The organism is Streptomyces sp. NPDC005811 (assembly GCF_040630405.1).
Lineage (GTDB): Bacteria > Actinomycetota > Actinomycetes > Streptomycetales > Streptomycetaceae > Streptomyces.
This window is the reverse complement of sequence record NZ_JBEXXK010000006.1, coordinates 115,344-306,364: the sequence shown is the minus strand read 5'-3', so window position 1 is coordinate 306,364 and position 191,021 is coordinate 115,344. Positions and strand designations below refer to the sequence as shown.

At 70.4% G+C, this 191,021-nt stretch carries 185 protein-coding genes, 5 tRNA genes, 5 pseudogenes and 1 riboswitch (1 of these 196 only partly in view); of the genes and pseudogenes, 87 read left to right on the top strand and 108 right to left on the bottom strand.

Features of this window, described 5'->3' with window-relative positions; all coding sequences use genetic code 11:
- Nucleotides 1-348, top strand: a pseudogene (locus tag ABZ490_RS09440) (hypothetical protein); the annotation flags it as partial.
- A gap of 544 nt (nucleotides 349-892) precedes the next feature.
- Here ABZ490_RS09440 and ABZ490_RS09435 read toward each other — a convergent pair.
- Complete coding sequence (locus ABZ490_RS09435) at nucleotides 893-1,462, bottom strand: ATP-binding protein (protein ID WP_358986746.1); 570 nt, start codon at nucleotides 1,460-1,462, stop codon at nucleotides 893-895.
- Between the two features lie 270 nt (nucleotides 1,463-1,732).
- On the opposite strand from ABZ490_RS09435, the gene ABZ490_RS09430 reads away from it, so the two are divergent.
- A complete protein-coding gene (locus ABZ490_RS09430; RefSeq protein WP_358986743.1) occupies nucleotides 1,733-2,584 on the top strand; it encodes a DUF5753 domain-containing protein in 852 nt (283 codons plus the stop codon).
- A gap of 8 nt (nucleotides 2,585-2,592) precedes the next feature.
- On the top strand, nucleotides 2,593-2,787 hold the full coding sequence (locus tag ABZ490_RS09425) for a hypothetical protein (protein WP_358986740.1): 195 nt from the start codon (nucleotides 2,593-2,595) through the stop codon (nucleotides 2,785-2,787).
- Between the two features lie 106 nt (nucleotides 2,788-2,893).
- On the opposite strand, the gene ABZ490_RS09420 is transcribed toward ABZ490_RS09425, so the two are convergent.
- Nucleotides 2,894-3,487: a TetR/AcrR family transcriptional regulator gene (locus ABZ490_RS09420; protein ID WP_055632269.1), complete on the bottom strand. Its 594-nt coding sequence runs from the start codon at nucleotides 3,485-3,487 to the stop codon at nucleotides 2,894-2,896.
- 108 nt (nucleotides 3,488-3,595) lie between these two features.
- On the opposite strand from ABZ490_RS09420, the gene ABZ490_RS09415 reads away from it, so the two are divergent.
- The 11 genes from ABZ490_RS09415 to ABZ490_RS09365 all read left to right on the top strand — a co-directional run bounded on the left by ABZ490_RS09415 (nucleotide 3,596) and on the right by ABZ490_RS09365 (nucleotide 18,272).
- Nucleotides 3,596-5,212 (top strand): carboxyl transferase domain-containing protein, encoded by a 1,617-nt coding sequence (locus ABZ490_RS09415; RefSeq protein WP_358986736.1) that lies wholly within the window; start codon nucleotides 3,596-3,598, stop codon nucleotides 5,210-5,212.
- 14 nt (nucleotides 5,213-5,226) lie between these two features.
- Complete coding sequence (locus ABZ490_RS09410; RefSeq protein WP_358986733.1) at nucleotides 5,227-7,167, top strand: biotin carboxylase N-terminal domain-containing protein; 1,941 nt, start codon at nucleotides 5,227-5,229, stop codon at nucleotides 7,165-7,167.
- On the top strand, nucleotides 7,164-8,105 hold the full coding sequence (locus tag ABZ490_RS09405; RefSeq protein ID WP_358986730.1) for a hydroxymethylglutaryl-CoA lyase: 942 nt from the start codon (nucleotides 7,164-7,166) through the stop codon (nucleotides 8,103-8,105). Before ABZ490_RS09410 ends, ABZ490_RS09405 begins: the two co-directional genes overlap by 4 nt.
- A 5-nt stretch (nucleotides 8,106-8,110) precedes the next feature.
- Nucleotides 8,111-9,271, top strand: a complete 1,161-nt coding sequence (locus ABZ490_RS09400; RefSeq protein WP_358986727.1) for an acyl-CoA dehydrogenase family protein — start codon at nucleotides 8,111-8,113, stop codon at nucleotides 9,269-9,271.
- 187 nt (nucleotides 9,272-9,458) lie between these two features.
- A complete protein-coding gene (locus ABZ490_RS09395; RefSeq protein ID WP_358986724.1) occupies nucleotides 9,459-10,508 on the top strand; it encodes an ABC transporter substrate-binding protein in 1,050 nt (349 codons plus the stop codon).
- 159 nt (nucleotides 10,509-10,667) lie between these two features.
- Nucleotides 10,668-12,110, top strand: a complete 1,443-nt coding sequence (gene desA / locus ABZ490_RS09390) for a lysine decarboxylase DesA (RefSeq protein ID WP_358986721.1) — start codon at nucleotides 10,668-10,670, stop codon at nucleotides 12,108-12,110.
- Entirely contained in the window at nucleotides 12,094-13,383 is a 1,290-nt protein-coding gene (locus tag ABZ490_RS09385) for a lysine N(6)-hydroxylase/L-ornithine N(5)-oxygenase family protein (RefSeq protein ID WP_358986718.1), read from the top strand. Before desA ends, ABZ490_RS09385 begins: the two co-directional genes overlap by 17 nt.
- Nucleotides 13,380-13,913: a GNAT family N-acetyltransferase gene (locus ABZ490_RS09380; RefSeq protein ID WP_358986714.1), complete on the top strand. Its 534-nt coding sequence runs from the start codon at nucleotides 13,380-13,382 to the stop codon at nucleotides 13,911-13,913. The genes ABZ490_RS09385 and ABZ490_RS09380 overlap by 4 nt, the downstream gene beginning before the upstream one ends.
- Nucleotides 13,910-15,703 carry an IucA/IucC family siderophore biosynthesis protein gene (locus ABZ490_RS09375; RefSeq protein ID WP_358986711.1) on the top strand — a complete coding sequence of 598 codons (1,794 nt, stop codon included), beginning with the start codon at nucleotides 13,910-13,912 and terminating at the stop codon, nucleotides 15,701-15,703. Before ABZ490_RS09380 ends, ABZ490_RS09375 begins: the two co-directional genes overlap by 4 nt.
- A 125-nt stretch (nucleotides 15,704-15,828) precedes the next feature.
- Nucleotides 15,829-17,352, top strand: a complete 1,524-nt coding sequence (locus ABZ490_RS09370) for an RICIN domain-containing protein (protein ID WP_358986708.1) — start codon at nucleotides 15,829-15,831, stop codon at nucleotides 17,350-17,352.
- A gap of 23 nt (nucleotides 17,353-17,375) precedes the next feature.
- Entirely contained in the window at nucleotides 17,376-18,272 is an 897-nt protein-coding gene (locus tag ABZ490_RS09365) for a DUF4429 domain-containing protein (protein WP_358986705.1), read from the top strand.
- Between the two features lie 40 nt (nucleotides 18,273-18,312).
- On the opposite strand, the gene ABZ490_RS09360 is transcribed toward ABZ490_RS09365, so the two are convergent.
- Nucleotides 18,313-19,875 (bottom strand): metallophosphoesterase family protein, encoded by a 1,563-nt coding sequence (locus tag ABZ490_RS09360; RefSeq protein WP_358986703.1) that lies wholly within the window; start codon nucleotides 19,873-19,875, stop codon nucleotides 18,313-18,315.
- 186 nt (nucleotides 19,876-20,061) lie between these two features.
- Between ABZ490_RS09360 and ABZ490_RS09355 the strand changes: the two genes are divergently transcribed.
- Nucleotides 20,062-20,319, top strand: coding sequence for a hypothetical protein (locus tag ABZ490_RS09355; RefSeq protein WP_358986700.1), 258 nt, complete (start codon nucleotides 20,062-20,064; stop codon nucleotides 20,317-20,319).
- A 34-nt stretch (nucleotides 20,320-20,353) separates the two neighbouring features.
- Nucleotides 20,354-22,171 (top strand): glutamine--fructose-6-phosphate transaminase (isomerizing), encoded by a 1,818-nt coding sequence (gene glmS / locus ABZ490_RS09350; protein ID WP_358986697.1) that lies wholly within the window; start codon nucleotides 20,354-20,356, stop codon nucleotides 22,169-22,171.
- Between the two features lie 517 nt (nucleotides 22,172-22,688).
- Here the strand turns inward: glmS and ABZ490_RS09345 are convergent.
- The 3 genes from ABZ490_RS09345 to ABZ490_RS09335 form a co-directional block, all read right to left on the bottom strand.
- Complete coding sequence (locus ABZ490_RS09345; RefSeq protein ID WP_358986694.1) at nucleotides 22,689-23,531, bottom strand: FkbM family methyltransferase; 843 nt, start codon at nucleotides 23,529-23,531, stop codon at nucleotides 22,689-22,691.
- Between the two features lie 204 nt (nucleotides 23,532-23,735).
- Nucleotides 23,736-24,299 (bottom strand): GPR1/FUN34/YaaH family transporter, encoded by a 564-nt coding sequence (locus ABZ490_RS09340; RefSeq protein ID WP_358986691.1) that lies wholly within the window; start codon nucleotides 24,297-24,299, stop codon nucleotides 23,736-23,738.
- A gap of 152 nt (nucleotides 24,300-24,451) precedes the next feature.
- Nucleotides 24,452-24,979 carry a universal stress protein gene (locus ABZ490_RS09335; protein WP_055632286.1) on the bottom strand — a complete coding sequence of 176 codons (528 nt, stop codon included), beginning with the start codon at nucleotides 24,977-24,979 and terminating at the stop codon, nucleotides 24,452-24,454.
- 354 nt (nucleotides 24,980-25,333) lie between these two features.
- Here ABZ490_RS09335 and ABZ490_RS09330 point away from each other — a divergent pair, with 354 nt between their 5' ends.
- From ABZ490_RS09330 to ABZ490_RS09310, 5 genes are all read left to right on the top strand, one after another.
- Entirely contained in the window at nucleotides 25,334-25,696 is a 363-nt protein-coding gene (locus ABZ490_RS09330; RefSeq protein WP_358986687.1) for a hypothetical protein, read from the top strand.
- Nucleotides 25,697-26,073: 377 nt separating this feature from the next.
- Nucleotides 26,074-27,297, top strand: coding sequence for a helix-turn-helix domain-containing protein (locus ABZ490_RS09325; protein ID WP_358986684.1), 1,224 nt, complete (start codon nucleotides 26,074-26,076; stop codon nucleotides 27,295-27,297).
- 202 nt (nucleotides 27,298-27,499) lie between these two features.
- Entirely contained in the window at nucleotides 27,500-28,102 is a 603-nt protein-coding gene (orn, locus tag ABZ490_RS09320) for an oligoribonuclease (protein WP_358986681.1), read from the top strand.
- Between the two features lie 117 nt (nucleotides 28,103-28,219).
- Nucleotides 28,220-28,292: transfer RNA gene (locus ABZ490_RS09315), tRNA-His, on the top strand.
- A gap of 45 nt (nucleotides 28,293-28,337) precedes the next feature.
- Nucleotides 28,338-28,895, top strand: a complete 558-nt coding sequence (locus ABZ490_RS09310) for a GNAT family N-acetyltransferase (protein ID WP_358986678.1) — start codon at nucleotides 28,338-28,340, stop codon at nucleotides 28,893-28,895.
- A gap of 10 nt (nucleotides 28,896-28,905) precedes the next feature.
- On the opposite strand, the gene ABZ490_RS09305 is transcribed toward ABZ490_RS09310, so the two are convergent.
- On the bottom strand, nucleotides 28,906-29,961 hold the full coding sequence (locus ABZ490_RS09305) for a LacI family DNA-binding transcriptional regulator (RefSeq protein WP_358986676.1): 1,056 nt from the start codon (nucleotides 29,959-29,961) through the stop codon (nucleotides 28,906-28,908).
- Nucleotides 29,962-30,309: 348 nt separating this feature from the next.
- Between ABZ490_RS09305 and ABZ490_RS09300 the strand changes: the two genes are divergently transcribed.
- From ABZ490_RS09300 to ABZ490_RS09285, 4 genes are all read left to right on the top strand, one after another.
- Nucleotides 30,310-31,638 (top strand): ABC transporter substrate-binding protein, encoded by a 1,329-nt coding sequence (locus tag ABZ490_RS09300; protein ID WP_358986673.1) that lies wholly within the window; start codon nucleotides 30,310-30,312, stop codon nucleotides 31,636-31,638.
- A gap of 5 nt (nucleotides 31,639-31,643) precedes the next feature.
- Complete coding sequence (locus ABZ490_RS09295; RefSeq protein ID WP_358986795.1) at nucleotides 31,644-32,654, top strand: sugar ABC transporter permease; 1,011 nt, start codon at nucleotides 31,644-31,646, stop codon at nucleotides 32,652-32,654.
- A 59-nt stretch (nucleotides 32,655-32,713) separates the two neighbouring features.
- Nucleotides 32,714-33,583, top strand: coding sequence for a carbohydrate ABC transporter permease (locus ABZ490_RS09290; protein WP_358986792.1), 870 nt, complete (start codon nucleotides 32,714-32,716; stop codon nucleotides 33,581-33,583).
- A gap of 121 nt (nucleotides 33,584-33,704) precedes the next feature.
- Nucleotides 33,705-35,138, top strand: coding sequence for a GH1 family beta-glucosidase (locus ABZ490_RS09285; protein WP_358986670.1), 1,434 nt, complete (start codon nucleotides 33,705-33,707; stop codon nucleotides 35,136-35,138).
- Between the two features lie 70 nt (nucleotides 35,139-35,208).
- Here ABZ490_RS09285 and ABZ490_RS09280 read toward each other — a convergent pair whose 3' ends face one another.
- Genes ABZ490_RS09280 through ABZ490_RS09270 form a run of 3 tightly spaced genes read right to left on the bottom strand, consistent with a single transcriptional unit; the run spans nucleotide 35,209 to nucleotide 36,297 of the window.
- A complete protein-coding gene (locus ABZ490_RS09280) occupies nucleotides 35,209-35,628 on the bottom strand; it encodes a PIN domain nuclease (protein WP_358986667.1) in 420 nt (139 codons plus the stop codon).
- Nucleotides 35,625-35,834, bottom strand: coding sequence for a type II toxin-antitoxin system VapB family antitoxin (locus ABZ490_RS09275; protein WP_055633942.1), 210 nt, complete (start codon nucleotides 35,832-35,834; stop codon nucleotides 35,625-35,627). The genes ABZ490_RS09280 and ABZ490_RS09275 overlap by 4 nt, the downstream gene beginning before the upstream one ends.
- A 52-nt stretch (nucleotides 35,835-35,886) precedes the next feature.
- Complete coding sequence (locus ABZ490_RS09270) at nucleotides 35,887-36,297, bottom strand: ATP-binding protein (protein ID WP_358986663.1); 411 nt, start codon at nucleotides 36,295-36,297, stop codon at nucleotides 35,887-35,889.
- A gap of 220 nt (nucleotides 36,298-36,517) precedes the next feature.
- On the opposite strand from ABZ490_RS09270, the gene ABZ490_RS09265 reads away from it, so the two are divergent.
- Nucleotides 36,518-37,399: a helix-turn-helix transcriptional regulator gene (locus ABZ490_RS09265; protein ID WP_358986660.1), complete on the top strand. Its 882-nt coding sequence runs from the start codon at nucleotides 36,518-36,520 to the stop codon at nucleotides 37,397-37,399.
- A gap of 9 nt (nucleotides 37,400-37,408) precedes the next feature.
- Entirely contained in the window at nucleotides 37,409-37,600 is a 192-nt protein-coding gene (locus tag ABZ490_RS09260; protein WP_358986657.1) for a DUF397 domain-containing protein, read from the top strand.
- On the opposite strand, the gene ABZ490_RS09255 is transcribed toward ABZ490_RS09260, so the two are convergent.
- Together ABZ490_RS09255 and ABZ490_RS09250 are read right to left on the bottom strand one after the other, a co-directional pair.
- Nucleotides 37,590-38,147 carry a 2'-5' RNA ligase family protein gene (locus tag ABZ490_RS09255; protein WP_358986655.1) on the bottom strand — a complete coding sequence of 186 codons (558 nt, stop codon included), beginning with the start codon at nucleotides 38,145-38,147 and terminating at the stop codon, nucleotides 37,590-37,592. The genes ABZ490_RS09260 and ABZ490_RS09255 overlap by 11 nt on opposite strands.
- Nucleotides 38,144-38,932, bottom strand: coding sequence for a TetR/AcrR family transcriptional regulator C-terminal domain-containing protein (locus tag ABZ490_RS09250; protein WP_358986652.1), 789 nt, complete (start codon nucleotides 38,930-38,932; stop codon nucleotides 38,144-38,146). Before ABZ490_RS09250 ends, ABZ490_RS09255 begins: the two co-directional genes overlap by 4 nt.
- Before the next feature lie 112 nt (nucleotides 38,933-39,044).
- Here ABZ490_RS09250 and ABZ490_RS09245 point away from each other — a divergent pair, with 112 nt between their 5' ends.
- Nucleotides 39,045-39,431 (top strand): VOC family protein, encoded by a 387-nt coding sequence (locus ABZ490_RS09245; RefSeq protein WP_358986650.1) that lies wholly within the window; start codon nucleotides 39,045-39,047, stop codon nucleotides 39,429-39,431.
- Here the strand turns inward: ABZ490_RS09245 and ABZ490_RS09240 are convergent.
- The 9 genes from ABZ490_RS09240 to ABZ490_RS09200 all read right to left on the bottom strand — a co-directional run bounded on the left by ABZ490_RS09240 (nucleotide 39,415) and on the right by ABZ490_RS09200 (nucleotide 51,123).
- Nucleotides 39,415-40,512: a hypothetical protein gene (locus ABZ490_RS09240; RefSeq protein WP_358986647.1), complete on the bottom strand. Its 1,098-nt coding sequence runs from the start codon at nucleotides 40,510-40,512 to the stop codon at nucleotides 39,415-39,417. The two genes, ABZ490_RS09245 and ABZ490_RS09240, sit on opposite strands and share 17 nt — an antisense overlap.
- A gap of 91 nt (nucleotides 40,513-40,603) precedes the next feature.
- Nucleotides 40,604-42,619 carry a beta-galactosidase gene (locus ABZ490_RS09235; RefSeq protein WP_358986645.1) on the bottom strand — a complete coding sequence of 672 codons (2,016 nt, stop codon included), beginning with the start codon at nucleotides 42,617-42,619 and terminating at the stop codon, nucleotides 40,604-40,606.
- Nucleotides 42,619-43,965 carry a glycoside hydrolase family 36 protein gene (locus tag ABZ490_RS09230; RefSeq protein ID WP_358986642.1) on the bottom strand — a complete coding sequence of 449 codons (1,347 nt, stop codon included), beginning with the start codon at nucleotides 43,963-43,965 and terminating at the stop codon, nucleotides 42,619-42,621. Before ABZ490_RS09230 ends, ABZ490_RS09235 begins: the two co-directional genes overlap by 1 nt.
- 25 nt (nucleotides 43,966-43,990) lie before the next feature.
- Nucleotides 43,991-44,878 carry a carbohydrate ABC transporter permease gene (locus tag ABZ490_RS09225; RefSeq protein ID WP_358986639.1) on the bottom strand — a complete coding sequence of 296 codons (888 nt, stop codon included), beginning with the start codon at nucleotides 44,876-44,878 and terminating at the stop codon, nucleotides 43,991-43,993.
- On the bottom strand, nucleotides 44,875-45,852 hold the full coding sequence (locus ABZ490_RS09220) for a sugar ABC transporter permease (RefSeq protein ID WP_358986636.1): 978 nt from the start codon (nucleotides 45,850-45,852) through the stop codon (nucleotides 44,875-44,877). Before ABZ490_RS09220 ends, ABZ490_RS09225 begins: the two co-directional genes overlap by 4 nt.
- A 21-nt stretch (nucleotides 45,853-45,873) precedes the next feature.
- Nucleotides 45,874-47,190 carry an ABC transporter substrate-binding protein gene (locus tag ABZ490_RS09215; protein ID WP_358986633.1) on the bottom strand — a complete coding sequence of 439 codons (1,317 nt, stop codon included), beginning with the start codon at nucleotides 47,188-47,190 and terminating at the stop codon, nucleotides 45,874-45,876.
- Nucleotides 47,191-47,388: 198 nt separating this feature from the next.
- Nucleotides 47,389-48,882 (bottom strand): cellulose binding domain-containing protein, encoded by a 1,494-nt coding sequence (locus ABZ490_RS09210; RefSeq protein WP_358986630.1) that lies wholly within the window; start codon nucleotides 48,880-48,882, stop codon nucleotides 47,389-47,391.
- A 166-nt stretch (nucleotides 48,883-49,048) separates the two neighbouring features.
- A complete protein-coding gene (locus ABZ490_RS09205) occupies nucleotides 49,049-50,419 on the bottom strand; it encodes a HAMP domain-containing sensor histidine kinase (RefSeq protein WP_358986626.1) in 1,371 nt (456 codons plus the stop codon).
- Nucleotides 50,416-51,123 (bottom strand): response regulator transcription factor, encoded by a 708-nt coding sequence (locus ABZ490_RS09200; RefSeq protein WP_358986623.1) that lies wholly within the window; start codon nucleotides 51,121-51,123, stop codon nucleotides 50,416-50,418. The genes ABZ490_RS09205 and ABZ490_RS09200 overlap by 4 nt, the downstream gene beginning before the upstream one ends.
- Nucleotides 51,124-51,245: 122 nt before the next feature.
- Here ABZ490_RS09200 and ABZ490_RS09195 point away from each other — a divergent pair, with 122 nt between their 5' ends.
- A complete protein-coding gene (locus ABZ490_RS09195) occupies nucleotides 51,246-51,782 on the top strand; it encodes a hypothetical protein (protein ID WP_358986620.1) in 537 nt (178 codons plus the stop codon).
- 72 nt (nucleotides 51,783-51,854) lie between these two features.
- Here the strand turns inward: ABZ490_RS09195 and ABZ490_RS09190 are convergent, their stop codons facing one another.
- Both ABZ490_RS09190 and ABZ490_RS09185 read right to left on the bottom strand, forming a co-directional pair.
- Nucleotides 51,855-52,727 carry a fused MFS/spermidine synthase gene (locus ABZ490_RS09190; protein WP_358986617.1) on the bottom strand — a complete coding sequence of 291 codons (873 nt, stop codon included), beginning with the start codon at nucleotides 52,725-52,727 and terminating at the stop codon, nucleotides 51,855-51,857.
- Nucleotides 52,728-52,780: 53 nt separating this feature from the next.
- Nucleotides 52,781-53,191: a hypothetical protein gene (locus ABZ490_RS09185; protein ID WP_358986614.1), complete on the bottom strand. Its 411-nt coding sequence runs from the start codon at nucleotides 53,189-53,191 to the stop codon at nucleotides 52,781-52,783.
- 267 nt (nucleotides 53,192-53,458) lie between these two features.
- On the opposite strand from ABZ490_RS09185, the gene ABZ490_RS09180 reads away from it, so the two are divergent.
- Complete coding sequence (locus ABZ490_RS09180) at nucleotides 53,459-54,955, top strand: hypothetical protein (RefSeq protein WP_358986611.1); 1,497 nt, start codon at nucleotides 53,459-53,461, stop codon at nucleotides 54,953-54,955.
- 13 nt (nucleotides 54,956-54,968) lie between these two features.
- Here the strand turns inward: ABZ490_RS09180 and ABZ490_RS09175 are convergent, their stop codons facing one another.
- On the bottom strand, nucleotides 54,969-55,565 hold the full coding sequence (locus tag ABZ490_RS09175) for a histidine phosphatase family protein (RefSeq protein WP_358986608.1): 597 nt from the start codon (nucleotides 55,563-55,565) through the stop codon (nucleotides 54,969-54,971).
- Between the two features lie 223 nt (nucleotides 55,566-55,788).
- Between ABZ490_RS09175 and ABZ490_RS09170 the strand changes: the two genes are divergently transcribed.
- Genes ABZ490_RS09170 through ABZ490_RS09155 form a run of 4 tightly spaced genes read left to right on the top strand, consistent with a single transcriptional unit; the run spans nucleotide 55,789 to nucleotide 60,884 of the window.
- Nucleotides 55,789-56,847 carry a phosphatase PAP2 family protein gene (locus tag ABZ490_RS09170; protein WP_358986605.1) on the top strand — a complete coding sequence of 353 codons (1,059 nt, stop codon included), beginning with the start codon at nucleotides 55,789-55,791 and terminating at the stop codon, nucleotides 56,845-56,847.
- Complete coding sequence (locus tag ABZ490_RS09165) at nucleotides 56,798-57,931, top strand: hypothetical protein (RefSeq protein WP_358986602.1); 1,134 nt, start codon at nucleotides 56,798-56,800, stop codon at nucleotides 57,929-57,931. The genes ABZ490_RS09170 and ABZ490_RS09165 overlap by 50 nt, the downstream gene beginning before the upstream one ends.
- Nucleotides 57,922-59,547 carry a hypothetical protein gene (locus ABZ490_RS09160; RefSeq protein ID WP_358986599.1) on the top strand — a complete coding sequence of 542 codons (1,626 nt, stop codon included), beginning with the start codon at nucleotides 57,922-57,924 and terminating at the stop codon, nucleotides 59,545-59,547. Before ABZ490_RS09165 ends, ABZ490_RS09160 begins: the two co-directional genes overlap by 10 nt.
- Nucleotides 59,544-60,884, top strand: a complete 1,341-nt coding sequence (locus ABZ490_RS09155; RefSeq protein WP_358986596.1) for an AAA domain-containing protein — start codon at nucleotides 59,544-59,546, stop codon at nucleotides 60,882-60,884. Before ABZ490_RS09160 ends, ABZ490_RS09155 begins: the two co-directional genes overlap by 4 nt.
- Before the next feature lie 106 nt (nucleotides 60,885-60,990).
- On the opposite strand, the gene ABZ490_RS09150 is transcribed toward ABZ490_RS09155, so the two are convergent.
- Together ABZ490_RS09150 and ABZ490_RS09145 are read right to left on the bottom strand one after the other, a co-directional pair.
- Entirely contained in the window at nucleotides 60,991-61,935 is a 945-nt protein-coding gene (locus ABZ490_RS09150; protein ID WP_358986593.1) for a hypothetical protein, read from the bottom strand.
- A gap of 41 nt (nucleotides 61,936-61,976) precedes the next feature.
- Nucleotides 61,977-62,432: an NUDIX domain-containing protein gene (locus ABZ490_RS09145; RefSeq protein ID WP_358986590.1), complete on the bottom strand. Its 456-nt coding sequence runs from the start codon at nucleotides 62,430-62,432 to the stop codon at nucleotides 61,977-61,979.
- A gap of 695 nt (nucleotides 62,433-63,127) precedes the next feature.
- On the opposite strand from ABZ490_RS09145, the gene ABZ490_RS09140 reads away from it, so the two are divergent.
- Nucleotides 63,128-64,279 carry a helix-turn-helix transcriptional regulator gene (locus ABZ490_RS09140; RefSeq protein ID WP_358986587.1) on the top strand — a complete coding sequence of 384 codons (1,152 nt, stop codon included), beginning with the start codon at nucleotides 63,128-63,130 and terminating at the stop codon, nucleotides 64,277-64,279.
- 76 nt (nucleotides 64,280-64,355) lie between these two features.
- On the opposite strand, the gene ABZ490_RS09135 is transcribed toward ABZ490_RS09140, so the two are convergent.
- From ABZ490_RS09135 to ABZ490_RS09100, 8 genes are all read right to left on the bottom strand, one after another.
- Entirely contained in the window at nucleotides 64,356-65,726 is a 1,371-nt protein-coding gene (locus ABZ490_RS09135; protein ID WP_358986584.1) for a DUF3987 domain-containing protein, read from the bottom strand.
- Nucleotides 65,727-65,814: 88 nt separating this feature from the next.
- Nucleotides 65,815-66,549 carry a histone-like nucleoid-structuring protein Lsr2 gene (locus ABZ490_RS09130; RefSeq protein ID WP_358986581.1) on the bottom strand — a complete coding sequence of 245 codons (735 nt, stop codon included), beginning with the start codon at nucleotides 66,547-66,549 and terminating at the stop codon, nucleotides 65,815-65,817.
- A gap of 441 nt (nucleotides 66,550-66,990) precedes the next feature.
- On the bottom strand, nucleotides 66,991-67,323 hold the full coding sequence (locus ABZ490_RS09125; RefSeq protein ID WP_358986578.1) for a hypothetical protein: 333 nt from the start codon (nucleotides 67,321-67,323) through the stop codon (nucleotides 66,991-66,993).
- A gap of 122 nt (nucleotides 67,324-67,445) precedes the next feature.
- Nucleotides 67,446-68,354, bottom strand: coding sequence for a hypothetical protein (locus ABZ490_RS09120; protein ID WP_358986575.1), 909 nt, complete (start codon nucleotides 68,352-68,354; stop codon nucleotides 67,446-67,448).
- A gap of 14 nt (nucleotides 68,355-68,368) precedes the next feature.
- Nucleotides 68,369-68,713 (bottom strand): hypothetical protein, encoded by a 345-nt coding sequence (locus ABZ490_RS09115; RefSeq protein WP_358986572.1) that lies wholly within the window; start codon nucleotides 68,711-68,713, stop codon nucleotides 68,369-68,371.
- A gap of 26 nt (nucleotides 68,714-68,739) precedes the next feature.
- Entirely contained in the window at nucleotides 68,740-68,955 is a 216-nt protein-coding gene (locus ABZ490_RS09110; RefSeq protein WP_358986789.1) for a helix-turn-helix transcriptional regulator, read from the bottom strand.
- Between the two features lie 520 nt (nucleotides 68,956-69,475).
- Nucleotides 69,476-70,090, bottom strand: a complete 615-nt coding sequence (locus ABZ490_RS09105; protein ID WP_358986570.1) for a hypothetical protein — start codon at nucleotides 70,088-70,090, stop codon at nucleotides 69,476-69,478.
- 71 nt (nucleotides 70,091-70,161) lie between these two features.
- Nucleotides 70,162-71,919, bottom strand: coding sequence for a recombinase family protein (locus ABZ490_RS09100; RefSeq protein WP_358986567.1), 1,758 nt, complete (start codon nucleotides 71,917-71,919; stop codon nucleotides 70,162-70,164).
- Nucleotides 71,920-72,215: 296 nt separating this feature from the next.
- Between ABZ490_RS09100 and ABZ490_RS09095 the strand changes: the two genes are divergently transcribed.
- The 3 genes from ABZ490_RS09095 to ABZ490_RS09085 all read left to right on the top strand — a co-directional run bounded on the left by ABZ490_RS09095 (nucleotide 72,216) and on the right by ABZ490_RS09085 (nucleotide 73,347).
- Nucleotides 72,216-72,584 carry a hypothetical protein gene (locus ABZ490_RS09095; RefSeq protein ID WP_358986564.1) on the top strand — a complete coding sequence of 123 codons (369 nt, stop codon included), beginning with the start codon at nucleotides 72,216-72,218 and terminating at the stop codon, nucleotides 72,582-72,584.
- A 126-nt stretch (nucleotides 72,585-72,710) separates the two neighbouring features.
- Nucleotides 72,711-73,283 (top strand): bifunctional DNA primase/polymerase, encoded by a 573-nt coding sequence (locus ABZ490_RS09090; protein WP_358986561.1) that lies wholly within the window; start codon nucleotides 72,711-72,713, stop codon nucleotides 73,281-73,283.
- Nucleotides 73,274-73,347: transfer RNA gene (locus tag ABZ490_RS09085), tRNA-Lys, on the top strand. Before ABZ490_RS09090 ends, ABZ490_RS09085 begins: the two co-directional genes overlap by 10 nt.
- Before the next feature lie 56 nt (nucleotides 73,348-73,403).
- On the opposite strand, the gene ABZ490_RS09080 is transcribed toward ABZ490_RS09085, so the two are convergent.
- Entirely contained in the window at nucleotides 73,404-74,672 is a 1,269-nt protein-coding gene (locus ABZ490_RS09080) for a M6 family metalloprotease domain-containing protein (protein WP_358986559.1), read from the bottom strand.
- A 316-nt stretch (nucleotides 74,673-74,988) separates the two neighbouring features.
- On the opposite strand from ABZ490_RS09080, the gene ABZ490_RS09075 reads away from it, so the two are divergent.
- Nucleotides 74,989-76,848, top strand: a complete 1,860-nt coding sequence (locus ABZ490_RS09075) for an EAL domain-containing protein (protein ID WP_358986556.1) — start codon at nucleotides 74,989-74,991, stop codon at nucleotides 76,846-76,848.
- 100 nt (nucleotides 76,849-76,948) lie between these two features.
- On the opposite strand, the pseudogene ABZ490_RS09070 reads toward ABZ490_RS09075, so the two are convergent.
- From ABZ490_RS09070 to ABZ490_RS09060, 3 genes and pseudogenes are all read right to left on the bottom strand, one after another.
- Nucleotides 76,949-77,283, bottom strand: a pseudogene (locus ABZ490_RS09070) (hypothetical protein); the annotation flags it as partial.
- A complete protein-coding gene (locus ABZ490_RS09065) occupies nucleotides 77,280-78,365 on the bottom strand; it encodes an LLM class flavin-dependent oxidoreductase (RefSeq protein ID WP_358986785.1) in 1,086 nt (361 codons plus the stop codon). The gene ABZ490_RS09065 and the pseudogene ABZ490_RS09070, both read right to left, overlap by 4 nt.
- Nucleotides 78,366-78,558: 193 nt before the next feature.
- A complete protein-coding gene (locus ABZ490_RS09060) occupies nucleotides 78,559-79,290 on the bottom strand; it encodes a decarboxylase (RefSeq protein ID WP_358986553.1) in 732 nt (243 codons plus the stop codon).
- Nucleotides 79,291-79,463: 173 nt separating this feature from the next.
- Between ABZ490_RS09060 and ABZ490_RS09055 the strand changes: the two genes are divergently transcribed.
- The 6 genes from ABZ490_RS09055 to ABZ490_RS09030 all read left to right on the top strand — a co-directional run bounded on the left by ABZ490_RS09055 (nucleotide 79,464) and on the right by ABZ490_RS09030 (nucleotide 84,407).
- Nucleotides 79,464-80,414, top strand: coding sequence for a D-2-hydroxyacid dehydrogenase (locus ABZ490_RS09055; RefSeq protein ID WP_358986550.1), 951 nt, complete (start codon nucleotides 79,464-79,466; stop codon nucleotides 80,412-80,414).
- Between the two features lie 160 nt (nucleotides 80,415-80,574).
- Nucleotides 80,575-81,414 carry an ectoine/hydroxyectoine ABC transporter substrate-binding protein EhuB gene (gene ehuB / locus ABZ490_RS09050; protein WP_358986782.1) on the top strand — a complete coding sequence of 280 codons (840 nt, stop codon included), beginning with the start codon at nucleotides 80,575-80,577 and terminating at the stop codon, nucleotides 81,412-81,414.
- Nucleotides 81,411-82,055, top strand: a complete 645-nt coding sequence (ehuC, locus tag ABZ490_RS09045) for an ectoine/hydroxyectoine ABC transporter permease subunit EhuC (RefSeq protein WP_358986547.1) — start codon at nucleotides 81,411-81,413, stop codon at nucleotides 82,053-82,055. The genes ehuB and ehuC overlap by 4 nt, the downstream gene beginning before the upstream one ends.
- On the top strand, nucleotides 82,052-82,702 hold the full coding sequence (gene ehuD / locus ABZ490_RS09040; protein WP_358986544.1) for an ectoine/hydroxyectoine ABC transporter permease subunit EhuD: 651 nt from the start codon (nucleotides 82,052-82,054) through the stop codon (nucleotides 82,700-82,702). The genes ehuC and ehuD overlap by 4 nt, the downstream gene beginning before the upstream one ends.
- Entirely contained in the window at nucleotides 82,692-83,423 is a 732-nt protein-coding gene (gene ehuA / locus ABZ490_RS09035) for an ectoine/hydroxyectoine ABC transporter ATP-binding protein EhuA (RefSeq protein ID WP_358986540.1), read from the top strand. The genes ehuD and ehuA overlap by 11 nt, the downstream gene beginning before the upstream one ends.
- A gap of 225 nt (nucleotides 83,424-83,648) precedes the next feature.
- Nucleotides 83,649-84,407, top strand: coding sequence for an IclR family transcriptional regulator C-terminal domain-containing protein (locus ABZ490_RS09030; protein WP_358986537.1), 759 nt, complete (start codon nucleotides 83,649-83,651; stop codon nucleotides 84,405-84,407).
- 10 nt (nucleotides 84,408-84,417) lie between these two features.
- On the opposite strand, the gene ABZ490_RS09025 is transcribed toward ABZ490_RS09030, so the two are convergent.
- Complete coding sequence (locus ABZ490_RS09025; RefSeq protein WP_358986534.1) at nucleotides 84,418-85,521, bottom strand: ferritin-like protein; 1,104 nt, start codon at nucleotides 85,519-85,521, stop codon at nucleotides 84,418-84,420.
- A gap of 221 nt (nucleotides 85,522-85,742) precedes the next feature.
- On the opposite strand from ABZ490_RS09025, the gene ABZ490_RS09020 reads away from it, so the two are divergent.
- Nucleotides 85,743-85,816 (top strand) — tRNA-Lys (locus tag ABZ490_RS09020).
- Here ABZ490_RS09020 and ABZ490_RS09015 read toward each other — a convergent pair.
- Nucleotides 85,782-87,427 (bottom strand): annotated as a pseudogene (locus ABZ490_RS09015) (AMP-binding protein). The gene ABZ490_RS09020 and the pseudogene ABZ490_RS09015 sit on opposite strands and share 35 nt — an antisense overlap.
- Before the next feature lie 211 nt (nucleotides 87,428-87,638).
- Between ABZ490_RS09015 and ABZ490_RS09010 the strand changes: the two are divergent.
- Nucleotides 87,639-88,286 (top strand): dihydrofolate reductase family protein, encoded by a 648-nt coding sequence (locus tag ABZ490_RS09010; protein WP_358986531.1) that lies wholly within the window; start codon nucleotides 87,639-87,641, stop codon nucleotides 88,284-88,286.
- A gap of 34 nt (nucleotides 88,287-88,320) precedes the next feature.
- Here ABZ490_RS09010 and ABZ490_RS09005 read toward each other — a convergent pair whose 3' ends face one another.
- The 5 genes from ABZ490_RS09005 to ABZ490_RS08985 form a co-directional block, all read right to left on the bottom strand.
- Nucleotides 88,321-88,788, bottom strand: coding sequence for a DUF3592 domain-containing protein (locus tag ABZ490_RS09005; RefSeq protein WP_358986528.1), 468 nt, complete (start codon nucleotides 88,786-88,788; stop codon nucleotides 88,321-88,323).
- Between the two features lie 96 nt (nucleotides 88,789-88,884).
- A complete protein-coding gene (locus ABZ490_RS09000) occupies nucleotides 88,885-89,307 on the bottom strand; it encodes a DUF3592 domain-containing protein (protein WP_358986525.1) in 423 nt (140 codons plus the stop codon).
- An 86-nt stretch (nucleotides 89,308-89,393) separates the two neighbouring features.
- On the bottom strand, nucleotides 89,394-89,999 hold the full coding sequence (locus tag ABZ490_RS08995; RefSeq protein WP_358986522.1) for a lytic polysaccharide monooxygenase: 606 nt from the start codon (nucleotides 89,997-89,999) through the stop codon (nucleotides 89,394-89,396).
- 100 nt (nucleotides 90,000-90,099) lie between these two features.
- Entirely contained in the window at nucleotides 90,100-91,266 is a 1,167-nt protein-coding gene (locus ABZ490_RS08990; protein ID WP_358986518.1) for an SPFH domain-containing protein, read from the bottom strand.
- Nucleotides 91,267-91,329: 63 nt separating this feature from the next.
- Nucleotides 91,330-92,691: a peptidoglycan-binding protein gene (locus ABZ490_RS08985; RefSeq protein WP_358986515.1), complete on the bottom strand. Its 1,362-nt coding sequence runs from the start codon at nucleotides 92,689-92,691 to the stop codon at nucleotides 91,330-91,332.
- 184 nt (nucleotides 92,692-92,875) lie between these two features.
- On the opposite strand from ABZ490_RS08985, the gene ABZ490_RS08980 reads away from it, so the two are divergent.
- Nucleotides 92,876-92,949 (top strand) — tRNA-Lys (locus ABZ490_RS08980).
- Between the two features lie 78 nt (nucleotides 92,950-93,027).
- On the opposite strand, the gene ABZ490_RS08975 is transcribed toward ABZ490_RS08980, so the two are convergent.
- The 6 genes from ABZ490_RS08975 to ABZ490_RS08950 form a co-directional block, all read right to left on the bottom strand.
- Entirely contained in the window at nucleotides 93,028-94,176 is a 1,149-nt protein-coding gene (locus ABZ490_RS08975) for a glycoside hydrolase family 6 protein (protein WP_358986512.1), read from the bottom strand.
- Between the two features lie 19 nt (nucleotides 94,177-94,195).
- Complete coding sequence (locus ABZ490_RS08970) at nucleotides 94,196-94,852, bottom strand: class F sortase (RefSeq protein ID WP_358986509.1); 657 nt, start codon at nucleotides 94,850-94,852, stop codon at nucleotides 94,196-94,198.
- Between the two features lie 3 nt (nucleotides 94,853-94,855).
- Entirely contained in the window at nucleotides 94,856-95,458 is a 603-nt protein-coding gene (locus ABZ490_RS08965) for a hypothetical protein (RefSeq protein ID WP_358986506.1), read from the bottom strand.
- Nucleotides 95,459-95,603: 145 nt separating this feature from the next.
- Nucleotides 95,604-96,383, bottom strand: a complete 780-nt coding sequence (locus tag ABZ490_RS08960) for an HAD-IIA family hydrolase (protein ID WP_358986503.1) — start codon at nucleotides 96,381-96,383, stop codon at nucleotides 95,604-95,606.
- Nucleotides 96,384-96,489: 106 nt separating this feature from the next.
- Nucleotides 96,490-97,359 (bottom strand): hypothetical protein, encoded by an 870-nt coding sequence (locus ABZ490_RS08955; protein ID WP_358986500.1) that lies wholly within the window; start codon nucleotides 97,357-97,359, stop codon nucleotides 96,490-96,492.
- Between the two features lie 129 nt (nucleotides 97,360-97,488).
- Nucleotides 97,489-98,595: an ROK family transcriptional regulator gene (locus ABZ490_RS08950; protein ID WP_358986497.1), complete on the bottom strand. Its 1,107-nt coding sequence runs from the start codon at nucleotides 98,593-98,595 to the stop codon at nucleotides 97,489-97,491.
- 56 nt (nucleotides 98,596-98,651) lie between these two features.
- On the opposite strand from ABZ490_RS08950, the gene ABZ490_RS08945 reads away from it, so the two are divergent.
- The gene (locus ABZ490_RS08945; protein ID WP_358986494.1) at nucleotides 98,652-99,734 is read left to right on the top strand and encodes a Gfo/Idh/MocA family oxidoreductase; all 1,083 of its coding nucleotides are present in this window, start codon (nucleotides 98,652-98,654) and stop codon (nucleotides 99,732-99,734) included.
- Nucleotides 99,734-100,240 carry a heme-degrading domain-containing protein gene (locus tag ABZ490_RS08940; RefSeq protein ID WP_358986491.1) on the top strand — a complete coding sequence of 169 codons (507 nt, stop codon included), beginning with the start codon at nucleotides 99,734-99,736 and terminating at the stop codon, nucleotides 100,238-100,240. Before ABZ490_RS08945 ends, ABZ490_RS08940 begins: the two co-directional genes overlap by 1 nt.
- Nucleotides 100,241-100,329: 89 nt before the next feature.
- Here ABZ490_RS08940 and ABZ490_RS08935 read toward each other — a convergent pair whose 3' ends face one another.
- From ABZ490_RS08935 to ABZ490_RS08925, 3 genes are all read right to left on the bottom strand, one after another.
- Nucleotides 100,330-101,187: a fumarylacetoacetate hydrolase family protein gene (locus ABZ490_RS08935; protein WP_358986488.1), complete on the bottom strand. Its 858-nt coding sequence runs from the start codon at nucleotides 101,185-101,187 to the stop codon at nucleotides 100,330-100,332.
- Between the two features lie 109 nt (nucleotides 101,188-101,296).
- Entirely contained in the window at nucleotides 101,297-101,998 is a 702-nt protein-coding gene (yidC, locus tag ABZ490_RS08930; protein WP_358986485.1) for a membrane protein insertase YidC, read from the bottom strand.
- 96 nt (nucleotides 101,999-102,094) lie between these two features.
- Nucleotides 102,095-102,406 carry a DUF6412 domain-containing protein gene (locus ABZ490_RS08925; RefSeq protein WP_358986482.1) on the bottom strand — a complete coding sequence of 104 codons (312 nt, stop codon included), beginning with the start codon at nucleotides 102,404-102,406 and terminating at the stop codon, nucleotides 102,095-102,097.
- A gap of 189 nt (nucleotides 102,407-102,595) precedes the next feature.
- On the opposite strand from ABZ490_RS08925, the gene ABZ490_RS08920 reads away from it, so the two are divergent.
- Nucleotides 102,596-103,354, top strand: coding sequence for a hypothetical protein (locus ABZ490_RS08920; RefSeq protein ID WP_358986479.1), 759 nt, complete (start codon nucleotides 102,596-102,598; stop codon nucleotides 103,352-103,354).
- The gene (locus ABZ490_RS08915; protein WP_358986476.1) at nucleotides 103,347-103,730 is read left to right on the top strand and encodes a GntR family transcriptional regulator; all 384 of its coding nucleotides are present in this window, start codon (nucleotides 103,347-103,349) and stop codon (nucleotides 103,728-103,730) included. The genes ABZ490_RS08920 and ABZ490_RS08915 overlap by 8 nt, the downstream gene beginning before the upstream one ends.
- Nucleotides 103,731-103,758: 28 nt before the next feature.
- On the opposite strand, the gene ABZ490_RS08910 is transcribed toward ABZ490_RS08915, so the two are convergent.
- The 4 genes from ABZ490_RS08910 to ABZ490_RS08895 all read right to left on the bottom strand — a co-directional run bounded on the left by ABZ490_RS08910 (nucleotide 103,759) and on the right by ABZ490_RS08895 (nucleotide 108,166).
- Nucleotides 103,759-105,603, bottom strand: coding sequence for a HAMP domain-containing sensor histidine kinase (locus tag ABZ490_RS08910; RefSeq protein WP_358986473.1), 1,845 nt, complete (start codon nucleotides 105,601-105,603; stop codon nucleotides 103,759-103,761).
- The gene (locus tag ABZ490_RS08905) at nucleotides 105,600-106,295 is read right to left on the bottom strand and encodes a response regulator transcription factor (RefSeq protein WP_358986470.1); all 696 of its coding nucleotides are present in this window, start codon (nucleotides 106,293-106,295) and stop codon (nucleotides 105,600-105,602) included. The genes ABZ490_RS08910 and ABZ490_RS08905 overlap by 4 nt, the downstream gene beginning before the upstream one ends.
- A gap of 121 nt (nucleotides 106,296-106,416) precedes the next feature.
- Complete coding sequence (locus tag ABZ490_RS08900; RefSeq protein ID WP_358986467.1) at nucleotides 106,417-107,271, bottom strand: L,D-transpeptidase family protein; 855 nt, start codon at nucleotides 107,269-107,271, stop codon at nucleotides 106,417-106,419.
- A 91-nt stretch (nucleotides 107,272-107,362) separates the two neighbouring features.
- Nucleotides 107,363-108,166, bottom strand: coding sequence for a class E sortase (locus tag ABZ490_RS08895; RefSeq protein ID WP_358986464.1), 804 nt, complete (start codon nucleotides 108,164-108,166; stop codon nucleotides 107,363-107,365).
- A 187-nt stretch (nucleotides 108,167-108,353) separates the two neighbouring features.
- Between ABZ490_RS08895 and ABZ490_RS08890 the strand changes: the two genes are divergently transcribed.
- The 3 genes from ABZ490_RS08890 (at nucleotide 108,354) to ABZ490_RS08880 (ending at nucleotide 112,197) form a co-directional block, all read left to right on the top strand.
- Nucleotides 108,354-109,829 carry a beta-1,6-galactanase gene (locus ABZ490_RS08890; protein WP_358986461.1) on the top strand — a complete coding sequence of 492 codons (1,476 nt, stop codon included), beginning with the start codon at nucleotides 108,354-108,356 and terminating at the stop codon, nucleotides 109,827-109,829.
- Between the two features lie 154 nt (nucleotides 109,830-109,983).
- Nucleotides 109,984-111,009 (top strand): hypothetical protein, encoded by a 1,026-nt coding sequence (locus ABZ490_RS08885; RefSeq protein ID WP_358986458.1) that lies wholly within the window; start codon nucleotides 109,984-109,986, stop codon nucleotides 111,007-111,009.
- 150 nt (nucleotides 111,010-111,159) lie between these two features.
- The gene (locus ABZ490_RS08880; protein ID WP_358986454.1) at nucleotides 111,160-112,197 is read left to right on the top strand and encodes a questin oxidase family protein; all 1,038 of its coding nucleotides are present in this window, start codon (nucleotides 111,160-111,162) and stop codon (nucleotides 112,195-112,197) included.
- A gap of 567 nt (nucleotides 112,198-112,764) precedes the next feature.
- On the opposite strand, the gene ABZ490_RS08875 is transcribed toward ABZ490_RS08880, so the two are convergent.
- From ABZ490_RS08875 to ABZ490_RS08840, 8 genes are all read right to left on the bottom strand, one after another.
- Nucleotides 112,765-113,538 (bottom strand): DUF6339 family protein, encoded by a 774-nt coding sequence (locus ABZ490_RS08875; protein ID WP_358986451.1) that lies wholly within the window; start codon nucleotides 113,536-113,538, stop codon nucleotides 112,765-112,767.
- Nucleotides 113,535-114,320 carry a hypothetical protein gene (locus tag ABZ490_RS08870; protein ID WP_358986448.1) on the bottom strand — a complete coding sequence of 262 codons (786 nt, stop codon included), beginning with the start codon at nucleotides 114,318-114,320 and terminating at the stop codon, nucleotides 113,535-113,537. Before ABZ490_RS08870 ends, ABZ490_RS08875 begins: the two co-directional genes overlap by 4 nt.
- Before the next feature lie 137 nt (nucleotides 114,321-114,457).
- The gene (locus tag ABZ490_RS08865; protein WP_358986441.1) at nucleotides 114,458-116,005 is read right to left on the bottom strand and encodes a hypothetical protein; all 1,548 of its coding nucleotides are present in this window, start codon (nucleotides 116,003-116,005) and stop codon (nucleotides 114,458-114,460) included.
- Nucleotides 116,006-116,397: 392 nt separating this feature from the next.
- Nucleotides 116,398-117,432 carry a PD-(D/E)XK motif protein gene (locus ABZ490_RS08860; protein ID WP_358986439.1) on the bottom strand — a complete coding sequence of 345 codons (1,035 nt, stop codon included), beginning with the start codon at nucleotides 117,430-117,432 and terminating at the stop codon, nucleotides 116,398-116,400.
- Complete coding sequence (locus ABZ490_RS08855; RefSeq protein WP_358986436.1) at nucleotides 117,429-120,071, bottom strand: Z1 domain-containing protein; 2,643 nt, start codon at nucleotides 120,069-120,071, stop codon at nucleotides 117,429-117,431. Before ABZ490_RS08855 ends, ABZ490_RS08860 begins: the two co-directional genes overlap by 4 nt.
- A gap of 275 nt (nucleotides 120,072-120,346) precedes the next feature.
- Nucleotides 120,347-121,504 (bottom strand): DNA cytosine methyltransferase, encoded by a 1,158-nt coding sequence (locus tag ABZ490_RS08850; protein ID WP_358986433.1) that lies wholly within the window; start codon nucleotides 121,502-121,504, stop codon nucleotides 120,347-120,349.
- A 556-nt stretch (nucleotides 121,505-122,060) separates the two neighbouring features.
- The gene (locus ABZ490_RS08845; RefSeq protein ID WP_358986779.1) at nucleotides 122,061-122,609 is read right to left on the bottom strand and encodes a very short patch repair endonuclease; all 549 of its coding nucleotides are present in this window, start codon (nucleotides 122,607-122,609) and stop codon (nucleotides 122,061-122,063) included.
- A 172-nt stretch (nucleotides 122,610-122,781) separates the two neighbouring features.
- On the bottom strand, nucleotides 122,782-123,429 hold the full coding sequence (locus ABZ490_RS08840) for an ATP-binding protein (RefSeq protein WP_358986430.1): 648 nt from the start codon (nucleotides 123,427-123,429) through the stop codon (nucleotides 122,782-122,784).
- Between the two features lie 217 nt (nucleotides 123,430-123,646).
- On the opposite strand from ABZ490_RS08840, the gene ABZ490_RS08835 reads away from it, so the two are divergent.
- The 7 genes from ABZ490_RS08835 to ABZ490_RS08805 all read left to right on the top strand — a co-directional run bounded on the left by ABZ490_RS08835 (nucleotide 123,647) and on the right by ABZ490_RS08805 (nucleotide 129,144).
- The gene (locus tag ABZ490_RS08835) at nucleotides 123,647-124,495 is read left to right on the top strand and encodes a helix-turn-helix transcriptional regulator (protein WP_358986427.1); all 849 of its coding nucleotides are present in this window, start codon (nucleotides 123,647-123,649) and stop codon (nucleotides 124,493-124,495) included.
- 32 nt (nucleotides 124,496-124,527) lie between these two features.
- Complete coding sequence (locus ABZ490_RS08830; RefSeq protein WP_358986776.1) at nucleotides 124,528-124,701, top strand: DUF397 domain-containing protein; 174 nt, start codon at nucleotides 124,528-124,530, stop codon at nucleotides 124,699-124,701.
- Between the two features lie 126 nt (nucleotides 124,702-124,827).
- On the top strand, nucleotides 124,828-126,063 hold the full coding sequence (locus tag ABZ490_RS08825; RefSeq protein WP_358986424.1) for a helix-turn-helix transcriptional regulator: 1,236 nt from the start codon (nucleotides 124,828-124,830) through the stop codon (nucleotides 126,061-126,063).
- On the top strand, nucleotides 126,060-126,623 hold the full coding sequence (locus ABZ490_RS08820) for a flavoprotein (RefSeq protein ID WP_358986421.1): 564 nt from the start codon (nucleotides 126,060-126,062) through the stop codon (nucleotides 126,621-126,623). Before ABZ490_RS08825 ends, ABZ490_RS08820 begins: the two co-directional genes overlap by 4 nt.
- Nucleotides 126,624-126,939: 316 nt before the next feature.
- Complete coding sequence (locus ABZ490_RS08815) at nucleotides 126,940-127,062, top strand: hypothetical protein (protein ID WP_340385719.1); 123 nt, start codon at nucleotides 126,940-126,942, stop codon at nucleotides 127,060-127,062.
- 94 nt (nucleotides 127,063-127,156) lie between these two features.
- On the top strand, nucleotides 127,157-128,353 hold the full coding sequence (locus ABZ490_RS08810; protein WP_358986419.1) for a cupin domain-containing protein: 1,197 nt from the start codon (nucleotides 127,157-127,159) through the stop codon (nucleotides 128,351-128,353).
- Entirely contained in the window at nucleotides 128,287-129,144 is an 858-nt protein-coding gene (locus ABZ490_RS08805; RefSeq protein WP_358986416.1) for an aldo/keto reductase, read from the top strand. The genes ABZ490_RS08810 and ABZ490_RS08805 overlap by 67 nt, the downstream gene beginning before the upstream one ends.
- On the opposite strand, the gene ABZ490_RS08800 is transcribed toward ABZ490_RS08805, so the two are convergent.
- Entirely contained in the window at nucleotides 129,132-129,989 is an 858-nt protein-coding gene (locus tag ABZ490_RS08800; protein ID WP_358986413.1) for a hypothetical protein, read from the bottom strand. The genes ABZ490_RS08805 and ABZ490_RS08800 overlap by 13 nt on opposite strands.
- A gap of 57 nt (nucleotides 129,990-130,046) precedes the next feature.
- Nucleotides 130,047-131,246, bottom strand: a complete 1,200-nt coding sequence (locus tag ABZ490_RS08795) for an erythromycin esterase family protein (protein WP_358986410.1) — start codon at nucleotides 131,244-131,246, stop codon at nucleotides 130,047-130,049.
- A 48-nt stretch (nucleotides 131,247-131,294) separates the two neighbouring features.
- Here ABZ490_RS08795 and ABZ490_RS08790 point away from each other — a divergent pair, with 48 nt between their 5' ends.
- On the top strand, nucleotides 131,295-132,056 hold the full coding sequence (locus ABZ490_RS08790) for a TioE family transcriptional regulator (protein ID WP_358986408.1): 762 nt from the start codon (nucleotides 131,295-131,297) through the stop codon (nucleotides 132,054-132,056).
- A 69-nt stretch (nucleotides 132,057-132,125) separates the two neighbouring features.
- Here the strand turns inward: ABZ490_RS08790 and ABZ490_RS08785 are convergent, their stop codons facing one another.
- Nucleotides 132,126-133,313, bottom strand: a complete 1,188-nt coding sequence (locus ABZ490_RS08785; protein ID WP_358986405.1) for a serine hydrolase domain-containing protein — start codon at nucleotides 133,311-133,313, stop codon at nucleotides 132,126-132,128.
- 181 nt (nucleotides 133,314-133,494) lie between these two features.
- Here ABZ490_RS08785 and ABZ490_RS08780 point away from each other — a divergent pair, with 181 nt between their 5' ends.
- Nucleotides 133,495-134,124: an RNA polymerase sigma factor gene (locus ABZ490_RS08780; RefSeq protein WP_358986773.1), complete on the top strand. Its 630-nt coding sequence runs from the start codon at nucleotides 133,495-133,497 to the stop codon at nucleotides 134,122-134,124.
- Complete coding sequence (locus ABZ490_RS08775; RefSeq protein ID WP_358986402.1) at nucleotides 134,121-135,185, top strand: CU044_5270 family protein; 1,065 nt, start codon at nucleotides 134,121-134,123, stop codon at nucleotides 135,183-135,185. Before ABZ490_RS08780 ends, ABZ490_RS08775 begins: the two co-directional genes overlap by 4 nt.
- Nucleotides 135,186-135,327: 142 nt before the next feature.
- Here the strand turns inward: ABZ490_RS08775 and ABZ490_RS08770 are convergent.
- A pseudogene (locus ABZ490_RS08770) lies at nucleotides 135,328-136,547 on the bottom strand (ISKra4 family transposase); the annotation flags it as partial.
- Nucleotides 136,548-136,942: 395 nt separating this feature from the next.
- On the opposite strand from ABZ490_RS08770, the pseudogene ABZ490_RS08765 reads away from it, so the two are divergent.
- The 4 genes and pseudogenes from ABZ490_RS08765 to ABZ490_RS08750 form a co-directional block, all read left to right on the top strand.
- Nucleotides 136,943-137,065: pseudogene (locus ABZ490_RS08765) on the top strand (IS5/IS1182 family transposase); the annotation flags it as partial.
- A gap of 277 nt (nucleotides 137,066-137,342) precedes the next feature.
- Nucleotides 137,343-137,738 (top strand): hypothetical protein, encoded by a 396-nt coding sequence (locus ABZ490_RS08760; RefSeq protein ID WP_358986399.1) that lies wholly within the window; start codon nucleotides 137,343-137,345, stop codon nucleotides 137,736-137,738.
- Between the two features lie 1,147 nt (nucleotides 137,739-138,885).
- Nucleotides 138,886-140,106 carry a hypothetical protein gene (locus tag ABZ490_RS08755; RefSeq protein WP_358986395.1) on the top strand — a complete coding sequence of 407 codons (1,221 nt, stop codon included), beginning with the start codon at nucleotides 138,886-138,888 and terminating at the stop codon, nucleotides 140,104-140,106.
- A gap of 144 nt (nucleotides 140,107-140,250) precedes the next feature.
- Nucleotides 140,251-140,553, top strand: coding sequence for a hypothetical protein (locus tag ABZ490_RS08750; RefSeq protein ID WP_358986392.1), 303 nt, complete (start codon nucleotides 140,251-140,253; stop codon nucleotides 140,551-140,553).
- Nucleotides 140,554-140,585: 32 nt separating this feature from the next.
- On the opposite strand, the gene ABZ490_RS08745 is transcribed toward ABZ490_RS08750, so the two are convergent.
- Genes ABZ490_RS08745 through ABZ490_RS08735 form a run of 3 tightly spaced genes read right to left on the bottom strand, consistent with a single transcriptional unit; the run spans nucleotide 140,586 to nucleotide 142,343 of the window.
- The gene (locus ABZ490_RS08745; RefSeq protein ID WP_358986389.1) at nucleotides 140,586-140,813 is read right to left on the bottom strand and encodes a helix-turn-helix transcriptional regulator; all 228 of its coding nucleotides are present in this window, start codon (nucleotides 140,811-140,813) and stop codon (nucleotides 140,586-140,588) included.
- Complete coding sequence (locus ABZ490_RS08740) at nucleotides 140,813-141,310, bottom strand: DUF2975 domain-containing protein (RefSeq protein ID WP_358986386.1); 498 nt, start codon at nucleotides 141,308-141,310, stop codon at nucleotides 140,813-140,815. Before ABZ490_RS08740 ends, ABZ490_RS08745 begins: the two co-directional genes overlap by 1 nt.
- Before the next feature lie 31 nt (nucleotides 141,311-141,341).
- Nucleotides 141,342-142,343 (bottom strand): helix-turn-helix domain-containing protein, encoded by a 1,002-nt coding sequence (locus ABZ490_RS08735; RefSeq protein ID WP_358986383.1) that lies wholly within the window; start codon nucleotides 142,341-142,343, stop codon nucleotides 141,342-141,344.
- 153 nt (nucleotides 142,344-142,496) lie between these two features.
- Between ABZ490_RS08735 and ABZ490_RS08730 the strand changes: the two genes are divergently transcribed.
- Nucleotides 142,497-142,946 (top strand): hypothetical protein, encoded by a 450-nt coding sequence (locus ABZ490_RS08730; protein WP_358986380.1) that lies wholly within the window; start codon nucleotides 142,497-142,499, stop codon nucleotides 142,944-142,946.
- A 66-nt stretch (nucleotides 142,947-143,012) separates the two neighbouring features.
- A complete protein-coding gene (locus ABZ490_RS08725) occupies nucleotides 143,013-144,479 on the top strand; it encodes an alginate lyase family protein (RefSeq protein WP_358986377.1) in 1,467 nt (488 codons plus the stop codon).
- Between the two features lie 23 nt (nucleotides 144,480-144,502).
- On the opposite strand, the gene ABZ490_RS08720 is transcribed toward ABZ490_RS08725, so the two are convergent.
- A complete protein-coding gene (locus ABZ490_RS08720) occupies nucleotides 144,503-145,813 on the bottom strand; it encodes a DUF445 domain-containing protein (protein ID WP_358986374.1) in 1,311 nt (436 codons plus the stop codon).
- Between the two features lie 175 nt (nucleotides 145,814-145,988).
- Here ABZ490_RS08720 and ABZ490_RS08715 point away from each other — a divergent pair, with 175 nt between their 5' ends.
- The gene (locus ABZ490_RS08715) at nucleotides 145,989-147,323 is read left to right on the top strand and encodes an SGNH/GDSL hydrolase family protein (RefSeq protein WP_358986371.1); all 1,335 of its coding nucleotides are present in this window, start codon (nucleotides 145,989-145,991) and stop codon (nucleotides 147,321-147,323) included.
- A 27-nt stretch (nucleotides 147,324-147,350) separates the two neighbouring features.
- Here the strand turns inward: ABZ490_RS08715 and ABZ490_RS08710 are convergent, their stop codons facing one another.
- The 4 genes from ABZ490_RS08710 to ABZ490_RS08695 are packed head-to-tail and all read right to left on the bottom strand — an operon-like array spanning nucleotide 147,351 to nucleotide 150,806.
- Nucleotides 147,351-148,160, bottom strand: coding sequence for a DUF1707 domain-containing protein (locus ABZ490_RS08710; protein WP_358986368.1), 810 nt, complete (start codon nucleotides 148,158-148,160; stop codon nucleotides 147,351-147,353).
- Nucleotides 148,161-148,169: 9 nt separating this feature from the next.
- Nucleotides 148,170-149,171 carry an ATP-binding cassette domain-containing protein gene (locus ABZ490_RS08705; RefSeq protein ID WP_358986365.1) on the bottom strand — a complete coding sequence of 334 codons (1,002 nt, stop codon included), beginning with the start codon at nucleotides 149,169-149,171 and terminating at the stop codon, nucleotides 148,170-148,172.
- A 2-nt stretch (nucleotides 149,172-149,173) separates the two neighbouring features.
- Complete coding sequence (locus tag ABZ490_RS08700) at nucleotides 149,174-149,950, bottom strand: ABC transporter permease (RefSeq protein WP_358986770.1); 777 nt, start codon at nucleotides 149,948-149,950, stop codon at nucleotides 149,174-149,176.
- A 55-nt stretch (nucleotides 149,951-150,005) separates the two neighbouring features.
- The gene (locus tag ABZ490_RS08695; RefSeq protein ID WP_358986360.1) at nucleotides 150,006-150,806 is read right to left on the bottom strand and encodes an ABC-2 family transporter protein; all 801 of its coding nucleotides are present in this window, start codon (nucleotides 150,804-150,806) and stop codon (nucleotides 150,006-150,008) included.
- A 213-nt stretch (nucleotides 150,807-151,019) separates the two neighbouring features.
- On the opposite strand from ABZ490_RS08695, the gene ABZ490_RS08690 reads away from it, so the two are divergent.
- On the top strand, nucleotides 151,020-153,422 hold the full coding sequence (locus tag ABZ490_RS08690) for a transglycosylase domain-containing protein (RefSeq protein WP_358986357.1): 2,403 nt from the start codon (nucleotides 151,020-151,022) through the stop codon (nucleotides 153,420-153,422).
- A 32-nt stretch (nucleotides 153,423-153,454) separates the two neighbouring features.
- Here the strand turns inward: ABZ490_RS08690 and ABZ490_RS08685 are convergent, their stop codons facing one another.
- From ABZ490_RS08685 to ABZ490_RS08675, 3 genes are all read right to left on the bottom strand, one after another.
- A complete protein-coding gene (locus ABZ490_RS08685; protein ID WP_358986354.1) occupies nucleotides 153,455-153,775 on the bottom strand; it encodes an SMR family transporter in 321 nt (106 codons plus the stop codon).
- A 36-nt stretch (nucleotides 153,776-153,811) separates the two neighbouring features.
- A riboswitch (guanidine-III (ykkC-III) riboswitch) is annotated at nucleotides 153,812-153,892 on the bottom strand.
- 48 nt (nucleotides 153,893-153,940) lie between these two features.
- Nucleotides 153,941-154,243, bottom strand: a complete 303-nt coding sequence (locus ABZ490_RS08680) for a co-chaperone GroES (RefSeq protein ID WP_179123375.1) — start codon at nucleotides 154,241-154,243, stop codon at nucleotides 153,941-153,943.
- Between the two features lie 107 nt (nucleotides 154,244-154,350).
- The gene (locus ABZ490_RS08675; RefSeq protein ID WP_358986351.1) at nucleotides 154,351-154,680 is read right to left on the bottom strand and encodes a DUF3618 domain-containing protein; all 330 of its coding nucleotides are present in this window, start codon (nucleotides 154,678-154,680) and stop codon (nucleotides 154,351-154,353) included.
- 108 nt (nucleotides 154,681-154,788) lie between these two features.
- On the opposite strand from ABZ490_RS08675, the gene bcp reads away from it, so the two are divergent.
- From bcp to ABZ490_RS08655, 4 genes are all read left to right on the top strand, one after another.
- Nucleotides 154,789-155,256, top strand: a complete 468-nt coding sequence (gene bcp, locus ABZ490_RS08670; RefSeq protein ID WP_358986349.1) for a thioredoxin-dependent thiol peroxidase — start codon at nucleotides 154,789-154,791, stop codon at nucleotides 155,254-155,256.
- Between the two features lie 142 nt (nucleotides 155,257-155,398).
- The gene (locus ABZ490_RS08665; protein ID WP_358986346.1) at nucleotides 155,399-156,052 is read left to right on the top strand and encodes an HNH endonuclease signature motif containing protein; all 654 of its coding nucleotides are present in this window, start codon (nucleotides 155,399-155,401) and stop codon (nucleotides 156,050-156,052) included.
- On the top strand, nucleotides 156,049-156,561 hold the full coding sequence (locus ABZ490_RS08660; RefSeq protein ID WP_358986343.1) for an HNH endonuclease: 513 nt from the start codon (nucleotides 156,049-156,051) through the stop codon (nucleotides 156,559-156,561). Before ABZ490_RS08665 ends, ABZ490_RS08660 begins: the two co-directional genes overlap by 4 nt.
- Before the next feature lie 13 nt (nucleotides 156,562-156,574).
- Nucleotides 156,575-156,658, top strand: a tRNA-Leu gene (locus ABZ490_RS08655).
- Between the two features lie 45 nt (nucleotides 156,659-156,703).
- Here the strand turns inward: ABZ490_RS08655 and rdgB are convergent.
- The 4 genes from rdgB to ABZ490_RS08635 form a co-directional block, all read right to left on the bottom strand.
- The gene (gene rdgB, locus ABZ490_RS08650) at nucleotides 156,704-157,306 is read right to left on the bottom strand and encodes an RdgB/HAM1 family non-canonical purine NTP pyrophosphatase (RefSeq protein ID WP_358986340.1); all 603 of its coding nucleotides are present in this window, start codon (nucleotides 157,304-157,306) and stop codon (nucleotides 156,704-156,706) included.
- 45 nt (nucleotides 157,307-157,351) lie between these two features.
- Entirely contained in the window at nucleotides 157,352-157,765 is a 414-nt protein-coding gene (locus ABZ490_RS08645) for a hypothetical protein (RefSeq protein WP_358986766.1), read from the bottom strand.
- A gap of 104 nt (nucleotides 157,766-157,869) precedes the next feature.
- Nucleotides 157,870-158,607: a ribonuclease PH gene (rph, locus tag ABZ490_RS08640; RefSeq protein ID WP_358986336.1), complete on the bottom strand. Its 738-nt coding sequence runs from the start codon at nucleotides 158,605-158,607 to the stop codon at nucleotides 157,870-157,872.
- A 77-nt stretch (nucleotides 158,608-158,684) separates the two neighbouring features.
- Nucleotides 158,685-158,918: a PTS glucose/sucrose transporter subunit IIB gene (locus ABZ490_RS08635; RefSeq protein ID WP_358986332.1), complete on the bottom strand. Its 234-nt coding sequence runs from the start codon at nucleotides 158,916-158,918 to the stop codon at nucleotides 158,685-158,687.
- Nucleotides 158,919-159,210: 292 nt separating this feature from the next.
- Here ABZ490_RS08635 and ABZ490_RS08630 point away from each other — a divergent pair, with 292 nt between their 5' ends.
- Nucleotides 159,211-160,461 (top strand): PTS transporter subunit EIIC, encoded by a 1,251-nt coding sequence (locus ABZ490_RS08630; RefSeq protein ID WP_358986329.1) that lies wholly within the window; start codon nucleotides 159,211-159,213, stop codon nucleotides 160,459-160,461.
- A 107-nt stretch (nucleotides 160,462-160,568) separates the two neighbouring features.
- Here ABZ490_RS08630 and ABZ490_RS08625 read toward each other — a convergent pair whose 3' ends face one another.
- The gene (locus ABZ490_RS08625; protein ID WP_358986326.1) at nucleotides 160,569-161,321 is read right to left on the bottom strand and encodes an MBL fold metallo-hydrolase; all 753 of its coding nucleotides are present in this window, start codon (nucleotides 161,319-161,321) and stop codon (nucleotides 160,569-160,571) included.
- 225 nt (nucleotides 161,322-161,546) lie between these two features.
- On the opposite strand from ABZ490_RS08625, the gene ABZ490_RS08620 reads away from it, so the two are divergent.
- Entirely contained in the window at nucleotides 161,547-162,005 is a 459-nt protein-coding gene (locus ABZ490_RS08620; protein ID WP_358986323.1) for a type II toxin-antitoxin system PemK/MazF family toxin, read from the top strand.
- Nucleotides 162,006-162,011: 6 nt separating this feature from the next.
- Here ABZ490_RS08620 and ABZ490_RS08615 read toward each other — a convergent pair whose 3' ends face one another.
- The 10 genes from ABZ490_RS08615 to clpS all read right to left on the bottom strand — a co-directional run bounded on the left by ABZ490_RS08615 (nucleotide 162,012) and on the right by clpS (nucleotide 170,805).
- The gene (locus ABZ490_RS08615) at nucleotides 162,012-162,473 is read right to left on the bottom strand and encodes a hypothetical protein (protein WP_358986321.1); all 462 of its coding nucleotides are present in this window, start codon (nucleotides 162,471-162,473) and stop codon (nucleotides 162,012-162,014) included.
- 143 nt (nucleotides 162,474-162,616) lie between these two features.
- Nucleotides 162,617-164,662, bottom strand: coding sequence for a putative Ig domain-containing protein (locus ABZ490_RS08610; protein ID WP_358986318.1), 2,046 nt, complete (start codon nucleotides 164,660-164,662; stop codon nucleotides 162,617-162,619).
- 233 nt (nucleotides 164,663-164,895) lie between these two features.
- Complete coding sequence (locus ABZ490_RS08605; protein WP_358986315.1) at nucleotides 164,896-165,846, bottom strand: cysteine synthase; 951 nt, start codon at nucleotides 165,844-165,846, stop codon at nucleotides 164,896-164,898.
- 15 nt (nucleotides 165,847-165,861) lie between these two features.
- Complete coding sequence (locus ABZ490_RS08600) at nucleotides 165,862-166,140, bottom strand: MoaD/ThiS family protein (RefSeq protein ID WP_055638087.1); 279 nt, start codon at nucleotides 166,138-166,140, stop codon at nucleotides 165,862-165,864.
- 99 nt (nucleotides 166,141-166,239) lie between these two features.
- The gene (locus ABZ490_RS08595) at nucleotides 166,240-166,335 is read right to left on the bottom strand and encodes a putative leader peptide (RefSeq protein ID WP_020132206.1); all 96 of its coding nucleotides are present in this window, start codon (nucleotides 166,333-166,335) and stop codon (nucleotides 166,240-166,242) included.
- 83 nt (nucleotides 166,336-166,418) lie between these two features.
- Nucleotides 166,419-167,459 (bottom strand): LacI family DNA-binding transcriptional regulator, encoded by a 1,041-nt coding sequence (locus tag ABZ490_RS08590; RefSeq protein ID WP_358986310.1) that lies wholly within the window; start codon nucleotides 167,457-167,459, stop codon nucleotides 166,419-166,421.
- Nucleotides 167,460-167,520: 61 nt separating this feature from the next.
- Nucleotides 167,521-167,943 carry a M67 family metallopeptidase gene (locus tag ABZ490_RS08585; protein ID WP_358986307.1) on the bottom strand — a complete coding sequence of 141 codons (423 nt, stop codon included), beginning with the start codon at nucleotides 167,941-167,943 and terminating at the stop codon, nucleotides 167,521-167,523.
- 153 nt (nucleotides 167,944-168,096) lie between these two features.
- Entirely contained in the window at nucleotides 168,097-169,536 is a 1,440-nt protein-coding gene (locus ABZ490_RS08580; RefSeq protein WP_358986304.1) for an amino acid permease, read from the bottom strand.
- A 331-nt stretch (nucleotides 169,537-169,867) separates the two neighbouring features.
- A complete protein-coding gene (locus ABZ490_RS08575; RefSeq protein ID WP_358986301.1) occupies nucleotides 169,868-170,476 on the bottom strand; it encodes a DUF2017 domain-containing protein in 609 nt (202 codons plus the stop codon).
- Nucleotides 170,477-170,487: 11 nt separating this feature from the next.
- Nucleotides 170,488-170,805, bottom strand: coding sequence for an ATP-dependent Clp protease adapter ClpS (gene clpS, locus ABZ490_RS08570; protein ID WP_358986298.1), 318 nt, complete (start codon nucleotides 170,803-170,805; stop codon nucleotides 170,488-170,490).
- 58 nt (nucleotides 170,806-170,863) lie between these two features.
- Here clpS and ABZ490_RS08565 point away from each other — a divergent pair, with 58 nt between their 5' ends.
- Both ABZ490_RS08565 and ABZ490_RS08560 read left to right on the top strand, forming a co-directional pair.
- Entirely contained in the window at nucleotides 170,864-172,201 is a 1,338-nt protein-coding gene (locus ABZ490_RS08565) for a nicotinate phosphoribosyltransferase (RefSeq protein ID WP_358986295.1), read from the top strand.
- 88 nt (nucleotides 172,202-172,289) lie between these two features.
- Nucleotides 172,290-172,877 (top strand): isochorismatase family protein, encoded by a 588-nt coding sequence (locus ABZ490_RS08560; protein ID WP_358986292.1) that lies wholly within the window; start codon nucleotides 172,290-172,292, stop codon nucleotides 172,875-172,877.
- A 7-nt stretch (nucleotides 172,878-172,884) separates the two neighbouring features.
- Here ABZ490_RS08560 and ABZ490_RS08555 read toward each other — a convergent pair whose 3' ends face one another.
- The 3 genes from ABZ490_RS08555 to ABZ490_RS08545 all read right to left on the bottom strand — a co-directional run bounded on the left by ABZ490_RS08555 (nucleotide 172,885) and on the right by ABZ490_RS08545 (nucleotide 176,560).
- Nucleotides 172,885-173,718 carry a restriction endonuclease gene (locus tag ABZ490_RS08555; protein WP_358986289.1) on the bottom strand — a complete coding sequence of 278 codons (834 nt, stop codon included), beginning with the start codon at nucleotides 173,716-173,718 and terminating at the stop codon, nucleotides 172,885-172,887.
- A 30-nt stretch (nucleotides 173,719-173,748) separates the two neighbouring features.
- On the bottom strand, nucleotides 173,749-174,081 hold the full coding sequence (locus tag ABZ490_RS08550) for a hypothetical protein (RefSeq protein ID WP_358986286.1): 333 nt from the start codon (nucleotides 174,079-174,081) through the stop codon (nucleotides 173,749-173,751).
- Between the two features lie 133 nt (nucleotides 174,082-174,214).
- Complete coding sequence (locus ABZ490_RS08545; protein WP_358986283.1) at nucleotides 174,215-176,560, bottom strand: immune inhibitor A domain-containing protein; 2,346 nt, start codon at nucleotides 176,558-176,560, stop codon at nucleotides 174,215-174,217.
- Nucleotides 176,561-176,915: 355 nt separating this feature from the next.
- Between ABZ490_RS08545 and ABZ490_RS08540 the strand changes: the two genes are divergently transcribed.
- On the top strand, nucleotides 176,916-177,209 hold the full coding sequence (locus ABZ490_RS08540) for a hypothetical protein (RefSeq protein ID WP_358986280.1): 294 nt from the start codon (nucleotides 176,916-176,918) through the stop codon (nucleotides 177,207-177,209).
- A gap of 88 nt (nucleotides 177,210-177,297) precedes the next feature.
- Here ABZ490_RS08540 and ABZ490_RS08535 read toward each other — a convergent pair whose 3' ends face one another.
- A complete protein-coding gene (locus ABZ490_RS08535; protein ID WP_358986277.1) occupies nucleotides 177,298-177,975 on the bottom strand; it encodes an RDD family protein in 678 nt (225 codons plus the stop codon).
- Between the two features lie 81 nt (nucleotides 177,976-178,056).
- Entirely contained in the window at nucleotides 178,057-179,883 is a 1,827-nt protein-coding gene (locus ABZ490_RS08530; protein WP_358986274.1) for an RDD family protein, read from the bottom strand.
- A gap of 254 nt (nucleotides 179,884-180,137) precedes the next feature.
- On the opposite strand from ABZ490_RS08530, the gene ABZ490_RS08525 reads away from it, so the two are divergent.
- Entirely contained in the window at nucleotides 180,138-180,551 is a 414-nt protein-coding gene (locus ABZ490_RS08525) for an SsgA family sporulation/cell division regulator (RefSeq protein ID WP_358986271.1), read from the top strand.
- Between the two features lie 55 nt (nucleotides 180,552-180,606).
- On the opposite strand, the gene ABZ490_RS08520 is transcribed toward ABZ490_RS08525, so the two are convergent.
- Entirely contained in the window at nucleotides 180,607-182,013 is a 1,407-nt protein-coding gene (locus ABZ490_RS08520; protein ID WP_358986268.1) for an FAD-linked oxidase C-terminal domain-containing protein, read from the bottom strand.
- Nucleotides 182,014-182,105: 92 nt separating this feature from the next.
- On the opposite strand from ABZ490_RS08520, the gene ABZ490_RS08515 reads away from it, so the two are divergent.
- Complete coding sequence (locus ABZ490_RS08515) at nucleotides 182,106-183,533, top strand: tetratricopeptide repeat protein (protein ID WP_358986265.1); 1,428 nt, start codon at nucleotides 182,106-182,108, stop codon at nucleotides 183,531-183,533.
- 46 nt (nucleotides 183,534-183,579) lie between these two features.
- Here ABZ490_RS08515 and ABZ490_RS08510 read toward each other — a convergent pair whose 3' ends face one another.
- Together ABZ490_RS08510 and hppD are read right to left on the bottom strand one after the other, a co-directional pair.
- Nucleotides 183,580-184,434 carry a Teichoic acid biosynthesis protein C (Precursor) gene (locus ABZ490_RS08510; RefSeq protein ID WP_358986262.1) on the bottom strand — a complete coding sequence of 285 codons (855 nt, stop codon included), beginning with the start codon at nucleotides 184,432-184,434 and terminating at the stop codon, nucleotides 183,580-183,582.
- 39 nt (nucleotides 184,435-184,473) lie between these two features.
- Nucleotides 184,474-185,619 carry a 4-hydroxyphenylpyruvate dioxygenase gene (hppD, locus tag ABZ490_RS08505; RefSeq protein ID WP_358986259.1) on the bottom strand — a complete coding sequence of 382 codons (1,146 nt, stop codon included), beginning with the start codon at nucleotides 185,617-185,619 and terminating at the stop codon, nucleotides 184,474-184,476.
- A 122-nt stretch (nucleotides 185,620-185,741) separates the two neighbouring features.
- On the opposite strand from hppD, the gene ABZ490_RS08500 reads away from it, so the two are divergent.
- The 3 genes from ABZ490_RS08500 to ABZ490_RS08490 are packed head-to-tail and all read left to right on the top strand — an operon-like array spanning nucleotide 185,742 to nucleotide 187,053.
- Nucleotides 185,742-186,215 carry an Lrp/AsnC family transcriptional regulator gene (locus tag ABZ490_RS08500; protein ID WP_358986256.1) on the top strand — a complete coding sequence of 158 codons (474 nt, stop codon included), beginning with the start codon at nucleotides 185,742-185,744 and terminating at the stop codon, nucleotides 186,213-186,215.
- 59 nt (nucleotides 186,216-186,274) lie between these two features.
- Nucleotides 186,275-186,847, top strand: coding sequence for a helix-turn-helix domain-containing protein (locus ABZ490_RS08495; RefSeq protein WP_358986253.1), 573 nt, complete (start codon nucleotides 186,275-186,277; stop codon nucleotides 186,845-186,847).
- 14 nt (nucleotides 186,848-186,861) lie between these two features.
- Entirely contained in the window at nucleotides 186,862-187,053 is a 192-nt protein-coding gene (locus ABZ490_RS08490) for a hypothetical protein (protein WP_358986250.1), read from the top strand.
- Here ABZ490_RS08490 and ABZ490_RS08485 read toward each other — a convergent pair.
- The 4 genes from ABZ490_RS08485 to ABZ490_RS08470 form a co-directional block, all read right to left on the bottom strand.
- On the bottom strand, nucleotides 187,043-187,834 hold the full coding sequence (locus tag ABZ490_RS08485; protein ID WP_358986246.1) for a S16 family serine protease: 792 nt from the start codon (nucleotides 187,832-187,834) through the stop codon (nucleotides 187,043-187,045). The genes ABZ490_RS08490 and ABZ490_RS08485 overlap by 11 nt on opposite strands.
- Nucleotides 187,835-187,884: 50 nt before the next feature.
- Nucleotides 187,885-188,526, bottom strand: a complete 642-nt coding sequence (locus ABZ490_RS08480; RefSeq protein ID WP_358986243.1) for a helix-turn-helix domain-containing protein — start codon at nucleotides 188,524-188,526, stop codon at nucleotides 187,885-187,887.
- A gap of 326 nt (nucleotides 188,527-188,852) precedes the next feature.
- Nucleotides 188,853-190,655 (bottom strand): DEAD/DEAH box helicase, encoded by a 1,803-nt coding sequence (locus ABZ490_RS08475; RefSeq protein WP_358986240.1) that lies wholly within the window; start codon nucleotides 190,653-190,655, stop codon nucleotides 188,853-188,855.
- 175 nt (nucleotides 190,656-190,830) lie between these two features.
- On the bottom strand, nucleotides 190,831-191,021 hold the end of the coding sequence (locus ABZ490_RS08470) for a type II toxin-antitoxin system death-on-curing family toxin (RefSeq protein ID WP_358986237.1). 211 nt of this gene lie beyond the right edge of the window; only the last 191 of its 402 coding nucleotides appear in the window; its start codon lies beyond the right edge, outside the window; its stop codon occupies nucleotides 190,831-190,833.

Sequence of the window (191,021 nt, the reverse complement as noted above, 5' to 3'; positions counted from 1 at the left end):
CTCGCACCAAGCAAAAACGACGTCCTCCGGACGGGCACCCCGCCCCATTTTCCCGGCCCCGGGGTGAGGCCGAAAGGCCTCGGGATGACTGGCTACTACGACGACTTCACAATGAACGTGCACATCCTCTTCGACGACACGTTGGTACTAGAGGACCCTGCGGCAACGCTCGGCACGATTCTGAAGTCCGGAGAAGAGGTTGATGTCATGGCAGTGTTGGCCGCCGCTCTCGATGACCTGCTCGACACTGAGGGATCCGAGAAACCGGACGTGGAATACATGGCGTCACCCATGTGGGGTGCTGTGGTGCGTGCGGCGGGTACAGCGTACGCCCTTCTGACGCGGTAGCCAGCGCCAATCGCTACGAATGGGCGGGAAGAGACCCTCCTCTTCCCGCCCATTCGGCTTTTTTCGCTTGTGATTGTTCTGGAATTTCAGAGGTGAATCAGGAGCCATTCAGAATGACCTTCGAGGAATGAGCGGGCTTGCGTCCAGGACCGTAGACATCGACTTCACCTTCAGAGAGACCATTTCGGTCTCGGAGGTACTGAATGCCCTGCTCGGTGCCGGACTGCGCGTGCCGTCGGACACCGAGGTGCCGTATCTCGTCGACGAGGACGGCATGTTCGAGTGGCAGAAGGCGGCCGCTCCCGACGTGGACGATGTCATCTCCCAACTGGCGGACAGGCGGTGGAAGGACAGAGTCGTCGGCATGACCCTGCGCCTCCACGACGGACCTGTGTCTCGTTCGTCGTCGGGATCCACCCCAGGCTCCTGCCGGACTCCTCTCGCTTCTGCGATCTCGGCTGGTACCTGGCGAGGCTGGTTCCCGCACTCCAGCCGCTGGGACTGTCGGATATCGAAGCCCGAGACTCGGCGTGATCGCGCCGGGTCAGGGCGCGGAGGCACTGCCATCGCTTGCGTCCCCCGCGCCGAGCACACTCCCGTAGGCGCGAGCGCCCTCGCGTGGCAGCACGGCCCACATCCGGGTGCCGTTGTTCTGCCCCCGGCCGCCTCCGATACCCCACTCTCCGTCACAGGCCCGCACTACCTGGTCCAGGACTCCCAGCGCCACTCCTCGGGAGATCTCACAGGCCGCCCCCAGGCGCGCATTGGTGTGCAGCGGGTGGTCGTCGTACAGGGTGACGCGCATCGCGCCGTCCCGGTAGCGCAGCGAGACGTACACCCGAGCCGACGGTGAGAACCGGCAGGCACAGGCCGTCAGTTCACTCACCACCTGAACCACCGCGTCCGTCAACTCCGCCAGGCCGTGCGCGCGGAGGATCGTGCGGGTGGCGGCACGGGCGATGCCGGCGCTCTGCGAGGCTGCGGGGAGGGTGAGGCTGCACGACAGCGACTCAGGGAGGGGTGGGGTGAAGGGGAGTTCGGTGGGGGCGAGGGTCGGGGAGAGGCAGAACCCCGAGGGGGCGGGAGGCGGGCAGGACGAGCCTTCTGGCTGCACGTCAACTCCTTTGTCACGTAGAGGTACGGACCCATGCCGACGGCTCGTCTCCCTGACGCGGGCCCGCTCCTCGCAGGGGACGAGAACACGGGCAGGCACGCGTGATGCGCTTCCGGAGGGTCGTAACGGATCTGCGATCGAGCCATTACCGAATGTAGGGATGCGAGAGTCACATTGTCCATACGGTTGGAGATAATTACCCCCACTGTGGGTGGACGGGGGCCTGCCCCCTCAGCAGACTTGGGCACCACAGCGCAGCGAAAGGGCGACATGGCTACGAGAAGCACACCGACCGAGCGGCAGAAGCGCCTGGGCGCGGAGTTGCGGAAGATGCGCCTCGCAGCAGGTGCCGCCACCGAGTACGCCGCCGGTCTGCTTGGCATCGACCGAACCCGGCTGTCCAACATGGAGTCGGGAATCCGGCCTTTCTCGGCTGAACGAGTCCGTACCCTCGCCTGCAACTATTCCTGCCCGGACGAGGATTACGTCGAGGCACTGGCCTCGATGGCCGACAGCAAGGAGCGCGGCTGGTGGGAGCAGTACCGGGGCACCCTCCCCGCCGGCCTCCTGGACATCGCGGAGTTGGAGTGGCACGCGACGCGGGTACGGACCGTGCAGTTCATGCACGTACCTGGACTGCTCCAGACCGAGGAATACGCCCGTGCCGTCTTCACCGCCGTACTGCCGCCGATCCGGCGACTTGACGTCGAGTTGCGCGTGGCTCACCGCATGGCGCGCCAACAGGTCTTCGAGCGGCCGGAGCCCCTGCCCTACCTCGCCTACGTCCACGAGGCGGCACTACGCATGCGGTTCGGCGGCGTCGAGGAGGCTCGGAATCAGTTGAAGCACCTGGCGGAACGGTCCGAACAGGATGGCATCGAAGTGCGGGTCGTCCCGGCGAGCGTGAGTGGCTTCCCCGGGGCGGGGCACGCGGTGCTGTATGCCGACGGGGCCGTCCCACCACTCGACACCGTGCAACTGGACTCGGCCCATGGGCCGGTGTTCACCAGCGCGGAGGCCCAACTCCACAAGTACCGTGCCCATCTGCACTGGATGGACGACGCGGCGCTGTCGCCTGCCGCGTCACGCGATCTCGTCATCAACATCGCCCGTGAACTCTGAGGACTTCCATGCGAACCGACATCACCTGGGAAGACCCCTTCTGCGGTGAAGGCAACAACTGCTTCCGCATAGGCACCGACCCCCACGGCAACGCCTACATCGCTGTCGCCGGCCAGGAGGACACCGCCCTCACCGACACCCGCGAAGCCCTCCGCACGCTCATCCTGGAGATCAAGGCGGGCAAGGCGGACCACCTGCTGTAACCGACGGCACCCCGGGCGGGCAGGCGAGGGGCCCCTGCTCGGGCTCACCCGTATGGAGCACGCGCGGTGAGGAGACGACGGCCGGTTCAGGCCGGCGCCGCCGCCGTCAGGCGCCCGCCGCCGCGAACGCCCCCCGCGCCATCCGGTGCAGCAGCGCCGCCGTCGCCGTTCGGCCCGGGACGGAGCCGGGGCGGGCCAGGTGCGGGGTGGAGTTCAGCAGGCCGAAGACCGAGTGGACGGCCGAGCGGGCCGCCGGTTCGGTGAGGGCCGGGTAGATCTCGCGGACCACCTCCACCCACAGTTCGACGTACTGCCGCTGGAGCTGGCGGACCAGCTTGCGGTCGCTGTCGCGGAGGCGGTCCAGCTCCCGGTCGTGCAGGGTGATCAGGGGGCGGTCGTCGATCGCGAAGTCGATGTGCCCCTCGATGAGCGAGTCGAGGACCGTCTCCGCCGCACCCCCGTCGGCCTCCGCCAGCCGGCGCTTCGCGCCGGTCAGGAGCTGGCCGCTGATCCCCACCAGCAGCTCGGCGAGCATCGCGTCCTTGCCCGGGAAGTGCCGGTACAGCCCCGGGCCGCTGATACCGACCGCGGCCCCTATCTCGTCGACCCCGACGCCGTGGAAACCGCGCTCGGCGAACAGCCGCGCGGCCTCCTTGAGGATCTGCTCGCGGCGGGTGGGGGCGTCGGTTCTGGTGGCCATGGACGTAATTCTAGACAGGGAGGTTAGCGCTCGTTAACCTGAAGGAAATGGTTAACGCTCATTAACAGACGATCCTCGTGACGGACGACGGGTGAGGGGAACCGCAGGATGGAGCAGGCACCGGAGCTGACGAGCGCGGCAGACCCCGCGTCGGAGGCCTGGCGGGCCAACGAGCGGGCGCATCGCGAGCTCGTCGGGGAACTGCACGGCAAGCTGGCCGCCGCCCGGCTCGGGGGCGGCGAGCGGGCGCGGGCGCGGCACACCGCGCGCGGCAAGCTGCTGCCCCGGGACCGGGTCGACGGGCTGCTCGACCCCGGCTCGCCCTTCCTCGAACTCGCGCCGCTCGCGGCCGACGGGATGTACGAGGGGCAGGCCCCGGCGGCCGGCGTGATCGCCGGGATCGGGCGGGTCAGCGGGCGTGAGTGCGTGATCGTCGCCAATGACGCCACGGTCAAGGGCGGCACGTACTACCCGATGACCGTGAAGAAGCACCTGCGCGCGCAGGAGGTGGCCCTGGAGAACCGGCTGCCGTGTCTGTACCTGGTGGACTCGGGCGGGGCCTTCCTGCCGATGCAGGACGAGGTCTTCCCCGACCGTGAGCACTTCGGGCGGATCTTCTACAACCAGGCCCGGATGTCGGCGGCCCGGATCCCGCAGATCGCGGCCGTCCTCGGCTCCTGCACGGCGGGCGGGGCGTACGTCCCGGCGATGAGCGACGAGGCCGTGATCGTGCGCGGCCAGGGCACGATCTTCCTGGGCGGTCCCCCGCTGGTGAAGGCCGCCACCGGTGAGGTCGTCACCGCCGAGGAGCTGGGCGGCGGCGAGGTGCACTCCCGGATCTCCGGGGTCACCGACCACCTCGCCGAGGACGACGCGCACGCCCTGCGGATCGTGCGCACCATCGCCGCCACGCTCCCCGCGCGCGGGCCGCTCCCCTGGGAGGTCGCGCCGGTCGTCGAGCCCAAGGCCGACCCCTACGGGCTGTACGGCGCGGTCCCGGTGGACTCCCGTACCCCCTACGACGTACGGGAGATCATCGCGCGCGTGGTGGACGGCTCGCGGTTCGCCGAGTTCAAGGCCGAGTTCGGGCAGACCCTGGTCACCGGCTTCGCCCGGATCCACGGCCACCCGGTGGGGATCGTCGCCAACAACGGCATCCTGTTCTCCGAGTCCGCCCAGAAGGGCGCCCACTTCATCGAGCTGTGCGACCAGCGCGGGATCCCCCTGGTGTTCCTGCAGAACATCTCCGGTTTCATGGTCGGCAAGGACTACGAGGCCGGCGGCATCGCCAAGCACGGCGCCAAGATGGTGACGGCCGTCGCCTGCACGCGCGTGCCGAAGCTGACGGTCGTGGTCGGCGGGTCGTACGGCGCCGGGAACTACTCGATGTGCGGCCGGGCCTACTCCCCCCGCTTCCTGTGGATGTGGCCCAACGCCAAGATCTCCGTCATGGGCGGCGAGCAGGCCGCGTCGGTCCTCGCGACCGTCAAGCGGGACCAGCTCGAGGCCGGGGGCGACAGCTGGCCCCTCGAGGAGGAAGAGGCCTTCAAGGCCCCGATCCGCGCGCAGTACGAGCGTCAGGGCAGCGCCTACTACGCCACCGCCCGGCTCTGGGACGACGGCGTCATCGACCCGTTGGAGACCCGCCAGGTGCTCGGCCTCGCCCTGACCGCCTGTGCCCACGCGCCCCTGGGTGACCCCCAGTTCGGCGTCTTCCGGATGTGAGGGGCTTGCCACCGATGTTCGAGACAGTACTGGTCGCCAACCGGGGCGAGATCGCCGTCCGGGTCATCCGTACGCTGCGCTCGCTGGGCGTGCGCTCGGTGGCGGTCTTCTCCGACGCCGACGCCGACGCCCGGCACGTCCGGGAGGCCGACACGGCCGTACGGCTCGGTCCGGCGCCGGCCGCCGAGAGCTATCTGTCGGCGGAGCGGCTGCTGGAGGCCGCCGCCCGCACCGGCGCCCGGGCCGTCCACCCGGGGTACGGCTTCCTCGCGGAGAACGCGGCCTTCGCGCGCGCCTGCGAGGAGGCGGGGCTGGTCTTCGTCGGCCCGCCCGCCGAGGCCATCTCCCTCATGGGCGACAAGATCCGCGCCAAGGAGACCGTCCAGGCGGCCGGGGTGCCGGTCGTCCCCGGCGGACGGGACCCCGACCTCGCCGCGGCGGCCCGTGAGCTGGGCGCGCCCGTCCTGCTCAAGCCGTCCGCGGGCGGCGGCGGCAAGGGCATGCGGCTGGTGCGGGACCTGACCCTGCTGGAGGAGGAGATCGCCGCCGCCCGCCGGGAGGCCCGCGCCTCCTTCGGCGACGACACGCTCCTCGTCGAGCGCTGGGTGGACCGCCCCCGGCACATCGAGATCCAGGTCCTGGCCGACGGCCACGGCACCGTCGTCCACCTCGGCGAGCGCGAGTGCTCGCTGCAACGGCGACACCAGAAGGTGATCGAGGAGGCCCCGAGCGTGCTCCTCGACGAGGGGACCCGGGCCGCGATGGGCGAGGCCGCCGTGCAGGCGGCGCGCTCCTGCGGGTACCGGGGCGCGGGCACGGTGGAGTTCATCGTCCCCGGCGGCGACCCCTCCTCGTACTACTTCATGGAGATGAACACCCGCCTCCAGGTGGAGCACCCGGTGACCGAGCTGGTCACGGGCCTCGACCTGGTGGAGTGGCAGCTGCGGGTCGCGGCAGGCGAGAAGCTGGACTTCCAGCAGGAGGACGTACGGCTCACCGGGCATGCGATCGAGGCGCGGATCTGCGCGGAGACCGTGTCCGTCAAAGAGGGCGCACGCGGCTTCCTGCCCTCCGGCGGGACCGTGCTGCGGCTGGCTGAGCCGCAGGGCGACGGCGTGCGCACCGACTCCGGGCTCAGCGAGGGCACCGAGGTGGGCAGCCTCTACGACCCGATGCTGTCCAAGGTCATCGCCTACGGCCCCGACCGCCCGACCGCGCTCAGGAAGCTCCGCGCCGCCCTCACGGAGACGGTGACCCTGGGCGTGCAGACCAACGCCGGGTTCCTGCGCCGGCTGCTGGGCCATCCGGCGGTGGTGGCGGGCGAGCTGGACACGGGCCTGGTGGAGCGGGTGGTGGACGACCTCGTCACCACGGACGTGCCGGAGGAGGTGTACGAGGCGGCGGCGGCCGTCCGGCTGGAGGCGCTGACGCCGAAGGCGGACGGCGGGTGGACGGACCCCTTCTCCGTACCGAGCGGCTGGCGGCTGGGGGGCACGCCTAAACCGGTGGGCTTCAACTTCCGGGTGCCGGGACTCGAACCCGTCGTCCATGAACCGCGCGGCACCCACACCGTCACCGACGACCGTGTCTCGGTCACCCTCGACGGGGTCCGCCACACCTTCCACCGCGCCGCCGACTGGCTCGGCCGGGACGGCGACTCCTGGCAGGTCCGGGACCACGACCCGGTCGCCGCCTCCCTCACCGGGGCCGCGCACGCCGGTGCCGACTCGCTCACCGCGCCCATGCCCGGCACGGTGACGGTCGTGAAGGTCGCCGTCGGGGACGAGGTCGCCGCCGGGCAGAGCCTGCTGGTGGTCGAGGCGATGAAGATGGAGCACGTCATCTCCGCCCCGCACGCCGGCACGGTCGCCGAACTGGACGTCACCCCGGGCACGACGGTCGCCATGGACCAGGTCCTGGCCGTCGTCACCCCGTACGAGGAGGTCGCCGAATGACCGCTGAAGGGCTCCCGATGACCGTGCCCGCCCAGGATCTGCCCGCGCGGGTGCGGATCCACGAGGTCGGTGCGCGGGACGGTCTGCAGAACGAGAAGTCGGCCGTGCCGACCGAGGTGAAGGCCGAGTTCATCCGCCGGCTGGCCGACGCGGGTCTGACGACGATCGAGGCGACGAGCTTCGTGCACCCCAGGTGGGTGCCGCAGCTCGCCGACGCCGAGGACCTGTTCCCGCAGGTCGCCGAGCTGCCCGTGGCGCTGCCCGTCCTGGTGCCGAACCAGCGCGGGCTGGACCGTGCCCTCGCGCTCGGCGCCCGCCGGGTCGCCGTGTTCGCCAGCGCCACCGAGTCCTTCGCGAAGGCCAACCTCAACCGCACGCTCGACGAGTCGCTCGCCGTGTTCGAGCCGGTCGTGCGGCGGGCGAAGGACGCGGGGGTGCACGTGCGCGGCTATGTCTCCATGTGCTTCGGCGACCCCTGGGAGGGCGCGGTCCCCCTGCACCAGGTCGTGCGGGTGTGCCGGGCGCTGCGGGACATGGGCTGCGACGAGCTGAGCCTCGGCGACACCATCGGGGTCGCGACCCCCGGCCATGTCCTCGAACTGCTCTCCCTGCTCAACGAGGAGGGCGTGCCGACGAACGTGCTCGGGGTGCACTTCCACGACACCTACGGGCAGGCGCTCGCCAACACCTACGCCGCCCTCGAACACGGCGTCACCACCGTCGACGCCTCCGCGGGCGGCCTCGGCGGCTGCCCGTACGCCAAGTCCGCCACCGGCAACCTCGCCACCGAGGACCTCGTGTGGATGCTGCACGGCCTCGGCATCGACACCGGGGTCGATCTCGGCCGCCTCGTCGCCACCAGCGTGTGGATGGCCGACCACCTGGGCCGACCCAGCCCGTCCCGCACCGTCCGCGCCCTCTCCCACAAGGACCAGTGATCAGCATGGACCACCGTCTCAGCCCCGAGCTGGAGGAACTCCGCCGTACGGTCGAGGAGTTCGCGCACGACGTGGTGGCGCCGAAGATCGGCGACTTCTACGAGCGGCACGAGTTCCCGTACGAGATCGTCCGTGAGATGGGCCGCATGGGCCTGTTCGGGCTGCCGTTCCCGGAGGAGCACGGCGGGATGGGCGGCGACTATCTGGCGCTCGGCATCGCCCTGGAGGAGCTGGCGCGGGTCGACTCGTCCGTGGCGATCACCCTGGAGGCGGGTGTCTCGCTGGGCGCGATGCCGATCCATCTGTTCGGCACCGAGGAGCAGAAGCGCGAGTGGCTGCCGCGGCTGTGCGCGGGCGAGATGCTGGGCGCGTTCGGGCTGACCGAGCCCGACGGCGGCAGCGACGCGGGGGCGACCCGGACGACCGCCCGTCTCGACCCGGAGACGGATGAATGGGTGATCAACGGCACCAAGTGCTTCATCACCAACTCGGGCACGGACATCACGGGACTGGTCACGGTCACGGCGGTCACCGGGCGCAAGCCGGACGGGCGGCCGCTGATCTCCGCGATCATCGTCCCGGCGGGCACCCCGGGCTTCACGGTCGCCCAGCCCTACTCCAAGGTCGGCTGGAACGCCTCCGACACCCGGGAGCTGTCCTTCTCCGACGTCCGCGTGCCGGCGGCGAACCTGCTGGGTGAACAGGGCCGCGGGTACGCGCAGTTCCTGCGGATCCTCGACGAGGGCCGGATCGCGATCGCCGCGCTGGCCACCGGGCTGGCGCAGGGCTGTGTGGACGAGTCGGTGAAGTACGCCCGGGAGCGGCAGGCGTTCGGGCGGCCGATCGGCGCCAACCAGGCCATCCAGTTCAAGATCGCCGACATGGAGATGAAGGCGCACACGGCCCGGCTGGCGTGGCGGGACGCGGCCTCGCGGCTGGTGGCGGGCGAGCCGTTCAAGAAGGAGGCGGCGCTGGCGAAGCTGTACTCGTCGACGATCGCCGTCGACAACGCCCGGGACGCCACCCAGGTGCACGGCGGGTACGGGTTCATGAACGAGTATCCGGTGGCCCGGATGTGGCGCGACTCCAAGATCCTGGAGATCGGGGAGGGGACGAGTGAGGTGCAGCGGATGCTGATCGCCCGTGAGCTGGGGCTCGCGGGCTGACCGGAAGTCACCCTTTTTACACCGTCAACTTGCCGTCAATTCCGGCAAGTTGACGGAATCGGAACGTGCACAGACATCCCACAGCTTCGGGATCAGATCACCCCCGCCCTGGACAAGATCTGAGGTTAGGCTAACCTACCTTCGAACTTGTCCGGCGGTGATCCGCACGTTCGAAAGCAGCCACTTCATGCCCAACGCCAGAGCCAACCACCTCACCCGCCGCGGCATCCTCGCCGCCGGTGGCGCCCTCGGCCTCGGTGCCGTGCTCGCGGCCTGCGGGGACGACGACGCGAAGAGCAGTGGCTCGGACTCCTCGGCGAGCGCCTCCGCCAAGTCCGGTCCCTGGACCTTCAAGGACGACCGCGGCACCACCGTGAAGACCGACGCGATCCCGGCGAACATCGTCGCGTTCACCGGCGTCGGCGCCGCCCTCTTCGACTACGGCATCCAGGTCAAGGGCGTGTTCGGCCCGACGAAGACCACCGACGGCAAGGCCGACGTCCAGGCCGGCGACATGGACATCTCCAAGGTGACGATCCTGGGCAACGTCTGGGACGAGTTCAACGTGGAGAAGTACGCCGCCCTCGCGCCCGACGTCCTCATCTCCACGATGTTCGACGACGCCGGCACCCTCTGGTACGTCCCCGAGGCGTCCAAGGACAAGATCGCCAAGCTCGCGCCGAGCGTCGGCGTCTCCGTGTACGACCGTCAGCTCACCGCTCCGCTGGAGCGGATGTGGGAGCTGGCCGCATCGCTCGGCGCGGACATGACCGCGGCGAAGGCGACCGACGCGAAGAAGCGGTTCGAGGCGGCGGCGACGCGGCTGCGCGCCGCGGCGAAGGCCAAGCCCGACCTCAAGGTCATGGCCGGGTCCGCCAGCGCCGAGCTGTTCTACGTCTCCGGTTCCAACCTCTCCATCGACCTCGAGTACTTCAAGGCGCTCGGCGTGAACTTCGTGGAGCCGCCGGAGAGCGCGAAGAAGGAGGGCGGCGGCTGGTACGAGTCGCTGAGCTGGGAGAACGTCGACAAGTACGCGGCGGACATCATCATGATGGACGACCGGACCTCGGCGCTCCAGCCGTCGGCGATCACCGAGGCCACCTGGAAGAAGCTGCCGGCGGTGAAGGCGGGTCAGGTCATCGGGCGGTCGCCGGAGCCGATCCTGTCGTACGACAAGTGCGTGCCGCTCCTCGAGAACCTCGCCGAGGCCCTGGAGAAGGCGAAGAAGGTCAGCTGACGCGGGGTCCCGGGTCGCGGCCGAGTGACGTGATCACCGTCATAAGAGGGGCGGAGCCCTCCAAGTGAAACTTAGGTTAGGCTAACCTAAGTTGAACCCGGGGCTCCGCCCCTCGGTCCGTTCCGCAGCGGACCATTCCCCACCCCCGGAAGGTTCCCCATGCGCTCGCACCTGCTCAACGACACCACCGCGGAGCAGTACCGCCGCTCCGTGACCGAAGGAGTCGAGCGGGTGGCCGCCAAACTCGCCGCCACCGACCGTCCGTTCACCGGCGTCACGGTCGACGCCCTCGCCCCCCGCATCGACGGCATCGACCTCGACCAACCCCTGCACGACACCGCCGCGGTGCTCGACGAGCTGGAGGAGGTCTACCTCCGCGACGCGGTCTACTTCCACCACCCCCGCTACCTCGCCCACCTCAACTGCCCGGTGGTCATCCCCGCCGTGCTCGGCGAGGCGGTGCTCTCCGCCGTCAACTCCTCCCTGGACACCTGGGACCAGTCGGCCGGCGGCACCCTCATCGAGCGGAAACTGATCGACTGGACGACCGAGCGCATCGGCCTCGGCCCGGCCGCCGACGGGGTGTTCACCTCCGGCGGCACGCAGTCCAACCTCCAGGCGCTGCTGCTCGCCCGGGAGGAGGCCAAGAGCGACAGCCTGGCGAAACTGCGGATCTTCGCCTCCGAGGTCAGCCACTTCAGCGTGAAGAAGTCCGCGAAACTGCTGGGGCTGGGGCAGGACGCGGTCGTGTCGATCCCCGTCGACCACGACAAGCGGATGCAGACCGTCGCGCTCGCCCGTGAGCTGGAGCGCTGCACGGAGGCCGGTCTCGTCCCGATGGCCGTCGTCGCCACCGGCGGCACCACCGACTTCGGCTCCATCGACCCGCTGCCCGAGATCGCCGAGCTCTGCTCCCAGTACGGCACCTGGATGCACGTCGACGCGGCCTACGGCTGCGGACTGCTCGCCTCCCTGAAGTACCGGCACCGCATCGACGGCATCGAGCGCGCCGACTCCGTCACCGTCGACTACCACAAGTCCTTCTTCCAGCCGGTGAGTTCGTCCGCCGTCCTGGTCCGGGACGCGGCCACACTGCGGCACGCCACCTACCACGCCGAGTACCTGAACCCGCGCCGGATGGTGCAGGAACGTATCCCCAACCAGGTGGACAAGTCCCTGCAGACCACGCGCCGCTTCGACGCGCTCAAGCTGTGGATGACCCTGCGCACCATGGGCGCCGACGGTGTCGGACAGCTCTTCGACGAGGTGTGCGACCTGGCCGTCGAGGGCTGGGGCCTGCTGGCCGCCGACTCGCGCTTCGACGTCGTCGTACGGCCCTCGCTGTCCACCCTGGTCTTCCGTTACATCCCGCGGGCCGTGACCGACCCGGCCGAGATCGACCGGGCCAACCTCTACGCCCGCAAGGCCCTGTTCGCCTCCGGTGCCGCCGTGGTCGCGGGCACCAAGGTCGCGGGCCGCCACCACCTGAAGTTCACCCTGCTCAACCCCGAGACGACCGCGGCCGACATCGCCGCCGTCCTCGACCTGATCGCCGGCCACGCCGAGCAGTACCTGGGAGAGTCCCTTGACCGCGCTTCCTGAAGCCAGCCGCACCTATGACTTCGTGGGGATCGGGCTCGGCCCCTTCAACCTCGGCCTCGCCTGCCTCACCGAGCCGATCGACGCGCTCGACGGCGTCTTCCTGGAGTCCAAGCCGGACTTCGCGTGGCACGCCGGGATGTTCCTCGACGGCGCCCACCTCCAGACGCCGTTCATGTCGGACCTGGTCACCCTGGCCGACCCGACCTCGCCGTACTCCTTCCTCACCTATCTGAAGGAGAAGGGGCGGCTCTACCAGTTCTACATCCGCGAGAACTTCTACCCGCTGCGCGTCGAGTACGACGACTACTGCCGCTGGGCCGCCGGCAAGCTGAGCAGCGTGCGCTTCTCGACGACCGTCGCCGAGGTGACGTACGACGAGAGCGAGGCGCTGTACGCCGTGCGCACCACGGCCGGGGACGTCTTCCGCGCCCGCCGGCTGGTCCTCGGCACCGGCACCACCCCGTACGTCCCGGAGGTCTGCCGCGGCCTGGACGGCGGGCTGTTCCACAACGCCGAGTACATGCGGCGCAAGGCGGAGCTCCAGACGAAGAAGTCGATCACGATCGTGGGCAGCGGACAGAGCGCCGCCGAGATCTACCACGAGCTCCTCGCCGAGATCGACGTCCACGGCTACCAGCTCAACTGGGTCACCCGGTCCCCGCGCTTCTTCCCGCTGGAGTACACCAAACTGACCCTGGAGATGACGTCCCCGGACTACATCGACTACTTCCGCGCGCTGCCCGAGGAGACCCGCTACCGGCTGGAGAAGCAGCAGAAGGGCCTGTTCAAGGGCATCAACTCGGACCTCATCGACTCGATCTTCGATCTGCTCTACCAGAAGGACGTCGAGTACGGCGACCGGCCCGTCCCCACCCGCCTCCTCACCAACTCCTCGCTGAACAGCGCCCGTTGGGAGGACGGCAGGTACCGGCTCGGCTTCCGCCAGGACGAGCAGGGCAAGGACTACGAGATCGCCACCGAGGGCCTGGTGCTGGCCACCGGCTACCACTACGAGCCGCCGGCCTTCCTGGAGCCGGTCCGCGACCGCCTGTGCTTCGACGCGCACGGCCGCTTCGACGTGGCCCGCAACTACGCCGTCGACACCACCGGCCGGGGCGTGTTCCTCCAGAACGCCGGCGTGCACACGCACTCCATCACGTCCCCCGACCTCGGCATGGGCCCGTACCGCAACAGCACCATCATCCGCGAGCTGCTCGGCAGCGAGTACTACCCGGTCGAGAAGACCATCGCGTTCCAGGAGTTCTCGGTATGACCTTCACCTTCCGCCCGCTCGACCCGCTGCGGGACGCCGAGCTGCTGCACTCCTGGGTGACGCATCCCAAAGCGGCCTACTGGATGATGCAGGACGCCTCCCTGGTGGACGTCGAGCGCGCCTACATGGAGATCGCCGCCGACCCGCACCACCACGCGCTGCTCGGCCTCGACGAGAACGGCACCCCGGTCTTCCTGATGGAGAAGTACGACCCCGTCCACCGTGAACTGGTCGGCCTGTACGAGCCGTTGCCGGGCGATGTCGGCATGCACTTCCTCACCCCGGCGACCGACACTCCCGTGCACGGCTTCACCCGCGCCGTCATCACCGCCGTGATGGCGCACCTCTTCGAGGACCCGGCGGTCGAGCGGGTCGTCGTCGAGCCGGATGTGGCCAACGGCGCCGTCCACGCCCTGAACGAGGCCGTCGGCTTCGTCGCCGCACGCGAGATCGAGAAGCCGGAGAAAAGGGCCTTGCTGAGCTTCTGCACCCGGGAGCGGTTCCTCGCCGCGACGGGAGCCGCCGTATGAGCCTCTCCGACACCGTGGCGCACCTCTCCCCCGAACGCTGGGAGACCGCCAACCGCCTCCTGGTCCGCAAGGCCCTCGCCGAGTTCGCCCACGAGCGGCTCCTCACCCCCGAGACCGCCCCCGGGGTCTCCCCCGAGGAGACGGACGGGCGGTACGTCGTCCGCAGCGACGACGGTCTGACGTCCTACCGCTTCACCGCCGTCCGCCGTGCCCTCGACCACTGGCAGGTGGACGCCGACTCGATCACCCGCACCCGGGACGGCGCCGAACTCCCCCTCGCCGCACTCGACTTCTTCATCGAGCTGCGGAAGACCCTCGGGCTGAGCGACGAGATCCTGCCGGTCTACCTGGAGGAGATCTCCTCCACCCTCTCCGGCACCTGCTACAAGCTCACCAAACCGCCGATCACCTCCGCGGAACTGGTCCACGCCGGCTTCCAGGCCATCGAGACCGGCATGACCGAGGGCCACCCCTGCTTCGTCGCCAACAACGGGCGGCTCGGCTTCGGCGTCCACGAGTACCTGTCGTACGCCCCCGAGACCGCGCACCCGGTCCGGCTGGTGTGGCTGGCCGCGCACCGCTCCCGGGCGGCCTTCACGGCGGGTGTCGGGATCGCGTACGAGACCTTCCTGCGCGAGGAGCTGGGCGCGGCGACCGTCGAGCGGTTCGACGGGATCCTGCGCGAGCAGCGGCTCGACCCGGCCGACTACCTCCTCATCCCCGTCCACCCCTGGCAGTGGTGGAACAAGCTCTCCGTCACCTTCGCCGCCGAGATCGCGCGCAGGAACCTGGTGTGCCTGGGCGAGGGCGACGACGCATACCTGGCCCAGCAGTCCATCCGGACCTTCTTCAACGCCTCGCACCCGGGGAAGCACTATGTGAAGACGGCCCTGTCCGTCCTCAACATGGGCTTCATGCGCGGACTCTCCGCCGCCTACATGGAGGCCACGCCGGCGATCAACGACTGGCTGGCGCAGCTCATCGACAACGATCCGGTACTGAGGTCGACCGGTCTGTCGATCATCCGGGAGCGGGCGGCCGTCGGCTACCGGCATCTGGAGTACGAGGCGGCGACGGACCGCTACTCGCCGTACCGCAAGATGCTCGCCGCGCTGTGGCGCGAGAGCCCGGTGCCCTCCCTCCGGGACGGCGAGTCGCTCGCGACCATGGCCGCCCTCATCCATGTGGACCACGAGGGCAGGTCGGTGGCCGCCGCGCTCGTCGAGCAGTCGGGACTCGCCCCCGCCGAGTGGCTGCGCCACTACCTGGAGGCGTACTACACCCCGCTGCTGCACAGCTTCTACGCCTACGACCTGGTCTTCATGCCGCACGGCGAGAACACGATCCTCGTGCTGCGGGACGGGGTCGTGCAGCGGGCGATCTACAAGGACATCGCCGAGGAGATCGCGGTGCTGGACCCGGACGCGGTGCTGCCGCCCGAGGTGCGGCGCATCCGGGTCGAGGTGCCCGAGGACCAGAAACTGCTGTCGGTCTTCACGGACGTCTTCGACTGCTTCTTCCGCTTCCTCGCGGCGAACCTGGCCGCCGAGGGGGTCCTGGAGGAGGACGGCTTCTGGCGCACGGTCGCCGAGGTCACCCGCTCCTACCAGGAGGCGAACCCCGAACTCGCCGACAAGTTCCGCCAGTACGACCTGTTCGCCCCCGAGTTCGCCCTGTCCTGCCTCAACCGGCTCCAGCTGCGCGACAACCGGCAGATGGTGGACCTGGCCGACCCCGCGGGCGCCCTCCAGCTGATCGGCACCCTGAAAAATCCCGTCACAGGGTTCTGATCAGGGCGGCGGGTTCCCCCGAGTACGGTCCTCGGGGGAACCCGTCCGTCCGCACAGTCCCCTGACAGGGAGCGGCACTACGGTCCACACCTTGCCGTGCCCGCTGCTTTCGGGGAGCCGACGTCATGTCCGAGCACATTGCACAGCAAGCCCCGCACCATCCACCGGCCGGGCCCCTGCCGGAACACGCCCGCGCCGTCCACGCCTACGCGGATGCCTTCTGCGCGAAACCGCGCGACGCCACCGACCTGGCGGCCCAGGTCCTCGCGCGCGGGCCCCGGCAGCCGGGCCCCGCGTTACGCACCGCCCTGCTCGCCGACGTACGGCGCACCGCCCACGGCTGGCTCGGCGACGAACGCTCGGCGCTGCTGCGCCCGGAGTTCCGCGCCTGGTCCCGGCAGGCCGCCGACATCTTCGGCCCGGTGGACACCCTGCGCCGGGTGGAGCACGGTTCGGTGCTCCTGGCCGCCTTCGAGCAGCTCGCCGACCAGTCGCGGGCCGCGCTGTGGCTGTGTCTGGCCGAGGAGGGCGAGTCGGCGCAGGCGGCCCGGCTGCTGCACACCACCGAGGAGTTCGCCCAGTCGCTGGCGCAGTCGGCCCGCGGCCGGCTCGTCGACACCGTGCTGCGGGTGCGCGCCGACCGCACCGCCGACCCGCGCTGTGTCCACTACGGCGGCATGCTGGGCGCCATCGCCCGGGGCACGCACCGCGAGGCCCCCGCCGATCTGCGGCAGCACCTCGACATCTGCCGGTTCTGCACCCATGACCTGGGGCTGCTGCGCACACTCGCCTCGGGCGAGGCCGGTCAGGCGCGGCGGCTGCTGGTGGACGAGGTGCTGGTGTGGGGCGGTGCGGCCTATCGCCGGGCGCGGTCGGCGGGGCGGGCAGCGGCGGCGGGCAGGGGGCCGGCCGGGCCGCCCGCGGCACCGGAGGAGCAGGCGGTCTCCCGTCCCCCGGGCCGTCGGCGCAGACGGACGGTGTGCACCGTGGCGGTCACGGTGGTCCTGACCTCCGTCCTGACCACCGCCGTGCTGCGGGAGCTCTCCGGCTCCGAGCCCGCCGCGGGCGCCGAGCAGGCCGCGGCCGGGACCTCCCCCTCCGCCGCGTCGCCTTCCGCCGCGTCGCCCTCCCCCTCGGCGACCGCCGCCTCCGCCGCCCCGGTCGTCCTCAGGAACGTGGCGAACGGGCGCTGTGTCACCGGCCCCGCGGGAAGCGCCTCCTCCGACGACGGGGCGCAGTCCCGGAGCCAGGGCCCGGTGCCCGCCCCCGATCCCGTCCTGGCCGTCTGCGACGGCGGCGAGGACCAGCGGTGGCGGGTCGTCGCCCTGGACGACGGCGCGGTGGCCCTGGTGAACATGGCGTCGCTGCTCTGCCTCGACATCGCGGGCGAGCGGGTCGCGGGCGACGGGATGCAGCAGCGGCCGTGCGCGAACGAGGTGGCCGACGCGCCCTTCCCGGAGGACCAGGCGTTCCTGGCCGAGGCGGCGGGTGGGGACGCGTTCGCCCTCGTCTGCCAGGACAACCCCGGCATCGCGCTCGGCGTGCGCTCCGGGGAGGTCCGGATGCGGTCGACTGCCGCCCTGGGCACGGCGGTTCGCTTCTCCCTCGACGGCGTCGACGACGCGACGGCGAACGCGTTGGGGCTCTGACGGCGCGGTGCCAGAATCACCCCATGGCGGAAATCCTCCAGAAGGACGGCACCTGGGTCTTCGACGGTGACGCGCTGCGGCTGACGCCGGGCCGGGACAAGGGCGTCGGGCTGCTGCGCAAGGAACTCGGTGAACTCGTGGTCCCGCTGGGGGCGTTGGCGGGGATCTCGTTCGAGCAGGGCAAGCGCGGCGGGCGGCTGAGACTCCGGCTGCGGGACGGCGCCGATCCTCTGCTGCACGCCACCGGCGGCCGGCTGACCGAACCGCACGACCCGTACCAGCTGCTCGTGGAGTCCGACCGGTTCGGGGTCGCCGAGTACCTCGTGGACGAGGTGCGGCACGCGCTGCTGCTGGACGGGGTGCCGGCCGGTCCGGTGGACGCGTTCCTGCTTCCCGGTCCGGCCGTGCCGCTGTCCTTCGCCGCCGGGGACGGCACCGCGAGCTTCGACGGCGAGCAGGTGCGGCTGGAGTGGAACTGGAAGACGGAGGACGCGAAGGCGGCCGCCGGGACCCGGGTGATCCGGGTCGAGGACGTCGTGGGCGTGGAGTGGCAGCCGGCGGTCGGCCTGGAGAACGGGCATCTGCGGTTCACGGTGCGCCACGCGCCCACGAAGGCGCCGCCGAAGTACGACCCGAACGCGGTGGAGCTGTGGGGCTTCAAGAAGGATCCGCTGATGGCGCTGGTCGCGGCGGCCGTGCAGGCCCGGCTGTCGCATCCGGCCACCGCCGCCGGGGACGCCGTACGGGCCGCCGTACCGCCGTCCGGCCCGGAGCCGGAGATCCCCGCCGCCCGGGCCGCCGCCGACGACCACGACGCGCTGCTGCGGCGGCTGCGGGAGCTGGGCGCGCTGCACCGGGACGGGGTGCTGACGGACGAGGAGTTCACCCTCGCCAAACAGGCGGTCCTCAGGCGCTTGTGACGCCGGGGAGGACCGCCTGAAGCTGTGCTGCCCGGCCTTGCTACTTGGCCCTGCGGGCCACCGTGAAGTGGTCGATGCGGTCGCCGGTCTCGGCGATGCCCTGGACCTTCAGGGTGGTGTAGCGGCCCTTCGACGCGGGGGTGACGTCCACACGCAGGAAGGAGTAGTTCAGGTAGCGGACCCGGGACCAGGCGACGGTCTCGTTGACCTTGCCGTCCTTGGTGTTGATGAAGGACGCCACCGAGTCGACCTCGTTGAGGTGGCCCTCGTAGGAGTCGGGGGCGGTGAACGCGTACAGGCTGCGGCCCGCGGCGCCCGCGGTGACGTAGACGACACCCTCGGTCTCGGGGTACGCCGTGCCGCCGATCGGGAGCTTCTTGGTGACCGTGTTGCCCTTGATCACGTCGGTGCGCTCGTACTGGTGGTTGTGGCCGTTGATGACCAGGTCCACCTGGTACTTGTCGAAGAGCGGTACCCACTCCTGGCGGACACCGCCCTCCGAGGCGTGCGCGGTGGAGGTGCAGTACGCGCAGTGGTGGAAGAACACGACGATGAAGTCGACGTCCTTGGAGGCGCGGAACTTCTTCAGCTGCGCCTCGAACCACGTGGTCTGCGTGCCGCCGGAGATGCCGAGGTTGGCCGGGATCTCGAAGGAGACGTCGTTCGGGTCCAGCGAGATGATCGCGGTGTTGCCGTAGACGAAGGAGTAGACGCCCGGCAGGTTCGCCTTGTCGGGGCCGTTGTCCGGGAGGTTCCAGCGGGCTTCCTCGCCGCCGTAGCCGTTGGGCGAGTACCAGGCCTCCATGTCGTGGTTGCCGTACGACACCATCCACGGCACGGACTTGGCGACGGACTCGGTCTGGGCGAGGAACTGGTCCCAGGTCCGCGAGTCGAAGCCCGTGTCGGTGGCCTTGCCCTGGCCGGCCGGGTCGCCGTAGGCGATGTCACCGGCGTGCAGGTGGAAGGAGGGGTTCTGGCCGAGGATCAGGCTGTCGTTGGCGAGGGCGTGATAGCTGACGCCCTGGTCGCCGAAGGCCGTGAAGGTGAAGGGCTCGGCGCGGTCGGGGGCGGTGGTGAAGGTGCCCAGGGTGCCCAGCAGGTGGGCCTCGGCCGGGTCGAAGCCCTGGTGGCCGACGCCGTAGTAGTACGTGCGGCCGGGGCGCAGATGCGTGAGCTCGGCGTGCAGGTAGTACTGGGTGTGGTCGCCGGACGCGCCGACCCCGGCCGGGGTGTAGAGGCTGCGGACCTCGGCCTCGATCTTGCGGGAGAGGTCCCAGGGGTGGGCGCCGATGCGGATGAAGGGCTTCTTCACGGCGACCGGGACCTGCCAGGAGACGGTGATCTCCGTGCGGGGGTCGTTGCCCCAGGCGAGGTGACGGCCGAAGGGGGCGACGAGCGAGCCGTCGACCTCCTCGGTGTGCGACAGGGGCTGCGTGGGAACGGCGGCCTGGGCCGTGGCCCCGGTCACGAACGCGCCACCGGTGACGGCGCCCAGGGTGACCGCGCCACCCCTGATCATCGTGCGCCGGGAGAATCTTGCGCGCAGGTACTCGTGCTGCTCGGCCATGCTCATGCGCTCGGCGAGCTGGTCGGGTACGCCCATGCGAGGAGTGTCCATGACGTCTGAAACTCGTCGCCCCGGGCGACGGACCGCAAGACGCCAAATGGACGGTTCGCGAACAGGCGCTCATAACACATTCAAGGTTCCCCCAAGGCCCCTTAACAGGGCCCTGCCCGAAATCGGGCAGATTTCTTGCGAAACCCGCTTCGGTACCTCAGGATCTACCGGGTGCACGACGAACTGGTTGATCATCTGATGCGGTCCACGCCCCTCCAGCGGGGCGAGGCGCTGCGGGTGATCCAGGACGTGCTCGCCTTCTTCGACGAGACGACCGAGAACTACGTCCGTCGCCGCCACCGCGAGCTCCAGGCCGACGGCCTGGTGAACGCGGAGATCTTCGAACGGATCGCGGCGGACCTTCAGTACCGGGCGGTCGCGCCGCCGGAGCTGTCCGTACGGCAGCTGCGGCGCATCGTCTACGGGTGAAACAGCTACACAACAGCTTGGGGATACCTCTTATATGTGCGGAATCGTCGGATACATCGGGAAGCGTGACGTGGCCCCGCTGCTGCTGGAAGGCCTCCAGCGGCTGGAGTACCGCGGCTACGACTCGGCCGGCATCGTCGTGACCACGCCGAAGACGGCCGGTCTGAAGATGGTCAAGGCCAAGGGCCGGGTCCGCGACCTGGAGGCCAAGGTCCCGGCGCGCTTCAAGGGCACCACCGGGATCGCCCACACCCGCTGGGCCACCCACGGCGCCCCCTCCGACGTGAACGCCCACCCGCACATGTCGGCCGACCACAAGGTCGCCGTCGTCCACAACGGCATCATCGACAACGCCTCCGACCTGCGCCGCAAGCTGGAGGCGGACGGCGTCGAGTTCCTCTCCGAGACCGACACCGAGGTCCTCGTCCACCTCATCGCCCGCTCACAGGCGGAGACCCTGGAGGAGAAGGTCCGCCAGGCCCTGCGGGTCGTCGAGGGGACGTACGGCATCGCCGTCATGCACGCCGACTTCTCGGACCGGATCGTCGTCGCCCGCAACGGCTCCCCGGTCGTCCTCGGCATCGGCGAGAAGGAGATGTTCGTCGCCTCGGACATCGCCGCGCTGGTCACCCACACCCGCCAGATAGTCACGCTGGACGACGGCGAGATGGCCACCCTCAAGGCCGACGACTTCCGCACCTACACCACGGAGGGCACCCGCACCACGGCCGAGCCCACCACCGTGGAGTGGGAGGCCGCCTCCTACGACATGGGCGGCCACGACACCTACATGCACAAGGAGATCCACGAGCAGGCCGACGCCGTGGACCGCGTGCTGCGCGGCCGTATCGACGACCGCTTCTCCACCGTGCACCTCGGCGGCCTCAACCTGGACGCCCGTGAGGCCCGGCAGATCCGCCGGGTGAAGATCCTCGGCTGCGGCACCTCGTACCACGCGGGCATGATCGGCGCCCAGATGATCGAGGAGCTGGCCCGGATCCCCGCCGACGCCGAGCCGGCCTCCGAGTTCCGCTACCGCAACGCGGTCGTCGACCCCGACACCCTCTACGTGGCCGTCTCCCAGTCCGGTGAGACGTACGACGTGCTGGCGGCCGTCCAGGAGCTGAAGCGCAAGGGCGCGCGGGTCTTCGGCGTGGTCAACGTGGTCGGCTCGGCGATCGCCCGCGAGGCGGACGCCGGCATCTACGTCCACGCCGGCCCCGAGGTCTGCGTCGTCTCCACCAAGTGCTTCACCAACATGACGGTGGCCTTCGCCCTCCTCGCCCTGCACCTCGGCCGCACCCGCGACCTCTCGGTCCGCGACGGCAAGCGGATCATCGAGGGCCTGCGCAAGCTGCCGGGCCAGATCGCGGAGATCCTCTCCCACGAGGAGGAGATCAAGAAGCTGGCCGAGGAGTTCGCCGAGGCCCGCTCGATGCTCTTCATCGGCCGCGTCCGGGGCTACCCGGTGGCCCGTGAGGCCTCCCTGAAGCTCAAGGAGGTCTCCTACATCCACGCGGAGGCCTACCCGGCCTCCGAGCTGAAGCACGGCCCGCTCGCCCTGATCGAGCCGGCGCTCCCGACGGTCGCGATCGTCCCGAACGACGACCTTCTGGAGAAGAACCGCGCGGCCCTGGAGGAGATCAAGGCCCGCAGCGGCCGGATCCTCGCGGTGGCCCACGAGCACCAGGAGAAGGCCGACCGCACGATCGTCGTCCCGAAGAACGAGGACGAGCTCGACCCGATCCTGATGGGCATCCCGCTCCAGCTCCTCGCCTACTACACGGCGAAGGCCCTGGGCCGCGACATCGACAAGCCGCGCAACCTGGCGAAGTCGGTCACGGTCGAGTAGCCGTCCGCGGCACGAGACACAGCGCGCCGGGCGATTCCTCACACCCGGCGCGCTCTCGACGCCCACGACGGCCCCCGCCCCACGCCGACCCACTCCCGACGTCCACGACGGCCCCGCGCCGGAACCACATCCGGGCGCCCCACTCCACTTCGGCGGTCCCCGGGTCCACCAGCCCCGCGCCGACCCACTCCCGACGTCCGGGCGGACCCGCCCCGAAACCGCCGCAGGACCACCGCCTCGGCGACCGCCACCGGACCCACCCGCCCCACGCCGACCACGCGCTCGACGTCCGGGCGGACCCGCCCCGAACCGCTGCTCCGCTTCGGCGGTCCCCGGGTCCACCAGCCCCGCGCCGACATGCGCTCCCGGCATTGGGCCGGTGACTCCGGTCAGCGCGGCCCGATGGCTGTCCTCGGCGCGCCCCGATGCCCCCCTCAGCCGGCCGGCGGACCGGAGCGACCCCCGGTGACCTCCGTCAGCGCGGCCCGGTGATCCGAGGCCGGTGCCCGGCGCGTTCTCAGTTCTGTGGGGTGAAGATCAGGTTCCGGGTCTTCGGGGGGCGGGGCTCGTGCCAGGGCACCAGGGTGCCGTCGGCCTCGGTGACCCAGTGGCAGTCGTAGCCGAGGGGGTCGAACTCCGCGGTCAGCGTCTCCAGGGGAGCGTCGCGCAGCGCCTCCAGCATCACCGTCGGCCGGTCGCGCTTGAGCACCTGGCGGGCGCCGTGCAGGACCGCCGGCTCGTGGCCCTCCACATCGATCTTGACGAGGTCCAGCCGGGTGTCGGCGAAGACCTCGTCGAGCGTGCGCAGCCGGATGCGCTTGAGCTGGGCGTCGGCCGCGGCGTGTTCCAGGGTGGAGCCCGTCGACAGCAGGTTCCCGGAGAAGCGGACGCTGATCTCCGCCCAGCCCTCCTCGCCGGACACACCGGCCTGGTGGAGCTTGACGTTCTGGACGCCGTTCGCGCGGACGTTCTCCGAGAGCCGGGCGTGGATCATGTCCACCGGCTCGAAGGCGTGGATCCGCGCGGCGGGGTTGGCGAGCGCGGCGATCATCGAGAAATAGCCGACGTGCGCGCCGACGTCGGCGATGGTCGTGCTCCGGGCGGCCAGCCGGGCCCAGGTGGAGAGGCTGCCGGGCTCGTAGCCGAACCTGCCGTTCCACAGGGTGTCGAGGGCGACCGCGTCGTCGTTCATACAGAACATGACGAACGGCGGACAGTACGGGGAGTCGATCTCGGCGAAGCCCCGGTAGGGGAACTTCTTGCGGTGGGTGCGGATGATGTCACCCGTGGAGACCGGCCGGACGGATGGTGCGTGGGCCAGCATGCGGGCGTTGGCGTCATGGAGCTGGGACATACGCATCCGGCGATGCTAGAGCGGGGGTCTGGTTCTGTCATCGACTTCGGAACACCGGAAAGGCCCTGATCACAGGTCTGGCGCCGGAGGCGACGGAGGGGTTAATTCCAGGCGGGGAACAGGGAACGGACCCCGCGCGACCTCGTCGGTCGCGGGGGTCCGCCCGGTCGGCCGGGGGGCTGCCCGAACTCCCCGGCGTCGGCTGCCGTTTCAGCCGGCGGCCGTCACACCGCGGCCGGCAGCCCGTCGCGGGAGCGCGGTGGGCCAGTGGGCCATCGCCGCCGTGGCGGCGTACCAGGCGACCGCTCCCGCCGCGACGGCGAACCATCCGCCCACCTTGGTGAGCGAGTCGTTGCCGGCGAACGCGGCGACGGCCATCAGCACCAGCGCCACCAGGAACAACCCGTAGGTCCCCCGGGTGAGTTGGTCCCCGCCCGCCGCGGCCAGGGAGAGCACGACGAGGGCGAACAGGAGCAGGAAGAGCCCGGCGGCGTTGTCGGAGGCCTGAGAGCCGGCGGAGACGGCCCAGGTGAACCAGAACGCGCCGAGAACGGTGAAGGCCGTGCCGCCCGCCGTGTCGCGGTCGCGCAGGGCCAGCAGTCCGGCGACGAACAGGGCGACGCCGCCGATGTAGTGAGCGATGGTCACGGCGTCCGCCGCCGTCACGCCGTCGATCAGGTCGGTGTACCCGAGTCCGAACGCCAACAGGGTGATGCCCAGGGCGAGTCGGCCGACGATCGTGGTGGTGCTTCCCGCGGAGACATCATTGTCCACGGCGGGCTCCCTTCATGCGGTTGTGCGATGCGCGGTGACCGATATATGCCCTTCACAAGGGCACAAACACCTGCGGGAGCAGGGGAATTCGGGGGGCGCGCGCAGACCGCACGGAGGGAGCGCGGGAGAGGTGCGGAAGGGTCGCGAGAGGGCTACGGGATGACGATGACCGGCCGCTTCGCCCGCTTGGCGAGGCGTCCGGCGACGGAGCCGAAGATGCGTCCGACGATGCCGTGCGTGGAGCCGACGACGATCGCGTCCGCCTCGTACTCCCGTCCCACCTCTTCGAGTTCGTGGCAGATGTCACCGCCGCGCTCGACGAGGATCCACGGCACCTCGGCGAGGTACTCCGCGCAGGCGAGCTCCAGCCCGAGCACCTCGGTGCGGTGGTCCGGCACGTCGACGAAGACCGGCGGCTCGCAGCCCGCCCACACGGTCGTGGGCAGCCGGTTGGCGACATGGACGATGATCAGGCCCGCGCGGGAGCGGTGGGCCATGCCGATGGCGTACGCGAGGGCGCGTTCACTGGAGGTGGAGCCGTCGAAGCCGACGACCACGCCGTGCTTGAAGGCGGGATCGCAGGTGGGGCGTGCCTCTTCCGCCGCCAGGGGCTCGGCCGCCGTGGGGTCGGCGACGGGCCGCTTGCGGTCCGCGGGTTCGAAGAATTCGTGACCGGCCATGGCTGTCTCGGCGTATCGATCCTTGTATGGGCTGGACGGCTTGAGCGTCGGAGCTGTGTCCGGGAATTGTCTTCCCAACCCCATACCCCCAAGGGTACGGCGCCACTCCTCCTACGCCCAGACCCCGAGCACCCTCGGTGGGGGTTCCAGGGAGCATGCACGAGGGGGCGCCCGTAACGCAATGGTTGCTGCCCCGTACAGGCGGTTTGCACAGGATTCACTTACCCGTGGCCGACCGGAGGGGGCTCCGGAGTGACCGACCGGCCCCGCCCGCGTTGAGCACCGTGCGCCGGGACCGCCCCGGCCGCACCCTACCCGCCGCCCCACCCGCCGCCCCAGGGAGGAACCCGCTCCATGCGCCCGTCGCGCCCGCCGTCCGCGCCCCGTCCCGGCAGCGAGCGCGCGACCACCGATCTGATCCGCTGGGCGGCCTTCTCCTGTGTCCTCGTCCCGGTGGTCCTCCTCTGGTACGGCACCTCCCTCGCCGGCGCCGCCGGGACCGCCCTGGGCCTGGCCGCCGTCACCGCCGTCTGCCGGCTGCTGCTGAGGCAGTCCGAGCGGGGCGCGGCCCGGCTGCTCGCCGAGGAGGAGGATGCGCGGGGCGCGGGGGCCACGGAACACGCGCCGCAGGCGCACCACCGGGGGCACCGCCAGCGCACCGGAACGGGGTCCCGTCGTGGCGGTCGTCACTCCGGGGGAAACTCACCGGCCGGTTGACCGGTTTTCACGCACCGGACCGGTGCTTTTCAGCCAACTTCCGCCTCCTGTGCATCCCTTGCCGTAACCACCCCCCACCCCCCGTGCCACCTGCGCGTATAACCCCCTGAGAGCCCTGCGCACCCTACGGGGATTGGCCACTACGACGAGGCGCACTTCCCTGCACGCTCCACGAGTGCAACGCTTCGTGATCGAATGCTTCACGCCAAGTTGCCAAGTCGACAATCCGCCGGGTGCTGAACTGGCCACTCCGGCGTCGCGCGACACAGTAGATTCGATCTTGACTGTCTACGGCGGGGGACTCGTGCAGGACCGAGGGGAAACGTGCAGGAGCGACACAACCGAGGAGCCGCGACCACCGAGGGGGGCTTAGCAGGATGAGCCACGACTCCACTGCCGCGCCGGAAGCCGCGGCCCGGAAACTTTCCGGGCGACGCCGCAAGGAGATCGTCGCGGTGCTGCTGTTCAGCGGCGGCCCCATCTTCGAGAGTTCCATTCCGCTGTCGGTGTTCGGGATTGACCGCCAGGACGCCGGCGTGCCGCGCTATCGCCTTTTGGTGTGCGGCGGCGAGGAAGGCCCGCTGCGGACCACAGGGGGCCTGGAACTGACCGCGCCGCATGGCCTGGAAGCGATCTCACGGGCGGGCACGGTCGTCGTGCCGGCCTGGCGTTCGATCACTTCTCCGCCACCGGAGGACGCGCTCGACGCGCTGCGGCGCGCGCATGAAGAGGGTGCCCGCATCGTGGGCCTGTGCACCGGCGCGTTCGTGCTGGCCGCCGCGGGCCTGCTGGACGGCCGCCCGGCCACCACCCACTGGATGTACGCACCGACGCTGGCCAAGCGCTATCCGTCGGTGCACGTCGATCCACGAGAACTCTTCGTGGACGACGGCGACGTCCTGACGTCGGCGGGCACGGCCGCCGGCATCGATCTCTGTCTGCACATCGTGCGGACGGACCACGGCAACGAGGCGGCCGGGGCACTGGCCCGCCGTCTGGTGGTCCCGCCGCGCCGGTCGGGCGGCCAGGAGCGCTACCTCGACCGGTCTTTACCGGAGGAGATCGGCGCCGACCCGCTCGCCGAGGTCGTCGCCTGGGCACTGGAACACCTCCACGAGCAGTTCGACGTGGAGACGCTGGCCGCGCGCGCGTACATGTCGCGTCGCACCTTCGACCGTCGCTTCCGGTCCCTGACCGGCAGCGCGCCGCTCCAGTGGCTGATCACCCAGCGGGTCCTCCAGGCACAGCGCCTGCTGGAGACGTCGGACTACTCGGTGGACGAGGTCGCGGGCCGCTGCGGCTTCCGCTCCCCGGTGGCGCTGCGCGGCCACTTCCGCCGCCAGCTCGGCTCGTCCCCGGCCGCCTACCGGGCGGCGTACCGGGCGCGCCGTCCGCAGGGCGAGCGGATCCTGGAGGCCGAACCGCCGTCGCCGGCGGGTCCGCCGCCGTCCCTCCACCCGGAGGGCCCGGGCCCGGTCCCGCCGCAGATCAGGCGCACGGCCGGCTCGGGCGCCCTGGGCCCCGGCCTCGCGTCGGACCACGCACGCGAGGCGTACGCGACCTCCCGGGCGAGCCTGCCGGGGCAGCGCAGCGGGATGTGACGCGCTAGACGGACGGGGCGGCGGGCGGCGACGAGTTCGCCCTCGCCGCCCTTACCCGTTCCTTCGGGCACCTTCTGTCCCCACCGAGTCGAGCGTGGGGGAGGGTGGGCGAAGGCCGGGGGGCCGGGGGCGGAGCCCCCAGTGAGGGCCCGCCGCAGCACAGGGGCGCCACAAAAGCGGACCTCCGCTTTAGGGTGGTCGCATGAACGATCGCATGGTGTGGATCGACTGCGAGATGACCGGCCTCTCGCTGTCCGACGACGCGCTCATCGAGGTTGCCGCCCTCGTCACCGACTCCGAGCTGAACATCCTCGGCGAGGGGGTGGACATCGTCATCCGGCCGCCGTCCAAGGCACTGGAGACGATGCCGGAGGTGGTGCGCCAGATGCACACCGCGTCCGGTCTGCTGGACGAGCTGGCCGGCGGCACGACCCTCGCCGAGGCCGAGGCCCAGGTCCTCGCCTACGTCCGCGAGCATGTGAAGGAACCCGGCAAGGCCCCGCTGTGCGGCAACTCCGTCGGCACCGACCGCGGCTTCCTCGCCCGCGACATGGCGACCCTGGAGGACTACCTCCACTACCGGATCGTCGACGTCTCCTCCATCAAGGAGCTGGCCCGCCGCTGGTACCCGAGGGCGTACTTCAACAGCCCCGAGAAGAACGGCAACCACCGCGCCCTCGCCGACATCCGTGAGTCGATCGCGGAACTGCGCTACTACCGCGAGGCCGTCTTCGTACCGCAGCCCGGCCCCGACTCCGACACCGCGAGGACGATCGCCGCGAAGCACGTGCTGCCCGCCCGGTAGGGCGCCGGGAGCGGCCCTCGGACGGCCCCGGGAAAAGCCGTGCGCGAGCACCCCTTCGGACCCTGTACACTTTTTCTCGGCCGGTCGGAGACGACACAAAGTCAACAGCCGGTCTTGGTGGGTGTAGCTCAGCTGGTAGAGCACCTGGTTGTGGTCCAGGATGCCGCGGGTTCGAGTCCCGTCACTCACCCTGAGTCATCAGCCGGTGACTTCCCGAAAGGGAGGTCACCGGCTGATGCGTTTCCAGGCCGTACCGGGAACAGGGGGAACCACCATCCACAGCGCCACCACCCCGATCACCACCCGCCGCCTCACCCTCCTTCCCCTCCAGGTGACGCACGCCACGGAGATGGCCGCCGTCCTCGCCGACCCCGCCCTCCACACCTTCATCGGCGGCGCGCCCGGCACCCCCGAGGCCCTGCGCACCCGCTACGCGCGTCTCGTCGCCGGCTCCCCCGACCCGGCCGTCTCCTGGCACAACTGGGTCCTGCGGCTCACCGGCGAGGGGTGTCTCGTCGGCACCGTCCAGGCCACGCTGAGCGGCGCGGAGCACGCCGAGATCGCCTGGGTGGTCGGCACCCCGTGGCAGGGCCGCGGCCTCGCCTCCGAGGCGGCACAAGGGCTCGTACGACGGCTACGGCAGCAGGGCGTCCGTACGATCACCGCCCACATCCACCCCGCCCACCACGCCTCGGCCGCCGTCGCCCGCACGGCCGGCCTCTCCCCCACCGAGGAAGAACAGGACGGCGAGACCCGCTGGCGCCTCGACGCCCCACCCCTCCCCCGCACCTGATGCCGCGGCGTCAGGACGAGGCCCGCCCCACCAGATCCGTAGCCAAAACCACCTGGCGTCGTTCCAGGCCGCGGGAGGCCGCCGGGCGGCGGTCCGCGATCTCCGTGAGGAGGAGGTCCAGCATGCGCCGCCCCATCTCCTCTATCGGCTGGCGCACGCTCGTCAGGGGCGGGTCCATGTGGCGGGCGATGGCCGAGTCGTCGTAGCCGACCAGGGCCACGTCCTCGGGGATACGGCGGCCCGCTTCCCGCAGGGCCTGGCGGGCGCCCGCCGCCATCACGTCCGAGCCGGCGAACACCGCGTCCAGCGACGGGTCGCGGGCGAGCAGCGCCAGCATGGCCCGGTGCCCGCCCTCCTCGGTGAAGTCGCCGGGCTCGACGAGCCCCTCGTCCGCCGCGTACCCCGCGTCGCGCAGGGCGTCGCGGTAGCCGTCGACGCGGCGCTGGGCGCCGTACACGTCGAGGCGGCCGGTGATGTGGGCGATCCGGGTGCGGCCCCGGGCCAGCAGGTGCTCCACGGCCGAGCGGCCGCCGCCGTAGTTGTCGGAGTCCACCGAGGGCAGCGTCTCCCCCGCGGACCGCGGACCGCTGATCACCGCCGGGATCTCCAGCTGGGCCAGCAGGTCCGGCAGCGGGTCGTCGGCGTGGACGGAGACCAGCAGGACCCCGTCCACGCGGTGGGCCGCGAGGTACTGGGCCAGGCGCTGGCGCTCCCGGTCGCTGCCCGCGAAGATCAGTAGCAACTGCATCTCGGTGTCGGCGAGTTCGGCGCCCACACCGCGCAGCATGTCCGAGAAGTACGGCTCGGCGAAGAACCGGGTCTCCGGCTCGGGGACGACCAGGGCGATCGCGTCCGTACGGTTGGCCGCGAGGGCGCGCGCGGCCGTGTTGGGGACGTAGCCGAGTTCCGCGACCGCCGCCTCCACCGCCGCCCGGGTCGCGTCGCTGACCCGGGGCGACCCGTTGATCACCCGGGAGACCGTGCCGCGGCCCACGCCGGCCCGGGCGGCCACCTCTTCGAGGGTGGGCCTGCCACCGCTGCGGCCCCGCGCTCCGTGGCTTGCCATGGGCTCCGCCTTCCCGCCGTCGTCATCACGCTGGCCTGGAATCTAACAGTCCCGACCGCTCGGCCCGTCCGGAGCCCATCGGTCGGTTATGTGCCGAACTGGACGAAATGTGCACCACTCGCCGGGGTTAGCTAACAGCCGGATAACTGAACGCATCTCTCCGTGTTCCCGCCCTTGACACCCCCGCCCGAACCGACGACTCTTCAACACATCACTTGTGGGAGCGCTCCCACGGTACCTGACACATACACATCCCGCACGTTCCCCGCCCGAGCCGCAGCGAGAAACAACGGGCCCAACAATGCAGTTGGCCGGGGGGTCGGCACGTCAGGGCAACAGGAGGACGCAATGCGCGCACGTACCCGAACCGCCCGCCGGGTGGTGGTCCTCGCGGCGGTCGCGTCGCTGGGCGCCGGGCTGCTGGCCGGCTGTGCCGACGACGGCGGCGACGACGCAACCGACGGTTCGTCGTCCGGCGGCGGCAAGGGCAAGACCACGATCACCCTGGGGCTTTTCGGCACCTTCGGCTTCAAGGAGGCCGGGCTCTACACGGAGTACGAGAAGCTCCACCCCGACATCAAGATCGCCGAGAACGTCACGGAGAAGAACGAGAACTACTACCCGGCGCTCGTCAACCACCTCACCACCAACAGCGGCCTGATGGACGTCCAGGCCATCGAGGTGGGCAACATCGCGGAGGTCGTGGCCACCCAGGCGGCCAAGTTCGAGGACATGTCGAAGGTCTCGGGCGTCGACAAGAGCCAGTGGCTGGACTGGAAGTGGTCGCAGGCCACCACCAAGGACGGCCAGACGATCGGCCTCGGCACCGACGTCGGCCCGATGGCCATCTGCTACCGCAAGGACCTCTTCGAGCAGGCCGGTCTGCCCACCGACCGCGAAAAGGTCGGCGCGCTGTGGGCGGGCGACTGGAACAAGTTCGTCACCGCCGGCGAGCAGTACAAGAAGAAGGCCAAGGCGGGCACGTTCTTCATGGACTCCCCCGGCGGCCTGCTCAACGCCGTCCTCAGCAGTGAGAAGGAGAAGTTCTACGACTCCTCCGGCGAGATCATCTACAAGTCGAACCCGGCCGTGAAGGCCGCCTTCGATCTGAGCGCGAAGGCTGCCGAGGAGGGCCTGGTCCAGGCCCAGTCGCAGTTCACCCAGCCCTGGAACACGACGATCGCCCAGAGCAAGTTCGCCACCATCGCCTGCCCGCCGTGGATGCTCGGCACCATCAAGGCCAACGCCAAGGCCGAGGACGCAGGCAAGTGGGACGTGGCCGTCGCGCCCAAGTCCGGCAACTGGGGCGGCTCCTTCCTGGGCGTGCCCAAGAGCGGCAAGCACGTGAAGGAGGCCGAAGAGCTCGTCAAGTGGCTGACCGCGCCCGAGCAGCAGGCGAAGCTCTTCAAGGTGCAGGGCAACTTCCCGAGCGCCCCGGCCACGTACACGATGGCCGAAGTCACCGGCGCCAAGAACGCGATGACCGGTGACTCGCCGGTCGGCACGGTCTTCTCCGAGGCCGCCAAGACCGCCCCGGTGCAGGTGATCGGCCCGAAGGACCAGATCATCCAGCAGGGCCTGTCCGACAACGGCGTCTTCCTCGTCACGAAGGGCAAGTCGGCGAAGGAGGCCTGGGAGACGGCCACCAAGACCATCGACAACAACCTGGACAAGTGACCCGTATGGCCACCCGCCACGACACCGCCGCGCCCCCCGCCAAGGAGGGGGGCGCGGCCCCGGGCCGCGTGCCCGCGGCGGCCACGGAAGCCGAGCGGCGGCGCCGTGACCGGCTCTCGCGCCGCTGGCAGCGGGACATCCGCTGGTCCCCGTACGCCTTCGTCTCGCCGTTCTTCCTGCTGTTCCTCGCGTTCGGCCTGTTCCCGCTGGTCTACACCGGCTGGGCGTCGCTGCACCAGGTGGAGCTGACCGCGCCCACCGACATGACCTGGGTGGGGATGCGCAACTACACGCGCATCTTCGACGACGACTTCTTCTGGAACGCGGCGCGGAACACCCTGACGATCGGGATCATCTCGACCGTTCCCCAGCTGCTGATGGCCATGGGCCTCGCCCATATCCTCAACTACAAGCTGCGCGCCTCGACCTTCTACCGGGTCGCGATGCTCGCGCCGTACGCCACCTCGATCGCGGCCGCCTCGCTGGTCTTCGTGCTCCTCTTCGGGCGCGACTACGGCATGATCAACTGGGTCCTCCACTTCGTCGGGATCGACGCGATCGACTGGCAGAACGACAAGTGGCCGTCACAGATCGCCGTCTCGTCGATCATCATCTGGCGGTGGACCGGCTACAACGCGCTGATCTACCTGGCGGCGATGCAGGCGATCCCGCAGGACCTGTACGAGTCGGCGGCGCTGGACGGCGCCAGCCGCTGGCGGCAGTTCCTGCACGTGACGCTGCCGTCGCTGCGGCCGACGATCCTGTTCACGGTCGTCGTCTCCACGATCGGCGCCAGCCAGGTCTTCGGTGAGCCGCTGCTGTTCGACGCCAACAAGGGCGCCTCGGGCGGCGCGGAGCACCAGTTCCAGACGCTGGGCCTGTACCTGTACGAGCAGGGCTGGGTGAACCAGCACCTGGGACGGGCCTCGGCGATCGCCTGGACGATGTTCCTGATCCTGATCCTGATCGGCATCGTCAACTACGTCATCTCGCGCCGGCTGCGCGCCAGTAGTTAGGAGTACCGGCCGTGACGACGACGACAACGACCGCGAAGTCCGCGGAACCCGAGGGCGCCGTGCCGACGGCCCGCACGGTGCGCCGGCCCAGGTCCGCGCGGGCCGGCGGGCAGATGCACGGCGGCCCGATCGCCTACCTCGTCCTGGGCGTGTTCACCATCGTGTCGCTGTTCCCGCTGCTGTGGACGGCGATCGCCGCGTCCCGCGACAACAACCGGCTGGCGGAGAACCCGCCGCCGTTCGTGTTCGGCTCCAACCTCTTCCACAACGTGGACGTGGCCTGGAACGACGCGAACCTGGGCAAGGCCTTCGTCAACACGACCTTCGTGGCCGGGACTTCGGCGGCGACGATCGTGTTCCTCTCCACGATCGCCGGTTTCGCCTTCGCCAAGCTGCGGTTCAAGGGCAAGGGCGCGCTGATGCTGATCGTGATCGGCACGATGATGGTGCCGCCGCAGCTGAGCGTCATCCCGCTGTACATGATGGTCGCCAAGCTGGAGTGGACCGATCAGCTCCAGGCGGTGATCCTGCCGTCGCTGGTGAGCGCGTTCGGTGTGTTCTTCATGCGGCAGTACCTGATCCAGGCGCTGCCCGACGAGATCATCGAGGCGGCCCGGGTGGACGGCGCGAGCAGCTGGCGTGTCGTGTGGCACGTGGTGTTCCCCACGGCGCGCCCCGCGATGGCGGTGCTCGGCATGCTGACGTTCGTCCAGACGTGGAACGACTTCCTGTGGCCCTTCCTGGTCCTGAGCCAGACCGGCAACCCCACCGTGCAGGTCGCGCTCGCGGGCCTCGGCCGTGGATACACCCCGGACCAGTCCCTGATCATGGCGGGCGCTCTGGTGGGCACGCTGCCGCTGCTGGTGATCTTCGCGATCTTCGGCAAGCAGATCGTGGGCGGCATCATGCAGGGCGCGGTGAAGGGCTGATGAAGGGCTGACCTCCTGCGATCCAGGGGCCGGGTCACCGCCGCCCCGGCCCTGTCCACCTCACTTCCCCCCAATCTCGTCGGCCTCGACGGCCTCGACGACCATCCATGGGAGCGCTTCCATGACTGATCCCGTCACCCCTGTGACCTTTCCTCCCGCCTTCCTCTGGGGCGCGGCGACCTCCGCGTACCAGATCGAGGGGGCGGTGCGGGAGGACGGCCGCACCCCTTCGATCTGGGACACCTTCAGCCATACGCCGGGCAAGACCCTCGGCGGCGAGCACGGTGACATCGCTGTCGACCACTACCACCGCTACCGCGAGGACGTCGCGCTGATGGCGGAGCTGGGCCTGACGGCGTACCGCTTCTCCATCTCCTGGTCCCGGGTCCAGCCGACCGGCCGGGGTCCGGCCGTCCAGGTGGGCCTGGACTTCTACCGCCGGCTGGTCGACGAGCTGCTGGCCAAGGGCATCAAGCCCGCCGTCACCCTCTACCACTGGGACCTGCCGCAGGAGCTGGAGGACGCGGGCGGCTGGCCGGAGCGCGACACGGCGTACCGGTTCGCCGAGTACGCGCAGATCGTCGGCGAGGCGCTGGGCGACCGGGTGGAGAACTGGATCACCCTGAACGAGCCGTGGTGCAGCGCGTTCCTGGGCTACGCGTCCGGGGTGCACGCGCCCGGCCGCACCGACCCGGCGGCGTCGCTGCGCGCGGCCCACCATCTGAACCTCGCCCACGGTCTCGGCACCTCGGCGCTCCGCTCGGTGATGCCGGCCCGCAACTCGGTGGCGATCAGCCTCAACTCCTCGGTCGTACGCCCCCTTTCGCAGTCGCCGGCCGATCTGGCGGCGGTCACGAAGATCGACGACCTGGCCAACGGCGTCTTCCACGGCCCGATCCTGAAGGGCGCGTACCCGGAGTCGCTGCTCGCGGCCACCTCCGCCCTCACCGACTGGTCGTACGTCCTCGACGGCGACCTGCGGGCGATCCACCAGCCGCTGGACGCGCTGGGCCTGAACTACTACACGCCCACGCTGGTCTCGGCGGCGCAGGAGCAGCCGAAGGGCCCGCGCACGGACGGCCACGGCGCGAGCGACCACTCGCCCTGGCCCGCCGCGGACGACGTCGCGTTCCACCAGACCCCGGGCGACCGCACGGAGATGGGCTGGACGATCGACCCGTCGGGCCTGCACGAGCTGATCATGCGGTACACGAAGGAGGCCCCGGGCCTGCCCCTCTCCATCACGGAGAACGGCGCGGCCTACGACGACAAGCCCGACGCGGACGGCCGGGTCCACGACCCGGAGCGGATCGCCTACCTCCACGGCCACCTCTCGGCGGTGCGCCGGGCCATCGCCGACGGCGCGGACGTGCGCGGCTACTACCTGTGGTCCCTGCTGGACAACTTCGAGTGGGCGTACGGCTACGGGAAGCGGTTCGGGGCGGTCTACGTGGACTACGCGACGCTCACCCGGACACCGAAGTCGAGCGCGCACTGGTACGGCGAGGCGGCCCGCACGGGCACCCTCCCGTCCCCGTCACCCGAAACCACCTGACCCGGGGAAGGGGAGGGGCGCGGCACGTCGAGGGGGCGTGCCGCGCCCCGGTGGTTTTCCCGGGGACCGCTCAGAGGGTGCCCGGTGCCGCGAGCCACTGGGTCGGCTGCCCGGTCACCGACGCGATCGTCTCGAAGTCGTTGTCGTAGTGCAGCACGGTCAGCCCTTGAAGTTCGGCGGTGGCGGCGACGAGCAGATCCACGGCGCCGGCACAGCGGTGCCGTCCCTTCTCGGTGAGTTCCCGTTGTACGTCCCATGCTCGCGTGACGGCCCGGTCGTCCAGAGGCGTCCAGCCGAACACCGCGTCCAGGTCCCGGACCAGTTCGGCCCGGTCCTCGGCATTCCTCGCGCTATAGAGAAACTCGACCTCGGTCAGCGGGCAGCGGGCGATCAGGCCCTCCTCCAAGGGCTTCTCCCAGAGGGCGCGAGCCGGCCGCTTCAGGATGCGCACGAGGGCGCTGGTGTCGATGAGGTAGGCGGCCGCGCTCATCGACGGTAGTTCTCCTTCTCCAGCAACACGTCGAAGTCGCCGGCGTCCGCCCGCGCCGCGAGCCGGGCCAGGGCGAGCGCACGCTTCTTGCGCTCCACCCCTTCCTTGAGTGCGGCGTTGACCGTGTCCTTCTTGGTCTTGGTACCGAAAGCTATGGCCGCCTCGGCCAGCAGTTCCTCGTCGATGTCGATCAGCGTCTTGGGCATGGGAACCTCCTGGATATCCGAAGCTTCTTCGAGTATATCCAGCGGACCGGGATCAGCGATGTCCCAGTTCGAACCAGGTTCCCTTGCCCGGACCGGGTCCATGGGTGCAGACGCCCCAGGCATCGGCGCTGCAGGAGATGAGCTGTATGCCGCGGCCGCCTTCGTCATCCGGATCGGCGGCCGACGTACGGACGACGGGCAGGCCCGGCGCGGCGTCCTGGACGAGCACACGCAGGCGGGCGCCATCCGCCCAGCCCGCGTGGAGGGTGACAGGGTCGGCGCAGCCCTTGTCGGCACAGGCGTTGACGGCGTTGGTGACGGCCTCGGAGGTGAGGAGCACCGCGGTGTCGGCGAGTTCGGGATGGGGGGAGTTGGCGAGGAGGGTACGGACGGTGTCGCGGGCGGCGCGGACCCAGACGGGGTGGGGCGGGAAGGTGAGGGTGACGCTGGGCGGGTCTTCCATGGGGGCTCCCGTGTCGATGGTGCCGTGGGGTTCCACGCGGTGACCAGGTCCGGGCCTCGGCAAGTGGGGTGAGGGCGGGGGTACTTCCTCGTGGGCTCGTCGTCGACGGTAGAAGCACGCTTGGTGAAGTTACAACCGTGTACGCCGACTTACGCTCTCATGGGTGACGGGCACCCAAGCGGGTGGACGATCCCACGGACACCAAGAGACACTGCGCCGCATGCCACCCAGGACGAACCCGAGCGAACGCCAGCGACGCCTGGGCGTGGAACTGCGCAGACTCCGCGTACGGGCCGGGCTGTCAGGGGATGTCGCAGCCGAGGTGATCGAGGCCGAACGCACCCGGATCAGCCACATCGAGAGCGGCAGGGTCGACGTTCCCCGCAACGGCCTGTACCGGTTGCTCCGCGCTTACGGATGCCCCGAGGGCGCTTACTTCGAGAGCCTGATGGAGATGGCCCACGAGAGCGGAAGAGGCTGGTGGGGCGAGTACAGCGACACGATCGGTCCGGCGGCTCGGGATCTGGCCGAGCTCGAGTCCCGTACAACCGTGCTACGGACGCACGAGCCGATGCTCATCCCGGGAATGCTGCAGACCGAGGAGTACGCCCGTGCCGTCCTCGCGACCACCGAATCGGATGCCCAACGAGCTTCCCGTTACACCCAATTCCGACTGGCGAGACAACGCGTGCTGGCCGGCGGATCCCCGCTGACGTATCACGCGGTCATCCACGAGACAGCGCTCCACACACGTGTGGGCGGACCTGCGGTCATGCGCAGGCAGCTTCTGCGGCTGATCGAGCTGTCTCGGATGCCACATGTGACCGTGCAGATCTTCCCGTTCGAGGCCGGAAACTACGCGGCTCACACCCAGTCGTTCGTCCTCTACGGCGCTTCTGCCCCCGAGCTGGACACGGTCTACCTGGAGCATCCGACCCAGTCGCTCTTCCTGCGGGATGGAAAGCAGCTCGATGAGTACGCCAAAATGTTCGAGCGACTCTCAGAACTGGCGCTGCCCCCGGTCGACCCGGAGTCTGCACCGGAGTCGCACGAGTCCCGGGATTCGCTGAGCCTCGTCCAGCACGTGATGTACACCTTGTGAGAGGAACGCATGCCCCAACTCACCTGGCAGAAGTCCTCGTTCAGCTCGGGCGGTGAGGGTAACTGCATAGAACTGGCCGAGTCCGCCCCCTCTCACCTCCACCTCCGCGAAAGCGACCACCCCCACGAGCTCGCCGCCATCACCCCCGACGCCCTCGCGGAGCTTCTGCGCGCCCTGAAGTCCGGCGCCCTCACCCGCTGAAACCCGGGTACGCCAGCGGGAAGGAAGCCCGTCGGCGCCATCGCGTCCCGTCGTGGACCAGCAGGTCGACCGCCGAGACCCGCGTGACGACGGGGAGACCGGCGAGCAGGTAGGCCTCGGCCCTCTCCACGACCGCCTCGTCCTGGCCCTGGGCGACCGTCAGGTGGGGGACGACCTCGTCGAACTGCCCGCCGAACGGCGGGCATTCCGGCCACCGTTCCGCGATCGCTTCGGTGAGGCACCTGAAGCCGGCGCCCGTTTCGGGGGCGAGATACAGCACTCCGGGGAACCGGCCGCAGTGGTCGAAGCGGGCCTCGAAGGACTCGTACCGGCCGAATACCTCGCCGAGCGCGGCACCCACACCCTCATCGATGCGGCTCGCGTCGAGAAACGGGAAGAGCACCGTGACATGAGCCGGAACACCGGCAGAGGCCGAGGGGTCAAGCCGGTCGCGCCAGGCTCGTACCAGGGGCTCCGCCTCCGGAACCCGCACGATCAGCCCCGACTGCCCCGCCCGGAATCCCCGGGCGTCGTCATCCGCCGTCACGAGAGACTTCCCGTCGCGCCCCCACCCCTCCGCTCCACGAGCGCGGCCAAGCCGTCCAGGGCGCGGGCCAGGCCGAAGGTGTACGCGTGTTCGGGGTGGTGGGCGCTGCCGTGCGCGGTGCCCGCCGCCGTGCCCACGCGGGTGGCGGTCGGATACGCGGCGGGGTCGAGGACCTGCGCGAGCAGGGGGGCGTTCGCGGCCCACCACTGTGCGTCGTCCATCGCGCTGTCCCGTCGGGCGTCGCGCGCCTCGGCCGCCGAGCGGGCGTGGGCCCGGACGAAGTCGAGGAGGTAGGTCAGGGCGTCGTCCCGCTCGACGTCGTCGAGGCCGCACCCCTCCAGCGCCGACAGCTCGTGTTCGTACTTGGCCATCAGCCCCGGCCCCAGCGGCGGCCGGCCGGTGGCGACCGCCGCGGCCCACGGGTGCGCCTCGAACAGCGCCCTGTTCTCCTCGGCCACGGCGGTCAGCCGCTCCCGCCAGGGCCGCCCCGCGGTGTCGGTACGGGGCATCCGGGCGTAGACGGCGTCCAGCATGAGGTCCAGCAGCTCCGCCTTGCCCGGCACATAGGTGTAGAGCGTCATCGGCGCCACCCCCAGCCCCTGCGCCACCCGTCGCATGGTCGGCGCCTCCAGCCCCTCGGCGTCCGCCAGGCCGATCGCGACGTCGACGACCGCGTCGATGCTGAGCCGCTGCCGCGGTCCGCGTCGGGGGGCGTCGGCGGGGACGCGCCAGAGCAACTCCAGGGTGCGGGCCGGGTCTCCGGCGCTGCTTCTCTCGACAGGCACGGGGTCAGTTTCCCCCATGCGTGGACTCCCCCGCATATTATCTTCGTACGCAGTACAGTGTACAAAGTACGGAGTTTCCGTCACCGTCACCGCCCTCTCCGAAGGAGCACCCGTGCCGATCACCGCCTCCGCCATCTCCCTGAACGTCGACGACGTGGCCGCGTCCAGCGCCTTCCTCACCGAGCACTTCGGGTTCCGGGAGGAGGCGGCGGCCGACGGGTTCGTGTCGCTGAGCCGGCCGGACGCCGGCATGAACGTCGTCTATCTGCGGCGCGGTCTCGCGTCGCTGCCCGAGGACCAGCGCGACGACCACGCCGACGGGGTGATCCTCGCCTTCGTCGTGGACGACCTGGAGGCCGAGCTGGCCCGGCTGACCGCCGAGGGCGTCACCGTCACCATGCCGCTGACCGAGGAGCCCTGGGGCGAGCGCGCCTTTCAGGTCACCGACCCCAACGGGGTCATCGTCCAGCTCGTCGACTGGGTCAGCGCAGAAGGGTGAGCGTCACGGTGACCGCGAGGGCGACGACCGCCGCGGCCGCCCACAGCAGCGCGGCCTTGCGCTGCCGGCTGAAGCGGTCGATGACCTTGATCTCGCCGGAGGGGAGGCGGAAGGCGTAGTAGACGTGGTCCGGGTCGGCGGGGGTCTCGACCCTGGCGAGGGGGAGGAGCGCGACGGTGACGTGGCGACGAACCTCGCGGGCCCGGGTCGCGAGGAGGGGCGCGAGCCGCTTGGCGTGGCCGTCCTCCAGGAAGTCCGGGAGGTCGTCGTCGGGGCTCGTGAGGGTCGCCCGGTACCAGTCGCCGGTCCTCACCTGCCCGGGGTGGCGCTTGGCGGGCAGGGCGTCACGGCGGGGCTCATGGGTGATCGTGGCGCCGGTGCAGACGGTGAGGCGGCCCGTGGCGTCGCACTCCTTGTGCTCGACCCGCCGGTCGCCGTCGCACGTCCCGCAGACCACGTCACCCTGCCCGCGGCAGGCCGCGCACTCCCGCCGCCAGTCGCCCGAGCACTTCGGGCAGGCCACGTCCGCCGCGTGGCACCGCTTGCACTCGGCGGCCCGCTCCCGCGTCCCCTCCTTGCGGGGACGGGTGCCGTCCCGGGCCCGGCGCGTGCGGGGCGTGCCGGTGCCGTCGCACTCCCAGCACGTGTCCGGACCGCCGCGGCACGCCTCGCAGTCGGTCCAGGGCGGACAGTCGGTCCTGCCCCGCCCCTCGCACGCCGCGCAGTCCTTCCGGCCGTCCACGCAGTCCCCGCACGGCACCTCGTCGAGGGTCCCCTCCCGGACCAGGTGGACGACCTGGTGGTGCGAGGGGTCCGCGGGCGGCTCCACGACGTACGCGTCGAGGTCCGTGTAGGTGGGGCGTGCGGCGATCGCTCCGTTCCTGCTCAGCGGGCCCTTCGCCGTCCGGCGGGTCTCCTTGCCCCGCTCCTCGATCGAGCGGTGGATCTCGCACTCCAGGAGCGACTCCCAGACGAGGGTCGCCGCGCCCGGGTCGGTGAGCCGGGTGGTGGACCGGCGCCGGGCCGCCAGCTGCCGTTCGACGGCCTTCAGGATCTCCTCGTCGGACGGTCTCCTGGGCAACGCAAGCTCCCCTCGCCGACGGGCGACACACGCGAGAAGAGCAGGGTAGGAGGCCCCCAGGTCGGCGACAAGGGGGCCTCGTCCAGCGGCACTACACCGCGCGCGGCTCCCGTACGACCGCCACCCCGCCCGGGGGCACGGACACCGAACCGCCCAGTACCGGCTTGCCGCCCAGCAGTTCCACCGCGTCGGCGGCGACGGCGATCTCCGCCCCCGCGCCCGCGTGGTCGATCAGGAACAGGTAGTCGGCCTCGGCGCCCCGACGGCGGACCGCCTCCACCCCGGGCGGCAGGACGGCGTCCAGGACCGGCCGTACGTCCGCCTCCTCGCGGATGCGGTGCAGCAGCGCGGCCAGGGTCTCGGCGTCGGGCAGGGTCGCCACGTACCAGGCGGTGCCGGTGCCGTAGCCGTGCCGGGTGACCGCCGGGACGCCCGCCAGCGGACCGTCGGTGTACGAGGCGACGGCCTGCGCTCCGGCGAGCCGCACCCGCTCGGACCACAGCGCCCCCGAGCCCCCGGAGTCCAGCGCGACCTCCTGTCCCGGCAGCAGCGGGAACAGCTCGTCGGTCCGCACCCCCAGCGCCTCGCGGAACGCGCCCGGGTAACCGCCCAGCCGTACATGGCAGTTCTGGTCCACGGCCCCGCTGTGGAAGCCGGTCACCAGCGTGCCGCCGCGCTCGGCGAACGCGGTGAGGTTCGCGGCGCCCGCGTCGTCCACGAGGTACAGGCTGGGGGCCAGGACCAGCCGGTACGCCGACAGGTCCGCGTCCGGCCGGACGAAGTCCACGGCGACGCCCGCCCGCCACAGCGGCTCGTACCAGGAGCGGACGAGCTCCAGGAAGCGGACCGCCTCGCTGGGCTGCGAGGGCAGTTCCAGCGCCCACTTGGCGTCCCAGTCCCAGACGATCGCCGTCTCGGCGGTGCCGGTGCTGCCGCGTACCTCGGCGAGCGCCCTGAGGTCGGCGCCGAGTGCCACCACGTCCCGCCAGATCGCGCTGTCCGTGCCGGCGTGCGGCAGCATCGCCGAGTGCCACTGCTCGGCGCCCGCCTTCGCGGCCCGCCACTGGAAGTAGGCGATGCCGTCGGCGCCGCGCGCCACATGCGCGAGCGCGTTGCGCTTCAACTCGCCGGGACCCTTGGCCCGGTTGACGGGCTGCCAGTTCACCGCGCCCGTGGAATGCTCCATCAGCAGCCAGGGGCCGCCCGCCAGGGACCGTACGAGATCACCGCTCATCGCGATGTCGATCTCGGACTCGGGGTCGGTCGAGCGCAGGTAGTGGTCGTTGGAGACGATGTCCAGCGCCGGAGCCCAGCGCCAGTAGTCCAGCGCGTCGAAGTTGTACATCACCATGAAGTTGGTGGTGGCGGGGAGCGCCGGTGCGGCCTCGGCCAGCACCTCGCGCTCCGCCGTGCACAGCGACAGCAGCTCGTCGCTGCAGAAGCGGCGCCAGTCCAGCCGGTGGGCGGGGTGGGGGACCGCGCCCGTGGCCCGGGGCGGGATGATCTCGTCCCAGTCGTAGTACCACTGGCTCCAGAAGGTGGTGCCCCAGGCGTCGTTGAGCGCCGCGAGGTCGTCGGCGTACTTCGCCCGCAGCCAGCGGCGGAACGAGGCGGCGCTCGTGTCGCAGTAGCACTCGGCGTTGTGGCAGCCGTACTCGTTGTGGACGTGCCACATGACGACCGCGGGATGCGCGGCGTACCGCTCCCCCAGCGCCCGCGCGATCCGCAGGGCGGCCTCGCGGTAGGCGGGGCTCGACGGGCAGAACGTCTGACGGCTGCCGTACGCCAGTCCGCGGCCGTCGCGGTCCACCGGCAGCGCCTCGGGGTGGGCCTTGAAGAACCAGGCCGGCGGGGCCGCCGTCGGGGTCGCGAGGTCGGCGGCGATGCCGTGGGTGTACAGCAGGTCGAGGATCCGGTCGAGGCGCGAGAAGTCGTACTCGCCCTCCTTCGGCTCCAGCAGCGCCCAGGAGAAGATGTTGACGCTGACCATGTTCACCCCGGCCTCGGCCATGAGGCGCACGTCCTCGGCCCAGACCTCCTCGGGCCACTGCTCGGGGTTGTAGTCGCCTCCGTACGCGATCCCGGGGACCTTCAGTTCTCTTTCCATCACTCGCCTCCCGACAGCAGCCGGCGCGTGGTGTCCACGCCCCACGGATCAAGGGAGAGGAGACGGTCGCCCGAGGCCCTCAGGCCGCCCGTCGCCTCCATGTGCGCGGCCCATCGCTCGCGCGTCTCCACCACCGGACGGGCCAGCAGGCAGTCCGGGTCGTTGGTCCAGAACCGGCCGTGCTGCCACTGCCGGGCGGCGCCGGTGAACTCGGCCGCGTCCTGACCGGGCCGGCTGAAGTCGCCGGCCTCGGGGGCGCGGTGCGGTGCCGTGTCCGGGCCGACCCGCATCGCGTCGAACAGGCCGATCGACGGCAGGATCGGCGCGCCGGAGCCCAGCAGGTACGCCTCCGGGCCGATGGCGGCCCGGATCAGCGCGATCCCGTCGCGGTACGCGGTCAGCGGGTCCACGGGTGTGTGCCGTACGCCGTCCAGGGCGCCCGCGGACAGGAAGTCGGCCCTGAAGCAGTCGTAGCCCTCGGCGCGCAGGGTACGGAAGACCTCCGTCAGGTACGCCGCCGCCCCGGGGTGGGTGGTGTCGAGGACGTACAGGTCGCGGCCGCGGGGGCGGCCGGCGTGCGCGAGGCCGCCGTCCGCGGTGCGGACCAGCCAGTCGGGGTGCCCGGCGGCGAGGTCGCTGCCGGGGTCGACCAGGAAGGGCGCGGTCCAGATGCCGGCGCGGCGGCCCCGGGCCCGGACGGCCTCCGCGATCCCGCGGCGGGAGCGGAAGCGTCCGGAGAGGGTGAGCCAGTCGCCGAGGGCCTTCTGGTGGCCGTCGTCGATCAGGACGACGTCGATCGGCAGGTCGAGGGTGTCCATCGCGCGGAGGTTCTCGTGGATGTCGTCCTCGGTGGCCCCGGAGGCCTCGGTGGTCCCGGAGACCCCGCCGGCCCCGGTGCGGTACGCGTGCCCGGAGCACCAGACCGTGGGGGCCGGGCGCGGCGCCGGGACGCCGAGGCCGGACGCCCACTCGGCCAGCACGGCCTGGATGTCCGGGCCCGTGAACTCCTTCACCGGGCGGTCGGCGCTGATCTCCGCCACCGGTCCGGCCGGGGTGAGGCGGAGGGAGGGCACCTCGTGGACCGGGTCCGGTGCCGCCCACAGCCGCACGGGCGAGCCGTCGCCGGGGTCGAGGGCGAGCAGGCCCTCGCCCTGGAAGACCCCCGCGGGGACGGTGACCCCGGGACGGTGGCCGCCGGTCGCCGAGGCGGCGTCGGCCGGGCGGTGGGGGCGGGCGTCGAGGGCGTAGGCGCCGCTCGGGCTCCGGGACTGCCAGCCCTCCTCGTGGACACGGGCACGCCGTGGATCCACGGGGACGGCGGCCACCGGGGTGAAGGGGTGGTGCACGGGGGTCTCTTTCGGACGGGAGGGCTCAGCCCTTGTTGGCGCCGAGCGTCAGGCCGCTCACGAACTGCCGCTGGAGTGCGAAGTACACGATCAGCGTGGGGATCGCGGTGAGCAGGGCGCCGGCGGCGACCAGGTTGGGGTCGGTGAAGTACTGGCCGGAGAGGTTGTTCAGGGCCGAGGTGATCGGCATGTTCTCGCCGGTGGAGATCAGCACGATCGCCCAGAAGAAATCGTTGTAGATCCAGATGGAGAGCAGGGTGGCGAGGGCGGCCATGGCGGGCTTGCACAGCGGCAGCACGATCTGCCAGTACAGGCGCCACACGGACGCGCCGTCGACGAGTGCGGCCTCGGTCAGCTCGTGCGGCAGGGAGCGCATGTAGTTGCTGAGCACGAAGGCGCAGAAGCCGGACTGGAACGCGACATGGATGAGGACCAGGCCGAGCGCGGAGTCGTACAGCTTGCCGCTCACGGTGATGCCGGGCAGGTCGACGAGCAGGTACAGCCGGTACAGCGGGGTGATGATCACCTGCTGCGGGAGGAGGTTGCCCGCGGTGAAGACCAGGAGCAGGAACAGGTTGACCCGGAAGTCGAAGCGGCTGACGTAGAACGCCACGCAGGACGACAGGAACAGGGTCACCAGGACCGCCGGGACCGCGATGAGCAGCGTGTTCCCGAAGTAGTGGACCATGTCCGACTGCGTGAAGGCGTTGGTGAAGTTGTCCAGGCTCAGCTTGTCGGGCCAGGACACGTACCCCTTCTCACTGGTCTCGGCGTACGGCCGCAGCGCCGCGAACAGCGCCCACAGCAGCGGCGCGAGCCAGGCCAGGGAGGTGACGATGAGGAACGTGTGCAGCAGGATCCGGGCGGGGCGCACGGGGGTGCGCTGCTTCAGGGGCAGAGTGGGGGTGCTCATGCGCTCCGCTCCTTCCGGAAGGTCGAGATCAGATACGGGATGATCACCGCGAGGGAGATCAGCAGCAGGACGACGGCGATCGCGGAGCCGTACCCGATGCGGCTGGACTCGCCGATGATGTTGTTGGTGACCAGGATCGAGAGCAGTTCGGTGCCCTGGGCGCCCTTGTTGAAGACGAAGACGAGGTCGAAGGCGCGCAGGGCCTCGATGATCGTGACGACCAGGACGACCGTGTTGGTGGGGCGCAGGGTGGGGAAGATGACGTTCTTGAACGTCTGCCACTCGTTGGCGCCGTCCAGCGAGGATGCCTCGCGCAGGGACGGGTCGACGCCCTTCAGGCCGGCCAGGTAGAGGATCATCATGTAGCCGGTGTGCCGCCAGCAGGCCGCGACGAGGATCGCCCAGAGGTTGAGGTGGGGGTCGCCGATCCAGTCGATGTAGTGGCCGGGCTTGTTGGCGCCGATGATGCTGTTGATCAGGCCGGTGTCGGGGTTGTAGACGAGCTGCCAGACGAACCCGGTGACCGCGAGGGAGACCACGACCGGCAGGAAGTAGGCGGTCTGGTAGACGCGGCTGAAGCGGATCTTCTTGTCGAGCTGGACCGCGAGGAAGAGCCCGAGCGGGGTCGGGACCAGGATCAGCACGACGAACCAGATGACGTTGTGCTGGACGGCGGGCCAGAACTGCGGGTTGTTGGTGAACAGCTCCTTGAAGTTGTCCAGCCCCACCCACTTGATGGAGTCGAAGCCGATGCCGTCCCAGGTGGTGAAGGCGAGGGCGATGGAGGCGAGGGCCGTGAGCCAGACGAGGGTCACGTGCAGGATCGTCGGCACGCCGGCCATCAGGCCGAGCGTGAGCCGGTCGCGGCGGGTCAGCAGGCGGCGGTGGCCCTGCGGAACCCGCTTCTTCTCGGGTGCAGCGCCCGGAGGCGGCTCGGCGGCCGCCTCCGGGGACTTCGCGGTGTCGATGCTCATGATGCTGAAAGGACCCTCACCTTACGAGGACGCGAAGATCGTCTTCTTCTGGCGCTCGATGGAGGTGAGCAGGCTGTCGATCCCCTTGGGGTCGCGGACGAACTTCTGCAGCGCGGGCTGCATGACCGTCGAGGTGAAGTCCGGGCGGCTGTCGCGGTCCATGAACTGCGTCAGGCTCTTGGCGCCCGAGATCATCTCGTACGCCTTCTTCTGGAGGGCGGTGTACGAGGAGGTGTCGGCCTTGCTGGAGGCGGCGACGACGCTGGAGTCGGCCTTGAGGTAGATCTGCTCGGCCTCGGGGGTGCCGAGGTACTCCAGGAGCTTGGTGACGCCTTCCTTGTTCTTCGGGGCCTTGGAGACCATGAAGCCGTCGGTGGGGGCCTCGACGGTGTCCTGGCCGTACGCGGAGTTGATCTCCGGGAAGGCGAAGAAGTCGAGGTCCTCCAGGTCGGCCGCGTTGGTGAACTGCTGCGCGACGAAGGAGCCGAGGAGGTACATGCCGGCCTTCTTCGACACCAGGGTCTGGGCGGCGTCCTGCCAGGTGCGGCCGAGGGAGCCCTCCTGGTGGTACGGCAGCAGCTCGGCCCAGTGGTCGAAGGTGGCCTTGACCTTGGCGTCCGTCCAGGCGGCCTTGCCCGCCATCAGCTCGACGTGGAAGTCGTAGCCGTTGAGCCGGAAGTTGATCTGGTCGAAGGTGCCCATCGCCGGCCAGGCGTCCTTGTCGCCGAAGGCGATCGGGGTGAGGCCGTCCTTCTTCATCTGCTTGCAGAGCGCGACCAGCTCGTCCCAGGTGGTGGGGACGGTGTAGCCGTGCTGCTGGAACACGCTCTTGCGGTAGAAGAGCGCCCAGGGGTACGTGTACAGCGGCACGAAGTAGTACTTGCCGTCCGCGCCCTTGCTGAGCTTCTTCATGGCGTCGGGGAAGTTGTCCCCGATCTTCGCCCACACGTCGTCGATGGACGAGGTCAGACCCTTGGCCGCGAAGAACTGCATGCGGTAGCCGGCGAACCAGTTGAACACGTCGTCCGGGGTGCCCTGGAGGTAGGTGTTGATCTGCTCCTGGAACGTGTTGTGGTCCTTGGTGTTCACGTCGACCGCAATCCCGGACTGCTTCTTGAAGGCCGCGTAGATCTCGGCGAAGGCCTTCTTCGGGACCGCGTCGGACGCGTTGGAGCCGAGGCTGACCGTCTTCGGGTCGGAGGAGGTGCTACCGCTGCCGCAGGCCGACAGCAGCGGGATGCCGGCGCCGAGGACGGCCGCGCCGCCTATGCCGCGCAGCAGGGTGCGACGGCTCGGGGAGGGGAGGTGGAGGCGGCCGGAGGGGGAGAGGTCGTGCATGAAGCGGCTCCTGACAGCAAGGTTCGGCCATGGAGGTCGGGCTGAAAACTTCCGGTCTTAATCGACCAGAAATCAACTTGACCGAACACGGGGTGGCGCAATAACAGCCGTATGTCCACTCATGCGTCAAGAGCCGATGGCTTCATTTGTCGAAACGTAATCGACACGCCTTGATCATTCGCCTGGTCACTTTCATGATCATTCGAGGGTGGCGAAGGCCTTCGAGAACGCCGCGTCGCCCTGGACGATCGAGCTGCAGGTGGCGTCGGCGGAGCCCTTGGCCCCACCCGGGCACTGCCGGTCCCGCGCCGCCGACCACATCGACAGCCACGCGAGCCCCTTCGACTTCGCGAAGGCGACGAGCTGGGTGGCGTCCTCGACCTTGAAGACCTCCGTGGCGACGTCGTTCACCCCGATCATGGGAGTGACCGCGACCGCCTTCCAGGCCGCGCTGTCGCTCAGCCCGAACACGCTCTTGACCTGTGCCTGGGTAGCGGTGGCCGCCTGCTCGGCATAGGTGCCCATGTCACCGCTGTACGCCGGACCGTAGTCCATCGCCATGACATTCACAGTGTCGACTTTCACACCATTTGCCTTGGCGTCCGAGAGCAAAGTCACGCCGTCCTGGGTGAGCCCCTCCGGCATCACCGGGAGGGTGAAGGAGACGTCCAGTCCCGGGTGCTGCCGCTGGAGCTTCGCGATCGCCCGGGCGCGGCGGGTGTTCGCCGCCGCGTTCGGCAGCGCCCCGCCCTCCACGTCGAAGTCGACCTTGGTGAGCCGGTAGGCGTCCACGACCTTCCCGTACGCCGCCGCGAGCGCGTCCGCCGAGGAGCAGACCGTGGCCAGCTCGGAGCCGCTCGCCCCGCCGAAGGAGACCCGGACGTCGCCGCCCTTCGCCCGGAGCGCCCCGATCCGGGCCGCGACCCCGTCGCTCCCGAGGTCCGTCACCCCGCCCCACTTCGGCGTACAGCCGCCGCCGTCGGTCACGAACGCCAGGGTGTAGTCCTTCACCCCGGTCGCGGCGGTGTGCGCGAGGAGATCGAAGGCGGGATAGAGGGAGGTGTCGACGTACGGCGCGAAGCGGGCGGAGGCGGCACTACCGGATCCGCTGCCCGCGCCGGTGCTCGGGGAGGGCGAGGCGGGGGCCGAGGTGGGCGTGGAGGCCGGTGCGGACGTCCGCGTGGGTGCCGCGGTGGGAGTGGCGGTGGGCGTGACCGTGGGCGTGGTGCTCCCCGTCGGCCGTCCGCTCGGCTCGGGGGTGGCCCCCTGATCCGCCGAGCACGCGGTCCCGTCGATCCGGCAACCGACCGGATCCCCGCTGCCGTCGACCACGAACCCGACGGTGACCGACTCCCCGACGGCCAGCCCGTCGGTGTCCCACGTGGCCGGGGTCACGGTGACGTGCCGCCCGCCGACCACCGACTCGGCGTTCCAGAGCGAGCCGATCCGCGCCCCCGCCGGCAGATCGAACTCCAGCTTCCAGTCCGCCTTCACCCGCCCGCTGTTGTTGGTGACGACGTACTGCGCGGTGTACCCCGTCGACCAGTCACTGGTCCTGGTGTACGCCGCCCCGACCCCGGCCGCCTGCGCGGTCCCGGCGACGAACACGGCCCCACCGCCCACCACCGCCGCGGCGACGACCCCGCCGATCACCTGATTCCTGCCGCTGACCTTGCGCCGGTGACTGCTCATGGACGTGCCCGCCTTCACTGCTCATGGGGTGAGATGCGGCAGCACGCTAGCGATCCCGAACCGGGCAAAACGCCCGAGAGGGGCGAGGGTGAAGGAACTTAGGCCGCGCTTAAGCCGGCCATCGGAGCCGATTAAAGGTCGAGACCAATTCGGCTGCCTCCACGGCTCACCCGGCCGCCGTCCGGCGGCGTTTGCGGACTGCTCCTCTGTGGCCTCTGCGGAGGGGTGCGCGGCCGTCCAGTTGGAGCCAGACGCGGATCTCCGTGCCGCCGAGGACCGAGCGGCCGATGCGGACGTCGCCGCCCGTCGATTCGGCGAGGCGGCGGACGATGTCCAGGCCCAGGCCGGTGGAGCCGGTGGTGCCGGAGCCGCGGCCGCGGGCCATCGCCGTCTCGGGGTCGGGGATGCCGGGGCCCGCGTCCGAGACCAGGACGATCACCGCGTCCCCGCCGTTGTGGACGTCGACCGCGAAGGCCGTGCCCTCCGGGGTGTGCCGGAAGACGTTGCCGAGGAGGGCGTCCAGGGCGGCGGCCAGATCGGCGCGGGCCACGGGGATGCGGACCGGGCGGTCGACCCCGGCGGTGCGGACCTTGCGGCCCTCGTCCTCGGCGAGCGCCGACCAGAACGCCATCCGCTCCCGGACCACCTCCGCCGCGTCGCACCCCGCCCCCGCGCCGGGCGCCGTCGTCTGCGGCTTGGCCTCCCGGGCCGTACGGATGATCGTGTCGACCTCGCGCTCCAGCTGGGCCACCGCCGTACGGGTCTGCTCGGCTGCCGGGGAGTCGCCGAGGGAAGCCGCGTTCAGCCGGAGCACGGTCAGCGGGGTGCGCAGCCGGTGAGACAGGTCGGCCGCCAACTCGCGTTCGTTCGCCAGGAGCTGGACCACCTGGTCGGCCATCGAGTTGAACGCCACCGCCGCCCGGCGCAGTTCGTCCGGCCCCTCCTCCGGGACCCGGGCCCCGAGCTTCCCCTCCCCCAGTTCGTGCGCCCCCTCCACCAGCCGCCGGGCCGGCCGCACCATCCGTACCCCCAGCCGGTCGGCGACCGCGACCGAGCCGAGGACCAGCGCGATCCCGACCCCGGCCAGCACCGCCCACGCCGTGCCGACGCCGTTGGTGACCTCGGACTCCGGGACGTACACCTCGACCACCACCGTCCCCAGGCCCAGCGCGACCGGCTGGAGCAGCACCGAGCCGCCCGGCACCTCGGCGGTCGAGGCGCGCCCCAGCTTCCGTACGGCGACGACGTCCGCCTCGGCGGCCCGCCGCCGGCCGAGGTCCACGGCGGCCCGGCCGTCACCGGCCGGTATGTGCACGGCCATCCCGTCGTCCGAGCCGGCCGAGGCGACGACGCGCTCCAGCTCCTCCCGGTCCGTGGTGATGGACAGGGCCGGGACCACCACCGCGGCCTCCCGCTCGGCGTTGGAGAAGGCGCGGTCGCGGGCCATCTCCCTGACGACGAGTCCGAGGGGCACGGCGAAGGCGACCACGACCATCGTGGTGACCGCCAGACAGACCCTGACCAGTGCCCATCTCATCGCACGGGCCCCGCTTCCCCCGGCGGTTCGAGCTTCACGCCGACACCGCGCAGGGTGTGCAGATAGCGCGGGCTGGCCGCCGTCTCCCCCAACTTCCGCCGCAGCCAGGACAGATGGACGTCGATCGTCTGGTCGTCGCCGTAGGCCTGCTGCCACACCTCGGCGAGCAGCTCCCGGCGCGGGACGACGACACCTGGCCGGCCGGCCAGGAAGGCCAGCAGGTCGAACTCCCGGCGGGTGAGGTCGAGCCGCGCCCCGTCCAACTCCGCCTGGCGGCGCAGCGGATCGACGCTCAGACCGCCCACGTGCAGGACGCTGGAGGGCGGGGGCTCGCCGGCCCCGGAGCGGGCCCGGCGCAGGACCGCCGCCATCCGCGCCGACAGATGCTCGACCGAGAACGGCTTGGTCAGGTAGTCGTCCGCGCCCGCGTTCAGCAGCCGGACGATCTCCGTCTCGTCGTCGCGCGCGGTGGCGATGATGACCGGCACATCGGTGATGCCGCGCAGCATCTTCAGGGCCTCGGAGCCGTCCAGATCGGGCAGTCCGAGGTCCAGGATCACCACGTCGAAGCGGAAATGGGCGACCTCGCGCAGCGCCTCCAGCGCGGTGCCGACGCTGCGCACCAGGTGCGCGGCGTCGGTCAGATGCCGGATGAGCGCCGAGCGGACGAACTGGTCGTCCTCGACCACGAGCACACTTGCCATGCGCCGCACCGTACGCCATGCCCGCGGACCCGGCCGGAGCCTGTGGACAACTCCGCGGCTGTGGAGGAGCGGTGACCCGTCCGTGCGACACCAGTGCGAAAGGTGCGGCAAGATGGCCCGCTATGCGGAGCGGACTCCTACACGTACTGGCCTGGACGCTCGCCACGGGCGCGGCGGTCACCCTGTCGTGGTGGGGCGTCCACACCGTGATGGCGGGCACGGCCTACGACCCGCCGCGCGCCCTGCCGCTGACGGTGAGCGAGGTGACCTCCTCCGCCGGCGCGTCGGACCCCCCGCCGTCCCCGGGCACCGGCCCGGCCGTCTCGCCCACGCCGTCCCCCTCCTCTTCCCCTTCCGCCTCACCGGCGGCCCGCTCGGCGTCCGCGGCCCCGAGCCGCGCCGCCACCACCCCGGCCGCCCCGAGGACCACCCCGGCCGGGACGGTCAAGAGCTACGACACCGACGGCGGCCGGGTCGTCCTCGACCTCACCGCGACCTACGCGACCCTGGTGTCCGCCACCCCGGCGGCCGGCTGGTCGGTGCAGGTGTGGAAGACGGAGTCCTGGATCCGGGTGGACTTCGCCTCGGGCGCGGACCGGGTGTCGGTGTTCTGCACCTGGCACGACGGGCCGCCGCGGGTAGACGTACAGACGTTCTGACAGGCATACGTTCTAAAGCGCTTTCCCAGGGGTGGGCGTTCCCGGGGTGCGAACCAACAAAAACCACCACGCCTAGCGGAACACCGAGGGCGGCGGGGCCGGCGAGGCGACCGCCGCCGCGTCCGTGACCGGGGCCGCGCCGCCGGTGAAGTCGAGCAGCGGGCGGCCGTGCTCGACGCGGGCCGGATGCGGGTCGGAGGCCGCCCGGCGGGTCAGCTCGGCGACCGGCAGGGGGAGGTCGCCGGCCAGGAGCACGGCGTTGCCGAACCGTTTCCCCCGGAGCACGGTGGGGTCGGCGACCAGGGCCAGCTCGGCGAAGCGGGCGGCGGCGGTGGCGATCTGGCCGCGCAGATGGGCCAGCGGCGGGCCGTCGGCGATGTTGGCGGCGTAGAGACCGCCCGGTTTCAGCGCCCTGCGGACCTCGTCGAGGAACTCGGCCGAGGTGAGGTGGGCGGGGGTGCGGGCGCCGCTGAAGACATCGGCGACCACGAGGTCGGCCCAGCCGTCCGGCACCTTGCCGAGCCCCTCCCGCGCGTCCACGGACCTGACCCTGATCCGGGCGCCCGGATCCAGCGGAAGCTCCCGGCGCACCAGGGCGACCAGGGCGGCGTCGCGCTCGACGATCTGCTGGGTGGAGCGGGGGCGGGTCGCGGCCACGTACCGGGCGAGCGTGAACGCGCCGCCGCCGAGGTGCACGACGTGCACCGGCCGGCCGGGCGGCGCGGCGAGGTCGACGACATGGCCGAAGCGGCGCTGGTACTCGAAGGAGAGATACGCCGGGTCGTCGAGGTCCACGTGCGACTGCGGTGCCCCGTCGATGAGCAGGGTCCAGGCCCGCGCCCGGTCCCGGTCGGGCAGCAGCTCCGCGAGCCCCCCGTCGACGGGCTCGACGACGGCCGCCGGGTCGGCGCCGCGCTCGCGCCGGGTGTTCCTGGACTTCCCCATGGGGGCATCTTCGCAGGCGGCGCGGCCGGCTCGCGCATGCGCGGCGGGTCACCTCACCGGCAGTTGTCCGCCGCCTCGATCGTCCGGGCCGCCTCGCCCAGCGCCCGGCGCAGCACCGCCGGATCGGTCGCGAGGTCCGCCTCGCCGGGCGGCACCAGCCAGTCCGAGCCCTCGACCGGCGGCTCGGGGTCGAGTCTCAGGCCGCGCCCGTCGGTGTCCGTCTCCGTGCAGACGCTTCCCGGCAGGTCCCAGGCGGCGGCGGTGCCGGGCGGCACCAGGAAGCCGAGGGTGTCGCCGCCGTCGTCGTGCAGCACGGGCCCCACCGCCTCGGCCGCGCCCCGGCGCAGGATGTCGACCGCCTCCAGCCCCTGCCGGGTCGGCACCGTCACCAGGTCGCACGCCGGGCCCGCGGGCCCGAACGCCGACGACGGCGCACAAGGATCGTTGCTCCGGCTGGTCTCCATCCCGGCCTCCACCACACAGCCCGCTCCTGCAGTCCACAGCATTCAACGCACGACCGCGTCAACGGCTACGGCGGAAGTCCGCCGCAAAGGATGGCAGTTCATGGCAGATCGTGGATGAGATATCCGGTTTGTAGCCAAACACCGCGTGGCCGCCCCATCACAGCAGGTACGTTCTTGCTCGCTGGACATCAGGGTGATCACTGCTGAAAATCGGCTAAGTCACCCGATTCCGGCATGGTTCGACGGTTCGCATGAGAGGACCCGGCCATGGCGTCGTCAACGGTGACCCCACCCCGGCCCGACCGGCCACCACGGCCCAACCTCGCCTTCCGGCAGCTGCGTGGACAACGCTCGCCGGCCGAGTTCGCCGCACTGGTACGGCGGGCCGCACGCGAGATCGGCGAGCGGGTCAGCTGCGACGCGCGCTACATCGGGCGGGTCGAGGCGGGGGAGATCCGCTGCCCCAACTACGCGTACGAGCGGGTCTTCCTGCACATGTTCCCCGGCCGGACGCTCGCCGACCTGGGGTTCGCGCCCCGGGCGTCCGTCCGCGGACGAGGAGCGCGCGCCGCCGGGGACGCGCCCCTCGCGCCCACCACGAGCCCGGCGCTCACCACCAGTGAGACGCGGGAGGCGGGTGAGACACGCGGGGCGCGTGAGCCGTATGACACGCAGGACCCGTACGACACGCACCACGACCACGAGGAGAGCGACGTGCTGCGTCGCGCATTCATGACCGGCGGAGGCGCCACCGTGGCCTCCGCCTCACTGGGCCCTCTGGGCCTCGCCGTCCCGTCCCCCCGGCCCCGCCCGGACGCCGGGAGCTCCCCCGCCCCGGCCGCCGGGCGCCGGGTGCGCCGCGTCGGGTCGAGCGAGGCGGGCGCCCTCGAGGACGCGGTCCGCAGAATCCGTCTGCTCGACGACCGGCACGGCGCCGACGGCCTCTACCGGCGCGCCGCCGCCCCGCTGCGCGCCGCCTACGCACTGCTCGACGCCGGCACCACCCGGCAGACGACCGCCGACCGGCTGCACTCGGGCGCCGGTGAACTCGCCATCTCCGTGGGCTGGCTGGCACACGACTCGGGCCGCTTCGACGACGCCCGCTCGCACTACGCGGAGGCCCTCGCCACCGCCCGGATGACCGGCGACCAGGCGCTGGAGGCGCACGCCTTCTGCAACACCGCGTTCCTCGCGCGCGACGCCGGGCGCCCCCGCGAGGCCGTACGGGCCGCGCAGGCCGCCCAGCGCGTCGCGCGCCCCCTCGGGTCCCCCCGGCTGATGTCCCTGCTCGCGCTGCGCGAGGCGGGCGGCTGGGCCGGGCTCGCCGACCGGTCCGGCTGCGAACAGTCCCTCGCCCGGGCCCACGCCCTCTACGAGCGGGGTGCCTCGGACGCCGACCCCGAGTGGATGACGTTCTACGGCGAGGCCGAGCTGGCCGGGCTGGAGGCGCAGTGCTGGTCCGCGCTCGGCGACTGGATCCGGGCGGCCCGGCACGCGGGACGCGCGGCGGATCTCCAGGACCCGCACTTCACCCGCAACATCGCGCTGTACACGGCCGAACTGGCCGACGACCTGGCCCGCGGCGGGCGGCCCGGCGAGGCGGCGGTGGCGGGCCTGCGGGTGCTGGAGCTGCTGGGCCAGGTCCAGTCCTCGCGGATCCAGGGGATGCTGGCGGGCACGGCCCGGGTGCTGCTGCCGCACCGGCGGGCCGGCGGGGTGCAGGAGTTCCTGGACCGTCACGCGTCGACACCGCGCTCGGTGTGACCGCCGTCAGGCGCTACGGCACGAGGTGACCGAGGTCGTTCCAGCTCTCGATCGCCGGTTCGCCGTACGCCCAGCCCAGCACCGACAGCGAGGTCGGGTTCAGCCGGATACGGGCGGCGAAGTCCAGCGGGAGGCCCAGCCAGCGGGCGCCGATGGAGCGGAGGATGTGACCGTGGGCGAAGACCAGGACGTCCCGGTCCGCCGACCGCGCCCAGCCGACGACCTCGTCCGCGCGTGCGGTGACCTCGGCGAGCGACTCCCCCTCGGGGACGCCGTCGCGCCAGATCAGCCAGCCGGGCCGGACCGCCTGGATGTCGGCCGGGGTCATGCCCTCGTAGGAGCCGTAGTCCCACTCCATGAGCGTGTCCCACCGCGCCGCCCGCTCGCCGAAGCCGGCGAGGTCGCAGGTCTCCCGCGCGCGGGCCAGCGGACTGGTGCGTATCTCGACGTCCCGCAGCCCGTCGAACGGCGTCCGGTGCAGCCGTTCGCCGAGCAGCTTGGCGCCCCGGCGGCCCTCCTCCAGCAGCGGTACGTCGGTCCTGCCGGTGTGCTTGCCGGACAGCGACCACTCGGTCTGTCCGTGCCGGGCCAGCAGGATGCGCGGTGCCATGGGGGACCTTTCCGGGGAAACCCTGGGACGTCTCAGGGGAGGAACCGAAGCCGGGACCCCTCCATCATCGCTCACCCTGAAACGGGGCAACCCGCCGGGCGATCCCGGCGTCTTTGAGGGCCGGGGGCGCCCCGTGGGGGGTGCGCGCAAACGCCGTACAGTGACACGTCCCGCGACCACGGGCGCAGCAGCACATCAGCGAGACGAAGGGGGAGGCGATCGGATGCCGCAGACCGAGACACCAGGCACCGAGGCGGCCCCGCGGATCCGGCTGCGCTGGTGGACGGAGCTGCCGCTGATCCTGCTGGTGTACGCCTGCTACTCGGCGGGCCGGCTGCTCGCGCGCGGGGACGTGACGACCGCCGTCGACCACGGGCTGGCGATCCTGCGCGTCGAGAAGCTCCTGCACATCAACGCCGAGCACCCGCTGAACCGGCTGTTCACCAGCGAGGCCTGGCTCGGCGTCCCGGCCGACTTCTGGTACGCGTCGCTGCACTACCTGGTGACCCCGGCGATCCTGGTCTGGCTGTTCCGCTCCCGCAGCCTGCGCTACCGGGCGGCCCGCACCTGGCTGATGACGTCCACCTTCATAGGTCTGATCGGCTTCACCCTGCTGCCCACCTGCCCGCCCCGGCTGCTGTCGGCGGAGCACGGCTTCGTGGACACCATGGCCCAGTACAGCTCGTGGGGCTGGTGGGGCGGCGAGGCCAGCGCGCCGCGCGGACTCGGCGGGATGACCAACCAGTACGCGGCGATGCCGAGCCTGCACGTCGGCTGGTCCCTGTGGTGCGGTGTGATGCTGTGGCGCCACGGGCGCACCCGCACGGCGCGCACGGCCGCCGTGCTCTACCCGCTGCTGACGACGATCGTGGTCATGGGCACCGCGAACCACTACTTCCTCGACGCGGTCGCGGGCGCGGCCGTGATGGGCGTCGGCCTGCTGCTGGCCCCGCTCGTGACGCGCACCGCGGACCGGCTGCGGACCGCGTCCGCCGCCCGGGTCCCGTCCCTCGCGGCCAGGATCCCGGCCCAGACGACGGCCTCCCCGGCAGGCTCCTCGACGGCCTCCTCGACGGTCTCCTCGGCGGCCCTCCCCGTGGCGGCCGCGGGCACCGCCCCGACCGCCTCCTCCGGCACAAGCGCCCCGATTGTCAGTGGCGAATGCCAGACTTCGACGGGTGAACGAATTCCACGGCAGCGCGAGTCACGGTTCGGGGCAGGAACCGAACCGGGTGCCTCCCCCTCGGACGCGGGGGACGGCGCTCCGGCAGCGGCTCGCTGAGCTGCGCGGCCCCGACGTACCGGCCAAGGCGCTGGACGCCCGGGCCCTCGCGGCCCTCGCCGCCAACCCCGGCTGCAAGCGGCGCGCGATCCTCGACGGCGCCGGGGTGAACAAGGCGGCGCTGGCGGGGGCCCTGGGCTCCCCCTCGGCCTTCGGCCAGTCCCAGTTCGCCCTCACCCGCGGCAACGCCTTCGAGGCGAAGGTGAAGGCGGACGGCGGCGCGGAACTGCTGCGGCTCGTGCACGAACGGCTGGACGCGGGCGCCGAACCGCCCACCACCAAGAGCACCCCCGACCTCACCGCCTCCGGCCCCGAGGGCCGTACCGCGCGGACCGCGCTGGCGCTGCGCGAGGCCACCGAACAGGCCCGCGGCACCTGGACGTTCCTCGACCACCCCATGCTGGCCCTCGACGTCGCCGGCTCCACCGCCTTCCTGGAGCCCGACGCGGTGGTGGTGCACCCGGACGGCGGCTGGACGGTCGTGGAGATCAAGTCCTTCCCGATGCTGGACGGTTCGGCCGACCCGGCGAAGGTGGGCGCCGCCGCCCGCCAGGCCGCGGTCTACGTACTGGCCCTGGAGGAGGTCGCCGCCCGCCTCGACCCGCCGCCCCGGGTCCGCCACCGGGTCCTGCTCGTCTGTCCCAAGGACTTCTCCAACCTGCCCACCGCGTCCGCCGTGGACGTCCGCAAGCAGCGCGCGGTCACCCGCCGTCAACTGGCCCGGCTCACCCGCATCCAGGACATCGCCGACGCCCTCCCCGAGGGCACCTGCTTCTCCCCCGAGCTGCCCGCCGAGCAGCTCACGGCGGCCGTCGAGGCGGTCCCTGCGGCCTACGCGCCCGAGTGCCTGGCCGCCTGCGAGCTGGCGTTCCACTGCCGTGCCCGCTCCCGCGCGGCCGGCGCGGTGACCACCCTGGGCCGCTCGCTCCGCGCCGAACTGGGCGGCCTGAGCACCGTCGAGGACGTCCTGTCCGCCGCCCGCGGCGAGTCGGGTGACCCGGACGACCCGGCCGTGGCCGCCCTGCGCCGCGCCGCACAGCTGCGGGGCGAGGCGCTCGCCGGCCGGGAGGCGATGTGTCGCTGATCGCCACCCTCGCCCGCCTCGAGGCCGTCACCAGCGGCCACGCCCACCCCATGGCCACCGTCCGGCACCGCCATCTGTCCGACCGGCCGCTGGTGTTCGTGCCGCTGACCACCGCCGGTGAGGCCGGAGCCCCGCTCGGCGCGCTCGTCGGCACCGACCGGGACGCGCCGCGGCTGCTCGTCGTACCGCAGCCCCGCGACCGCGACCTGCGGTTCGCGTTCCTCGCCGAACTCGCCGACGTCGTCCTGCCGTACATCGACTCCTACGCGGACGCGGTCGAGGCCGCCGAGCGCAACGAGACCGACCCGGAGACCGGCAAGCGCGTCAAGGTCGAGGTCGAGCTGTGCGCCGACGCGCCCCAGCTGATCGTCCCGAGCCGCGCCGGCATCGAGCACGTCCGCCTCCTCGGCCGCTCCATGCGCTTCCGGCGCACGGCGGAGCAGGACCCGGAGTCGCCGCATCCGGCGCCCCCGCGCGTGCCGCTGCTCGGCCGGTGGCTGACGCACTACGGGGAGCGGGCCCGGGTGCCCGGCTCCTCACTGCTGCTCGCCCTCACCGAGGTCCTCGGCCGGCACTGGGCGACCGGCCAGTCCAGCCTGGAGGACCAGCACCTGGGCGCTCTGCTCGCCTGGATCGACCCTCCCCCGGTCCCGGCTTCGCTCGACCGGGGGGACCCCCACTCGGGCCTCACGGGCGCCGAGGCGGCCGAGCGGGCGGAGCTGGGCCGGGACGCCGCGGGACAGCTGCTGTGCCCGCCCGCCGGACCGGCCACCGACCCCGCCTTCGACAACAAGCTGCTCGCGCCGGCCATCGAGCGCTACGACCGCGCGCGGACGGCGTTCGCCGCGGCCGAGGACGGGCTGGAGGCCGACGACCGGCTGGGTGCGCTGGCCGCCGCCGAGCGGGAGATCCGTGAGCTGGTGCTGAGCCGGACCCTGCCCACCTGGCAGGCCGTGTGGCGGGGGCTCGACCTGCTGCGGGAGCTGCCCGAGGGGGCGCACGGCGAGGAGCGGTGGACGCGCGACCGCTGGTCTTTCACCGGCCACCGCGACCGGGTCGCCGCGGGCGAGCCCCCGCAGCCGCGGCGCGACGACGCGGTGACCGCGGCGAACAAACTGGCCACGCGCGAGCGGGAACAGGCCCGGCTGGAGGCGCAGGAGGCGCTGGACGACCCGCTGGTGATGGCCGGGCGGCGGCTGGCCGGGGAGGCGTTCGCGGGCGAGGTCGTGGACGTCACCCTGGCGTACAGCGAGGGCCGACGGCCCAGTCCGCGCCCGCTGGTCACCGTACGGACGGACGACCGGCCGCATCTCGGGGAGCGGGCGAAGGTGTACCGGTCGCTGGGCGGGAAGCCGCAGGCGGCGGAGTGCGTGGAGCGGCCGGAGGACGGGCTGCTGGTGCTGCGGATCGTCGACCGGATGGGCCGCGGCAAGGAGCCGGAGCAGGGGTCGGTGCCGGAGAAGGGCGACCTGCTCTGCTTCACCCTCTTCGCGCACGAGCAGCGGGGCGGCGCCAGGCTGCCGGACCCGGAGGAGACGCCGTGGACGCACGGCGGACCGCCCGGTGAGCAGGTACCCGAAGCCCCCGACTCCGTCACCCGGGAGGACGTCCTGTGACCACCGAGGCCGCCTTCGACCCCGGTACGGCAGCGACCCGCGCCACCGACGCGATCCTCCACGACACGCTGCACGGCACCGCGCGCGGAGTGGTCGTGGACTCCCCGCCCGGCGCCGGGAAGTCCACGCTCGTCGTCCGGGCGGCGCTGGAACTCGCGGACGCGGGGCGCCCGTTGATGGTGGTGGCGCAGACCAACGCGCAGGTCGACGATCTGGTGCTGCGGCTCGCCGAGAAGAGCCCCGGGCTACCGGTGGGACGGCTGCACAGCAGCGACACGGACCCGTACGACAAGGCGCTGGACGGCCTGGAGAACGTACGGAAGTCCGCGAAGGCGGCCGACCTCGCCGGACTGCCGGTGGTCATCTCCACCGCCGCCAAATGGGCCCATGTGAAGGTCGACGAGCCGTGGCGGCACGCGATCGTGGACGAGGCGTACCAGATGCGCTCGGACGGGCTGCTGGCCGTGGCCGGGCTGTTCGAGCGGGCGCTGTTCGTGGGCGACCCGGGGCAGCTGGACCCGTTCGCGATCGTGGGCAGCGAGCAGTGGGCGGGTCTGTCGTACGACCCGTCGGGCTCCGCCGTGACCACCCTGCTGGCGCACAACCCCGACCTCCCCCAGCACCGCCTCCCCGTCTCCTGGCGTCTCCCGGCCTCCGCGGCCCCTCTCGTCTCCGACGCGTTCTACCCGTACACCCCGTTCCGCAGCGGCACCGGGCACGGCGACCGGCGGCTCTCCTTCGGCGTGCCCTCGGACGGCTCGGGTCCCGACCGGGTGATCGACGAGGCGGCCGAGTCGGGCTGGGGTCTGCTGGAGCTGCCGGCGCGGCACACGCCCCGCACCGACCCCGAGGCGGTCAGGGCGGTGGCGACGGTCGTACGACGCCTGCTCGACCGGGGCGGGGCGGCCACCTCGGAGCGCTCCCCGCACCCCACTCCCGTGACCGCCGGCCGGATCGCCGTCGGCACCGCCCACCGGGACCAGGCGGCGGCGGTCCGGGCGGCGCTGGCCGAGCTGGGCGTGGCCGACGTCACGGTGGACACCGCGAACCGGCTCCAGGGCATGGAGTTCGACGTCACGGTGATCCTCCACCCGCTCTCCGGCCGCCCCGACGCCACCGCCTTCCACCTGGAGACCGGCCGCCTCTGCGTCCTCGCCTCCCGCCACCGCCACGCCTGCATCGTGGTCTGCCGCGCGGGAGTGGGCGACCTCCTGGACGACTACCCGTCGACAGAGCCGGTCCAACTGGGAACCCTCGTGAAGTTCCCGGACGGCTGGGACGCAATGTTTACCACATGGCTCCACCTCCAGGAGCACCGTGTGTCCTGGCGGCCCTGACCAGCAGGAGGCCCCGCCCATGCGCCACGGGGGATGGACGCACGGACGGGGCCGCTGAGGGACCGCTCAGGCGGTCAGGCGGTCAGGCGGTCAGGCGGTCAGGCGGTCAGGCGGTCAGGCCAGGGTCGAAGTACCCCGGCGTTCGGAACAGGCCCGTGAAGGTGCCGGGGCCGTGTCGCTCGTCCAGCCACGCTCCCAGCGCCGTCGTGTCACCGCTGATCATGGCCGCGAGAAGGCGCACGTGACACTCGCTCTCTTCCCCCGGAGCGAACTCCTCAAGGAAGTGTGCGTACCGGCGATTGACGCCCTTCTCATAACCGTTGAGTGCCGCCGCATACCGGGTCTGCTCCTCGCTTCCCGGCACGGCCACCACGCGCCCGGCGTCCTCCGCCTTCAGCGTTCCGGTGGCGTCCCGGAACGCGAGTGCACCGAGGACGTCTGAGGGTTCCGTCACGCCGAAGCGTGCTGCCGTCTGCCCGGTGACGGCGCGCGCCTCTTTGTCGCACGCGCCTTCCATGACGATCCCGAGGTTCCGCGTGTGGTGGCTTCCGCGCTGGTCGGCAGCCGAGTAGGACTGTCCGCTTGTGCGGCGGTAGTTGATCCCGTACTGAGTGCGGACGGGCACCCCGGCCACTTCCACATACCGCCGACGCGACCCGTAGTGAAGGCAGTCATGGGCGTACGCGCGCAGCAGATCGAGAAGGGCCAGCGCAGGGCGCTCGGGATTTCGGCCCTCCATGGGCCCGTACATGGTGATGACGGCCACCATTTGAAGGTGTCGGTATCCCTGATCCGGGTGGTGGAATCCACCGAAGGCACTGACCCGCGAGGATTCGCAGCCGACCAACACCCGATTGAACGGCAGTATCTTCGTTAGCCCGTATCCGGTGTACCGGCGTTTGGCGTTTTCGACGCCCGCATGGAACAGCGCGGTGTCGATTCCGTCTGCCGCCCACCGGCTGAGCATTTCCGACAAGGGCCGGAATACGTGATCGGGGTGCTTTCCCGTGAGTGAGGACGCGTCGGCACGCATGGCGGCCAGTGCCGCCATTGCCTTAGCTCCGGTTACGGACTCATTGGGGGTGAGTTCCGTTAAGTCGCCGCACCCGCCTTGATGAGCTGAATGTGAGACTCCTGCATCCCCTCCGGGAGCGCGTCCGGGCTGAACCATTTCGCCTCCAGAATCTCGAAGCTGTCGAGCTTGAGAGTTCCACCCACGTGCAGCGCTTCGTACGCGATTTCCACGCGAAGCTTGTAGCCACTGGTTACCTGAACCAGTCGCCCCGGAACGACTTCAAGGCCGGTTTCTTCCCGCACCTCTCGAACGATGGTCTTCGGGAACTCCTCGCTCTTGATCGCGTAGCCGGTCGGAAGTCCCCATGGCCGGTCTGCTGGCCACATTCGATGCTTGAGAAGCAGGACCTCTCCCGCCTCGTTCCGCACCACACCTGTCACACCGATCATGAATTTGGCGTGCGCAAACCACAGGACGCGCCATTGCAGAGGGCCGCGAATGAGTTTCCACACTCGGGCAATGATTCGCTTCATACGCACCCTTTCAATAGGGCAAGCGTGTTGACGCTTGCGGTGCCAGACTCAACCTATGCCGTGGGGTCCGGGTCACGCGTCCACTTGCCGGGCGCAGCGCTCACACGGGAACGGGCAGGGGGGCAGGGAGTTCGGCGGGAAGGCAATCACGCCGGACGCCGGGTCAAGGGTGCCGCCGTACTCCTCCCACCAGCCGTCACCTGCGGGCCGCTCCGAGCCTTCAACCAGGCTGACCAACTCGGGGGCCGGTAAGGCGCTCAGGCGAGGACTGGCACGCTTCGCGGGGGTCGTCACGCGTCACCGCCAGTCAGCCGCTTGTATTGCTCGTCCTGGCTCCACGCCTCGGTGCAAAGGTGCTGCCAGGAAGGGCCGTCGACCGTCTGAGCCAGTCCGGCCGCTTCTTCGCCGTACTGCTCCCTGAGCGCTTCCGCAGAGAACGGCGCGGTTGCATACCAGTACCGCGTGCCGTCACTGGCGGGTGCCGACTCAAGCGGCTTCCACCCTTCCGGCAGTCTGGCTGTAGCTTTGGGCACTGTCGTCAACCCCTTGGTGGTTGGTGGCCGCGCCCCCGGACGTTCGCCCGTCGCGGGGGTCTTCTGTTGTTGCGTCTGTCCACTCAACCGATTCCGCGCATACATGGGGCAGTTGACCAGCGTTGACTACCATGGCCGTCAACAGTCAACGGGAGCTGCACCATGATCGACTTCGGGTCTGAGGTACGGACGGCGCTCAAGGCACAGGGGAAGAGCCTGCGAGGTGCGGCCAAGGAACTCCATTACGACGTTGCTTATCTGAGTCGGGTACTCAACGGAAAACAGGCTCCGTCTTCCGAGTTGACACAAGCCATTAACGAATATCTGGGCCTATCCCTGGAAGTAGAAGACGGCGGCGCTCGTGACGACGAGATGGACGCTTGGGAATTGGCCCGACGCGCACAGGCAAGCGATGTAGGTAATGCCACCCTTGAGCGTCTAGAGCGCGCCTTTGACGGTCTCGCCATGGCCTACCCCAAAGCAAATCCAGAAGACTTGCTAAGGCAGGTGCGCAAGCACGCTGCCTATGTCAGTAAATTGCTCGATGGCCGGATGACGCTTTCGCAACATCGCCGGTTGCTAGTCGTCGGGGGCTGGCTTTCCCTGCTCGGGGCGACGACTCATATCGACCTCATGCAGGACGATGCCGCTACTGCCCTTCTAGAGACAGCCGCCACGCTCGCCAGGGAATCAGGACACCGTGAAATTGAGGCATGGTGCTACGAGACCGAGGCTTGGAGGGTTCTCACCGAAGGGGATTACGTCCAGGCCGTTGACCTCTCCCGGGCCGCACAGGAGATAGCTCCGGCTGATGGCTCCGCAATCATTCAGGCCACAGCACAAGAGGGCCGAGCAAGCGCACGGCTAGGAAACGGGAAAGAGACGTACGCGGCCATTGAACGTGTGCAGGCTCTCTCTGCCGCTATCGGTTCCCCCGACACGCCAGAGCATCATTACCGCTATGACCCTGGAAAGGCACTTTCCTATACGGCTACGACACTCGCATGGCTCGGGGATTCAGCGGCCGAACCATACGCCAGGGAAGTAATCAAGAAACTAAGCCCGAGCGATGACGTAAGCCAGTGGCCTCGACGCGTAGCCTCCGCGAATATCGATCTGGCTTTAGTCCTTCTCAAGGAAGACCGGCTCGACGAAGCGTGCGATTCGGCACAGAAAGCCATTCTGTCCGGGAGGGTCGTTCCCTCAAATCATTGGCGCGCATTGGAAGTCGTTACGGCCGTTGAGGCTCGACAACTCCCGGAGAGTGCAGATCTGCGGGAGGCATACCAGGGGCTCAAGTCGATTGAGGGATAGGCGATTCGAGACATCCCCATTCCGAAAACGGAGAAAGCCCCGACCATGACGGGGCCGGGGCGGTTTCTTTGATTGGCTAGAGCAGGGCACGGAAGGGATTGAAGTCTGCGAGCGGTTCCGACCGCTTCACTTTCGGCGCGTGCTCGGGGGCCTGCTTGGCTGCCGGGCGGTAGGCGTCCAGGCGGACGACGCGCGCGCGGTTCTCCTCACGCTCCGGCTCGGCCGGCGTCACCTCCGCAACCGTTTCTGTCGACGCCCCGCTTTCGGAACTGTCACCGCGGACCGTGAAAACGGTGGCCGGTCGACCACTCTTCCCCGCCCGTTCCACGTTGACGACGATTCCGGGCAGTTCCTTGACCTCGGCGGCCGTCGCTCCGACATACGGGAGTACCTGAGAGGACGTTGCGCGACCTCCGTGCATTTCGATGCGGGCCCGGACCTTGTCCTCAAGGCTGAGCGGCTGTCGCTTCACCTTCGGGGAGGTCGCCCCCTTGGTGATGCGGACGGCGTCCTGGACGGACCGGCGTACCAGGGTGAAGGCGGCGGACAGCATTTCCTCCGTGATCGTCTCCGAGCATTCGGACGCTGCCAGGCAGGCCGCAACCCTGAGCGTCTGTTCTGCGGTCCGTTCGATGAACACGGCCTGTCCCTCGGGCAGGGTCTCACCCAGGATGCGGGCGTACCGGCGCACGATCTGCCACAGCGGCCGGGCGTCCTCCCCGAGCGTGATCACTCGCGGCCTGGCCGTGGCCCACCCGTAAGCGTCGGCCAGCTCTCGCCCGTCCACCTCGGGCAGGCTCACCCGGTCGTCGTCCAAGAGCGGCACGGATCCGAGCAGGAAGGGAAGGATGCGGTTGTACGAGCCGCCCGCCGCTTCGGACTCCCCCACGTACTTGGACCAGTCAGAGGGTGTGACGTGACAGTGCAGAACCATGGCGGGGTCGCGTACTTCCTGCGCCTCATCCTTGGTGGTGTTGCGCAACGCTGCCCCGTCCCATGCGGTCCGCAGCTTGGTTGTGAACGATGCGTCCCGCTTCACCCTGCGGAGCACTTCCGACCACTCTTCTTCGACCACCAGAGTCCGCACATCCCGCCCGTGCTCGGTCTCGGCCGTCGCTTCCTGCTGCTCCCACAGGTGGTTGACGAGACTCGCCCCGGAAGTGATCCCGGACGTGGTGTGCGTGGCCAGGAAGCGACCCAGAGCCTTGTCCAGGACGTGATGCGCTGCCCGGAGCGCGGTTCCCTTGCCGCGCCCGGTACCGGCCACCAGTGCGGACCACAGCAGCACGGGCCGGGGGCCACGGGAAGATACCTTGACCGAGCCACCGATAGCGGCCGACCACATCGACAGGGCGGCCACATACACCCCCAAGGGGTCCGCTTCCAGGAACGGGGAGATCCTGCGGACCGCGCGACCGATGGGACCGTACAGAACGGGGGTGCTCATGCTGCCTCAATCTCGAACAGGGTTGCTTGTGTGGCCTCTGGCCGGGGAGGCCGGGCGCACTCGACGCCCGGCACAGTGAGCGCGGCACTCAGGCCGCTGCCGCTTTTCCCTCCGACGCGTCCCGGTGCTCCCAGGCATGGCGCACGTGCATGGGGATTCGGCCCTTCGTAGGCACGGTGAAGCCGTTCTCTCGTGCCCACGCTCGTACGGCACGGTTACGCTCTCGCTCACTCATCCCGGAGCGGTCGACCTTGGCAGGCTCCGGAAGCGGGTCGCCACCGACCAACTCACCTGAGCGAACAACCGACTTGAAACGTCCCGGTTCCCGGACGTCCATCACCGGGATGCCACGCTCGGAAGCGTCGCGCAGCTTGGTGGCGTTCCGGTCGCCACCCTCACCCAGGATCAGCAGAACCGTGCTGCCATCAGCACGGCCGACCACCTGATAGCCAAGGTTGCGTACCGCTTCCCGCGCGTCGTCCCACTCGTATCCGGGCACCTCACCGGCGATCATCACGGATGGGACAGGCTCCACCATGGGTTCCGCTTCCGGCTCCGGCTCCGGCTCCGGCTCCGGCTCCGGCTCCGGCTCCGAGACAGCCTCAACAACTGGCACGGACTCAACCGGCGCGCCCTTGGCAGTCTCTGGAACACCAAGAGCGTCCATCAGGTACCTGCCGAACAGAATGTCGTGCTCAAGGCAGAGGTCCCACGTGTGCGCGCCCAGAGTAAGAGTCGTTCCCGCTTCTTCCTCACTGCCATCACGCGCAATGTGAGCGTCACACAGAACCTTTTCCACGGGCATGAGCACGGTCTTACGCATAGCGCTGCATTCCTTTGATAGGGCCGAAAGTCTCAGCGAGCGGCCGGAGCGTTGCTCTACGGCTTCCCGCTTGACCACCATTCTTCCGTACCACTATCACGGAATGATAACTAACTGATCACTGACGCATTACTCAATTGTTTATGAATGGCGGGGGTAATGCCTATTTAGATTCGAATAGGACCCACCGGGGGTGCCTCCCTTCGATCGCGTTCGCCAATCAAATCCCCAAGCCCTCAGAACGGCATACATAACACTTCCTCGGCCGGTGCTTCAATTCGCCGCCCCACGGTTCAGATCTCCCAATGATTTGCCATCCGATGTGAATTGCAGACTCCTGGACGCATTCCGAGCACTGGGGCTCACCCCACGGGCATTCGTAGCCAGCTCGGTGTGTGCCGTCGTGGCTTCCTGCCGCCCCGGCCTTGGCTGCTCGCCTGCTCACTCGTCCCCCTCGAAGGCCCAGCCCAGCCGCTTCATGCCGTCAGCCGTCAAGCCAAGGGCCGTAGCCAACTGGCGGAACTCTGTGAGGTGATCGCGGGTAGCGGTGCCGTCAAGGATCTTGCCGTAATAGGTCAACATGACTGCCACAGTCGGGACATAGGACTCATCCCAGCGCGCGGACTGAGGACTGCTCCACCATTGGTGCCATTGCTCCGATTCGGCATCTGACCAGTCCCTCACGGAAGGAAGATCAGGAACGGGCAAGCCGTGATCGTTCGGCAGCACATCAAGTCCCTTGTAGCGAGAGTGCGGCGCGTTCGGGTTACGCATCTTTGGCATTGGACCCTCCGGTTTCCGTTACGGGGTGCCGACGGCCGGCGCAGGCTTCTGGCCGACGGACGGTGAGAAGAACGGGCCCCCGCTGATTGGCAGGGGCCCGAACTAATCGCGGGTTAGGCAGTAGGCCACGTGACAGCGGCCTTGACGATTCCCTTGGTCGGCTTGGACTCATCAAAAGTGCTGTCGGACTTCTTAGTGTCCAGCTCCGGGTATCGCACGATCTTCCCGCCGTACAGATGCAGCGTGTCGATGTAGTCAGCCCGGTACTTCTCCGACTGCCCCTCACGGAAACCGCTGAACTGGCTTGCGTAGGTGGCAAACTCCGAGTGACCAGCCACAATGTCCACACCAACGGGCATAGCCGTAGTGGTCAGAATCGTGAAGCCAGCAAGGCGAGCAACCACACCGTTCGCGGTCACGCCACCCTCGCCGTACGCGGCAGCGTTGGCCACGGCCGGATGCTCGATGAGGTACCGCTTCACACGCGGCGAGACGACCACGTAGCGGCCTGCCGGGATGTCGTTGTCGTCCAGGGCCAGCATCATGTCCAGGATGCCGCTGTACAGGCTCTGAGGGATTTTGTCGGCGGTCGGTGTAACGGCCGGAAGCGCCGTCGCCCCAGTGGCGATGATGTTGCCCATAAAGGTGTCAGCCTCACGGGCCAGAGCGCGAATCATTTGCTGGTTAATGGGCGAGTCCAGACCCCCGGCGAGCTGAACCCGTTCCGCATCTTCCACGAGAACCTGAAGAAACTTCGCCTCAGTAATGGTCAGCGCCTGGTCCACGGTTTCCGGCCGCTGGGCAGTCATGCCATCAGCGATCGTGTAATCGCCTACAGTCGGGCGAAGAAGGCTATTGATGTGGACAACATCGCCCTTCTGTCGAATCTCCCCTTCATACTTGTTGTTGCTGCAAATCGGGGAGGCCCAGACCAGAAGTGGATCAAACTGCGTAAGAAGGTCGGCATCCCAAATTTCCGGCACGAACGTGATGGTGCCGGGCTGCTGATATGCAAGGCTCATAAATGTACTCCTAGTTATCGCTTACGAACGTCGAGGGAAACACGGGGGCGCTCGGAAAATGGGCTGCCGCTGCGGTTGGGGAGAGCCCCCACGAGATGAGGGAATGCCGGTTCCTTGGCCTTGAAAGGTGCCAGGGCCTTGTCCATGGCTTCGGCCGAAGGCTTGCCGTCCTCACCAAGCAGCTTGGATCCATCCAAGTAGTCGGTGAATCCATCTGGGAGATTGATCCCGGCCTGGGCCGCATAGCCTTTGAGTTCGGCCCGCGCCAACTTTCCGGAATACTCCCGCTCAACCTCAGCCCGAACAGGGGCGGAAGGGTCGGCCGAAATAGCCTCGGGAATCGGTTCTGCGTCGCTCATGGCGACCTCCTAACTAATGGTTTGGATTAGGCAACCCGGCTGGTCTCCGTCTCGCCCATGAGCGAGACCATCGGGGTACGCAGGTGCCTGGCGGCCAGTACAAGAGTGCGGAGACTCGGGCATGTTTCACCGGACTCCCAGCGGCGCACAGTCGACGGGGCCACACGCATTTCTTCCGCCAGGGCTTCAACGGACATCCCTAGCGCCACACGGCGAGCAGCGAAGAAGTGGCGATCGAACATTGCTAGCTCCGTTCCGGTCATGCATAAATGCGCGACGGTAGGCATAAAGAAAACCCCGGCCGAAAGGGCCGGGGTCAACTAGATTTCCCGTGAGTTTTACTCTCACTAATGACGTATGTGTCCTGCTACTCGTAACCGCCCGCCGAAGGCGGGAAGTGAGAGGGACGCCACAGGAGATCTGTTCTCAATAATGATGTCGGTGTCAATGGTTCCGAAGTGGGACACCGTGAGCCAGAAATGAGACACGCGTCACGCATCGGCGCACCCTAGGCAGGGCGGGACAAACACCTTCGGGTATGTGCTCCCTCAGCGGGAGGCATGAGGTCCTCCCATGTGTCGTTGGCAACCAGTTGCCGAACTCCACTTGCCTCGGCAGGTTCAGGACACTCGAAGGTCCTGGACTTGGAGAGGAAATGAGGGTGGGCCCCGGCAAAGGGGCCCCTACTCGCTACTACCTACGCTCTATGAGCTTCGAACTACCAGCTTCAAACTAAGTCCCCGCTGCAACGGGAAAATGTGGCTACTGGACGCTCAAAGCGGCCCGACAGGCCCCGGGCCCCCAGTTCGGGACGGAACTGAACGGGTCGGAGAGGTCCGGGCAGTCCCCTTCCGGATGTGCCGGGCAGGCTTCGACGCTTTCGACCTCGGAGGGTTCAGCCGGCCGTGACGGTCCGTTTTTCGGTGTTGGCGTCTTCCTGGGCTTGCTCGGCTTGGTGTCGGCCACGGTGATGACCTCACCGTGGAGCGAGCCTGCCAGCGTGGGGTAAGCCTCCTCGTCATCCAGCAGCACGAGCGGCACCGACAGATAGAGATTGGCTGCGCGCCCCTGCTTGCCCTGCTGGGTGAAGAACCCGAACCGTGTCAGCACATCGCGGCAGCGCTTCCCAGGGTGATCGTTCGTGTTGTAGCCCAGCTCATCCGCGATCGTCGTATCCCCGGTGAACATCCGCCCAGTACGGCCGTTCGTATGCCGGAGCTGGGCCAGGGCCCACAGCAGGTGCTCACGTCCGAACTCGGGCGCTTCTCGGGCCAGTAGGCCGCCTGAGCCGAAGGAGTCGAACAGGGCTCGGGTCCACTCTGTCTTCACGTCGTGAGTCGCAGCAACCAGGCGACGCGGCCACGGACTGTCAGTCATACGCACTTCCTAAAAAACGTGGGAGGACCCCGGGCACAAGCCCGGGGTCCTTCGAGGGTCATGCGGGACGGCTACAGCTCGGGGTCGAAGTCATCCCTGTACTTCTCTTGCTTCAGTTCCTCCAGGTCGGTCAGTTCGTGGATCAGCTCATCGAGCATGGTGCAGAAGGCCGCATAGGCACCCTGCTCGTACTCTTCGCCGTCACTCGACGCCCAGTTGCCTTGCAGAGCACCACCCGCCCGCTCCTGCAAATCCTTCGGGGTGATGAGGCCGATGGACAGCCCGATCTTGGGGCTGCCTACGAGGAAGATCCGGAAACCGGCCTTACGAAGGAACGAACCACGTTCCTTCCAATCGGCCATCTGGTGCCACTTCGCGCGGTAGGTCTGGCCCGTGCTCGTCTCTTCCCAACGGCCCGGGATGAAGGGCTCTTCTTGAAGCGTCGCCAGGTTCGTGGCGTGACGCTCCATCGTCGTCGTGAGCGCCGTAATGGCAGCGGCCGAGGAGGCTTGGGCGATGGCCTGGGAAAGATTCTCAATGGCCGCTTCCAGTTCCTTGATCTGCCCTCTGTTGTCCTTGCCAGGGATGTACGACCGCTCAGTTATGAACTGGTCTCCCAGCTTGGAGAGGAACGATTCCTCTACGGCCCGGTAGATCTCATCCTGTGGCCACGACACGGAGAACTGGCACGGTTCGCCGTTGGACCACGAGGAGCAGCGGAAATACATGTGCTTCTTGATTTCCCCTGTACGCAGCGTCACCCGTGAGCTGTTCTCGTACCACTTCATCCCACAGGGGCAGTACAGGACTCCCGTCATGGGCGACGCGTTCGACTTGATCCCCGCCCTGTACTTGCCCAGGTCCGCGACGGCGATCTGTAGCTTGTCGAACTCCTCGTCGGTCAGGATCGGATCGGCCCAGCGGACGGGCAGGCCGTCTCTGAGCAGGGGCTCACCCTTGTGCATGGCCACGCCCTTGAGAGTGGGCTTCTTCAGCATCTTGCCGAGGGTGGACGTGCTCCACTTGGTCCCCTTGATGTGCGTCTTGACGCCCACCTTCTTCTCTTCGGCGTTGATGCTCCGCTGGTAGTCCTGGGAGGTCAGGACCCCTCGCGGGCAGTCGCACTGTGGCGTTTCGCTGCCCTGGTCGACGCAATCGGCGACGTGCCGGGGGCGGGCGTTCCAATCAGTGCAGAGCTGACCCATGGACCATCCCTGCTCCGCGATCCGCTCGTACGCCTCCCGGATGAGGGGGCCGGTCACCGGGTCGATCACGAGCTTGAACCGCTGCTTGCCGTGGTGGTCCATGACGACGGGCCGATAGCCGAAGGGCCACGTGCCGCCGCCCCACAGGCTTGCGTCGCGGTAGTACTGCGTCTGATTGCGACGCTTCTTCACGATCGCTTCGCGGTACTCCTGAGCCTGGGTCGCCTTGATGTAGGCGATCATCCGGCCCGTGGGTGTGTGGATGTCCAGGCTCGGGTCATCGATGCAGACGATCTCTTTGCCGCCCTTGTGGCAGCGCTCCGCGAACCTGTCCCAGTGGTGCTGATCCCGGGTGATCCGGTCCAACGACGTGACCATGATCGCGTCCCACTCGTACCAGAGCGGGTCTTTCATCCATCGGCCGAGCTTCGGCCGGTCGTCCAGGTTGACCGCGCCGGAGACACAGACATCCTCGACTTCCCCAGCCACGGTGAACCGTGCTTCCTCGGTCGCGCGGTCCAGCTCCTCCCCCTGGCGGAGCAGGGCAGAGCTGTCCTCGGTGTCACGGCTGATACGCCGCACCTTGAGGACCCGCATACCGGGCAAGAGACGTGCACTGGACATAGCCTCACCTTCCGTTACCGGAGCCCTGGGTTCCAAATTTGGTGATCTTGTTTTCCCAGGGCTGGGAGGCGAACCACGCGGTACTGGCCCACCTCGGAGAACACCGGGTGGCCTGGACGCCGTGAAGGCGGGGAACATCGGGAGGCCTGGAAGGTGTGAAGGTGGGGGAACATCCCGGGGTGCGGATTGCTTGAGAGTGCGGGGGCGAGGGCCCCTTGCGCCGCCGGGGACAATGGAAGGTGGTCCGCATCGGAACGCGCGAACGCGCACGAACGCACGAACGAGGAGGAGAAGACATGGCGGAGCCCACGCCGCGTCGGAACGAACCGCGGCTACGCCCCGCGCCCCTGCTCTTCGAGCCGGCGGAGGCGGCCGGTGATCCGGAGCACTTCTTCGACCTGGAGTCGATAGACGACCCGGGCGCGCTGCTGGCGCGGGCGACGGAGCTGACGGTGGCCTTCCAGGCGGCCGCCGACCGCGCGCTGGAGTTCCAGGCCGTCGCGGCGGCCCAGCTCGCCGACCCGCGCCGCTTCGACCGGCTGACGCCCGCGGACATCGCCCGGCGGGCCGAGTGGACCGAGGACTACGCGAAGAAGATGGTCGAGTTCGGCCAGGACCTGCTGCGGGGCGACACCGAGGGCCGTGGACCGGTGGACCCGCTGTAGGCCGGCGGGCCCGGCATCACCCGATCGGCATATGCCAGCCGGGCAAGATACTCGCTTCCCCACCCCCTGTCCCGGTTTTCCGCAACTCTCGGGAGCCGTCTCCTCACAGCCGGTAGACAGGTGGGCATGAGCAGCGCATGTGTCACCGCGGACGGCGCCGTCTGGCTGGCCTCCGCCGGAACGTATCCGCGCAGCACCCTCGCCTTCTGGGAGGAGCGGCCGCACGCCCCGGTCGTCCTGCCCTGCGGCTCCGTGTTCGACATCGTGAGCGCTCCGGCGATGTTCGGGCGGCTGATGCTGGACCGGCTGTGGGGCGAGGGGCCGGGCTCCGGGCCGGTCGCGGTGCTCCGGGGGCGGACGCTGCTGTTCGCGGCGCCGGGCACGGCCCAGCGGCTGCCCTCGCTGCTGGAGTGGGAGGAGTGGGGCACGCGCGGTCGGCGGGACGGCCGTACGGGATCCGTGCCGCCGCTGCTGTGCCACGGCACCGGGGACGCGGTGACCGTGCCCGCGCTCACCCCGGAGCGGGAGCAGGGGCCCACCCGCTGGGTGGTCGCCCCGGACTGCCGCCACCCGTGGCTCCCGGGCCCCGAGGTACTGCTCTGGGCGGCCGTCCGGGCGGCCCGCGCGGCTGTGCGGATATCGATTTTTCCCCCGGCCGACCAGGATGCTAAGGTCTACGACGTCAGCAGGCGCCGCTAGCTCAGTTGGTTAGAGCAGCTGACTCTTAATCAGCGGGTCCGGGGTTCGAGTCCCTGGCGGCGCACAGACGGCAGAGGCCCTTCGCGAAAGCGGAGGGCCTCTTGCGTATCCCCGAAAGGCTCACACCCGCGGCAGTGTGATCTTCACGTTCCAGGCTCCCGTGGGGGTGCGGCTCTCCGCCTGCACCTGTACGCCGGTGCCCGGCACCGTGAAGTTCTCGCCGAGGGCGACCGGGGCGTCGGCGAGGGGCGGGTAGACGGAGGATTCCCAGCAGGCCTCGGTGTGCGGATGGGCGTCGATCACCTCGACCGGGCCACGGCCGGACTGGGCGTCGCTGCTGATCCGGTAGACGAGGATGCCGGAGCGGCAGGCGGCGCGGTCGTTGCCGAGGGGGCCGCGGGCCTCGAAGGCGAGGACGGCGTCGGGGCCGATGCGGACGACGGCCAGTTTGGCGCCGTCGCCGAGACCGAAGGCGGGTGCGCCGGAGTTGCCGGTGACGGGGACCCCGGGGCCCGCGCCGAGCGGTTCCAGGGTGAGCCGGGTCGGCCCCGCGTTCCGTACGCACACCACCTGGCGCGGCGCCAGCCAGCCGAGCTTCCACTTGTGCCAGCCGAAGAGATCCGGGGCGAGCCCGAACTGACTGCCCATCAGGTCCCAGTCGCCGACATAGGTGTCCCAGTCGCCCTTGCCGTCGACGGGGCGGTGGTAGAGGTCGGGCAGGTCGAAGACATGGCCCGTCTCGTGGGCCAGGACGAGCCGGTCCGGGGGGTGCTGCTCGAAGACCGTGACGACACGCCGGATGTCGGTGCCGTCGGCGTGCAGGGGCTCGTCCAGGTTGACGACCTTCGTGGCGTCGGAGTCCACGCCGGGCGCGTCCGGGTCGGCGACGAAGTAGACCAGGTCGTACCGGGAGAAATCGACCCAGGGGTCGGCGGCGGAGAGCGCGTCGTGCAGATAGGCGGCGCGGCGCTCGGCATTCCAGTCGCGCTGTATGGCGTACGCGGTGGACGGCTTCGGCATCCGGATCCAGCGCCGGAGGGGATGGGCGCGCAGGGTGAACCGGCCGTAGGACGCCTGCTGGAAGAAGCGGCTGGTGGCCGGGAAGTGGTCGGCGGTGAGTTCGTCGGGCGTGGTGGCCGGGGCCCGGTCCGGGAAGGACAGGAAGACCATCACCGCGTCGAGGGCGCGGGTGGGGCGGGGGTAGGCGGTGTTCCAGGTGTCGAGCCCCTCGGAGTGGTGGGCGTCGGTGCGCTTGAGGGCGCAGGGCGCGGCGGAGAAGGGTTCGGCGATGGAGGGGCCGGTGGCGAGGGAGATCGCGGCGATCGCCGAGAGGGTGGTGCACAGGGCCGCGGTGGTGCGCAGTCGGGGGCGCGGGAACTGTCGCGGCACTTCGGACCTCCGGGGGCGGTTCACGGGACACCGCCCCCAGCCTGTTCGACTTTGTCGCGCTATGCCCTGTTTGTCTGCCCCAGAAGAGTGAGGAGGGAGAAAGCGGGCATCAATCCCGACACCCCCGGAATTCTCACGGTCCGTCACAAGCGATCGAGCGCCCGCAGAAGCGGTCCACCTGCGGGCAGAAACGATCTGTCAGAAAGGTGGGGAGTTCCGGGACACTGGGCAGTGGCTGCGCAACTCCGGGGGCAGCATCTATGATCGGCACACTTTCCTGCCAGGACAGCGATCGAGTGCACTGCGGGAGCGAGCGGTGAGCGGAACGTCCGAAGGGTCGACGCCCGCGGCAGACCTCGACCGGTCCGCCGTCACGGAGCGTGACAGTCATGCCGCTACTTGTGCGGAGAGCCCGGACGGAGCCGACCCCCCGGCCTACCGTTCCGTGTTCGCGGCGGCGCCTCTGGCCATGGCCCTGGTCGATCGTGAGGGCCAGGTCGTGGACGCCAACCAGGCGCTCGGCGACCTGCTCGGCGGCGACGGGGCGAGCCTGGTCGGGCGGGTCGCCGCCGATCTGCTGGACCTCGCCTCCGACGCCCGCACCTGGCACGCCTACCGCGAGGTGCTCCGCGGCCGCCAGGCGCGACTGCGCTGCACCCGGCGGCTGAAGCACCCCGACGGGCGCACGCTCTGGGCCCAGGTCACCGTCACCCCCCTGGCCGAGGACGGGCCCGGGGTGCTGCTGTCGGTCGCCGACGTGAGCGACCGCCGTGACCTCCAGGCGAGGCTGCGGCACCTCCAGATGCACGACCCGGTCACCCGGCTGCCCAACCGCACGCTGTTCTTCGAGCGGGTGTCGGCGGCCCTGGAGGCGGAGTCGTACGAGCAGAGCGGAACCGGCCGGATCGGCCTGTGCTACCTCGACCTGGACGGTTTCAAGGCGGTCAACGACACCCTCGGCCACCGCGTCGGCGACCGGCTGCTGGCCGCCGTCGCCGAGCGGCTCACCGAGTGCGCCAAGGACGCCGGGCAGAACCGGCCGAGCGAGCCGCTGGTGGCCCGGCTGGGCGGGGACGAGTTCGCGCTGCTGGTGGAGGACTCGACCGGCACCGAACAGCTCGCCGATCTCGCCGAGTCCGTGCTGAAGGCGCTCCAGGCGCCGTTCGACCTCGCCGGACAGCGGATGAACGTCTCCGCGTCGATCGGGGTCGTCGAACGGCACGCCGCCGGGACCACCGCGACCGCGCTGATGCAGGCCGCCGACACCACGCTGTACTGGGCGAAGGTGGACGGCAAGGACCGCTGGACGCTGTTCGACCCGGAGCGCAACGCGCATCTGATGACCAGCCAGGCCCTCGCCTCCACCCTGCGGCCCGCCATCGAGCGCGGCGAGTTCCGGCTGGAGTACCAGCCCCTGGTCGGCATGTCGGACGGGCGGCTGCGCGGGGTGGAGGCGCTGGTGCGCTGGGACCACCCGCGGTTCGGGGCGCTGCCGCCGAATCGGTTCGTCGCGCTGGCCGAGGAGGACGGTTCGATCGTCCCGCTCGGGCGATGGATTCTGGCCACCGCCTGCCGGCAGGCCCGCGCCTGGCAGCTGGACCGGCCGGAGGAGCCGCCGCTGTTCGTGAGCGTCAACGTGGCGGTCCGTCAGGTGTGGGACTCCGACCTGGTGGCCGACGTGGCGGAGATCCTCGCCGAGACCGGGCTGCCGCCGCACCTGCTCCAGCTGGAGCTCACCGAGTCGGCCGTCATGGGCTCGGCGGGCCGCCCGCTCCAGGCCCTCCAGGCCCTCAGCGACATGGGCGTGCACATCGCCATCGACGACTTCGGCACCGGCTACTCCAACCTCGCCTATCTGAGCCGGCTGCCGGTCTCGGTCCTCAAGCTGGACGGGTCGTTCGTCCGCGGCTTCCAGTACGAGGGCACGGGCGCGGCGCCCAACCCGGCCGACGAGGTCGTCGTCGAGGCGATGATCGACCTCGCCCACCGCCTCGGCCTCACCGTCACCGCCGAGTGCGTGGAGACCGCCGCCCAGGCGAACCGGCTGCGCAGCATCGGCTGCGACACCGGCCAGGGCTGGCTGTACTCGCGCGCGGTGTCACCGGACCGCATCTCCGAGCTACGGGCGTCGGGCCCGGACCGGGCGGCACCCGTGGGGGCACCTCAGAACCCGTAGGGGTTCGCTCCCGGCCCCGGTGGGCGCCGGCCGGGGCGGGCGGTGGTGAACCGGCCGCTCCGGCGCCGGACGCCGCCCCATGTCCCGGAGTGCGCCCCGCGTCGGTGGCGTCGGCCAGTGGCCTCACCACGTCCGGCGCGTCGGCGCCCGGGTGCTGCGGGCCGTCCTGGGCCTTGGTGGAGACCGTGCGCAGTCCCATGCCCTCGATGAGGTTGCCGGTGGGGGCATCCGGCCCGTACACGCCGTGGACGGCGCCGGTGTCCGAGCCGCGGGCGACGGTGAGCGCTCCCTCGCGCACCACGGTGACGGTCGTCCGGCGGCCGTCCCGGCCACGGTGAAGGTCCCCGGCCGGCCGTACGCCCCGGCCGGTACGGCACGGGCCCCGTCCCCGGCGGTCGGCGCCCCGCACGGGTGCCGCCGGGCGCGGGACCCTATCCGGCCGTCGGCAACCCGTACGCGTCCGCGACCAGTTCGTACGACCGCAGCCGCAGCTCGCCGCGGTGAGCGTGGCTGGTGAGCATCAGCTCGTCGGCGCCGGTGCGCTTGTGCAGGTCGTCGAGGCCCGTGCGGACCTCGTCGGCGGTGCCGTGGACGATGTTCGCCGTCCAGGAGTCGACGAACTCCCGCTCCAGCTCGCTGAACGTGTGCGCCTCCGCCTCCTCCGGGGAGGGGAAGAGACCGGGGCGGCCGGTGCGCAGCCGGACCATGTTGAGGCCCGTCGCGAGGACCTGGCGGCGGGCCTCGCGCGCGTCGTCGGCGGCGAGGACGGAGACGCCGATCAGGGCGTACGGCTCGGAGAGCACCGCGGACGGGCGGAAGGACTCCCGGTAGAGGTCCAGGGCCGGGACGGTGTTCTGCGCGGAGAAGTGGTGCGCGAAGGCGAAGGGCAGGCCGAGCAGTCCGGCCAGCCGGGCGCTGAAGCCGGAGGAGCCGAGCAGCCAGACCGGCGGCCGGTGCCGGGACTGGACGCCGCCGGGCGAGCTCGCCTGGACCGGTCCGGGCACGGCGTGGATACGGCCGTAGCGGTGCCCTTCGGGGAAGTCGTCGTCCAGGAACCGGGTGAGCTCGGCGAGCTGCTCGGGGAAGTCGTCGGCGCCCTCGTGCAGGGTGGCCGTCCGGCGCAGGGCGGCGGCGGTGGCCCCGTCGGTGCCGGGGGCGCGGCCGAGGCCGAGGTCGATCCGGCCCGGCGCGAGCGCCTCCAGGGTGCCGAACTGCTCGGCGATGACGAGGGGCGCGTGGTTGGGCAGCATGACGCCGCCCGAGCCGAGCCGGATGCGGTCGGTGTGGGCGGCGAGGTGGGCGAGGATCACCGCGGGCGAGGAGGAGGCGACGCCGGGCATGGAGTGGTGCTCGGCGACCCAGTAGCGGTGGAAGCCGCGGGACTCGGTGAACCGGGCGAGGTCGACGCTGGTGCGCAGGGCGTCGGTGGCGGTGCGCCCGGAGCCGACGGTGACCAGGTCGAGGACGGAGAGGGGGGCGGGGGCGGTGCCGTGGGCGGTGGCGCGTATGCCGTCCAGCGCCGTGCCGTCCAGCGCCGCGCCGTCCGTACCGGCCCTGTCCCCGGCCCTGTCCGTACCGGCCCCGTCCGTCGCGGTCGCGTCCGCCGCCGTCTCGTCTGCCGCCACGGGGTCCTCCTGTTGTCGGGCTTGCGCTGTCCTCCGTGCCCTAACAGGAGGGTGTCCCCGTTTATTCCCGCGCGGAGCCGCCGGCTCACACCTGCACGATCGGCTCCCGCCGGAACAGCGCCCCCAGTCCCGGCGCGTTCACCCGCCGGTCCGTCAGCCGCAGCCCCTCCCACACGGTCACCTGGTTCGCGGTCAGGACGGGCTTGCCCAGCTCCCGTTCCAGGGCCGGGAGGCAGGCGACGGTGTGCAGGGCGGTGTCGGGCAGCAGCACCGCCTCGGCGCCGGACGCGTCGGCGGCGCGCGCGAGGGCGAGCACCTCCGCCTCGCCCCAGGTGCCGGCCCGCTCCGCCGTGACCCCGGCGGCGTGCACCGAGGTCACCTCCAGCCCGCCGGCCCCCAGGAACTCCGCGAACAGAGCGGCGGTCGGCGCCGGGTAGGTGGCCGCCACCGCGACCCGAGCGGCCCGCAGTTCCCGGGCCGCGTGCACGAAGGCGAACGAGGTGGAGGAGGCGGGCATGCCGGCCGCCGTGGCCAGGGTGCGCAGCTGCTCGTGGGCGCCCTCCCGGCCGTACGTGAAACTGCCGCTCGTGGAGGCCCAGACGATCGCCTCCGCGCCCGACAGCCGCAGTTGCTCGACGCCCGCCGCGAGCCGGTGGGGCGCGCCCAGGCGCAGGGAGGCGTCGGGGTGCGCGCCCTCCTCACCGGCGGGGTCCGCGCGGACGAGGTCCACCCGGATGCCGCCGGCCAGGAGCTGCTCGATTCGGGGGTAGTCGTCCTCGGCACAGTGGCCCGGGTGGAGGAATCCGAGTGCGGTCATGACGGCCTTCCTGCTGCTGCTCTTCTTCCGGAAGTACCCGGGTACCCCGCGTGCGCAGCCCACGGCCTCCATCCTCACCTGGTTGGCGGTCCGGACGTGTTGACGGCCGTGGAGCGGGGTGCGACCGTGTTCCGTCCGCGCACGTCAGGCCCTTGGTCGTGAAGAGGCACCGGATGGCCGCCGTCCCCACGCTCCTCGTCCTCGACGCGGAGCCCCTCCCCCGCCTCGGCCGGCTCACGGGCCGGGTGCGGGTGCTGCACGCCGACGGCTCCACCCTCGGCGCGCTGCTGCCGCGGGCCGACGTCCTGCTGGTGTGGGACACCTCCTCGGACGCGGTGCGCGCCGCCTGGCCGGGCGCCGGGCCGCGGCCGCGCTGGGTGCACACGGCGGGCGCGGACGTGGACCGGGTGCTGTCCCCGGAACTGGCCGCGTCCGACACGGTGCTGACGAACGCGCGCGGGGTCTTCGCGGAACCGGTCGCCGAGTACGTGGCCGCGCTGGTCCTGGCGATGGCGAAGGACCTGCCGGGGACCTGGGCGGCACAGACGCGGGGCGAGTGGCGGCCCCGGGAGAGCCGGCGGGTGGCCGGCACCCGGGCCGTGGTCGTCGGGTCGGGGCCGGTCGGCCGGGCGATCACCCGCACCCTCAAGGCGCTCGGGGTCACCACCGCGCTCGTCGGGCGGGTCCCGCGCACCGGCATCCACGGCCCCGACGATCTGGACCGGCTGCTCGCCCGCGCGGACTGGGTGGTCGCGGCGGCCCCGCTCACCGAGCTGACCCGGGGCCTGTTCGACACCCGCCGCTTCGGCGTGATGCAGCCCTCGGCCCGTTTCGTGAATGTCGGCCGCGGCGGCCTGGTCGTCGAGGAGGCACTCGTACGGGCCCTGCGCAGCCGCTGGATCGCGGGGGCCGCCCTGGATGTGTTCGGCACCGAACCGCTGCCGCCCGACAGCCCGTTGTGGCAGGTCCCGGGCCTGCTGGTGTCCCCGCACATGAGCGGCGCGGCGGTCGGCCGGCACGACGAGCTGGGGGCGCAGTTCGTCGAGTTGTTCGAGCGCTGGGAGGCGGGCCGGCCGCTGCGGAACGTGGTCGACAAGGCGCGCGGATACGTCCCCGGCCGCTGACGGTCACCACACTCCCCTCACACGGCGTCCCCGCATAACCGGTGGGCGCCCGGGTAGCCGCGCGGCCATGGCTCCACCGAACACACCGAACACACCGAACACACCGAACAGACGACCCGCACACCCCCACAACCCCACCCGTCGGTCGCTGCTCGCGGGGGTGGCGGCGCTCGGCGCGCCGGGCGCCGCGGGCTGTTCGCGCGTGGCCACGGCGTCCACCGCGGACGGCGGCGACCTCCTCGACCGGCTCCGCGCCGCCGAGGTGGTACGGCTCGGCATCGCGGGCGAGATCCCCTTCGGGTACATCGACCGGGACGGGCGGCTCACCGGGGAGGCGCCCGAGCTGGCGAAGGTGATCTTCAAACGGCTCGGGGTGGACTCGGTACAGCCCGTGCCCACCGAGTTCGGGTCGCTGATACCCGGGCTGAACGCACAGCAGTTCGACGTGGTGGCCGCCGGGATGTACGTCACGCCCGAGCGCTGCGCGCAGGTCCTGTTCGCCGACCCCGACTACGAGATGCTCGACTCGTTCGTCGTGCGCAAGGGCAACCCCGAGGGGCTGGACACCTATCGAGACGTCGTGAAGAAGAAGGCGAGGTTCGCCACCGGCACCGGGTACGCGCAGATCCAGCACGCGGTGGCGGCGGGCTACCGGGAGAGCGACATCCTGATCGTGCCCGACCAGGTCGCCGGGCTGAACGCCGTGGAGACCGGGCGGGCCGACGTGTTCGCCGGAACGGCCGTCACCGCGCGCGACGTGGTGAAGAAGTCCCGCAGGGCCGAGGCGACCGAGCCCTTCGCGGCCGTCGTCGCCGGCAGGCCGACCGTCGACGGAGGCGCGTTCGCCTTCCGGCTCACCGAGACCCGGCTGCGGGACGCCTTCAACGCCCAGCTGCACCGGCTCAGGAAGAGCGGCGAACTGGCCCGCATCCTGCGGCCCTTCGGGTTCACGAAGGCCGAGATGACGGACCTGACCGCGAAGGAGCTCTGCGGCGGATGACCTCCGGACTCTGGGAACTCGTCCTCGAGGGCCTCTGGACGACCGTCCAGCTCCTGATGTTCAGCGCCCTGCTCGGGGCCGCCGTGGCCTTCGCCGTCGGGATCGCGCGCACCCACCGGCGGTGGCCGGTCCGCTTCCTCGCGGGCTGCTACACCGAGGTGTTCCGGGGGACCTCGGCACTCGTGATGATCTTCTGGGTGTTCTTCGTGCTGCCGCCCGCCTTCGGCTGGCAGCTGGTGCCGATGTGGGCGGGCACGCTCGCGCTCGGGCTGACCTACGGGGCGTACGGCGCGGAGATCGTGCGCGGGGCGCTCGGCGCGGTCGATCCGGCGCAGCGGGAGGGCGGGATCGCGCTCGGGTTCACCCCCGGGCAGCGGCTGCGCAGGATCCTGCTGCCGCAGGCGGTGCCGGAGATGATCCCGCCCTTCTCGAACCTGCTGGTCGAGCTGCTCAAGGGCACCGCCCTGGTGTCGGTGATGGGCCTGGGCGACCTGGCGTTCAGCGGCAATCTGGTCCGCCTCGCACTCCAGGAGAGCGCGGAGATCTACACGTACGTCCTGCTCCTCTACTTCGTCGTCGCGTTCCTGCTGACGCGGCTGATGCGCGGACTCGAGCACCGGCTGAAGGCGGGACTGCGATGAACTGGGACTGGAACGCCGTACGTGACTTCATGCCGCTGCTGTGGGACGGGACCCTCGTCACGCTCCAGGCGCTGGCCCTCGGATCACTGATCTCGTTCACGCTGGGGCTGCTGTGGGCGCTGCTGATGCGGACGCCGACCCGGTTCGTGCGGTGGCCCGTCGGGGCCGTCACCGAGTTCGTCCGGGACACCCCGCTGCTGGTGCAGCTGTTCTTCCTCTTCTACGTGCTGCCCGAGTGGGGGCTGACCCTGTCGGCGATGACCACCGGGATCGTGGCGATCGGGCTGCACTACTCGACGTACACCATGCAGGTCTACCGGGCCGGCATCGAGGCGGTGCCGGCCGGGCAGTGGGAGGCGGCGACCGCGCTGAACCTGCCGCGGGGCCGCACCTGGCGGGCGGTGATCCTGCCGCAGGCGGTCCGCCGGGTCGTGCCGGCGCTCGGCAACTACGTGATCGCGATGCTCAAGGACACACCGCTGCTGATGGCGATCACCGTGCTGGAGATGCTCGGCCGGGCGCGGCTCTTCTCCCAGCAGCACTTCCGGTTCACGGAGCCGCTGACGGTGATCGGGGTGGCCTTCGTCGTCATCTCCGCCCTCGCCTCCTTCCTACTGCGCACCCTGGAGCGACGCCTTGTCCGTTGAGATCAGCAAGGTCACCAAGCGATTCGGCGACCACACCGTCCTCGACCGTCTGGACCTGTCCGTGAAGGCCGGCGGCCATGTCACCCTCATCGGTCCCTCCGGGTCCGGCAAGACGACCATCCTGCGGATGCTGATGACCCTCACCGCGCCCGACTCGGGCACCATCACGGTGGACGGGCAGCCGCTGTTCCCCGCGACGGAGAGGCAGCGCCGCGCGGTGCGCCGGCAGATCGGCATGGTCTTCCAGCAGTTCAACCTGTTCCCGCACATGAGCGTCCTCAGGAACCTCACCGAGGCCCCGGTGACCGTGCTCGGGCTGTCCAGGGACGAGGCGGAGGAGCGGGCCCGCGAGCTGCTGGACCTGGTCGGGCTGGCCGACAAGTGCGACGCCCGGCCGGCGCGGCTCTCCGGCGGGCAGCAGCAGCGGGTGGCGATCGCGCGGGCGCTGGCGATGCGGCCGAAGGTCCTCCTCCTGGACGAGGTGACGTCCGCCCTGGACCCCGAGCTGGTCGCCGGGGTCCTCGACGTCCTCAGGGACATCGCCGCCACCACCGACATCACCCTGCTCTGTGTGACCCATGAGATGAACTTCGCCCGGGACATCTCCGATCGGGTACTGATGTTCGACGCGGGGCGGGTCGTCGAGGCGGGTCCACCGGAGCAGATCTTCGGCGCGCCGGAGGAGGAGCGGACCCGGGAGTTCCTGAGCGCGGTGCTGTAACGGGGCAGGTCGCGCGCGGGGCCGGAGCGACCGCGCATGCCTTGGGCATATGCCAGAGGGTCAGTGCCGCAGTTGAGGGCGCCAAAGGCGCACCATATTCTCGCCAACAACCCCTCCCCTCCGGCTCCTTGGCCGTTATCGTGGAAATGATTCGCTGCCAGGATCACCGCTCATGGATCACCGCTCATGGATCACGGCCAGAGGAAGCGACCAGGGGGGAACACCGTGGCGCTGAAGCACGAGCCGACCGCGCCGTACCACTCGGCTCAGGACGCCCTGCGCGTCCTGGAGACGGTGGCCCGGCACTCCACCGGCGTCACCGACGCCGAGCTCGCCCGCGAGACCGGCCTGGACACGGACCGGCTGACCACCCTCCTGCGCATGCTGCGCCGCGAGGGATACGTCGAGCAGATCACCGACGGCGCCTACGTCACCGGGGACGCCCTGACCCGCCTGGGCTCCGCCCACGGCCACCAGCAGGCCCTGCGCGAACAGCTCCAGCGCACCCTCGACCGGCTGCGCGACTCGATCGGCGCCGCCGTCTACGTCAGCCGGTACGTCGACGGCGAGGTCACCATCGCCCAGTACGCCGACAGCCCCGCCACACCCGCCGTCCACGAGTGGTTCGACTTCCGCTCCTCGGCGCACGCCACCGCCCTCGGCAAGAGCCTGCTCGGCCAGCTCGACCACAACGGCCGGCGCGACCACCTGTCCCGGCACAAGATGGCCCGCCTCACCTCCCGCACCATCACCAGCGACCGGCTGCTCCTGTCCCGGCTGGAGTCCCAGCCGCCCACGGTCCCGCACCTCGACCTCCAGGAGTACGCGGTGGGCACGGTCTGCGCGGCCGTCCCGATCACCGCCGGCTCCTCCGTGGGCTGCCTCGCCCTGTCCCTGCCCGTCGCCCACGCCCACCGGCTGCGCCACGCGGCCGACGCCCTGAACAGGAGCGCGGCGCCGGTCCTGCTCTCCCTGGCGATCTAGATCCGCGCCGCTACGGGGTGGCGACGAACCGGAACTCCGGCCCGTAGCGCCTCGCGGGGTCGTTCGGCAGGGGCATGTCCATCAGCTTGAGCGCGGGCCCCTTGAGGGCGAACATGTGGCTGATCGCGTCACCGAGGTGCTGGTCGGCATCCTCCGGCCGGTCCTGCTTCCAGGCCTCCTCCAGCGAGCGCAGCATCTCGCTGAAGGCCACGTTGCCCTTGTCCAGCTCGGCCCGGGCGGTCGCGTCCGGGACGGTGTCCGGGTCGTTCGCCCAGCCGCCCTTCGGCACCTTGCCCATCGGGCGGGCGTTCGGGAACGGGATGGGATCCCCCTGGAAGTCCCACTTCGGTGGAGTCTCCTGGATCTTCTTCAGCTTCCGCCCCCGGAAGATCTCCCGGAAGACGTAGTAGTGGGACAGTTCTCCCGCGACCCCGGGGAAGGGGTTGTCCGGCGTCTTCTCCGTCCCCTCGCCCTGCTCCTTGATGATCGTGATCACCTTCTCGGCGTCGGCGAGGGAACTGATCGGGAAGAGGCTGTTCCCCTCCCCGTGGTGCTCCATGCTCTTCGTCACCTGCCGCGTGCCCCTGATCTCCCCTTGGTGCACCCTGAAGGCCTCCAGGATCGCGGTGTAGAGGAGTCCGATCGACGCGAACGTCTCCTCGGCGTGGGCGAACTGGGCGAGCGGCTCCTCGGGCGCCTCGATCTGCGAGTACATCTCGACCGAGTCCTTCGTCAGCCCGCCCAGGTAGACCTCCAGGTCGGGATTGATCGCGGGCCGCACCCCGCCGGGCAGGGGACAGGGGTACGGCGCCAGCACGCTCTCGTCGGCGATGCGCGGACTCCCGCCGATCGTGGTGAGCAGGTTGCAGACGTGCCCGAGGTGCGACATCTCGTCGAAGACGATCACGCGGATGGCACGAGCCGCCGCCTTCCCCGAGTCGGTGTCCTGGAGCAGGGACCACCAACCGCACAGATAGGGCGGCAGGGTCGCGAGTTCCAGCATGATCGCCTGCTGCAGCGCGTCCTTCAGCCAGGACAGGGAGCGCTGCTCGGGTGGCGTCCTGAGCAGTCGCACGATTCCGTCGCTGCTGTAGTCGAGCTCCACGGTGGTCACGGCGGGCCCCTCTCGGGTCGGTGGAACGAGGGCTGGGACCACCACGATCGGCCGGGAAGCGGGATCGGCATGTGACATACGACTATGCGCTCGCGTGGTTCACCCTCGCGGAGGAGGCACACGCGCGCCCGCCCGGCCCGGTCGGTGGTCCGGAGCACCGCTCGGGACCAGGTAGTATTTTCTCTGTCGTCGGCCGCCGAAGGGCGGAAGGCGGGAGTCATGCGCCGCTAGCTCAGTTGGTTAGAGCAGCTGACTCTTAATCAGCGGGTCCGGGGTTCGAGTCCCTGGCGGCGCACACTGGAAGGGCCTCTCGTGGAGACACGAGGGGCCCTTCGGCGTCCCCGCCGGTCAGCGGCCGGTAGCCGGACTCCCCCGGCGGGCGCCACCACACCGGGTCCGCGCACCGCACCCCCTCCCGTCGCAGCAGCGCGCGGTGGATCTTGTTGGTGGCGGTGACGGGCATCCGCTCCACCACCCGGACGAACCGGGGCGCCATCTTCGTCCCCAGGTCCGGCTGGGCGGCGAGGAACGCGGCGAAGGCGGCCGGCTCGAACTCCCCGGCGAGCGTCGCCATCACCTGGTCGCCGGTCACCGGGTCGGGCACCGCGTACACGGCGACGGCGTCCGCGCCCTCGTACCGCGCGAGGATGTTCTCGATCATCGCGGCGGCCAGGTTCTCGCTGTCCACACGGATCCGGTCGTCCGTGCGCCCGGCGAAGTAGAGGTAGCCGTCGGGGTCGCGGTAGAAGAGGTCGCCGGTCCAGTACAGGCCGTCCCGGCGCCGCTCGGACTCCGCCGCCGGATTGCGCCAGTACCCCTCGAACGGGTTCGGCCCGCGATTGACCAGCTCCCCGATCGCCTCGTCCCCGTTGAGCAGCCGCCCGGCGGCGTCGAAGCGGGCCGACGGGCACTCCCGCCCCGACTCCGCGTCGAGGACGGCGAGCCCGGGCCCGGCCCGCCCCACGGCACCCGCCGGTGTCCCCGGCGTCCACTGCACCGCCGCGCCGCCCTCCGAGGAGCCGTACCCCTCCACCAGCCGCACCCCGAACCGCCGCTCGAAGGCCGCCGCGTCCACCACCCCGGCCTCCGTCCCGAAGCCGAGCCGCAGCACATGATCCCGGTCGGCCGGGCCCGGCTCGGTGGCCAGCAGGTACTGGATCGCCCGGCCGACATAGGTGAAGTACGTCGCCCGGTGTCGCCGTACGTCCGCGAGGAACGCGGAGGCCGAGAAGCGGCGGCGCAGCGCCACCCCGGCCCCGGCGGCCAGCGCGGGGGCCCAGTCGGCGATCACCGCGTTGCCGTGGAACATCGGCATGCAGATGTAGTGCACATCGTCCGGTACGACGGAGAACTGCGCCGCCAGGGAGCGGCCCGCGGCGGCCAGCCGGCCCTGGGTGCAGATCGCGGCCTTGGGGGCGCCGGTCGAACCGGAGGTGAAGTAGAGCAGGAGACGGTCGGTGGGGCGGGCCCGGGACGGGTCCGGGCGGGCGCCCGCACAGGGGGCGAGGAGCGCCTCGTACTCCTCCGTGTCCGTCACCAGGACCCGGACCCCGGGGAGGTCGAGCCCGGCGAGCAGCGGGAGGTGGGCCCGCTCGGTGATCAGCAGCGCGCACTCGGTGTGCAGGATGTCCCGGGCCAGCTCGGGGCCCCGGCGGGTGGGATTGATCCCGGCGACCGCCGCACCGGCGAGCGCGGCGGCGGACAGCCACAGCGGGAACTCGGGGGTGTTGTCCAGCAGCACCCCGAGATGCGGGGCGGCGCCCGGCGGCAGCAGTTCGGCGAGGAGCGCGGCCCGGGCGGCGGCGCCGGCCGCGATCTCGTGATGGCTGAGCACCGTGTCCTCGCACCACAGTCCCGGCCGGTGGTCGTCCCAGCGGTGCGCTACGAGTGCGGCGACGGACTCCATGGGGGCGCACGGTAGCTGACATGGTGTCAGATGACCATGCGCACGACACAGGGGAGCGGCCGTGCGGGGCACGTTCGGAAGAAACCCGGGCGCCGCTGTCGATCCGGCCGCGTCCCGTTCGACATCCTGGCGGAGGACGCGATCGCCCTCCGCGGAAACCGCCTCCGAGGAATCTCCCTCCGAGGAGGCGACAGGACCTGATGAGGACACCATGGATCAGCTGCTGCGCGTGCAGAACTTCACCATCTCCAGCGACGGCGTCGCCGCCGGCGAGGACCAGAGCCTGGAGCGGCCCTTCGGCCACGCCATCGACCCGGGACGGCTCTTCTCCTGGGCCGGCGCCACGGCGAGCTGGCCCAACCGCTCCGAACCCGGCGGAAGCCGGGGCCTCGACGACTACTTCGCCCGGGACTTCGGCAACAACATCGGCGCGGAGATCATGGGCCGCAACAAGTTCGGACCCCAGCGCGGCCCGTGGCGCGACCACGACTGGCGCGGCTGGTGGGGCGACGAGCCGCCCTTCCACACGCCGGTGTTCGTCCTGACCCACCACCCGCGTCCGTCGTTCACCCTCTCGGACACCACGTTCCACTTCGTGGACGGCGATCCCGCCACCGTGCTCGCGCAGGCCCGGCAGGCCGCGCAGGGCAAGGACGTCCGGCTCGGCGGCGGTGTGACCACCGTCCGGGAGTTCCTCGACGCCGGCCTCGTCGACACCCTGCACGTGGTCGTCACCCCGGTGAAGCTCGGCTCCGGGCTCCGCCTCTGGGACTCGCCCGACGAGCTGCTGGACCGGTTCCACCTGGAGGTGGTGCCCAGCCCGAGCGGCGTGACGCACCACCTCTTCTGGCGCAAGTGACGACAGAACCGACGCGGGAACCCCGGTCACGGCGCTAGGGCGCGACGTCGCTCCAGGCGGAGATCTCCGTCTGGACGCCGATCATGAAGGCGACGCAGGCGGCGAGCACCAGGCCGAGGAAGACCAGCAGGCAGCCGGACTGCGCGAAGAGCTGCCCGTGCGCCGGGGGACGGGCGGTGGCCCGCTCGGGACGGTCGGCCGGGTGGAAGACGGTGACGATGTCGCCCTCCAGGACCGTCCCCGGGCCGTTCTCCTCCTCGAACCGGACCGTGCGGCCCTCGCGGGTGGTGAACTCGTAGACATGGTGCAGGACCGTCGTCACCCGGCGGTGCTCACCGCTGTGGGTCCTGGTCGTCGTGTACGTCCGCAGACAGCGCGCCTCGGCCGTCAGACCGCTGCCCCAGGCCCGGGCGACCCGGCGCGAGCGGCTGATCACGGCGTACATCGCGAAGAGAACGCCCATGATCATGATCGATGGGACGATCAGGAAGAAGATGTCCATGTGAGCCCCCCGAACTCCGGTCACCGGCCTGCGCGGCCGGTGTGCAGGGAACGTACCCGTGCGCGGGGCGGGGTTGACTCAAGAGAAGCTCAGAAGTCAGGGGCCGGACACCCAGAGTCCGAGCAGCAGGAGGACGCCGACGCCGAGGAGGACCAGGGCGAGGATCATCGACGCCGTGTCCTTGCCGGGCTGCGGTGCGACCGCCGTGGCCCGCTCCGGGTCCTCGGCCGTGTAGTGGACGGCGACCTCGTCGCCGACACCCCGGGTGTGCGGGCCGCCGCCCTCCTTGAACACGACGGCGCGGCCGTCGGCGGTGGTGAAGTCGTACTCGTGCCACTGCGTCGTCCGGGGCAGGTTGTTGACCACCTGGGTGGTCCGCCACTGCCGCACCACCCGCGCCCGGGCGGTCAGCCCGCTCGCCCAGGCCGCCCGCCGCTGCCGGGTCCGGCGCACGATGCTGTACGCCACGGCGAGGAAGCCGATGACGAGGAGGCCGAAGACCACGTCGGCGGGCTCCATGCGACCGGTACCCCCGTACCTCGATGCCAGGACCCGCGTGCGCCGGCAGAGCACGCACGCGGACCCGGACCCTATCCGACGGTCCCTCAGAAGGCGACGTCGGAGCAGGCGTAGAAGGCGTTGCCGGTGTCGGCGATCGTCCAGACCGCGAGGATCACATGGCGGCCGGACAGGCCCGACGGGAGCGTGCCGCTGTGCGAGAGGGTGGCGGGCGGACGCTGGCCGTTGTAGGGGACGGTGAGGAAGGGGGTGAGGTTGAGGTCGGAGCGGGCCAGGTTGTGGTTCTGGTTCCAGCCCTGCTTGGTGACGTAGTACTTGAAGTCGGTCGTGGCGTGCATCGCGGTGAACTGCCAGCGGAAGGTGTAGCTCTGACCGCCGGTCACCTTGGTGGCCGGCCAGGCCCCGCCCGAGGGGGTCTTCGGGCCGTCGAGCTGGGCGAAGCGGGTGTTGTTCGCCGAGCAGATCGATCCGTCGGCCGCCCCTGAGCCCGGGAAGCCCTTCGGACCTTCGACGCTCTGCGGCTCCCACTGGATGTCGCCGCAGTTCGTGACCGTGCCGTTCTGACAGAGCTTCTGCCGGCTGATGGGCAGATCGGTGTAGCCGTGACCGCTCGCGCCGCCGGCCGAGAGCACGAACGCTCCCGCCGCGGTGAGCCCGAGCGCGGCGGCGTACCACCTGGTCTTTTTGCGCATGCTGCCGCTCCTGGAGAACGTGGGGAGTTCACTGAGCCGAGCCGTGCAGGTCTAGACCAAGTTCGAGATTATTGCCGTTTCATGGACATGTCCAGACCAATCACGGGGCCTGTTCCCCGCGGCCCGCCGCGAACGCCACCGTCAGGTCCTTCACCAGCGCCTTGCGCTCGTAGTCGTCCAGCTCCACCAGACCGCGCATCGTCAGCCGGGTCACCGTGTCCTCCACCGAGTCGACCACCGAGGTCAGCACGGTCGCCCGGTGCTGGGCGTCGAGCGCGGCGATCCGGCGCCGGTGCATCGCGGCGGCGACCTCCGGGGCGTACTCGATCCGCAGCGGCTGCACCGAGAACACCTCCACGCCGATCGCGCCCGCCTCCCGCGCGACCCTCCGGGTCAGCGCCTCCCCCGCCGCCTCGACCGACCCCCGGCCCGCCCCCGGCGGCTCCACCGGGATCCGGGCGAGCGCCGCCTCGACGCACTCCCGCAGATACGTCTCGTGGTCCTCGACGCCCAGCGTGGCCCGCGCGGTGTCCCGCACCCGCCACACCACCAGGACGACCACCCGCAGCGCGACCCCGCTGCCGTCGGCCGCCGGCATCGGCTCGCTGCGCCAGTGCCGCAGCCGTACGTCGACCTGCCGGCGCAGCAGCAGCGGATTGACCCACAGCAGACCGGTCCGGCGGACGGTCCCCCGGTAGCGCCCGAACAGCCCCAGCACCCAGGCCCGCCCGGTCCGCCCCCGCGCCAGCCCCCCGAACCCGAACAGCCCCAGGGCCCCCGCGCCCGTGTACGCCGCCCACTGCGCCGGACCGAGCCCGGTCCCCGCCCACGCGGGCAGCCGCAGGGCCTGTTCGACGAGCGGCGGCAGCACCCCCGCCCACCAGGAGGTGGCCACACAGCCGGCCGCCCCGCAGACCCCGGCGAGCACCCCGGCCGCCCCGGGCAGCACCCGCGCGGGCCGTTCCACCAGGGCCGGGTCGACCTCGGCCTGCGGTCGCGCCTTCGCCGCCACCGGCCGTCTGAGCCGCGGCGCCTCCCCGCTCCGGCTCCCCACCACGGCGGGTCCCACCGCCGTGGGTCCCACGGCTGCCGGTCCCACGGCCGCGGGTCCCACCGCGACCGACCGCGGCCCGGCCTCGTCGCGGAACAGCAGATGGACGGGGATCTCGGTGGTCGCCTCGTTCTGGATGAGCCGCCCGCCGCGCGGTGGGTCGTCCGAGGGGTTCCCCGGCTCGGGTTCAGGTGTGGGTGAAGTGGTCGGGTGCATTGCGTGCCTCCAGCCTCCGCGCCAGATACGCCATGACAGTGAGTGGACGGCCGGGACGGCCTCCTACGCGAACAGCCGGCGCCAGGTCTCCGGCCCCGGGTAGCCGTCCGCCGCGCCGCCGCGCCAGCCCTGGGTCCGCTGGAAGGCCTCGACGGCCCGCCGGTCCGCCTCGCCCCAGCGCGGTCCCGGGCCCTGGGCGTAGTACCTGCCGAATCCTTTCTTCACGAGCTGCCTCCCCACCTGCGTGACATACGCGTTCTGGGCCCCGGGCCGGAACATGCCCCGGCCCGGGAAGGCCAGGGCGCGCGAGGAGGGGGGCGGGGACGCGGGTGCGGGGGCGGGTGCGGCAGGTGCGGCGGGGGCGATGTCCCGGCCGCCTCCCGTGTTCAGCAGACTCCAGGTCCCGGGGCCGGGCAGGCCGTCCGCCTGGGCGCCGCGCCAGCCCTGGGCCTGCTGGAACGCCCGGGTGGCCCGGCGGTCCGCCTCCGTCCAGCGGGGGCCGGGCCCCGAGACGTAGAAACGGGCCCCGCCGCGCGCCAGGAGGAGCCGGCCGAGCCGGGTGACGTACGGGTTGTTCGCCCCGGGACCGAAGAACGACGGGCCGGGGTAGGCCGTGGCCGACCCGGCGCCCCCGGCACCCTCGGGGACGGCCGCCTCCGGTCCGGACGCCTCCGTACCGGACCCCGCCACGAGGCCCTTGTAGCGGTACGGGACATAGCGGTCCGCATGGCTCCAGTAGGCGTAGGGCGTGGCCTGGCGGCGGGCGGTCGGGCGGGTCTGTTCGTAGGCGAGGTAGTAGGTGTGGGTGTAGTCCGTCCAGCCGCCGAAAAGGACGACGTGCGAGCCGTTCTGGGGGTCGGCCGGATTGTGGAAGAGAAGCATGTCGCCGGGCTGGAGTTCCTCCTTGGAAATACGCGTCCCGTACTGGTCGAGGGTGCCCGTCCATTCATTTCCGGGCAGCTGCCAGGCCATCGAGACGAAACCCGAGCAGTCCTGCCGGTAACCGTCGGACCAGTACGCGCTCATGCTGTACGGCACCTGCGCCGCGACCCATTCCTTGGCCCGCCGGATGATCTCCGCGCGGGTCGTCGCCGGAGTCTTCACCGTGGCCGCGGGCTGCGCGGGCCGCCCGCCCGGACCGTGCAGCGGCGCCGTGCCGCCCTGGGGGGTGTCAGGCTCGTCACCTGCGGGAATCCCCGGCCGAGCGGGGGACTGCGGGGCGGCGAGGGCGGGTACGGCGTGACCGGCGCCGAGCGTCGCGGCCGCCGCGGTGGCGACGACGAGGGTCCGCCGCGCGGCCGGGTGACCGCCGAACCGGGAGGACCCCCACCCGGGGGAATGGGCATTCACCCGCCGCCGGTGCGCGCATCCGGGGCAGTCGCAGTCGCTCGCGGGATCGAATTCCACGAATACCGGAGTCTCCATGCGATTCCCCTCACACTCCAGATGGAAATGTCCGCGGCTGTGCACGTCCGCCAGTTTCTCAACTGTCGTCCCGGCGCGCATGCTGACGGTCCGAATGATGTACACCGGCCCGGCGGGGAGGGCGGCCCGCGACCGGGTGGTCAGGGACACCCTCCGGTGTCCTGTAGAGTGACGACGTCAGCAGGCGCCGCTAGCTCAGTTGGTTAGAGCAGCTGACTCTTAATCAGCGGGTCCGGGGTTCGAGTCCCTGGCGGCGCACAGACGGCAGAGGCCCCTCGCGGAAGCGGGGGGCCTTTCGCGTACCGCTGTACGGACACGCCGTACGGGCCGCCGTGATCAGCGGGTGAGCTCCCGCGCGTACTCCGGCCACCACGTGCCCGCCTTCGGGCCCCCCTTGCACTCCCCGTCCGACTCCCCCGGGGTCTTCACCCACAGGTAGGCGTCCACCAGGGGGTCGGCCGTCCGCGTGGTCGGCGGGGTGCCCAGAGCCCGGCCCGGGGGGTTGCACCAGCGTTCCGCCGGGTCGCCCTCGCGGGAGGGGCCGTTGCCGTTGCGGCTGGTGTCGACGACGAAGTGCTTGCCGCCGACCGCGGCCGAGAGCTGTCTGCCGTACGCCACGGAGTCCCCGGTGGAGTAGAAGTTGGAGACGTTGACCGCGAAGCCGTCGGCCCGGGCCACGCCCGCCCGCAGCAGCGCCCGGTCCATCCCGTCCGTCCGGCCCCGGCCCGCGTTGCCCGCGTCCAGGTAGACCCGGGTGTTCTTCAGGGACGTGAGGGTGGTGACCGCGTCCTCCAGCAGGGCGTAGCGCTCCTCGCGCAGGGCGGGCGGGAGGCAGCCGTCGACCAGGTGGAGGAGGGCGTCGGGCTCCACGACGACCCACGCGGGGCGGTCGGCGATGCCCCGGGCCACCGCCGCGGTCCAGGCGCGGTAGGCGGTGCCGTCGGCCGCGCCGCCCCGGGAGTACTGGCCGCAGTCACGGGAGGGGATGTCGTAGAGGACGAGCAGCGGGACGCGGCCCGCCCGCTCGGCGGCCTCGGTGACGGCGCGGGCCCGCGCCTCCGGCTCCGCACCGCCGAGCCACTCCCCGGTCGCCCGCCCGGCGATCCGCCGGACCGCCGCCGCCTCGGCCTCGGCCTCGTCGCCCCGGCTCTCGTACACGGCGAGCTGCCGGGCGGCCGGACCGCCCGGGTCGGCCCAGAACGGGTCGTCGGCGTGCGGGGGCTCCCCGGGTGCGGTGGCTCCGGTCGCGGTGTCGCCGTGGGTACCGGTCCCGGTGTCGCTGTGCGTACCGGTCTCCGTGCTGCCGTGGGCGCCGGCCTCCGTGTTGCCGTGGGCGCCGGCCTCCGTGCTGCCGTGGATGCCGGTCTCCGTGCTGCCGTGGGTGCCGGTCCCGGTGCGGCCGCCTCCCGACGTGCATCCCGTGAGCAGCAGGGCCGTGCTGAGGGCCGCCCCCAGCAGGGCCGCGGCCCCCCTGCTCGCGTCCATCAGGATCCCCCTCGGGCGGTCAGGTGCGGCCGGTCAGGTACGCCGACACGATCACGTTCGCCGTGTAGCTGCGGCTCACCCGGTCGAAGGTACCGCCGCAGGTGATCAGACGGAGTTCGGCGCGGTCCGCCTGCCGGGTGCCGTAGGCCTCGCGGGCGTCGAAGTCGGCCCGCTGGACGACCTCGACCTCGTCCACGGTGAACTCGGCGACCCTGCCGTCGTCCCGCACCACCCGGATCGTCTCCCCCGCCCGCATGGTGCTGAGCTTGTAGAAGACGGCCGGGCGGGTCTCGGTGTCGACGTGCCCGACCATCAGGGCGGTGCCCTTGGCGCCGGGTTTCGCACCGGCCGCGTACCAGCCGACGACGCCCGCCTGGTCGAACGGCGGCGGGTCGATCCCGCCCTCGGCGTCCAGGCCCCGCGCGACGACGGGAGCCTGCACGCCCAGTTCGGGGATGTCGATGCGTCGGGGCACCGCGGACGTGAGCGGGGTCGCGGCGGGCGGCAGATCGGCGGCCGCCGGGCGGCCCACGGCGGCCACGTCACCCGTGGTCGGCGCGGACGCCCCCGGCCGTACGTCGGTCACCTCGCGCCCCCACAGCCACAGCCCGAGCAGCAGCACCGCCCAGGCCACTCCGGTGACCAGACGGCCGGAGGAGCGTTCGGGGTCGGCCATCGCTCAGCCCGTCCCGCGGCTCCGGCGGGCGGCGCGGGTGGCCCGGGCGCCCCGGTAGGCCACCACGGCCGCGGCCACGCCCGCCAGCACCAGCCCGGTGACGGTCTGCGCCGTACCGGGGCCCTCCACCCGGGCCTCGTCGGCGGCGGCGAGCGGCGCGGTGCCGCCCCCGCCCGCGTGCACGGGGGCGATCGGGGAGGCGGGGGTGTCGCCGGGGACCCTCGGCTGCACGGGCGACGGCGACGGTGAGCGGCCCGACGCCACGATCGTGATCCGGCCCTTCACCTGGAAGTCGACGCAGGTGATCTTCACGTCGTAGGTGCCGGCCGTGATCGAGGAGCGGACCCGGGTCTCGCCGACGAGGGTGCCGCCCGTGCCGACGAGGTGGGCGTCGGCGACGAAGGCCGTAGAGGCCGCGGTGGCGGTCCTGCCGCCGCAGCCGCTGACCTTCAGGACGACCTCGGCGCCGGGTGTCGGGGTCTCGGGCGTCACGGAGACGCTGCCGCCCTTGCCGCCGCCGTCCTCGGCGACGGCGTGGGCCGTGGGGAGGAGCACCGCGACGGCAGCCGCGGCGCCCGCACAGAGCGTGACTTTCAGTGAACTCATCGTGAACCTCCAGCTGTCTGGAGACTCCCCCGCGGAGACCCGGTCCGCATCCTCTGGCGGGGTCTCACTGCTCCGTACGGGTGGGTCGGGGCGCCGGACGGGTTTCGGATCCGGCGCCCGGGTGCGGTGTTCCGCGTCCGGCGGGTCAGATCCGGTCGACGAGGTCCGCGATCGAGTCGACGATCTTCGAGGGGCGGTACGGGAAGTTCTCCACCTGCTCGGGCCGGGTGAGACCGGTGAGCACCAGGAAGGTCTGCATCCCGGCCTCGATGCCGGCCAGCACATCGGTGTCCATGCGGTCGCCGATCATCGCGCTGGTCTCGGAGTGCGCGCCGATCGCGTTGAGGCCGGTGCGCATCATCAGCGGGTTCGGCTTGCCGGCGAAGTACGGCTTCTTGCCGGTCGCCTTGGTGATCAGCGCGGCGACGGCCCCGGTGGCCGGGAGGGGACCCTCGGTGGAGGGCCCGGTCTCGTCCGGGTTGGTGCAGATGAACCGGGCGCCGTCGTTGATCAGCCGGACCGCCTTGGTCATGGCCTCGAAGGAGTAGGTGCGGGTCTCACCGAGGACGACGTAGTCGGGCTCGTGGTCGGTGAGGATGTAGCCGATGTCGTGCAGGGCGGTGGTGAGGCCGGCCTCGCCGATGACGTACGCCGTGCCGCCCGGCCGCTGGTCGTCCAGGAACTGGGCGGTGGCGAGGGCCGAGGTCCAGATGTTGTCGATGGGCACGTCCAGGCCCATGCGTCGCAGCCGGGCGTGCAGGTCGCGCGGGGTGTAGATGGAGTTGTTGGTCAGGACGAGGAACGGCCTGCCGGACTCGCGCAGCTTCTTCAGGAAGGCGTCGGCTCCGGGGATCGGGACGCCCTCGTGGATGAGCACACCGTCCATGTCGGTGAGCCACGACTCGATGGGCTTGCGGTCTGCCATGTGCGGGATCTCCTGCCGTAACGCGGGTGCGGCCCCAGCCTAATCACCGCCCGATCTTGAGGGAATGCCCGGAATCGGAGCGTCCAAGGGCTGGGACCGGAGCTGCTCAGTCGCGGCGGCGCGAGAGCAGCAGAGCGATGCCGGCGGCGACGAAGCAGGCGGTGGCGGCGAGGAGGGCGGAGGTCGAGCCGAAACCGCTGCGGGCGAGTTCGGCGGCCTCCTCGGCGAGGGAGGGGGCGCCGGTGGCGCGGGCGGAGGGGGCGGAGGAGGGAGGGACGGGGGAAGCGGCGAGGGAAGCGGCGGGGGTGGTCCCGGGCGCGGTCGGGGCGTCGCTCCCGGTGGACTCCTCGGTCTCGGGCGCGGCGCTCGCCCGGGGCTCGCCGCCCTCGACGGAGAACCGGTAGTCGTTCGACTGTCCGATCCAGTCGCCGTCGTCGCCGTGCCGCTGGACGAGCGCCGCGTTGGCGGTGATGTCGTCGGGCGCGGTGTCCGAGGTGAGCGCGAGCCGTACCTCGACGGTGAGGGTCTCGCGGGGCGCGACCGTGAAGCCGGGGAAGGCGCCGGGTTCCCCGTCGGGGCCGTCGGTGAAGGCGCCGACCAGTTCGTCCTCGTCGGTCGTCTCGAAGCGGACGGGATGCGGCCGGTCGTCCGCGTAGAAGTCCAGGTGGGCCTGGCCGGGCCGCAGGGCGCGCCCGGAGTCGACGAGGACGACGACCGGGTGGATCCCCGCGCAGACGCGGTCGGTGGTGTTGGTGAGGTCGAGGTACCAGGTGCCGTAGCCGCCGCCCGCCCGGTAGGAGTCCGGGCCGCCGTGCAGCCGGGTGGTGAGGGGGAACGCGGCGGCGTCGGGACCGGCGCAGGGCGTGCCGTCCTCGGCGTGCGCGGGCACGGCGAGCAGGGCGGCGGTCGCGGCGGCGACGGCGGCTGCGGTCGCGGCACGGCGGAGGGCGTCGGGCGTGGACACTCGCATGGTCATGTGAGCCTGCCGGGCGGGAGGGGGCAGGGGACGCCGACACGGCCGTACGACGATGTGATGGTCGGGCTTTTCACCCCTTCGGTGCAGCGTGGGTCGCGGCGCTCGAGGAGCCCGTGTCCGCGGGTGCCCTCAGCCGTCGCCCCGTCCGAACACCGGCGCGAGCAGGAGCTGGGCCGCGCCGTCGGCGACCGCCCGGTCCCCGCCCGGGGCGAGCCGCACGGGTACGGCACCCTCGGGCGAGCCCTCCCGGCGGGCGCGGTCGGCGAGCACCGAGGTGACCCCGCGGACGAACGGCCCCGGTGCCGCCGTGACGGTACGGCCGCCCAGCAGGACCAGGTCGATGTCGAGCAGTCCGACGAGGTTGGCGGCCCCCTCGCCGAGCACCCGCGCGGCCTCGCTCACGTCCCCCTTGCCGATGGCCGCCAGGCACAGCGCCTCGACACAGCCCCGGTTGCCGCACCAGCAGTACAGCCCGTCCATCTGGATGACCTGGTGGCCGAACTCGCCGGCGCCGGTGCGCGCGCCCCGGTGCACGGTCCCGCCGATCACCAGCCCGGACCCGAGCCCCGTACCGAGGTGGAGGTAGGCGAAGGAGCCGTGCTCGCCGCCGACGGCGAGTCCGAGGGCGGCGGCGTTGGTGTCCTTGTCGACGACGACCGGCACCCCGAGGCGATCGGCGAGGGCGTCGCGCAGGGGGAAGCCGTCCCACTCCGGGAAGCCGGTGACCCGGTGGAGGACCCCGTGGACGTGGTCGAGCGGACCGGGCAGCGCGACCCCGACGCCGAGCAGCGAGCCGCCCGCGCCGCGCCCCAGCTCCCCGGCCTCCCGCACCACCGTCTCCAGCACCGCCTCGGCACCCGCGCCCAGGTCCAGCGGCACCCGCCGCTCCCCCACCGCGCTCCCGTCGAGATCGGTCAGCACGGCCCGCAGCTCGTCGCGGTCCAGATGGACGCCGACGGCGTGCCCGGCGCCCGGGACCAGGCGCAGCAGGGTGCGCGGTTTGCCGCCGGTCGAGGCGCGCTGACCCGCCTCCGCCGCGAATCCCTCCTCCCGCAGCCGGGCGGTGATCTTGCTGACGGCCTGCGGGGTGAGTCCGGTGCGGTCGGCCAGCTCCAGCCTGCTGATGCCGTCCCGGCCGGCCGCCCGCAGCAGGTCCAGTACCAGCGCGGCGTTGTGGTTGCGCAGGTCCGGCAGGTTCACGCCGGTCGTGCGCCCGCTTCCGTTCGTCCCGTTCACCCTTCCATTCTCCCCCCTGCTTGCACTTTGGCAACAGCGTTGCGAAAGTGGGTCCCATGACTGGACGCAAGACTGGCGAGTCCCCGGTGCGCGTGGGCCTGATCGGCTACGGCCTCGCGGGCTCGGTCTTCCACGCCCCGCTGATCGCCGCCACCGAGGGCCTGACCCTGGACACGGTGGTCACCTCGAACCCCGAGCGGCAGGACCAGGCCCGCGCCGCGTTCCCGGACGTACGGCTCGCCGCCACCGCCGAGGACCTCCTCGCCCGCGCCGACGCCCTGGACCTGGTCGTCGTCGCGTCCCCGAACCGCACGCACGTCCCACTGGCCACGGCCGCCCTGAAGGCGGGCCTCCCCGTCGTCGTGGACAAGCCGGTCGCCGGGACCGCCGCCGAGGCGCGCGGGCTGGCCGCCCTCGCCGACGAGCGGGGCCTGCTCCTCTCCGTCTTCCAGAACCGCCGCTGGGACAACGACTTCCTGACCCTGCGCGCCCTGCTGGCCGACGGCGAGCTGGGGGACGTACGACGGTTCGAGTCGCGTTTCGAACGGTGGCGGCCGCAGCCGAAGGGCGGCTGGCGGGAGTCCGGCGACCCCGCAGAGATCGGAGGTCTGCTGTACGACCTCGGCAGCCATGTCGTCGACCAGGCACTGACGCTGTTCGGCCCCGCCGCCTCCGTGTACGCCGAGGCGGACGTTCGCCGCCCGGGCGCGGAGGCCGACGACGACACCTTCATCGCGCTCACCCACCGCAGCGGCGTCCGCTCCCACCTCTTCATGTCCGCGACCACCCCCCAACTCGGCCCGCGCTTCCGGGTGCTGGGCTCGACGGCGGGCTATGTGAAGTACGGCCTGGACCCGCAGGAGGCGGCCCTGCGCGAGGGCGGGCGTCCCGGGCCCGGCTGGGGCGAGGAACCCGAGGAGCTGTGGGGCCGGGTCGGCGCCGGGGAATCCCCCCTGACCGGCGGCGGCCGACCCGTACGGACCCTCCCCGGGGACTATCCGGCCTACTACGCTGCGGTGACCAAGGCACTGATCGACGGCGGCCCGGGCCCGGTGACCGCCGTCGAGGCGGCCGCCGCCCTCGACGTCCTGGAGGCGGCCCGCCGTTCGGCACGAGACGGAGTGGCGGTGACGCTGTAATGGGCACCCACGAACTGACCCCGAAGTTCACCCCGGAGATCACCCCGACCCTGGAGGAGCTCCAGGCGCAGGAACGACGGCTGGTCTTCCGCCAGTTCACCCACGAGGACGCGTGGGCGCTCGGCTCGCTCCTGGTGGAGATGGCCCGTGAGCGGGAGGCCCCGGTGGCGGTCGACATCCACCGCTCCGGCCAGCAGCTCTTCCACGCGGCCCTGCCCGGCTCCACCCCCGACAACGACGCCTGGATCGCCCGCAAGCGCCGCGTGGTGGAACGCTTCGGCGCCTCCTCCTACCTGGTCGGCACCCGCTACCGCGCGAGGGGCACGACGTTCGAGGAGTCCTCCCGCCTCGACCAGGACGCGTACGCGGCCCACGGCGGCTCCTTCCCGATCACCGTGGACGGCGTGGGAGTGGTGGGCGCGGTGACGGTGTCGGGCCTCCCCCAGCTGGAGGACCACAGGTTCGTGGTCGAGGCCCTGGAACGGTTCCTGGAGAAGTACCTGTAGTCCGGCCGTTTTTCGTCTTGGGGGCGCGGGGAACTGCGCGAGCAACCACACACGGCCCGCACACGCAGTACCCCCGCGCCCTTGGTTTCTCAGGCGTCCTTGAACTCCTGCCGCTGCCGCCCGAGTCCGGCGATCTCCAACTCGACCACGTCCCCGGCCCGCAGGAACGGCTTCGGCTCGGGCGCCCCCAGCGCCACCCCCGCCGGCGTCCCCGTGTTGATCACGTCCCCGGGATACAGCGTCATGAACTGACTGACGTACCGCACGACCTCCCCGACGGGAAAGATCTGCTCGGCCGTGGTCCCGTCCTGCTTCAGCTCGCCGTTGACCCACAACCGCAGCGACAGCTCCTGCGGATCACCGATCTCGTCGGCGGTCACCAGCCACGGCCCCAGGGGGTTGAACGTCTCGCAGTTCTTCCCCTTGTCCCAGGTCCCGCCCCGTTCGAGCTGGAACTCCCGCTCGGACACGTCGTGCGCCACCGCGTACCCGGCGACGTGCGCGAGCCCCTCCTCGGCCGACTCCAGATAGCGGGCCGTGCGCCCGATGACGACCGCCAGCTCCACCTCCCAGTCGGTCTTGGCGGACCCGCGCGGGACGAGCACGGTGTCGTACGGCCCGACGACCGTGTCCGCCGCCTTGAAGAAGATCACGGGCTCGGCCGGCGGCTCGGCACCGGTCTCCCGGGCGTGGTCGTGGTAGTTCAGCCCGATGCACACGATCTTGCCGATCCGGCCCACCGGCGGCCCGATCCGCAGTCCGGTCGCGTCGAGCACGGGCAGTTCGCCGGCCTCGGCGGCCGCGCGGATCCGGCCGAGCGCGGCGGCGTCGGCGAGCAGCGCGCCGTCGATGTCGTCCACGACCCCCGACAGGTCCCGCAGGGTTGCGTCGGCATCGAGCAGCGCGGGACGCTCCGCGCCCGCCGTACCGACTCGCAGCAGCTTCATGATCACCATCTCCGGGTGCAGCCATCGGATGTCTGGCCGATCCTCCAAGCTGCGTGGGCACTCCGCAATACCCGGTTCACGTACTGGACCGTCAGGACCTTGAGGACGGTCATCGGTAGAGCACCGCTCGCTCGACCGCGCTCCACGTCGTGCTGGTGATGACGTACAGCGCGGCGGCCAGCGGAACGACGGCCACGGTGACCAGGGTGAAGAAGGACAGGAACGGCATGACCTTGGTGATCGCGCCGACACCGGGCACGTCCTGGCCGGTACCGGTCTCGGGCAGCGGGACCCGCCTGGCCCGCAGGAAGTTGAACGTGGCGACGGCCGCGACGACGGCGAACAGCGCCAGGTAGACCAGCCCGGCCGGCCCGAACGGCCCGTCGCCGCCCAGCGCGTCGGCCCAGCGGTCGCCGAGCGGCGCGGTGAGGAGCCGGTGGCCGAGCAGGGCGTTGGTCTCGCCGCCGATCGAGGTGCTGGAGAAGAGGTGGTAGAGGAGGAAGAAGGCGGGCACCTGGCAGAGGCTGGGCAGCAGCCCGGACAGCGGGGAGACCTTTTCCTCGGCGTGCAGGTCGAGCACCGCCCGCTGGAGCTTCTCGGGGCTGCGCGCGTGCTTCCTGCGCAGTTCGGCGATCCTCGGCTGGAGCGCCGCCCGGGCCTTCTGGCCGCGGGCCGCCGCCCGGGACAGGGGGTGGACGAGGAGTCGTACGGCAGCCGTGAACAGGACGATCGCGGCGGCCGCCGCGGACGCGCCGAACAGCGGGTGGAGCAGATCGGCGAGGTGCTCGACCAGGGTGGCGAAAGCGGACATGGGTGAGGAGCCCTCCGGGGGTCTCGTCGTGCCGGATCGGTGGAGAAGGGCGGCATGACGACCCGCGCGGGGTCACGGGGAGAAGACGGACGTGCCCTACGCGGCGGTCGCCGGGAGGGCGCGGCCGGGGGCCCGGGGGCGGGGCCGGCCGGAGGCGTCCGGATCGCGTTGCGGCAGGAAGGCCGTACGCCGGGCGCGGTCCTTGATGGCCGTACGCACCCGGGTGGGCGGTACGGCGGGCGCGCTGCGGCTGGCGACCAGGGCGCAGACCGTGAGCGCGGAGGAGGCGGCGGCGGTCGCGGCGAGCGCGACGGCGGCCGAGAGGCTGCCGGTGTCGAGGAGGAGGACGTCGAGGACGAGGAAGAGGAGCAGCGGCGCGGAACGCGCGGCAAGTCGCCTGCGGATCACGTTCCCCCTCCCTCTGCCCCTCGACGGGCTGCCGTGCCCCTCGTACATGTCTGACGTCCGGGACCGGTACCAGGGTTCCACATCCGCCCCGGTCCGGAACTCCCCACTTGTATCAAGGGTTTGACACAAGAAGCCGCTCCCGGCATCTTGTACTCACCACTTGATACAAGCATGCGACCGGGGGACGACATGATCGACACCGTCACGCCCGACAGACTCCTGGCCCGGGCCGACCTCTGCGCCCGCTGGGCCGGGCTCGCGCTCGGGGCGGCTCTCGCCCAGGGGCTGGCCACGATGGACAGCGACGACATGGCCATGCCGTTCGTGGCCGCCGTCACCGCCTTCGGACTCTGCGCGGTGGGCGGGGTCCTGCTCGGCGACTCCCTCACCCCCGCCCCGCAGGACCGGGTCCGCAGGGCCGCCCTCTCCCCGCGCCGGGTCCGCGACCACGTACCGCCGCGGATGGCCCGGCTGCTCGTCCTCCAGTCGGCGTTCCTCGTCCTGCTGCTGACGATCGGGGTCGCCGCGGCCGACGCCGACCGCGCGGGCCACGGCGGCCGGGCCCTCGCCGTCACCTGCGCCGTCGGCCTGACCCGCCGGCTCACCCCCTGGCCGGGCCTCTACTACGCCACCCCGGTCCTGGCCTCCGTCACCCTCGGTACCGCCGCCTGCGCCTGGGCCCTGCGCCGCATCGCCCACCGCCCCGGCGAGAACCGGCAGCGCCACGACCGCAGTTGGGCGATCACCGCGGCCTGGGGCCTGCTCGTCTCCAGCCAACTGCTGCTGGTCCTGGGGATGATCGGCCGGGTGCTGTTCTACTCGCGGTGCGCCGGCATGCTGGGCAACGTCACCGCCCTGGTGATCTACCCGCTGGGCCTGCTGAGCCTGTTCGCCCTCGGCTGGTCCGTGTTCACGATCGTGGTCCCCCGGGCCGTCGACGATGAGTGAGGCCGCCCTCCGGGTCGACACGACCAGCCAGGTTCCGCCGTACGAGCAGATCCGCGCGCAGCTCGCCACCCTGATCCTCACCGGACGGCTGGCCGAGGGCGAACGCCTGCCGACCGTCCGGCAGCTCGCCGCCGACCTGGGCCTCGCGCCCGGCACCGTGGCCCGCGCCTACCGCGAGCTGGAGGCCGCCGAACTGATCCGCACCCGGCGCGGCGCTGGCACCCGCGTCGCGGCCCTCCCCACCGGGCCGGTCCGCTTCGACCCGGCCCGACTCGCCACGCTGACCCGCGACTTCACCGCGTCGGCCCGGGCCCTGGGCGCGAGCACGGAGGCGATCCTCGCGGCGGTGCGGGAGGCGCTGGGGCGGGAGGAGTGAGGGAGGCCGGGGTGGAGGAGGTCGGGTCTCACCGAGGGACGGCCGCGTGCCCCGCGGGAAGGCTCAGGGTGAAGACCGAGCCCGCCCCGGGTTCGCTGGTCGCCCCGGCCGTCCCGCCGTGCGCGGCCATGAGCTGACGGACGATGGCGAGGCCCAGCCCGCTGCCCCCGGTGCGGCGGCTGCGGGACTTCTCCGCGCGCCAGAACCGGTCGAAGACGTGCGGCAGGTCCTCGGGGGCGATACCGCTGCCGGTGTCGGCGACGTCGAAGACGATCCGCCCGTCCTCGCCGGGGGCGGGTTCGCGGCGCGCCGTGAGGGTGACCGTGCCGCCGGCCGGGGTGTGACGGATCGCGTTGGAGACCAGGTTGCCGAGCGCCTGCCGCATCCGCACGGGGTCGGCCTCCAGCCAGAGGACGTCCTCGGCCTTCGTCAGCAGGAGGACCCCGGCCGTGGCCGCCCCGACGCGGTGCGCGGCGGCGACCTGGGCGAGCAGCTCGTCGGCGCGCACGGACTCGGGGTGCAGCCGCAGCGTGCCCGCGTCGGCGGACGCGAGGTCCTGGAGGTCGTCGATGACACGCTGGAGCAGCAGCGCCTCCTCGTGCAGGGAGTCGAGCAGTTCGGGGTCCGGGTCGACCATGCCGTCCCGGGTGACCTCCAGCCAGCCGCGGATGTTGGTGAGCGGGGTGCGCAGCTCATGGGCGATGTCGCTGATCAGCGCCTTGCGCTGGGTCTCCAGCCGCTCCCGCCGGTCGGCGAGGTCGTTGAACGCCTCGGCCAGCAGACCGGTCTCGTCGCGTGTGGTCACCGGGACGCGCAGGTACAGCTCGGGCGGCTGCTGGGCGGCCCGCGTCAGCGCGCGCAGCGGTCGCACGAGCCGGGTGGCGACCACCGCGGTCACCGCCACGGTGAGGGCGAGGACGAGTCCGGCCGCGCCGACGACCTTGGCCTTGTTGGCCGGTGACATGACGAAGCGCGGCGCGACGGTGTCCCCGGTCCCGAGGAACAGCTCGGCCGCGGGCGCGATGTACGGGTCGAGCTGGGCGCGGAACGCCCTGTCCACACACCCCTGCGCCGCACGGCCCGAGGCGGTGTCCTGCCGGTCGCCGTACATCTCGTAGACGGCCCGGGGCCGCAGGGTCCGCTCCCAGGGGTTGAACCGGACGAACAGGGGCGAGTCGAGCTTCACCCGCTCCTGGTCCACACAGGTCCGGGCCGCCTGCGTCAGCGCGTCCGCGGCCTTCTTCTCCGTGGGCGTCTGCACATAGAAGGTGTCGCCGACGCAGTGCTGCGAGTCATTGCCGGAGACGGTCTCCCCCTCGTCGTCGAGGAGCAGCGGACGCCCGGTGGACGTCTGGACGAGCGTGCTCCGCACACCGACCTGGGCCAGGCACTTCTGCTGCTTCCGGGCCGACGCCCGCAACTCGGCGCGCTCCCCGGCCGACAACCGGAAGGGCCCGACGGCCCGCGGATCGATGCCGCTGTTCTGCGCGCCGGGGTCCGTGTAGGTGTCGGTGTGCAGGGGGTCGACGGTGGCCGCCGCCCGGGGCGGCAACGAGGTGCCGTCCGCGGCGGAGTCGACGAGGACCGTGCGGTCCACGGTGGTCAGGGCGATCCGCCGGCCCGTCTTCGCCGACAGGGCGCGTACGGTGCCCTCGACCTCGCGCCAGTCGGCATGGGTGGCGGCGTACCCGCTGAGCCGCTGGAGGATGTCCATGTCGTCGGCGAGGACCTGCCCCTGCTCCTCGCGCAGCGCGCGGGTGGTCGTCTGCACGGCCAGCCAGGCGGTCGCCGCAACCGAGCACACGGCGATGAGGACCGAGGTGATCAGCAGCCGTACGAGGAGACGCTTGTGCAGCGGGACGCCCCGGCTCACCCGCGGTCCCCGCGGAGCTTGTAGCCCACCCCGAACACGGTCAGCAGCCGGGTGGGTCTGCGCGGGTCCCGCTCGGTCTTCTTGCGCAGATTCATGATGTGCACATCGATCGCCCGCTCGGTGGAGGCCCGGTCGATGCCCCGGGTGCACTGCAGCAACTGCCGCCGCGAGAAGACCCGTTCGGGCTCGGAGGCCATGGCGAGGAGGATCTCGTACTCGGCCGGGGTCACCTCGACGAGCACGCCGTCGCAGCGCACCTCGTGCCGGAGGAGATCGACCGAGATCCCCGCGGCCCGCACGACGGGATCCTCGCTCCGGCCCGCGGCGCGCTCGCTGCGCCGCAGGACCGTGCGGATCCGGGCCATCAGCTCGCGCGGGCTGTAGGGCTTGGTCATGTAGTCGTCCGCGCCGATCTCCAGGCCGAGCAGCACGTCGTCCTCGGTGGAGCGGGCGGTCAGCATGAGCACCGGGATGTCGTCGTCGCGGCGCAGCTCGCGGCAGACCGCGTACCCGTCGACGACCGGCAGCATCAGATCCAGCACGACGAGGTCGGGCCGGAGCCGGCGCGCCGAGGCGAGCGCGGCCGAGCCGTCGTGGACCACGGCGGCGGTATGCCCCTCCTTCAGGAGGGAACGGCGTATCAGTTCCGCCTGCTTCTCGTCGTCCTCGGCCACCAGCACGTATGCGCACACGCGGCCGATGCTAGGCGGACGCGGAGGTGGACAGCCGGGCGGAAGAGGCTTTGGAGAGGCTTCCCACATGCTCATGGCTTCCTGACATTCCTGTGCCGGGCCCGGCCCGTCGGGTGGCGCCTCAGCGGCTGAGCGAGGCGGCGTCGCCCATGACGACGACGGGGTTCAGGTCGGGGTCGAGTGCGCGCAGCAGCTCTTTCATGTGGTCCTCGCTCAGGCCGACACAGCCGTGCGTGGGGCCGCCGTGGTCGACGTGCAGCCAGATGCCGCCGCCGCGCCCGGAGCCGAGCGGCCGGGCCGGGTCCAGGGGTGACGTGCCCGGCGTGCGGTTGTAGTTGATGGCGATCACGTAGTCGAAGGAGCCCGCCAGCGGCTCCCCCTCGAAGCCCGTACCGGACACGGTGAAGCCGCCCGAGCGGTCGTACGGCAGCCGGGACCCGGGGTCGGGGAGCAGCCCGCCGGCGTCCGTGAGGCCGAAGACACCGATGGGTGAGCGCAGGTCACCGGCCATGTGGTGAGCGCTCCACCCGTCGCGGGCGTTGTGCGCGGCCCAGCTCGCCCCGGCCCGCCAGCCGTCGTCCGTGCGCTCGTACAGCACCACGGTGGACCGCGACGAGTCCTCGTCAAGGCCCGTCACGACGACGGCCTGCCGGGCCTCGGACGGCACCTCGGCCAGGGTCTTCGGCCCGAGGCCCGGAAGCTCCTGCGGCAGCCGCCGCGCCACCGTCTTCGGGGCGGGCGCGTCCTGGAGGGAGACCTCGGGCAGGGCCGACGTGCCGCTCCGCGCGGGGGCGGTCGACTCCGGTGCGGGGGCGGAGGCGGCCGACCCGTGTCCGGGGGCGGCCGCCGCGGGTCCGGAAGCGGCTGCCGCACCGCCCCCGCATCCGGTGAGCAGGAGCGACGCGGCCAGGACGGCGATCGGAACGCACAGCGCCGCCGGTCGCGGGGCAAGGTGGTGGCGGATGGACCTGATCATGCGTCGACCCTGACCGACACGTATGAGGAACCGGTCAGGTTCTGGTGCGCGTTCGGTCTCCGCGAGGTAAGGGCGCTGCTGCTTTCAGCCGCTAGCCGCGGGGCACCGCCGAGACCAGCTTCCCCCACACCACCAGCCGGTAGCGCGAGGTGTACTCGGGTGTGCAGGTGGTGAGGGTGAGGTAGTGGCCGGGGAGGGTGTAGCCGTAGGCGGGCTCGGTCAGGGAGCGGGGCACGGGCCGGATGACGCCCGCGTCACGGGGTGAGGTCCGCGGCAGGATCTGGTCGACGGTGTAGGTGTACGTGGTGTTCCTGGTCTCCACCTCCACCGTGTCGCCCTTCTTGAGGCGGTTGAGGTACCGGAAGGGTTCACCGTGGGTGTTGCGGTGTCCGGCGAGGGCGAAGTTCCCTGCCTGGCCGGGCTGTTGGGTGTGCGTGTAGTGGCCGACGTACCCCTTGTTGAGGACCTTCCGCTTGTCGGTGCCCTCGGCGACGGGCACGCGGAGACCGAGGCGGGGGACGCGGAGGACGGCGTAGGCCTGGGAGGCGCGGGGGGACGTACCGCCGCCCGAGCCGGACGTCGCATCGGACGCCGTACCGGATGCCGTATCGGATGTCGTACGGCCCGTGGGATCGGAGCCGGACGAATCCGCGGAGGAACCACCGGACCCCCCGCGCGCAGGGGTGCCCCACTCCCGCTCCAGCGCCTCCACCTTCCGCTCGGCGCCCTCCCGCGCCTCCCGGTTGGTCCACCAGAGCTGATGGGCGACGAGCAGGAGCACCAACACCCCAGCCGTCACGAGAAGTTCGGCTCCGCTCCAGAGCACCCGCCGGTACCGGGCCCGCCGTCGCAGCGAGCTGTGCTGCACGAGGGGAATCCGCACGCTGCGCACCATCGGGGCACCATAAGGCCGTACGGACAAGGTCTCCAGACCCGTACATTCACGACCTGCGTGTTCGCCCCCTCGCACTTCCTCCATAGGTTGGAGAAAGGGCTGTCAGAACTCTCGACAACCCCAGGCGCCACACCCGATGCTTCGTTTCGGCCGCACGGGACCGGCCACAACTCGGAGCGGAGTAGTCATGATCCGACGCAGAACACTCCTGGCCGCCACCGGCGGCGCCCTCTTCGGCGGTGCATTGGCGACGGGCACCGCCCACGCCGACGCGACCATCGCCGTCAGCCCGTCGACGTCCTACGGCACCTGGGAGGGCTGGGGCACCTCCCTCGCCTGGTGGGCCAACGTCTTCGGCGCCCGGGACGACTTCGCCGACGCCTTCTTCACCACCAACTCGGTGACCTACAACGGCACGAGCCTGCCCGGCCTCGGGCTGAACATCGCCCGCTACAACCTGGGCGCGTGCAGCTCGAACACGGTGAGCGGCCAGTCGATGGTCGCCTCCGCCAACATCCCCGCCTTCAAGCAGATCGAGGGCTACTGGCAGGACTGGAACAACGAGGACCCCACGTCCTCGGCCTGGGACTGGACGGCGGACGCCACCCAGCGCGCGATGCTCCAGAAGGCGGTGGCGCGCGGCGCGACCACCGAACTGTTCGCCAACTCCCCCATGTGGTGGATGTGCCTGAACCACAACCCGTCGGGCGCCTCCGACGGCGGCAACAACCTCCAGTCCTGGAACTACCGCCAGCACGCCTCGCACCTGGCCGCGGTGGCCCTCTACGCCAAGAACAACTGGGGCGTGAACTTCGCGACGGTCGACCCCTTCAACGAGCCCTCGTCCTCCTGGTGGACGGCGACCGGCACGCAGGAGGGCTGCCACATGGACGCGACGGTCCAGTCCGCCGTCCTGCCGTACATGCGCAGCGAGCTGGACAAGCGCGGCCTGACGTCGACGAAGATCTCCGCGAGCGACGAGACGAACTACGACCTGGCCCGCACCACCTGGAACTCCTTCTCCTCCACCACGAAGGGCTACGTCAACCGGGTCAACGTCCACGGCTACCAGGGCTCGGGCGGCCGCCGCGACCTCCTCTACACGGACGTGGTGACCACGGCCGGCAAGGCCCTGTGGAACTCCGAGACCGGCGACAGCGACGGCACCGGCTACACCATGGCCTTCAACCTCCTCTACGACTTCCGCTGGCTGCACCCGACGGCATGGGTCTACTGGCAGGTCATGGACCCGACGGCGGGCTGGGGCGTGATCAAGTACGACGCGAGCACGCTGACCGCCGGCGCCGTCGAGACGAAGTACTACGTGATGGCCCAGTTCAGCCGCCATATCCGCCCCGGCATGAAGATCCTCGACACGGGCGTGAGCAACGCGGTGGCCGCCTACGACGCGACGGCGAAGCGCCTGGTCATCGTCGCCCTGAACACCTCGTCCTCCGCCCAGACCCTGACGTTCAACCTCTCGAACTTCACGACGGTGACCGGCGGCACGGGCGGCCTGGTCCCCCGCTGGTCCACCCTGACGACGGGCGGCGGCGACCTCTACAAGGCCCGCTCGGACACCTACCTCAGCGGCAAGACGGTGGCCCTGTCCTTCCCGGCGAAGTCGGTGCAGACACTCCAGGTGGACAACGTGACGATCTGATCACACGGAGCGATCCCGGGGGCCTGTGCCCGGCCGCAGGCCCCCGCCCACCGCAGGGCGGGCCTCCCGGCCCCCCTGCCCCCCCTGGCCTCCCCGGCGTTCCTGGCCTGCAGATCTCTCACCTTTGTCACCGGTGGGCAGTACGGTGTCGTGCATGCGCCCCGACACGCCCGCCGAAAACGTCGACCACACCGCCGAAGCGGCCCGCCTGGAGCGGACCGCCGGCCTGTACCCCGAGGACGCCGAGCCGCTGCTGCTCCAGGCCGCGGCCCACCTGGAACTCTCCGGCGACCGCCCCGCCGCGAGCACGCTCTACGACCGCCTGCTCTCCTCCACCGACGGCGGGGACGGCCTGGACAACCCCCACCTGGTCCGCGCCCTCAAGGCCTCGAACCTCTGGGAGTACGGCCACGAGGCCGAGGCCCGAGCCATCATCGACGGCATCCGCGCGGCCGCCCCGCGCGACGCGGCCCCCTGGGTGATCGTCGCGGAGTCCCTGGAGTCCCACGACGAGCTGGAGGCGGCGGAGGCGGCGTTCACGGAGGGGGCGAGGGTCCTGCTGACCGACGTACCGGAGCCCCCGTACGCGACGCACGCCCTGCTGTTCGGCCGCCACCGCGTACGGCGGATGCTGGGCGCCGCGCACGACGAGTGGGACGCGCTGGCCGACACCCTCCACTCCTCCCCGGTCTCCCTGGACGAACTCCACGACCCCAAGCGCGTCTGGTCCCTGGGCTCGGACAACCCCGCGGAGCTGGAAGCGGAGATCTCCCGCCTCCGAGCCGAACTGGGCACCTACCGCGAGGCCCTCTCCCGCCCGTTCCCGGTGGCGGTCCTGCACTGGCCGGCGGGCGAACTGACAGAACTGGTGAGCGCGTATCCGGCACTGTCGGCGGAGTACGCCTCGCACGAGGAGCACCTGTCGACGATAGAGGCGTCGCTCCGCGAACTGGCCGGCTCCGGCACCCCGAATCTGGGCATCGTCACAGCGACGGTCCCCTCTTACGAGGCCTTCGCCGCGTCGGAGGGCACGTCCCCGGGGGACACCGACCTCCTCCCCCAGTACGCGACGACACTGGCGGCCCGGGGGCGGGCTGTGGCTTGGCCGCCGCAGCGGGGGGCGTCCTGCTGGTGTGGGTCGGAGTCGGCGTATGACGGGTGCCACGGGGTGGCGGGCTGAGGCCAGGCACGGGATGCCCTCGCGCGGTGCGTTCGAGCGTGGGCCGCGGGCGCCGAGTCGGCCCGGCGCAGGTCCTAAGTCCGGCGCAGGGACGCATCTCGGTCCCTGGCCCGATGGGGGCTCGGCGGCGGGCGGCTAGCGTCGGGTGACATGAACATCGACGGCACGCTCGACGAGGCTTACGAACGGCTGCATCGGACGGGACCGGAGTTCGAGGGCTGGTTGACCAACCACGGCCCCATGGCGGTGGAGTCCATGGTCCGACGCGGACACGCGCGCCAGGTCCACCGCTGGCTGGACCTCTACATGCGCCGACTGGACGACCGGCCGCGCGGCACCGCGCCCCTCACCGCCGACGGATGGCGCACGGCACTCGGGGACCCACGCCGCCTCGGTGACTGGCTCGTGTTCTTCGAACGCGAGGTGATCGAACAGCCCTGGCGCACGGTGCTGGAAACGTGGTGGCCGCGGCTCCTGCCCGGCATCGCGGCCGGCGCCACCCACGGGGTGATCCGTACCGGCCACGCAGTCCACGCCCTGCTGGACCACGAGGACGCACCACGCCTGGCCGAGCTGGGCCAGGCGCTCGGCTACTGGGCGGCGCGCTGGCAGCCCGTCGCGTTCACTCCCCCGTCCGGGACCGCCGACCCGGCGTCCGCCCTCGCCGCCGTTCCACGCGTGCCCGACCAGAGCGCGGGCATCAACCACCGGCTCGACCAGCTCACCGACCTGACTGACTGGCCCACCGCGCTGGCCGCCCTGACACCCGCCGCCGACGCCGAGCAGGCCCGGCACCTGCTGGCCGACCTGACGGCCGCCGCCGGCGTGCGCTACCTCCCGAACGCGCACGGCAGCCCCGTCATGCTGGTGCACGCCGTGACCGCCCCCATGGCCGTCCTGCGCACCCTGCCCGCGCTCCCCCGCACCCAATGGGTCATGAGCCTGCACGCGGCCTGGGCGGCGAGCGCGGCCGTGACCGCGGCCTACACCCCCGCCACACCCGCGCCTCGAAACACCCTCCCCACCGCCCCCGAGTCGGTGGACGAGGTGTTCGCCCTCGCGGTCCGCCACCAGGACGAACACGTCATCAAACTCGCCGACACCTGCGTCGACGTACACCGCAGCACGGGCCACCCGGACGCGCTCGCGGCGGTGATCCGCGCGGCGGAACTGATCGACGAGCTCTGAGGCCGCCGTTGACGGGAACCAGCGCCCCGCCCCGGTCCGCCGCCAGCCGCCAAACCCTCCAGGCGTGCCTTCGAAGCACCCTGCGCCCTCCACCCGGCTCAGAACGCACCCAACCCCAGGGCACACCCCCTGGGCCCCCGCCTTCCCCGGGCCGCTCGCTCGCTTCTCCCCCGTGCTGGAGCGGGTCGGGTCAAGGGTGGCCCGAAGGGCCATCGGCACAGCCGACGCGCAACGCAGCGCAGCGGAGTGAAGCACCCTTGACGCGACCTGCGGAAGCACGACACTCCCAAAGAACCGAGTGGCCCTACGGCTCAAAGAAATACCGCCCACAGCAAAGACCTCCGACCGTAGGACGGCTGCATGACCTCGTCGGGTCCGCATTCAATCGTCCCCGCCCCCGTCGCCAGCCGGCTCACAACCGCCTTGTCAGCCCCGCCGGACGCCAGCTCAGGTGCCAAGCCATCCGCAGCACAGCCGGAGGGCAAGGTTCGCGACTCCTGGAACATCGCAGCTTCGGCGACTGAGTGATCTGCAGGTACCCACTGCCAACTATTTCATTGCGCGAAATCATTTTCTCAGCAACGCGGTTCGGGCCTCGGTTCTAACCGCTCTCACCAAGTGCCCGAGGTCCGCCTCCGACGCCGAGTCCAAGTCGAGAAACGCCGTAAGCCGGAGAAGCCGCATGAGGCTCTGCCGCAGCACCTGTTGGGAGGGCACACTTCTGTCGGTTTGATCCTCTTGGTGGGCCCTCACAATGGCCCGCACCAACGCTGGTGAAGCGGCAAGCGCAGAGCGTCTGGCCATGATTTGGTCGATGTCGTTCTCGCCGAGGACGTACAGGAGATGGTGGGGGTCGTCTGCCATCGGGTCGTGGAGGACTTGCGCCCGAGTCCAGAGACGGGCGCATGCGTGTCGGGTCAGATCTGTCCCCTTGAACCGGTCCGCTGTGTAACCGCGGTTCGAGTCTGCCGGCCATCTCCAGGCGCATACGTCAGGAAGCAGCACTAGCGCGAGGAACGCCCACACCTGTCGTTGGGAGGCCTCGCCCGGCACCATTCGACACTGTCTGTACAAGATCCGGGCTGTCTCACGGTCGAAGTTGCTCCCCTGCGCGATGGACGGGGGGATGGGAAAGCCCTGTCCGAGGGCCGCGCGCAGGATCGCGTCTCGGAGTTGGTCGAGTTCCTCCCGGGTGATCCGACGGCCCCCGGTGGCCGAATACACGGCCCGCGGGGAGTTATTGGCGACGATGGTTCCGTGTCGGGCTGGCGGGGTCTCGTGAAGTAGACGAAAGCGGCGCTCCGTCTCACTGGGGAGCAGGCGCGGATAGAGCAGGCTCATACCGTGGCCTCCCTTGGGAATCTGACACCAGCGTGGACGTCGGCGCGGAAGCGAGAGGGGTCTCTACGTCGTTCGTCCCGGAGCCGTTTGATCGCTTGCTCGGCGGACTCTCCCGGACGGGCCAGGTAGGTGCGCACGAGCGCACGTACCAGCCCCGCCATGGTCAGGTCGCCATCGGGATCATCGGACGGCGTTTCGTCCACGAACGCATCGTCGTCCAACGCGCGCCCCACCAGATCGGTGACGATGTCGGCCTCCAATACGCTCCAAAGCACCCCGGACAGCTCGCTCTGGGTTGCCTCCATGGCCTGCTTGACCGCAGGGTTGTCCTCGTTGAGGAGCACCAGCAAGCTGCCCATGGCGGCTTGCTGCCAGTCGCCACCGTCCATGCTCACGTACCACGCCGAGGCCTCCGGGAGCCCTGCCTCCCGGAAGGACACCGGCGCGACCGGCAACAGTCCCGCCCCGCCCTCCAGATGCATGCGGACCTGATCACTCCACAGGATCGAGCCCGCTCGGTTCGCGACGAAGGGTTGGGAGGCGGGTAGATCCACGGCCAACTCGATCAAGGTCTCAACTGTCAAAAATCCGCCAAGCTGACTGCTGTCGGCCGAGATCTGCACCTCGCACACAGCGCGGTCAGCGCGGATCGGCAAGTCTTCCGCGTAGGCCGACCGACGGAGGAGGGACGTCGATGGCCAGTAACGCACGCACAGGCGCAGTGGCGCCTCAGATACCAGTCCACAGTCTTCGCGGAGTTCGGCGAGGTCAATCTCGACCACCCGCCCCAAAGCAACGTCGGTCGAGTAGTCCCACGTGGTGAGCGCCGCAGGGGCGGGCTCGCCCGTTGTGTCCCCCAGCCTCCATAGTCCGGCTCGAACTCGCCCAGCCGGCCTGCGATAGGGCCACGCGCGAACACTCATGAGCGACCCGCCACGTTGATGTCTATGAGCACGTCGGCGACTGCGGTGATGAGCATGTCGACGTCGATGGGGCCGCCAGCGTGATACAAGACCTCTCCGGTCACTAGGCGAGCCACCGTCGGTATGCGCCAGCCGTAGACAACGGGTTGCATCGCGCCTGCAGGCGACTGGCCTTCTGCACCACCGTCCCCGGTCAGCACATGTACACGACCTTCCACCCGGTCCGGACCGTGAAGTCGCACCATCTGCACGACGAACGGCATTCCGTCGATCACTTCGAAATGGGGGTCGGCTAGCAGGGTGGGCCTGCGGACAACACCCTGCCTGCGGCCGCCACTGTGCTCCCAACCCCCACCGCCTTGCCCGGCATCGCCACGCGGGGGCAGCCCTGGGGTACTCGGCGGGGGCGGCGATCCGGAGGGGCCATCAGGTGTCACGGGCAATGTGGTTCGCGATGTTCCCGGCAGAGGGCTGGAGGCGAGCACTGCGGCCCCCGTCCCCCCGGGACCGGCCAACAGATGTCCCAACCGTTGCGCCACCGAGCCCATCGCGTAGGCGCCGACTTTCACTGCTCGCCGTGCCTGCGCACCGCTGAGCCTGTCGCACTGTTCCTTTAGACGCCGCCCTGCGGTACGAACGAAGGTCGCCTCCCGTCCTTGCAGTTGCTGGTACTCCCATGCATCGTGAGTCGGCGGTTCTGCTCGCGCGAACGTCTGGTCCAACTCGTCGGTCACCTTGAACACAGCAGCGTAGCCAGCGTCCGGATTCGACCTCTCTGGACCGGAGTGGTAACGGACCACGAGCTCAGGGCTGCGAAGCAAGCAGACGTGGTGAGGTGCTCCCTCAATACCCAGCTCACGAGCCGCCGGAGAGATCACGGTCGCACCAAAGGTGTAATCATGGGCGAACTGCCCCAAGTCCTTGCGGGGTTTACCACAGATCAGTTGCTGCCCCACTCCTTCGACGACCTTGCGGTAAGCGGAAGCGAAGAAGGCGAGCGTTGCATCGGAGTCGGCGTCCGGCACGGCGACCTCTGCGCCATTGGCCGTGACCGCGACCGCCATGCGCACGGCACGCTCGGGGAGCGTGATCGGCCACAGGTTCCAGGCCGCAGCGTCGGCAAGGAAGGCACCCGCCTCCGGCACGGACAATTCTGGCGTCGTATCTGAGTCCGGTAGCGAAGGATCAGCCAGGTCGGGATCGACCACGACGAGAGTCGTGCCGGTCTCATCGGACTGAAATCCCGGAATGCCCAACTCGCGTGCAACAGTGTCTGCTTGAGAGCCTTCCAGAGGCTCGCAGTGTTCCTGTTCCGGGAGGCCCCACCAGTGTCGTCCGGTGTAGCGCGAGTTTCCGTCCCAGAAGGATTCTCGAATCGCAACACCGATGAAGCGGGAACGCAGTCGACCATCGTCGCCTTCAAAGCGTGTATAGACGAGTACGCATCCGACCTTCGACAATTGGAACAGAGCGCTCTTGCCATAACCGTACGTGCCCCCGCTCGACGCGTTCGAGACGCCGTCGCGGTCACCACTATTGAGCACGAACCGCGCCCATTCCCTCCGCGAAGTCCTCCCGGCGTCGGACCTTGTCGGCCCGGCCAGACCGGTTGTGCCCCTGTCGGAGACGGCGAGGTACCGGATGGGAGCCGCCTGGGTGAGCGATCGGAACATCCGGTTGTGATGTCCCACGTTCGATGACCCGCTGGAGAACATGCGGCGCCATGCACCGACGCGCCCGGGCCCCACGGTGCTCAAATCGAGCCGGAAGCGCACGATGGGGTGCTCAGGTCGGCGGGCATCCCACGAATTCTGGGCTGCTTCACGAACGAAGAGGCTCAGGCGGGAAAGGCTGGGACGACCGAGCTGACTCAGGAGTCCGTTCGCGGTGATCCCGCCATCAGCGCGGAAGGGCTGCGCATACCAGCCGGGCTCAGTCACAGATCGGCCCCCAGGCGCTCCAGTACGGTCCCACGCTCAGTAGCGTACGAGACGGTGTCGAGGTCTATGCGGTATTCCAGGCCATGGACTCCGACCGGTATGGATGCGTCCACGAAGCTCTGCGGGGTGATGCGAGGGAAATCCCCCGACACCTCGAACCAGCGTTGCTCCGTGGCGAGGAAGCGGATTTGAGCGACCTCCCCTTCGTGGTCCTGCGGGAGGCCTAGTGCAGCCAGACGCGTCTCCAACACGCTCAGATCGTCAATCCTTCCGCGACACTCTGCGAGCATTTCCGGAACCGATCGGGCACCGGGGCCGGTCGACTCCGCTATCCGCATCCACGCGAGCGTGAGTGTGCCTTCCGCCGGCGCCTCCAACTGGTCCGCGCCGTGTATGTGAACGACACGTCCCTCGGCCGACATGCTGCCCTTGACCTCGATGGCGTGGTGGTTGCTGCGGAAATCCTGGGGGCAACCTAGCGGCCCCAGCCAAGCACGGACGGTTCGAGGATCCACACGCAACAGGTCTTCCAGCACGAGAAGTTCGGCGAACAGGCCCGCAAGCCGAGGAATCGTCCACCGAGTGGTGCTATCTCCAAGCAGGAGCCGCCAAGCATGCAAGGTACGAACGATGAGTGAGGGTGCTCGCCGAGGTTCCGTCGCTATCAACCCAGCCAGATCCGCCACCAGTCCTGTGAACGTGCCAGCCAGATCGCTTCTTCGGCAGATGATATCGGCGTATCGGATGGGAAGTTCGTCATCGCGCGACAACGTGCGGGTGGTGAGGTGGACGCCCGCACTGCGCACGTCATCGTCGACTTTGTCTCCAGCCCCAAGGGGCACCAGCAGATGGCGCAGTCCCTCCGCGTCACGACCGAGTCGGAGCGGACCGTGGGGGGTCGCGACCTCAAGCCCAACAGTGATCATCGCGCCATCGGCCGAGTTGGCGGCCTGTTGATCAAGTCTGTTCCACAGCCCCTCAAGGAGATCTCTCAGACGGAGAGAGGCGAGTGACCAGCGGTGCTCGTTCATGCAGCCCCCTCGGGTCCATCCTGGTCCTGCTCGAGCACCGAGAGGTCTTCCTCCTCGTCTTCGCCCGCGGAGGGGAACACGCGTGATAGGTCGGCCTGAAGGTAGTCGTATTCGACACTGAGGTCCTGCCCCCTGGTGGGCCTCGGGAAGACCAAGGCGACGCCCCAAACGGCCTCGCCAGGTGCATCCAGAGGGGCGCGACCTTCCACCGGCGCCTCCTGTCCGTTCTTGCGAACGATCGGGACCGGGGCCTTGGCATCGATCGGGTAAAGGAGGATCAGGCCGCGCTCGGGTTGTTGAGCCACCCTCAAGCGCTGGAGCAAGGTGCGGTTCACCTTCTCCTCGCCCTCCGGGATACGGAGGTCCAGGGCCTCGTCGCGAGAACCTGTGAGGGTCTTAATGTCGGCGACGGACTCTTCAGCGCTCGGCTCGAGGCGGGTGCGGACCACCAGCTCGACCGCGGCACCATGCGGCAGCTTAATCCGACCAGAGGCACCGGCCGGCTTCTTGCCGATCACTCCTACGTTCCAGAGAGCCAAGGCGCCCGAATTCTTGTTCCTCTTGACGATGTAGTCCTGCATCAGATTGCGAGCGGCATCCAATGCCTTGGGGTGGAACTGGTATTCATCGATGAACGAAAGAACATGATCAAGTGGCACCTCACGCCACAGGGCTCGGCCGCCAGCGGTGTCGTCATCAATCTTTCCTTCTCGATGTGACGCTGCCAGCAGTCGTGACACAGCCGCGGAATTGTCAGCGTGCCACTGCTCGTCTTCGGCGTTCTTTCTACGCGGGAAGTAACGAGTCTCGACGAGTTGCCCCCCGTACGATGCCGCCGCCCTCACAGCACTCTTAGACTTCGAAGGAGCAGTCACCTTCATCTTCGGGTGGCACCTGATGCGGGGCGCCAGGTCGAGAGGGGTGAGGTGTTCGGTGAGGTAGCGATCGATCTCGATGCGCATCTCCGCCTCGACTGTCGCAAGGTGAGCGAACCAACGCCGAGTCTCATCAGGCATGTAAATACGCGGGAGATCTTCGTAACCCGGACGATACCCGAACCAGCGACCCATCTGGAGGAGCGTGTCGTAGACATTGGACGACCGGACGAAGAAGCTAACCACGAGGCCCTCGAGGGTGAGCCCTCGAGAGAGAGTGTTGCCGCCCACGGCAATTACGTTGACCGGTCCGGATTCATAATCGAGGCGATCGGCGCTTCGATAATGGTCCATGACGATCTTCGTTGATGAAACGATTCCGCCCAATTCCGAAAAGATAGCCTCGAATTCGAACCGCCGATTTTCGCCCACAGGTTCGACGCGATGGGACTCTTCATACCAAAGATCCCTCAGTTCGACCACGACGCCGCTGCGCTCGCGAATCCCTTGAATAACCTCGTCCTTGAGGGCATGGACAACGGGTCCGTAGGAATCGTGAACACGCGTGTCAGAGTGGGCATGGATCAGCATTGAGGAATGCTTATCGCTTTGCCCCCGAGCATGACGCGCAGCGGTGGCCAGCCAGAACCAGAAGACAGCACGGCGGAGAGAAGAAGTCGCCTTAGGGGCAAAGACGGGAACATCGGCCTTTTTTACAGGCCTCAAATCTCCGAGTTCTTCGTCGGGAATACTCCGGATCATGTCGAGTCCCCCCGGGACTTCAGACGGGTCCTCGTGATCGAGCGGGTTCCGACCAAACAGGGTCTCAGGCCCCTGGTATTGCTCGCCGCGTGGCAAGCTGAGGATGAAATCCCGAGGGTAGAAATCTTCCTCATCCATCGGGTCGACGAGAAGATTGGCGAAAGGCGTCGCCGTGTAACCCACGTAACAGACCTTGGGAATGCGGCCCATCACATCGCGAATAAGCGGATTGATCCGGCGCGTGGCGAGGGTCGCCTGATCGGCCTCATCGTCGATGATCAGCGTGGGGCAGTTGCCGAGCTGTTCTCGCGCTTCCTCAAGCCAATCACGCAGCTTCTTGAGTACCGGACCGTTCTTCTTGACCACCAAGAGCAGATGTTGGTCCTTGGACGCGAGAAAAGATTGGGCGTTGGGAGGCGGTTGGAAGTCGTGCTCCGGCTTGGTGATCTGATGCCATAGCGGTGGATTGAGATCGACAAGATCACGGATGAGGCGGGTCTGGGTCTGCCGCCGCAGCGAGTTGTGGACGCCGGACAGCACGATGAACATGCGGTAGCCGCGGTCTGCAGCCTTACTCACCACGGCCGTGAAGTTGCTCGTCTTCCCGGACTGAACATGTCCGATGACGAGACCGCGAGAGCGGAAGGTTGGGGTGGCAGGGTGATCGAGCATCGCGACGACGCGATCGGAGGCTTCGTCGACCTTTTTGACCTCGTCCGGGCCGAGCTGCCGCCTCAGACGCCTCTCAAACGCGGGCCAGTTCTTGTCGCTGGCCCGCGAACCCCCATACCAGGGGACGGCGTTCTCCCTCCCCAAGGCAAGCGGCTCACGGAGACTGACGATCTCCGTCATGGCGGCTTCATGTCGCCGCAACATCTCTTCAATCACTTCGTCGGGCACAAAGAGATCGCGCAACTGCTGAGTGGCGTCGTGCGGGAGCATCCCGTCCAGCATGCTCTGAAAACGCGACCAGGCTGCATCCATACGTGGGTTGCCCACCATGCCTCACAAATGATCATGGTCGGCCAGCATCGCTGCGACTGGCCGATATGCGACGTCCTTCCAGGACTTACGCTACCGACCAGCACCGACAACGGCACCACGTCCGTCGATTCGGTTCACTTCGCGAGGCGAATTGATCACAACCTGTCAGCTCGTCGTCGGCCGCGACCAGCCGTCCACCCGAGACGGGACAGGCCGCGCCGGGAACGAACCAGGCTTCAATGGCAGTTTCCACCCGCAGAGGGATCATCACCGACACCCTGCACGCAATCAGCTCAGACCGGTTGCTCCATGGGGAGGGGAGCTTGAAGCGGAATCGTCCTCTCGATATCTGAGCCTGTCCCGCGGAACCCCGCAGGCAGCGGCGCCGACTCCGGTGCGGCTGCCCGACATTCGATGGCTTTCTTCACCGCAGCGTCGCGAGCCTCGTCCCCCAGGTATAGCGCCGCGGCAAGGACATGAACGGCTAGCACGGGCGGGACGGCATTGCCGATCTGTTGAGAAGGGTCGCTGCCCTGCCACGGAAAATCCTCGGGAAAGCTCTGCAATTGACCGGCCTCGGCATCAGTGAAACGCCCCTTGGGATCAGGGTGGCCCGGAGGCCCCACCTTGTTCCTGCGGATCTTGCCCGTGACCGTGAACGCTGGCTCGTCATGCCGTCGCCTACCGCGTTTGGCGGGGTCGCCGCCAGTCCCGTAGTTGGACTTGACCTCAAACGGTGCCGCACGACGGAGCACATCGCCCATCGTCACGCAGGGCCGCTTCGTCTCGTCTTCCGGGTTGATCTTCTTGCGGAACGCGCGATGCGTCTTCTCCGGCAGCATCGCCGGTCCGGTGCCCCTGAGACGAGCGACCAAGACCGCACGTTTGCGGGTTTGCGGCACCCCGTATTCCTCGGCGTGCAGCACATCGGCGACCGCCGTGTAGCCATTGCGCCTGAGGATGCTGCCGAAGGCCTCCCATACCGGCAACACGGTGGGTACCTGTTCCAGCACGATCGCTTCATACGGTCGCCCGTCCTTCAGCGCGGCCAGAGCCCACCTCAACGGTTCCAGGACCAAGCCCGTACGGCCCTCGTCGCCGGGCGCTGCAGCCAGCTTGGCAAGCTTCCTTTCGACGTTCTTCCCCTTGGCCATGAGGTCGGCCAACCCGAGCACATCGTCTAGTGCTCGGCGTCCGGCGCCCCCGGAGCGGCCGCCCGCGACCGTGTACGTCTGACAGGGCGGTCCGCCAGCCAGGATTCTCGCGTCCGGGAAGTCTGCCGGGCCGAAGCTCTTTACGTCACCGGGCTTTGTGATCAATCCTGCCGCATCGCGCGTCGCGCAGGCCAGGGCATCCAGTTCGATGCCCGTTACTGGGACACCCAGCCACCCGGCAGCCACGTCCAGCCCACCAGGACCAGCGAAGAGATCCACAATCTGGTGGTCGGGCACGTAGTCTCCAGGCAGTAAATGGTCTGCGGAGGCGGTCCGAGGATGTCGCGAACGGGGCCGCCTCGATCTCCCCCACAGGATCGCCTTCGTCGATCCGACACAATAACCCCTGTTCACGGTGGCCGGCCACCGTGGCAGGCTATTGCCATGCCGAGTCGACACCGATACCCGGGGGTCGTGTTCCGTCCGCCTCCTCAGCTTCACGAACGCGCAAAGCAAGCAGTCGCCGAGGTTGGCTCGGACATGAACGCGCACGTCATCGAGTTCCTGCACTGGCTTGTAGGCGATACGGAGAAGCTCCCTGCCCGCCCATTGCCGCCAGACAAGCCGGGCAAGGGGTGATCACAGTCGCGGGCTTCACCCAAGGCGGTCGGTCGAACTGCGCCCGGGGCGTCAGCACCCCCATCGCCTTCCTTGCCGTTCAGATCACGCCCGCCAACCTCGTCGCGACGCGTCGCCTTGCCACAGGCCCCGCGAATGCGGAAGGGCTTCAGGCGCAGGTCACTGTGGAGGGCCGATGCACTCCCTCTTACAGACCTCGATTCCCGCCGGTTGGTCACGACTCGTGCGGGCCAGTCTGGCATGCGGAAGCGGCAAGTGAGCCTGAGCCGTCAGGAATGGGCAGTAGCCGGCCTCTGCGAACGGTGCGCTCACCTTGAGGTTTCTTGAGTTCTCGGTTCAGCCAGGCGTACACCTCCTGCACTCGTCGCGCAGCGATCTTCGGATCCTCGTGCTCCCACACCCGGATCACCTCCCACCCAGCCTCGCGGAGCCACTGGTCCGTCTGGCGGTCACGCCGGCGATTGGTCTCGACCTTATCGGTCCAATATGAGGCATTGGTCGCAGCCGGGGTGTGATGCTCCGGGCAGCCGTGCCAGTAGCAGCCGTCCATGAAGACGGCCAACCGAACCCGGGTGAAAACCAGGTCTGCGGTTCGCCGGACCTTCGGCAGTGGCCTTGCCGACACTATGTAGCGGAGCCCCAAGGCGTGAACGGCACTCCGGAGAGCCAACTCAGGCTTCGTATCCCGCCCTTTGTTCGACTGCATACTCGCCCGCGTGGCAGGCGAGGATGCCCAAGACGGCTTGCCACCGGTGCGAGGCATATTGCTCTTGCTCATTTTTTCGGAGGTGTGATGGGACGGATGACGACGTGAGTTCGGTCGGACCGGTCACGACGATGCCAGTACCCGAGGATACTCGTCCGACATCCACGAGGGGACCGTCTCGTGACACCCGGATGCGAACAGATGACACGAGACCTAAGCCCCCCGGCGTTCAGTTACCGACTCTCTCCGGCCTCTCAACCTGTGCCTCGAAATGCGCCTGGGACCGGTCCAAGATCTCATCCACGTCGCAGCCGTGCGCGCGAAGCCAGTGCAGGAAATCAGCGATGAGCGGGATCACCGACGCCTCGACCGTGACCCTACCCAGCCTTCCCAGGCCTGGCCAAAGGGGCGACTTCTCCCCCATGTAGAAGTCCAGCAACGCCTCCGCCCGCCGCACACCGGGTCCCTGCACATGACCGTTCGGTGACGTGAGCCCCGTTTCCAGCTCACACCAGGTGACTTTCCGGTCAAGACGGAGCTGCACACCCCAGCGGGTGGCGATCGCTTCGACGAGGGCCATGCCACGGCCGCCCTCCGAGTCGGCGTTCGCCTCGAGGAGAGTCGGCAGAGCCCGGGTGTCGGGATCGTGGACCTCGATACGCAGGTGGACTCCGCTCATCGACACCGCGAGTGTGGCCGGTGTGCCGGGACCGACGTGCGTGATGACGTTGGACACCAACTCGCTCACGCAGAGCTGGGCTTCGTCGGTGACTGAATGCAGGCCCCAGATGCCCAGATGTAGCCGCATGACCCGTCGCAGGCCGGCCACCTCCGTCGGCTCGGCGGTGAAGGCAAGGTCCCACGGTTTGCGCGTCATGCACGCTTCCTGTCCCACGAAAACCCCTCTCGTCGCAGGCGACATCCCCGATAGGACACGCAGTGTCACGGGGGATCACGATGAGTTGTGCTGCCATCAGAGTGCTGGCTTCGCATCCCCTCATGCAATGTGCACAGCGGGATTCCCACTTCCGAGTGATTGGCAAGCACGCCCCTTGGCGCGAGACTGAACGCCCGCTATCCGAAACGGGGTTCATATGGCCGGATCACCCACGGCACGCCGGCGTCGCCTCTCCATCGAGTTGAAGAAGCTCCGCGAGCAGAGCACTCTTACCTGCACCCAGGTCGGCCAGGCTCTGGACTGGAGCGGCTCCAAGGTCAACCGCATGGAGACGGGCAGCGGCCGGGTCCAGCCTTCGGACATCGACGCCCTCTGTCGCTTCTACGGCACGAGCGAGGAGCTCCGCGAGTTCCTCAAGTCGCTCGCCCGTCAAGCCAAGTTGCGAGGTTGGTGGCAGGTCCACGGCTCAGGCGTGCCGGAGTGGTTCAACATCTACATCGGCCTGGAGCAGGACGCGTCCACCTTCCGCCAGTACCAGTGCGAGCTGGTGCCTGGCCTCATGCAGACCCAGGCCTACGCCTCCGAGCTCCACAAGACCGGTGCGCACATGTCCGACGAGGACATCGACAGGGCGGTGCAGGTGCGCATGGAGCGTCAAGCCATGCTGAAGCTGCCCGATGCCCCCGAAGCCTGGTTCATCGTGAATGAAGGAAGTCTGCGGAACATCATCGGAAATCGAGAGCTGATGCGGGAGCAGATCGAACGGGTGCTGGAAGCAGCCCGGTTGCCGACTGTGACCCTCCAGGTCCTCCCCTTCGATTCCGGCACCTATCCGGCCACGGGCTCCTTCACCATGCTGGGCTTTCCCGCCCCGGAAGACCCTGACATCGTCTACCGGGACGGCATCACCGATGCCGTGTACTTGGAGGGCGAGCATCATGTTCGCGAGTACACACGAGCGTTCGACGGCCTCCGCGCGGCGGCCCTCAGCCCTCAGCGTTCGACCCAGTTGATCGAAACCATCGCGAAGGAATACGCGAGTTGAGCATCGCAGCGCCCAGCGGGACGAGCCGTCCGGTGTGGTTCACGTCGTCGTACAGCAACGGTGCGGGAGGGGAGTGCGTCGAGTGCGCAGTGAGAAAAGGCGGCATTCTGGTCCGTGATTCAAAGAGCACCACAGGGCTTGAGATCTCCTTTGGAAGCCGGGCTTGGCTCGACTTCATACGTACTGTGAAGCCTGGCCTCGGCTGACCAGCCGCACAGTCGTGTGTACCGGCAGCTTCTCGACAACCTCCTCGACGCACCGACGCCGACACTGGAGGGCTGACCGATAGCCGCCCGGGCAGTGTCCCTCCAGCAGCGATGGAAGGACACTTCATGCGTGGGCTCGCAGATCATCTGACCATCGGCGAGCGCATCGCCTTCCACAGGCGGCGCCGCGGGTACACCCAACAGGTCCTATCCGGTCTCGTGGGCCGCAGCACCGACTGGTTGGCCAAGGCGGAGTCGGGCCGGCGGAAGCCTCCCCGTATCGACATGCTCGCCGAGCTGGCCCGTGTACTGCGAGTGCCGCTCGGCGATCTGCTGGGAAAGCCTGTGCTGATGGAGGACGAGCGGCAACAGGACGACGTACCCGCCGTCCGGGACGCGCTGATGAGCCCGCGCCGCCTGTCCAGGTTGCTCTTCGGTCCCGACGCCGAGAGTCAGCTGCCGTCACCTGGCCCGGTGACTCCGCGCGTGGAGGAGGCATGGGACGACTACCAAGCCGGTCGGCTCGGCAAGGTCATCGCCGCCCTCCCTGGACTTCTTCAGACGGCCCATGGGCTTGAGGACCGAGCTGTTCGCTCCACCACCGAGCGAAGCGCCGCCTGGGCCGTCTCTGCGCGTGCTCATCACCTCGCGGCGACGACGCTCGCCAAAGTGGGCGAGTCCGATCTTTCCTGGCTCGCGGCCGAGAGGGCCATGAGGGCTGCCGACGAGTCGGAGAATCCGCTGGTCCTGGCTTCCGCCGCACGATCGGGCACTCATGCGCTGCTGGCCAACGGCCGGTACGACGACGCCTTGGAACTGGCGATGACGGCGTCGGTCTGGCTTGCCGGCCGCATCGAGGACAGCGACCCGGCCGCGCTGAGTCTGCTGGGCATGATCCACCTTCGTGCGGCCATCGCTGCGGCCCGGCACCAGGACCGTTCGACGGCCATGAGCCTGTTGAGGCGCGCCGAAGAGCTCGCCGACCGGCTCGGCTCCGACGCGAACCACTGGCACACCGGCTTCGGCCCGACGAACGTGATGCTGCACCGGCTGTCGGCCGAACTGGATCTCGACAACGTCTCCTACGTGGTGGCGCACGGTGACATCGACGTGGATCACGTGGCGGCAGAAAGGAGCGTCTCGCACCGGATCGACTACGCCAGGGCGCTCTCATTGACCGGCCGTGTGGACGACGCGTTCCTGCACCTGCGCATGGCCGAGTCCACGTCACCGCAGCTCGTGCGGAACAATCCTCGTGTCCGTGACACGCTGCGCGACCTGATCAAGCAGGCTCCGGTCACAGGCGGCGCTCCCTCGTCGGAGTTGTTCGTGATGGCTCAACGGTGCAGGGCGGTGCAGTGAGCGTGGTCGAAGGCCGGGTCCTGGGAGTGGTGGGCACCGGCGCCGGCGGGGTCGAGACCTTGCGCGATGGGCTCGTCGTGCCTGCCCTGGCACAGGGCTGGCGCGTGGCGGTGACCCTCACTCCGACGGCAGGTCGTTGGCTGCGCATGAGCGGTGAACTCGACCTCTTGGAGGAACTGACCGGTCTGCCCGTGCGGCACGATGCACGGCTGCCCGGCGACGCGAGCCCACACCCGAAGGTGGACTGCTATGTGGTCGCCCCCGCGAGCGCCAACGCGGTGGCCAAGCTGGCGACCGGCATCGCCGACAACCAAGCGCTGACGCAGGTGGGAGAAGCGATCGGCACCCTGGGGCTGCCCGTCGTGGTGTTTCCCAGGGTCAACGCCGCCCATGTACGCCACCCGGCCTGGAAGCGGCACATCGCGACGCTGCGGGAAGCAGACGTGCACCTGGTGTACGGGCCGGATGTCTGGCCCCTGCACGAGCCGCGGGAAGCGCCGGCCGGGCGGGAACTCCCCTGGGCCGCGGTGCTCGACACCGTCACACACGCCATCGGCTGACCCGCCGGGCGGCTTCCGAGCCGGCACGACGTCGGACCCGGACAGTTTGTCAGGGCTCTGGGGCTGCCGGACGGTGAAGCTGTCTCCTACCGGAGCGCCGGCGTGAGCCGTGAGTGCTCGCCCCGGCGAAGCACAGTTTCGCCGGGGCGGTCTCTGACGCTCCGCCAGAGCAGCACATCACCCATCAGCGGCTGTATCACTCAGTTCAGCCGCGTACTTCGCATGTCGTCGGTCTCGACTCCGAGAGGCCTTGGACAGGAAGGGGCACGAAGTGGCAGAAGACGCGACACCCACACAGGCCAGGAACAGCCTTCTGGTGGCTGTGGAAGAACTGACAGCCGTCCACGACCGTTACGACAGCCTCCGATCCGACAACGCCGGCAGCTCCGGCGACGCGCCCTGGCCGGGGGGTGACGGCAACCTCCACGACGGCGAGTAGCGGCAGAGGGCGGGGGCCCGCTCGGTCCGCCGTGTCGGCCCCCGTCGTTCTTGCGCGATGCAGGTCAACACACCAGGAGTCTGAGGAGAACGCGGTGAAGCACGGGTTGATCGATGCCATGGAGACAGCACTCGGCTGGAGCGGGGCGGAGTATCTCGGCAGAGGCTTCGTACGGGGAAGCACCGGCGCCCCAAGTCTGATGTCGCGCATCCTGACACCGGACCGCCTGCTCGACCTCGCGATGCGCAGGAGTCTGAATCGCCCCCAGTTCCGGGTCTTCCGCGAAGGCGAGGAGGTACACCCAGCCGTCTACTTCACCGACAGCGTGAGCCCCCGGGGCCAGAGCATCCCCATGGTCAACATGCACAGCCTGGGCACGCTCCTCCGGGGCGGAGCGACCGTCATCCTCGACCAGGCCAACGTCTTCGATCCGACGATGGAGGTCGCGTGTCGTGCGCTGCAATGGTGGTCGCATGAGCGGGTGCAGGTCAACGTCTATCTGACCACGAACGAGGCATCAGGCTTTCCGCTCCACTGGGACGACCACGACGTGGTGATCGTCCAGCTCGCAGGAGAAAAGGAATGGGAGGTGCGCGGGGCTTCTCGGGTGGTGCCCATGTACCGCGACACCGACTCCAACGGCACGCCGAGCGAAGAGATCATCTGGACCGGTGTCATGAAGACCGGCGACGTGATGCACATTCCGCGAGGGCACTGGCACCGGGCGACGCGCAACGGTCACGGGTCCGGCCACAGCCTTCACGTCACGTTCGGCATCACCAAACGCACTGGGGCGAGCTGGCTTTCCTGGCTGGGCGACTGGTGCCGCGAGAACGAGGTGTTCCGGCACGACCTCGACCGCCGGCACGGAGCCGACAGCCAAGGGCTGGCCGATGCCGCGGCGCGACTGATCGCGGAGCGTCCCCCGGCCGAGTTCCTGACCTCCTACGAGCAGGCGATGCCGCTTCCGAGGCACGTGCCGTTCCTGGACGTCTTCGGACGGCTCGAAGCCGTCGTGTGCACCACTCACTTCCCACCTCGGATCCAGGACGACGGGCAGACGGTCGAAGTGTCGGCCTCGGGCAAGAGGCTCACCTTCACAGCCAAGGCTCTGCCCTCTCTGCGGCTGCTCCTGAGTGGTCAGCCGGTCTGCCTGGACCGGGCCGTGCCGGCCGTCGGCGTCGAGGTGCTGGAGGTCGCCGAAGCACTGGTGGAGGAGGAGTTGTGCGCGCCGCTGACCCCCGAATTGTCCTCGGGCTACACCGGTCTCGTCACGAACGCCGGCTCCTGACCTGCGCACTGGACCTGGGCGTCACCAGGCTCGACACCAGCTCCAACTATCTCGGCTTCCGCTCACACGAAACCTTGGCGAGGACAGCTTCGGATCTGCTGCCGAGGTTCAAGGTCTCCACGAAAGTCGGCTACTTCCGGACGCCGTACGGGGTGGAACACTCGCTCGACGCACCTCGGCTGCGTACCGCCCTGGAACGCGTGGCAAAGGATCTCGGGCAGGAGCCGGACCTGGTGTTCCTGCACAACCCGGAGCGCTCGCTGCAAGGTCCCGTCTGCCATGGGAGGGAGATCTTGGCCCACGCGTCCGCAGCCCTGGATGAAGCCACGTCGAGGGGGCTGTGCGGTGCCTGGGGTGTGGCTTCCTGGGATCCGACATTGCTGTCGAGCCTGGTCGACCCAGGTATGCCGAAGCCCTCGGTGCTCATGGTGCGTGCCGGTCTGCTGGTCGGAACCCGCGCCCTCACGGCCGTGGACGTCCTTGCTGCGGCATGGGGCCTGGACGACACCGTGCTGTGGGGCATGAGCCCCTTCGGAGGCAGCACGGACGCCCCCGTATGGGAACGGGTGGACCCTCAGGTCTTCCTCCGGGACGGTGACAAAGCCTCTCGCGTGCAGGCGGCCTTTCGGGCCGCCTATCACCTCCCACAGGTACAGGCGGTTTGCGTCGGCACCGATGAACCCGCCCACCTGGGCGAGCTGGTCGACGCTCTGGCCTGGGACGTCGACGAGCTCGCGATCCACGAGTACCGGGATCTTCTTCGAAGCAGGGCGGGCGGTCAGCCTTCCTGAAGCTCCGAGACCACCTGCTCCGCCCTACGGCGGGCCGGCTCCAGGCGCGGGTCCTCCGGATGTGCGCCCGGGCCGAGGATCTTCGAGCAGGTGAAGAGGGTCATCAGCTTGCCGTCCCGGCTCTCGAAGTCGTGGCGCCGTTCGTGCAGTACGCGGTCGGCCAGGACCGGGATGGCGAGGGAGCTTCCCCATAGGGTCGCGGAGTCCAGTCCCCGTGGGGCGTTCCCCCAGTCCTCCCAGTCGAAGAGGCAGAAGGTCGGGGCGGTCATGTTGGCCCAGTTCAAATCGGCGTGGGCCGGGACCCACTGCTCGACGGTGGTGCCGAAATCTCCGGGGAATGCCGTGTGGATGGCCTCGGTGACCAGGGTCTGGGTGACCGTGACGGTGTCCGGCGTGGCCGTGCGGCCCGTGTGTTGCGCGGCGAGCGCGTCCAACGAGTTGTTGAAGGCCTGCCACCACGCGTCCGTCAACTTGGGCTCGTCGCTCAGCACGGCTGTGCCGACGGGGCTTCCGGGCAGGAGGTCGGTTTCGTCCGCCCTCCACATCACGGGTTCGATCGGGTCCCGCCAGACCTCGCAGCTCTGCCAGACGGGCTGGGCGACCCCGTGCAGTCGTGCTGCGCGCTCGGTTCCGTTCCAGCCCTGATCGGCGATCTTCTCCAGCAGGCGTCGCTCGACACGGATCCATGTGTCGCGGTCCGTGCGGGCTCCCACCGAGCGACGCTTGCGTACGACGGTGTTCAGGTCCAGACGCGTCTGGAAGGAGCGTCCGACGCGGTCGAGGAGTTCGTCGATCGGGTGAACGCGGAGATCCACGGAGCGAACAGAGGCCTCCGAAAGCGTCATGCAAGGGACCGTAGCAGCCGGTCGTGGTGAGTGAGTACGGGCCGAGCGGCCTCATGGCTAGGTCTGAGGGACGTCCCTGAGGTACACGATCCCGTCGAGCGTCGGCACATGGGACGGGTCCAGGGGTGCGTAGCCGTAGTACGGGGACACACGGACAGGGGGCTCACGGTCGGCGAGGGTCTTGGTCAGGCGGGCGGTGTCGATCAGGTGAGGCGTGGGTGGGAGGTCGTACAGGAGGCCTTCCAGGGTGGTGGGGGGTGGGGTGGTCACCCCCTGGTGGGGGATCGTGCCCAGGGCTGTCGCCAGGAAGGCGTAGTTCTCGTTCAGGTGGGGGGCGATCAGGGCGCCGGCGCTCCACCAGGTGTGGTGGGCGCCTGCCATGTGCAGGGAGCTCTCGGGGCGTTGGAGGTGTGCGTTGTGGGCGTGGGCCAGGGTGGGGGCCTGGGCGGTCAGGGCCAGGAGGTTGTCGGCCATCATGCGGGCGCGCAGGGCGAGGAGTTGGGACATGCGCCTTTCTGAGGGGGTCGCCATCGCCGCGTGGTAGCGGAGGAGGCCCGTGGCCGTGCGGGCGTGCAGGTGGGCTCGGATCCAGGTCTCCGTCTGTTCCGGGTCGGGGAGCAGCTGTGTGTTCAGCAAGGTCGTGAAGTCGTCTGCCAGCAGGCGAAGTTCCCTCGCCTCGGCGGAGAGCCCCACCGACTCCGCCGGGTTCAGCATCGCCGCCGGGTTCGTCCAGCGGGTGTCCGGGCCCAGGAGGGCGTCCAGTCGGGACGCGGGCGGGAGCAGGTCCTTGGGCACCCTCGGGGCGAGGTAGGTGTGGAGGGCCGTCAGGGCTCGGCGGGGGCTCTCCGCGCCCGTGATCTCCAGGGGGCCGTCGAAGCCGGCGAAGTGGATGTGGTCCGTGGCCGGGCGGGATGCGTTGTGGGTGCGCATCCAGCGGACCAGGTCGCGGTTGGCCGCCGATGCGCCGAAGCCGTGGGTGAAGCCGTGCTCCATGACCTCGTCGAGGGTGCCGGTGCCCCGCGTGATGTGGTCGTCGACCAGTTGGGCCGCGAGGCAGTCGGTCTCCAGGGCGATCGTCCGGTAGCCCTCCTGTTCGATCAGCCGGCGGAAGAGGTCGTTGCGGGCCTCCAGCAGGGCGTCCTCGCCGTGGGTGGGCTCGCCCAGGGCGAGAAGCCTCGGGCGGCGCGCGAGCAGTCTCATCACGGAGGCGGCGTCCAGAGGATGAGCGGTGTCCTTGATTTCCGTGTCGGTCGCCATGCCTTCCACGCTATCGTTGAACTTTCGATTGGGACTTTTTGAGGCTTCATGGCGCAGAACAGCGGGGCGACAGGGGAAAAGTTTCAAACCCGGGTGCGGCTCCGGCCCGTCGATCTGGCGCGGGCGCACGGGTTGTCCACCCAGGCCGTCCGGAACTACGAGGAGGACGGGATCCTTCCCGTCGCCGGGCGGACCGCGCACGGCTATCGGACCTACACCCCGCTGCACGCGGCGGCGTTGGGTGCCTTCCTCGCCCTGGTGCCGGGGCATGGTCATCGGACGGCGGCGGCGATCATGCGGGCCGTGAACGAGGGGGCGGAGGACGAGGCGTTTCGGCTGATCGACGAGAGTCATGCCCAGCTGCTCGACGATCGCCGGACACTGCGGGCGGTGGAGATCGCCCTTCGGGACCTGGACCGGACGGAGTCCACGGGGACGCCGTCGGGCGGTACGACCTTCATCGGGCCGCTGGCCCGGCAGTTGCGGATCCGGCCCGCGACGCTCCGGGCGTGGGAGCGGGCCGGGGTGGTGCGGCCGGGGCGGGATCCGCGGACCGGGTACCGGGTGTACGGCGACGCCGACGTACGGGATGCCCGGCTGGCCCATCAGCTCAGGCGGGGCGGTCATCCGCTGGAGCGGATCGCGCCGTTGATCGCGCAGGTGCGGGCGGCCGGCGGACTGGAGCCGCTGGAGTCCGCCCTGCGGGACTGGCACGGGCGGCTGGCCGATCGGGGGCGGGCGCTGGTCGCCGGGGCCGCCGAGCTGGACGCCTACCTCCGCGCGGGCGGCTCCGGGAGCGGATCAGCCTGACAGCGGCCCTCCCGCGCCCGCGCCCGAAGCCGGCACCGGCACCGGCACCGGCACCGGCACCGGCACCGATCAGCCCGACAGCGACCTTCCCACCGCCTCCACCAACGACGCCGCCCTGGCGTCGGTCGGGTCCTCGACGATGTGGTTCATGACGTAGCCGAAGGCGAGCTCGTGGTCCGGGTCGGCGAAGCCCAGGGAGCCGCCCCGGCCCGGGTGGCCGAAGGCCCGCGGGCCGGTGAGAGGTACGTGGTCGGTGGGGAGCATGTAGCCGGAGGCGAAGCGCATCGGGAGCATCAGGACGCGGTCCTGCCCGGAGGACTGTTCGGTCGTCGCCGAGGCGACCGTCTCCGGGGTGAGCAGGCGTACGCCGTCCACCTCGCCCACCAGGGACGCGTACATGCGGGCCAGGCCGCGGGCGGTGCAGATGCCGTTGGAGGCGGGGATCTCCGCCGCCTGGACCTCCGGGGAGTTGAAGTCGATCTGCGCCGGGTCCGTGATCGCGAACGCCCTGTTGGCCAGGGAGTCCGGGTCGAGCATCGCCGCCACCGCGGCGCGGTACTCCTCCGGGATCGACTCCAGGGGGAGGGTGGTGACGTCGACCGTCGGCTGTCGGTACGCCATCCTGCTCACCCGGTCGCGTTCGCTCTCCGGCAGGCCGATGAAGAAGTCCAGGTCCAGCGGGGCCGCGATCTCCTCGGCGAAGTAGCGGCCCGGGGTGCGGCCCGACACCCTGCGGATCACCTCGCCGACCAGCCAGCCGTACGTGCGGCCGTGGTAGCCGTGGGCGGTGCCGGGGGTCCAGGCGGGGCGCTGGGCCGCCAGAGCGTCGGCCATCGGGTGCCAGGTCAGGGCGTCGGCCAGGGGTACGGGCCGGTCCAGCGCGGCCAGGCCGGCCCGGTGGGACAGGAGCCACCTCACCGGGATGTCGGCCTTGCCGTGCGCCGCGAACTCCGGCCAGTACTCGGCCACCGGCGCGTCCAGGTCCAACTCGCCCCGCTGGGCCAGCAGATGGGCGGCGGTCGCGGTCGCGCCCTTGGTCGCCGAGTAGACCAGCTGAAGGGTGTCGGGGGTCCAGGGGCGGCCGGTGTCCGGGTCGGCGGTCCCGGCCCAGAGGTCCACGACCGGGCGGCCCCGGTGGTAGACGCACACCGCCGCGCCGATGTCGTCGTGCCGTTCGAAGTTCGCGGCGAACGCCTCGCGCACCGGCTCGAAACCGGGCGCGACCTCCCCCTGGATACCCTCGATCGTCGTCGTCATGCGGCCCATCCTGGCAGCGCGGGTCCTGTGCGGTGGCCGGATTTTCGGCCAGGGCGAGGAAGGGCGGCACGCCTCCGGGGGCGCTGTGAGCCACGCCACGGGAACCGGTCCCGCGGCCCGGAGAGGTACCTGTGTGAGGTCTGGAAGGTCTGGAAAGTTCAACGATGACGACGACGGGCGGCTGCGCGCGCGGGTACGGGCCGGGGAACGTGAGGCGTTCGCCGAGCTGTACGAGCGGTACGCCACGCCCGTCTACCACCATGCCCTGCGGCTGACCGGCGACTGGTCGGCGGCCGAGGAGGTCATGTCCGAGACGTTCCTCGCCGCTTGGCGGGGGCGGGCGGACGTGGAGGCCGAAGGGGGGTCGCTGCGGCCCTGGTTGTTCGGGATCGCCACCAACAAGGCGCGCAACGCGGACCGGAGTCTGCGGCGGCGGCTCGCCTTCCTCGCCCGGCGGTCCACGGAGGAGGCGGTCGACGACTTCGCCGAGGTCGTCGCGGGACGGGTGGACGACACCCGGCGCCTCGCCGAGGTACGGCGCGTGCTGGGGCGGCTGCGGCGGCACGAACGCGAGGTCATCGCGCTGTGCGTGTGGGGCGGGCTCGACTACGCCCAGGCCGCCGAGGCGCTCGGGGTGCCCGTGGGGACCGTACGGTCGCGGCTGTCGCGGGCTCGGGCCCGACTGCGGGACATTGTCGACCAAGAGCCGCATAAAACTCGTACGGGATATAGGGAACCGCGCTCCCGTCGCGGAGAGGTAGAGAGCGAGGCCGCGTTCGTGGCCCTGCCCCTTCAGGAGGAAGCCCGATGAACGAGCACGACGAGCGGGAGGAACTGGGCCGGCTGCTGCCGGTCGTTCCTGTCGAGCGGGGGCTGCCTGCTGAGCGTCACTCTCACCACAAGGACGTACTGATGCAGCTCATCGATGGAGATCGCCGCCGTCCGACATCGTCTCGGACCTCGCCGTTGCGGCTCCCCCGGCCCGCCCTCGTCGCGGGGGCCGTCGCCGTCGCGCTGGCCGCCGGGCTGACCGTGGGGATCGGCGCGGTGCGGCACGACGGGGACACGGTCGCACGGCCGAGCGCGAGTGGCGTGCCGAGCGGCGCGCCGAGCGGCGGGCGGCACAGCGCGGTCGTCACGCTCGACCGGATCGCCGCCGTCGCGATGCGCACCGATGCCGGGCCGGTGAAGGACGGTCAGTACGTGTACGTCCGCACCCGGGTCTCCGAGAACGAGGCCGACTGGGAGCAGCCCGTGAAGCCGGGCTCCCTGCACGACCGGGAGGTGTGGTTCTCGCAGGAGCAGGGGCCGTTGGTCGAGTACGGGCTGATTCGCGAGAACGGCGACGACTATCCGATCCGGATCCTGGTGCCCAAGGGCTCGGACGGGGAACGCGCCGGGATCGACCGGCCCACGTACGCCTGGCTGGCGACCCTGCCCACCGATCCCGGCGCGCTGCTGAAGAAGCTGTACGCCGAGACGCCCGTCTCCGACGGGGAGGACCGGGACCAGGCCGTCTTCCAGCGGATCGGCGAACTCGTCGCGGAACAGCTCCTGCCGTCCGCCACCGCCGCCGCGATCTACCAGGCCACCGCCCGGATCCCCGGGGTGACGGAGGTCTCCGACGCGGTGGACGCGGCGGGGCGGCACGGGGTCGCCATCGCCCGCGAGGACAAGGCGATGGGCCTGCGCACCGAATGGATCTTCGACCCGGACACGCTCGGGTATCTCGGCGAACGGTCCGTGCTCAGCCGGGACTCCGCGATGGGCGCGGCGGGGACCGTGTTCGACAGCCGTGCCGTGCTGGAGCGCGCGGTCGTCGACAAGCGGGGGCAGGAGCCGGAGGAGCGGCGGCGGGTCTCGCGGAGTTAGTGCCCCAGAGGTCTTGCGCCTGCAGCGCCAGCCAGCTGGGTTGGGGCCAGTCCGGAGGGGCATCACGTGGGCGGAGTGTGTGTCTCTGGAAAAGACGGTTCCGTCCGCGACGCAGGTATGCATCCGTTCCGACAGTGGCCGTGCCCGAGGCGATCAGCCAACCAGCTGCATGGGCGGTGTCGAAGTGGAGTTGGTCGAGATGGCCAGTGAGACAGCGATGGCAGGTGGTGACGGCGTTGCCGCGGGGAGCTGTTCGGCTGCTGTCTGAGCGGTCATCTCGGTGGAGGCGCGGCGTGGTCGGTGTGTCCGGCGAGGTTCGCGGTGAATTTGTCCGCGGAACAGGTTTTCCCTCGCGGCTGCAGGACGCGCGGGAGGCGTGCGTGACCGTCCACAACACTCGGTTACGCTGGACAAATGCAGCAGGACGTACAGGCGGATGCCGCGGCGGGCGGCTTCGGTCTGGATCAGGTCGAGTTGGTGGCGGAAAGCCGTCAACGAGCAGGATCCAGTCCCTCAGCTGCTGCGGGGCATGGGCTCCGGCCTGGGAGAAGGTGTCGGCGTCGATCTGTTCCGGGGGAACAGATCGCTGAGTCGGTGCACCAATTGCGCTCTGCTTTCGGGCCCCGCCTCGGTAACCGGCTCTCGGTGCGGCAGCCGGACTGGCGCACGAAGTCGTTCGGCCGATGCCGGACCGGTGCGGTGCGGTGTCGAAGACTCAGGCGACGGTCGCCACGCGATTGCGGTTGGGGTTCTCCCCGGGAGCCAGACGTCCGCGCCATCCAGCCGTCCGGTCTTGGCCGCGGGCCGGCGGGTGGCTTCGCGCAAGGCTTCGGGTCGCATCACCCCCTGCCGTCGGCTTGGACAGAGGGCGGCATCTCACGGGTGCATAAGGTGGGAGTCCTGGCCGTACGGGCAGCGATGTCGACGGCAGCGGCGACCACTAGCCTCTTCGAGGCGGCGCTCGCCCAGCACCTTGCCACAGCATTGCTCTATCGCCGCCTAGCCTGTCGAACGAGCCGCGGACTGTCCCCAGGACCGCGAGCCGGGCCAGACCGCACGAATACCGGTCGGCGGGCAGCAACAGGCGGGGATCCGCCAGGTACACGATGGACACGCCCTGGCCACGTCAGGCAATCCCGGTCACCCACACCGACCCAAACCCGCAGTTCAGCCAGAGGCGGCGTCCCGCCTCCAGCCAGGTCCGGGTATGTCCTTCCGGCCCGTGCTCGACCGGCCACCCTACGCTGATGCGGGCCGCCGCTTCCTCCGTCCTCTCCCGCAGGCCGAGATGCTCTGCATAAAGTGCCTCAGCCGTGGCTGTCCTTGCTGCTCTGGCGGCAGTTCCAGCTCGTCGCGCGCCATCTACCTCACCAGGGCATCGGCCAGCGCTTGGACAAAACGCTCGACGGCATCACATGATGCGACACCAGGACGACCTGGGATGGATGTGCCGGAAAGGTGCGGGCCATGGAGGCATCGACTGGCTGGCGTCTCGGTCGACGCCAGCATCCCGCCCAAAAGGGGGCTTCGCAGCCCGGGACTCGGACACTCCCGACGCGGCCCAACCAGGAAGATTTCATCTGGCTTGTGAGGCCCTCACCCGCTCGCTCGCCTTTACCGTCACAGGCGGGAATACCAAGGACTGCACCCAACCACCGCCGTGGTGGAAGCGGTATGGGTGCCTCGCATTGGCCCGCACCGCCCCGCGCATGTCCTGGGCAAGAGGGCTACAGCTCCAAGCCACTCGAATCTGGCCACGACGACGCGGCATGAGCCACACCATCCCTGAGCGGGCCGACCGGGTCCGTAACCGACTTCGACACAGCAGTCGCGGTGGGCGGCCACCGGCCTTCGACAAGCAGCTCTACACGCGCCGCAACTTCACCTGTCGGGAGCAGTGGCGCGACACGCGACTCGCTGCGGCAAGACCGCCAGCCTACCGAGCAGCCATTACCTCACATCACTCCTGATCTGTGTGCTGTTTGACAACAACCCAGGTCATGGGCATGGCAATCATGATAACGTCGAGCGACTGTCCGATTGCTTGCAGATATCGCCCAGGGCCGCACGGTTGAGGTGGCCCCCTTTTCGGCATGCATTGGACATGACCAGCGGTCACAAGCGGCGACGTTCCCGGTCGCCCGGGAAGGAAGACAGATGAAAAGGATGAGGATTGGGCGCCGATCCGGAAGCGCAGCCACAATACTTCTTGCACTTGCACTAGTTGCCGTATCAGCATCACCCGCCAGCGCCGATTCTGATAAAAGCATCGTTTATGGCAGCCGTGGCTACATGTACTTCACCGACAACGGTGATGTTTTCAAAGTCTGCGACACTAAGGCAGACGGGTACGGAATGGATGGCTATCTGAACAGGAGGAACACAATCACTGGAGGGGGTTTCACGGAACTGTGGCGCATTACAGCCAGCGGCAACGGCAATTGCACAAAGAAGGGTGAGGACATAGGTAATCTCTACCAGTATCAAATGTCGCTCTGGTGGAGGGGTAATTATTCTGACGGAGGCACTAACAGCGACTGGTTCAACGAGTGAAATACCTCTCGCTTCAGAGCCGTGACCAGCGGTCGGCGGTTGTAGCCAGCACGTGAAGCCTCACCGTTTACAGCGACGCACCCAATGCTCGGTGCCCCTGTGGCCACACGCAATCGGCCGGGCTGAGTCGGGGTCGTCTGAAGAGAGCTGGCAGGCGGTCAACCACCATCGGGCGGGCGCAGTGGGTCTCGGTGAAGCCTCTGCGCCCGCCCTTGGCGGGACTGCGGTCGAGATGGATGCGACAGGCTGACCGGCAACAGCGGCCGGGCTCGGTTCAGATCCGCGCCACCATCGATACACGTTCGGTGCCCGCGGTGGCAGCCCGCAGGACGGGTGTGACCTCGTCGGCCCCAAGCACGGTCTTTCGGCGGCCTCAACCCATGGCCAGCTTCAAGGCACCCAGGTCCGCCGCCGTCTCTTTACGACGGCCTCTGCTCGTCCTTCCAGGCGGCGATCTGCACACTCCAGCCGATGCGGCGCAGCAGGAGGTCCATCCCGGCCAGGGTGCACCCGGCGCCAACCCGACGTCGCACGGCCTCGGCGATCCTCATTCAACTCCGGCACTGGTCAATCCAGCCCGCGACTGTCAGGCCTGTATCCAATGCCGCCTCCAATACGCGCAGTTGACCGACATAGAGCCTGCAGCAAGCATCGCTGAGACCCTTGGAGACCAAGACTGCCGTCCACCCAAACCCAACGCCCGACGCCAGCGATGCACCAACCTACGCGTCACCCGGAATGTCCCGGGCCACCTCCCGAACACCGGCCCCGACGTCGATCGGATCGGCGGGCTCACCGGAGCGGGTCGCCCCTTTTGAGTGCTCCGGCTGCATCCGCGAGTTGAATCGGGTCGGCATAAGCGGCTCGATCCTGCTCCACATCGCATCAGCGATCGCTGATGGGACATCGCATCCGGTCGACTGACCAGCGCCCCGCTAAGAGATACGTACCAGTCACAAGGGGCGCCACAACACTGCAGGGCAGACCTAAATATCCACTCAGACCTGGGTTGCTCGGTCTATCACTGCCCGCGATCGCGGCACACTACTGGCTGGCACAACCGTGCAAACTCTCCCCTTGAGCTGACGGCGCCCCATTGCCGTCACGACATTCCCGACACAGTCCTCTCTCCCCTGGAGCTATGGCCATGGAAAACGAACAGCCGCGACGAGTAGTCAAGGAGGCCACGCAGGAGGTGCAGTCACCCGATGACTTCGCCGAACGGACGCATCGGCTGCGATACCACCGCAAGATACGCAGCCTCTTGGCAACCGGTGTCGTCGTGGCGGTCATCGCAGTTGGCGTCGCGGTGTCGCTGGCTTTGGACGGCGAGAGTGATGAGCATGGGCGGCGTCCAGGCAAACTCCCCGCCCGGGACGTCGCGGCTCGTCCGGATCAGTCGCCGCCTGACGGACTCATCGCAGCAGGAAGCGTAGCTGTCGCGGGGTACTACACAGAGAAGGTCGTGAAGAAGCCGGACGGGAACGGGACCGTCACGTACGAGTGGAGCCTTCTGAACGGAACCACTGGACAATACGACAAAACCGAATGGGCCTGGCTCGATGTGGCACCGGGAATGAAGACTGCGGCAGTACTGGAGCGCGATTTGCCCGTCAACCGCGTAGGGCTACTGAACCTGGCTACAGGAAAGGTTCAGCGCTGGATCAACGTAGCTGAGGACGTCGGCGGTGTAAAGTTCTCGCCCGACGGCAGACGCCTTGCGGCAACCACGTACAGCCTCAATCCGGATGGCCTGTTCAAGGATGCATCATATCGACTGAACGACACGACGGTGCCGGGGCCCAAAACGAGCCGCACTGGCTTCTACATCATAGATACTGTCTCCGGACAGGCGGACTATACCGAACTCCCACCCAAGAAGAGCGACCGCGGGTTCATCACCAGCGGACGTCAGGACCTCGACTGGGACCGAGATGGCAAGCTGCTATGGGAGCCCTGGGGCAACAAGGTGGGCAAGGTTTTTTACAAGTTGGACGGTAAGGAGATGCCCGTCCCTGGGCGGGACGCGTATCCGGATTCTCCGGGGGCGGTCCTCTCTCCCGACAGGAAACTGATCGCGGGCGAATTTGCTGGCCGGAACGGCCAGATCGTCTCCGAGATATTGGATGCGAGGACCGGTAGACGTGTCGCGCTCGTACCCGGTCAACAACTGCTTGCCTGGGCCGACGAAGACTCGCTGATCGCGTGGAGGTGCAACCCCAAACAGTGCGACCCCGGGGAAGGCGAGTTCCGCAACCAGCTGGTCTTGGTCAGCCTGGACGGTAAGTCAGTAACCCCACTCTCCGACTTCCGGAATAGTGACCTCCACTCCGGCGGCCGCTGGACCCCGATACTCACCAGCCGCTGACCGCTCCAAGTCTGATCTGTTGCTCGTCTGCTGGCGCCTTGAGGGCGGAAGGCCGAGGCTCCGTCCCCTGGTGGAACACGGCGCGGTTAGCCTCGTAGCCAGGAGAAGGACCTTGCGGAGAAGGACCTTGTGGAGGAGGCGGACATGGCGAAAGTTCCCAGCTCGGTGATCGCGGCCGGTGGGCTCGTCGGGGGGTACGGGGTGGCCCGGTGGACGAAGAAGCGGCAGCTCGGCGGGGTGGTGCTGGCCGCCGCGGGCGCCGCCGCCGCGCAGCAGTGGCGCGAGCGGGCGGGCGGGAAGGCCGCGGGGGCGCTGGGCGCCGCGTATGTCGCCGCCTTCGCCGGGTCGCATCCGCTGGCGAAGAAGGTGGGCGCCTGGCCGGCCGTCTTCGGTATGGCGGGGGCGGTCGCGCTCGCCTCGTGGGCGGTGGCAGACCGGCAGGGCTGAGCCCTCCCTTCCCGTCCCTTGAAGCGCCCGTCCTAGGAAGCCTCCTCCGCACCCTCGTCCGGCACCCACCGCAGCACCTCGCCGGGCTGGCAGTCGAGGGTGCGGCAGATGGCGTCCAGGGTGGTGAAGCGGACCGCCTTGGCGCGGCCGTTCTTCAGTACGGCGACATTGGCGGGGGTGATGCCGACCGCCTCGGCGAACTCGCCCACCGACAGGCCGCGCCGGGCCAGCAGCAGATCGAGGTCGACGACGATCGCCATCAGACGACCTCGGCGATCTCGGTCTGCAGGTCGGTCGCCTTGCGCAGCAGCCCGCGCATCACGACGACGAGCATCGCGAACGCCGCCCCCACCCCGACCGCCAGTCCCGCCGCTCCGAGCGCGCCGATGATCTGCATGGCGCCGTCGGGCGACGGGATGTCGGCGAAGGCCAGATGGCCGGTGACCCCGAGCGCCAGCAGGGTGGCGGCGACCGCGGCGCCGATGATGACGTCGACCCAGCGGAAGGCCCGCGCGGTGAAGATCGCGTCGCGTTCGATCATGCCGAGCAGCATCCACATCGCCACGAGCACGACCTGGACGCACCCGATGCCGAGGATCGCCACGGTGGCGTAGGGCAGGGCGAAGGGCTCGTACGGCGGGAACCGGTCGACCTCGTCGGCCGCCGTACCGGGGACGACGACGATCTGACCGAAGAGGCCGCCCAGGAAGGCGGCGACGATACCGGCGCGCAGCGCGGCGACGAAGACTCGATGCATGTATCGATTTTCGATCGAGATCTATCGAAAATCAATAGCTTCCTTTCGGAACTCCATGGGCTGCATCTGCGTCTACCTCTCCCGCACCCACCTGGAACGACCTGCGGTACCCCTGCGGGCTCGTGCCCACCACGCGGCGGAAGCGTTCCCGGAACGCCGTCGGAGAGCCGAAGCCGGCCTGGGCGGCGATCCGTTCGACCGGGTGGGCCGTCGTCTCCAGCAGATGCTGCGCGCGCCGTACCCGCGCCCGGTGCAGCCACTGCAACGGGGTCGTGCCGGTCTGTTCGCGGAAACGGCGGTTCAGGGTACGGCTGCTCATGCCGGCCCGCTCCGCGATCCGCTCCAGGGTCAGGTCCCGTGCGCAGTGGTCCTCCAGCCAGGACAGCAGCGGCTCCAGGGTCGCCCCGGCGGGCGTCGGCGGCAGGTCGTGGACGATGAACTGGGCCTGGCCGCCCTCCCGTTCGAGCGGCATGACGGACATCCGGGCCGCGTGGGCGGCGACCGCCGAGCCGTAGTCCCTGCGGATCATGTGCAGACACATGTCCAGCGCGGCGGCGGCGCCCGCCGAGGTGAGGAACTGTCCGTTGTCGACGTAGAGGACGTTGGGGTCGACGGTGACCTTCGGGTAGCGGGCCGCCAGGTCCGGCGCGGCGATCCAGTGGGTCGTCGCGCGCAGGCCGTCCAGCAGCCCGGTCGCGGCCAGCAGGAACGCGCCCACGCAGATCGAGGCGATCCGGGTGCCGTGCGCCGCCGCCTCGCGCAGCGCCTCCGCGACGCCCGGGGGCAGCACGTCCGGTGGCTCGGCGACCCCCGGGAGCACGATCGTGTCCGCCTCCGCCAGCGCCTCCAGGCCGTACGGCGCGCGCACGGTGAACGCCCCCGCCCGCACCTCCCCGCCCGGCTCGGGCGAGCAGACCCGCACCCGGTAGGCCTCCCGGCCGTCGGGCAGCCGGGCCCAGCCGAAGGTGTCGATCGGGGCGGACAGATCGAAGGGGACGACCCCGTCCAGTGCCAGGACGACCACGGTGTGCATGGCGAGAGCGTAGGCATACGACGGCCGCTCGCCAAAGAACGGCCGGTAGCCCCGCTGATCACCGGTGATCCCCGTCATCCGGTGGCGAGAATCCGTCGCTCCCTGGCAGTCCCGCCACTTCTCCGTGATCACGGGGCCGCCTAGCGTCGGGCCGTGACCAAGTTCCTGCTCGCCGTCCATGTCCTCGCCGCGATCGTCGCCGTCGGCCCCGTCACCGTCGCCGCCAGCATGTTCCCGCCCGCCGCCCGCCGCTTCCTCGCGGCACCCGACGACGAGCGCGCGGGCGCGACCGTACGGCTGCTGCATCGCATCTGCCAGGTGTACGCGGCCGTCGGCATCGCCGTCCCCGTGTTCGGGTTCGCCACGGCGGGCGCGATGGGGGTGATGGGCAGCGCCTGGCTGATCGCGTCGACCGTGCTGACCGTGCTGGCCGCCGGGGTGCTGCTGGTCCTCGTCCTGCCCCGGCAGGAGGTCCTGGCCGAGGGCGGGGGCGGGCGGGAGACCACCGTGCGGCTCGCCATGGTCACCGGGATCTTCAATCTGCTGTGGGCGACGGTGACGGTGCTGATGATCGTGCGGCCGGGGTCGACGACCGGGGCGTGAGGGGCGGCGGCCGCCCGGGGCCGCCGGTTTTCGTTATCGCGCGCCGCGCCGCCCGTCTCCTCGGGCATGCACCTGACTCGACCTCTCCAGATCAGCCGCCGCGGGATGCTGAAGGCCGCCGGGGTGGCCGCCGGGGCCACCGCCCTCGGGGTCACCGCCGCCCCCTCGGCGAGCGCCGCGGGCTACGCCCACCCCGGGCTGCTGCACACCCGCGCCGACCTGGACCGGATGGCCGCCAAGGTGAAGGCGGGCGCCGCGCCCTACACCGCCGGATACGCCCGGCTGACCGCCAACGGGCGCTCGCACAGCACCTGGACGCCCCGTCCGCAGCAGACCGTGTACCGGGGATCGGGCTCGCCCGAGAACTACGCGCTGCTCTACAAGGACCTCGCCGCCGCCTATCAGAACGGACTGCGCTACCACGTCGGCGGCGACACCGCGCACGCCGACACCGCCGTCGCCATCCTCAACGCCTGGTCAGGGACGCTCACCTCGCTCGCGGGCTCCGCCGACCGGTTCCTGGCCGCCGGGCTGTACGGCTACCAGGCCGCCAACGCCGCGGAACTCGTCCGGGACCGGCCCGACTTCGAGCTCGAACGCTTCCAGAAGATGCTGCGGACGGTGTTCCTCCCGCTCAGCGAGAGCTTCCTGGTCCAGCACAACGGCGCGGTCCTCACCAACTACTGGCCCAACTGGGACCTCACGGCGATGGCCTGTGTCCTCGCGACCGGGATCTTCTGCGACGACGGCGCGAAGGTCGAGCAGGCCGTGGAGTACTTCAAGCACGGCGCCGGGCTGGGCTCCGTGAAGAACGCCATCCCCGTCGTCCGGGAGGACGGCCTCGCCGAGTGGCTGGAGGCCGGCCGCGACCAGGGGCATTCGCTGCTCGGGGTGGGGCTGATGGGCACCGTATGCGAGATGGCGTGGAACCAGGGCATCGACCTGTACGGGTACGACGACAGCCGGTTCCTGAAGGGCGCGCAGTACGTGGCCAAGTGGTGCCTGGGCGGGACGGTCGACTACACCGCCAACACCCGCCGCAAGGGGGCGGTGAACGGGTGGTCCGGGAGCGAGACCGCGTCCGCCGCGGCCGGGGTGGACCCGGCGATGACCCGGCCCGTCTGGGCGATGATCGCCAACCACTACACCAAGCGGCGGGGGCTGTCGGCGCCGTATCTCACGCAGATCGCGGCGAAGGCGGCGCCCGAGGGCGGGGGCGGGGACTACGGGGACGCCAGCGGGGGGTACGACCAGCTGGGGTTCGGGACGCTGGCGTTCACACGGGAGAGGGCGAGCAGCACTTCCGGCGGGCTGGGAGGCGGGGCTTCGAGCAGCCCCTCCCCCTCCGCTTCCCCCTCTGATTCCCCCTCTGCTTCCGCTTCCGGCGGGAAGAGCGCCCAAGGCAAGAGCGATGACCTCGCCGCCACCGGATCCGGGGACGTCGTCGGCTGGACCGCGGCCACGGGCCTCACGGCTCTCGCGGGCGGCCTGCTCCTCCTGCGCCGGCGCAACCGGGGCGGCACGGGAAGCTGAGCAGGCTCCCCCGGCCGCCGGGCCTACGCCCCCAGCGCCCGGGCCACCGTGTAGATCAGCAGGCCCGCCAGGGAGCCCACCACCGTGCCGTTGATGCGGATGAACTGGAGGTCGCGGCCGATGTGGGCCTCGATCTTGCGGGTGGTGTGCTCCGCGTCCCAGCCCGCGACCGTGTCGGTGATCAGGGAGGTGATCTCCTTCCGGTACGTCGTCACGACGTGCACCGCCGCGCCCTCCACCCAGCGGTCGACCTTCTCCTGCACCTTCGGCTCGGTCGCCATCCGCGCCCCCAGGGTGAGCAGCGAGGCCCGCACCCGCAGCCGCAGCTCGCTGCGTTCGTCCTCGGCCGCCGCGACGATCATGGATCGTACGGCGGTCCAGGCGGACGCGATCAGGTCCTGGACCTCGCCGCGGCCCAGCACCTCGCCCTTGAGCCGCTCCACCCGCGCCCGGGTGCCGGTGTCGGACTGAAGGTCGGAGGCGAAGTCGCGCAGGAAGCGGTCCAGGGCGCCGCGGGCCGGGTGGGACGGCATGTCCCGCATCTCGGCGCAGAAGCGCAGCAGCTCCTTGTAGACGCGCTCGCCGATCCGCTTGTCGACGAAGCGGGGCGTCCAGCCGGGGGCGCCGCCCTCCACCGCGTCCATCACCGAGTCGCCGTGCAGCACCAGCCACTCGTAGGCCCGCGCCACGACCAGGTCCACCGCCCGCCGGTGCCCGCCGTCGGCGACGATCTTCTCCAGCATCTTGCCCATGCCCGGCGCTATCTCCTGGGCGTCGGCGCGCCGGGTGATCGCCTCGCCGACCACGGCTTGGACATCGGTGTCGCGCAGCACGGTCAGGGCGCCCCTGAGGGCGGTCGCCAGCTCGGCCGTGACCCGGTCCGCGTGGTCCGGCTCGGCCAGCCAGGAACCGAGCCGGGTGCCGATGCCCACGGCGCGCAGCCGCTGCCGTACGACGTCCTCGGAGAGGAAGTTCTCCCCGACGAACTCACCCAGCGAGACGCCCAGCTGGTCCTTCTTGTTCGGGATGATCGCCGTGTGCGGGATGGGCAGGCCCAGCGGATGCCGGAACAGGGCGGTGACCGCGAACCAGTCGGCCAGCGCGCCCACCATGCCCGCCTCGGCGGCCGCCGCCACGTACCCCGCCCAGGGGCCGGCGCCCTCGTGGGACGCCCACTCCGCGAGGCCGTACACCACGGCGACGAACAGCAGCAGCCCGGCGGCGGTCAGTTTCATCCGCCGTACGCCGCGCCGCTTCTCCTCGTCGGCGGCGCTGAAGACGGTCATCGCGCGCGCCGGGGTCTTCCCGGTCGGTACCGCATCCGTTGGCTCCATCAATCCACCCGTTCCCCGGTCCCCCGTGTCCCGCACGCAAATATTGTCCCTGCTTGACCGACTCCCGGAACGGAACAAGAGTTCCCGACGTCATTCGTACGGGGGAGTTCGACGGTGACCTCCTGCGCTGTCCGCCGGAGCCGCCCGCTCCCGCACCGAGGAGAACCAGACCCGCATGACCAGGCACAAGGGCTATGCGCTGCTGTGCGCGGTCGTCGCCCTCGTCGTGGCCCTGTCCGCCGCGATCTACGCGGTCGCCGCCGCCGACCACGGCCCCGGCCCGCGCGGCGGCAGCGCCCTCGCCGTCCCCGCGGCACCCCGCGGCGACGGGTCCGCCGCCCCGGCCTCGACCGGGGTGTGGGTCGGCACCTGGGGCGCCTCCCCCGTCGGCGGCGAGCCGGGCACCGAGACCACCGGGATGGCGGGCCGCACGGTCCGCAACATCGTGCACACCAGCGTCGGCGGCACCGGCGCCCGTGTCACGCTGTCCAACCTCTACGGCACCCGCCCGCTGACCGTCACCCACGCCACCCTCGCCGTCGCGGCCGGCGGACACGGCGCCGCGACGGCCCCCGGCACCCTGCGCCGGCTCACCTTCGGCGGCGCCGCCACGGTCACCGTGCCGCCCGGCGGGCAGACCGTCAGCGACCCCGTCGCCCTCGCCGTCCCGCACGACTCCGACGTCGTCGTCAGCACCTACGCCCCCGCCTCCTCCGGCCCGGTCACCTACCACCCGCACGCCCGGCAGACCAGCTATGTCGCCGACGGCGAGCACACCGCCGACGAGAGCGGCGCCGCGTACACCGGCACCACCGTCCACTGGCGCTACCTCACCGCGCTCGACGTCCTCGGCACGGAGGCCGAGGGCACCGTCGTCGCCCTCGGCGACTCCATCACCGACGGGGTGACCGCCACCGCCGACGCCGACCGCCGCTGGCCGGACGTCCTCGCCGACCGGCTGCGCGCCGCCGCCCGCTCCGGCGCGGACGCGCCCCGCTACGGCGTCGTCAACGAGGGCATCAGCGGCAACCGGGTCCTCGCCGACGACCCCAGCCGCGGCGCCAGCGGCCCGCACCGCTTCGCCCGCGACGTCCTCGGCCGGCCGAACGTGAAGGTCGTGATCATCGACCTCGGTGTCAACGACATCCTCCGCGACCCGGGCCGCGCCGACCCCGACGCCATCCTGGCCGGACTGCGCACCCTCGTCGCGCGCGCCCACGCCCGGGGCATCAAGGTCGTCGGCAGCACCCTCACCCCGTTCCGCGGCCACCGCGGCTACCGCGCGGACCGCGAGGACGTACGGCGGCTGGTCAACGACGCGATCCGCGCGGGCGGCGTGTACGACACCGTCGTCGACTTCGACCAGGCCCTGCGGGACCCGTACGACCCCCGCAGCCTGCGCCCGGAGTACGACTCGGGGGACCACCTGCACCCCAGCGACCTGGGCTACCGCACGATGGCCGAAGCACTGGACCTGGAAGACCTCAGGAGCTCGGCCGCCCGGGCGTAGGGGATCTCCGGCCCGGCGCGGGGACGGTCAGTCCTCGTAGCGGCGTTCTCGCCGCCGTTCCCGGTGCTCGCGGCGCTGTTCCCGGTGCTCCCGCATCAGGTCCCGGTGGCCGTCCAGCATCCTGCGGTGGGCGTCCTGGACGTCGTCGCGGAAGTCGGACTGGAGTTCGCGCATCGCCGCCTTGCGGTCCTTGCGCTCCAGCTTCGCCTGCCGGCGGGCCGCCCGGCTCAGCTTGCGCTCCACCCCCACACCGCCCCAGAACGCGAACCCGCTCACGACCACCCGGGGCGCCCCGGGCTCCCCCACCACGCCCGTCTCCCGCTGGTCGAAGCCCCCCATGATCCCGATGCCCCGGACCACGACCTCCACCCCGGGCGGCACCACGATCTGGATCCCGCCCATGACGGCGACGCAGTTGATCTCGACCTCACCGGCCGCGAAGTCCGCCTCGCGCAGATCGATCTCGCCGCCGCCCCAGAAGGCGACCGCGGTGAACCGCCGGGGCACGATCCAGCGCCCCTTGCGCTGGAACCCCGACAGCACCGCGACGGCCCAGCTCGACGACCCCTCGCCGCCCCCGATCCGCCCGGCCCAACCGCCCTCCGGCACCGGCTCCTTGCGCAGCGAGACGGCGGGCGCGACCCCGGCGGCCGGCAGGTCCCGGGTGATCGGCGCCAGCTCGCCGTACGTCCGCGCCCGGTACGTCTGCTCCAGCCGCTCCTCGAACTCCGCCATGTCCAGGCGCCCTTCGGCCAGGGCGTCCCGCAGGACCTCGGCGACCCGCTCACGGTCGGCGTCGGATGCTCTCAGGTCCGGGACTGCGGCATCGTCGGTCATGCCTGCAGCCTACGAGCTCTGGGCGCCCGGCACTACGGTCTCCCGTTCGACATACATCCGCGCGATGACGGCCTCGATGTCGGGCTCCCGCACCGACAGGTCCACCAGCGGATACTCCGCCGCGACCCGCGCCACCAGCGGGGCCGCCGACGCCGACGCCGGGAACGCCAGCCACTGCCGGGGCCCCTCCACCCGCACCACCTGCGCGCCCACCACCTCGATCGGCGGCAGCTCCCGCTCCAGGTCCACCACCAGGGTCCGCTCGCTCTCCCCCGCCTCGTGCAGCCCGGCGAGCCCGCCGTCGTAGACCAGCCGCCCGTGGTCGATGACCATGACCCGCGAGCACAGCTGCTCGATGTCCTGGAGATCGTGGGTGGTGAGCAGGACCGTCGTGCCGCGCTCGGCGTTCAGCTCCCGCAGGAACTCCCGCACCCGCGCCTTGGAGACGACGTCCAGACCGATCGTCGGCTCGTCCAGGTAGAGCACGTCGGGGTCGTGCAGCAGGGCCGCCGCGATGTCGCCGCGCATCCGCTGACCGAGCGAGAGCTGCCGCACGGGGACGTCCAACAGGGATTCCAGCTCCAGGAGTTCCACGAGCCGGTCGAGGTTCTCGCGGTAACGGGCGTCCGGGATGCGGTACATGCGGTGCATCAGCCGGTAGGAGTCGATGAGAGGCAGGTCCCACCAGAGCGTCGTCCGCTGCCCGAACACCACTCCTATGCGGTGCGCCAGCCGGGTCCGCTCCCGCGACGGGTCGATGCCCGCCACCCGCAGCCGGCCGCCGCTCGGCACCAGGATGCCGGTCAGCATCTTGATCGTCGTCGACTTCCCCGCGCCGTTCGGGCCGATGTACCCGACCATCTCCCCGCGCGCCACGGTGAACGAGATCGCGTCGACCGCCCGCACCCGCCGCACCTCCCGCTTCAGGAAGCCGGTCTTCCTGCGCACGTCGAAGACCTTCTCCACACGGTCCAGTTCGATGAAAGCGTCCACCGTCGGCTCCCTGTCCACCCTCAACTCCCCGTACTCCGATACGACCTGAGCCCCGCCCGCCACGCCAGCCCGGCCAGCACCCAGCACCCCACCGCCACCAGCGGCGGGGCGAACGCCGCCCACTGCGGCAGCCCCAGCGGATACGGCCGGTCCAGCACATAGGCGGCGGGCACCCAGTTGACGAAGGCCAGCGGGAACATGAACGTCACCCCGCGCACCAGCTCCTTGCCGAACACCGTCGGCGGATACTGCAACAGCGTCTGACCGCCGTACGTGAACGCGCTCTGCACCTCGGCCGCGTCCTGCGCCAGGAACTGGAACGACGCGCCCGCCACGAAGACGGCGCAGAAGATCACCCCGCCGCACACCACCGTCACGGGGAGCAGCAGCACCTTCGCCGCCGTCCAGTGCACGTCCAGGGCGAGCAGGGCGTACCCGAGGACCGCTCCCCCCTGGGTGATCCGGCCCAGCCGGCGCAGCGCGAACCGGTCCGCGGCGACCTGCGCCAGCACCGGCGCCGGCCGCACCAGCAGCGTGTCCAGCGTGCCGTCCCGCACCCGGGTGCCCAGCCGGCCCGCCGACCCCATCGCCAGGTCCGCGATCCCGAAGGAGGTCGCCGACAGCCCGTACAGCAGGGCGACCTCGGGCAGCGCGTAGCCGCCGAGGCTGTCCACCCGGGAGAACATCAGCAAGATCGCGACAAAGTCCAGGCCGGTCACCAGGGCCCCGCCGAGCGCCGTCATCACGAACGACGCCCGGTAGGCCATCGTGGAACGGATCCACATCCCGGCGATCATCCGATAGGTCCGCAGCCCCTCCAGGACCCGGCCGTGCCCGGCGATCCGGAGATCCTCAGCCACCCTGCACCACCACCCGCCGGGTCGCCGCGGACTGCATCAGCCGGCCCGCCGCCAGCAACGCCACCGCCCAGGCCGCCTGGAACGCGAACACCGGCAGCGGCTCCGCCTCGCCCATCAGCACATCGGCGGGCATCTGCAGCTGCGCCGCCCACGGCAGCGCCCGTACGGCCTCGCCCAGCGCCCCCGGGAACACGTTCAGCGGCAGCGTCATCCCCGAGCAGAAGATCCCCGTGACCATCAGCACCTGAAGCGCGCCCGTGCCGTCCAGCAGCCAGAACCCGCTCAGCGCCACCAGGAACCGGATCCCGAAGCTGACGATCATCGCGAGCACCAGCGCGACCAGGAAGGCCAGCCAGGTCCCCGGATCGCCCGGCAGCGCGGTCGGGAAGCACAACACCCCGAACATGAAAGGAATCACACCGCGGCCCAGCAACTGGAACACCGCCCGCCCCAGGTCGTTCGCCAGCCACCACGCCTGGAGGTCCGCCGGACGGTAGAGGTCGATCGCGATGTCACCCGTACGGATACGCTCCATGAGATCGGTCTCGAAGCCGCCGCCCTGGATCGCCAGCGTCGCGTACAACGCCTGGCCCAGCCACACGAACGTCACGGCCTGGGCCTGGTCATAGCCCCCGAGGTGCGGCCGCTCGTCCCACAACGCCAGGTATGTGTAGACGAGGATCAGGCCGAAAACCGTGTTGGTGAACACCCCCGCGGCCGTGGCCGCCCGATAGGTCGCGTACCTTCTGAAACCCCCCGCTGCGACGGCCGCGTACAACCGCGCCGAACCCACGGCAACCTTCCTCCTCGCCCGCTCGTCCACCTCTACGACACCGAAGCGCAGGAGCCTAGCCCGCAGGCACAGTGACGTGCCACGCGTTTTCCGGCACAACGCGTGCCGATTGCCGGGAACGGAACGCTTGGTGCGAGAGTCTCCAACAGGGGGCACAAATGGCGTACGAGGCGTACGGGAACGTACGACGCGAAACAGGAGTCCGAGCAGCACATGAGCGACGAGCCGCAGCCGCAGCAGCCGACCGAGGGCTGGGCACCGAGTGAACAACCGGGGGAGGCCAAGATGCCCAAGCGCCCCAAGCGCACCGGTTGGCGGCGGCTGATCCCCACCTGGCGGATGGTGCTCGCCACCTTCGTCCTGGGCGTGCTCCTCCTGATCGGCCTGTTCTACCTCGGCTACTCCACGGTCAAGATCCCGCCGGCCAACGCGCTCGCCACCAAGCAGTCGAACGTCTACCTGTACGCGGACGGCAGCGAGATCGCCCGCGACGGCGAGATCAACCGCGAGAACGTCGACCTCTCACAGATCTCCAAGGACGCCCAGCACGCGATCCTCGCCGCGGAGGACCGCGACTTCTACACCGAGTCCGCGATCGACCCCAAGGCCATGCTGCGGGCCGGCTGGAACACCGCGACCGGCAAGGGCAAGCAGTCCGGCTCCACGATCACCCAGCAGTACGTGAAGAACTACTACCTCGCGCAGGAGCAGACCGTCACCCGCAAGGTGAAGGAGTTCTTCATCGCGATCAAGCTGGACCGCGAGAAGTCCAAGGACGAGATCCTCGAGGGCTACCTCAACACCAGCTACTTCGGCCGCAACGCGTACGGCATCGAGGCCGCCGCCAAGGCCTACTACGGCGTCGACGCCGCCGGACTGACCGCCGAGCAGGGCGCGTACCTCGCCGCGCTGGTCAACGCGCCCAGCGAGTACGACGTGATCGCGCACCCCGAGAACAAGAAGGCCGCCCAGGCCCGCTGGAACTACGTCCTCGACGGCATGGTCACCAAGGGCTGGCTCGACCAGTCCAAGCGCGAGGGCATGAAGTTCCCCACGCCGAAGGAGACCTCGGGCGCCGCCACCGGCATGTCCGGACAGCGCGGCTACCTCGTCAACGCCATCAAGGACTATCTGCTCGACAACAAGATCGTCACCTCGGACCAGCTCGACGCCGGCGGCTACCAGATCACCACGACGATCCAGAAGAAGAAGCAGAACGCCTTCGTCGACGCCGTCAACGACAAGCTGATGGACAAGCTCGACAAGAAGAACCGCAAGGTCGACACCTACGTCCGCGCAGGCGGCGCCGCCGTCGACCCCAAGACCGGCAAGATACTCGCCATGTACGGGGGCATCGACTACATCAAGCAGTACACCAACAACGCCACCCGCCAGGACTTCCAGGTCGGCTCCACCTTCAAGCCGTTCGTGTTCACGTCCGCCGTCGAGAACGACTCCACCACCCAGGACGGCCGCACGATCACCCCGAACACGGTCTACGACGGCACCAACAAGCGCCCCGTGCAGGGCTGGAGCGGCGGCAGCTACGCCCCCGAGAACGAGGACTACGTCAACTACGGCAACATCACCGTGCGCCAGGCCACGGACAAGTCCGTGAACTCCGTGTACGCGCAGATGGCCGTCGACGTCAGCCCCTCCAAGGTCAAGCAGACCGCGATCGCGCTGGGCCTGCCCAGCGACACCCCCGACCTCCAGCCGTACCCGTCCATCGCGCTCGGCACCGCCACCGCGAGCGTCCTCGACATGGCCGAGGCGTACGCCACGCTCGCCAACCACGGCAAGCACGGCACGTACACGATCATCGAGAAGCTCACCAAGGACGGCAAGACGGTCGAGCTGCCCAAGCGCAAGACCACCCAGGCCGTCAGCCGCGAGGCCGCCGACACCACCACCTCCGTCCTGCAGAGCGTGGTCAACCAGGGCACCGCGACCGCCGCCCTCGCCGCCGGCCGCCCCGCCGCCGGCAAGACCGGCACCGCCGAGGAGGACCAGGCCGCCTGGTTCGCCGGGTACACCCCCGACCTCGCCACCGTCGTCGCCGTGATGGGCCAGGACCCCGAGACCGCCGCCCACAAGTCCCTCAAGGGCGCCATGGGCCTCGCCCGCATCAACGGCGGCGGCGCGCCCACCGAGATCTGGGCGCAGTTCACCAAGGAGGCCCTGAAGAACACCGAGGCCCACTCCTTCGACCTCGACCTCCAGCCCGGCTCCGCGGACACCGGTCTCCCCGCCTCCCCGTCCTCCCCGGCCGCCTCCCCCAGCGGCGACGGGACCAGCACCGGCGGCCAGGACACCCAGGGCCAGACGCAGGGCCAGACCCAGGGCCAGACCAACGGCGGCACCACCGACGGCGGCTCGACCACCTCCGGCACGACCGACGGCGGCACCACGGACGGCAGCACCTCCACCGGCACGACCGACGGCGGCACCGGGGACGCCGGCACCACCACCGGCACCGGCGACGCGGGCACCACCACCGGCACCGGGGACGCGGGCACCACCACCGGCACCGGCGACACCGGCACCCCGGGCAGCCCACAGGGCACGACGACGGGGACGGGCACGCAGCTCACGACCCGCAGGGAGATCGACTAGCAGAGAGCCGGACAGGCCCCACGGGACAGGACCTAGTGGCCGCTGGTCGCCTTGAGTCCGATCACGGCGACCAGCAGCAGGGACACGAAGAAGATCCGGGCGGCGGTGACGGGCTCCCCCAGCACGACCATCCCGAGCACCGCCGCCCCGGCCGCGCCGATCCCCACCCAGACGCCGTAGGCGGTACCGATGGGCAGGGAACGGGCGGCGTACGACAGCAGGAGCATGCTGGCGACGATCCCGGCGCCGGTGAGCACACTGGGCACGAGCCGGGTGAAACCGTCGGTGTACTTCATGCCGATCGACCAGCCGACTTCGAGCAGACCGGCGAGGACGAGCAGGACCCAGGCCATGGGGCACCTCCGAGACGCGAGCGTTCAGACTTCACGGGTGCGTCGTCTTTGCGTACGTCACGTACATCCCGGTACGGCGCGTCTCGTCGGGCGCCTTCAAAGCTAGCAAAGGAACGACAAAAAAGGGCTGGTGACGATGGTCACCAGCCCCTTTCGGTCAATCTTTCAGAGGTACAGGCCGGTCGTGTCCTCCGAACCCTCGAACCGGTCCGCCGCCACCGCGTGCAGGTCGCGCTCGCGCATCAGGACGTAGGCCACGCCCCGCACCTCGACCTCGGCCCGGTCCTCCGGGTCGTACAGGACCCGGTCGCCCGGCTCCACGGTCCGCACGTTCTGCCCCACCGCGACGACCTCCGCCCACGCCAGGCGCCGGCCCACCGCCGCCGTCGCGGGGATCAGGATCCCGCCGCCGGAGCGGCGCTCGCCCTCGCTGGCGTCCTGCCGTACGAGGACACGGTCGTGGAGCATCCGGATGGGAAGCTTGTCGTGCTGGGGACCGCTCTGGTCGCTTCTGTTACCGCTCACGCCTCGAACCTACCTGCCTTCGCCGTACGGGAGGGCTACCGGGTGGCTCCTCACGCCTTCCGTCGCCGGCCGCTCAGCGCGAGCAGGCCGACCACACCGACCACGACGAGCGCCACCGGCACGACCCGCTCCAGACGCGGCGCGCCGTCCTCGTCCACGAACTCCGCCTTGATGTCCGTCACGACCCGGTTGACCTGGACATAGGCTTTGCCGAGGGTGTGGTCCACGTTGGCGACGACCTTGGCCCTGGCGTCCCCGACGATGGTCTTCGGGTGCACCCGCACCCCGATCTCGTCCAGCGTCTCGGCCAGCTTCGCACGGCGGGCCTTGATGTCCGCCTCGATCTGCGCCGGGGTTCTGGTGTCCGACGTGTCCGCCACGGTGAGGCCTCCGAAGTCAGCCGATACGTTGTTGCCGATATCTGTTCTGGACAGTCTGTCAGCTCTGCCCGCGACCGCACTGTCAGGACCCCCGGTTACGCTGGACCGATGAGCGAGCGACTCCAGCCCGGGGACGTGGCCCCCGCCTTCACCCTCCCCGACGCCGACGGCAACGAGGTGTCCCTGTCGGACCACAAGGGCCGCAAGGTCATCGTGTACTTCTATCCGGCGGCCCTGACCCCCGGCTGCACCAAGCAGGCCTGCGACTTCACGGACAACCTCGGCCTCCTGGCCGACGCCGGCTACGACGTCCTCGGCATCTCCCCGGACAGCCCCGAGAAGCTCGGCAAGTTCCGCGAGAAGGAGTCCCTGAAGGTCACCCTCCTGGCCGACCCCGAAAAGACGGCACTCGACGCGTACGGGGCCTTCGGCGAGAAGAAGAACTACGGCAAGACCTACCTCGGCGTGATCCGCTCCACGATCGTGGTCGACGAGGAGGGCAAGGTCGCCCACGCCTTCTACAACGTCCGCGCGACGGGTCACGTGGCCAAGATCATCAAGGACTTGGGGATCTGAGACCCCCCGTTCCCACCGCCTGACGGCCCGCGTCGGAGAACCCGATGCGGGCCGCTCCACATTCCGGGCGTGACGGTCCGATAAACGGTTCGTTACTCCGTACGGGCCACGAACGGGTGGCCGGATACGGAGGGGGTTCCGGATGGGCACGAGCGCGTACAGCAGGGAGCGGCTGGAGGAGGCGGCTCAGGGGGCGCGGACGTTGTCGGAGGCTTGCGGGAGGCTGGGGGTGGAGCCGGGGAGCCCCACGCGGAAGTACGTCCGAGAGCGCATGAGGAAGCTGGGCATCGACACCTCGTACTTCGAGCGGGAGGCCGTGAAGTGGACGAAGGAGATCCTGGAGTCCGCAGTAGCCGCCTCGACGAACATGAGCGAGGTCTTGCGGCATCTCGGGCTGGAGGTGGTGGGCGGGCACCACACGCACATCAGCCGCCGGATCAAGGCATACGGCCTCGGCACCTCGCACTTTCAGGGGCAGACGCGGCGCGGCAAACCGTGGCGGCCCCGGACACCCGAAGGCCTGCTTGTCGAGCAGCCTGCCGTCACCGCCCGGCGCATCCCCAGCGACAGACTGAAGTGGGCGATGACGACCACGGGAGTGGCCGAACAATGCGCCCTGTGCGGAACAGAGGCGATCTGGCGAGACCGGCCACTGCCGCTGGAGGTCGATCACATCGACGGGGACTGGCGGAACAACCGCATCGAGAATCTGCGCTTTCTGTGCCCCAACTGCCATTCGACAAAAGACAGTTACCGGGGCCGCGGCAAGGGGCGCACCCAAGGCGGTGCCCTGTGAGCAAATGGTGCAGGCTGCCCCGGCCCGCGTCGCAAGAATTGCGCGAGGCCGTCACCGAGTCGGTCTCCGTCGCCGGGGTGCTGCGCTGCCTGGGGCGTCCGGACACCGCGACGCAGCGCGCACTGCTGCGTGAGTGGATCGCCGAGGAGAACCTGACGACGGCACACTTCCTGGGGCAGGCGCATCAAAGGGGCGGACCCGGCACCGTCCCGCTCAGGCGCGCCGCGGACATCCTGGTCCAGCACGACAGCACAAGGCGGACGCGAACGCATCTGCTGCGCAGAGCGCTGCTGGAAGTGGGCGTACCGGAGAAGTGCGCCGACTGCGGCGTGGGCCCCGAGTGGCTCGGCAGGCCCATGACCCTGGAGGTCGACCACATCAACGGGGACTGGAGCGACGACCGGCGGGAGAACCTGCGGTTGCTGTGTCCCAACTGCCATGCGGTCACGAGCACCTGGTGCCGCGGCGGACGCGCACGTTCCCTCCGGCCGACACCACCCGACCGGTAACATGGCGGCGTATGCGGCCGTGGCGGAATTGGCCTACGCGCAGCACTTAGGATGCTGTGGGAGAAATCCCTTGAGGGTTCGAGTCCCTCCGGCCGCACGCCTTTGATTCGAAGGCCCGCCCTCACCGGGCGGGCCTTCGGCGTCAGCCCAGCAGCTCCCGCACCACCGGCACCAACCCCCGGAACGCCTTCCCCCGGTGGCTGATCGCGTTCTTCTCCTCCGCCGTCAGTTCCGCGCAGGTGCGGGTCTCGCCGTCCGGCTGGAGGATCGGGTCGTAGCCGAAGCCGTTCGTGCCGGTGGGGGTGTGGCGCAGGACGCCGAGGAGGCGGCCCTCGACCACGCGTTCCGTGCCGTCGGGGAGGGCCAGGGCCGCCGCGCAGGCGAAGTGGGCGCCGCGGTGGGGGTCCGCGATGTCGGAGAGCTGGGCCAGCAGGAGATCCAGGTTGGCCCTGTCGTCCCCGTGCCGTCCCGACCAGCGGGCGGAGAAGATGCCCGGGGCGCCGTTCAGGACGTCCACGCAGAGGCCGGAGTCGTCGGCGACGGCCGGGAGGCCGGTGGCCCGGGCGAGGGCGTGGGCCTTGAGGAGGGCGTTCTCGGCGAACGTCACTCCGGTTTCCTTGACGTCGGGGATCTCCGGGTAGGCGTCCGCGCCGACGAGGTCGTGCGGGAGACCTGCGTCGGCGAGGATCGACCTGAGTTCGGTGATCTTTCCGGCGTTGCGGGTGGCGAGGATCAGGCGGGTCATGCTCCCAGTATCCCGAGCCCCGCCACCGGGTCCCGCCACCGGTCGTTACGGCGTGCAGACCTTCGTCAGCTCGCCCGCCGCGTCGGTGACCGGGCTGAGGTCGGGGGTGGCATCGCCGTTGTCCACCGCCGTACGGACGTTCTTCACGGCCGTACTCAGGTCGTCGACCGCCTTGTTGACGTCGGTGTTGTCCGTCTTGTCGCCGATCTGGTCGAGGTCGCTCTCGATGGAGGTGAGGGACTCGTCGAGCTGGGTCGGGTCGTTCGACGCGTTCTCCACGGCCTGCTGGAGGTCGGTGACGCTGTCGGCGATGGTGTCGGCGGTCTGGACGCAGTCCAGGGCCTTGTCGACGGCGTCGCAGCCGGTCACCGTGAAGCCCAGGGTGAGGGCGACGGCCGCGGCGCTCGCGGCGATGGCGGTACGGCGGCCTCGGCCCCGGTGTCGGCGGCTCGCGGACATGGCCATTGCTGTGTTCCTCCCCGTTGGACTGCGGTGCGTACTGGCCAAGACGCCGTGGTGCGCGGTGGGGTTGCCACCACGCACCACTTCTCTTGGTACGCCCTTTACTTTTCGAGGACGGTATCAAGTGCCGTGCGCTGGAGGGCAGTCAATTCCCGGCAGCCGGAGACGGCGAGGTCCAGCAGGGAGTTGAGTTCCTCGCGGGCGAACGGTTCGGCCTCGGCGGTGCCCTGGACCTCGACGAAGCGGCCGTCGCCGGTGCAGACGACGTTCATGTCGGTCTCGGCCTTGACGTCCTCCTCGTAGCGGAGGTCGAGGAGCGGGACGCCGCCGACGATGCCGACGGAGACGGCGGAGACCGTGCCGACGAGGGGCTGGCGGCCGGCCCGGATCAGCTTCCTGCCCTGGGCCCAGGCGACGGCGTCGGCGAGGGCGACGTACGCGCCGGTGATGGCGGCGGTGCGGGTGCCGCCGTCGGCCTGGAGGACGTCGCAGTCGAGGACGATGGTGTTCTCGCCGAGCGCCTTGTAGTCGATGACGGCGCGCAGGGAGCGGCCGATGAGGCGGGAGATCTCGTGGGTGCGGCCGCCGATCCTGCCGCGGACGGACTCGCGGTCGCCGCGGGTGTTGGTGGCGCGGGGGAGCATGGAGTACTCGGCGGTGACCCAGCCCTCGCCGCTGCCCTTGCGCCAGCGGGGGACGCCTTCGGTGACGGAGGCGGTGCAGAAGACCTTGGTGTCGCCGAAGGAGATGAGGACCGAGCCCTCTGCGTGCTTGCTCCAGCCGCGTTCGATGGTGACGGGGCGGAGCTGTTCGGGGGTGCGGCCGTCGATGCGTGACATGGCGCCGAGCCTAGCCGTACGGCGGGAAGGGGCTCCTCCCATGGCGGGAGAAGCCCCTCACAGGTGACGCGGGGCGGTCACATCATGTCTTCGATCTCCGCGGCGATCGGGTCGGCGTCGGTGCCGATGACGACCTGGATGGCGGTGCCCATCTTGACGACGCCGTGGGCGCCGGCGGCCTTGAGGGCGGCGTCGTCGACGAGGGTGGGGTCGGAGACCTCGGTGCGCAGGCGGGTGATGCAGCCCTCGATCTCCTCGATGTTGTCGATGCCGCCGAGTCCGGCGACGATCTTCTCTGCCTTGGTGGCCATGTCGGTCTCCTCACGCACAGGTGGCCCAGCTTCGCGAGCGATTGTGTCGTGCGTACCGAAGGATGACGTCACAGCAACCCGATCGACAGCAACCCAATCGTCCGTAACTGGTCTACACCACCTGACAGGCGGTCGCCAACCCATGAGCGATTACAGGAGCGCCGGTATCAAGGCCTCCCCCGCACGCCGGAAGGCATAGCGCACGCGCAGTGGGTTCCTTATGCGTTCTTCATCTGCTACAACATGGTCTACACCACTGAGTGGTGTAGACCATCACCCAGATGGAGGAACCATGACCACCGCCACCGCGCCATCGGCGGCCCCCGCGAAGAAGCGGGGATCCGGCCTGCTCCAGGGCCTGCAGAAGGTCGGCCGCAGCCTTCAGCTCCCCATCGCCGTGCTCCCGGCGGCGGGCATCCTGCTCCGCCTCGGGCAGGCGGACGTGCAAGAGAAGCTTCACCTGCCCGACAAGGTCACGGCGGTGTTCGGCACGGCCGGCGGCGCCATCTTCGACAACCTCCCGATGCTGTTCTGCATCGGCGTCGCCATCGGTTTCGCCAAGAAGGCGGACGGCTCGACCGCCCTCGCCGCGCTGGTGGGCTTCCTGGTCTACGCCAATGTGCTGAAGGCGTTCCCGGTCACCGAGGCGAAGGTCCAGGCGGGCGCCGACATAGCCGCGACGTACAACAACCCCGGGGTCTTCGGCGGCATCCTGATGGGTCTGCTCTCGGCGGTGCTGTGGCAGCGGTACCACCGCAAGAAGCTGGTCGACTGGCTCGGCTTCTTCAACGGCCGCCGGCTGGTGCCGATCATCATGGCGTTCGTCGGCACGCTCATGGGCGTCTTCTTCGGGCTGGTCTGGAAGCCGGTCGGCGAGGGCATCTCGGACGTCGGCGAGTGGGTCACCGGTCTCGGTGCCTTCGGTGCCGGGCTGTTCGGTCTGATCAACCGCGCGCTGATCCCGGTCGGCATGCACCAGTTCGTGAACTCGGTCGCCTGGTTCCAGCTCGGTGACTTCAAGGAGGCCTCCGGCGACATCGTCCACGGCGACCTCACCCGCTTCTTCGCCGGGGACCCGACCGCCGGTCAGTTCATGTCGGGCTTCTTCCCGATCATGATGTTCGGTCTGCCGGCCGCCGCGCTCGCCATCGCGCACACCGCCCGCCCGGAGCGCCGCAAGGCCGTGCTGGGCATGATGGTCTCGGTCGCGCTGACCTCGTTCGTGACCGGTGTGACCGAGCCGATCGAGTTCTCGTTCATGTTCATCGCGCCGCTGCTGTACGCCATCCACGCGGTGCTCACCGCCCTGTCCATGGCGGTCACCTGGGCGCTCGGCGTGCACACCGGCTTCACGTTCTCGGCGGGCTTCATCGACTACGCCCTGAACTGGAACCTGGCCACCAAGCCCTGGCTGATCATCCCGATCGGGCTGGTGTTCGGGGCGATCTACTACTTCGGGTTCCGCTTCGCCATCACGAAGTTCAACCTCCCCACCCCGGGCCGGGAGCCCGAGGAGGAGATCGAGGACCTCACCAAGGCGTAAGCCGCGTCCCCCACGGCGCGTGCCGTACGGAGAAGGCCCCGGAGCAGTGTGCTCCGGGGCCTTCCCGTCTGCCGTGCGCCTGAACCTCGTACGGCAGGGGTGCGGATCTAGATCTCGTACGACACCCTCGGCGCCGCCAGTTCCACCGGGCCGTCGAAGACCTCCCGGGCGTCGGCGAGGTTGACCTGGGGGTCGGTCCACGGGGGGATGTGTGTCAGCACGAGGCGTCTCGCGCCGGCCCGGGCCGCCGTCTCGCCGGCCTCGCGGCCGTTGAGGTGGAGGTCGGGGATGTTCTCCTTGCCGTGGGTGAAGGCGGCCTCGCACAGGAAGAGGTCGGTGTCGCGGGCGAGTTCCTCCAGGGCCGGGCTGAGGCCGGTGTCTCCGGAGTAGGTGAGCGACCGCCCGCCGTGCTCGACGCGGATGCCGTACGCCTCGACGGGGTGGGCCACGCGTTCGGTGTGCACGGTGAACGGGCCGATGTCGAAGGTGGACGGCTTGACCGTGTGGAAGTCGAAGACCTCGCTCATCGAGGAGGCGGAGGGGGTGTCGGCGTAGGCCGTGGTCAGGCGGTGTTCGGTGCCTTCCGGGCCGTAGACCGGGATGGGGTCGCAGCGCCCGCCGTCGTGGCGGTAGTAGCGCGCGACGAAATAGGCGCACATGTCGATGCAGTGGTCGGCGTGCAGATGACTCAGGAAGATCGCGTCGAGGTCGTAGAGACCGCAGTGGCGCTGCAGCTCGCCGAGGGCGCCGTTGCCCATGTCGAGAAGCAGCCTGTAGCCGTCGGCCTCGACGAGGTAGCTCGAGCAGGCCGATTCCGCGGACGGGAACGACCCCGAGCAGCCGACGACGGTGAGCTTCATAAAGCAGAAACCTCCGCTGGCGGGATATGAAAGTGATTCGAGGGATATGGGGCGACGGGGGTCGTGCGGTTTGTCGAGCGTAAGGCGCAAAACCCCGGGTCGCTCCTCCGCCAGGGGCTGTTGTGGGCGAACTCACCTGTGCTGTCACCGGTTCGGCTGGACCAGGGGTGTGTGAGGCGTGAACGAGGGCGCGCGATGCCGTGCGCACGCCGGTAACGTCGTCCCATGGACACGTCCTGGTGGCTCGCGCTCGCGGCGGTGACACTGCTGGCGCTGGTCGCCGCGCTCGTGGACGGCTGGGGGCGCGGGCGGCGTCCCGAGGGGCGCCGGACCCGGCCGCCGGGACGGCCCGCGCGGGGGCGCGGGGGCCGGGGGCGGCCGCAGCCGGCCGAGATCTGGTGGGCGAACGTGCCCTACGAGGACGGGCCCGGGCAGAAGGACAGGCCGTGTCTGGTGCTGGGGGTGCGGGGCGAACGGGTGACGGTCGCGAAGATCACCAGCAGATACCGGGACGGGCGGGCGGGGGTGATCCCGCTGCCGCCGGGCGCGGTGGGTGACGCGCGGGGACGGCCGAGCTTCCTGGAGACGGACGAGCTGCGGCAGGTGCCGGTGGCGGACTTCCGGCGCCGGGTGGGCGTGATGGACCCGGTGCTGTGGGACCAGGTCCGACATCTGGCGACCTGAGCCCCCTCACCCGGCGGTCACCCGGACGGTGACGGTCCATTCCTGGATGCCCTTGCAGGAGACCTGGCTCGGTCCGGTGGGTGTGGCGCACAGCGGGCGGGTCGCGCTGAGGCGGGTGGTGCCTGCGGTGACCGCGTCGTAGGCGGCGAGCGCGTCGCCCGGCAGCACGACGATCCCCGCGTTGGTGGGCTTCAGCACGTCGTCGCCCTTGAGGGCGACGGCCGACCAGGGGCGTTCCCTGGTGCCGTCGAGGTTCAGCCGGAGCTGTCCGCCGACGGTCAGACAGAAGGTGCGGCCGTCGTCGGCGGCGGTGAGCTCGGCGGGCGGGGTGGCCGTGCAGTCCTCGTCGGTGGCCGCCGCCGAGGTGGGCGGGGGTGCCGCGGCGCCGTCGCTGTCGGTGCCGCAGCCGGCGAAGGCGAGCGTCAGCACCACGAGGGCGAGGGCGGTGGAACGGGTCGTACGGCGCATGGGGGACTCCTTTCTCCCCCTTCGACGTACCACCCGTACACCCGGATCCGTGCCGGGCGTACGGGTGATATGCGCGATATGGGTGGTACGGGTGGTACGGGTGGTACGGGTGGTACGGGTGGTACGGGTGGTACGGGTCAGGGTCAGCTGGTGGTGACGGCCGTGTCGTCGAGGACGAAGCTGGTCTGGAGGCTGGAGTCCTCGACCCCGCTGAACTTCAGGGTGACCGTGGAGCCCGCGTAGGCGGACAGGTCGAGGGACTTCTGGGCGTAGCCGGTGGCCGCGTTGAGGTTGGAGTAGGTGGCCAGGGTGGTCGAGCCCGCCGTGACGGTGAGCTTGTCGTACTGCGTGCTGGTGGAGGTCTCGGCGGTGTCGATGTGCAGGTAGAAGGTGAAGGTCGCCTTGCAGCCGCTCGGGACGGTCACCGCCTGGGAGAGCGTGTCGGTGTGCGAGGAGCCGTAGCCGTCCAGCCAGGCGTAGTAGGAGCCGGCGTGGGCGGACTCGCTGCTGGAGTTGGTGATGACGCCGGAGCTGGCGGTCCAGGTGGTGTTGCCGGACTCGAAGCCGGGGTTGCCGAGCAGCTGGGCGGAGGTGCAGGTGGAGCTGGAGGAGCCGACGGTCCAGGTGAAGGAGGCCGAGCCGGAGGCGCCGGTGGAGTCGGTGGCGGTGACGGTGACCTGGTAGGTGCCCGCGGTGGACGCCGTACCGGAGATCAGGCCGGTGGAGCTGCCGATGGACAGGCCGGTGGGCAGGCCGGAGGCGCTGTAGGTGAGGGTGGCGCCCGCGCTGTCACTGGCACTGATCTGCAGGCTCGCCGAGCCGCCGGTCGTCGTCGACCGGCTGCCGGGGTTGGTGACGGTCACCGTGTTGCCGGTGCTGGTGCCGGCGGTGAAGGCGGTGGTGCCGTTGGGGGTGCCCCAGCCGGTCGGGCCGTCGTAGCCGGTGGTCGCGGTGCAGAAGTACGAGGTGGAGCAGGAGCCGTTGCTGCCGCTGGTGACGTCGTACAGGTTGCCGGTGTGGGAGTAGGGGTACTTCGCCGGGTAGTCGCTGGAGCCCGGGGTGCCGGCGAGGGCGTAGACGCCGGCGATGATCGGGGCGGAGGCGCTGGTGCCGCCGTAGACCGCCCAGCCGGAGCCGCCGTAGGTGTCGTAGACGGCGACGCCGGTGGCCGGGTCGGCGACGGCGGAGACGTCGGACTCCATGCGCTTGGTGCAGCCGGTGTCGGTCTGCCAGCTCGGCTTGGCGTCGTACGCGGAGCAGCCGGAGCCGGTGCCCTCGGTGCTGGAGGTCTTCCACACGGACTCGGTCCAGCCGCGTGAGCTGGAGGAGGTGGACAGGGCGGTGCCGCCGACGGCGGTGACGTACTGGGAGGTGGCGGGGTACTCGGCGCCGTAGCCGGAGTCTCCGGCGCTCACCGTGATGGCGACGCCGGGGTGCTTGAAGTAGGAGGTGTCCTCGCTGGTCTGGGAGGAGGACTCGTCGCCGCCCCAGCTGTTGGAGACGAACTTGGCGCCGAGGGCGACGGCCTCGTTCTCGGCGGTGCCGAGGTCGGAGTCGGTGGCGGAGTTCGCCTCGACGAGGGTGATGTTGCAGTTGGGGCAGACGGCGCTGACCATGTCGATGTCGAGGGCCTCCTCGCCGGCCCAGCCGCTGTCGTTGGTGGGCAGCGAGGTGGTGGAGCCGGTCTGGCTGACCTGCTTGAAGCAGCCGTTGGCCTTGGTGCAGGCGGACAGGCCGTAGGTGGAGCGGTAGGTGGCGAGGTCGGACTCCGCGTTGGGGTCGTTGTAGGCGTCGACGACGGCGACGGTCAGTCCGGAGCCGCCGGTCGAGGGCAGGTTGTAGGCGCTGTGCAGGTTGGCGGGGCTGAGGCCGGAGGGTGCGGCGGCCGCGGCGGCGAGGGCACTGGCGAGGCGCTGCTTGATGTCGGTGCGGCGCTGGGCGAAGCAGGCGGCGTGGCCGGGGGCCGCGGTGGAGCACAGGTGGGTGGTGGGGACCTTCTGGCCGGCCGTGCCGGTGGCGTGGAAGGTCTGGCGGCCGGGGGCGGTGAGGGCCTTCGCGTTCTGGGTGGTGCGGGAGGTGTGCGCCACCGGCTGGGCGCCGGCCGCGGGGGCCGCGAGGAGTCCGGCGACGGTGAGGGTGAGGGCGGGGACGGCGACGCTCAGGAGTCTTCGCAGGCGTGACTCACGCATGGGTACTGCCTCCATCGGGAGTGGGGATCTCGTATGGGGTGCAGGCACGTGACGCGCGTAGCGGCGGACGATGGCGCGGTCATGAGCATGACACTCACGGGGATGGATGGGACTGCGGGCAGAACGTAGACCCGCCGGACCGGTTACCGGCAGTACCCCCGGGCGTTCTTTGCCGCCCCATCAACAGCGTTTAGCCCCCTCATAGGAGGGGGCTGGCGCGTGGTTGAGGAGCCCTATGCCCAGAGCTGACCCTGGAGCGTCTCGATGGCCTCCTCGGTGGTGGCCGCCGTGTAGACACCGGTGGAGAGGTACTTCCAGCCGCCGTCCGCGACGACGAACACGATGTCCGCGCTCTCCCCCGCCTTGACGGCCTTCTTCCCGACGCCGATCGCGGCGTGCAGCGCGGCGCCCGTGGAGACACCGGCGAAGATGCCCTCCTGCTGGAGGAGTTCACGGGTGCGGGTCACGGCGTCCGCCGAGCCGACCGAGAACCGGGTGGTGAGGACGGAGGCGTCGTACAGCTCCGGTACGAAGCCCTCGTCGAGGTTGCGCAGGCCGTACACCAGGTCGTCGTAGCGCGGTTCGGCGGCGACGATCCTCACGTCCGGCTTGTGCTCGCGCAGATAGCGGCCGACGCCCATCAGGGTGCCGGTGGTGCCGAGGCCCGCCACGAAGTGGGTGACGGAGGGCAGGTCGGCGAGGATCTCCGGGCCGGTCGTCGCGTAGTGGGCGCCCGCGTTGTCCGGGTTGCCGTACTGGTAGAGCATCACCCAGTCGGGGTGCTCGGCGGCGAGTTCCTTGGCGACGCGCACGGCGGTGTTGGAGCCGCCCGCGGCCGGGGAGGAGATGATCTCGGCGCCCCACATCGCGAGCAGGTCCCGGCGCTCCTGCGAGGTGTTCTCGGGCATCACGCACACGATGCGGTAGCCCTTGAGCTTGGCCGCCATGGCGAGCGAGATGCCGGTGTTGCCGCTCGTCGGCTCGAGGATGGTGCAGCCGGGCGTGAGCCGGCCGTCCTTCTCCGCCTGCTCGACCATGTGCAGGGCGGGGCGGTCCTTGACCGAGCCGGTGGGGTTGCGGTCCTCCAGCTTGGCCCAGATACGGACGTCGGCGGACGGCGACAGCCGCGGCAGGCGCACCAGAGGGGTGTTGCCCACCGCGGCCAGCGGGGAGTCGTAACGCATGCCGGGTCTGCCGGCCTAGGCCATGCCGCCGGCCACGGCCGGCAGGATCGTCACGGTGTCGCCGTCGGACAGCTTGGTGTTGATGCCGTCGACGAAGCGGACGTCCTCGTCGTTCAGGTAGACGTTGACGAAGCGGCGCAGCTTGCCCTCGTCCACGATCCGGGCGTGGATGCCCGCGTGCCGGGTCTCGAGGTCGTTGAAGAGGTCGGCGAGGGTGTCACCGCTGCCCTCCACCGCCTTCTGACCGTCGGTGTACTGGCGGAGGATGGTGGGGATGCGGACCTCGATGGCCATGGCTCAGGGCTCCTGTCGGAAGGAAGGTGTGGCTGCGCGGGATACGTGCGTGGTGAGACATCGCCGCGGCTCACGGCCGTACGGCGGCAGGGGACCGCGTCAACAGATGGCGCTGGCCAGCCTGCACAGGTCGACGTGCAGCCGCGCCACGAGCAGGGCGCCCGGCGTCTTCTCGCTCACGTCGTTCAGAACCATGGGCTCATCGTATCGATTCCCGTCCCGGCTTCCGGAATGTGATCCCACATGGTGGACGGAATCGGGCCGGTGCGTGAGACCGGTCAGGCGGAACGGCGGCGGACCAGCCGGGTCGGTACCACGACCGACGCCTCGGGGCCGGTGTGCTCGAACAGCAGCCGGGCCATGAGACGGCCCATCTCCGGCACGTCCTGGTGGACGGTCGTCAGCGGCGGGTCGGTGGTCTCGGCGATGGACGTCAGATCGTCGAAGCCGACCACGGCCACGTCCTCCGGCACCCGCCGCCCGCGCTCGCGCAGGGTCTGCAGGGCTCCCGAGGCCATGAAGTCGGAGGCGACGAAGACCGCGTCCAGATCGGGCCGGCGGTCCAGCAGGGCGGCCATCGCCCCGGCACCGCCCTCCCGGCTGTAGTCGGCCTTCTGTACGAGGTCGGACGGGGCGTCGGGCAGGACGTCCCGGTAGCCGGCGAGCCGGTCGGCGGCGGAGGTCTCCTGGTCGTAGGGTCCCGCGACGGTCGCGATCCGGCGGCGGCCGAGGCCGGCCAGATGCCGGACGGCCAGCCGGGCTCCCCCGCGGTTGTCGCCGTCGACGTACGCGTGCCCGGGGACGGTGGCGCCCTCGCGCAGCAGGGGGCGGCCGCCGAAGACGGCGGGGATGTCGAGCCGGTCCATCATCGTGTGGAGGCGGTCGCCGGGGCGCAGCGAGAACAGCACGGCGCCGTCGACATGGCCGCCGGCGAGATAGGCGGCCACGCGCGCGTGGTCGTCCGGTTCCTCCAGGAACAGCAGGACGGCCTGGGCGCCGTGCACGGCGAGCTCGCGGCGCACCCCGCGCAGGAGCAGGTCGAAGAAGGGGTCGAGGAAGAGCCGGCCCTCGGGCGGGGCCGCGACGACCGCGATGGCGTCGGTACGGCGGGTGACCAGCTGGCGGGCGGCCTGGTTGGGGACGTACCCCAGCTCGCCGATCACCTCGGTGACCCGCGCGATCACCTCGGCGCTCACCCGGGCCTCCCCGTTCACCACCCGCGAGACGGTGGACCGCGACACCCCCGCCCGCCGTGCGACGTCTTCGAGCGTGGGGCGCCGGGCGTTCGTCCGCTGGGTCAACACCGTCTCCGTGAGCATGGTTCGGGGGGGGAAGCGCTTACTGGAACGGTAGCCGTCGAGGCGGGCGGGCGGAGGGCGATCAGTGGGCCTCGACGATCCGGACCTCCTCCTCGGTGACCTCGCCCTCCACGATGCGGAAGGAGCGGAACTGGAAGTCGCCGAGGCCGTCGGTGTCGCGGGTGGAGACGAGGACGTAGTGGGCGCCGGGTTCGTTGGCGTAGGAGATGTCCGTGCGGGAGGGGTGGGCCTCGGTGGCGGTGTGGGAGTGGTAGATGACCACCGGCTCCTCGTCGCGGTCGTCCATCTCGCGGTAGAGCTTGAAGAGGTCCCCGGAGTCGAACTCGTAGAACGTGGGTGACATCGCCGCGTTCAGCATGGGGATGAAGCGCTCGGGGCGGTCGGAGCCGGCCGGCCCGGCGACGACGCCGCACGCCTCGTCGGGGTGGTCCTTGCGCGCGTGGGCGACGATCTGGTCGACGAGGGCCTGGGTGATGGTCAGCATGCTCGTCAGGATAGACAGAGGGGCCGTTCCGTACCGGGGTGCGGTACGGAACGGCCCACATGGCGGACGCCCTGAGCGGCAGCCGCAGCGGGGCGCCACGAGTGCTCCCTGCGACCGGACGTCCTGGAGTGGATCGGTGGCTCCGGTCTCCGGTCAGCCGGTCTTCTCGAGCTCCGGCTCGCGGCGGCTCGTGACCTCCGGGTTGCGGCTCTTGAGGACCGCCCAGCCGACACCGAGCGCGGCGGCCCAGCCGGCCATCACGTACAGGCAGATCCGGGAGTCGGCGTCGTAGGCGATCAGGCAGGTGACGAAGAGCAGGAAGACGATGGCCACCCAGCTGAACTTCGCGCCGCCCGGCGCCGGGAAGGCGGAGGCCGGCAGCCGGCCCGCGTCGACCGCGCGGCGGTAGAGGACGTGGCTGATCAGGATCATCAGCCAGGTCCAGATGCCGGCCGCGGTGGCGACGGAGGTCACGTAGGCGAAGGCCTTCTCCGGGACGACGTAGTTGAGGACCACGCCGATGCCCATGAAGAGGACCGAGACCGTGATGCCGAAGGCCGGGGTCTTGGTGGCGGACAGCTTGCGGAAGACCGCCGGGGCCTCGCCGCTGTCGGCCAGATTGCGCAGCATGCGGCCGGTGGAGTACATGCCGGAGTTGCAGGAGGACAGGGCCGCGGTGAGGACGACGAAGTTGACGATGCCGGCGCCGGCCGGGATGCCGATCTTCGCGAAGGCCTCGACGAACGGCGAGACGCCCGGGGCGAACTCGGTCCACTTCACGACGCAGAGGATGACGGTGAGCGCGCCGACGTAGAACAGGGCGATGCGCCACGGAAGGGTGTTGATGGCCTTCGGGAGCGTCTTCTCCGGGTTCTCGGACTCGCCCGCCGTGACACCGACCAGCTCGACCGCGAGGTAGGCGAACATCACGCCCTGGAGGGTCATCAGGGAGGAGCCGATGCCCTTGGGGAAGAAGCCGTCGAACTGGTAGAGGTTCGCGACCGAGGCGGTGTCACCGGCGCTGCTGAAGCCGAAGGTCAGCACGCCGAGGCCGATGACGATCATGCCGATCAGGGCGGTGACCTTGACCATCGAGAACCAGAACTCCAGCTCGCCGAAGAGCTTCACGGAGATCAGGTTGACCCCGAAGAGGATCACCAGGAAGACCAGGGCGGTCACCCATTGCGGGACGGCCGGGAACCAGTAGTTGACGTAGATCGCGGCGGCTGTCAGCTCGGCCATGCCGGTGACGACCCACATCAGCCAGTACGTCCAGCCGGTGAAGTAGCCGAAGAACGGGCCGAGGAATTCGCGGGAGTACTCCGCGAAGGAGCCCGAGACCGGGCGGTACAGCAGCAGTTCGCCGAGCGCCCGCATGATGAAGAAGACGATCGCGCCGGCGAGGGCGTACATGAGGATGAGGCTGGGACCGGCCTTGGCGATGTTCGCGCCGGCACCCAGGAAGAGCCCGACGCCGATGGCGCCGCCGATCGCGATCATCTGGACCTGGCGACTGCCGAGTCCGCGTTCGTACCCCTCTTCGGGCGCCGTACCGGCGCCGTTGCCGTCCGTGTCGACCTGAGCGGAGGTCATGTGTGTGGTGCGCCTTTCTCCATGCCGACCCGGGCCTCTCGTCGGCCTCGGATCGGGTTTCGATCCCCCCGGATGATGGAGCGGTTGCCTGGCCGATGGTGGTCGGCTCGGTGGCGCACCCGGCCGAACATTCGGGTGGTGTTCGCCGGGCGGTCGTGAAGATTTATCACGCCTGCAACAGTGATCGACCGAGGATCATGTGGCACACGACACGAGAAGAAGCGGACGAACGCGACACGAAGAGGACACTCCCGGCCGTCGCGGTGATGCGATCGTTATCCGGATTTGAGCGTCCTCTGAGCGAACAAAAGCGACAAGGAATGCGGACGAACTACGGCATAAGGGTGGTCACCAAGGTCTCCTGGAGCCCTCCCAGCCACAGGTACGCCATCACCATCGGCTTGCGCGGGTCCTCGTCCGGCAGCCGGTAGAGGAGGTCGGTGTCGTCCTCGTCGGTGATCTCCAGCCGCGCCCCGATCGCCAGCCGCAGGTCGTTGAGCGCGCCGAGCCACTGCCGGGACTCCCCCGGCGCGAGCTTGAGCACCGCGCCGCCCTCGCCGGCCGCCTCGGAGGCCAGCGCGTCCAGGGTGCGGACCACCGCGAGGGCGTTCTCGCGCTTGCCGGCCCTGAGGTCGTTCTCGGTGTAGCGGCGGAACTCGGCCGAGTGCGCCTTCTGCTCGTCCGCCTGCCGCGGGCCCGGGGTGCCCTCCGGGTCGGTGTAGGCGTCCGGGAACAGCCGGCGGAGCACCGGGTCGGCGGGGGGCTCGCTCGGGCCCTCCGCGAAGAGCTCGGCGAGCGGGTCGTCGGAGGCGTCCTCGGCGGGGCCGGGGCCGATCAGTTCCAGCAGCTGTACGGCCAGCGACCGGATGATGGAGATCTCGACGTCGTCGAGCGCGACGGCCGCGCCGCCGCCGGGAAGCGGTTCGAAGTGTCCAGGCATCAGTGAGGAGGCTACTTCCGGTCCTGCTGAAGGGTGGCCCACAGCCCATAGCCGTGCATGGCCTGCACGTCGCGTTCCATCTCCTCGCGAGAGCCGCTGGAGACGACCGCCCGGCCCTTGTGGTGGACGTCGAGCATGAGCTTGGTGGCCTTGTCCTTGGTGTAGCCGAAGTACGTCTGGAAGACGTACGTCACATAGCTCATGAGGTTGACCGGGTCGTTGTGGACGATGGTGACCCAGGGGACGTCCGGCTCGGGGACGGCGTAGACCTCCTCCGCCGACTCGGTGCGTTCGATCTCAAGGGGAGCGGGTGACGTCACAAGGCCCATGCTGCCACGGGGCCCACAAATCGTCACACTGACGCAAAGGGGTGTAGCATCTGTCGACATGAACACAGCGGACCTTGGGCTGCCGGTGGACGTCCCCTCTACGGCGCTCTTCACGGACCAGTACGAGCTGACCATGCTGCAGGCCGCGCTCAAGGCCGGGACGGCCGAGCGGCGCAGCGTGTTCGAGGTCTTCACCCGGCGACTGCCGGAGGGGCGGCGCTACGGCGTCGTCGCGGGCACCGGGCGGGTCCTGGACGCGGTCGAGAACTTCCGCTTCGACCAGGACGTCCTGCGCTTCCTGCGGCGCCGCTCGATCGTCGACGACGAGACGCTGGACTGGCTCGCCGCCTACCGCTTCTCGGGTGACGTCCGGGGCTACCCGGAGGGCGAGGTCTACTTCCCCGGGTCGCCGATCATGCGGGTCGAGGGCTCCTTCGCCGAGTGCGTGATGCTGGAGACGGTGATCCTGTCCATCCTCAACCACGACTCCGCGATCGCGGCGGCCGCGTCCCGGATGTCCTCGGCCGCCGGCGGCCGGCCGCTGATCGAGATGGGCGCCCGCCGCACCCATGAACTGGCCGCGGTCGCCGCGAGCCGCGCCGCGTACGTCGGCGGCTTCACCTCCACCTCCGACCTGGCCGCCGGTTTCCGCTACGGCATCCCGACCGTCGGCACCAGCGCCCACGCCTTCACCCTGCTGCACGACAGCGAGCGGGACGCCTTCCGGGCCCAGGTGGACTCCCTCGGCGGCGGCACCACCCTGCTCGTCGACACCTACGACGTCGCCGAGGCCGTCCGTACGGCGGTGGAGGTGGCCGGGCCCGAGCTGGGCGCCGTCCGCATCGACTCCGGCGACCTGCTGCTGGTCGCCCACCGGGTGCGCCAGCAGCTCGACGCCCTGGGCGCCACCGGCACCCGGATCATCGTCACCTCCGACCTCGACGAGTACGCCATCGCCTCGCTGGCGGCGGCGCCCGTGGACGCGTACGGCGTGGGGACGCAGCTGGTGACCGGGTCCGGGCATCCCACCTGCTCGATGGTCTACAAGCTGGTCGCGCGCGCCGAGTCCGCCGATCCGAAGGCGCCGCTGGTGCCGGTCGCGAAGCGGTCGACCGGCGGCAAGACGTCCATCGGCGGCCGCAAGTGGGCGGCCCGGCGGCTGGACGTGGACGGGGTCGCCGAGGCCGAGGTCATCGGCACCGGCGCGGTACCGGCCGGGCTCGCGGACCGGCAGCTGCTGGTGGAGCTGGTCAGGGACGGTGCCGTGGTCGGCCGCGAGCCGCTGGACGCCGTACGCGACCGCCACACGGCGGCCCGCGCCAACCTGCCCCTGTCGGCCACCCAGCTCTCCCGGGGGGAGCCGGTGCTGGCGACGGAGTACCTCCAGGAGCGCTAGCCGTCCGCCGCCGGGGGCGGGGCTCTGTTGCCGGGGGCGGAAAATCTCTACGCTTGCTTACTTCACCCTCTGTCGAAGGACACCGACCATGCGCCGCGCCTTGATCGTCGTAGACGTGCAGAACGACTTCTGCGAGGGGGGCAGCCTCGCGGTGGCCGGGGGTGCCGATGTCGCCGCCGCGATCACCGAGCTGATCGGGCAGGCCCCCGCCGGGTACCGGCATGTCGTGGCCACCCGGGACCACCACATCGCGCCCGGCGGCCACTTCGCCGACAACCCCGACTTCGTCCGGTCCTGGCCCGCGCACTGCGTCGCCGGCACCGAGGGGGTCGGCTTCCACCCGAACTTCGCCCCCGCGGTCGCCTCCGGCAGCATCGACGCCGTCTTCGACAAGGGGGCCTACGCGGCCGCGTACAGCGGGTTCGAGGGCGCCGACGAGAACGGCGTCACGCTGGGCGACTGGCTGCGGGCCCGGCAGATCGACGAGGTCGACGTCGTCGGGATCGCCACGGACCACTGCGTCCGGGCGACCGCGCTGGACGCGGTCCGCGAGGGCTTCCGTACGACGGTCCTGCTCGACCTGACCGCCGGCGTGGCCCAGTCGACCACCGAACGCGCCCTGGAGGAGCTGCGCACGGCCGGGGTGGACCTGACGGGCAAGCCGGTCGTGGCCTGACGCGGCACTAGGTCGCGCGGGGGCGGCCGTTCCAGCGGATCAGGACGGTCGCGGCCGTGAGGGCCAGGACGGTCAGCGCGGCAGGCACCAGGTCGTCGGCCGTGTCGCCGCGCCACAGCCGGGCGTTGCCGAGCCAGGCCACCGGGAGGTCCAGGAGGAAGAGGCCCAGCCCGGTCGGCCAGTAGCGGCGGTGGGACTTCTCCCGCAGGCCGGAGACGATCAGGACGGCGGGGACGACGAGCAGCAGCAGCGTCACCAGGGTCCGGTTCGGACGGGGGTCGAAGGCCTCACCGCCCGGGATGAACAGGGCCACCGCGGTCAGGACCAGCCCGAGCACGATCCGGCCGGTGCCGGGGCGGCTCTGCCTGCGAGGGGCGGGGGGCGTGGCGGGCGGTGCCGTGGGCCGGGTCGGAGCAGGGGCCGTGGCCGGCATCGCTGCCGCTGCCGGTGGCGTGGCGATCCGGCGCGCCGCCGCGTTGGTCGCCGTCGTCGTGCCGTCCAGGGCGTAGACGAACAGCGCGATGCCGTTCTCGGCGGCGTACGCGATCGCCGTGGCGGCGTAACTGCTGCCCGTGAAGAACAGCAGGTCCTTGTCCATGGCCCGGCCGCGCGCGCCGAACAGGCGCTGGAGCTCGGGCCGGCCCACGGCCGCCCCCTGGTACTTCACCTGCCCCAGCGCCCGCCGCGACCGCACGTCGACCCCGCCGTCGCTTCCGCCCGGCTGGGCCCGGGCGTCCTCGTACCCCCAGTGCCGCATCCAGGCGGCGGCATTGTACTCGGCGTCCTGCCAGGACTGGATCTGACGTCTGGCAGGCAGGGTGTTTTCGCTTGTCACAGCCATGAAGTATCGCCGACGGGGTCCCGGGCGATGCTAGGCGGCCGCCCCCCGGAGCAGTGCTCTGATCGGTCTCCAGAGTTCCGGGACCGTCGTCGGGACAGCGTTGTCGGGGGTCGTCCGCCAGATCAGGCCGTCCGGGTGGTGGAGTACGGCGGTGATCTCGTCCGGGGTCGGCGGGGCCGCGTTGCCGCGGAGGTAGACGGCGCGCAGGCCGAGGTTGCGGAGCCTGGTCAGGGCCCTCGCCCGGTTATGGGCGTGGACCAGGACACGGACGGCGGCGTCCGGGTCCGCGGTGCCCGGGCTGGGCAGGTTCAGGGCCACCACGACCCTGCCGTTCGGCAGCTTGCAGAAGCCTCCTGCGGCCATGCGGTCACACCCCCGTGCGAGTCGGTATCAAGGTCGGCGTCAATAACGGAGTCACAGGACGCACCTAAACACGACCGGCGGCAACCCGCCAAGGGGTTGCCGCCGATACGCTTCTGACCTGCGGTTTCTCAGATCACTTCGCCGCGGGGCCGACCTTCACCGTGATCGTCGAGCCGTCCTTGGGCTCGCTGACGATCTTGATGGAGGTGTTGGTGTCAGTGACCTTGACGCCCGCGAGCGGGTTCGTGGCGTCGTAGTAGGTCGACTTCCGGTCGTCGAAGACCGGGACACCCGGACGCGACTTGATCTTGGTCGCGACGTCCGCCTTGTGCAGCGTGATCGCGTCCGTCGGGTACAGGCTGAAGGTGGAGTCGTAGGCCTGGATGCGGTTGCGCATCAGCGTGCCGTCGGTCCACTTCAGGGCGGTCGGGTGCGAGTCGATCGGGAGGATCAGGCCCTCACCCGGGTGGGCGCTGGTGTTGTCGTCCGCCTGGGAGGTGTCCCACTTCCAGATCAGCAGACCGTTCTGGTACGCGTAGTGCTCCACCCAGTCCGGACGGGTCGTCGAGAAGCCGAAGTTGTACGGGCCGACCTTGAGGGTCTTGTCGTACGACACGTACTGGCGGTTCTCGGCGATGTAGTACTGCGCGTAGTCGTCCGTGATGGCCGAGCCGATGCGGGAGAACCCGTTCGCGGTCCAAGCGGCGTCCGCCGCCTCCGCGTTGTCGGAGAACAGGGTCGCGCCGTCGGCGGTCACCGTGATCTCGTCGGCCGCGAAGCCCTTCTGGGCCACGCCGCCGTCGGTGGCGTAGCGGAAGCGCAGGCTGATCTGCTTGCCGGCGTAGGCGTTCAGCGGGAACGTCAGCTTCTGGTAGGCGGCCACCGTGCCGGTGAGGGCGGGCTTGTCGCTGCCGTCACGCGGGATGGCGGTGCCGTCGGCGAGGGTGCCGTCGATCGGGGTGTAGCTGGCGCCGCCGTCGGTGGAGACCTCGGTGTAGAGGTAGTCGTAGTTCTGCTCGATGTCCCACCAGCCGTCCAGGGTGAGGGACGCGGAGGTCTTGCCGGTCAGGTCGACCGTGCGGGTCAGGGTGTTGCGCAGGTCGTCGCCGCTGCCGCTCCACCACTGGGTGGAGCCCTGCGCGGGGGCGACGACCTCGGTGGTGACCGTCTTCTCCGGGAGCTGCACCACGAGCGCCTGGGCGTTCTTGGTGTTGTACTCCGCCACGCCCAGCTTGTGGGTGGACTTCTTGCCGGCGAAGGCGACGTCGTAGTCGAGCCAGCCCAGCTGGAGCTTGTCCCAGGCGTTCATGTCGCCGGGCAGGTCGCCGATGGCCTCCTTGCCGGTGCCGAGCCAGGAACCGGAGGACATCAGGGTCCAGAAGCCGGTGGAGTTCTCGCCGCCGCCGGAGGTGTCGTACTCGTCCGGCAGGCCGAGGTCGTGGCCGTACTCGTGGGCGTAGACGCCCAGGCCGCCGTTCTCCGGCTGGATGGTGTAGTCGCCGACCCAGATGCCGGTGTCGCCGATCTGGGTGCCGCCGAGCTTGACGGTGTCCGGGCCGGTGGAGCCGGCGTCGGTGCCGAAGGCGTACCAGCGGTGGGCCCAGATGGCGTCCGCGCCCTGCGCGCCGCCGCCCGCGGACTCGTCCTCGCCGGCGTGCACGATCTGGAAGTGGTCGATGTAGCCGTCGGGCTCGTTGAAGTTGCCGTCGCCGTCGTAGTCGTAGCGGTCCCACTGGTCGAACCCGGCCAGCTCCGCCTTGATCTCGGCGGCCGTGTCACCGGCGGCCTCGCGCTGGGCGACCCAGGCGTTGACGCCGTCCTGGACGGCGTACCAGGCGCCGGTCGGGGCGTCGTTGGAGCCGTAACGGGCCTCGTTGTAGGGGACCTTGACCCAGTCCGTGACCTCGCCGTCGACCGAGTAGCGGCCCGAGGACTGCTTCTCGTAGTACTTCTTCAGCGACTCGGTCTTCTTGCCGGTGCCGAAGTACAGCTCCTGGAAGTGCGCCTGGTTGTAGTCCGCCTGCCAGGCCGTGGAGTTGTCCTTCGCGCGGTCCGGCGCGGCTATCTGGTTGTGCAGCGGGCCGGTGGTGCCGCCGTAGCGGGGGTCGACCTGGTCGCCGAACTCGACCAGGATCGTGAAGATCTTGTCGGTCTTCTCGCGGCCGAGTTCGACGTACTTGCTGTCGCCCTTGCGGCTGTCGAGCTTGACCACCTTGGAACCGTTGCGGTCCTTGACGGTGGCGTCGCCGGAGATGACCTGCTTGAGGGCCTCCTCGCGCTGGGCCTCCTGGGTCTTGCTGAGCGGGCCGTCGAAGTCGTGCTCCTTGGCCTTGGCCGGCTGCGGGTCCTGCCGGTCCACCGCCGCGCCTGTGCCACGCTCCGCGGCCTGTGCCACGGCGAACGTGGTGAACGTCGTCGTGGCCGCCGCGAGGGCGACGACCGTGGCGGCCGTTCTGAACGTCCAGGATCTACTGGTCACTTGATGTCCTCCCCTAACGCGCCCGTACGCGCGGAAAGGGGGGATCCCTGTCAAGGAAGGTCCGCGCGCTGTTATACGCGTGTAGTCAAGTGCCGCCATTTGACTACTGGTTTACGAGAAAAGACAGACCTTGACTTGGACAGATCAAGTGCATTATTGAGAGCCGGTGTTCGCATTACGGACACATGACTGTAACCCGAACGGGCGCGCAGGACCGTCCACTTGGTGGACGCCATGACTCCGTGCGCCCCCTGTGCACCGGCACCGTGGGTTAGGTCACGCTTACCGTTCGTTCCCCTCGGGCATGCAGGCCAATAGAGTCGAGCTCTCCCCCGCTTCCGAGGACACGATTGCCATGCCTCGTCCGACTGTCGCACAGCTCACGTACGGTTCCTGCACCGTCATCTTCTCGACGCTCGCCATGCTGCTGCTGTCACAGACGAGTTCGGGACCCGGGATCGCCGTCGTCGCCGTCGCCGCGCTCGCGCTCGGCGTGCTCGTCGCCCTGACGGTGCCGGTGACGCGGTCGTCGCCCGCCCCCGTGCCGCAACCGCGGCCGGAGCAGCAGGCGGTGCCCGAGCCGGTGCCGGTCCCCGTACCCGCCTCCGTGGCCGCAGCGCCCGAGCCCGTCCGAGAACCGGCACCCTGAACGAACGGCGTGAAGGAAGGGCCCGAGCCCGACGGCTCGGGCCCTCCTTCGTGCTGCGGGACCGTGCCCCGGCCGTGCACCGCGGCGGTCACCCGAGGCCGACCACCACCGTCTTGGCGGCCTTGTCGTGCAGCCCCTGCTTGTAGGGCTTGTCGAAGTAGCTCCAGCCGCCCGCGATCGCGGTCCACACACAGGCGCAGCAGAACGCGAACGGGATCCACAGCACCAGGGCGCGGACCAGCGAGGTCTGCACGGAGGGCGTGGAGCCGTCGGCCAGGTTGGCGACCCGCATGCCGAACCACTTCTTGCCGAGCGTCTGCCCGGTCCGCGCGATCAGGATCGTGTCGTAGGCGACGTAGAGCACGGCCGTGATGATCTCGCGCCCGAGGGTCTTGCCGAACTCGATCTTGTCGGCGTCGACCGTGTACTGGTCGACCCGGAAGGCCCACACCACCAGCGCCACCACGATGTACACCAGCACCATGTCGATGATCCGGGCCAGGGTGCGCCGGCCGCTCTCGGCGAGCGGCGGCATCCCGGCGAGCGGATCCTCCGGGTAACCGCCGTACGCGTCACCGCCCCGGCCGCCGTAGGGGCCGCCGCCGCCCGAGTACGGCGGGGGCGGCTCCCCGTCGTACGGCGTGTCGTACGGCGAGCCCCGCGGCGGCTCCCCCGGGGGTTCGTGCGGCGGCTCCTGCCGGGGGTGTTTCCGGAGCGGATCGTCCTCCGGCGGGCCGCCGGAGCCGGGGGGCGGTTCGGTGGTCATGGCCCGAGTGGAACCCGGGGCCCGGACCACCGCATCCGGCGAGCGGCCGTACGGGTGTCGGCCCGGCCGGGGCCGCGGCGGTCAGCCGGCCACGAACGTATGGGCGGCCTTGTCGTGCCAGCACTGGCGCCACGGCCGGTCGAACGCTCCCCAGACGACGCCCACGACCCCGATCACCAGCAGCCCGGGCACGCTGTAGACGAGCCAGCGCAGCAGGGCCGCGCCGAAGGCCGGGGGCTCGTGGCCCTCGATGTCCCGCACCTGGAGACCGAGCAGCTTCTTGCCCAGCGTGCGCCCCCACTTGGCGGTCGGCAGGGCCTCGTACAGGATCCCGAAGACGAGCAGGACGGCGAGGACGATGCCGAGGTAGACGGAGGTCGTGCCGTCCAGCAGCCAGACCGTGACGGTCCTACCGGTCAGCTCGGCCTCGTCGATCTTCTCGTTGACGTGGTCCAGGGCCTTCACCCCGAGCGGTACGGCGGCGGCCGAGGTGACGGCGGCGAGGACGAGGGTGTCGACCAGACGGGCCGCGAACCGCTTGCCGAGCCCGGCGGGCCGGGCCGCCGCCTGTCTGCGGGCGGCGGCCTGGAAGATGTCCTCGACGGGCGGTTTCCAGGGCGGGGGCTGCTCGTCGGCGCCCGCCAGCCGGTGCACCTGCTGCGCCCAGGAGGACTGACCCCCGCCGGGGCCGGCGGCCATCGGCGCGGACTGCTGCGGGACGCCCGGCGCGGACTGCGGCACGGGCCCGGCCGCCTGCCCGGCGGCGGGCGGGAAGGCACCGGGGCCCTGCGGGGCGAGGCCCGGCTGCGGGGCGGGGGGCGGCTGTACGGCGGGAGACGGTACGGCCGAAGCCTGCGCCGCGGGACCCTGCACCGCAGGCCCCTGCTGGGCCGGCATCCGGGCGGCCGGGCCTTGGAGGCCGGGGGCACCGGCGGCCTGGCCTGGGAGGCCGGAGGCGGCCTGGCCCGGGAGACCGGAGGCGGCCTGGGCCTGCGCCGGGGAGGCCGAAGCCGAGAGGCCCGGGGTGCCCGGCGCCTGCGCCGGGGCAGCCGGGCCCGGGAGACCGGGGGCGGCCTGGCCCGCGAGGCCGGGGGCGGCATGGCCCGGGAGACCGGGGGTGCCCTGGCCCGCGAGGCCAGGGGCGGCATGGCCCGGGAGACCGGGGGCGGCATGGCCCGCGAGGCCAGGGGCAGCCGGGCCCGGGAGGCCAGGGGCGGCATGGCCCGCGAGGCCAGGGGCAGCCGGGCCCGGGAGGCCAGGGGCGGCATGGCCCGCGAGGCCGGGGGTGCTCTGAGCCTGCGCTGTCTGCGCGGCGGCGGCGCGCTCGGCGGCCGCCTTGCCCGCGCCGAAGCCGGGCTTGGCGTTGCCCGCCGCGGCGCCCCCGGCCGCGTCCCGCGCGCCGGGACGGCGGAACACGAACGTCCCTCCCGACGCCACGTCACCGCTCTCCGGCTCGGCCGGCGGGATGGTCGCCGTCCCGTCCGTGCTGGCGGACCAGCCGTCGGGCTGCGCCGGGGACCCCGGGCCGCCCTGCTGGGCCGGCACGCCCGGCTGCGCCAGGGCCCTCGGATCGGCGCCCTGCGGTGCTCCCCAGGACACCCTGCGGTCCTGGTCACCGCCGAAGCCGGACTGGTGGGCGCGGTCCGCGCCCCAGGCCGAGGCGGGCTCGGGGCGGCCGCCGCCGACCTGGTCGGCCGGGTTCGGATCCTCGTCGAAGAAGTGCGGGCCGGTCTCCTCCACGGGTGAGGCCGGAGGAGTGAGCGGCGTACCGTCCGACGGGGCCGGGCGGCTGGTGCCCGGTACCCAGGCGGAGCCGTTCCAGTACCGGACGTATCCGGGGATGGACGGGTCCGGGTAATACCCCTCGCGGGGCCTGTCGTCGCCGGGGGCCGGGGTTGGGGCGCTCATGTCCGTCGTCCCGCTATCTGCTCGGAGGTCGGATGGGGGCATCCACATCTACCAGACGGACGCAACCCCCACCGCCAGTCCCGCCGTACCCGCCCCTTTCCGGGCAACCCCGTGCACACGCTTCACACGTTCGGAACCGTCCGCCACGGCTGTCCGACCGAGTTCGTGGAAAAAAGTTCTCCGAACCCGCGTAATGCTCCGCATCCCTTCCGCTCTCTCCCTCCGTACACATCCGTACGGAGAGGAGAACGACCATGCATCACACCGTGGTGGAGCGCGAACTGGAGCTCCAGCTCATCCTGTCGCCGGAGCGCAGCATCCCCGTCCCGGCCCGGCTGGGCTACCGCAGCGACGACCCGTTCGCCGTGCACGTCATCTTCCACATCAACTCGGATCAGCCCGTCCACTGGACGTTCGCCCGGGAGTTGCTGGTGGAAGGGGTGTTCCGGCCCTGCGGGCACGGGGACGTGCGGGTGTGGCCGACGAAGTCGCAGGGGCGCAGTGTCGTGCTGATGGCGCTCAGTTCGCCGGACGGCGACGCCCTCCTGGAGGCGCCGGCCGCCCAGGTGTCGGCCTGGCTGGAGCGGACGCTGCGGGCGGTGCCGCCGGGCACGGAGGGCGAGCAGCTCGGTCTGGACGAGGGTCTGGCCGAGTTGCTCGCGCAGTGAGCGGGTCCGTGCGCGGGCTTGGGCGCGGGCCTGTGCGCGGGCCTGTGCGCGCGGCTCAGAACAGCTTGCCCGGGTTGAGGATCCCCAGCGGGTCGAACACCTGCTTGACGGCCCGCTGCATCTCCAGCCCCACCGGGCCGATCTCGCGCGCCAGCCACTCCTTCTTCAGGACGCCCACGCCGTGCTCGCCGGTGATGGTGCCGCCGAGTTCCAGGCCGAGCGCCATGATCTCGTCGAAGGACTCGCGGGCGCGCCGGCATTCGTCGGGGTCCTGGGCGTCGAAGCAGACGGTGGGGTGGGTGTTGCCGTCCCCGGCGTGGGCGACGACGCCGATGGTCAGGCGGTGCTTGTCGGCGATCGCCTCGACGCCCTCGATCAGGTCGCCGAGGCGGGAGCGGGGCACGCACACGTCGTCGATCATCGTGGTGCCCTTGACGGCCTCCAGGGCGACGAGGGACGAACGCCGGGCCTGGAGGAGGAGTTCGGACTCCGCCGCGTCGTCGGCCGGGACGACCTGGGTGGCGCCCGCCTGCTCGCAGAGAGCGCCGACGGCGGCGAGGTCGGCGGCCGGGTCGGTGGTGTCGAAGGCCGCCAGCAGGAGGGCCTCGGTGGTCTCGGGCAGACCCATCCGGGTGAGGGCGTTGACCGCCTTGACGGTCGTGCGGTCCATCAGCTCCAGCAGGGACGGCACATGCCCGCCGGCCATGATCCGGCAGACCGCGTCGCAGGCGGCGGCCGCCGACGCGAACTCCGCCGCCAGCACGAGCTGCTGGGGCGGCTTCGGCTTCAGGGCGAGGACGGCGCGGACGACGATGCCGAGGGAGCCCTCGGAGCCCACGAACAGCCGGGTCAGGTCGTACCCGGCGACGCCCTTGGCGGTGCGCCGGCCGGTGGACATCAGCCGCCCGTCGGCGAGGACGACGTCGAGGCCGAGGACGTACTCGGCGGTCACCCCGTACTTCACACAGCACAGACCGCCCGAGGCCGTGCCGATGTTCCCGCCGATCGTGCACATCTCCCAGCTGGAGGGGTCGGGCGGGTAGCAGAGGCCGAGTGCGTCCACCGCGCGGGAGAGGGTGGCGTTGACGACACCCGGTTCGACGACGGCGATGCGGTCGACCGGGCTGATCTCCAGGATGCGGTCCATCCTGGTCAGGGACAGCACCACACAGCCGTCGGTGGCGTTGGCGGCGCCGGACAGACCGGTGCGGGCGCCCTGCGGGACGACGGGCAGGCGCAGCTCGGTGGCGGTGCGCATGACGTGCTGGACCTGTTCGACGGTACGGGGCAGCACGACGACGGCCGGGGTGCCGGCCGGGCAGAAGCTCGCCATGTCGTTGGCGTACGCGGCGGTGACGTCGGGGTCGGTGAGAACGGCGTCGGCGGGCAGGCCGGCGAGCAGACGGTCGAGGAGGTTGCCCGTGGCCTCGTCGCGTGGCGCTTCGATACGGCTCATGATCACAGGTTCGCACCCGGGGCCATCGGTGTGAACCCCGTCCCCGGGGGCCGTCACCTGCCCGGGCGCGGCCCGCGTGCTGCCGCACAGTGAGCGCCATGGACAGCGTCGTACGAAACGAAGAGAACACCGCGCGGGTGGTGCCCTGGTATCGGCGGCGGGCGGCGGTGGGCTCGCTCGTGGGGGGTCTGGTGCTGGCCGGTGGGGCGGCGCTGCTGTGGGCGCCCGGGGAGGGGGCGGGGCGCGGGGCGGCGGCGCCGGCCGCGGGGGCGCGGGCGGGCGCGGCGGTGGGGGCGGGGGTGCCGGCGGCGCTGTCCGGGCTGGCGGAGCTGGTCGCCGCGCGGGAGAGCCGGGTGCGGGAGCATCCCCGGGACGCGGCGTCGTGGGCGGTGCTCGGGGCGGCGTACCTGGAGCAGGGGCGGCGTACCGCCGGGGCGGACGTCCTCTTTCCGAAGGCCGAGCGGGCTCTGCGGACCTCGTTGAAGGTGCGGCCGCGGGGCAACGCCGAGGCCCTGGACGGGCTGGCGGCGCTGGCCGGCGCGCGCCGGGACTTCCCCGCGGCGCTCCGGTGGGCGCAGGAGGCGCGCCAGGCGTCTCCGGCGCGTTGGACGACGTACGGGCAGCTCGTCGACGCGTACACGGGCCTCGGCGACTACAAGAAGGCCCGCGCGGCGCTGGAGCGGCTGCGGAAGCTGCGGTCGGGTCCGGCGGTGCTGGCGCGGGCGGCGGGCGTGTACTGGGAGCAGGGGCTCCGGGAGGACGCGCAGGCGGCGCTGGCCGACGCGGCGGCCGGGGCCTCCTCCCCCGCCGAGGAGGCCGCGTGGCTGGAGCGGGCCGGGCAGCTGGCGTTCGAGCGCGGGGAGCGGGAGAGCGCGCTGCGGCACTTCCGGGCGGCCCTGCGGCTGGATCCGGACCAGTGGGCCGCGCGGGCGGGGCAGGGGCGGGCGCTGGCGGCGCTGGGCCGGACCGGGCCGGCGGTGACCGCGTACCGCGCGGCGCTGGCCGGGCAGCCGCTGCCGCGGTACGCGCTCGAACTGGGCGAGCTGTACGAGTCGCTCGGGCGCGGCCGTGCGGCGCGGGAGCAGTACGCGCTGCTGCGGGAGCGGGTGCGCCGGGACGCGGCGGGCGGGGTGGACGGGGCGCTGGTGCTCGGGCTGTTCGAGGCGGATCACGGCGATCCTGCGTCGGCGGTACGGCGGCTGCGGGCCGAGTGGGAGCGCCAGCCGGGCATCGCGGTGGCGGACGCGCTGGGCTGGGCGCTGCACCGGTCGGGAGCCGACGAGGAGGCGCTGACGTACGCGATGACCGCCACCGACCGGGTGCACGGCGGGGCGGTGCTCAGCGCGTCGTACTCCTACCACCGGGGCATGATCGAACGCGCGCTGGAGCGGACGGCGAACGCCCGCCGGCATCTCGCGGAGGCGCTGCGGCTGAACCCGTACTTCTCCCCGCTGCACGCCCGCACGGCCCGGGCGGCGCTGGCGGGGCTGGGCGAGGTGCCGGACGAGCCGCTGCCGGAGTCCTGACGGACCGTCACCAGTCTTTCAGGATCCACGACTTCTTCTTCGCGATCTACGACTTCTTCTTCGCGGCCTTGTAGTAGAGGGAGAAGCGGCGGGCGCCGGCCGTGCCGGAGGCGAAGCCCATGTAGAGGCGGGAGCCGCGGACGGCCAGGCCTTCGGGTTCGCGGTAGGTGAGGCTCTGGCCGGCGCCGGTGCGGGTGCGCTGGAGGAGTTCGCCGGTGCGGATGTCGAGGCAGGAGAGGTAGGCGTTGCCGCGCCTGGCAGGCGGGTTGGTCACGGCGTCGTAGGCGGTGCCGGCGAGCTGGTAGACGTGGTCGCCGTGCAGGGCGTACCCCTGGAAGGGGATCTTCGGGTCGGGGTGGGCGCCGGTCTGCGCGAAGTCGGCGACGGGGTCGGCGTAGTCGCGGTCCACGAAGGGCTCCAGGTCCCAGACCCGGTAGCGGGCCTTGCCGTTCATCCGGTAGCGGACCGAGAGGCGCTTGGAGGTCATGCAGACCGAGGGCTGGTTGTTGGTGGACCCGGGTATCGGCTTGCGGATCCTGACGTCGGCGGCGGTGCGGACGGCGCCGGGGACGAAGCGGAAGCGGGTGACGCCCTGGCCGTAACCGCCCTGGGAGTCGGCCTCGGTCCAGATCCAGACGGTGCCGTCGGGGGCGTTCTGCACGCCCATGCTGACGCCGTGCCCGAAGCCCTGGAGATACATGTGGCCGAGCGCGTTGCCCTGGTGGTCGAGGCGGTTGAGGCAGAGGTTGCCGGCCGCCTCGCCGCCCTTGCGGACCTGGAGGACGTACAGGTGGCCGTGGCTCTCGTCGAAGGCGAAGGACTGCAGGACCGTGCCCTGCGTGAGGGCCTTGCCGGCCAGCCAGCTCACGGCCGGCACGGCCAGGTCGAAACGGTCGGCCACGGTCCACCCTCGCTTTCGGCGGGGGCCCCGTCGCCGTGACTACAGGTTGCCCCGCTTCGCCTGCTCACGCTCGATCGCCTCGAACAGGGCCTTGAAGTTGCCCTTGCCGAAGCCCATCGATCCGTGGCGTTCGATGATCTCGAAGAACACCGTAGGGCGGTCCTGCACCGGCTTGGTGAAGATCTGGAGGAGATATCCGTCCTCGTCGCGGTCGGCGAGGATCTTCAGCTCGCGCAGGGTCTCCACCGGCACCCGGGTGTCGCCGACCCATTCACCGAACGTGTCGTAGTAGGAGTCGGGGGTGTCGAGGAAGCGGACCCCGGCCGCGCGCAGGGTGCGGACCGTCTGCACGATGTCGTGGGTGTTCAGCGCGATGTGCTGGACGCCCGCGCCGCCGTAGAACTCCAGGTACTCGTCGATCTGCGACTTCCTCTTGGCGATCGCCGGCTCGTTGATCGGGAACTTGACCTTCAGCGTCCCGTCGGCGACGACCTTCGACATCAGCGCGCTGTACTCGGTGGCGATGTCGTCGCCCACGAACTCCTTCATGTTCCTGAAGCCCATGACCTTGTTGTAGAAGCCGACCCATGCGTCCATCCGGCCGAGCTCGACGTTGCCGACGCAGTGGTCGATCGCCTGGAAGGTGCGCTGGGCGGGCGGCTCGACGATCGGGTCGGCGGCGACGAAGCCCGGGAGGTAGGGGCCGTCGTAGCCGGAGCGCTCGACGAGGGTGTGGCGGGTCTCGCCGTAGGTGGCGATCGCGGCGAGGACGACCGTGCCGTGCTCGTCCTTCAGCTCGTACGGCTCGGCGACGGACCGGGCGCCGTGCTCGACCGCGTAGGCGTACGCGGCGCGCGCGTCCGGGACCTCGAGGGCGAGGTCGACGACACCGTCGCCGTGCTCGGCCACATGCCGGGCGAGGAAGTGGCCCCAGGTGGTGGCCGGCTTGACGACGGAGGTGAGGACGAACCGGGCGGAGCCGTTGGTGAGCACGTACGACGCGGTCTCACGGCTGCCGGTCTCCGGCCCCGCGTAGGCGACCAGTTTCATGCCGAAGGCGGTGGAGTAGTAGTGCGCCGCCTGTTTGGCGTTGCCCACGGCGAAGACGACCGCGTCCATTCCCCCGACCGGGAAGGGATCGGCCTGCCGGGCGGTCTCGGGAGCATGGTGTGTGATCTGCGTCATAGCGGAAGCCTCACTCCGGGGCGCAAGGTGCGCAACAGTTCGCCTCTTCGCCGGACAATCCGTCCAGCGGTACGACGGTTTCGGCGGGCTTTCCGTACAGGGTGACCATCTGGGAGGCGGGCGTGTCGATCGATCATCTGGACGGCCGGATCATCGTGCTGCTGGCGCGGGAGCCGAGGATCGGGGTGCTGGAGATGTCCCGGCGGCTGGGGGTGGCCCGGGGGACCGTGCAGGCCCGGCTGGACCGGCTCCAGTCGAACGGGGTCATCCGGGGCTTCGGGCCGGAGGTGGACCCGGCGGCCATCGGCTACCCGGTGACGGCCTTCGCCACCCTCCAGATCCGCCAGGGCCAGGGGACGGACGTACGGGCCCACCTCGCGACCGTCCCCGAGGTGCTGGAGCTGCACACCACCACCGGCAGCGGCGACATGCTGTGCCGGCTGGTGGCCCGCTCCAACGCCGATCTCCAGCGGGTCATCGACCGGGTCGTCGGTTTCGAGGGGATCGTCCGGGCGTCGACGGCGATCGTGATGGAGAACGCGGTGCCGTTGCGGATCATCCCGTTGGTGGAGCAGGCGGCTTCCGAGGGGGATTGAGGGCGCGACTTACAAAGAAGGCGTTGCAAAGGGTTCTTTGCAACGCTACTTTTGCATGCATGGCCGATGAAGCGACCTCCCGGCATCTGGACGCCCGATCCCTGCGGGGGCTCGCCCATCCTCTCCGGATGCAACTGCTCGCCGCCCTGCGCCGGGGCGGGCCCGCCACCGCCTCCCAACTGGCCGCGAAACTGGGCGAGTCGAGCGGCTCGACCAGCTACCACCTGCGGCAGCTCGCCACGCACGGCTTCGTCGAGGACGCCCCGGAGCAGGGCAAGGGGCGCGAGCGGTGGTGGCGGGCGGTGGACCAGAGCCTGATGTTCGACGAGACGCTGCTCAGGGACCCCGATCCCGAGGTGCGGGGCGCCGCGGCCGTGTTCGGCTACGAAGTCGCCAACATCCACACCCAGGAGCTCACCACCTGGCTGGGCAACCGGCACGCCTACCCCGAGGAATGGGACAGCGCGAGCGATCTGAGCGACTTCCACGGGCGGCTCACGCCCGAGGTGGCCCGCGAGCTCATCCAGAAGATGCACGAGCTGATCGAGAGCTACCGGCCGATGTCCGAGGACACCCCGGGCGCCCAGACGGTCCGCATCCACACACACCTCTTCCCCAGCCCCCCGCTGTGAAAGGCGACCACCCCATGCATCCCGAGACCCACCTCGCCCTCCACCACGCCCGCGCCGCCGAGCTGCACGCCTTAGCCGCCGCCCACCGTCTCGCCGCCTCGGCCGGGCACCCCCGTGCGCTGCGGACGCGCCTGGGCTGGACCCTCGTAGAAGTGGGACTGCGGCTGGCCACCCCGAGGCCGGCCGCCCTGGCGCCTAGCAGCTAGGCACGGACCCCTTGCCGCCCTCCAGGGCGGTGAGCGCGTTCACCGCGCCCTTGAGGGTGGTCACCGGGATCAGCCGGAGCCCCTTGGGCAGCTCGGACTTGGCTTCGCGGCACTCGTCCTTCGGCACCAGGAAGACGGTCGCCCCGTCCCGGCGCGCGGCCTGGGTCTTCAGGGAGACGCCCCCGACCGCACCGACCGTCCCGGCCGCGTCGATGGTGCCCGTACCGGCGACGGTGCGGCCGCCGGTGAGATCGCCGCCGGTGCCGTTGCCGTCCAGCTTGTCGACGATGCCCAGCGAGAACAGCAGCCCCGCGCTCGGACCGCCGACGTCCGACAGCTTCAGCGTGACCTTGATGCCGTCGTCCGTACGGTCGAGGTAGCGCAGGGCGGCCTGCGTGGCCGCGTCCTGGGACTCCTCCATCTGCTGGGTGTTGTGCTGCTCGATCTCCTTGGTGGACTGACCGCTGGGGTAGACCGAGTCGCGCGGCATGATCGCCTGGTCGGTGCGGAACCAGCCGTCGATCACATCGCCCAGCCGGACGTCGGCATCGGGGCCGGTCGCCTCGATCGTCGTCATCCGCAGCTGCCCCGAGGTGTCCCGGGTCGGCGCGCCGGAGATCGTGATCACCTCGGTGCCCTGGTTCTCGCCCAGTACGTTGGCCGTCATGCCGGGCTGCGCCACCGAGAACGGCAGCGGCGCGAACACCGCCGTCGCGAGCAGCCCCACGAGGGGCACAGCACAGACGGCGACGGCCTGGAGACGCGTGAGACGAGAGAGCACGGGGTCAATGTAACCGGCGTGGGTGTGGACACGGCCGCGGAGGTGATCCCTCAGCGCAGCGCCTCCGCCACCTCCCGGGCCGCGTCCACCACCCGCGGCCCCACCCGCTCCGGCACCGCGTCCGCCAGCATCACCACACCCACGCTGCCCTCGACCCCGGTCACCCCGAGCAGCGGCGCCGCGGCCCCGCTCGCCCCCGCCTCCAGTTCCCCGTGCGTCAGCGTGTACTCCGGCTCCCCCGCCAGTCGCTGCCGCGCGGCGAGAATCGCCCGCCCCGCGGCCCCGCGGTCCAGCGGATGCCGGAACCCGGCCCGGTACGCCACGTGGTAGTCCGTCCACGACGGCTCGACGACGGCCACGGCCAGCGCGTCCGCGCCGTCCACCAGCGTCAGATGCGCGGTCGCCCCTATGTCCTCGGCCAGCGAACGCAGCGCGGGCAGCGCCGCCTCCCGGACCAGCGGATGCACCTGGCGGCCCAGCCGCAGCACCCCGAGGCCCACCCGGGCTCGCCCGCCCAGATCACGCCGTACGAGCGCGTGCTGCTCCAGCGTGGCGAGCAGCCGGTACACGACGGTCCGGTTCACGCCCAGTTTCTGGGAGAGCTCGGTGACGGTCAGCCCGTGGTCGGTGTCGGCCAGCAGCTTGAGGACCTTCAGTCCCCGGTCGAGCGTCTGGGAAGTCTCCGCGGTCACGACGCCCACTCCTTCAGTGGTGAGGTCGGCGGCCCCCGTCGCGGCGGATGCGTCACCGAGTCCCGTCAGTGACGCGCTTGAGAGGCCGCCGATCGGCAGAGGGGCCCGGCATGTCCGGGCCCGGTCGCTTCACGGCTGCGCTCCGCGGCGGCGCTGCCACGGGGCGTGTGCGTAGCGGGACAGTAGCGAAGCAGGTTCGCTGAGCGGAAGAGAACGTCCAGAATCCGGTCAATGACCGGTACGGACTACTGGTATTTGGCGCACTTTTACCGTGAAATGTCGGACCGCGAACAGCGCACAGAAAGCGCACAGAACGGCACAGGGCCTCACTTCATGCGGGTGGCCCACTCCTGGACCTTGGCGATGCGCTGTCGCAACTGTCCCGCCGTCGCCTCCGCGCTCGCCGGCCCGCCGCACACCCGCCGCAGCTCGGTGTGGACGACCCCGTGCGGCTTGCCGCTCTGGTGGACGTACGCGCCGACCATCGTGTTGAGCTGCCGCCGCAGCTCCATCAGTTCCTTGTGCGAGACGACCGGCCGCCGCTCGGCCGGCAGCTCCAGCAGGTCGGCCTCGGTGTCCGGCCTCTTCCTGCTGTGGGCGATCTGCTTCGCCTGCCGCTTCTGGAGCAGCAGCTGCACCTGCTCGGGCTCCAGGAGCCCCGGGATGCCGAGGTAGTCCTGCTCCTCCTCGCTCCCCGGGTGCGCCTGCATGCCGAACTCGGCGCCGTTGTACATGACCCGGTCGAAGACGGCCTCGGACTCCAGCGCCTCGAAGGCGAACTGCTCCTGCTCGCCGGTGTCCTCGTCCTGCTGCTTCTCCGCCTCCTGGAGGAGCTTGTCCTCCTCGGCGTACGGGTCCTCCTCGCCCTCCTTCCTGGGCTTGTCGAGGGCGTGGTCGCGCTCGACCTCCATCTCGTTGGCGAAGCCCAGCAGATCGGGCACGGTCGGCAGGAACACGGACGCGGTCTCGCCGCGCCGCCGCGACCGCACGAAACGCCCGACGGCCTGCGCGAAGAAGAGGGGGGTGGAGATGGTGGTGGCGTACACCCCGACCGCGAGCCGGGGCACGTCGACGCCCTCGGACACCATCCGGACCGCGACCATCCACCGGTCGGTGCTGCCGCTGAAGTCGTCGATCCGGTTGGAGGCGCCGGCGTCGTCGGAGAGCACCAGGGTCGCCTTGCTGCCGGTGATCTCCCGGATCAGCTTGGCGTACGCCCGCGCCGAGTCCTGGTCGGAGGCGATGACGAGGGCGCCCGCGTCCGGGATGGACTTCCTGACCTCGGTGAGCCGCTGGTCGGCGGCGCGCAGCACGCTCGGCATCCACTCGCCGCGCGGATCCAGGGCCGTACGCCACGCCTGGCTGATGGCGTCCTTCGTCATCGGCTCGCCGAGCCGCGCCGCGATCTCGTCACCGGCCTTGGTCCGCCAGCGCATGTTGCCGCTGTAGGAGAGGAAGATGACCGGCCGCACGACATGGTCGGCGAGCGCCGAGCCGTAGCCGTAGGTGTAGTCGGCGGAGGACCGCCGGATCCCGTCGGTGCCCTCCTCGTACGTCACGAAGGGGATCGGGTTGGTGTCCGACCGGAAGGGCGTACCGGTGAGCGCGAGACGGCGGGTGGCCGGCTCGAACGCCTCCAGGCACGCCTCGCCCCAGGACTTGGAGTCACCGGCGTGGTGGATCTCGTCGAGGATGACGAGGGTCTTGCGCTGCTCGCTGCGGTTGCGGTGCAGCATCGGCCGTACGCCGACGCCCGCGTACGTCACCGCGACGCCGTGGTAGTCCTTGCTGAGCGGTCCGGCGCTGTACTCGGGGTCGAGCCGGATCCCTATCCGCGCGGCCGCCTCCGCCCACTGCTTCTTCAGATGCTCGGTGGGCGCGACCACGGTCACCTGCTGCACGACATGGTGGTGCAGCAACCAGGAGGCCAGCGTCAGCGCGAAGGTCGTCTTGCCTGCGCCGGGGGTGGCGACGGCGAGGAAGTCGCGCGGCTGCTCCTGGATGTACTTCTCCATCGCCCCCTGCTGCCAGGCCCGCAGTTTGCTGGCGGTACCCCAGGGGGCGCGGCCCGGGAAGGCGGGAGAGAGGTGGTGGGAGTGCGAGGTGGAGGTGGCGGCGGTGGTAGTCACGGTCTCCGGTTCGGGGTCGAATGGGAGGGGTCGCGCGCAGCGCGTCGGTCAGGGTGGTGGCGTGCGACGGGCGCGCGGCTCGGCACGGCAACGTATGACAACCGGGCCACCCTACCGGCGGCCCCGGACCGGCAGCGCTCGAACCGGGCCGGGGCGGCACAGGGTGGGACCCACGTCACAGCGCCCGCAGCCGCTCCGCGATCACCCCGATCTCGGCCTCCGCGCCGGAGGCGACATCGATGACCAGGTCGTACGCCGCCTCCTGGTCGCAGCCGGCGAGGTCCACGCCGTGCAGGGCGAGAAAGGTCACGGCGGCGAGCCAGGCGGCGCGTTTGTTGCCGTCCACGAGGGGGTGGTTCGTGGCGA

What these genes read in the sequence shown, in the direction of transcription:
- ABZ490_RS08750 (WP_358986392.1), top strand. Translation starts at nt 140,251, where the DNA reads ATGGCGAAAGTTCCCAGCTCGGTGATCGCGGCCGGTGGGCTCGTCGGG.
- ABZ490_RS08825 (WP_358986424.1), top strand. Translation starts at nt 124,828, where the DNA reads ATGCGTGGGCTCGCAGATCATCTGACCATCGGCGAGCGCATCGCCTTC.
- rph (WP_358986336.1), bottom strand. Translation starts at nt 158,607, where the DNA reads ATGTCACGCATCGACGGCCGCACCCCCGAACAGCTCCGCCCCGTCACC.
- ABZ490_RS08995 (WP_358986522.1), bottom strand. Translation starts at nt 89,999, where the DNA reads ATGCGCAAAAAGACCAGGTGGTACGCCGCCGCGCTCGGGCTCACCGCG.
- ABZ490_RS08720 (WP_358986374.1), bottom strand. Translation starts at nt 145,813, where the DNA reads ATGGAGCCAACGGATGCGGTACCGACCGGGAAGACCCCGGCGCGCGCG.
- ABZ490_RS09330 (WP_358986687.1), top strand. Translation starts at nt 25,334, where the DNA reads ATGCGCCCGTCGCGCCCGCCGTCCGCGCCCCGTCCCGGCAGCGAGCGC.
- ABZ490_RS09360 (WP_358986703.1), bottom strand. Translation starts at nt 19,875, where the DNA reads ATGGGCGTACCCGACCAGCTCGCCGAGCGCATGAGCATGGCCGAGCAG.
- ABZ490_RS08530 (WP_358986274.1), bottom strand. Translation starts at nt 179,883, where the DNA reads ATGAGCGCCCCAACCCCGGCCCCCGGCGACGACAGGCCCCGCGAGGGG.
- ABZ490_RS08800 (WP_358986413.1), bottom strand. Translation starts at nt 129,989, where the DNA reads ATGACGCTTTCGGAGGCCTCTGTTCGCTCCGTGGATCTCCGCGTTCAC.
- ABZ490_RS09410 (WP_358986733.1), top strand. Translation starts at nt 5,227, where the DNA reads ATGTTCGAGACAGTACTGGTCGCCAACCGGGGCGAGATCGCCGTCCGG.
- ABZ490_RS09170 (WP_358986605.1), top strand. Translation starts at nt 55,789, where the DNA reads ATGCCGCAGACCGAGACACCAGGCACCGAGGCGGCCCCGCGGATCCGG.
- ABZ490_RS09260 (WP_358986657.1), top strand. Translation starts at nt 37,409, where the DNA reads ATGCCCCAACTCACCTGGCAGAAGTCCTCGTTCAGCTCGGGCGGTGAG.
- ABZ490_RS08515 (WP_358986265.1), top strand. Translation starts at nt 182,106, where the DNA reads ATGGACAGCGTCGTACGAAACGAAGAGAACACCGCGCGGGTGGTGCCC.
- ABZ490_RS08775 (WP_358986402.1), top strand. Translation starts at nt 134,121, where the DNA reads ATGAACGAGCACGACGAGCGGGAGGAACTGGGCCGGCTGCTGCCGGTC.
- clpS (WP_358986298.1), bottom strand. Translation starts at nt 170,805, where the DNA reads ATGGGCCTTGTGACGTCACCCGCTCCCCTTGAGATCGAACGCACCGAG.
- ABZ490_RS08835 (WP_358986427.1), top strand. Translation starts at nt 123,647, where the DNA reads ATGGCCGGATCACCCACGGCACGCCGGCGTCGCCTCTCCATCGAGTTG.
- ehuC (WP_358986547.1), top strand. Translation starts at nt 81,411, where the DNA reads ATGACCTCCGGACTCTGGGAACTCGTCCTCGAGGGCCTCTGGACGACC.
- ABZ490_RS09275 (WP_055633942.1), bottom strand. Translation starts at nt 35,834, where the DNA reads ATGCCCAAGACGCTGATCGACATCGACGAGGAACTGCTGGCCGAGGCG.
- ABZ490_RS08625 (WP_358986326.1), bottom strand. Translation starts at nt 161,321, where the DNA reads ATGAAGCTCACCGTCGTCGGCTGCTCGGGGTCGTTCCCGTCCGCGGAA.
- ABZ490_RS09120 (WP_358986575.1), bottom strand. Translation starts at nt 68,354, where the DNA reads ATGAGCCTTGCATATCAGCAGCCCGGCACCATCACGTTCGTGCCGGAA.
- ABZ490_RS09415 (WP_358986736.1), top strand. Translation starts at nt 3,596, where the DNA reads ATGGAGCAGGCACCGGAGCTGACGAGCGCGGCAGACCCCGCGTCGGAG.
- ABZ490_RS09205 (WP_358986626.1), bottom strand. Translation starts at nt 50,419, where the DNA reads ATGAGATGGGCACTGGTCAGGGTCTGTCTGGCGGTCACCACGATGGTC.
- ABZ490_RS08680 (WP_179123375.1), bottom strand. Translation starts at nt 154,243, where the DNA reads ATGCTCCACGACCGTGTCCTCGTACGGCAGGACGCCAGCGAGGGCGAG.
- ABZ490_RS08755 (WP_358986395.1), top strand. Translation starts at nt 138,886, where the DNA reads ATGGAAAACGAACAGCCGCGACGAGTAGTCAAGGAGGCCACGCAGGAG.
- ABZ490_RS09345 (WP_358986694.1), bottom strand. Translation starts at nt 23,531, where the DNA reads ATGCGTATGTCCCAGCTCCATGACGCCAACGCCCGCATGCTGGCCCAC.
- ABZ490_RS09180 (WP_358986611.1), top strand. Translation starts at nt 53,459, where the DNA reads ATGGCGTCGTCAACGGTGACCCCACCCCGGCCCGACCGGCCACCACGG.
- ABZ490_RS09220 (WP_358986636.1), bottom strand. Translation starts at nt 45,852, where the DNA reads ATGAGCATCGACACCGCGAAGTCCCCGGAGGCGGCCGCCGAGCCGCCT.
- ABZ490_RS09090 (WP_358986561.1), top strand. Translation starts at nt 72,711, where the DNA reads ATGAGCAGCGCATGTGTCACCGCGGACGGCGCCGTCTGGCTGGCCTCC.
- ABZ490_RS09060 (WP_358986553.1), bottom strand. Translation starts at nt 79,290, where the DNA reads ATGACCGCACTCGGATTCCTCCACCCGGGCCACTGTGCCGAGGACGAC.
- ABZ490_RS08935 (WP_358986488.1), bottom strand. Translation starts at nt 101,187, where the DNA reads ATGAAGCTGCTGCGAGTCGGTACGGCGGGCGCGGAGCGTCCCGCGCTG.
- ABZ490_RS09370 (WP_358986708.1), top strand. Translation starts at nt 15,829, where the DNA reads ATGTCCGAGCACATTGCACAGCAAGCCCCGCACCATCCACCGGCCGGG.
- ABZ490_RS08895 (WP_358986464.1), bottom strand. Translation starts at nt 108,166, where the DNA reads ATGGTGCGCAGCGTGCGGATTCCCCTCGTGCAGCACAGCTCGCTGCGA.
- ehuD (WP_358986544.1), top strand. Translation starts at nt 82,052, where the DNA reads ATGAACTGGGACTGGAACGCCGTACGTGACTTCATGCCGCTGCTGTGG.
- ABZ490_RS08790 (WP_358986408.1), top strand. Translation starts at nt 131,295, where the DNA reads ATGGCGCAGAACAGCGGGGCGACAGGGGAAAAGTTTCAAACCCGGGTG.
- ABZ490_RS09150 (WP_358986593.1), bottom strand. Translation starts at nt 61,935, where the DNA reads ATGGCGGCACTGGCCGCCATGCGTGCCGACGCGTCCTCACTCACGGGA.
- ABZ490_RS09055 (WP_358986550.1), top strand. Translation starts at nt 79,464, where the DNA reads ATGGCCGCCGTCCCCACGCTCCTCGTCCTCGACGCGGAGCCCCTCCCC.
- ABZ490_RS09395 (WP_358986724.1), top strand. Translation starts at nt 9,459, where the DNA reads ATGCCCAACGCCAGAGCCAACCACCTCACCCGCCGCGGCATCCTCGCC.
- ABZ490_RS08965 (WP_358986506.1), bottom strand. Translation starts at nt 95,458, where the DNA reads ATGAGTTCACTGAAAGTCACGCTCTGTGCGGGCGCCGCGGCTGCCGTC.
- ABZ490_RS09430 (WP_358986743.1), top strand. Translation starts at nt 1,733, where the DNA reads ATGGCTACGAGAAGCACACCGACCGAGCGGCAGAAGCGCCTGGGCGCG.
- ABZ490_RS08745 (WP_358986389.1), bottom strand. Translation starts at nt 140,813, where the DNA reads ATGGCGATCGTCGTCGACCTCGATCTGCTGCTGGCCCGGCGCGGCCTG.
- ABZ490_RS08585 (WP_358986307.1), bottom strand. Translation starts at nt 167,943, where the DNA reads ATGCTGACCATCACCCAGGCCCTCGTCGACCAGATCGTCGCCCACGCG.
- ABZ490_RS08885 (WP_358986458.1), top strand. Translation starts at nt 109,984, where the DNA reads ATGCGCCCCGACACGCCCGCCGAAAACGTCGACCACACCGCCGAAGCG.
- ABZ490_RS08715 (WP_358986371.1), top strand. Translation starts at nt 145,989, where the DNA reads ATGACCAGGCACAAGGGCTATGCGCTGCTGTGCGCGGTCGTCGCCCTC.
- ABZ490_RS09200 (WP_358986623.1), bottom strand. Translation starts at nt 51,123, where the DNA reads ATGGCAAGTGTGCTCGTGGTCGAGGACGACCAGTTCGTCCGCTCGGCG.
- ABZ490_RS09295 (WP_358986795.1), top strand. Translation starts at nt 31,644, where the DNA reads ATGGCCACCCGCCACGACACCGCCGCGCCCCCCGCCAAGGAGGGGGGC.
- ABZ490_RS08875 (WP_358986451.1), bottom strand. Translation starts at nt 113,538, where the DNA reads ATGAGCCTGCTCTATCCGCGCCTGCTCCCCAGTGAGACGGAGCGCCGC.
- ABZ490_RS08760 (WP_358986399.1), top strand. Translation starts at nt 137,343, where the DNA reads ATGAAAAGGATGAGGATTGGGCGCCGATCCGGAAGCGCAGCCACAATA.
- ABZ490_RS09425 (WP_358986740.1), top strand. Translation starts at nt 2,593, where the DNA reads ATGCGAACCGACATCACCTGGGAAGACCCCTTCTGCGGTGAAGGCAAC.
- ABZ490_RS09215 (WP_358986633.1), bottom strand. Translation starts at nt 47,190, where the DNA reads ATGCACGACCTCTCCCCCTCCGGCCGCCTCCACCTCCCCTCCCCGAGC.
- ABZ490_RS09285 (WP_358986670.1), top strand. Translation starts at nt 33,705, where the DNA reads ATGACTGATCCCGTCACCCCTGTGACCTTTCCTCCCGCCTTCCTCTGG.
- ABZ490_RS09265 (WP_358986660.1), top strand. Translation starts at nt 36,518, where the DNA reads ATGCCACCCAGGACGAACCCGAGCGAACGCCAGCGACGCCTGGGCGTG.
- ABZ490_RS09005 (WP_358986528.1), bottom strand. Translation starts at nt 88,788, where the DNA reads ATGGACATCTTCTTCCTGATCGTCCCATCGATCATGATCATGGGCGTT.
- ABZ490_RS08855 (WP_358986436.1), bottom strand. Translation starts at nt 120,071, where the DNA reads ATGGTGGGCAACCCACGTATGGATGCAGCCTGGTCGCGTTTTCAGAGC.
- ABZ490_RS08575 (WP_358986301.1), bottom strand. Translation starts at nt 170,476, where the DNA reads ATGCCTGGACACTTCGAACCGCTTCCCGGCGGCGGCGCGGCCGTCGCG.
- ABZ490_RS08620 (WP_358986323.1), top strand. Translation starts at nt 161,547, where the DNA reads ATGGACACGTCCTGGTGGCTCGCGCTCGCGGCGGTGACACTGCTGGCG.
- ABZ490_RS08590 (WP_358986310.1), bottom strand. Translation starts at nt 167,459, where the DNA reads ATGCTCACGGAGACGGTGTTGACCCAGCGGACGAACGCCCGGCGCCCC.
- ABZ490_RS09300 (WP_358986673.1), top strand. Translation starts at nt 30,310, where the DNA reads ATGCGCGCACGTACCCGAACCGCCCGCCGGGTGGTGGTCCTCGCGGCG.
- ABZ490_RS08595 (WP_020132206.1), bottom strand. Translation starts at nt 166,335, where the DNA reads ATGGTTCTGAACGACGTGAGCGAGAAGACGCCGGGCGCCCTGCTCGTG.
- desA (WP_358986721.1), top strand. Translation starts at nt 10,668, where the DNA reads ATGCGCTCGCACCTGCTCAACGACACCACCGCGGAGCAGTACCGCCGC.
- ABZ490_RS09375 (WP_358986711.1), top strand. Translation starts at nt 13,910, where the DNA reads ATGAGCCTCTCCGACACCGTGGCGCACCTCTCCCCCGAACGCTGGGAG.
- ABZ490_RS09400 (WP_358986727.1), top strand. Translation starts at nt 8,111, where the DNA reads ATGGACCACCGTCTCAGCCCCGAGCTGGAGGAACTCCGCCGTACGGTC.
- ABZ490_RS08960 (WP_358986503.1), bottom strand. Translation starts at nt 96,383, where the DNA reads ATGGCAGACCGCAAGCCCATCGAGTCGTGGCTCACCGACATGGACGGT.
- ABZ490_RS09115 (WP_358986572.1), bottom strand. Translation starts at nt 68,713, where the DNA reads ATGAGCGACGCAGAACCGATTCCCGAGGCTATTTCGGCCGACCCTTCC.
- ABZ490_RS09130 (WP_358986581.1), bottom strand. Translation starts at nt 66,549, where the DNA reads ATGCGTAAGACCGTGCTCATGCCCGTGGAAAAGGTTCTGTGTGACGCT.
- ABZ490_RS08990 (WP_358986518.1), bottom strand. Translation starts at nt 91,266, where the DNA reads ATGCACCCGACCACTTCACCCACACCTGAACCCGAGCCGGGGAACCCC.
- ABZ490_RS08945 (WP_358986494.1), top strand. Translation starts at nt 98,652, where the DNA reads ATGACTGGACGCAAGACTGGCGAGTCCCCGGTGCGCGTGGGCCTGATC.
- ABZ490_RS08525 (WP_358986271.1), top strand. Translation starts at nt 180,138, where the DNA reads ATGCATCACACCGTGGTGGAGCGCGAACTGGAGCTCCAGCTCATCCTG.
- ABZ490_RS08550 (WP_358986286.1), bottom strand. Translation starts at nt 174,081, where the DNA reads ATGGCCGCAGGAGGCTTCTGCAAGCTGCCGAACGGCAGGGTCGTGGTG.
- ABZ490_RS08495 (WP_358986253.1), top strand. Translation starts at nt 186,275, where the DNA reads ATGGCCGATGAAGCGACCTCCCGGCATCTGGACGCCCGATCCCTGCGG.
- ABZ490_RS08880 (WP_358986454.1), top strand. Translation starts at nt 111,160, where the DNA reads ATGAACATCGACGGCACGCTCGACGAGGCTTACGAACGGCTGCATCGG.
- ABZ490_RS08565 (WP_358986295.1), top strand. Translation starts at nt 170,864, where the DNA reads ATGAACACAGCGGACCTTGGGCTGCCGGTGGACGTCCCCTCTACGGCG.
- ABZ490_RS08970 (WP_358986509.1), bottom strand. Translation starts at nt 94,852, where the DNA reads ATGGCCGACCCCGAACGCTCCTCCGGCCGTCTGGTCACCGGAGTGGCC.
- ABZ490_RS08490 (WP_358986250.1), top strand. Translation starts at nt 186,862, where the DNA reads ATGCATCCCGAGACCCACCTCGCCCTCCACCACGCCCGCGCCGCCGAG.
- ABZ490_RS09110 (WP_358986789.1), bottom strand. Translation starts at nt 68,955, where the DNA reads ATGTTCGATCGCCACTTCTTCGCTGCTCGCCGTGTGGCGCTAGGGATG.
- ABZ490_RS08535 (WP_358986277.1), bottom strand. Translation starts at nt 177,975, where the DNA reads ATGACCACCGAACCGCCCCCCGGCTCCGGCGGCCCGCCGGAGGACGAT.
- glmS (WP_358986697.1), top strand. Translation starts at nt 20,354, where the DNA reads ATGTGCGGAATCGTCGGATACATCGGGAAGCGTGACGTGGCCCCGCTG.
- ABZ490_RS08955 (WP_358986500.1), bottom strand. Translation starts at nt 97,359, where the DNA reads ATGACCATGCGAGTGTCCACGCCCGACGCCCTCCGCCGTGCCGCGACC.
- ABZ490_RS08605 (WP_358986315.1), bottom strand. Translation starts at nt 165,846, where the DNA reads ATGCGTTACGACTCCCCGCTGGCCGCGGTGGGCAACACCCCTCTGGTG.
- ABZ490_RS08600 (WP_055638087.1), bottom strand. Translation starts at nt 166,140, where the DNA reads ATGGCCATCGAGGTCCGCATCCCCACCATCCTCCGCCAGTACACCGAC.
- ABZ490_RS09305 (WP_358986676.1), bottom strand. Translation starts at nt 29,961, where the DNA reads ATGGCAAGCCACGGAGCGCGGGGCCGCAGCGGTGGCAGGCCCACCCTC.
- ABZ490_RS08560 (WP_358986292.1), top strand. Translation starts at nt 172,290, where the DNA reads ATGCGCCGCGCCTTGATCGTCGTAGACGTGCAGAACGACTTCTGCGAG.
- ABZ490_RS08645 (WP_358986766.1), bottom strand. Translation starts at nt 157,765, where the DNA reads ATGTCCGCGAGCCGCCGACACCGGGGCCGAGGCCGCCGTACCGCCATC.
- ABZ490_RS08915 (WP_358986476.1), top strand. Translation starts at nt 103,347, where the DNA reads ATGAGTGAGGCCGCCCTCCGGGTCGACACGACCAGCCAGGTTCCGCCG.
- ABZ490_RS08890 (WP_358986461.1), top strand. Translation starts at nt 108,354, where the DNA reads ATGATCCGACGCAGAACACTCCTGGCCGCCACCGGCGGCGCCCTCTTC.
- ABZ490_RS09140 (WP_358986587.1), top strand. Translation starts at nt 63,128, where the DNA reads ATGATCGACTTCGGGTCTGAGGTACGGACGGCGCTCAAGGCACAGGGG.
- ABZ490_RS09000 (WP_358986525.1), bottom strand. Translation starts at nt 89,307, where the DNA reads ATGGAGCCCGCCGACGTGGTCTTCGGCCTCCTCGTCATCGGCTTCCTC.
- orn (WP_358986681.1), top strand. Translation starts at nt 27,500, where the DNA reads ATGAACGATCGCATGGTGTGGATCGACTGCGAGATGACCGGCCTCTCG.
- hppD (WP_358986259.1), bottom strand. Translation starts at nt 185,619, where the DNA reads ATGACGCAGATCACACACCATGCTCCCGAGACCGCCCGGCAGGCCGAT.
- ABZ490_RS08795 (WP_358986410.1), bottom strand. Translation starts at nt 131,246, where the DNA reads ATGGCGACCGACACGGAAATCAAGGACACCGCTCATCCTCTGGACGCC.
- ABZ490_RS08860 (WP_358986439.1), bottom strand. Translation starts at nt 117,432, where the DNA reads ATGAACGAGCACCGCTGGTCACTCGCCTCTCTCCGTCTGAGAGATCTC.
- ABZ490_RS08630 (WP_358986329.1), top strand. Translation starts at nt 159,211, where the DNA reads ATGACCACCGCCACCGCGCCATCGGCGGCCCCCGCGAAGAAGCGGGGA.
- ABZ490_RS09190 (WP_358986617.1), bottom strand. Translation starts at nt 52,727, where the DNA reads ATGGGGAAGTCCAGGAACACCCGGCGCGAGCGCGGCGCCGACCCGGCG.
- ABZ490_RS08635 (WP_358986332.1), bottom strand. Translation starts at nt 158,918, where the DNA reads ATGGCCACCAAGGCAGAGAAGATCGTCGCCGGACTCGGCGGCATCGAC.
- ABZ490_RS08615 (WP_358986321.1), bottom strand. Translation starts at nt 162,473, where the DNA reads ATGCGCCGTACGACCCGTTCCACCGCCCTCGCCCTCGTGGTGCTGACG.
- ABZ490_RS08845 (WP_358986779.1), bottom strand. Translation starts at nt 122,609, where the DNA reads ATGCCTCGCACCGGTGGCAAGCCGTCTTGGGCATCCTCGCCTGCCACG.
- ABZ490_RS08985 (WP_358986515.1), bottom strand. Translation starts at nt 92,691, where the DNA reads ATGGAGACTCCGGTATTCGTGGAATTCGATCCCGCGAGCGACTGCGAC.
- ABZ490_RS09100 (WP_358986567.1), bottom strand. Translation starts at nt 71,919, where the DNA reads ATGTCCAGTGCACGTCTCTTGCCCGGTATGCGGGTCCTCAAGGTGCGG.
- ABZ490_RS08580 (WP_358986304.1), bottom strand. Translation starts at nt 169,536, where the DNA reads ATGACCTCCGCTCAGGTCGACACGGACGGCAACGGCGCCGGTACGGCG.
- ABZ490_RS09380 (WP_358986714.1), top strand. Translation starts at nt 13,380, where the DNA reads ATGACCTTCACCTTCCGCCCGCTCGACCCGCTGCGGGACGCCGAGCTG.
- ABZ490_RS09105 (WP_358986570.1), bottom strand. Translation starts at nt 70,090, where the DNA reads ATGACTGACAGTCCGTGGCCGCGTCGCCTGGTTGCTGCGACTCACGAC.
- ABZ490_RS09125 (WP_358986578.1), bottom strand. Translation starts at nt 67,323, where the DNA reads ATGCGTAACCCGAACGCGCCGCACTCTCGCTACAAGGGACTTGATGTG.
- yidC (WP_358986485.1), bottom strand. Translation starts at nt 101,998, where the DNA reads ATGTCCGCTTTCGCCACCCTGGTCGAGCACCTCGCCGATCTGCTCCAC.
- ABZ490_RS08785 (WP_358986405.1), bottom strand. Translation starts at nt 133,313, where the DNA reads ATGACGACGACGATCGAGGGTATCCAGGGGGAGGTCGCGCCCGGTTTC.
- ABZ490_RS09325 (WP_358986684.1), top strand. Translation starts at nt 26,074, where the DNA reads ATGAGCCACGACTCCACTGCCGCGCCGGAAGCCGCGGCCCGGAAACTT.
- ABZ490_RS09145 (WP_358986590.1), bottom strand. Translation starts at nt 62,432, where the DNA reads ATGAAGCGAATCATTGCCCGAGTGTGGAAACTCATTCGCGGCCCTCTG.
- ABZ490_RS08740 (WP_358986386.1), bottom strand. Translation starts at nt 141,310, where the DNA reads ATGCATCGAGTCTTCGTCGCCGCGCTGCGCGCCGGTATCGTCGCCGCC.
- ABZ490_RS08555 (WP_358986289.1), bottom strand. Translation starts at nt 173,718, where the DNA reads ATGGCTGTGACAAGCGAAAACACCCTGCCTGCCAGACGTCAGATCCAG.
- ABZ490_RS08900 (WP_358986467.1), bottom strand. Translation starts at nt 107,271, where the DNA reads ATGATCAGGTCCATCCGCCACCACCTTGCCCCGCGACCGGCGGCGCTG.
- ABZ490_RS09235 (WP_358986645.1), bottom strand. Translation starts at nt 42,619, where the DNA reads ATGGAAAGAGAACTGAAGGTCCCCGGGATCGCGTACGGAGGCGACTAC.
- ABZ490_RS09420 (WP_055632269.1), bottom strand. Translation starts at nt 3,487, where the DNA reads ATGGCCACCAGAACCGACGCCCCCACCCGCCGCGAGCAGATCCTCAAG.
- ABZ490_RS09010 (WP_358986531.1), top strand. Translation starts at nt 87,639, where the DNA reads ATGGATCAGCTGCTGCGCGTGCAGAACTTCACCATCTCCAGCGACGGC.
- ABZ490_RS08710 (WP_358986368.1), bottom strand. Translation starts at nt 148,160, where the DNA reads ATGACCGACGATGCCGCAGTCCCGGACCTGAGAGCATCCGACGCCGAC.
- ABZ490_RS09210 (WP_358986630.1), bottom strand. Translation starts at nt 48,882, where the DNA reads ATGAGCAGTCACCGGCGCAAGGTCAGCGGCAGGAATCAGGTGATCGGC.
- ABZ490_RS09335 (WP_055632286.1), bottom strand. Translation starts at nt 24,979, where the DNA reads ATGGCCGGTCACGAATTCTTCGAACCCGCGGACCGCAAGCGGCCCGTC.
- ABZ490_RS08975 (WP_358986512.1), bottom strand. Translation starts at nt 94,176, where the DNA reads ATGGACGCGAGCAGGGGGGCCGCGGCCCTGCTGGGGGCGGCCCTCAGC.
- ABZ490_RS09225 (WP_358986639.1), bottom strand. Translation starts at nt 44,878, where the DNA reads ATGAGCACCCCCACTCTGCCCCTGAAGCAGCGCACCCCCGTGCGCCCC.
- ABZ490_RS08920 (WP_358986479.1), top strand. Translation starts at nt 102,596, where the DNA reads ATGATCGACACCGTCACGCCCGACAGACTCCTGGCCCGGGCCGACCTC.
- ABZ490_RS09280 (WP_358986667.1), bottom strand. Translation starts at nt 35,628, where the DNA reads ATGAGCGCGGCCGCCTACCTCATCGACACCAGCGCCCTCGTGCGCATC.
- ABZ490_RS09135 (WP_358986584.1), bottom strand. Translation starts at nt 65,726, where the DNA reads ATGAGCACCCCCGTTCTGTACGGTCCCATCGGTCGCGCGGTCCGCAGG.
- ABZ490_RS09405 (WP_358986730.1), top strand. Translation starts at nt 7,164, where the DNA reads ATGACCGCTGAAGGGCTCCCGATGACCGTGCCCGCCCAGGATCTGCCC.
- ABZ490_RS09185 (WP_358986614.1), bottom strand. Translation starts at nt 53,191, where the DNA reads ATGGAGACCAGCCGGAGCAACGATCCTTGTGCGCCGTCGTCGGCGTTC.
- rdgB (WP_358986340.1), bottom strand. Translation starts at nt 157,306, where the DNA reads ATGACCCGCCTGATCCTCGCCACCCGCAACGCCGGAAAGATCACCGAA.
- ABZ490_RS09175 (WP_358986608.1), bottom strand. Translation starts at nt 55,565, where the DNA reads ATGGCACCGCGCATCCTGCTGGCCCGGCACGGACAGACCGAGTGGTCG.
- bcp (WP_358986349.1), top strand. Translation starts at nt 154,789, where the DNA reads ATGAGCGAGCGACTCCAGCCCGGGGACGTGGCCCCCGCCTTCACCCTC.
- ABZ490_RS09310 (WP_358986678.1), top strand. Translation starts at nt 28,338, where the DNA reads ATGCGTTTCCAGGCCGTACCGGGAACAGGGGGAACCACCATCCACAGC.
- ABZ490_RS09270 (WP_358986663.1), bottom strand. Translation starts at nt 36,297, where the DNA reads ATGGAAGACCCGCCCAGCGTCACCCTCACCTTCCCGCCCCACCCCGTC.
- ABZ490_RS09095 (WP_358986564.1), top strand. Translation starts at nt 72,216, where the DNA reads ATGGCGGAGCCCACGCCGCGTCGGAACGAACCGCGGCTACGCCCCGCG.
- ABZ490_RS08540 (WP_358986280.1), top strand. Translation starts at nt 176,916, where the DNA reads ATGCCTCGTCCGACTGTCGCACAGCTCACGTACGGTTCCTGCACCGTC.
- ABZ490_RS09195 (WP_358986620.1), top strand. Translation starts at nt 51,246, where the DNA reads ATGCGGAGCGGACTCCTACACGTACTGGCCTGGACGCTCGCCACGGGC.
- ABZ490_RS08725 (WP_358986377.1), top strand. Translation starts at nt 143,013, where the DNA reads ATGCACCTGACTCGACCTCTCCAGATCAGCCGCCGCGGGATGCTGAAG.
- ABZ490_RS08685 (WP_358986354.1), bottom strand. Translation starts at nt 153,775, where the DNA reads ATGGCCTGGGTCCTGCTCGTCCTCGCCGGTCTGCTCGAAGTCGGCTGG.
- ABZ490_RS08690 (WP_358986357.1), top strand. Translation starts at nt 151,020, where the DNA reads ATGAGCGACGAGCCGCAGCCGCAGCAGCCGACCGAGGGCTGGGCACCG.
- ABZ490_RS08610 (WP_358986318.1), bottom strand. Translation starts at nt 164,662, where the DNA reads ATGCGTGAGTCACGCCTGCGAAGACTCCTGAGCGTCGCCGTCCCCGCC.
- ABZ490_RS08940 (WP_358986491.1), top strand. Translation starts at nt 99,734, where the DNA reads ATGGGCACCCACGAACTGACCCCGAAGTTCACCCCGGAGATCACCCCG.
- ABZ490_RS08700 (WP_358986770.1), bottom strand. Translation starts at nt 149,950, where the DNA reads ATGATCGCCGGGATGTGGATCCGTTCCACGATGGCCTACCGGGCGTCG.
- ABZ490_RS08840 (WP_358986430.1), bottom strand. Translation starts at nt 123,429, where the DNA reads ATGACGCGCAAACCGTGGGACCTTGCCTTCACCGCCGAGCCGACGGAG.
- ABZ490_RS08735 (WP_358986383.1), bottom strand. Translation starts at nt 142,343, where the DNA reads ATGCACACCGTGGTCGTCCTGGCACTGGACGGGGTCGTCCCCTTCGAT.
- ABZ490_RS09365 (WP_358986705.1), top strand. Translation starts at nt 17,376, where the DNA reads ATGGCGGAAATCCTCCAGAAGGACGGCACCTGGGTCTTCGACGGTGAC.
- ABZ490_RS08665 (WP_358986346.1), top strand. Translation starts at nt 155,399, where the DNA reads ATGGGCACGAGCGCGTACAGCAGGGAGCGGCTGGAGGAGGCGGCTCAG.